The organism is Brakhagea baltica (assembly GCF_052161605.1).
Lineage (GTDB): Bacteria > Planctomycetota > Planctomycetia > Pirellulales > Pirellulaceae > JBKCUI01.
On the sequence record NZ_CP197409.1, the window covers coordinates 1 to 230,686 of the forward strand.

General features: G+C 51.5%; 182 protein-coding genes, 1 tRNA gene and 3 pseudogenes. 112 read left to right on the forward strand and 74 right to left on the reverse strand.

Features of this window, described 5'->3' with window-relative positions:
* Positions 1–1,092 (forward strand): helix-turn-helix domain-containing protein, encoded by a 1,092-nt coding sequence (locus SH449x_RS00005; protein ID WP_482379267.1) that lies wholly within the window; start codon positions 1–3, stop codon positions 1,090–1,092.
* Between the two features lie 65 nt (positions 1,093–1,157).
* On the opposite strand, the pseudogene SH449x_RS00010 reads toward SH449x_RS00005, so the two are convergent.
* From SH449x_RS00010 to SH449x_RS00035, 6 genes and pseudogenes are all read right to left on the reverse strand, one after another.
* Positions 1,158–4,094 (reverse strand): annotated as a pseudogene (locus SH449x_RS00010) (vitamin B12-dependent ribonucleotide reductase); the annotation flags it as partial.
* A gap of 879 nt (positions 4,095–4,973) precedes the next feature.
* Positions 4,974–7,547 carry a dockerin type I domain-containing protein gene (locus SH449x_RS00015; protein WP_482379268.1) on the reverse strand — a complete coding sequence of 858 codons (2,574 nt, stop codon included), beginning with the start codon at positions 7,545–7,547 and terminating at the stop codon, positions 4,974–4,976.
* A gap of 400 nt (positions 7,548–7,947) precedes the next feature.
* Positions 7,948–8,466 carry an NUDIX hydrolase gene (locus SH449x_RS00020; RefSeq protein ID WP_482379269.1) on the reverse strand — a complete coding sequence of 173 codons (519 nt, stop codon included), beginning with the start codon at positions 8,464–8,466 and terminating at the stop codon, positions 7,948–7,950.
* Between the two features lie 5 nt (positions 8,467–8,471).
* Positions 8,472–9,830, reverse strand: a complete 1,359-nt coding sequence (gene aroA, locus SH449x_RS00025; protein ID WP_482379270.1) for a 3-phosphoshikimate 1-carboxyvinyltransferase — start codon at positions 9,828–9,830, stop codon at positions 8,472–8,474.
* Entirely contained in the window at positions 9,827–11,101 is a 1,275-nt protein-coding gene (locus SH449x_RS00030) for an outer membrane protein assembly factor BamB family protein (RefSeq protein WP_482379271.1), read from the reverse strand. The genes aroA and SH449x_RS00030 overlap by 4 nt, the downstream gene beginning before the upstream one ends.
* 26 nt (positions 11,102–11,127) lie before the next feature.
* Positions 11,128–12,255, reverse strand: a complete 1,128-nt coding sequence (locus tag SH449x_RS00035) for a HEAT repeat domain-containing protein (RefSeq protein ID WP_482379272.1) — start codon at positions 12,253–12,255, stop codon at positions 11,128–11,130.
* Positions 12,256–12,747: 492 nt separating this feature from the next.
* Here SH449x_RS00035 and SH449x_RS00040 point away from each other — a divergent pair, with 492 nt between their 5' ends.
* Both SH449x_RS00040 and SH449x_RS00045 read left to right on the forward strand, forming a co-directional pair.
* A complete protein-coding gene (locus SH449x_RS00040) occupies positions 12,748–16,302 on the forward strand; it encodes a DUF1553 domain-containing protein (protein WP_482379273.1) in 3,555 nt (1,184 codons plus the stop codon).
* A complete protein-coding gene (locus SH449x_RS00045) occupies positions 16,299–17,747 on the forward strand; it encodes a DUF1501 domain-containing protein (protein ID WP_482379274.1) in 1,449 nt (482 codons plus the stop codon). The genes SH449x_RS00040 and SH449x_RS00045 overlap by 4 nt, the downstream gene beginning before the upstream one ends.
* Positions 17,748–17,801: 54 nt before the next feature.
* Here SH449x_RS00045 and SH449x_RS00050 read toward each other — a convergent pair whose 3' ends face one another.
* Genes SH449x_RS00050 through SH449x_RS00060 form a run of 3 tightly spaced genes read right to left on the reverse strand, consistent with a single transcriptional unit; the run spans position 17,802 to position 19,814 of the window.
* Positions 17,802–18,371: a septation protein SpoVG family protein gene (locus SH449x_RS00050; protein WP_482379275.1), complete on the reverse strand. Its 570-nt coding sequence runs from the start codon at positions 18,369–18,371 to the stop codon at positions 17,802–17,804.
* 37 nt (positions 18,372–18,408) lie between these two features.
* On the reverse strand, positions 18,409–19,413 hold the full coding sequence (gene ispE / locus SH449x_RS00055; protein WP_482379276.1) for a 4-(cytidine 5'-diphospho)-2-C-methyl-D-erythritol kinase: 1,005 nt from the start codon (positions 19,411–19,413) through the stop codon (positions 18,409–18,411).
* A 26-nt stretch (positions 19,414–19,439) separates the two neighbouring features.
* On the reverse strand, positions 19,440–19,814 hold the full coding sequence (locus SH449x_RS00060) for a rhodanese-like domain-containing protein (RefSeq protein WP_482379277.1): 375 nt from the start codon (positions 19,812–19,814) through the stop codon (positions 19,440–19,442).
* A gap of 189 nt (positions 19,815–20,003) precedes the next feature.
* On the opposite strand from SH449x_RS00060, the gene SH449x_RS00065 reads away from it, so the two are divergent.
* Together SH449x_RS00065 and SH449x_RS00070 are read left to right on the forward strand one after the other, a co-directional pair.
* Positions 20,004–20,234, forward strand: a complete 231-nt coding sequence (locus SH449x_RS00065) for a hypothetical protein (RefSeq protein WP_482379278.1) — start codon at positions 20,004–20,006, stop codon at positions 20,232–20,234.
* A gap of 300 nt (positions 20,235–20,534) precedes the next feature.
* Positions 20,535–21,317, forward strand: coding sequence for a FliA/WhiG family RNA polymerase sigma factor (locus SH449x_RS00070; RefSeq protein ID WP_482379279.1), 783 nt, complete (start codon positions 20,535–20,537; stop codon positions 21,315–21,317).
* A gap of 330 nt (positions 21,318–21,647) precedes the next feature.
* On the opposite strand, the gene SH449x_RS00075 is transcribed toward SH449x_RS00070, so the two are convergent.
* Complete coding sequence (locus SH449x_RS00075; RefSeq protein WP_482379280.1) at positions 21,648–22,193, reverse strand: DUF420 domain-containing protein; 546 nt, start codon at positions 22,191–22,193, stop codon at positions 21,648–21,650.
* 176 nt (positions 22,194–22,369) lie between these two features.
* A complete protein-coding gene (locus SH449x_RS00080; protein ID WP_482379281.1) occupies positions 22,370–23,290 on the reverse strand; it encodes a lysophospholipase in 921 nt (306 codons plus the stop codon).
* Positions 23,291–23,549: 259 nt separating this feature from the next.
* Here SH449x_RS00080 and SH449x_RS00085 point away from each other — a divergent pair, with 259 nt between their 5' ends.
* The 3 genes from SH449x_RS00085 (at position 23,550) to SH449x_RS00095 (ending at position 25,764) form a co-directional block, all read left to right on the forward strand.
* Positions 23,550–23,843 (forward strand): hypothetical protein, encoded by a 294-nt coding sequence (locus SH449x_RS00085; protein ID WP_482379282.1) that lies wholly within the window; start codon positions 23,550–23,552, stop codon positions 23,841–23,843.
* Between the two features lie 65 nt (positions 23,844–23,908).
* Positions 23,909–24,913, forward strand: coding sequence for a glutaminase A (glsA, locus tag SH449x_RS00090; RefSeq protein WP_482379283.1), 1,005 nt, complete (start codon positions 23,909–23,911; stop codon positions 24,911–24,913).
* On the forward strand, positions 24,910–25,764 hold the full coding sequence (locus SH449x_RS00095) for a transglutaminase family protein (protein ID WP_482379284.1): 855 nt from the start codon (positions 24,910–24,912) through the stop codon (positions 25,762–25,764). The genes glsA and SH449x_RS00095 overlap by 4 nt, the downstream gene beginning before the upstream one ends.
* A gap of 274 nt (positions 25,765–26,038) precedes the next feature.
* On the opposite strand, the gene SH449x_RS00100 is transcribed toward SH449x_RS00095, so the two are convergent.
* Complete coding sequence (locus SH449x_RS00100) at positions 26,039–27,400, reverse strand: hypothetical protein (protein ID WP_482379285.1); 1,362 nt, start codon at positions 27,398–27,400, stop codon at positions 26,039–26,041.
* A gap of 74 nt (positions 27,401–27,474) precedes the next feature.
* On the opposite strand from SH449x_RS00100, the gene SH449x_RS00105 reads away from it, so the two are divergent.
* The 7 genes from SH449x_RS00105 to SH449x_RS00135 all read left to right on the forward strand — a co-directional run bounded on the left by SH449x_RS00105 (position 27,475) and on the right by SH449x_RS00135 (position 35,503).
* Positions 27,475–28,623: a transposase gene (locus SH449x_RS00105; RefSeq protein ID WP_482379286.1), complete on the forward strand. Its 1,149-nt coding sequence runs from the start codon at positions 27,475–27,477 to the stop codon at positions 28,621–28,623.
* Between the two features lie 362 nt (positions 28,624–28,985).
* Complete coding sequence (locus SH449x_RS00110; RefSeq protein WP_482379287.1) at positions 28,986–30,149, forward strand: hypothetical protein; 1,164 nt, start codon at positions 28,986–28,988, stop codon at positions 30,147–30,149.
* 797 nt (positions 30,150–30,946) lie between these two features.
* Entirely contained in the window at positions 30,947–31,402 is a 456-nt protein-coding gene (locus tag SH449x_RS00115) for a hypothetical protein (protein ID WP_482379288.1), read from the forward strand.
* 68 nt (positions 31,403–31,470) lie between these two features.
* Positions 31,471–32,127, forward strand: a complete 657-nt coding sequence (locus SH449x_RS00120) for an HAD family hydrolase (RefSeq protein ID WP_482379289.1) — start codon at positions 31,471–31,473, stop codon at positions 32,125–32,127.
* Between the two features lie 68 nt (positions 32,128–32,195).
* Positions 32,196–33,518: a TadA family conjugal transfer-associated ATPase gene (locus tag SH449x_RS00125; RefSeq protein WP_482379290.1), complete on the forward strand. Its 1,323-nt coding sequence runs from the start codon at positions 32,196–32,198 to the stop codon at positions 33,516–33,518.
* Between the two features lie 4 nt (positions 33,519–33,522).
* On the forward strand, positions 33,523–34,485 hold the full coding sequence (locus tag SH449x_RS00130; protein WP_482379291.1) for a type II secretion system F family protein: 963 nt from the start codon (positions 33,523–33,525) through the stop codon (positions 34,483–34,485).
* Between the two features lie 31 nt (positions 34,486–34,516).
* Positions 34,517–35,503 carry a type II secretion system F family protein gene (locus tag SH449x_RS00135; protein ID WP_482379292.1) on the forward strand — a complete coding sequence of 329 codons (987 nt, stop codon included), beginning with the start codon at positions 34,517–34,519 and terminating at the stop codon, positions 35,501–35,503.
* On the opposite strand, the gene SH449x_RS00140 is transcribed toward SH449x_RS00135, so the two are convergent.
* Genes SH449x_RS00140 through SH449x_RS00155 form a run of 4 tightly spaced genes read right to left on the reverse strand, consistent with a single transcriptional unit; the run spans position 35,500 to position 40,580 of the window.
* Positions 35,500–37,428, reverse strand: coding sequence for a prenyltransferase/squalene oxidase repeat-containing protein (locus tag SH449x_RS00140; protein ID WP_482379293.1), 1,929 nt, complete (start codon positions 37,426–37,428; stop codon positions 35,500–35,502). The two genes, SH449x_RS00135 and SH449x_RS00140, sit on opposite strands and share 4 nt — an antisense overlap.
* Before the next feature lie 3 nt (positions 37,429–37,431).
* Positions 37,432–37,863, reverse strand: coding sequence for an ExbD/TolR family protein (locus tag SH449x_RS00145; RefSeq protein WP_482379294.1), 432 nt, complete (start codon positions 37,861–37,863; stop codon positions 37,432–37,434).
* Positions 37,864–37,878: 15 nt separating this feature from the next.
* Entirely contained in the window at positions 37,879–38,898 is a 1,020-nt protein-coding gene (locus SH449x_RS00150; protein ID WP_482379295.1) for a MotA/TolQ/ExbB proton channel family protein, read from the reverse strand.
* Positions 38,895–40,580 carry a tetratricopeptide repeat protein gene (locus SH449x_RS00155; RefSeq protein ID WP_482379296.1) on the reverse strand — a complete coding sequence of 562 codons (1,686 nt, stop codon included), beginning with the start codon at positions 40,578–40,580 and terminating at the stop codon, positions 38,895–38,897. Before SH449x_RS00155 ends, SH449x_RS00150 begins: the two co-directional genes overlap by 4 nt.
* A 306-nt stretch (positions 40,581–40,886) precedes the next feature.
* Here SH449x_RS00155 and mscL point away from each other — a divergent pair, with 306 nt between their 5' ends.
* Positions 40,887–41,318, forward strand: coding sequence for a large-conductance mechanosensitive channel protein MscL (gene mscL, locus SH449x_RS00160; protein ID WP_482379297.1), 432 nt, complete (start codon positions 40,887–40,889; stop codon positions 41,316–41,318).
* A gap of 16 nt (positions 41,319–41,334) precedes the next feature.
* Here mscL and SH449x_RS00165 read toward each other — a convergent pair whose 3' ends face one another.
* The 3 genes from SH449x_RS00165 to glmS all read right to left on the reverse strand — a co-directional run bounded on the left by SH449x_RS00165 (position 41,335) and on the right by glmS (position 45,234).
* A complete protein-coding gene (locus SH449x_RS00165) occupies positions 41,335–42,780 on the reverse strand; it encodes a prenyltransferase/squalene oxidase repeat-containing protein (protein WP_482379298.1) in 1,446 nt (481 codons plus the stop codon).
* 294 nt (positions 42,781–43,074) lie between these two features.
* Positions 43,075–43,290 carry a hypothetical protein gene (locus tag SH449x_RS00170; RefSeq protein WP_482379299.1) on the reverse strand — a complete coding sequence of 72 codons (216 nt, stop codon included), beginning with the start codon at positions 43,288–43,290 and terminating at the stop codon, positions 43,075–43,077.
* Positions 43,291–43,350: 60 nt separating this feature from the next.
* Positions 43,351–45,234 (reverse strand): glutamine--fructose-6-phosphate transaminase (isomerizing), encoded by a 1,884-nt coding sequence (gene glmS, locus SH449x_RS00175; RefSeq protein ID WP_482379300.1) that lies wholly within the window; start codon positions 45,232–45,234, stop codon positions 43,351–43,353.
* Between the two features lie 485 nt (positions 45,235–45,719).
* Here glmS and SH449x_RS00180 point away from each other — a divergent pair, with 485 nt between their 5' ends.
* The 11 genes from SH449x_RS00180 (at position 45,720) to SH449x_RS00230 (ending at position 58,455) form a co-directional block, all read left to right on the forward strand.
* Positions 45,720–46,154 carry a TadE/TadG family type IV pilus assembly protein gene (locus tag SH449x_RS00180; protein WP_482379301.1) on the forward strand — a complete coding sequence of 145 codons (435 nt, stop codon included), beginning with the start codon at positions 45,720–45,722 and terminating at the stop codon, positions 46,152–46,154.
* 60 nt (positions 46,155–46,214) lie between these two features.
* On the forward strand, positions 46,215–47,435 hold the full coding sequence (locus SH449x_RS00185) for a vWA domain-containing protein (RefSeq protein WP_482379302.1): 1,221 nt from the start codon (positions 46,215–46,217) through the stop codon (positions 47,433–47,435).
* A gap of 15 nt (positions 47,436–47,450) precedes the next feature.
* Positions 47,451–47,855 (forward strand): TadE/TadG family type IV pilus assembly protein, encoded by a 405-nt coding sequence (locus tag SH449x_RS00190; RefSeq protein ID WP_482379303.1) that lies wholly within the window; start codon positions 47,451–47,453, stop codon positions 47,853–47,855.
* Positions 47,856–47,984: 129 nt separating this feature from the next.
* Positions 47,985–49,310, forward strand: a complete 1,326-nt coding sequence (gene argG, locus SH449x_RS00195; RefSeq protein ID WP_482379304.1) for an argininosuccinate synthase — start codon at positions 47,985–47,987, stop codon at positions 49,308–49,310.
* 192 nt (positions 49,311–49,502) lie between these two features.
* Positions 49,503–50,597, forward strand: coding sequence for an NADH:flavin oxidoreductase/NADH oxidase (locus SH449x_RS00200; protein WP_482379305.1), 1,095 nt, complete (start codon positions 49,503–49,505; stop codon positions 50,595–50,597).
* 156 nt (positions 50,598–50,753) lie between these two features.
* The gene (gene dnaN / locus SH449x_RS00205) at positions 50,754–51,866 is read left to right on the forward strand and encodes a DNA polymerase III subunit beta (protein WP_482379306.1); all 1,113 of its coding nucleotides are present in this window, start codon (positions 50,754–50,756) and stop codon (positions 51,864–51,866) included.
* Between the two features lie 58 nt (positions 51,867–51,924).
* Complete coding sequence (locus SH449x_RS00210; protein ID WP_482379307.1) at positions 51,925–52,887, forward strand: deoxyhypusine synthase family protein; 963 nt, start codon at positions 51,925–51,927, stop codon at positions 52,885–52,887.
* Positions 52,888–52,897: 10 nt separating this feature from the next.
* Positions 52,898–56,173 (forward strand): protein kinase family protein, encoded by a 3,276-nt coding sequence (locus tag SH449x_RS00215; RefSeq protein ID WP_482379308.1) that lies wholly within the window; start codon positions 52,898–52,900, stop codon positions 56,171–56,173.
* Between the two features lie 95 nt (positions 56,174–56,268).
* The gene (locus tag SH449x_RS00220; protein WP_482379309.1) at positions 56,269–56,745 is read left to right on the forward strand and encodes a transcriptional regulator; all 477 of its coding nucleotides are present in this window, start codon (positions 56,269–56,271) and stop codon (positions 56,743–56,745) included.
* A 9-nt stretch (positions 56,746–56,754) separates the two neighbouring features.
* Positions 56,755–57,522, forward strand: a complete 768-nt coding sequence (locus SH449x_RS00225; RefSeq protein ID WP_482379310.1) for a pseudouridine synthase — start codon at positions 56,755–56,757, stop codon at positions 57,520–57,522.
* 252 nt (positions 57,523–57,774) lie between these two features.
* On the forward strand, positions 57,775–58,455 hold the full coding sequence (locus tag SH449x_RS00230; RefSeq protein ID WP_482379311.1) for a hypothetical protein: 681 nt from the start codon (positions 57,775–57,777) through the stop codon (positions 58,453–58,455).
* A 41-nt stretch (positions 58,456–58,496) separates the two neighbouring features.
* Here the strand turns inward: SH449x_RS00230 and SH449x_RS00235 are convergent, their stop codons facing one another.
* Together SH449x_RS00235 and SH449x_RS00240 are read right to left on the reverse strand one after the other, a co-directional pair.
* A complete protein-coding gene (locus SH449x_RS00235) occupies positions 58,497–58,880 on the reverse strand; it encodes a hypothetical protein (protein WP_482379312.1) in 384 nt (127 codons plus the stop codon).
* A gap of 64 nt (positions 58,881–58,944) precedes the next feature.
* The gene (locus SH449x_RS00240) at positions 58,945–59,997 is read right to left on the reverse strand and encodes a DUF1559 family PulG-like putative transporter (protein WP_482379313.1); all 1,053 of its coding nucleotides are present in this window, start codon (positions 59,995–59,997) and stop codon (positions 58,945–58,947) included.
* A 109-nt stretch (positions 59,998–60,106) separates the two neighbouring features.
* On the opposite strand from SH449x_RS00240, the gene mntR reads away from it, so the two are divergent.
* From mntR to SH449x_RS00325, 17 genes and pseudogenes are all read left to right on the forward strand, one after another.
* Complete coding sequence (gene mntR / locus SH449x_RS00245; protein WP_482379314.1) at positions 60,107–60,643, forward strand: manganese-binding transcriptional regulator MntR; 537 nt, start codon at positions 60,107–60,109, stop codon at positions 60,641–60,643.
* Between the two features lie 259 nt (positions 60,644–60,902).
* A complete protein-coding gene (locus SH449x_RS00250; protein ID WP_482379315.1) occupies positions 60,903–64,424 on the forward strand; it encodes a secretin N-terminal domain-containing protein in 3,522 nt (1,173 codons plus the stop codon).
* Positions 64,421–66,121, forward strand: coding sequence for a GspE/PulE family protein (locus SH449x_RS00255; protein ID WP_482379316.1), 1,701 nt, complete (start codon positions 64,421–64,423; stop codon positions 66,119–66,121). Before SH449x_RS00250 ends, SH449x_RS00255 begins: the two co-directional genes overlap by 4 nt.
* 5 nt (positions 66,122–66,126) lie before the next feature.
* The gene (locus SH449x_RS00260) at positions 66,127–67,329 is read left to right on the forward strand and encodes a type II secretion system F family protein (protein ID WP_482379317.1); all 1,203 of its coding nucleotides are present in this window, start codon (positions 66,127–66,129) and stop codon (positions 67,327–67,329) included.
* Positions 67,330–67,414: 85 nt separating this feature from the next.
* Positions 67,415–67,819, forward strand: coding sequence for a type II secretion system protein GspG (locus SH449x_RS00265; RefSeq protein ID WP_482379318.1), 405 nt, complete (start codon positions 67,415–67,417; stop codon positions 67,817–67,819).
* Entirely contained in the window at positions 67,803–68,534 is a 732-nt protein-coding gene (locus SH449x_RS00270; RefSeq protein ID WP_482379319.1) for a prepilin-type N-terminal cleavage/methylation domain-containing protein, read from the forward strand. Before SH449x_RS00265 ends, SH449x_RS00270 begins: the two co-directional genes overlap by 17 nt.
* A 16-nt stretch (positions 68,535–68,550) precedes the next feature.
* Positions 68,551–69,078 (forward strand): hypothetical protein, encoded by a 528-nt coding sequence (locus SH449x_RS00275; protein WP_482379320.1) that lies wholly within the window; start codon positions 68,551–68,553, stop codon positions 69,076–69,078.
* Positions 69,075–70,154: a PulJ/GspJ family protein gene (locus SH449x_RS00280; RefSeq protein WP_482379321.1), complete on the forward strand. Its 1,080-nt coding sequence runs from the start codon at positions 69,075–69,077 to the stop codon at positions 70,152–70,154. The genes SH449x_RS00275 and SH449x_RS00280 overlap by 4 nt, the downstream gene beginning before the upstream one ends.
* Positions 70,155–70,278: 124 nt before the next feature.
* Positions 70,279–72,735: a hypothetical protein gene (locus tag SH449x_RS00285; protein WP_482379322.1), complete on the forward strand. Its 2,457-nt coding sequence runs from the start codon at positions 70,279–70,281 to the stop codon at positions 72,733–72,735.
* Positions 72,736–72,805: 70 nt separating this feature from the next.
* Positions 72,806–74,452 (forward strand): hypothetical protein, encoded by a 1,647-nt coding sequence (locus SH449x_RS00290; protein WP_482379323.1) that lies wholly within the window; start codon positions 72,806–72,808, stop codon positions 74,450–74,452.
* Positions 74,449–75,642, forward strand: a complete 1,194-nt coding sequence (locus tag SH449x_RS00295; RefSeq protein ID WP_482379324.1) for a putative Ig domain-containing protein — start codon at positions 74,449–74,451, stop codon at positions 75,640–75,642. The genes SH449x_RS00290 and SH449x_RS00295 overlap by 4 nt, the downstream gene beginning before the upstream one ends.
* Before the next feature lie 260 nt (positions 75,643–75,902).
* Positions 75,903–76,448, forward strand: a pseudogene (locus SH449x_RS00300) (ABC transporter ATP-binding protein); the annotation flags it as partial.
* Entirely contained in the window at positions 76,428–76,799 is a 372-nt protein-coding gene (locus SH449x_RS00305) for an ATP-binding protein DrrA1-3 family domain-containing protein (RefSeq protein WP_482381860.1), read from the forward strand. The pseudogene SH449x_RS00300 and the gene SH449x_RS00305, both read left to right, overlap by 21 nt.
* Positions 76,796–78,049, forward strand: coding sequence for an ABC transporter permease (locus SH449x_RS00310; protein WP_482379325.1), 1,254 nt, complete (start codon positions 76,796–76,798; stop codon positions 78,047–78,049). Before SH449x_RS00305 ends, SH449x_RS00310 begins: the two co-directional genes overlap by 4 nt.
* The gene (gene hrpA / locus SH449x_RS00315; RefSeq protein WP_482379326.1) at positions 78,046–82,266 is read left to right on the forward strand and encodes an ATP-dependent RNA helicase HrpA; all 4,221 of its coding nucleotides are present in this window, start codon (positions 78,046–78,048) and stop codon (positions 82,264–82,266) included. The genes SH449x_RS00310 and hrpA overlap by 4 nt, the downstream gene beginning before the upstream one ends.
* 405 nt (positions 82,267–82,671) lie before the next feature.
* Positions 82,672–82,905: a DUF3418 domain-containing protein gene (locus tag SH449x_RS00320; protein ID WP_482379327.1), complete on the forward strand. Its 234-nt coding sequence runs from the start codon at positions 82,672–82,674 to the stop codon at positions 82,903–82,905.
* Between the two features lie 71 nt (positions 82,906–82,976).
* Positions 82,977–83,930, forward strand: a complete 954-nt coding sequence (locus SH449x_RS00325) for a rhomboid family intramembrane serine protease (protein WP_482379328.1) — start codon at positions 82,977–82,979, stop codon at positions 83,928–83,930.
* A gap of 72 nt (positions 83,931–84,002) precedes the next feature.
* Here the strand turns inward: SH449x_RS00325 and SH449x_RS00330 are convergent, their stop codons facing one another.
* Complete coding sequence (locus SH449x_RS00330; protein WP_482379329.1) at positions 84,003–84,278, reverse strand: hypothetical protein; 276 nt, start codon at positions 84,276–84,278, stop codon at positions 84,003–84,005.
* Between SH449x_RS00330 and SH449x_RS00335 the strand changes: the two genes are divergently transcribed.
* Together SH449x_RS00335 and SH449x_RS00340 are read left to right on the forward strand one after the other, a co-directional pair.
* Complete coding sequence (locus SH449x_RS00335) at positions 84,277–85,623, forward strand: hypothetical protein (RefSeq protein WP_482379330.1); 1,347 nt, start codon at positions 84,277–84,279, stop codon at positions 85,621–85,623. The two genes, SH449x_RS00330 and SH449x_RS00335, sit on opposite strands and share 2 nt — an antisense overlap.
* A 114-nt stretch (positions 85,624–85,737) precedes the next feature.
* Complete coding sequence (locus SH449x_RS00340; RefSeq protein WP_482379331.1) at positions 85,738–86,424, forward strand: DUF4190 domain-containing protein; 687 nt, start codon at positions 85,738–85,740, stop codon at positions 86,422–86,424.
* A 15-nt stretch (positions 86,425–86,439) separates the two neighbouring features.
* On the opposite strand, the gene SH449x_RS00345 is transcribed toward SH449x_RS00340, so the two are convergent.
* Positions 86,440–87,555: a 3-deoxy-7-phosphoheptulonate synthase gene (locus tag SH449x_RS00345; RefSeq protein WP_482379332.1), complete on the reverse strand. Its 1,116-nt coding sequence runs from the start codon at positions 87,553–87,555 to the stop codon at positions 86,440–86,442.
* Between the two features lie 205 nt (positions 87,556–87,760).
* On the opposite strand from SH449x_RS00345, the gene SH449x_RS00350 reads away from it, so the two are divergent.
* Positions 87,761–88,480 (forward strand): DUF445 domain-containing protein, encoded by a 720-nt coding sequence (locus tag SH449x_RS00350; protein ID WP_482379333.1) that lies wholly within the window; start codon positions 87,761–87,763, stop codon positions 88,478–88,480.
* A gap of 62 nt (positions 88,481–88,542) precedes the next feature.
* Here the strand turns inward: SH449x_RS00350 and SH449x_RS00355 are convergent, their stop codons facing one another.
* From SH449x_RS00355 to SH449x_RS00365, 3 genes are all read right to left on the reverse strand, one after another.
* Entirely contained in the window at positions 88,543–88,767 is a 225-nt protein-coding gene (locus tag SH449x_RS00355) for a hypothetical protein (RefSeq protein ID WP_482379334.1), read from the reverse strand.
* A 244-nt stretch (positions 88,768–89,011) separates the two neighbouring features.
* A complete protein-coding gene (gene amrB / locus SH449x_RS00360) occupies positions 89,012–91,069 on the reverse strand; it encodes an AmmeMemoRadiSam system protein B (protein ID WP_482381861.1) in 2,058 nt (685 codons plus the stop codon).
* Positions 91,070–91,365: 296 nt separating this feature from the next.
* Positions 91,366–91,557, reverse strand: a complete 192-nt coding sequence (locus tag SH449x_RS00365) for a hypothetical protein (protein WP_482379335.1) — start codon at positions 91,555–91,557, stop codon at positions 91,366–91,368.
* A gap of 149 nt (positions 91,558–91,706) precedes the next feature.
* Between SH449x_RS00365 and SH449x_RS00370 the strand changes: the two genes are divergently transcribed.
* Positions 91,707–93,290: an OprO/OprP family phosphate-selective porin gene (locus SH449x_RS00370; protein WP_482379336.1), complete on the forward strand. Its 1,584-nt coding sequence runs from the start codon at positions 91,707–91,709 to the stop codon at positions 93,288–93,290.
* Positions 93,291–93,295: 5 nt separating this feature from the next.
* Here the strand turns inward: SH449x_RS00370 and gltX are convergent, their stop codons facing one another.
* Positions 93,296–94,861 (reverse strand): glutamate--tRNA ligase, encoded by a 1,566-nt coding sequence (gltX, locus tag SH449x_RS00375; protein ID WP_482379337.1) that lies wholly within the window; start codon positions 94,859–94,861, stop codon positions 93,296–93,298.
* Between the two features lie 120 nt (positions 94,862–94,981).
* On the opposite strand from gltX, the gene SH449x_RS00380 reads away from it, so the two are divergent.
* Positions 94,982–96,121 carry a S1C family serine protease gene (locus SH449x_RS00380; protein WP_482379338.1) on the forward strand — a complete coding sequence of 380 codons (1,140 nt, stop codon included), beginning with the start codon at positions 94,982–94,984 and terminating at the stop codon, positions 96,119–96,121.
* 19 nt (positions 96,122–96,140) lie between these two features.
* Here SH449x_RS00380 and ruvB read toward each other — a convergent pair whose 3' ends face one another.
* The 7 genes from ruvB to SH449x_RS00415 form a co-directional block, all read right to left on the reverse strand.
* Positions 96,141–97,208 carry a Holliday junction branch migration DNA helicase RuvB gene (ruvB, locus tag SH449x_RS00385; RefSeq protein ID WP_482381862.1) on the reverse strand — a complete coding sequence of 356 codons (1,068 nt, stop codon included), beginning with the start codon at positions 97,206–97,208 and terminating at the stop codon, positions 96,141–96,143.
* A gap of 175 nt (positions 97,209–97,383) precedes the next feature.
* Positions 97,384–98,838: an NADP-dependent isocitrate dehydrogenase gene (locus tag SH449x_RS00390; RefSeq protein WP_482379339.1), complete on the reverse strand. Its 1,455-nt coding sequence runs from the start codon at positions 98,836–98,838 to the stop codon at positions 97,384–97,386.
* Between the two features lie 122 nt (positions 98,839–98,960).
* Entirely contained in the window at positions 98,961–99,731 is a 771-nt protein-coding gene (gene kdsB, locus SH449x_RS00395) for a 3-deoxy-manno-octulosonate cytidylyltransferase (protein ID WP_482379340.1), read from the reverse strand.
* A complete protein-coding gene (locus tag SH449x_RS00400) occupies positions 99,731–100,744 on the reverse strand; it encodes a PIN/TRAM domain-containing protein (RefSeq protein ID WP_482381863.1) in 1,014 nt (337 codons plus the stop codon). The genes kdsB and SH449x_RS00400 overlap by 1 nt, the downstream gene beginning before the upstream one ends.
* A 263-nt stretch (positions 100,745–101,007) precedes the next feature.
* Positions 101,008–101,886 carry a substrate-binding domain-containing protein gene (locus SH449x_RS00405; protein WP_482379341.1) on the reverse strand — a complete coding sequence of 293 codons (879 nt, stop codon included), beginning with the start codon at positions 101,884–101,886 and terminating at the stop codon, positions 101,008–101,010.
* 172 nt (positions 101,887–102,058) lie between these two features.
* The gene (locus tag SH449x_RS00410; RefSeq protein ID WP_482379342.1) at positions 102,059–103,432 is read right to left on the reverse strand and encodes a PQQ-binding-like beta-propeller repeat protein; all 1,374 of its coding nucleotides are present in this window, start codon (positions 103,430–103,432) and stop codon (positions 102,059–102,061) included.
* Positions 103,433–103,593: 161 nt separating this feature from the next.
* Positions 103,594–104,340, reverse strand: a complete 747-nt coding sequence (locus SH449x_RS00415) for a ferredoxin--NADP reductase (RefSeq protein WP_482379343.1) — start codon at positions 104,338–104,340, stop codon at positions 103,594–103,596.
* 218 nt (positions 104,341–104,558) lie between these two features.
* Between SH449x_RS00415 and SH449x_RS00420 the strand changes: the two genes are divergently transcribed.
* The 3 genes from SH449x_RS00420 (at position 104,559) to SH449x_RS00430 (ending at position 109,937) form a co-directional block, all read left to right on the forward strand.
* Positions 104,559–107,165 carry a PSD1 and planctomycete cytochrome C domain-containing protein gene (locus SH449x_RS00420; protein ID WP_482379344.1) on the forward strand — a complete coding sequence of 869 codons (2,607 nt, stop codon included), beginning with the start codon at positions 104,559–104,561 and terminating at the stop codon, positions 107,163–107,165.
* A gap of 11 nt (positions 107,166–107,176) precedes the next feature.
* The gene (locus tag SH449x_RS00425) at positions 107,177–108,652 is read left to right on the forward strand and encodes a DUF1501 domain-containing protein (protein ID WP_482379345.1); all 1,476 of its coding nucleotides are present in this window, start codon (positions 107,177–107,179) and stop codon (positions 108,650–108,652) included.
* Between the two features lie 136 nt (positions 108,653–108,788).
* Positions 108,789–109,937 (forward strand): transposase, encoded by a 1,149-nt coding sequence (locus SH449x_RS00430; RefSeq protein ID WP_482379286.1) that lies wholly within the window; start codon positions 108,789–108,791, stop codon positions 109,935–109,937.
* Positions 109,938–110,253: 316 nt separating this feature from the next.
* Here the strand turns inward: SH449x_RS00430 and rrtA are convergent, their stop codons facing one another.
* Together rrtA and SH449x_RS00440 are read right to left on the reverse strand one after the other, a co-directional pair.
* A complete protein-coding gene (gene rrtA / locus SH449x_RS00435) occupies positions 110,254–110,847 on the reverse strand; it encodes a rhombosortase (protein ID WP_482379346.1) in 594 nt (197 codons plus the stop codon).
* 313 nt (positions 110,848–111,160) lie between these two features.
* Entirely contained in the window at positions 111,161–113,299 is a 2,139-nt protein-coding gene (locus SH449x_RS00440; RefSeq protein ID WP_482379347.1) for a VIT and vWA domain-containing protein, read from the reverse strand.
* 112 nt (positions 113,300–113,411) lie between these two features.
* Between SH449x_RS00440 and SH449x_RS00445 the strand changes: the two genes are divergently transcribed.
* Positions 113,412–115,043 (forward strand): sigma 54-interacting transcriptional regulator, encoded by a 1,632-nt coding sequence (locus tag SH449x_RS00445; RefSeq protein WP_482379348.1) that lies wholly within the window; start codon positions 113,412–113,414, stop codon positions 115,041–115,043.
* 92 nt (positions 115,044–115,135) lie between these two features.
* Positions 115,136–116,026, forward strand: coding sequence for an archaetidylserine decarboxylase (gene asd / locus SH449x_RS00450; RefSeq protein WP_482379349.1), 891 nt, complete (start codon positions 115,136–115,138; stop codon positions 116,024–116,026).
* A gap of 93 nt (positions 116,027–116,119) precedes the next feature.
* Here asd and SH449x_RS00455 read toward each other — a convergent pair whose 3' ends face one another.
* The 3 genes from SH449x_RS00455 to SH449x_RS00465 all read right to left on the reverse strand — a co-directional run bounded on the left by SH449x_RS00455 (position 116,120) and on the right by SH449x_RS00465 (position 119,537).
* Positions 116,120–117,268 carry a M24 family metallopeptidase gene (locus tag SH449x_RS00455; protein ID WP_482379350.1) on the reverse strand — a complete coding sequence of 383 codons (1,149 nt, stop codon included), beginning with the start codon at positions 117,266–117,268 and terminating at the stop codon, positions 116,120–116,122.
* A 6-nt stretch (positions 117,269–117,274) separates the two neighbouring features.
* Positions 117,275–117,760: a hypothetical protein gene (locus SH449x_RS00460; protein WP_482379351.1), complete on the reverse strand. Its 486-nt coding sequence runs from the start codon at positions 117,758–117,760 to the stop codon at positions 117,275–117,277.
* 661 nt (positions 117,761–118,421) lie between these two features.
* A complete protein-coding gene (locus SH449x_RS00465) occupies positions 118,422–119,537 on the reverse strand; it encodes a Gfo/Idh/MocA family protein (protein ID WP_482379352.1) in 1,116 nt (371 codons plus the stop codon).
* A 293-nt stretch (positions 119,538–119,830) separates the two neighbouring features.
* Here SH449x_RS00465 and SH449x_RS00470 point away from each other — a divergent pair, with 293 nt between their 5' ends.
* The 4 genes from SH449x_RS00470 to hemE all read left to right on the forward strand — a co-directional run bounded on the left by SH449x_RS00470 (position 119,831) and on the right by hemE (position 126,054).
* The gene (locus tag SH449x_RS00470; RefSeq protein WP_482379353.1) at positions 119,831–122,500 is read left to right on the forward strand and encodes a tetratricopeptide repeat protein; all 2,670 of its coding nucleotides are present in this window, start codon (positions 119,831–119,833) and stop codon (positions 122,498–122,500) included.
* Positions 122,501–122,673: 173 nt separating this feature from the next.
* Positions 122,674–123,588, forward strand: coding sequence for a tetratricopeptide repeat protein (locus tag SH449x_RS00475; protein ID WP_482379354.1), 915 nt, complete (start codon positions 122,674–122,676; stop codon positions 123,586–123,588).
* Positions 123,588–123,977 (forward strand): (2Fe-2S) ferredoxin domain-containing protein, encoded by a 390-nt coding sequence (locus SH449x_RS00480; protein ID WP_482379355.1) that lies wholly within the window; start codon positions 123,588–123,590, stop codon positions 123,975–123,977. The genes SH449x_RS00475 and SH449x_RS00480 overlap by 1 nt, the downstream gene beginning before the upstream one ends.
* Positions 123,978–124,038: 61 nt before the next feature.
* Positions 124,039–126,054, forward strand: coding sequence for a uroporphyrinogen decarboxylase (hemE, locus tag SH449x_RS00485; protein WP_482379356.1), 2,016 nt, complete (start codon positions 124,039–124,041; stop codon positions 126,052–126,054).
* Between the two features lie 11 nt (positions 126,055–126,065).
* On the opposite strand, the gene SH449x_RS00490 is transcribed toward hemE, so the two are convergent.
* Positions 126,066–127,154 (reverse strand): glycosyltransferase family 2 protein, encoded by a 1,089-nt coding sequence (locus SH449x_RS00490; protein WP_482379357.1) that lies wholly within the window; start codon positions 127,152–127,154, stop codon positions 126,066–126,068.
* Positions 127,155–127,267: 113 nt separating this feature from the next.
* Between SH449x_RS00490 and SH449x_RS00495 the strand changes: the two genes are divergently transcribed.
* From SH449x_RS00495 to SH449x_RS00575, 17 genes are all read left to right on the forward strand, one after another.
* A complete protein-coding gene (locus tag SH449x_RS00495) occupies positions 127,268–128,200 on the forward strand; it encodes a methyltransferase domain-containing protein (protein ID WP_482379358.1) in 933 nt (310 codons plus the stop codon).
* A 373-nt stretch (positions 128,201–128,573) separates the two neighbouring features.
* Positions 128,574–129,443: a DeoR/GlpR family DNA-binding transcription regulator gene (locus tag SH449x_RS00500; protein WP_482379359.1), complete on the forward strand. Its 870-nt coding sequence runs from the start codon at positions 128,574–128,576 to the stop codon at positions 129,441–129,443.
* Complete coding sequence (gene pduL, locus SH449x_RS00505; protein ID WP_482379360.1) at positions 129,440–130,138, forward strand: phosphate propanoyltransferase; 699 nt, start codon at positions 129,440–129,442, stop codon at positions 130,136–130,138. Before SH449x_RS00500 ends, pduL begins: the two co-directional genes overlap by 4 nt.
* Before the next feature lie 145 nt (positions 130,139–130,283).
* Positions 130,284–130,586, forward strand: a complete 303-nt coding sequence (locus SH449x_RS00510; RefSeq protein ID WP_482379361.1) for a BMC domain-containing protein — start codon at positions 130,284–130,286, stop codon at positions 130,584–130,586.
* 87 nt (positions 130,587–130,673) lie between these two features.
* Positions 130,674–130,943, forward strand: coding sequence for a BMC domain-containing protein (locus tag SH449x_RS00515; protein ID WP_482379362.1), 270 nt, complete (start codon positions 130,674–130,676; stop codon positions 130,941–130,943).
* A gap of 29 nt (positions 130,944–130,972) precedes the next feature.
* On the forward strand, positions 130,973–132,160 hold the full coding sequence (locus tag SH449x_RS00520; RefSeq protein WP_482379363.1) for an acetate/propionate family kinase: 1,188 nt from the start codon (positions 130,973–130,975) through the stop codon (positions 132,158–132,160).
* 14 nt (positions 132,161–132,174) lie between these two features.
* Entirely contained in the window at positions 132,175–132,483 is a 309-nt protein-coding gene (locus SH449x_RS00525) for a EutN/CcmL family microcompartment protein (protein ID WP_482379364.1), read from the forward strand.
* 2 nt (positions 132,484–132,485) lie between these two features.
* On the forward strand, positions 132,486–133,946 hold the full coding sequence (locus SH449x_RS00530; protein ID WP_482379365.1) for an aldehyde dehydrogenase family protein: 1,461 nt from the start codon (positions 132,486–132,488) through the stop codon (positions 133,944–133,946).
* 4 nt (positions 133,947–133,950) lie between these two features.
* Positions 133,951–134,220, forward strand: a complete 270-nt coding sequence (locus tag SH449x_RS00535; protein ID WP_482379366.1) for a EutN/CcmL family microcompartment protein — start codon at positions 133,951–133,953, stop codon at positions 134,218–134,220.
* A 122-nt stretch (positions 134,221–134,342) separates the two neighbouring features.
* Complete coding sequence (locus SH449x_RS00540) at positions 134,343–135,044, forward strand: hypothetical protein (protein WP_482379367.1); 702 nt, start codon at positions 134,343–134,345, stop codon at positions 135,042–135,044.
* 13 nt (positions 135,045–135,057) lie between these two features.
* Positions 135,058–135,336, forward strand: coding sequence for a EutN/CcmL family microcompartment protein (locus SH449x_RS00545; RefSeq protein WP_482379368.1), 279 nt, complete (start codon positions 135,058–135,060; stop codon positions 135,334–135,336).
* Between the two features lie 20 nt (positions 135,337–135,356).
* Complete coding sequence (locus SH449x_RS00550) at positions 135,357–136,304, forward strand: class II aldolase/adducin family protein (protein WP_482379369.1); 948 nt, start codon at positions 135,357–135,359, stop codon at positions 136,302–136,304.
* 177 nt (positions 136,305–136,481) lie between these two features.
* Complete coding sequence (locus tag SH449x_RS00555) at positions 136,482–137,420, forward strand: lactate/malate dehydrogenase family protein (RefSeq protein WP_482379370.1); 939 nt, start codon at positions 136,482–136,484, stop codon at positions 137,418–137,420.
* Positions 137,421–137,426: 6 nt separating this feature from the next.
* On the forward strand, positions 137,427–138,662 hold the full coding sequence (locus SH449x_RS00560; protein WP_482379371.1) for an FtsX-like permease family protein: 1,236 nt from the start codon (positions 137,427–137,429) through the stop codon (positions 138,660–138,662).
* Between the two features lie 243 nt (positions 138,663–138,905).
* Positions 138,906–139,370, forward strand: coding sequence for a HipA domain-containing protein (locus SH449x_RS00565; RefSeq protein ID WP_482379372.1), 465 nt, complete (start codon positions 138,906–138,908; stop codon positions 139,368–139,370).
* A 422-nt stretch (positions 139,371–139,792) separates the two neighbouring features.
* Positions 139,793–141,694, forward strand: coding sequence for a biosynthetic arginine decarboxylase (speA, locus tag SH449x_RS00570; RefSeq protein WP_482379373.1), 1,902 nt, complete (start codon positions 139,793–139,795; stop codon positions 141,692–141,694).
* Between the two features lie 270 nt (positions 141,695–141,964).
* Positions 141,965–143,020, forward strand: a complete 1,056-nt coding sequence (locus tag SH449x_RS00575; protein ID WP_482379374.1) for a helix-turn-helix transcriptional regulator — start codon at positions 141,965–141,967, stop codon at positions 143,018–143,020.
* On the opposite strand, the gene SH449x_RS00580 is transcribed toward SH449x_RS00575, so the two are convergent.
* Positions 143,017–143,748, reverse strand: coding sequence for a pyridoxine 5'-phosphate synthase (locus tag SH449x_RS00580; RefSeq protein ID WP_482381864.1), 732 nt, complete (start codon positions 143,746–143,748; stop codon positions 143,017–143,019). The genes SH449x_RS00575 and SH449x_RS00580 overlap by 4 nt on opposite strands.
* Positions 143,749–143,965: 217 nt before the next feature.
* Between SH449x_RS00580 and SH449x_RS00585 the strand changes: the two genes are divergently transcribed.
* The gene (locus SH449x_RS00585) at positions 143,966–144,493 is read left to right on the forward strand and encodes a DUF4416 family protein (protein WP_482379375.1); all 528 of its coding nucleotides are present in this window, start codon (positions 143,966–143,968) and stop codon (positions 144,491–144,493) included.
* 232 nt (positions 144,494–144,725) lie between these two features.
* On the opposite strand, the gene SH449x_RS00590 is transcribed toward SH449x_RS00585, so the two are convergent.
* Positions 144,726–144,983 (reverse strand): hypothetical protein, encoded by a 258-nt coding sequence (locus SH449x_RS00590; protein ID WP_482379376.1) that lies wholly within the window; start codon positions 144,981–144,983, stop codon positions 144,726–144,728.
* A gap of 227 nt (positions 144,984–145,210) precedes the next feature.
* Between SH449x_RS00590 and SH449x_RS00595 the strand changes: the two genes are divergently transcribed.
* Positions 145,211–146,356, forward strand: coding sequence for an ADP-ribosylation factor-directed GTPase activating protein isoform b (locus SH449x_RS00595; protein WP_482379377.1), 1,146 nt, complete (start codon positions 145,211–145,213; stop codon positions 146,354–146,356).
* A gap of 18 nt (positions 146,357–146,374) precedes the next feature.
* Here the strand turns inward: SH449x_RS00595 and SH449x_RS00600 are convergent, their stop codons facing one another.
* Positions 146,375–148,288 carry a CocE/NonD family hydrolase gene (locus tag SH449x_RS00600; protein WP_482379378.1) on the reverse strand — a complete coding sequence of 638 codons (1,914 nt, stop codon included), beginning with the start codon at positions 148,286–148,288 and terminating at the stop codon, positions 146,375–146,377.
* A 737-nt stretch (positions 148,289–149,025) separates the two neighbouring features.
* Here SH449x_RS00600 and SH449x_RS00605 point away from each other — a divergent pair.
* The gene (locus SH449x_RS00605) at positions 149,026–149,250 is read left to right on the forward strand and encodes a small basic protein (RefSeq protein WP_482379379.1); all 225 of its coding nucleotides are present in this window, start codon (positions 149,026–149,028) and stop codon (positions 149,248–149,250) included.
* Between the two features lie 182 nt (positions 149,251–149,432).
* On the opposite strand, the gene SH449x_RS00610 is transcribed toward SH449x_RS00605, so the two are convergent.
* On the reverse strand, positions 149,433–151,148 hold the full coding sequence (locus SH449x_RS00610) for a hypothetical protein (protein WP_482379380.1): 1,716 nt from the start codon (positions 151,146–151,148) through the stop codon (positions 149,433–149,435).
* Positions 151,149–151,539: 391 nt separating this feature from the next.
* Here SH449x_RS00610 and SH449x_RS00615 point away from each other — a divergent pair, with 391 nt between their 5' ends.
* The 10 genes from SH449x_RS00615 (at position 151,540) to SH449x_RS00660 (ending at position 164,433) form a co-directional block, all read left to right on the forward strand.
* The gene (locus SH449x_RS00615) at positions 151,540–152,952 is read left to right on the forward strand and encodes a phytoene desaturase family protein (protein WP_482379381.1); all 1,413 of its coding nucleotides are present in this window, start codon (positions 151,540–151,542) and stop codon (positions 152,950–152,952) included.
* A 440-nt stretch (positions 152,953–153,392) separates the two neighbouring features.
* Positions 153,393–154,016, forward strand: a complete 624-nt coding sequence (locus tag SH449x_RS00620; protein ID WP_482379382.1) for an NAD(P)H-dependent oxidoreductase — start codon at positions 153,393–153,395, stop codon at positions 154,014–154,016.
* A 25-nt stretch (positions 154,017–154,041) separates the two neighbouring features.
* A complete protein-coding gene (locus SH449x_RS00625; protein WP_482379383.1) occupies positions 154,042–154,860 on the forward strand; it encodes a lysophospholipid acyltransferase family protein in 819 nt (272 codons plus the stop codon).
* Positions 154,861–154,869: 9 nt separating this feature from the next.
* On the forward strand, positions 154,870–156,003 hold the full coding sequence (locus tag SH449x_RS00630) for a glycosyltransferase family 2 protein (protein WP_482379384.1): 1,134 nt from the start codon (positions 154,870–154,872) through the stop codon (positions 156,001–156,003).
* A 139-nt stretch (positions 156,004–156,142) separates the two neighbouring features.
* On the forward strand, positions 156,143–159,229 hold the full coding sequence (locus SH449x_RS00635) for a class I tRNA ligase family protein (protein ID WP_482379385.1): 3,087 nt from the start codon (positions 156,143–156,145) through the stop codon (positions 159,227–159,229).
* Between the two features lie 244 nt (positions 159,230–159,473).
* Positions 159,474–159,950: a hypothetical protein gene (locus SH449x_RS00640; RefSeq protein ID WP_482379386.1), complete on the forward strand. Its 477-nt coding sequence runs from the start codon at positions 159,474–159,476 to the stop codon at positions 159,948–159,950.
* A gap of 76 nt (positions 159,951–160,026) precedes the next feature.
* Entirely contained in the window at positions 160,027–160,800 is a 774-nt protein-coding gene (rfbF, locus tag SH449x_RS00645; protein ID WP_482379387.1) for a glucose-1-phosphate cytidylyltransferase, read from the forward strand.
* Complete coding sequence (gene rfbG / locus SH449x_RS00650) at positions 160,801–161,919, forward strand: CDP-glucose 4,6-dehydratase (RefSeq protein WP_482379388.1); 1,119 nt, start codon at positions 160,801–160,803, stop codon at positions 161,917–161,919.
* Entirely contained in the window at positions 161,916–163,178 is a 1,263-nt protein-coding gene (locus SH449x_RS00655; RefSeq protein ID WP_482379389.1) for a class I SAM-dependent methyltransferase, read from the forward strand. The genes rfbG and SH449x_RS00655 overlap by 4 nt, the downstream gene beginning before the upstream one ends.
* Position 163,179: 1 nt before the next feature.
* Positions 163,180–164,433 (forward strand): Gfo/Idh/MocA family protein, encoded by a 1,254-nt coding sequence (locus tag SH449x_RS00660; protein WP_482379390.1) that lies wholly within the window; start codon positions 163,180–163,182, stop codon positions 164,431–164,433.
* A 64-nt stretch (positions 164,434–164,497) separates the two neighbouring features.
* Here the strand turns inward: SH449x_RS00660 and SH449x_RS00665 are convergent, their stop codons facing one another.
* Positions 164,498–165,778 (reverse strand): 3-deoxy-D-manno-octulosonic acid transferase, encoded by a 1,281-nt coding sequence (locus SH449x_RS00665; RefSeq protein WP_482379391.1) that lies wholly within the window; start codon positions 165,776–165,778, stop codon positions 164,498–164,500.
* Between the two features lie 63 nt (positions 165,779–165,841).
* Between SH449x_RS00665 and SH449x_RS00670 the strand changes: the two genes are divergently transcribed.
* The 3 genes from SH449x_RS00670 to SH449x_RS00680 are packed head-to-tail and all read left to right on the forward strand — an operon-like array spanning position 165,842 to position 168,908.
* A complete protein-coding gene (locus SH449x_RS00670; protein ID WP_482379392.1) occupies positions 165,842–166,831 on the forward strand; it encodes a hypothetical protein in 990 nt (329 codons plus the stop codon).
* Between the two features lie 4 nt (positions 166,832–166,835).
* Positions 166,836–168,614, forward strand: a complete 1,779-nt coding sequence (locus SH449x_RS00675) for a tetratricopeptide repeat protein (protein ID WP_482379393.1) — start codon at positions 166,836–166,838, stop codon at positions 168,612–168,614.
* Between the two features lie 30 nt (positions 168,615–168,644).
* Positions 168,645–168,908 carry a hypothetical protein gene (locus SH449x_RS00680; RefSeq protein WP_482379394.1) on the forward strand — a complete coding sequence of 88 codons (264 nt, stop codon included), beginning with the start codon at positions 168,645–168,647 and terminating at the stop codon, positions 168,906–168,908.
* Here SH449x_RS00680 and SH449x_RS00685 read toward each other — a convergent pair.
* On the reverse strand, positions 168,905–169,678 hold the full coding sequence (locus SH449x_RS00685) for an OmpA/MotB family protein (RefSeq protein ID WP_482379395.1): 774 nt from the start codon (positions 169,676–169,678) through the stop codon (positions 168,905–168,907). The genes SH449x_RS00680 and SH449x_RS00685 overlap by 4 nt on opposite strands.
* Before the next feature lie 4 nt (positions 169,679–169,682).
* Positions 169,683–170,546, reverse strand: a complete 864-nt coding sequence (gene motA / locus SH449x_RS00690; RefSeq protein ID WP_482379396.1) for a flagellar motor stator protein MotA — start codon at positions 170,544–170,546, stop codon at positions 169,683–169,685.
* Positions 170,547–171,219: 673 nt separating this feature from the next.
* Here motA and SH449x_RS00695 point away from each other — a divergent pair.
* From SH449x_RS00695 to SH449x_RS00705, 3 genes are all read left to right on the forward strand, one after another.
* The gene (locus SH449x_RS00695) at positions 171,220–171,828 is read left to right on the forward strand and encodes an RNA polymerase sigma factor (RefSeq protein ID WP_482379397.1); all 609 of its coding nucleotides are present in this window, start codon (positions 171,220–171,222) and stop codon (positions 171,826–171,828) included.
* Positions 171,829–171,897: 69 nt separating this feature from the next.
* Positions 171,898–175,890, forward strand: a complete 3,993-nt coding sequence (locus tag SH449x_RS00700; protein ID WP_482379398.1) for a protein kinase domain-containing protein — start codon at positions 171,898–171,900, stop codon at positions 175,888–175,890.
* A 161-nt stretch (positions 175,891–176,051) separates the two neighbouring features.
* The gene (locus SH449x_RS00705) at positions 176,052–177,878 is read left to right on the forward strand and encodes a M61 family metallopeptidase (protein ID WP_482379399.1); all 1,827 of its coding nucleotides are present in this window, start codon (positions 176,052–176,054) and stop codon (positions 177,876–177,878) included.
* 502 nt (positions 177,879–178,380) lie between these two features.
* On the opposite strand, the gene SH449x_RS00710 is transcribed toward SH449x_RS00705, so the two are convergent.
* Together SH449x_RS00710 and SH449x_RS00715 are read right to left on the reverse strand one after the other, a co-directional pair.
* Complete coding sequence (locus SH449x_RS00710; RefSeq protein ID WP_482379400.1) at positions 178,381–179,820, reverse strand: DUF1501 domain-containing protein; 1,440 nt, start codon at positions 179,818–179,820, stop codon at positions 178,381–178,383.
* A 26-nt stretch (positions 179,821–179,846) separates the two neighbouring features.
* On the reverse strand, positions 179,847–183,272 hold the full coding sequence (locus tag SH449x_RS00715) for a PSD1 and planctomycete cytochrome C domain-containing protein (protein ID WP_482379401.1): 3,426 nt from the start codon (positions 183,270–183,272) through the stop codon (positions 179,847–179,849).
* A gap of 67 nt (positions 183,273–183,339) precedes the next feature.
* Between SH449x_RS00715 and SH449x_RS00720 the strand changes: the two genes are divergently transcribed.
* Positions 183,340–184,479 (forward strand): fatty acid desaturase family protein, encoded by a 1,140-nt coding sequence (locus SH449x_RS00720; protein WP_482381865.1) that lies wholly within the window; start codon positions 183,340–183,342, stop codon positions 184,477–184,479.
* A 23-nt stretch (positions 184,480–184,502) separates the two neighbouring features.
* Here SH449x_RS00720 and SH449x_RS00725 read toward each other — a convergent pair whose 3' ends face one another.
* Entirely contained in the window at positions 184,503–185,621 is a 1,119-nt protein-coding gene (locus SH449x_RS00725) for a fatty acid desaturase family protein (RefSeq protein ID WP_482379402.1), read from the reverse strand.
* 257 nt (positions 185,622–185,878) lie between these two features.
* Between SH449x_RS00725 and SH449x_RS00730 the strand changes: the two genes are divergently transcribed.
* Positions 185,879–186,256 carry a hypothetical protein gene (locus tag SH449x_RS00730; RefSeq protein ID WP_482379403.1) on the forward strand — a complete coding sequence of 126 codons (378 nt, stop codon included), beginning with the start codon at positions 185,879–185,881 and terminating at the stop codon, positions 186,254–186,256.
* A 23-nt stretch (positions 186,257–186,279) separates the two neighbouring features.
* On the opposite strand, the gene SH449x_RS00735 is transcribed toward SH449x_RS00730, so the two are convergent.
* The gene (locus SH449x_RS00735) at positions 186,280–187,725 is read right to left on the reverse strand and encodes a hypothetical protein (RefSeq protein ID WP_482379404.1); all 1,446 of its coding nucleotides are present in this window, start codon (positions 187,723–187,725) and stop codon (positions 186,280–186,282) included.
* A 29-nt stretch (positions 187,726–187,754) separates the two neighbouring features.
* Positions 187,755–188,552 carry a type I methionyl aminopeptidase gene (gene map / locus SH449x_RS00740; protein ID WP_482379405.1) on the reverse strand — a complete coding sequence of 266 codons (798 nt, stop codon included), beginning with the start codon at positions 188,550–188,552 and terminating at the stop codon, positions 187,755–187,757.
* Positions 188,553–188,756: 204 nt separating this feature from the next.
* Between map and SH449x_RS00745 the strand changes: the two genes are divergently transcribed.
* Positions 188,757–188,831: transfer RNA gene (locus SH449x_RS00745), tRNA-Pro, on the forward strand.
* 328 nt (positions 188,832–189,159) lie between these two features.
* Here the strand turns inward: SH449x_RS00745 and SH449x_RS00750 are convergent.
* The 14 genes and pseudogenes from SH449x_RS00750 to SH449x_RS00815 form a co-directional block, all read right to left on the reverse strand.
* Positions 189,160–190,203 (reverse strand): annotated as a pseudogene (locus SH449x_RS00750) (tyrosine-type recombinase/integrase); the annotation flags it as partial.
* A gap of 87 nt (positions 190,204–190,290) precedes the next feature.
* Positions 190,291–190,509, reverse strand: coding sequence for a helix-turn-helix transcriptional regulator (locus SH449x_RS00755; RefSeq protein ID WP_482379406.1), 219 nt, complete (start codon positions 190,507–190,509; stop codon positions 190,291–190,293).
* A gap of 36 nt (positions 190,510–190,545) precedes the next feature.
* A complete protein-coding gene (locus SH449x_RS00760; RefSeq protein WP_482379407.1) occupies positions 190,546–192,075 on the reverse strand; it encodes a type IV secretion system DNA-binding domain-containing protein in 1,530 nt (509 codons plus the stop codon).
* Positions 192,076–192,130: 55 nt separating this feature from the next.
* A complete protein-coding gene (locus SH449x_RS00765; protein WP_482379408.1) occupies positions 192,131–192,472 on the reverse strand; it encodes a hypothetical protein in 342 nt (113 codons plus the stop codon).
* A gap of 11 nt (positions 192,473–192,483) precedes the next feature.
* Positions 192,484–195,006, reverse strand: coding sequence for a MobF family relaxase (gene mobF, locus SH449x_RS00770; RefSeq protein ID WP_482379409.1), 2,523 nt, complete (start codon positions 195,004–195,006; stop codon positions 192,484–192,486).
* Positions 195,003–195,338: a ribbon-helix-helix protein, CopG family gene (locus tag SH449x_RS00775; protein ID WP_482379410.1), complete on the reverse strand. Its 336-nt coding sequence runs from the start codon at positions 195,336–195,338 to the stop codon at positions 195,003–195,005. Before SH449x_RS00775 ends, mobF begins: the two co-directional genes overlap by 4 nt.
* 142 nt (positions 195,339–195,480) lie before the next feature.
* A complete protein-coding gene (locus tag SH449x_RS00780) occupies positions 195,481–195,810 on the reverse strand; it encodes a hypothetical protein (protein ID WP_482379411.1) in 330 nt (109 codons plus the stop codon).
* 53 nt (positions 195,811–195,863) lie between these two features.
* Positions 195,864–196,247: a hypothetical protein gene (locus SH449x_RS00785; protein WP_482379412.1), complete on the reverse strand. Its 384-nt coding sequence runs from the start codon at positions 196,245–196,247 to the stop codon at positions 195,864–195,866.
* Positions 196,248–196,532, reverse strand: coding sequence for a hypothetical protein (locus tag SH449x_RS00790; RefSeq protein ID WP_482379413.1), 285 nt, complete (start codon positions 196,530–196,532; stop codon positions 196,248–196,250).
* 151 nt (positions 196,533–196,683) lie between these two features.
* On the reverse strand, positions 196,684–198,003 hold the full coding sequence (locus SH449x_RS00795; RefSeq protein ID WP_482379414.1) for a vWA domain-containing protein: 1,320 nt from the start codon (positions 198,001–198,003) through the stop codon (positions 196,684–196,686).
* An 11-nt stretch (positions 198,004–198,014) separates the two neighbouring features.
* A complete protein-coding gene (locus tag SH449x_RS00800; protein WP_482379415.1) occupies positions 198,015–200,096 on the reverse strand; it encodes a hypothetical protein in 2,082 nt (693 codons plus the stop codon).
* Between the two features lie 15 nt (positions 200,097–200,111).
* Entirely contained in the window at positions 200,112–200,969 is an 858-nt protein-coding gene (locus tag SH449x_RS00805; protein WP_482379416.1) for a hypothetical protein, read from the reverse strand.
* 225 nt (positions 200,970–201,194) lie between these two features.
* Positions 201,195–201,701 carry an RNA polymerase sigma factor gene (locus tag SH449x_RS00810; protein WP_482379417.1) on the reverse strand — a complete coding sequence of 169 codons (507 nt, stop codon included), beginning with the start codon at positions 201,699–201,701 and terminating at the stop codon, positions 201,195–201,197.
* Positions 201,702–201,717: 16 nt separating this feature from the next.
* Complete coding sequence (locus SH449x_RS00815; protein ID WP_482379418.1) at positions 201,718–202,035, reverse strand: hypothetical protein; 318 nt, start codon at positions 202,033–202,035, stop codon at positions 201,718–201,720.
* 281 nt (positions 202,036–202,316) lie between these two features.
* Between SH449x_RS00815 and SH449x_RS00820 the strand changes: the two genes are divergently transcribed.
* Together SH449x_RS00820 and SH449x_RS00825 are read left to right on the forward strand one after the other, a co-directional pair.
* Entirely contained in the window at positions 202,317–202,952 is a 636-nt protein-coding gene (locus SH449x_RS00820; RefSeq protein WP_482379419.1) for a hypothetical protein, read from the forward strand.
* 47 nt (positions 202,953–202,999) lie between these two features.
* The gene (locus SH449x_RS00825; RefSeq protein ID WP_482379420.1) at positions 203,000–204,784 is read left to right on the forward strand and encodes a serine/threonine protein kinase; all 1,785 of its coding nucleotides are present in this window, start codon (positions 203,000–203,002) and stop codon (positions 204,782–204,784) included.
* 86 nt (positions 204,785–204,870) lie between these two features.
* Here the strand turns inward: SH449x_RS00825 and SH449x_RS00830 are convergent, their stop codons facing one another.
* The 3 genes from SH449x_RS00830 to SH449x_RS00840 all read right to left on the reverse strand — a co-directional run bounded on the left by SH449x_RS00830 (position 204,871) and on the right by SH449x_RS00840 (position 206,573).
* On the reverse strand, positions 204,871–205,170 hold the full coding sequence (locus SH449x_RS00830) for a hypothetical protein (protein ID WP_482379421.1): 300 nt from the start codon (positions 205,168–205,170) through the stop codon (positions 204,871–204,873).
* Between the two features lie 258 nt (positions 205,171–205,428).
* A complete protein-coding gene (locus SH449x_RS00835; protein ID WP_482379422.1) occupies positions 205,429–205,902 on the reverse strand; it encodes a hypothetical protein in 474 nt (157 codons plus the stop codon).
* Between the two features lie 8 nt (positions 205,903–205,910).
* Positions 205,911–206,573, reverse strand: a complete 663-nt coding sequence (locus tag SH449x_RS00840) for a nucleotide-binding protein (RefSeq protein ID WP_482379423.1) — start codon at positions 206,571–206,573, stop codon at positions 205,911–205,913.
* Positions 206,574–207,245: 672 nt separating this feature from the next.
* On the opposite strand from SH449x_RS00840, the gene SH449x_RS00845 reads away from it, so the two are divergent.
* The 3 genes from SH449x_RS00845 (at position 207,246) to SH449x_RS00855 (ending at position 211,094) form a co-directional block, all read left to right on the forward strand.
* A complete protein-coding gene (locus tag SH449x_RS00845) occupies positions 207,246–208,712 on the forward strand; it encodes a replication initiator protein A (protein WP_482379424.1) in 1,467 nt (488 codons plus the stop codon).
* 462 nt (positions 208,713–209,174) lie between these two features.
* Positions 209,175–209,336, forward strand: coding sequence for a hypothetical protein (locus tag SH449x_RS00850; RefSeq protein ID WP_482379425.1), 162 nt, complete (start codon positions 209,175–209,177; stop codon positions 209,334–209,336).
* A 1,014-nt stretch (positions 209,337–210,350) separates the two neighbouring features.
* Positions 210,351–211,094 carry a hypothetical protein gene (locus SH449x_RS00855; protein WP_482379426.1) on the forward strand — a complete coding sequence of 248 codons (744 nt, stop codon included), beginning with the start codon at positions 210,351–210,353 and terminating at the stop codon, positions 211,092–211,094.
* 8 nt (positions 211,095–211,102) lie between these two features.
* Here SH449x_RS00855 and SH449x_RS00860 read toward each other — a convergent pair whose 3' ends face one another.
* The 4 genes from SH449x_RS00860 to SH449x_RS00875 all read right to left on the reverse strand — a co-directional run bounded on the left by SH449x_RS00860 (position 211,103) and on the right by SH449x_RS00875 (position 214,724).
* Entirely contained in the window at positions 211,103–211,315 is a 213-nt protein-coding gene (locus SH449x_RS00860) for a hypothetical protein (RefSeq protein WP_482379427.1), read from the reverse strand.
* A 73-nt stretch (positions 211,316–211,388) separates the two neighbouring features.
* Positions 211,389–211,697, reverse strand: a complete 309-nt coding sequence (locus SH449x_RS00865) for a hypothetical protein (protein WP_482379428.1) — start codon at positions 211,695–211,697, stop codon at positions 211,389–211,391.
* A 906-nt stretch (positions 211,698–212,603) separates the two neighbouring features.
* Complete coding sequence (locus SH449x_RS00870; protein ID WP_482379429.1) at positions 212,604–213,767, reverse strand: nucleotidyltransferase domain-containing protein; 1,164 nt, start codon at positions 213,765–213,767, stop codon at positions 212,604–212,606.
* An 18-nt stretch (positions 213,768–213,785) separates the two neighbouring features.
* Complete coding sequence (locus SH449x_RS00875) at positions 213,786–214,724, reverse strand: CBASS cGAMP-activated phospholipase (RefSeq protein WP_482379430.1); 939 nt, start codon at positions 214,722–214,724, stop codon at positions 213,786–213,788.
* 143 nt (positions 214,725–214,867) lie between these two features.
* Here SH449x_RS00875 and SH449x_RS00880 point away from each other — a divergent pair, with 143 nt between their 5' ends.
* Genes SH449x_RS00880 through SH449x_RS00925 form a run of 10 tightly spaced genes read left to right on the forward strand, consistent with a single transcriptional unit; the run spans position 214,868 to position 229,997 of the window.
* Positions 214,868–215,320, forward strand: a complete 453-nt coding sequence (locus SH449x_RS00880) for a helix-turn-helix domain-containing protein (RefSeq protein ID WP_482379431.1) — start codon at positions 214,868–214,870, stop codon at positions 215,318–215,320.
* A gap of 1 nt (position 215,321) precedes the next feature.
* A complete protein-coding gene (locus SH449x_RS00885; RefSeq protein WP_482379432.1) occupies positions 215,322–216,266 on the forward strand; it encodes an ImmA/IrrE family metallo-endopeptidase in 945 nt (314 codons plus the stop codon).
* A 1-nt stretch (position 216,267) separates the two neighbouring features.
* Entirely contained in the window at positions 216,268–219,582 is a 3,315-nt protein-coding gene (locus SH449x_RS00890) for a helicase-related protein (RefSeq protein WP_482379433.1), read from the forward strand.
* Positions 219,583–219,587: 5 nt separating this feature from the next.
* Positions 219,588–220,274 (forward strand): DUF4391 domain-containing protein, encoded by a 687-nt coding sequence (locus SH449x_RS00895; protein WP_482379434.1) that lies wholly within the window; start codon positions 219,588–219,590, stop codon positions 220,272–220,274.
* Between the two features lie 10 nt (positions 220,275–220,284).
* Complete coding sequence (locus SH449x_RS00900; RefSeq protein WP_482379435.1) at positions 220,285–222,228, forward strand: site-specific DNA-methyltransferase; 1,944 nt, start codon at positions 220,285–220,287, stop codon at positions 222,226–222,228.
* Positions 222,225–223,445 (forward strand): PDDEXK nuclease domain-containing protein, encoded by a 1,221-nt coding sequence (locus SH449x_RS00905; RefSeq protein ID WP_482379436.1) that lies wholly within the window; start codon positions 222,225–222,227, stop codon positions 223,443–223,445. Before SH449x_RS00900 ends, SH449x_RS00905 begins: the two co-directional genes overlap by 4 nt.
* A complete protein-coding gene (locus SH449x_RS00910; RefSeq protein WP_482379437.1) occupies positions 223,438–223,704 on the forward strand; it encodes a virulence RhuM family protein in 267 nt (88 codons plus the stop codon). The genes SH449x_RS00905 and SH449x_RS00910 overlap by 8 nt, the downstream gene beginning before the upstream one ends.
* Positions 223,701–226,733: a type III restriction-modification system endonuclease gene (locus tag SH449x_RS00915; RefSeq protein WP_482379438.1), complete on the forward strand. Its 3,033-nt coding sequence runs from the start codon at positions 223,701–223,703 to the stop codon at positions 226,731–226,733. Before SH449x_RS00910 ends, SH449x_RS00915 begins: the two co-directional genes overlap by 4 nt.
* Positions 226,730–228,055, forward strand: coding sequence for an SIR2 family protein (locus SH449x_RS00920; RefSeq protein ID WP_482379439.1), 1,326 nt, complete (start codon positions 226,730–226,732; stop codon positions 228,053–228,055). Before SH449x_RS00915 ends, SH449x_RS00920 begins: the two co-directional genes overlap by 4 nt.
* Positions 228,045–229,997, forward strand: coding sequence for an ATP-binding protein (locus tag SH449x_RS00925; RefSeq protein WP_482379440.1), 1,953 nt, complete (start codon positions 228,045–228,047; stop codon positions 229,995–229,997). Before SH449x_RS00920 ends, SH449x_RS00925 begins: the two co-directional genes overlap by 11 nt.
* A 114-nt stretch (positions 229,998–230,111) precedes the next feature.
* Here the strand turns inward: SH449x_RS00925 and SH449x_RS00930 are convergent, their stop codons facing one another.
* On the reverse strand, positions 230,112–230,504 hold the full coding sequence (locus SH449x_RS00930; RefSeq protein WP_482381866.1) for a JAB domain-containing protein: 393 nt from the start codon (positions 230,502–230,504) through the stop codon (positions 230,112–230,114).
* Positions 230,505–230,686 lie beyond the last annotated feature (182 nt).

The window sequence follows — 230,686 nt, forward strand, 5'->3', positions numbered from 1 at the left end:
ATGCTAGATGATGCTGCACAAGTAACCAACTTGACTTTGCAGGCACCACGTCCGAAATCGAGGCGAGGATTGCGGGATCTGGGGACTGCGCCGATACTGCCTCAGTTTACCGTCGGCCCGGAAAATCATCTGGTTCGCGAGCTGTTTGATTCCGATACGGTCCCCACGCTATCACAGCGGAGCCCTGTTCTGTTGTTCGGTGCATCTGGGACCGGTAAAACAACCCTCGCACTGACCTTGATGGCGCGCTGGCTAAATCACGACAATTCTCGAACCTTTGAAGTGGTGAGTGCAACCGATTTTGCGAGAAGCCTCCATCATGCACTTGAAGCTGACGACATGTCTCGTTTTCGGAACCAGTTCCGCAGCTGCCAATCGTTATTGCTTGACAACATTCATGAACTCCGTGGCAAGGAATCTGTTCAATCCGAGTTGATCGAACTCTTGAACAACGCAGAGCAAAACGAAACATTGGTGATCTGCACCGCCCAGTATTTGCCGACATTCGCAAGCGGTTGGAATGACGCTTTGGTTAGTAGGCTACTTTCCGGTTACAGTCTTGAAATTCATTTTCCATCCCCAACTATTCGCTTCGATTTGCTGCGCAAGATCGCTGAACTCGCGGGCTTAACCGCCGATCAATCCGAGTTGGACAAACTGAATGCACGACTTCCCGAGCAGTGTTCCGCTCTACAGCTTAAGGGGATCGTCTCTCGTTGGAAGCATCATCAGCGAATCGAGGAATCACTCCATCAGCCGATGTCGCCCAATTCGATCGAACAGTTGGTAGTAAATCAACAGAAGCTTCCTCCAACACCACCCGAAATCGCAAAGAATGTCGCTCGCGAACTGCAACAAACGTTGGAATCGATGAAGGGCCCCAGTCGAAAAGCGGGGGTAGTTCGTGCTCGAGGATTGGCCATGTACCTGATTCGAAAATGGACGCAATCTTCCTTTCAACATATTGGTGAACTGTTTGGTGGACGTGATCACACCACCGTCATGCACGCTTGCAAAAAGATTGAAGAGGATTTAGAAAACGATCCGGAATTGTTGCAATGCTCCGAGCGACTTCGTCAAAAGCTACTCTAGAAAATAAAAAAGCTCGACCCTTAGATTCGAGCTTTTCTTGAGTTCTCTATCGCGATTGCTAGAGCTTAACTACAACCCATGCTATTTCCGCAATTGTGACATAGGTAGCAGTTACCATTTCGAACGGTGATGGAACCACAATTGTCACAGGCGGGTGCGTCCTCTTGGAAGCCAGCGAACTGCTTGTTGCGATCCTCAGGTTTGTTTGATGCGTCGAGCGTCACTTTCTCCGTAACCGGGAGTGATTCGGACTTGCCATTTTTCACCGCCTCGGTTCGAGCAATGATATCGTCGAAACCTACAAATCTTGCACTTGTGTAGGACTGAGTCGGTGCTACCGCTCCATTCCCATCGACAGGTGTTCGCAGATTGACTTCCGACGAATTCGTTTTCGATTGTCCAATCGCTTCCGTTTTCTGTTTGTGCTCTTCCCTGTACGAATCGAGGAAGGTGATTCCCAACCAACGGAAAATGTAATCGATCACACTCTTAGCGATACGAATATCTGGATTGGTTGTATGTCCCATTGGCTCGAATCGAGTATGGCTAAATTTGTTCACCAAAACCTCGAGTGGAACTCCGTATTGCAACGCAATCGAGGTCGCAGTACCGAAACTGTCCATCAATCCGCCGACCGTACTTCCCTCTTTGGCCATCGTGATGAACACCTCACCAGGTCGACCGTCAGGATAAAGTCCCACACTGAGGTAACCTTCGTGTCCCGCAATGCTGAACTTGTGAGTTACCGAATTGCGAGTATCAGGCAGTCGCTCTCTACGCGGCTTGAACACTACCTTCTCAACAGTCTTTGCAGCCAGTGCTTCTTCCGCCTTCTTACCTTCCGATTTGGTCGACAACGGCTGACTCTGCTTGGATCCATCGCGATAGATCGCAATAGCCTTAAGACCGAGTTCCCAACCCCAGAAATAGGCGTCTGCGATATCCTGGACGGTACTGTCCTTGGGCATGTTGACCGTCTTACTGATCGCTCCGGATAGAAACGGTTGAGCGGCCGCCATCATCTCTACGTGGGCTTGCCAGCGAATGCTGCGAGTTCCGTTGGCGGGAGTGAAAGCACAATCGAATACGGGCAAATGCTCGGTCTTGATGTGCGGAGCACCTTCGATCGTATCTTTTTCAGAAATGTACTTTTCAATGGCGATGACTTGCTCAGGGGAATACCCTAACGTCTTCAGTCCGAGTACAACCGACTTGTTGATAATCTTGAGCATACCACCACCAGCCAACTGCTTGTACTTGACCAAAGCAATGTCTGGCTCGATGCCGGTCGTGTCGCAGTCCATCATAAAGCTGATGGTTCCTGTTGGTGCAAGTACCGTCGCTTGCGCGTTTCGGAAGCCGTTCTGCTGTCCCAATTCGAGGACTTTTTCCCAGACGTTGCGCGCCGCATCTTTCAAGTAAGCCGACCCCTTAGAATTGATCTGCTCGACCGCATTGCGGTGCATCTGCATGACTCGCATCATGGGTTCTGCATTTTCTGCGTACTCAGCGAACGGTCCAACAACCCCTGCCATTTCTGCACTGGTCATATTGGCAGCACCGTGCATTAAAGCGGTGATGGCTCCGCACAAGCTGTGAGCTTCGGACGAATCGTAAGAGGTGCCGCTGGTCATGAGCAGGGAACCTAGATTCGAGTAGCCAAGGCCGAGCGGTCGGAACAAGTGACTGTTGTGGGCGATGCGATCGGTCGGGTAACTCGCATGATCGACCAGAATTTCCTGAGCAATGAAGAACAAACGGCATGCTGCTGTGAAGCCCTCGTGATCAAACGCGCCATCATCCTTTCGGAATTTCATCAAATTGATGGATGCCAGATTGCAAGCCGTGTTATCAAGGAACATATACTCCGAACAAGGATTGCTCGCATTGATTCGACCGCTGTTGGGGCACGTATGCCACTTATTGATAGTCGTGTCGTACTGAACGCCTGGGTCACCGCATTGCCATGCGCACTCCGACATTCGATTCAAAATGTCTTTTGCTCGGTAGGTCGGCGGTTCTTCGTCGCATTTATCGCTCACCCAGCGAGTCTTCCACGCTTGATCGTTGGCGACTGCTGTCATGAATTCATCGGTAACGCGAACAGATAGGTTGGCGTTCTGGAACATGACGGACGAGTAAGCCTCTCCGTTAAAGTTCGAGTCATAACCCTCACGGATCAAAGCATGAGCCTTTTGCTCTTCACGCCACTTGCATTCAATAAACTCCATAACGTCTGGATGCCATACCTTGATCGATTGCATCTTAGCAGCGCGACGCGTCTTGCCCCCCGACTTTACTACCGCCGCAATCTGATCGTAGACTCTCATGAAGGAGAGCGGTCCGCTAGGTTTCCCCCCCCCCGACAATTTCTCTCGGCTGCTGCGAATGGTAGACAAATCAGTACCTGTTCCAGAGCCGAACTTGAAGAGCATCGCCTCGCTGGTCGCCAGTCGCATGATGTCCTCCATGTTGTCTCCAACACTTTGGATAAAGCATGCTGAACCTTGTGGGTACTCGTAAGGATTTTCAGGCTGCTCGACACAGCCTTTCTCGACGTTGAAGTGCCAATTGCACTTGGCCCCGGAAACACCATACTGGTTGAAAAGGCCGACGTTAAACCATACCGGGGAGTTGAAGGCACCAACCTGGTGGAGACACAACCAGGTCAGTTCGCGATAAAAACGCTCGCCATCCTCAGGTGTATCGAAGTAGCCATCTGCCATCCCCCAGTCGGTCAAAGTGCGAGTTACGCGGTGAATCAACTGGCGAACAGAATGCTCCCGCTCTTCCTTGTTATTCGGGTCACCGTAGAAGTACTTGCTTACAACGACGTTTGTAGCCAATTGACTCCATGTCGAAGGAACTTCGCAATTGGTTTGTTCAAACAGTGCCTTGCCAGATTCGTCCTTGATCGCAGCACTTCGGACCTCCCATTGCACCGTCTCAAACGGGTCGGCAACGTTCTGTGGACAAAACCTAGATTCAATCTTTAAGCCGCTGCGGTCCCCTCGAACTTCTCTAGTCGTTCGTGACTTTGTGCGACGCTCGTGGCCCATTTCTACGGTTGCCATGGATACTACGACTCCTTCGGGAATAAGTGTTTGAAACAAAGTGACGGAGACCCATCCAGACGGAATAAATCGGGATGCGATCGACTGAGCTACCCTGCTTCAAAATAAGTTAGAAAACGTCCAGTTCGACCTCGGGTTTCGTACCCTCTCCTTTAGCTTCCGACGCATTAAGCCCTCGGCTTTTCCACCCGGTCGGCGGCGGATCTGCCTAAAACGACATGTACGGCAATACTACTATACCTAGTACAGCTACTGTTTGCTGCCACTACATGTTGCGTCATTTCCGACGTATCGTACAGATTCCTGAAGCAAAGTCAAACTTTTGTTGTCCAATCACCTAACCGCTTGCCCTATATGGGGTTGTGGCCTTTGGACTCCCTCGGCATACCAATGCTCAATTTGGTAATGGCTATGCCTAAAGTCTGTGATAATTGGACCTTAGAGAATGATCGTGCACCGGAGTGACACGTTTGGTCAACGAACGAAGATTTTCCAAAAAACTTCTTCAGCGAGATCGAGAGGAAAGATGAGACGTCATTCCAACACGCCCTTCGTGACCTCAGAGCTTACCACCCAAAGCATACACGCCTTTTGTTCCTCATAGCGTGCCACCCGGAACTGATGCCTGCGGACGCGACAACTGCTCTACCACCAAAAAAACTCCCGGCGGACCTAAGCCTCCACCGTGTCGGCAGGCTACGCCAGATCCGCTCCCGCTGCGAATAGGGCCAGCCGCGAATAGGGCCAGCCGCGAATAGGGCGGGCAGAGACAAGTCCACAAGTGAGTAAAATCGCCAAATCCCAAGCTTACCTGGCGCGCCTAGCCCGTTTTACGTCAGGAGCGATATCATCGAGATAGCCAAACTCCGTCTCGGAGCGCTCGCCTTCGCCGCTCAAAGGAATCGCCTCAAGGTCGACCGGCGGTGCCGCGATCGGCCCACCATCCGATTGGCTATTGATGATGTTGATCAAAATCAATACATCGATCGGAGAAATCAACCCGTCACCATCGACATCGATCCGACGCGTTCCCTCCCCTTCCTCGGGTATCGCTCCCGTTCCGTTAGTATTGATGTGGTTGACCAGGATCAGCACATCAAGCGGTGTGATGAAGCCATCGCCATCGACGTCGTAGGGACTACGCGTGGAATTCCTGTCTGGAATGACGCGGATGAGCGTCCCCTTCGTTAACTGCTCCCCCGAGGAAGCGTATGCGACCAAGGTTACGGGCAATGCGTCCGCTGTCTTCCAAGCCAACGAAACGTTGTCCTTTAACTTGAACAAGCCATCAACGACCTCGAATCGATCGTCACTCACGGCGAAACTATACTGGTCTGCAGACAATTCACCGCTTACATAGACGTAGCCCAACGACACTCCCGGTACATTCTCAGGCACGGAGTATTCCGGAGCAACGAAGAAAACACTCTCTCGAGAATTTGGGAGAACTTGCAAGCTCACGGTCGTCTCAATCGAATGTGGCTCGATTGAATCTGTCTCGCTGACTACAACAAACCCATCTTTGATCTCCACCGCGCGTAGCTGGAAGGTGATGGTTTCTGACTCTGAACTCGACAGGGAAACGTCATCGCGAAGCTTCAAAACTCCATCTCGGACCTCAAAACGTGGGTCGCTCACGATCCAGCCATAAACCGCGTCACTGTCGACATCCTTTACACTTATTGGTCCTACAACCGCTCCAGCGGAGTTAGCCAAAACGGTTAGTCGATGGGGTAACCTGATTGCGGTAGGTGGATCGTTTACACCCTCGATGTAAAGCTCAACTCTGTGCGAAGCTGACCAATTTCGTCCATCAAACAAAGCGACCGTAAAACCGTCTTGCCCCTCCGCGTTTTCGAAAGGGATGTACTCTCCACCACCCTCGGCCGACCATTCTAAACTCCCACGCTCCGGAGGTTGCACCACAACCACGAACGTACCGGAAATTCGGTTGGGAAATAGATCGTCTATCCGAATCTCCCGGGGATGGTCTTCTAAAACTGCGACGGTCTCGGCCCGGTCCAAAACAGCAATCGGTCGGCCAACGCCAACCAACTGAACTCCTATGGCAACCCGTTCGACCGGCCCATTCGCCAAGTTCACAGTGGTTCCAACCGCTTCACTCATCGAACGGAAAATCAAGCCATCACGGCCCGGCACAACAACAAACCGTCCGTCGCTCGACAAAACAGCGTTCTCAAAAGGAATCGTGCTCCGCTCAACTCGCAAGGAGTCCAGCCGCTTGCCCAATCTGAGATCCCAGCCCGAAAGTTCCTCGCCGTCCCCCCGGACACCCGTGTAAACGAGATCTGCTACGGCATCGACCAGGATTGGTGACGTTGCAGCGCTAAACACGTGTTTCGAACGCAATCCATCCGCTGTATCTAGAACATGGACTCCAATCGTCGTTTCTACAAAAATCGCATCACCCAAAGTTCTCGTCTGCCAGTTTGCAATAATCTGGTCAAACGTACGTTCTGCTTCCAATACAGCACGGCCTTCAGTCAGCCGATGCACGGAGAGCCGCGTGGCATCCCCAACGATTTCTTCGACGACCACTCGATCGCTACCCAGCGACCTAATCCGTTCGAATTGTCCGCCAGTAGGCATCTCAAGCCTTGCTGCTACGCCCCCCCCTGCCGGATCTACTACGAGCAAGCCATCGCTGGAGTCCCATGCATATAAGTTCTCTCCGACAAACTCGACCGCTTGCCATCTCGAAGCATCCACCTCCGTCCCAACCAAGCCGTCGCGAGTCACAAGCAGTAACTCGCGGCCTGCTGTTTCTGAGTCGACTAACAACCATCCACGCTGGCCCTCGAAAGCTGAATCGACCAATTGCCCCGGAATACTGGTCCGGGGCCCAACCAAATCACCAGCCGCATTGAATCGCTGGAGCTCGCTTCCCAGACGCCCCAAAAATTCATTTGCTGGGAACGTGGCGAGAATTTCATCGAACGCCAAATCCGCAACGATCTGCTCATTCGAAGATGCTCGAACCGGACTTGTCTGAATCCTTATACCGCCTGTTCCTAAACGCTCGGTCTCAAAGCCAGGTGTTCCAAGCAACCGAACATCAAATTCTGCTAACGGCAACCCACTGAAAGAGGCGATCCCCGACTTATTCGTGACCGCGATGGGCTCGCCTGCATCATGCGAACCATTCCTGTTCAAGTCCACGAATACCACTTGCCTCGCCACACCGGACTCCATGGGCGAATTCAGACCGCGAGAACCATCGGTATCGGAGTAGACAAATACATCTAGGCCAGCTAGCAGCCTACGGGTCTCCAGACTATCGAACGACAGTATACGCGACCTGACTCGCTTCGCGATAAAGCGATTGCGTTTAACGTCTACAACTCTCGAAAATAGAGCCATGGCCAAGCCTATGTGGTGAACCGTTGCCGATCCGACCATCGCAAAGGAACGTGGTGTACCCGCATCTCCCAGACGCGCCGTACCGTGTGGTGTTCCTTTAATGTATCCAATTGCCCCCCCGAGATGTCAGTACCTCGGCGGAAAATTAACAAAAAACTATCCCCGACCTCCCTCGCAGCAAGTTTCACAAATTCGATGGCATTTCTGACAGTGAAACTTGGCCCGAATCTCAATCAAAGGCCCACCACAAACTGGGCAACCTCCGACACTGCACTGCTCGTCCCCCACGAGGGGCCGCAAACTCGCCCTTAGCTTCTTGGTCTCCAACGGCTTCAGATCTTGTCCTTTTGGATTCAAAGCATCCTCCTCCCTACTGCAAAACCCCATTATCAAGGGGAAATTAGAACTTCCGATATCGCATGTACCATAACAAACAAACCAAAGTCTTGGCATCGATGATTTGACGGTCTCGCAACAGGCGATCGACTTCTGCCCAACTGACGACTCTGTTGACCATCTGTTCGCCTATCTCTCTCTCCGCCTCCCCTTGATGTAAGTTGGAGGCGACAAAAAAATGCATCTTCTCATCCAGGATTCCAGGCGACATATTGAACGCATGCACAAACGTCATCTGGCCAGTGGTATACCCGGTCTCCTCCTTTAACTCTAAATGAGCCACTTCAAGGGGTGGTAGATTTTTGTCCAAGGTGCCTGCCGGCAACTCGAGATTCCAACGATCGATAGCTGCTCGGTAGGTATGAATCAAGCATACATGATCATCGTCCACCAAAGGCAAAATGACTACCGCCCCCGGATGACGGACTACGTTGCGCACCAACTCGGTGCCGTCGGGCAAGGGTTCATAGACCTCCTCCACTGCAAATCGCTTGGCCTGAAAAAGCTTTCGAGGTGTCTTCATACTTGTTACGAATACTGAGGCAATTGACCGACTAACGCTGCCACCGTTTCAAAGTACTTAGGAAACGTCTTGGTTGTGCAACGGGGATCGCGAATCAAAATATTGGGCAACACTAATCCTAATATCCCCAACCCCATCGCCATGCGATGATCGCGATAGGTGTCAATGCAAATGGGCCCCCCGGTTCTCTCGAGCAGTACAGTTTGCGATTCGATGGGATCGATGGGATGCACTGTCAATCCATCGTCATGCTCATCGATTCTCGTGCCGAACTTTCTAAGTTCGCGTGCCAAGTCGCCAATGCGATCGGTCTCTTTGTGGCGATTATGGGCCACGCCCCTCACACGAGTGGGGCCCTTGGCGAACAATGCAATCGGTGCCAACGTTTGAACCGTATCGCTTATCGCATTCATATCCACATCAATGCCCTTGAGTTCCCCACCCGTGACCTCGATGTAACCGGTCTCGCTACGTACAGAACAACCCATGCGCTCCAGCACCCTGGCGAATTGAACGTCCCCCTGCAACGATTGGAAATCTAGCCCCTCCACCCGAACCGTACCTTTGGTCAATGCCGCTATGCCAAAGAAATAACTGGCCGCCGAAGCATCGGGCTCGATGCGATACTCCCGACCACAATACATCCTCGGTGCAGGCACACGAAACTGTGCATCCCTTTCCTCTACTTCCACCCCGAACTCTCGCATGACAGCAATCGTCATGTCAACATACGGTCTGGAAACCAGCTCGCCATCGACAGCAATCTGCACCTCCGAAGCAGCATACGGTGCCGCCATTAATAGCCCGCTCAGAAACTGACTCGAAACGCTTCCGGCTACCTTAGCGACTCCACCTCTCAATCCATTCCCATTTATCAGAACGGGAGGACAATCGACTCTCGCTCCATTTTGGCTGACGACGTTTGCTCCCAACGCAGAAAGCCCGCTCAATAAATCCCCAATGGGTCGTTCCCGCATCCGAGCTACTCCGTCGAGCGTATACCGCCCGTGCGTCGTAGCTAATGCAGCTGTCAAAAAGCGGATCGAGGTCCCGCTGTTGGCAACGAAGAGCTCGCCACTCAACTTGGGTGGCTTGCCACTACATCCTGCGATCTCGACTAGCTCTTGATCCCTGTGCCAATGCAATTCCAAGCCAAGCGATTTCCAAGCGTGAATCATCACCTCGGTATCTTCACTCTCCAGAACACCTGTTAGCACCGAAGTCCCCTCGGCCATTGCCGCGCAGATCAACGCGCGGTTGGTCAAGCTCTTCGAACCTGGCACTCGCACAGACCCGTGAACCGGTTTGCCGACCGGTGTTAGGCTGACAGTACTGGGAACCTGCTCTGTTTCCTTCAATTTCACTTGGCGATCTTCCACAAAGACGAGACTCCGCGAACGTACATCGCATCTCCAGCAATCGCCGGTGTGCCGAGCACATCCTCTCCAAGCTCATTGGATGCTAGCCGCACTCCTTCGGAATCTCCGATCTGCGTTACCGTACACTTGCCATCCATCGCGAATAAATACAGACGATCTTGGGCTATGACCGGGCTGGACCAAACGGTTCCCTCGGCGACTCGCGCCTGCCACTTAACGTCTCCCGTGTAAATATCTCCCGCGTAGACCGCAGGCCCCTTAACGGTGTAGATCCGGTCCTTGAGCACCAGAGGAGACGAGGACTCTACTCCCAAACGAGTCGACTTCCATAGCTCGCTGGGCTCACCACCTGAGCTGGCCAAATCGAATGCAACCACCCCCCGCGACGGTGCATAAAGCCGGTTCTCGTAAACCAAGCTCGAAGCAACGGAGCTGCACCCGAGCGGCATCGACCAAACAATATCCCCGGTCTTCGGTGAGATCCCTGCCACGTCGCTACCGGAATGAATCACCACCACTGGCTTGCCTTCAACCGTCGTATAAGTCACGGGCGAAGACCAATTGGCCTTTCGTGGCCGATCCTTTCTCCAAAGAATCGTTCCGTTCAGAGCATCTAGACCAGCAACGAAAGAGTCCCCTTGGCACTCGATTTGTACCACACAAATCCCATCCACAACCAACGGAGAAGAACTCATGCCGGTGTCGTTGCCCGCTTTCACGAAATCGCTCGCCAAGGAGCGATACCACACTAGATTGCCTTGCAGGTCGACACATGCCAAATCGTTTGAACTATAAAACGTATAGATTCGCTCTCCATCCGATGCTGGAGTCGGGGCGGCATTGGCACTGGTCGGATGGCAAAATGGCCGGCCGCGGGCGACGAATTCTTGCGACCAGTTTTGAGCCCCGGTCGAAGCATCAAAGCTGAGCAACTGAACGCGCCGCTCGTCCATGCCCGTGCTGGTGGTCGTGATGACTTGGGAACCGATGACGATAGCCCCCCCGACGCTCCGACCTGGGATGCTCACCTTCCAAGCGATATTCTTCCCAGAAGGACCATCGAACTCGACGGGCAAATCGGCCTCGGTGGAGGTCGCATTGGAGATCGGCCCACGAAACTGGGGCCAGTCCGCATGGGAAACGTCTGGAGCGGTAAGAAATGCTAAGGCTAGAGTGGAAGTCGCAAGTGCTCGTAGATGCTTTAGCGGACGATGCTGATGACGGCGATTGTTCGTAAAATAATTTGGGAATTTCATGCTATAAACTCTTAGGTATTGGTTTGTTAGTTGGAGGGAATGGCCAAGCCGGTACTGTCAGAGATGCGAATTTGGAATACGTACCGTTGGGCCCAATTCTCGGTCTGTTCGTTCTGGCAAATCTTGACCAGAATGCGATTGGTCCCTTTTTGCAACATGATAGGCTCGATGTACTGATCAATCTGCATCGACGAGTGATACACTTCGTTCGACATCACCAACTCTCCGTTAAGCCAAACTCGATGCCCATTGATGCAGCCCATCCTCAACTCAGCGGGCCCTTCAATCGGAGACTCGAACTCCGTGATTCCGTACACAATACAGCCTTTCTCTTTGTTGTAGAGAGCTGCAAGATCCACGGACCCGTCCTTGGCAATCGTCGAATGCGTGATCCACTGGACTTCGCCATGCTTGCCGTCGTATGCGTCCGCGAGTGAGCCTTTGAGCCAATCCCCTTCGACGGCAAATGCTTTTTCAAAGTTCAAGCTACCGACATGATCAAAGGGACCAACAAACTTCCAATCGGAAAGAAATCCGAAGTGCACTCGCTGATCGACTTTCACGCTTGCTTTGTCGAGTCGATTGATAATCTCGACAACTTGATTGGGATGCCGAGCGGATGCAAGCAACGCTTTGAGTCCGTCGCTGTTCGGGGATTGCTCAAGTGCTTGTTGAACAGCTGCGTATCGCAGCTCGGGGCTGGGATCGCTCAACATGGATTCCAAAAGCGTTTTCCGCAAATCGGGCTTGCCGGCTGTCAGCCAAGTAAAGACCGTGTAGCGAGCTTCGTGGTCTTGGGACGCGTCTGCAAGGAAACGTTCCAGTTCTGTAATAAGCGTTGTTTTGTCAGTAGAGTCCGTGGTTTGCGAGTAGCGTGCATTGGCGACACCTAGCAACCAGTTCTTGCCGATGGGCGTGGCATCTTTCATTGCGTTCAGCACATCGAGGAGCTGGCAATCGCTCGCGGCTTTGAGGCCAGCAGCTGCGGCTGCTCCCTGGACCATCGATTCGTCACCAATCTCAAGAGTTCTCAGGATTTGGAGATACTTCTCCGATTCCGCCGTCCGTTCGCTCCCCCATGTATTAAGTGAGGAACAAGCAAGCGAAACGGTTAAAATCGAAAGCTTCACCACCGAAAAAGCTGGAATTCGCATAGTCAACTCGCTCTTTTTTCTATTCCGAAAGCGTGTGTAAAACTCGACCAGGGGACACCTACAGCCGAGATTATAGCGAGTCTTTGAAGGATCGTCTTGTCAGATTAATTCCCCACGGCGAGGGCCCGTTAGACCAAGAGGAGCGGGTATTATTCGTTCGTGCTCACGTTGTACCTATCTAATTCCATCGTCGAGTCACAAATTGGCAAACGCTTCATTCGATTCAGGCAACTGATCGACGGAGCGGTCAGCGCCAATGTCGCGGATCGCTCCGCCGATCCGAGATAGGAGTTGCCTAGATTGGAACCCTATTTTCGTCTAGTCAAACTTTTAGGGGGGCCAATAGTTATCTATCGAAGGCAAAGCAGTCGTAAATGTCATTTTGAAATCCTTGCAGGAATAACCTTTGAATTCGACCACCATACTTCCGCACAATCGCATATAATGGAGGGATACGACCCAGCATTTTTCCCTGCCTGATCCCTCCTATCAATGTTGAAACCAAGCGTCTTGACCGGTTCACTCGTTCTCGTGCTGTTTTGCACTTTGAATGTTTATCAACTTCTAGCTCAGACCGAAGTCGACTTCAAAACCGATATTCGACCGATCTTGAGCAACCGATGCTTTGCTTGCCACGGACCTGACGAAGAGACCATCGAGGGTGGCCTGCGCTTGGATTCCTTCGAGACGGCGACTAAGCCAGCCGACTCGGGTTCCTTTGCTATCGTGGCTGGCAATTCCTCCGAATCGGAAATGCTCCGACGCATTCTTAGCGAGGATGACGGAGAACGCATGCCGCCACCTCACTTCGGCGAGAAACTAACCGAACGTGAAGCTGAACTGATTCGACTATGGATCGATAGCGGGGCGAAGTACTCCAAACACTGGGCCTTTGACTCGGTTGCAGTTGTCAACTGGTCCGGCAGCGCTCAACTACCAGGTTTCGAATCATGGGCGACACGACCAATCGATCAATTGCTGCTCAATAAGCTTTGCGAGAAAGGCTGGACACCCTCGCCACCCGCCGACCTGAGAACGTTGATTCGCCGCGTGTCGATGGATTTAACCGGGCTGCCTCCCACTCTCGAACAGCAACGTCGCTTGCTCGCCGATCCCGGCCCCAACACTTACGAAGAGTGGGTTGATGAGTTGTTGGCATCGCCAGCATACGCGGAGCATTGGGCTCGCAAATGGCTTGACCTAGCTCGCTACGCCGATTCAGCTGGCTATGCGGACGACCCTGAGCGAACGATCTGGGGCTATCGTGACTGGGTCATCCGCGCTCTCAATAGCAACATGCCCTTTGATCAGTTCACGCTAGAACAATTGGCAGGTGATCTTCTACCTAAGCCAAACGATGACCAACTCGTCGCGACAGCTTTTCACAGAAACACGCTTACCAACAACGAAGGTGGCACAAACGACGAAGAGTTTCGCAACGTCGCAGTCGTCGACCGTGTCAATACCACCATGTCCGTTTGGATGGGGGTTACGATGGCTTGTGCGCAATGCCACAGCCATAAATACGATCCGATCTCGCAAAAGGAGTACTTTGAGGTCTTTGCCATCTTGAACCAATCCGAAGATGCCGACCGCCGAGACGAAAGCCCCACGCTTACTTGGTTTACACCTGAACAACGCGATCGTATCGAGGAACTAAAGCGAGAACGAAAACATCTCGAAGCAGTATTGCTGGCAGCGGACGAAACGCTCTTGCCTCAGCAACAACAATGGGAGGCCTCGATTCGCTCCCCCATCACCTGGCAACCACTCCATCCTAGTTCGGTTATCTCGGAGAAGAATCCCTCTCTCAACCTTCGCTTATCTCCCGAAGACACCTCACTAGTCGATCTCCGTTCCGATGCCAAACGGGATCGATACTTGATCGATTTACCGATCAACTCCCCCTCGGAGATAGCGGCATGGCAAGGAATTCGGCTAGAAACCGTACCGGATCCTGCCTTTCCCGGCGGCGGTGCGGCTCTCGGTAACGGCAACTTTGTCCTGACCGATGTCCGAGCTTCGCTGCGGTCGGAAAACGCGAAAGGTGTTCGAGCGAAATTTATCCGCATTGAACTACCTGGCAAGAACAAAATCTTATCGCTCGCGGAGGTGCAAGCCTTTGCGGGTGGTGTGAACGTCGCAAGTAGTGGACGTGCGACTCAAAGCAGCGTTGACTACGCTGGGGCTGCTGAACGTGCCATCGATGGCAACACATCGGGAGTGTACACCGACAATTCGGTCACGCATACAAAACAGAGCGATTCCCCCTGGTGGGAGCTCGAATTAGATCAACACCATCTTATCGAACAGATCACCGTTTGGAATCGAACCGACGGAGGAGTGGGAGATCGTCTTGCGGGAGTTCAATTGAAACTTCTTGATGAGTCACGACAAGAGTTGGCTTCCTACACCGTCCAGAAACCGCAAGCGGAAAACTCCATAGGCTTGGTGCCTTCCAAAAACCTCAAATGGACCGGCGTGACTGCCGACTATGCCCAATCTGGATTCGATGCTGCTCGCTCCATTGACGGTGACCGTAAAACAGGGTGGGCCGTGGGCGGTGCGATTAACCAACCGCACGAGCTGATACTAACGTTCGATTCGGAAGATCTAAATGCGGCCATCAGCTCTTGGTCAGTTCCCATGACACTCCGAATATTGCTAGGGTTCGAATCGGATAACGAAAAACATGTCCTCTCCCGTTTCCGGCTTGCAGCCACAGACGCCAGCAACCTGAAAGACTCCACCAGTCTACCCGCTTCGGTGCTGGCGATTGTTCAAAAGGAAGTCGATGCGAGAACTGCGGAAGATTCGTTGGCTTTACATCAGTTCTACGTTTCTAGGATTTCGCCTGAACGGCAAGCTTCGCGAGATCGCTTAGCAGCGTTGAATCGCGAACTAGAAGTTCTTCAGCCCGCGACAACCGTCCCGATTATGAAGGACTTGCCCGTGGAGAAGCGACGCCAGACCTTTGTGCAGCTAAGAGGCAATTACAAAGTGCATGGTGAGCAAGTCGAACCGGGATTGCCGAGCGCCTTTCATCCCTATCAACCACCGGAAGAACTTTCGGAATCAACGTCTGGTAAGAAAGGCTTGAACAGACTCGACCTTGCCCACTGGCTCATGCAGAGAGACAATCCACTCACGGCTAGGGTTATCGCGAATCGATATTGGGAAAACCTGTTTGGTACGGGGATTGTCAAAACGAGCGAGGAGTTTGGATCACAAGGTGATTTACCAACTCACCCCGAATTGCTTGACTATTTGGCCCAAAGACTAATCGATTTGGAATGGGACACAAAAGCGTTCCTCAAGGAAATCGCGATGTCCTCCGCCTACAGACAGGTTTCGACGGTCAGCGTCGAGCGGTACGAAGAGGATCCCGATAATCTGTATCTTTCCCGAGGTCCTCGGTTTCGTGCGACGGCCGAGCAAATTCGAGATGCGGCTCTCGCAGCTGGCGGGTTGCTTTCCCACAAGATGTTTGGTCCTCCAACGCGACCTCCTCAACCATCGATGGGGCTCACGGCTGCGTTTGGCAGCCGTACAGATTGGGAGACCAGCCAAGGTGAAAACCGTTTCCGACGCGGACTTTACACCCAGTGGAGACGCTCCAATCCGTATCCCTCTATGGCTACTTTTGACGCCCCTAATCGCGAGGTTTGCGTGTTGAAACGAGATCGTACCAATACGCCGTTGCAGGCGCTGGTGACTCTCAACGACCCCGTTTTCATTGAAGCCGCACAGGGTTTGGCGAGACGGGTCGTTGCTTATGAGCTACCTGGTGGTAGTTTCGAGGAACACATCACACGGGTCTATGAGCATGCGGTCTCTCGCGTCCCAACCCAGCGAGAAATCGATGCGTTGCAATCGCTGTTGGAGCAACTTATAGAAGACTTAAAGGGCTCACCTGAACAAGCGATCCGGTTAGCGACCGAACCTATCGGCGCCCTGCCAGCAGACTCTGACGTAAATCAGCTAGCGGCATGGACTGCCCTTTGCAATGTCGTTTTAAACCTCGACGAATTTTTGATGAAACGATGAACCCACAACACAACCTTTTGTTGAATTCGACTCGCCGTTACTTTCTGGGGATGGCTTCTGGAGGATTAGGAGCGTTAGCTCTGCAGAATCTCGGGGGCAAGGTTTTTGGGGGTGCAGATCTGGGGAGCAATCCCTTGGCACCGCGCGCGGCACATTTTCCGGCGCGAGCCAAGCGAGTCATTTATTTGCACATGACCGGCTCGCCCCCCAATCTCGACATGTTTGATTACAAGCCAAAGTTGATTGAGATGGACGGGCAAGACGCACCGGATTCGGTTCTCAAGGGGAAGGAATTTGCGTTCACTACAGGGGTACCTAAACTCCTGGGGACTAGACAAAAGTTTACCAAGTGCGGTGAGTCGGGCTTGATGCTGGCTGACTGTTTGCCTCATTTGCAGAAGGTGGCTGACGAGTTGTGTTTGGTTCATAGCCTTCATACGGATCAATTCAATCATGCTCCAGCAGAGTTGCTGGTATACACAGGTTCGCCTCGAAGCGGTCGCCCCTCCTTTGGGTCATGGGTGACGTATGGCTTGGGAAGTGAAAACGAGAACTTGCCCGCCTATGTCGTTTTAATCAGTAGTGGAGTCCAACCCAATGGTGGTAAGAACTCATTCGGGAGTGGCTTCCTGCCTTCGGTGTATCAAGGTGTTCAGTGTCGTTCGCAGGGAGATCCCGTACTGTATGCGTCGGATCCACCTGGGATGACGAGAGAATTGCGGCGCAAGACTTTGGATGCATTGCAGCAACTCAACCAAATTCAGTCAGAAAAGCTTGGGCATCCCGAAACGCAGACCAGAATTTCGCAGTACGAGTTAGCGTTTCGGATGCAAACGAGCGTACCCGAGGTGATGGATATTACCAAAGAAACCCAGGAGACCCTCGATGAGTACGGAGCGCAAGTCGGAGCTGCAAGTTTGGCGAACAATTGCCTGTTAGCCAGAAGGCTCGTCGAGTCAGGGGTACGTTATGTGCAGTTATTTGATTGGGGTTGGGATTTCCACGGTACCGGTCCTGGGGAGGACATTCGCGATGGCTTGACCAAAAAATGCGAAACGATGGACAAGCCGGTTGCGGCACTGATTCGGGACCTCAAGCGTCGCGGACTGTTAGATGACACTTTAATTATTTGGGGCGGGGAGTTTGGTCGGACTCCTTTCCGCGAGGGGCGAACAGCCACGGGTGATATCCTGGGGCGGGATCATTATCCTGATTGCTTCACAATGTTCATGGCTGGAGGAGGCACCAAGGGCGGGTTTGACTACGGTATGACCGATGAACTTGGCTTTTCCATCGCTGAGAATCCGGTGCATGTTCATGACATACAAGCGACATGGTTGCATTTGCTAGGCTTTGATCACACCAAGCTCACCTTTAGGTTTCAGGGACGAGACTATCGATTGACCGACGTGCATGGAGATGTCGTCAAGCCGATCCTAGCCTAGGCATGTTGTTTTCACCGTTGTTCCTTAGGCCGAACGAATAGCATCGTTCTCCGGTCAGAATATTCCATCTCCAAAGTCTTTTGGATCTTGGGAGATGGACGAATGGTCCGTCGTTTGGTTGGAAGAGTTGGGGGTGCGATCCAGCATGTTGGGGCGGGGCGCGTTTCCTAGATTTTTGCTCACTTCCGGTTGAGGGGCCTGCTCCGAATACTCGTCGTCGTAACGAGATTTGTAGCCGGGCAGTTTTGCACGTTCCAATTCTAGAGAGTATTCGCCAATGACCGATTGTTGAATCATGTCTCGGCACTCTTGATTGATGGGGTGCGCGATATCGGCGTAGAGTTTGTTGGCGTTCCCACCCTCGACGTCTCGGAGGTCCTGCATACCTCTCAGTCGTGAACCACACTGATTGCAATACATACTGCGAAGATGGTTTTTGTTCCCACAGCGGCCGCAACGTGCAGAAAGTTTGCGGCTGGGCATGGCAACAAACGGTCCATTTGCCCCCTCGATGATCTTTAGATCTCGAATAACAAAGCAATGATCAATCGTAATGGAGCAAAACGCGCGAAGGCGGTCCTCCGAGTCCTCCATCAATTTGATGCGAACCTCTGTAATTTCCATTTTTCCGCTTCACTCCCTTTTCTTGGGACCGCGGCCCCTACGGTTCCGATAACCACATGGCTGTCAACTGGCTAGCCATCGACGGTTGCATCCAAGGTTGAACCGCGTAGGCGCGTACCCCCTTCGATCGAATATCATTTGCTATTATTTCGGCTTGCTCCCGGTTATCGCACAAGCAAAACCGGGCTGATCCGCTCCCGGACATGCACTGACCAAGATGATCGTAACGATCAAACCAGTTTCGCACACGTTCGATGTACGGTGTCACCTGGCTCGCTGCTTCCTCTAAATCGTTGAACAGTGAGTTCCCCAGGCTGGTTAGCTGTTCGGATTTTAAAGATTCTAACACATTGGAAACCGTGTGGTCTTGGTTTTTCCCCAATCGTAGCCTCGCAAAAACCTCTTTGGTCGAGCAACCCGCCGGTGGGTGAGCGACGACAAGCCAGCCATTCACGGTAGCGTCGATGGGGTTGATCAACTCCCCCCTGCCTCGGCAAGTCGCAACCCAAGTGTCCGTCGAGGCACGTCCCTCAAGGAAAAAATTTAGATCGCTCCCAAGCGATGCTGCCACCTGCTGGCACACCGGAAAGTGCGTTTTCCAGGAGAACGACTCGCCGACGCTAGCAATTGCCCCCAGCATGATCGCGGCGGCGCCATCGGCGCTTCCACCCCCGAGCCCTGCCTGGCTGGGTATCCTCTTCTTCAGACGGAGATTTCCGCCGAGTTTTCTACCGAGCTTGTTAGTTTCAAAAGCCCGAGCGACAGCTTCAATTCCCTTTATTACCAGGTTTCGAGCATCGTCAGGCACGTCCCAAGCTGGATCGTCGGGAGCCAGCAGCTCGGCATCAGAGAAGTCGATCTGAAGTTGAAATTCCCCAGTCGAATCCGGTCGAAACTCCAACTCGTCGCATAGCCCGACTGCCAGCATGATCGTTTCGAGTTCGTGATAGCCATCCTCGCGGCACCCGTTGACTCGCAAAGCGAGATTCACCTTGCAGGGGACGGTCGTGTGAAAACCACCATCAATTCGCTGTAGCTTCATAGATGATCAGTCGATTTGTGTACGAATTACTTTTCCGTCTCATAGCCGGCACCGGTCCAGCCACTCCAACCCCCGTCTACACTGATCACGTTGGTGTAACCCATTTTTTGCAAGTTGTAGGCGGTCAAGGCTGAGCGAAATCCCCCACCGCAGTACAGGAAAACCTCGGCATCGAAATCCGGAATGGTCTTTTCTATGTCTCGCTCAATGATCCCTTTGCTCAAGTGGATCGCCCCGGGGATATGCCCATCCGCGAACTCGCTCTCCTCGCGGACATCGATTACAACGGGAGGCTTGCCTTCATTGCGTCGAGCCATAAGATCGTGGACGGAACATTCTTTTACGTGGGGGCGAATGCTTTCCACCAACTCTAAAAAGCGGGGTGCGTGTTGCTTGGCCATCCTGTTCTCCGTCGTCTGCGCAAATTGGGTAAGGGTTAATTGCACCTATTCAACTCAATCTTGAATTTTTTCGCAACAGGCTGCAGAACCAGTACGTTCGATGCCGATAGTGTAGTTCACGGGTCAAATGTATCGATTTCGTAACGATTTTGCTCGCCACGAAATTCGCTTGGAAAAGGAGAGTTATTGATGGGTCGGACCTATGCCGCATGTTTGGGAGCGATAGCCCTAAGCGGTAGCATAGTTTCGGGGCTCCTCTCGAACTCTTCTCCTGATGCCATACTCATTCAAGGTCTAACGATTTTGTTCCCCTTTGCTGGCCTCGGTTGGCTAATGGGGCATGCAGCGGATCAAGCCGTAAGGCATAGTGTGGAAATGGATTTTCGGCGAAGAGTCGAGCAAATGAATAAAAAGGATTGAAGCCTGGCGATTTGCGAGGGTGAGACCTTATCCGACTGAGAGTCTGGGTAGTTCAGCAAAGGTCGGAGAAATAGACTGCAAAGTTCTTTCTCCAACTGGTGTAGAAATACCAAGATGAAGTCGGTAAAGTCCCCCCTTCGTGGTGTCGGATTTATCCAGCGAACGGTACCACTGCGACTCGTGACCACGTAGCAGGAAGCGAAATGGTCCGCTGCGACAGCAGCACCACTGAGTCAAGATTTCAACTGCGTGTCCTGAACGGGGCACGTTTAACAAGCCATAGCAATCACGGAGGATCGGATGGCGACAACCGTAGCATCGAATATCGACATTGCTGAAACCTGGACGAAATTCAAAGCGGACACCAGCAACGTCGATCTGAGAAACATTCTCATCGAGCGCTACATGCCTCTAGTTCGCTTTAATGGCGAACGGCTCCGAGCAAAACTCCCCGAGGGAGTCGAGCTCGATGATCTTATCAGCGCTGGAATCTTTGGCTTGATGGATGCCATTGATGCGTTCGATCTCGAGCGAGGTGTGAAGTTCGAAACCTACTGTGTCCCCCGAATTCGCGGGGCAATGTTAGATGAGCTGCGAACCATGGACTGGGTGCCCCGACTCGTTCGGAGCAAGGCGAGCAAGCTCAATGAGGCGACCAAACTGCTGGAAGCCAAATACGGCCGCTCCCCTTCCAATCACGAGCTCTCGCAATACATGAGCATAAGTATTGACGAGCTCGAGAAGATGAAGAGTGACGCCGCTGCCGTGGGCTTGGTATCGCTCAATAAGAAATGGTACGAAACCGATAGCTACAAAGATGTTCGAGAGATCGATGTTCTCGAAGATAAACGTAGCGAAGACCCCACCCGTCGCGTCAGCAAGAGCGACCTCATGAGACTTGTCACGAAAGGTCTCAACCGCAATGAACGCCTCATCATCATTCTTTACTACTACGAAGAATTGACGATGAAGGAGATTGGGGCAACTCTCGATCTCAGCGAGAGCCGTGTTAGCCAAATGCACACGAGCATCGTACAACGGTTGCAAGAGCAGTTGGGACGCAAGCGACCTGAAATGGACTAAGCTGTTCCTTGCAAAGCTCGCAGGCAAATCATTCGCTTGTCAAACATCTCATGAACCGGGCAGTATCAAATGCCCGGTTTATTTTTTTGCAACCGTGATGTAAGCGTAATGGCGCAAGACATACGGTGACTCCGGCAATGCGAAGCGAGCACAGAGTCACCTTTAGCGAGAACAGCCGTAAATCGCTGGTGACTAATCGGGGTCACATCCATCTTTCTTCAAAGCTTGCCGACCGGACAGGTTAAGTTGGTAGGCGATTGATTCGTTGACGCCCTATAGGAAGAGCTCGCGCCCGTTCCCCTATGAGGGACATTGCTGCGCGACGCAATCCTAGCTTCCATAATACGGTGAGATCATAAGATAAGCGATAACTCCTGTGACGGAGACATACAGCCAAATAGGGAACGCCCATTTGGCGACTCGTCTATGTCGGGCAATTTGATTCGTGAATGCGAACAGAAAAGCCCTTAGCACGAGAGGCAGGACGACGAGCGACAAGGCGATGTGTGAGATCAAAACAAAATAATAAACGATTCGGATAGGCCCCTCGCCTCCGAAACGCGTCGACTCATTGGTTAGATGGTAGGTCACGTAACATACGAGAAACAATGCCCCCAAGCCTATCGCGCTAGACATCAAAAGTCGGTGCAAATTTATCTTTCCGGCCTTCTGGGCGATAAAGCCTGCGACAAGAATAAGTGAGGTGATTGTGTTAATCCCTCCGATTACATGGGGAATCACTTTGGTCCAGCTACCCAAATCCAGTTTAAACGGAACCCCGAGCAGCAAAGCTACGACGACCGGGATGGCGACCGATAGAACATTCACGACGAGATTGGCGTTTTTCTCTGCTAAGCCTGATGGAACGCTGGACACTATTGATGCTGCCTAAAAATTTGTTGGAACGAAAAACTCGAAAAGTCAGATCGCATCACGCGATCCGCCGAGGATTGGGGCCGCATGGTGGACTGATAAAACGTAGATAGACCCGTGCGACGTGCCTGTGCAGATTGTAGGTGCAAGGCTAGATTTGGGGGAGTCTTTCCTGGAAATCAGGCGGCTGCTGCGACGGTTTGGCTGGCCTCTTTGGGCATCGAAAGCTTGAACGACGTGGTGCATCGCTGCTTCATCCACTTAGATAGCTCGCGGAAATAGACTTCCCGCCGCAAATCGTCGTGCAGATCGTGCCGGCAACCTGTCCACAACTGCAGGGTTGCCAGGCCAGATGTGCGTCTCACAAACTCTTCGCTCGCCCTCGGGCAAACCAGTTTGTCTTCGGTCCCGTGCATCAAAATTGCAGGCGTTTTCAAATTCGATGCGTTTTCGACGGCCCACAGCCCGGAGTCAATCAGGCTGATCGCCATTTTGAGCGACATCCGGTTGTGAACATGCTTGTCCCGGAAATACGCGTCTTGAGCCCTGCGATCCTGACTGAGTTCCTTGGTCCGGACTGGGGCGTGAATTCGCAGGCTGGGAAATTTTCCTGCTAACCATCTTCCGATCGACATCATTTTTTCGCTAGGCATGTGGGCCGCGCGGAGCATAGGCGAGGCTGCGAGAACCCCGAAGAGGTTCGAGCAAAACTCAGGGCGACGCAGAGCGAGATTGAGGACCAGATTCCCTCCCATGCTCTGCCCAAATAGGAATTGAGGAATCCTGCCCCATTCGGCTCGGGAGATTTCAAGCCCCGCAGCAACTTCGTCCATCAATTGATCGTACGAGTCGATGCAGCCTCGCCTCCCCGAGCTGCGACCATGGCCCACTAGATCCATAGCAACCAATGCGACACCCATAGAGGCGAGCGAATTACCCAGCCCTGCGAACCGACCGCCATGATCCCCGAATCCGTGAATGACCGTCAGCGAAGCCCAAGGCTGAAAGGACTCGGGAAACCAGGAATGAACAAATCGATGCCCATTTGGGCTCGAACGCCTGCTGGTCCAAGTTGCCACGGGAGATTCGTATAGATTCACTCTACTGCCTTTTGTGACTCGAGTATCCTTCGCTGACGCAAGTTCACGCGGTCGCAAACAATGCCAGCGATTGGCTAACTGCTTGCCGTCAATGGTTGCGTAACATTCACAATCGACCCCGGGCTAGAAGAAAATGAGCGAAAAGCAGGATTGAAGAAAAAGGATTGGGCTCAGAGAAAAATAGGTAAACCAGCAAATCAACCTAACCGATACACGCAAGGCGGCGCCCCTTATCCAACTCAGAAAGCTAGTATTGGCCTTGAGCACTTCCGCAGAACGAATTCGGCAACAACTACGTAGCTTGGTCGTGTCACGACATCCTTCGGATAGTACAGACGGGAGTGATGATTCCGTAATCGAAACCATCTTAATCTCCGATGGCATGTACTTTGGGCGAAGGTTTTGTTTGTCCGGATACAGCTTGACCTTCTTCGCACAAGAAGAGCATGTGAAGGTCCTAGACGGTCAAAACGAAATGATCTACTCTGGCAGCTTAGAATTGTTCTTAAAACAGGGGTGGGGAGAGGCCCCGCAGGGAGCCCGAGCTGCCTAACCAGCCCGAGTTGGGCATCCAGTAGGTATGTTGGCCGATGAGGGCGCTGCCCAAGAAAGATATCTATGAGCCATATATCCACCGGTCGTCTACCAGATGAAGGCCTGATTCAATCGTTGTTGGAAGTTGCCTATCAACGTTTCTCGACGAACAGCGAAGGGGTCCAAAGCGATGTTTACCCGGCACTAGCGAATGCACCCCGCGATGCGTTCGGTATCTGTATTGTCGGAGCTACGGGGCGTGTTTTCGAAATCGGCGAGACGCGAGCGGAGTTCACAATTATGAGCGTCTCGAAACCATTAACCTTCGCCATTCTTTGCCAGCAGGTGGGGCCAGATGTCCTTCGCGAAAAAATTGGTTTAGAAGCGACCGGACTGCCATTTAACTCCCTTGCCGCAATAGAAAACGGTGCAGGGCTCACCAACCCCATGGTAAACCCGGGAGCGATCGCAGTGTGCAGTCTTTGCCCCGGAAATTCTCTGGAATCGAAATGGCAATTCTTGCTCACCGAGCTATCAAATTTCGCGGGACACGATCTCGCACTTGACGTGCCAGTTTACCAATCCGCCATGGCATCCAATTTTCGTAATCGCAGCACGAGCCGTTTGCTGCAGGCTTACGACTGTATTTACTGCGACCCCGACGAAGCGCTCGATCTCTACACGCGAGCCTGTTGCTTGTCGGTTACAGCTCATACCCTGGCCAGCATGGGAGCCACCTTAGCGGACGGAGGGGTTAACCCGGTGACCCGAAAGAGAGTCGTTCAGTCGATGGTGTGTCACTACACGCTTGCCAGTATGGCTACGGCTGGATTGTATGAACAATCAGGCAGTTGGCTTTATGATATCGGATTGCCCGGCAAAAGTGGGATCGCTGGTGGTATGATGACAGTCTCGCCTGGCAAGGGTGCCCTCGGTACGTATGCTCCTTTGTTGGATCCATACGGAAACAGCGTTAAGGGGCGATTAGTTGCCAAGTTCCTGTCTCAAGAATTAGGTATGGATCTGTTTATTTCCGCTCCTCATGTAGATGCGATCGAGCCTCTCATCAAAACCACCGAAGACCTATGATTCAAAAAATTCGAATCTCGCATAACACCAGCTATAAGTACTCCGAACCGGTTTCCTTTGGGGTTCACCGCATTCTAATCAGGCCTCGCGAAGGGCACGATGTTCGAATTATCTCTGCGACGCTCGAGGTCCAACCTGACGCAACGATTCGCTGGGTGCGAGATGTCGAGGGTAACTCGGTAGCTCTGGCTACATTTGCCGGCCCTTCAGACCTGTTACGGATTAACGCACAAATTGATGTCGAACTCTACGACGACCCCACTATTGAGTGCTTGATCGACGAGAACGCTCGCTCGTATCCGTTTCAGTATTCTCCCGACGAGCAAGTCGAATTGATTTCCTATAGACTGCCAAGCTATCCGTACGATGGTCCGGTTTTGCATCGCTGGCTTCAGGGGGTATATGCCCCTGGTCAATTGGTGGATACGATCGAGTTGTTGAACAGATTGAACACGTACATATTCGAGTCGCTGGAATACAAGCTTCGATGGGATCCGGGCGTGCAATTGCCCCACGAAACTATTTCCTTGCGATCTGGATCGTGTCGCGACTACGCTGTGTTGATGATGGAAGCGGCACGTTTTTGGGGCTTTGCTGCAAGATTCGTAACCGGCTACATTCAGCTTGCTCAGGGGCAACATGGTTCCACCCACGCTTGGACGGAGATTTATATCCCTGGGGCTGGCTGGCGTGGTTTTGACCCCACCAACAACAAGCTCGTAGGCTCCGAGCATATCTCTGTTGCCGTTGCACGCGAGCAAGAAAAAGCGGCCCCGATCTCGGGGACATGGAATGGCTCGTCGGGGGCATTCAACGGGATGGAGGTTTCGGTGCAAGTGTTCGCAATCTAGTTCTTTGAATGACTGTCGCTATCCATCACTGGGGCTCTCTCCGTTCCGTAGGAACCAAGTGTCACAAATCACAAATGGTGCCATCCATTTTTTGTTGCCAGTCAATGACCTTATGAACTCGAAACCTGCGTAATTTACGACTCCGTCAGCGCACCAACCGGATCGCACCCGGATAATCCGGTCACACCCGCACTTCACTTAACCATCTAAATGGTAACCAAGCGGTAAGTTAAAAGCCAGGTACACTCTAATGAAAGATTAAGGTGCGGCCTGCCTAATTCTGTCCCCCTTGGAGTTGATTAAGGACTTTGGCATTCTCCTCGTGGAATGTACACATTTCTTCAACTGACCTCTTTAATAAGTCCATGACAGTAAGACCACGAAAGTCACGAATGTTAACATCCGCGCCCTTCTCAACGAGTTTCGGAATCAATGACGCGTTGCGGAAGACCGCAATGTGGCAAGGTGTTGCTCCACCTATGGACTGAGCGTTCAGGTCAACGCCTGTAGTGGCCAATTCTAAAACTAGGTCAGTTTGAGCCTCTGGAACTCGGTGAAACAGTATCCTGTGCATGACATTGCGCCGAAGGTCATCGCAATCATTCCACTGACGCCAATGTTGCATCGCTGTCTTCAAGTACACCGCTCGGTCAAACGGATTTAACGCTATTGCCAAAAGCACATTCTCACCCCGCTCAGGGCAAAAGTCGATTCCGTTAGCGACTCGCCAATAGATATCAACATGTTCCGACAGATCCTCAGACAATGGCAAAATCGGGGATTCGCCACTCTTTATCAAGGACTCGAACCATTTGTGATTTTTCATGATGTACGAACAAAAAAGCAGGATTACTCCTGACTTTCCTTTCGTATCAACATCGAGTCCATCGGATCTAAGCGATTCCAGTTCTTTTGGATTCAATCCTTGTGGCCGCTCCCCACGAATTGACTTGAGAACTTTTTCTGCGAAGCGATTCGGAAACAAGTCCTCGACCGGGAACGTTCCAATATCGGTAAATTCCTGAGGTAATGCTAAGTGAGTGGCAACTAGACTAGCCTTCTGAATTGCTCGAGCAAGATTCTCCCGAGTCGAGAGCAACATGCTCCCAGCGACTAGTCCACCTCGACGATTGATGAAATCATCCAATGCTTCGAGCAGTTCCTCGCGATTGCCTGCATCATGCACGCAGTCCGAATGATAAAAAAGCCGCAATGCCTCCCAGCAATTTATCTCCACCAATTGATCAAAGTTGTGATCGCTGGCCTTTCCTGTTACGGATCCCAACTGATCCAGATAAGCGACAATAGAAGTCTTTCCCAACCGATTCTTCACACACGGGTCAACCCCCGCGTGGTACAACAGAGCATACTTACTGCGTTGCATTCTTTTTCGTGTATCAAATCTTTTTACCGCATCAATCGTAACCTCCATAATTCGTCGCTGAACCCCATCAGTGGAGTTCTCAACGCTGATTGGCCGGACGATGGGGCGATCATCGGATGACAGCACAAGCATGTGTAATAAGTTTCGACCTTGACCATCGACTTCGTTTGCTTTCCGCAAATAGCGGACAGCCTTCTCTACAAATTGTGGTTGCTCTGGGCAGTATCGAATAATAGTTCCATATGGTGCCATCCATCTTTTACTTGACTGTTTTTTACCCCCCGGTATCATTTGGAAAATGTCCCACTAACTAGAGGAGTCCATTCATGGGTAGACCACTACGCACAGAACAGTTCAGGCATGACGAGATCGCGGTAGTGCATTGTGTGCAGCGGTGCGTACGCCGTGCCTTTCTGGCCGGTTTCGATGCCGTTTCGGGGGTCGATTACTCCTACCGCCGCGAATGGATTCGTCGCAGATTCGAAGCACTCGCCTCGGTCTTCGCTATCGATATCCTCTCCTATGCGATTCTCTCTAACCACCTACATGTCATCTTACGCAATCGACCGGATGTGCTAGCCAACCTATCCGACGAAGAAGTCGCCATCCGCTGGCTTCGCGTTTTCCCAGGACGCAGACTCGAAGAACACTTGGCCGAACCATCGCAATCCGATGTCCAACGGGTTCTTGCCGATCCGGAACTCTTGGCCAAGATTCGGACGAGGTTGACGGATATTTCTTGGTTCATGCGTGCTCTAGCCGAGCCGATTGCTCGTTTTGCGAACCGACAGGATAACTGCACCGGCCGGTTCTGGGAAGGACGCTTCAAAGCGCAACGTATCGTCGATGATGCGGGTTTGTTGGCTTGCGCCATGTATGTGGACTTGAATCCGATTCGAGCTGCCTTGGCCGAGAGTCTCGAGAAATCGGTGCATACGTCGGTTTACGATCGCATCGAAGCGGAGAAGGGAAAGCAGATTCCTTCGGCGGCATTCGATTTAATACCGATCACGCACGAAGAGTCGGTGGCTCAGCGTGGCAAGTCACTGGCCGAGCAACGCCAGGATCACAAGGCCAAGAAGAAGGGGACCACCAAACAGGTGCCTCGAGACAGTTGGCTTGCTCCGCTATGTTTAGGGTCGGGAGTGTTGTCAAGCGACCCGCAAGTGCATCGTGACGGCCTGCGAGCAAGTGATAGGGGGTTTCTTCGAATCGACTGGAGCAGCTACAAGAAACTGCTTGGCTGGGTAGCCGAGAACAAGCCGAGTGCGGGTACGGTTGCGTTGCCGAAGCCGCTCAGCGACGCGTTGATTGCATGTGGCGTGGTGCCGGAGATGCTTTCGGACTTGGTGTGGAACTTCAAGAAGTACTTTAGCCGCTGCGTCGGAGGTACGGAGTCCATGTCGGGTGATGCGGAGCGGATAGGCAAGCGTTGGCACAGGGGCCAACGGCGAGCCGCAGCTTGTTTCAGCTAGGCTCGACTCGATAAGAACACTGTTCTTCTGACGCTCTACAGACGACTGCGAAGCTAAGCGGAGAGTCGCCCAAGCTTTTCTGCTCAGATCGCTGCTTGCTTCAACAGGTTTCCCTGTGCCAAATTTCGCTTCGCTCAAGGGCAACATGGGCCGAGCTATTCGTTTAGAAGATCCAATTCCGCTTAGACACTCATGAACACTAGGTGGAATCTCCGATTCGCCAATGCAGAATGTTTGGATGGCACTAACTGAAAATTCTTTTGAATTCGTGCGTCTGATTGGCTGCGATTAGAATGGGGTGACAGATCTAGAGGATTGTTTTTCTTTGGGAATTATTGTCGTTGTGAATCGAGGCCGCAAAAATGCGATTCAAAAGTTGTTTGTTGATCCCGCTCTTCTTGTGGGTATCCATTTGCTTTGGTTCTGATCAATATTTTCCAGATATCCATGCTCAATCGTCCAACGGCGAATGGCGTGTTGAAGCGGTCTCTCCTGACAATCGGCGAAAAGGTTCGCGGGGCTGGCAGAAAGATTTCGTCTATTCGCTTCACAGAGAGGGTAAAAAGATTTGGGAGCGAAAGCAAGCAGAGCAATCAGTGCGAGAGGACTCTCCTGTAGGTATCTCGGTATCGGATGATGGATGGGTGGCGATTTATACCGGAGGGGATCAACTGTTGTTCGTAGACGTGAATGGTCAGAATCGTGGACGAGTTCCCAGTGTGAAGATTAATTTGACAGACAAGGAACGAAGTGAATTCAAAGTATGGACGATCGAAGGAATGAGCTGGAGCCCGTTTTCGATTTGGCGATTTGTGAACTTCGACAGTCGAACATTATTCGTCGTTTACACGTGGTGGGGTGGAGGCATAGTATTTGACCCTGTGACGGGAGATTCCGTTCGAATCATCCCGACAATCGAAGCTTCGATTCGCAAGTATCAAATCGAATATTGCCGCACTCTTTTAGAGAATTCAAACGCTGATATTTTATGGGATGACGTTGATCAAGAAGTACTCGTCGCTGCTTTACTTGCTGGACAACTCGGAATGAAAGAGACGATCCGTGATCTAAGAAGACTACAACACTCTGAATATTCTGATCGCTCCGGTGGTGTTCTTGGGCTCGAAATGGAACACGGCGCAGTTGATCCTTTCTTCACAAGGCAGTTTACACTCCGACAGATTTGCCATTTGTCTTTACGCCGTCTGGGCGAGTCCCCTCGTGCACTACACGTACATGAATTTTTGCTAGTCGGAACAGATAATTACTTTAATCCTCCTGCGCAAGAGGATAGAGAAAAAATGTTGGATTTCGTAAAGTCGGGGATGTCGCCCGAGGAAGTGTTGGACATTCTTGGCTCACCTGATTTTATCTACTATCCAGAATGGTCCTATGATCTCGATGGAAAGTCGCCAGCAACTGCTAAGATATCCTGGAAGAATGGGAAAGTAACCGATGTAAGCCTATCCGAGCCACTATGGTTGCAAGGCAAAAAACGAGACAGATTGATTATCTATGGGTTTTGAAAGTGCGGGGTAGCTTTAGGGCTGATGAAAGAGTCCTGCAAACAAGATTTAGCCAATCACTTTGACCTCGAGTCATACGCTGATGGCGGTAACGTCATGGGTGTAGCCACAACAGAGGTATATGGAGGCAAGCTATCGAGCTGCGAAATCACACATTCCGAGTGCCGACACTGTTGTGTCTGTTGGAAGGCAATACATACCGTCGCGTTACTGGCAAGCGATGGTATGGCTCGGCGGAGTCCAAGAACCTGACCATGCGTAGAAACTTCAATCGCGAGAACCGGGAGGCCCTTTCAACTTCCAGCGATGGTCAGCAACCATCGTTGGAACGATCAGCGAACGCCCATGGCGGTAGGAGGAGTTGCAGAACTCCAAAACATTCGCTTTGCATGAATTGGGGCTCAATCAGAGTATGTCCATTATTCTGCCTTCGATCATTTTGCCTCTCCCGACTTGAGGGATGTCGCATAAAATGCAGGATAATGTGTTAAGGGCCGAATTGCGGTCGTAGACCCGTTGTTCGGCATTGGGTGTAACGAGGTCGCTTTCATCATACCGGAGCTTGATAAGATCCGAACAAAGACCGGTACGATATAGATGGATCTGGTTGCGGTGAAAAAGCGACCGATGTTCCGGCGGCTCACGGAATTATCTCTGCTGGCACGCGCTGACCATGGAATGGGTCGTAATGACCGGGAATCTGCATCATCGAACTGGTAAATCGAGACTGAACGCTTATGCTAATACAATCACAGAGGTGAATTGTTCTTGTTCGCAACGGCTGAGGATCGCAACCTATGAAATATCTTATCATTCTATCCACGCTATGCTGCGTAATCGGCATAGGCTGCAAACCAGCAGAAGAACGTGAACGTGATCGGCAAGCCAGCCAGAATGCGGCACAGGATTCAGACCAATCTGCACAGGAATCACGGGTGGCCGGAGTTGGTGTTGGTAGGCAAGGGCAGAGTTTTGGTGAATTGAACCCAGCCAATCCGGCCAATTTCATCGCAGCTCCCGCAAAAGCCTACTTTCAGATCAAAGAAAGAATTGTCTTTGACCAAATTCATAAGTTGATGGACCTGTACCGGGCGACGAATGGGTATTTGCCCAAGACGCACGAGTCTTTCATGAAAGAGCTCGCAGACAACAGAATCAAGTTACCAGAATTGCCAGTGGGACAGATTTATCGTTATCGACCTGATGAGGGAGAGTTGTACGTCGAACCCGCTAACGCGAACGAGACTCCCTAGCTTTTTGTGTCGGTTAAACACTACCCCGGGTATTCATCCCCCGGCTTCACCTATTAGACGGCAGTGCCATGCGTTTTGACGGCGTTATTTTCGATTTAGATGGAACTTTGCTCGACTCGCTCGAGGATATTGGGACCGCTGCCAATCGCGTGCTCGAGGATTTGGGTAGACCAACTCACGCGCTCGTTGACTATCAGTTTTTGGTGGGCGATGGCGTGTCGGTTTTGTTTCAAAGAGCCTTGCCAGAAACGCTGACCGACGACAATTTGATGCGGCAGTGCACAGAGTTGTTCGAGGCGGCCTATCAGGAAGAGTGGAATAAACGTTCCAAACCATACGAGGGTATCCCCGAAATGCTCAATTCCTTGAGAGGAGCGAATCGCTTGCTCGGTGTATTGTCCAATAAACCGGAAGCTTTTACCAAGCGTTGTTCGGATTACTTCTTTCCAGATATTCCTTTTGATCTGGTCGTAGGGCATTCGGCCCGGTTTCCACGCAAACCTGACACGGCAAGTGCCCGTTGGATGAGGGAGCAATGGCAAATCGATTCGAATCGTATCGCTTATGTGGGTGATACGAACACCGATATGAAAACTGCAGTTGGAGCAGGTTTTTTTGCGATTGGTGTGACGTGGGGCTTCCGCCCCGAGAGTGAGTTACGCGAACATGGTGCAATGCACGTGGTGCATTCTGCTCGAGAGTTACAGTCAATGTTGCTTGAGTAGGGTACCCCGATAGCTGGAATGGCACTATTGGATCGCGTAGTGTTGCAACACTAGAGACCGCGAATCCCATGAAGCCAACGATTTCTCCAGGTCGCCCGGGTGACCAAGGTAAACAAGAAGACTTTGAAACGACCAAAAAGCGGATCCACCAAAGACTAGTTGACAAGCTTGACTTGTCTCGTGTCGGCGACCTGAAAGGGGAATCTTTCCGGCGAGAAATCCGAGCGGTTATCGAGCACCTTTGCGATGGTGAAAAGACTCACCTAAATCGGTCTGAGCGTGACAGACTTATCGATGAGGTGCTGGATGAGACGCTCGGGTTAGGACCGCTCGAGTTCCTGCTCAAGGATGCTTCCATCAGCGACATTCTGATCAATGGTCCAAAGAATATCTTCGTCGAACGTCGCGGCAAGCTAGAAAAAACGACAGTCGAATTCCGTGATAACTCACACTTGATGCAGATCATCGACCGAATCGTATCCAAGGTTGGACGGCGGGTCGATGAGACGTGCCCCATGGTGGATGCGCGGCTAGAGGATGGATCGCGGGTTAACGCGATTATCCCACCTCTGGCATTGGACGGTGCGGCGGTTTCCATTCGTCGTTTTGGTTCGAACCCTCTCAAGCTGGAGGGGTTGCTGAATTACAAAGCATTTACCCCTGAGATGGTGATGTTGCTCGAGGGATGCATCAAAGCTCGGCTGAATATCATTATCAGCGGTGGTACGGGCTCAGGTAAAACCACTCTCTTGAATACGCTAAGCAGCTTTATCCCGAACGACCAGCGAATTGTAACGATCGAGGACGCTGCTGAACTTCAATTACAGCAAGAGCACGTGGTCCGATTGGAGACCAGACCTGCTAACATCGAGGGTACAGGAGCTGTCACCGCAACGGACCTAGTCAAGAATGCCCTTCGGATGCGACCTGAGCGGATCATCATCGGTGAATGCCGGGGGGGCGAGACGCTCGACATGTTACAAGCTATGAATACCGGTCACGATGGATCTATGACCACGATTCACTCCAACTCGCCGCGAGATGCGATCGCCCGTCTGGAAACCCTAGTGATGATGTCCGGGTTTGAACTACCAGTCAAGGCGATCCGACAGCAAATTGCTGGGGCAGTGGATCTCATCATCCAGGCTAACCGATTGCAAGGGGGGCCGCGTCGCGTGCTCAATATCACCGAGGTTCAAGGTATGGAACAGGACACGGTGGTGTTGCAGGACATCTATCGCTTTGTTCAAGACGGTGTGGATGAAGCTGGAAAAGCAACCGGATACTTCGAAGCGAGCGGCGTGCGACCTTCGTTTATGTCACGACTGGAGGCAGCGGGCATTCGTCTGCCTGCCAGTGCTTTCCGACAACGAATCATGATGCGAGCCTAGAGCAATGGTTTTGATTATCATACTCACCACATCGATAGGTATATGCGTGGCTGCCATCATCGGGGCGGTCGCGTTTGCCATGCAAGGTGATGAAGAGTCAATTGCTGAAAGTCGACTGCGTTCTCTGACTAGGTCCTCGTCAGCAGCTGCGCTCGAGGAACAAGAGCTAATGATTCGAAATCCGCTCGAGGGAAAAACCTCGTTGCTGGATGAAGTGTTGACTCGAATGTTTGACGTGAAGTCTATGCTTGATCAGTCGGGCATGAAGCTGACCGTGTCTCAACTTTCGCTAATCTGTATTGGATTGGGATTGGTCACGACGGTCGGTGTCGCGTTGGCCCCGATACCGATACTGCTGGCTCCCGTCGCGGGTTTGGTCGTGTTTTTCCTTCCGCTCCTCGTGATTCAGTTTAAGCGAAAAAAAAGGATCGCCAAATTCAGCTCCCAACTACCCGATGTGTTGGAAATGCTCAGTCGCTCGCTCCGAGCGGGGCATTCGCTGGCTGCGGGAATTGGATTAGTTGCTGAGGAAATGCAGGACCCCATTGCAAGCGAGTTCCGTCGTGCTTTTGAGGAGCAAAAGCTTGGGGTTTCTCTCGAAACCTCTCTGCTAAGTATGACGAAACGGGTTCCCAACCTAGATCTTCGTTTTTTTGCGACTGCTGTGATTCTGCAACGTACCACTGGGGGGGATTTGGCCGAAATTCTGGACAAGATCGGTCGCCTCGTTCGTTCTCGGTTCCGATTGGCGGGTCAAATTCAAGCGTTGACGGGTGAGGGACGATTGTCGGGAGTTGTGTTGCTTGCCCTTCCCCCCGGTTTGTTTCTCATCATGCTTTTCCTCAATTATGAATACATCACAAAGCTCTTCACCGACCCGATGGGGCAGCGATTGTTGGGGCTTGCGATTCTGATGCAGCTGGCGGGAGCCTTTGTTATCAGGAAGATTATCGACATCAAGGTATAGCGCAAAGATAAAGCAAAAGGTAAATCTGCAAATGAATACATTCATCATCCTTGCCTTCCTCGATCGCAATCTCATGATTGTTGCTGCCGTGTTCCTTGGCGTGGGGGCACTCGCTTGGCTGCTGATGGACATGTTTGGTTCAGACAAGCGAGCTGTAGCCGAGGATCGTCTCGACCGACTTAATGATCTCAAGAGAAAATCGTCTGACTCCTCCGACAGCGGCGGCCAGATGGATCGTTTTGCAAGCGCTCTCGAAAATGCATCCCCATCGCTATCGAAGTATCTTGAACCCAAGACAACCGTTGAGCGAGACAAACTGACGCAACGACTTTCGGAAGCCGGCTTCCGAACGGAATCTGCTGCTGCAATGTTTTTGTCGATCAAAGTGATCGCGGGTATCACGGGCTTTATCATGGGAGGGGGCGTTTCCGTCATCCTTTATGGGCTCAACACTGGCGTGTTGCTCAAAGCTTTTCTGGGTGGTGGAATACTGTTCTTCCTGCCGGAGTTCATCCTCGATTTTCTTGCTAAGAAACGAAGGCAGGCAATCACACTAGCCTTGCCTGATTGTTTGGATTTGTTGGTAGTTAGCGTAGAGGCTGGGCTCGGGCTTGATCAAGCGATGCGAAAGGTTGCTGAAGAGATGGCGGCATCCTATCCTATTTTGACGGAGGAGATCCAGCTGTGCACGCTACACCTCCAAATGGGCAAGGTTCGGGCCGAGGTGCTTCAGGATCTTGGAAACAGGACGGGCGTGGAAGATCTGAGAACGTTGGCTTCGCTTCTGATCCAAGCGGACAAGTTCGGCTCTGGAGTCGCACAAGCCCTTCGTGTTCAAAGCGACTCGATGCGAATCAAGCGACAACAGATCGCAGAGGAGAAGGCTGCTAAAACCGCCGTGAAGTTGATCTTCCCCCTGGTTATTTTCATCTTCCCGGGGGTGTTCGTGGTTCTGGTTGGACCGGCTGCGATTCAAATGGCGAGGGAAATGTTGCCGGCTATGGCTGGACAAAACTAACGGTAATTTTCGTTTACCGGTTGCCACCCTGCGGTTTGCCGAGTTTGATATATCGGCAGGAACCGGTAGTAAACCTCGAGGCTCAAGCAACCGAGGGCTGTTGTGTAGATCCTGCCTCCATAAGGCCCCCAGACACACGTCGGGGCCCATGAGCCGCGATCGGGACCCGAGGTAACTTGACTGGAGACGAGCCTAGCTTTCATGGCGTCATTCCACTTGTTCCAGGATAAGTCACCTTCGTCAGCCCCTCGCATTTGAAACATTGCTAGGGTTGCATAGTACCAATAGTAGAAATTGTCCTCTCGGTCTCCAGGTAGCTGACTTAGCATCATCCGTTGCGATTCACGCTGAGCGGCTAGGGTTGTCGGAACTCCCAAGAGCAATCGAGAAGCCATGGCCTCTGCGGTCATTGTCGCAGTAGGGGCATCGGGTTGACCGTAGGCGAGTCGTGGTCGATAGGTGGCCAAGCCGCGATCGCTTCCGACAGCCACGGAATCTAGAAAGCGATGCATAAGTTTTCGCTTGGAATCATCAAGAACGATAGCCTCGCCGCGAGCCGCGCTCAAAAGGAACATCGCTTGCCAACCAAACTGACTCGTATCACCGGGGTCGTTGGTCGCAAATTCGTATCTCCAGCCACCAGTCTGTGGATTCATAGCACGCACGGAATAATCGGCCGCTCGGAACACAACGGGCGCCAATGCCGGGTCTTTAGTGATCGCGTAAGCCTCTGCCAATGCGAGTGCGGCCATTCCGTGACTATACATGCGAGCGAATCGTACTACTTCTTCGCGACCATTCTGATCGTGTCCCGACAAGTCGCCGGATGCCTTCTGCTGAGAAATCAAATATCGTAGCCCGGCGGCTACGTTCGCCGAGTATTGACCATCGTAGTGATGGTGCCCTGCTCCCAAAAAAGCGAGGATTGCTAGTCCTGTCATAGCTGTATTGGCCCGCGCTCCGGCGTTCTGTCTGCGTTCACCATCAGGTCCGATCCGATTGATCATGATGGGATTTCCTCCACCATGCTGAGCTGCGTACCAGCCACCATCGGTACTCTGAGCGCGAGCTAACCACTCCAAAGCTAGTTGCACCGAAGCTTCGGTGTTCTCATCGCCTCCACCCGCACGGACAATTTCCATCCGATTTATGGCAAAGCGGTTTTGGTAAGGGGACGTTGCAGGAGGAGCGGTCGTCGATGATTGTGGCGTCGATAGGGGTACAAATCTCGACTCCTCGATGGGCCGCTGGGCAATCAAGTCGCTTTCCGAGGGAAGAACGGGAGCTGACGAGGAAGCCGACGCTTCGGCCACTGTTTCCGATTCCAGGCTTTCTAAAAAATCGTTCAACGCAGCATCGTCGAACGTGGATGGCTGCGGAACAAAGGCTAGTTCCTTTAGTGCAACTGTTCGCTCCTGCGCTGGCATCAACGTCTCAGGTAGTGCCGCCACTTCCATCTTCTCTTGTTGCCTGTCTTGTTGCTCTGGCAAGGGGGCTTCCCATGGCTGCACGCGATTGGTGGCTAGGGCCTCGCGGTCCGAATCACTGTCCCTTGCGTTATCCTCGGGGTAGGGCGAGTTGGTTTCCAGAAGGTTTGGATCGAAAGGGGCGCTCTGTATGCTGACATGCATGGATGGCGTTTTGGGACCACCCAACGCACCGCCCCCCGTACCGGGAGTGCTGACCCGAGTTCCATAGGCGTACATAAGCAACCAGATGTGCGCAAGAAACGCGAGGGCGACGCATTTCGTCAGCGGCTTCTGCTGCCCCCACTTGGTCCACGATGCTACTAAGAGGGCTAAGGCAACAACCGCGAAGAGCACACCTAGAACGACCGCCCACCAGCGGACGCCAAAGACACCAACGACTGCGAGAGAATTCTCCCACAGGATAACATCGACTATAATGGGCCATGAGAATGCCATGGATCAACGCCGTTGGCTATTAGGCATTTGGTACTCGGCGTTGCGTAGCTCCAGATTGTAGACGCCCGCCTTGCGAATCGCATCAATCACGGTGCTCACAGCTTGGTAGCTGCAGTTTCCGTCAGCTTTGAACTGAATTTTGAGATCCGGGTAGTTTGCTCGCTGATTCGCTAGCGCAGCGGATAGCTCGCCGATGCTCACTGGGCGATTATCAAACACAATGGAATTGTCCCCCTTGAGAGCCACCACTTTCCCTTGTGGTGGATTCAGCATGGCCCCACCATTGGAAACTTTGGGCAGATTTACCTCGATGCTCCCTTCTGTTTCCGAGAATCTAGTACCTACCATAAAGAAGATAATCAGCAGGAATAACACGTCGATCATGCTGGTCAAATTGATACCGGCCGATTCTTCGTGATTTATCTTCAGAGGCATCCTGGCACCTTGTTGCTACGCGGCCTTGCGACTTCTAGAACGGGTTCGTCCAGAATCGTTCTCAGCTAAACTCTCTGCGGAAATGGCATCCACGAGCTGTTGTGCATGCCGATCCATTTCCATGACAAGACGATCGGTGTGTCCAAGAAAATACATATACATCATGTAAGCTGGGATGGCGACGAGCAGCCCAGCGGCGGTGGTCAGCAGCGCTTGGCTGATCCCACCTGCCAGCATCTCCGGTCTCCCCATTGCCTGCGAGCCTGCGATATCGTTAAAGGACTGTATCATTCCCATGACGGTGCCGAGCAGACCGAGTAGCGGTGTCACATTGCTGATGGCGTTCAGAAGTCGCATGTGCCGACGAAGTGTGTTGGTCTCTCGCTCTCCAGCATCCAAAACCGCTTGCTCGACTTCAACTGCGGGGCGTCCGTAACGCTTCAAGGCGGAAGCCAATATAGTCGCGATGGCGCTGGGATTGCGCTCGCAAAGCTCTAAAGCTTCGTCCCGATCGATTTGCTGTTGTTGGAGTTGCTCGATCAGCCGCTTGACGAATGGGCGAGGAATCACACGACCTGTTCGAAGGTTGATCAAACGCTCAAAGGAGAAAACGGTTAAAACAAACGAACAAATCGCGATGGGATACATCATGATGCCGCCATCATGAAAGATCTGCAGTAGACTGCGAACCGGAATTTTTCCGTCTTCGGGAGCGTCCGTTTCGGGAGTCGCGGAGCCCGTTGTCAGCCCAGTGTTCGGGTTTGCTGCCAATCGTGCATCAGGTTGTGAAAAGCCAGATGGGTTATTCGCAGCATTGCTGGAAGCAGCATTAGCGTTGAAGACTCGGTTGTTTTGTGGTTGCTGGAATACGCCGGGTTGCTGAGGCGAATATCCGTTCTGAGAATAATTCGGAGCTTGTCCGGATGCGACTACTGGAGTGAATACTGTTAAAAATCCAACGAGGGCAATCCAGACCTTTAGTCTGCTGCAATCCGTCGAAAAACAGGTGCTTCGTAATAATGGATTACTACTCATCGTTTCGTCCCTGAACCGATTCGTTCGACCTGTTTTGTGGATAAGTTAAGATCAGATTTTCTGGCCAATGCATCTCGCGCGAAGGGCGATTCAGGGTATTCCGTAATCACCTTTTCGTAGTGTTCGTCGGCTTCTTGGAAACGATTCCTTTGCTCTGCACATAATCCCATTTGAACTATGCTAGCAGCACACCAGAGCCGTTCGCTTGGAAAACGAAGAACAACGTTGTACGCCTGACTCGCTTCTTCATAACGCCGCTGCATCATGTAGGTCTCGCCTACCATCCAGGCAGCCCGAGCAGCGAGGCTGACTGGCTCGGTAATGGTGGTGAGAATGGAGCGAGCTGAGTCAAACTCCGCTCGCGCTACCTGACATCGCGCTAATAGATAATCGACTTCGGACCTTCTGTTCCATTCAGGAAAATCGTTACGAATCGCAGAAACGATGCGTTCGGCTTCCTCCCAGAAGTTTTTGTGTGCTAGCAATTCTGCTTGCCAAAGCCACACGCGTTGTCTCCAACTCGGGGCAGGTGCAGAACGCCTATCTAGCTCCGCCAACCAGGCGACAACGGGTTCTAGTTTTCCCCATGCCTCAGTCCGATAGTAATGCTGTGCTAGATCGAGGCGAATGTTGGCCTGCAAGTCCTCGGAAAGTGAGCTATCCTGCAAAAGCGAATCGAGGAGCTCACTTCCTTCGGCTGCCTGATTCGTTTCGATTTTCGCTTTTGCGTTCAAGTACAAAGCGTAGGTCGTCCAACTGTCTACTTGGCCTGAGTCGATCGCTTGCTCAGTCAGCTGCAACACACCCTGCCAGTCACTATCTATGGCAGCTGCGTAGGATAACCTAATGCGGGCTTCGGTGGATTCGCTAGCGTTCGGGTGGGTACGAACGAGGGACTGGAGAACGTGAATCGATTCCTGCCGCGAACCGGTAATTGCAAGGCCGTTTGCTAGCTCTAGCATCGACGTTGCTGAGACCCCAGAATGATTCATCTGAGCTAAATCAGCAATGCAGTCGGCCAGGTAAGTAGATCGGTTTAGCTGAAGATCATTGGTCGCGAGCGATACGAGAATTTGACTGCGAAGCTCCGCGTCGCTACCCACGGATTCTAAAGCCTGCTGGAGGTAGGAGGATGCGGATGGATAATCGTTAAGTCTTTTGCTAGATAAATTTCCCAGCTCTGCGAGAATTCTTGTGAAGCGTGTCGTGCTCTGCGAGTCATCAGCAAGTCGATTGGTTAGTCGCTGCTTGGCTTCCTGCACTCTGCCTTGAATGGCATCCCATCGGGAAAGCAAAATGGTCGCTGATTCTATCCAATGGGACCACGATGGCGACTTGATGGCCCCACCCGATTGGGCAACTTGGGTTTCGAAGGCATTCGCTTTGGTAAGCCAACTCGCCATGCCGTCAGCGGTCTCGTCGTTTGCTGATAGATTCCAAGCAGACATGGCAGCGAAGTATTCGCATTGCAGCCCCAATTCCGTGCCGGAACTGACGGAGGCAATGGTTTGGTAAAGCGATCGAGCTTCGTTGTACTTGCCAGCCGAAAACAAACGATTCGCGTCTGAAAATTTTGTCGCAATGCTCCGTTTGTCTCGGGTGAGGTCGATAGCTTGCGACTCATCGTCCCGTTGTCCAAAGACGGATGAATTGCAGAGGGGCAGGAATGCAATGCTGCTCAAGAGGCACAAAACAAGTCCCAGCGATGACCTTTTACAGTCACGCCTACTCTCGAATATAGAAAAAAATCGCCGACTGGTTTTTGACACGCTCCAGGTCTCTCAAAGTGCCCACATCCTTCCTATTCCGTTCAATACTCGAAGCAGTGGATTCGCCGCAAGGGGGCCGGTGACTTTACGGTTCGTCTCGCAAGGTCTCAACTCATGGAACGAAGTGGAATCGGTATTGACCTCGCTATCATCTATTTTGTAATCGCGGCGTTTTGCGGTGGGCGACAAATAGGGATCGGTTAACAGAAGGTCGAAATCATGAGTCTCATCAAAGAGTTTAAAGAATTTGCCATGCGAGGGAACGTCATCGACCTAGCTGTCGCTGTGGTTCTAGGTGGGGCGTTCACTAAAATCGTTACGGCTCTGGTAGAAAAAATCATCATGCCCTTGACGGGATTTCTGACGCAAGGCAGGAGCATAGAGGAGTGGAATTATACGATTCCACTACCGGAGGCTCTTGCAAGTAACAATATTAAGCCCGCTACGATCGGCTTTGGAGCGTTCGCTCAAGCAACGATTGACTTTCTAATCGTGGCGTTCGCGATCTTTATGGCGGTCAAGGTGATTAACTCGTTGAAGAAGAAACAAGAATCAGCACCGGCCGAACCACCAGCTACTCCAGAAGATGTTTTGCTCTTGCGTGAGATCCGGGATTCGCTCGCGAAAACAACCCCGCGTCGAGCAGACTAATACCCTCGCGGAATCGCTACAGATCCGGCTTGTATTGATTTAATGGCAGGTGTCGGTAGTAGGTTTCGAGACAGTAGATGGCTAGACAAGTCGCATAGAGACGTCCACCTCCATCGTGCGGATCGGATGACACCTCCCAGCTACCCTTATTGAGCCCCGACTGCTCCTGCATAGCGGGTAAATTCACTTTCATCGCGTCGTTCCATCGACGCCAATACTCTCCCCCGACGTGATGTAGTGCCGTGGTAGCATAATAGTAGTAGTAGAACGAAATCCGATTCCTGTCGGTGCTGACTAGGTTCTCGCAAAGCCATTCCGAACCACCTACGATTCTGCCATCGCTGGCCTTCCATCCTAGATACATTCGACAAAGCATCCCCTCCGCCGTCATGGCTGGTGATGCTTTCGAGTATGGCATATAGGAATAAGCCTCACCGTACTTGTCAGGTTCGAGCCGATCCCTTCGCTTTTGCACTTTGTCCAAAAAGTTATTAACTCGATCGAGCCTATCGCTTTCTACAGCTAGTCCTGCCATCCTTGCACTCATTAAGGCCATGACGTACCAACCAGTCACGCTCGTGTCACCCGGTTCGCGTGGCCTATATCTCCAGCCCCCATCGTCAGCTTGAGCTCGTATCGCATATCGAATTGCTCTCATGGCTATTGGCTCAAGAATAGGATCACTCGTTAATCCGTATAGTTCGCAAATGGCAATCGTGCATTGCGCTTGTGCATAGGTCTGCTGATTGCCGATGGCCCGCTTGGCGAAAAATCCGTCATCATCTTGAATGCTGAGCAAGTAACTCATTCCATTTTTTACGTTCTTGGAATATTGCGTGTTGGATTGGTGGGTGTGGCCAGCTCCTAGAAAAGCGAGCATCGCCATGGCTGTCGCGGCCGGTTCGTTTTCCGAGTTGGCACCTCCCTTATAAGGGCCGACCAGAGACCAAGCTCCGTTGCTGCGTTGTTGCTTGGCCAGCCATTCTAAACCGGCAGCCACAGCATCCTCCGTTCCCTGGGTTCCGCCATAAGCTTTGAGTAGCGTTTCCTTCATCAATCCAGATCGACCGATAAGCCCATTTTTTATCGCGATATCTGGACTGCTCAAATCGACAGTTGGTACAGCTGATGGTAACTCGATTTCTTCGACCTCTAGAGTGACGAGTTCGGCTAAATCAGGTATCTCCATTTCCGAATCGGATTCGACGGGATTAAATTCGAAAGCGGAAAGCTCCTCGGTTCCCTCGGTAAAGGACTCACTCGAGAGTAGGGTGATCGCGCTGCCGATTTTTTCGCTCAAGGGGACGATCGCGAGAAGCAGAATGATCGACAGGTGGACAATCAGGCTGACCAGCCACGAGGGGGTCTCACGCCACGCAAACAGATCCGCGAGCCGGGATTTCCAATCACGATTCTCGTCTTCGGAGGGAAGAGGGGCGTCAAGCACACTGTCGCTCGACACGCTGTCATCTGCGAAAGGTGGCTCAATGGGGGGAGCTGGTGGCGGGCTCGATGGGTGGAGGGTTATTTGAGGTGGCTCCAGCTGCGGCTGCTCCAGTCGCGGCGATCCCGGTGGCTGTGACCTCTGAGGTGGGGGCGGGGGGGGAATTGTCCCTTTTTGTGGAGTGTGATTCAACACGTTTGGGTCACCGCTCGGGAACTAGAAAATCGTAACGTTTCGCCATCTTTCCATTCAACTCCACACCCCGGAAAAAGTCGAGGGCAATAGGCGTAATACTAAGTTCCCGCCATCGACTCAAAACGACTCGTTCTCTAAGGATTGTAGCAGTGGGTCCGGGGTTGATTTGTTGGGAATAACTTGTGTGACGCTCACCTTGCTTCTCTTGAGCTCGTCGATTTGCGCCGCCATCTTTTGGAGCAGAGTTGCAATTTCTTCACCAGCTGCTTCCCCTAGATGAACGCTCAATGCCTTTCGAGCACCTGGAGACAGTCCGAGATCGTCTTTTTTCATAATACCAGCATCCTGGGTCAAAGTTTAGCGGATTGATTCTTTGGTGGACTCCCCATGGAGCTACTCGACGGTAACACTCTTTGCCAAATTTCGTGGTTTGTCAACGTCGCAGCCACGCATGACAGCTATATGGTAGGACAATAGCTGTAGAGGTATTGAAGTGACAATCGGCTGGAGAAAATCCTCTACGTAGGGTACCTCGATAAAATCGTCAACCAGTGCGTTGAGCGATTTATCTCGTTCGGTCACCACCGCTATAACTGGTCCGCCTCTAGCCTTAACCTCTTGTAAGTTGCTCATCACTTTGTCGTAGATCGTGGACTTGGAGAGGATGAACACCGAGGGGGTATGAGCATCGACCAGAGCGATGGGACCATGCTTCATCTCAGCCGATGGGTAGCCCTCGGCGTGAATGTAGCTGATTTCTTTAAGCTTGAGAGCACCTTCTAAAGCGGTTGGGAAGTTGTAGTGCCGCCCCAGGTACAGGAAATTGGTACAGTCTTTGTATTTGGCTGCAATCTCACGGACTTGAGCATCGCATCGCAACGCGGCTTCGACAGCCTCCGGTAGGGCCTCGAGTTGGTTGATAATGCGTTGTCCCGCTTCGTAGCTCAAATGCCTCAATCGTCCAAAGTAGAGTGCGAGCATCGACAGCACGCAAACTTGCGACGTGAACGCTTTGGTCGACGCAACTCCGATTTCAGGTCCCGCGTGCAGATAGATGCCTCCATCGGCTTCCTGAGCAATACTGCTGCCAATGACATTGCAAATGGCCAAGGTATGATGCCCCTTTCGCTTCATCTCTCGCAAGGCGGCCAAGGTGTCTGCTGTTTCACCGCTCTGAGTGATACCAAACACTAGGGTATTGTGATCGATTGGGGGGTTTCGGTAACGCAATTCGCTCGCATACTCTACCTCGACCGGCAATCTCGCAAACTCTTCGATAAGGTACTCACCAATAAGAGCAGAGTGCCAACTTGTACCGCATGCGGTAAGAATTAGTCGGTTGACACCTCGCAACTGCGAAGGGGTCAAATTCAGGCCCCCAAATTTTGCTGTCGCACTTTCACGATCCAGCCTTCCCCGCATCGCATTCCTAAGTGCAGCTGGTTGTTCGTGAATCTCCTTGAGCATGTAGTGTTCAAAACCTTCGAGCGAGACATCTTGCTCGGTTTTTTCCAGAACGCGAACCTCTGGTCGAACTCGCCCTTGCTCGCGGTGACGTACTTGAATGGAGTCCTTTGTTACGATAGCGAGCTGATGATCTGCTAGATAGATGATGCGTTCGGTATGTCCAACGAGTGGTGAGGTATCGCTCGCGATGAATTGCTCACCTTTTCCCACACCGATAACTAGCGGGCTGCCGCATCGTGCTGCCACCAGCAAGTCGGGGCGATCTCGAAACATTGCCACCAGCCCGTATGTGCCTCGCAATTCCTCAATGGCTAATCGGACTGCGTCAAAGTAAATACTGTTCGGACCATCATTCTTGGCAGAGCTGTCAGGAAGGGGAGCGTCCATTAACTGAAGCAAATAGTCAGCGATGAGGTGCGCTATCGCCTCCGTATCGGTATCCGATTTAAAGACGTAGCCTTTTTCAATTAATCGATCCTTAATCGATTGGTAGTTTTCGATCACCCCATTGTGGACGATGGCCACCAACTCAGTGCCACCGGTGTGCGGGTGGGCATTACATTCCGTAGCAGGTCCGTGAGTGGCCCACCGCGTATGGCCAATTCCAATACTCCCGTCGATGGGCTTTTGAATCAGCGTTTCCTGAAGCCTGTCAATTCTGCCAACGGCCCGGCCAAGTTGAAAGGAACCGTTATGTGCTAACGTTGCGATACCTGCACTGTCGTAACCGCGGTATTCCAATCGCCTGAGACCCGAGATTAGGAATGGAGTTGCATTCTCTTTTCCAACATAAGCAACGATACCGCACATCGCAGTGCCTCCTGAATGTCTCTAAGCGAAAATTTGACGGCGAAAATTTGACGATCTGCTCTCACGGAACACTTAACTCTACCAAGGCAGGATGCGATCCAAGAACCGCATCCTAGAAAGGCACACGTGAGAGTCTGAAGTGTACGCCTACAAAACAGTTGTAATGGAAACTTAAGGCAATATTCAAGTATTGCATTGCAAAATAGGCCGTAAAGTCCGCCTAGCTTGCATATTCAATCCAAAAGGAATAGCTACTCTCCCAAAGGAAATGCTTTGTTTTTTGCAGCCAGGTACAGTCGATCAATCCGTTGGAGTCGTTAAATTCGTAACTCTCCCGCTAGTTTGCCTAGGTCAATTCCTAAAAAAGTATCTCTGTCCGCGAATCTCCCCTGGAAACCTAACCTACTCTCCAAACTAGACGCGGTAATTATCGGTCTCTTTAGAGAGACTACCACCGCGATTTTCCTCAAATGTGCGTAACAGCAATGATTCATTCCGCGAAAAAAAGAATTCGAAGCCGATGTTCCCGACTCGGCCGATCGTTGCGGATCGGGGCTGCGGCTGTAGAAACAGCGATAGTCTTGCCTATCGTCGTGTTCGTTGTTTTCGGTTCGATCGAGATCGCGAACGGTGTCTTCTTAAAACAGTCGCTCGCCATCGCCGCCTATGAAGGAGCTCGAGAAGCAACCCGTCCTGGGGGGACTCAGAGTCAAGCGGTCAGTCGCATCCGAGAAGTGCTCAGCAATAAGGGGATCGATAACGAGAGCGTGACTATCACACCAGAGGTCAACAACGCAACGCCGCGTGGCACGAAGATCTTTGTCAGGGTGTCTGCACCAGTCTCGACAGATTCGATCAATCCGTTCAAGTTACTCGTCAACCGTACGCTCGAGCAGTCCGTTGTGATGGTTCGTCTATAATGCCTTAGTGAGGGATGTATGAATTTCCACAATCCGATCCAAAGAAATAGATCTCCCCGCATGTTGCGTTCCAACTTTCGTTTTTTCGACACTGCGCTGCGCAAGATGCGCGTTGGCACTCCAAAAGGAGATCGGACGGGAGCGGCGGCCATACTCATGGTGGCCATGCTCGGGGTGTTCTTAGTTCTGGCGGCTGTTACAGTTGACTATGCCTACATTCAGCTGATCCGAACGGAACTGCGGGCTGCAACCGATGCATCGGCCAAGGCGGGAGCAGAAGCTTTATCCAGAACAGAGAACGCCCAACTCGCCATTGAAGCGGCTATCTCGAGCGCGAACGATAATAAGGTAGCGGGCAGAAGTGTTACGCTAACCGAGAGCGACATCGTACTCGGGCGGTCGATTACGGGGGCTAATGGTCGTTGGAGCTTTCAGCCTGGCGTGATGCCGTACAACTCCATGCGAGTCAATGCGACGTCGGATGCAGTGCCACTCTTCTTCGGGAATATCCTCGGCAGGAGCCACTTCACGGCAGCTCACAAAACCGTTGCAGGTCAACAAGAGATCGATGTCTGTTTGAGCTTGGACCGGTCAGGATCGATGTTATTCGACATGACAGGGACAGACTTCTCGTATCCTCCAAACAATCCTCTATTGTCAACCTACACCGCGTGGGGAGTTACATGGCAGAACCACCTCTCTCCACCCCATCCGATACACAGCAGGTGGGCCGTGCTAGCGCGTGCCGTTAACGATTTTTATAACGAAGTTCAGGACTTTACACCTCCTCCACGTACTTCGCTCGTGACGTGGGGGTCTGATTACACCATGCCAATTGCCCCTAGCACTTTCTTTCCAGCGGCAACTACGCACGTCCCGTTGTCCAGTGCAACATTCTCATCACAACGAGCAAACGTGACCAACGTAATCCAACAACTCGGTAGTCAGCCGATGATGGGAGGGACGAACCTATCCGCTGGTCTTGATCGAGCGATCCAAGTCGTCACGGGGCCTGGCTCCCGAGCTCTCACAAACAAAGTGATCATCCTCTTCACGGATGGAATGTGGAATGACGGGAGACATCCTAGACTTGCTGCTCAGGATGCGAAAGCTGCGGGCATTATCGTCCATACCGTTTCGATGTTGACTCAACAACAAGCGGACCTGCAAGAGGTCGCACAAATCACCGGTGGGACAGCCTACACTACAAATAATGAAGAAGAGCTTAGAGCTGCGTTCAGAGAAATCGCGAAAAGCTTGCAAGTTGTCATGATTGAATAACCCCAAATGTGTCCAATGAAAGCCATTTCTAAATTGAATAGAACGCGACGTGGTCCCGCGCGAGCAGGCGCAACGACGGTGGAGTTTGCCTTCGTTCTGCCCGTTATTTTGATCATGTTTCTGGGCGCAATCGAAATTACTCGACTTAATTTTCTCCGTCAGACAGCCCTGAATGCCGCTTACGAAGGGGCTCGAGCATGCATCGTGCCCGGAGCTTCGACTGCTGACGGCCAAGCGGAAGCGATGAGACTGCTGACCGCAGTGAGCGCTCACCGAGGCGCGACCGTTAACGTGAACATGCAGCAAGCAATGGTCAACGTCACTATCTCAATACCCATTGCACAGAATTCCTGGGGTTTAGGCCGATTCGCCACCAATACGCATATCGTTCGTAACTTCTCACTGAAGCGTGAGCTGTAAAACCCCGCGAAGACGAAATTCTTGTTCGCCGTGGTTTCGGTTTCGTGTAGGAAAAAACGCTTGGCTTGATTACACTTTTGCGATCTTCGCATCGTTCGTAATCTCCTGCACAGGCGTGGTTGTTACTAAATGTCAAAAATTCTGGAATCTCTGCCAATTGGCAAAAATGTCGGTATCGCTTTCTCTGGCGGCTTAGATACGTGTGCTGCCATCTATTGGATGCGTCAAAAAGGTGCGATCCCCTATTGTTATACCGCTAACTTGGGCCAACCAGATGAATCGAATTACGATGATATTCCCAAGCGAGCTATCGAGTGCGGGGCAGAAAAGTCGCGACTGATCGACTGTCGCGAACAATTGGTTCACGAGGGGCTGGCGGCTCTGCAATGTGGTGCCTTTCATATTACTACAGGAGGACTCCCCTACTTCAACACCACTCCCATCGGAAGAGCTGTCACCGGCACGATGCTGGTCCAAGCGATGAAGGAGGACGGGGTCAACATTTGGGGGGACGGCAGCACCTACAAAGGAAATGATATCGAGCGATTCTACCGATACGGTTTACTAGCCAACCCTGATCTGTTGGTCTACAAACCATGGCTCGATGAAACCTTCAACAAAGAACTCGGCGGCCGCAAAGAGATGTCCGAATTGTTGGAGCGTGCTGGGCTTGCCTATCGCATGAGCAAAGAAAAAGCCTACTCGACCGACTCCAACATTTGGGGTGCAACGCACGAGGCCAAGGACTTAGAAGATCTCGACACTGGCATGAAGATCGTCGAACCTATCATGGGGGTTCCATTCTGGAAGTCCGATGTGGCGATCGCACCGGAAACCGTTACCGTTGCCTTTGAAGCTGGCTTGCCGGTATCGCTAAATGGCAAATCGTTTGACTCCAAGGTGGATTTGGTTCTCGAGGCTAACGCTATCGGCGGTCGGCACGGATTAGGGATGTCTGACCAAATCGAGAACCGTATTATCGAAGCCAAGAGCCGTGGCATCTACGAAGCCCCCGCTATGGCACTATTCTTCATTGCCTACGAACGACTCATTACCGGCATTCACAACGAAGGTACCATCGAACAATACCGGGATATGGGGCGGCGGCTTGGTCGCTTGCTTTACGAAGGTCGATGGTTTGATTCGCAATCCCTAATGCTTCGCGAAGCCCTACAGCACTGGGTTGCCCGTGCCGTTACGGGAGAAGTCACCCTCGAACTGCGACGTGGCAATGACTACACCATTCTTAATACGAAGAGTCCAAATCTAACCTATCATCCCGAGCGTTTGACCATGGAAAGCGGACAAGGTGAATTCTCGCCAAAGGACCGCATCGGGCAGTTGACGATGCGAAATTTGGATATCACCGATTCTCGCGAAAAGCTCGGTGTTTATCGAAATGTAGGCCTGCTCCGCAGCGGCAACGATGACTCTATCAAACTGCTCGACGAATAAGACGAACAAGGGGTACTTTGCAGGACAATGGTGGTTCTCTTTTGGCATTAGCAAGAAAACCAGAACACAGACGGTGACGGGCGATGCAATGGGAATTTCGGACACTTGGGCTGACGTTCGCGGCCGAGTTCTATACGATCTTGTTTTTCCGCATCGAAATACACTTCCCATCAATAGCACTGAGACAACTGAATGCCAGGTCTTTTCGATTCTTACACTTTGAAAGACATTACGCTACGCAATCGAATCGTTGTGTCCCCCATGTGCCAGTACATGTCGCAGGAGGGGGTGGCTAACGATTGGCATCGTGTGCACTACACGTCCCTGGCACGCGGGGGAGCAGGGCTTGTCATACTGGAGGCAACGGCCGTGTCACCAGAAGGACGAATTTCTTGGGGAGATGCCGGGCTTTGGAATGACGAACAAGCCGCAGCACTAAAGCCGATAGTTCAATCGATTAAGGAATGGGGAGCCGTCCCTGGGATACAGCTCGCCCACGCCGGTCGCAAGGCTTCTGCCAATCGGCCTTGGGAGGGAGACGATCATATTCCAGCGGGTGAACCGAACTCTTGGAACACCATCGCCCCGTCTGCCATCCCCTTTGGTGCCAATCTGCCGAGAGTCCCTACGGAAATGAGCTTGGAGGATATCGCTCGCGTGCAAGCTGATATGGTGAGCGCAGCCATTCGGGCTCGAGAGGCGGGTTTTGAGTGGTTACAATTGCACTTCGCGCACGGCTATCTAGCACAAAACTTTTGGTCACCGTTATCCAATCATCGCACCGACCAATACGGTGGCAGTGCCGAGAACCGAGGGCGTTACTTAATCGAAACACTTAGAGCTGTTAGAAAGGTCTGGCCATCCGGCAAGCCGCTCGCAGCGAGATTTAGCGTTGTTGAGTTCGATGGCGACGATGATCGTATGCTATCGGATTCGATCGATTTGCTCAAAAAAATGAACCAGGAAGGACTGGACACCGTCGACGTGTCGATCGGCTTTAATACTCCGAAAGCAAACATACCTTGGGGGCCAAATTTGTTAGGCGATATCGCCGCACGAGTTCTGAAGGAAACAGGGCTGCCAGGGACAACGAGTTGGTTTATCGATGGGCCAGAGGGGGCTGATGCGTTGATCAGGGAGGGGAAAATAGACTTCGCCTCCATCGGACGGCCTTTCCTGGCGAATCCCCACTGGCCGTATTACGCTGCCAAGGTGCTGGGGATTGACAATCCCGCATGGCAAACGTTGCCAGCTCCCTACGCACACTGGTTGGCCGGCTATAAATAGTGGCGGTTTGGGTAAACTGCGAACCCCCGAACGTCCGAGCTAGTAACGGTCTTCGTCATCGCCCGGGATACTGTCGGAGTCTGCGAATTCCTGGTACAACATGGCGACGCGGGCGTGTCTTTTTGCTCGCCATTCCCCTTTAGTCCAAGCTTGATCATGAAACTTGTTTGCAAACGAGACACCTTTCAGAATGCCTTCCAAATCGCGGCTGCCGTTGCCCCCTCGAGGAGCCCTAAGGCGGTGCTGACCTACGTCAAGCTCGACACCAGAGAGGGCAAGGCGATCATGATGGCCACCGACCAGGACGCCGGTATTCGTTTGGAGCTCGAAGATGTGGAAATCCAAGTGCCTGGAGTGGTGTTGTTGCACGTTTCTCGCGTAGGAAACATCCTTCGCGAGTCCAGTGATGAGACCTTGACGATTGAGGTCAAGGAAAACGAGATCGATATCAAGGGGGATCACTCGGAATTTCACCTCCCAAAGGCGAATCCTGATGAATTTCCCAGTGTAGCGTCATTCCAAGAGTCGGCATTTTTTGAGGTAGGAGCAAAGCTTTTCAAGGAGCTTGTGCGGCGAACCGTCTTCGCAACGGATGTGGAAAGCACTCGGTACCAACTGGGTGGCGTCCTATTCGAAATGGATGGAGAGGATATCGCCACGGTAGCAACCGACGGACGACGGCTCGCATGCATGCAAGCCAAAGGAGTGTCGATCGGAGGCTTTACCAACACGGGAATGTCAACCATCGTACCAACGAAGACGTTGCAGCTTATGGAGCGATCGATTGTCGATAGTGACGAGACCGTGCGCATCGCAGCTCGCAGCAACGATATCTTGATTCGAACCGAACGCTGCACGATTTATTCGCACCTCGTCGAAGGTCGGTATCCCAACTGGCGTCAAGTGATGCCGAGCCGTGAGGGCCGAACCAGGATTGAAGGCTTGGTGGGGCCGTTTTTGACGGCGGTCAGGCAGGCATCGATTCTCGCCGATACAGAGACACGCGGTGTAGAGTTCTCGTTTGGCAACGGGACATTAGTGGTTGCTGCCAGTGCAGCAGATGTCGGCCAATCTCGAATCGAGATCCCGATTTCCTACGTTGACGAAACGATCAAGATTACGATGGACTATCGATTTGTTTTAGATTTCTTCAAAGTTCTAGACTTGGAAAAACCGTTCACGCTCGAGGTTCGTAGCAACGCAGAGCCGGCATTGTTCACGACCGATGACGGTTACCAATATGTCGTTATGCCGATGGCTCGGCAATAGTTCGTCCAAACTTACTTCAACGCATTTTATCTACCGAGTCGTTTACTAAGGAAACGCAATGAGCATATCAGCGTTCATGGAATTGCATTACCGCCATTTCAATGCGAGAGAGACGCTGCAAGCAGCCCGCGGCTACCGAAAGCATATCGATGATGGCGGTGCGATGCTGGTAAGCTTAGCGGGAGCAATGAGTACCGCCGAGATCGGGGTGTCTCTAGCCGAAATGATTCGAGCCGGTAAGGTACAAGCAATTTCCTGCACCGGTGCGAATCTCGAAGAAGACCTATTCAATCTCTTCGCTCACAACGAATACAAAGTCATCGAGAACTGGCGAGCTTTAAGTGCTTCAGACGAAGTTGCGTTGCTCGCGGACGGCTTTAATCGGGTGACCGATACGTGTATTCCGGAGACGGTGATGAAGCATATGGAGAGCCGGCTCTTCAAGTATTGGCGCGATGCGGCGGACAAGGGGGAAAGCTATTTTCCTTACGAGTACATGTTCCGAATCTTGGACGAGCCGGAGCTCAAGCAGCATTATCAGATCCCGGTCGAGCATTCCTGGATGATGGCAGCCAAGGAAGCTGGAATCCCCGTCTTTTCGCCGGGGATCGAGGACAGCACCTTGGGAAACATGTTTGCTGCCCGGGTTATCGATGGTTCGGTCAAGTCGCACAATGCCTTGAAGAGCGGTACGGCACAAATGGAGCATTTGGTGAACTGGTATAGAGAGACGTCAAAAGACAAGAATATCGGTTTTTTCCAGATTGGAGGGGGTATTGCGGGAGACTTCGCCATCTGCGCGGTACCTTTGCTTATTCAGGATCTCGAAGTAGACGTGCCACGGTGGGGCTATTTTTGCCAGATCAGCGACGCAGAGACTAGCTACGGCGGCTATTCTGGTGCCGTGCCCAACGAGAAAATTACTTGGAAGAAATTGACGGCAACCACTCCAAAGTACATGATCCATAGTGACGCGAGCATAGTCGCTCCGTTGATTTTTGCTTATGTAATGGGTCAATAGTCTCGTGGAAATGACGGCGGCAGTATTCTGGGAACGCATACAGACCACCGGTCTCGCATCGCGTGACGGATGCCGCCAATGGGCTAAAGAGCTCGAGACGACTTTGGGTAAGGAGGGGGTGGCAGACCCGCTTAAAATCGCTTCTGCACTTCTGCGGTCCGGAAAACTTACCCCCTTTCAGTTCGCGTGCTTGTCTGAGGCGGTTCCTCCCACCCTGGTCATAGGGCCCTACCGGCTTATCGAGACCTTGTCGGACCAATTAGGGCCGAACTGGTTCGAAACGGAACACGCGATCGATGGTCAAAAGAGATGGTGCTTTCAGTTGCGATCCAATCAGCTAATCTCGGACGAGATCAAGGCTTGGCCACCCTCGATCGAGTTAGCGAAATCCCACAAGGCAATCGAGCACACTCACCTGGACCGATGGGAAACGGTCATAGCAGGGCAAGGAATCATCGCTTGCTTTGGCGTTCCCGTTCCCGGCCAACCGCTCAGCGAGATCGTTCGTGATCGTGGGATGCCTGCGGGCGATGTCTTGGCAATCGTGGAGCAAATGGCACGAGCTCTTAATTCCTTGCACACAAATAAACTCGTTCATGGCAACATTGACCCGGACCATGTTTGGATCGAAGACGATCGCTGCATACTGCGGCGCAACATCCTGTTCGTACCGCGTTCACCCTACTTGTCCAACCAGAAGTTCTACTTGAATCAACGAGACGAGTTGAGCTGGGAAGGAGCGGCACCCGAGTTTTTGTTGCCAGATGCGAAGCCAAGCCCGCAGACGGATCTTTATGCTTTGGGAATTTTGGCGTTGCATCTGCTGCATGGCAAATCGGCGTGGCCTCAGCATGGGGTTCTAGATGCGATTGGTTGGAAGAAAGTGCATTCCAAGGAACCACCCGTTTTCCCTGATGGCTTACCTGAACGAGTCAAAGAGATTTTGCGAGGGCTTTTGGCAAAGAATCCAGGTGTGCGTTTCAAGTCTGCTGAAGAGCTATTAGACCGAATCCAAGGTGCCACTATACCTGCGGGAAAAAATGTTCCAGCAAAGAAAGAATCAGCTAGATTCGTAGAAACCACTAGTGAGAAATCCAATCCGCCTCAAAAAGCAGCCCCCCGTGCAGAAAGTTCATCCTTAGCCCCGAAAAAAACAACACCCGCACCGGCAACACCCGCACCGGCAACACCCGCACCGGCAACACCCGCACCGGCAACACCCGCACCGGCAACACCCGCTCCGGCAACACCCGCTCCGGCAACACCCGCTCCGGCAACTCCCGCTCCGGCAACTCCCGCTCCGGCAACACCCGCTCCGGCAACTCCCGCTCCGGCAACTCCCGCTCCGGCAACTCCCGCTCCGGCAACTCCCGCTCCGGCAACTCCCGCTCCGGCAACTCCCGCTCCGGCAACTCCCGCTCCTACAGCAACAAGCTCAGCGCAGCAGGTTGTGACTGCTTCTGACAACGTTGATGTTCGCAAGGAGAAGGCACCGGCACCGAAGAAGGCAATAGCGAGTCCCTCGAAGAAATCGCCAGCGGTGAAGCCGCAAGTGATTCCGGTCAAACGCAAGAAAAAGAAGCCCGTTTGGTTCTTGCCAGCACTCGCTGTAGGCTCGATGGCGTTTTTAGGGGTGTTGATTGCTGTATTGACTCGTCTCGGAGGGGGGGGAGCAACTCCGGAACCTGTGACCGTTGTAACCAAGATACCTAGCGACACAAGTTCTTCTTCGGCTAGCTCTGGAATAGCGGGGCCGAGTGACGTGAGGCAACCGGTGGTGGATCCGGTGGAAGAGTTTTTCACCGTTCTTCCAGATGATGGACGGACGTTGTGGGCTCCGCCGACCGCCGGACCGCCGTACTCATTGGAGCTGCTCCCTCCTGGGCTTGAGCTATTTGCTGGCTTCAGTGAAAGCATTTGGTTTGGAAATCAGATCGGGCCGATCCAAAGTTGGTTGCTGGAGAGTTTACCTGAATGGAAGAGCTTAGTAGCTTCGTATCCGTTCGTTTCGGAGCCCCAGATCAAGCGAGTCTGCTTGGCAGCTTACCCGGCGACTGGTCCAGACCAATCGGAGTTGGTGGTCCGTCTGGAGCTCAAGAACCCCGTCGCGATTGGCGAACTGATGGGACGATACGACAATTATCGTGTGCAGGTTATCCCCGGATCGATGCCGGAGCTACAGTGCTGGAGCAATGGTACTCTTGGCATTGTATTCGATGGATTCGCGAAGGAGTTGGATCGTAAAGTTGGGACGTTAACAGTGGGTCCGATACGATTGATTCATTCCTTTTTGGAGACGTCGGGTGGAGTCGCGCCCGTTCGCAGGCAACTGGAGAGCTTGATCGGAGCCAGCGATAGCTTAGCAGATCTGTTTGCTGTGACGACACCGAGTTTTCTTTATGGTCATGGACGGGGCAGTTATTCTATGCTGCCTCGTATGCGTGATGTTCTCAAAGCGGGCTTGGACGATTCGGTACAAGCGTTGAGCTTTACGGCTTCCGTTCGCGAGCGACTGTTCGGTGAAATGAGGTTTATCGGTGGAGACATTGCCAAATACGGTGCGATCTTAACGCGGGTACGAGAATCTTTAGACGGCTTGCCTAACCAGCTCGAGGCCCAATACGCTGCGGAACCGGTTGCGCCTTATTGGCGGTTGATTGCCGCTCGTTATCCTCAGATGTTGAGGAGCATTGCCAGGAACACCCGTTACGGAATCGAAGAGGGGCAGATTATCGCCAACTTGTACATGCCCAAGGAGGCTGTAGATAATTTGACGGTGGGAACATGGATGGCATTGAATGGCGGTGCTGGTGGTAGCTCGACAGGCATGCAAACCATGGCTGCCCAGCCGGCTTCATCAACAACACAACCGGCTCTCAGTATTGAGAGCCTTCTAGACCGCCCGATGAGTTTATCTTTTGCACAGGAATCCTTAGAAATGTCCCTTGCGGCCATTGCTACGGAGTTCAACGATGCGATTCCCAGCGACAGTCCGCGCGTTGAGATGATGATCAATGGAGGAGCTTTTCAGAAGGAAGGGATCACTCAGAACCAGCAAATCCGGGACTTTTCCTTTGAACGAAAACCTTTGCGTGAGGTTTTGACCAATTTAGTTCGGAGGGCGAATCCCGTCACAACGGTACAATCGCCAACGGAAAAGGATCAAAAAATTGTCTGGGTTGTGCTGGATAATCCTGATTCCCCGGGTAGCAAGAAAATTGAGCTGACCACGAGAGTTTGGGCAGAAACGAACGGCGTCCAGCTCCCCAAGGAGTTCCTCCCCTAGTTTTTTGGTGGTCTAGTAGGCAGCGGGGGGAGAATTCGTTATCTTGGGCGCAGTAGCATGTTCTCCTCGTTCATTTTCAGGGCAAGTTTGTATTCATGGCTAAGTCGATCAAAGGTATCACCAGGATAGATTACGAAGGAGTGACGACCAAGGGCTGGATGGTCCGTTTGACACGCTCAGGCAACCGCCAACAAGAGTTTTTCAACGATAAGACTTATGGCGGAAAGAACAAATCGTTAGCTGCGGCTAAAGCGCGATATGCCGAGTGGCTGAGCAGCGCTCCGCCGGTTCAGACTTCTAAGAATGTAAAGTCCGCCAGAAACACCAGTGGCAAGGTGGGGGTTCATACGGTCCGTAATGTGGACCCACGCTGGAAGAATGCAGAGTCCTTCGCGTACTGTGCCATGTGGACCGATGAGAATGGGAGTCGAAAGAAGGTAAGCTTTGCGTGGAATACTTACGGCAAACGCAAGGCATGGCAATTGGCATGTTTGGCAAGAGAGCTTGAGTCTACCGATAGAGAAGCGTTGCTGGATAAGGTGGAAAAAGCTGCCAAGAAGAAAAAGAAATAGTCGGCCTGGATGACAGAAACCGATGACTTTATCGTCGACGATTTGACTCGTCCGATTGCGATTCTTTATCGAGACGACTATTTCGTTGCGGTGTTCAAGCCTGCGGGTTTGATAATACATCGCAGCAAATTGACGTTGCCACACGAACCCGTTTTGATGCAGGCGGTTCGCGACCAGATTGGCCAGTTCGTTTATCCGATGCACAGGCTAGATCGCCCTACGGCTGGGATCGTACTTTTTGGTCTCAACAGCGAGGCGGCAGGGAAACTTGGACAGCTTTTCATTGATCGCAAGATCGACAAGTATTATCAGGCTTTGGTGCGTGGCCATACCGAGGAGAGTTTCATGATCGATCGGCCGCTAAGGGAGCGGTTTGGCGAGGACTGGGAGAAAGGGAGCACGGACGACAATCCGGAGCAGAGTGCCGTAACGCATTTTCGAAGGATCGAGGAATTCGAAGCTCCGTGGCCGATCGGGGATTTCGCAAGCAGTCGATATACACTTCTTGAGATCAAACCGGTAACCGGACGTTGGCATCAGATCCGACGTCATTTGAATCACATTGCCAAGCCTGTGATCGGTGACCATCGTCACGGGGATCACAGGCACAATCAGATGATGTATGAAAAGACGGGCGTTTACCGCATGCTTCTCAGCGCAGTCAGGTTAGACTTTCGTCATCCTTACACGCATGAGTTAACGACGATTACTGCGGGGAGAGGTTCCGAGTTTGATCGGGTCATTGAAACCTTGAAGAGCTGTGCAGTGAGTAGCTAATCGTTGTAACCGCATGGGCAACGCCCTGCGTAGGATTTCGTTTAACCGCATGGGCAACGCCCTGCGTTAAGCTCTCTAACCCGGACCAGACCAGCGCCGCCCCGACCACGATCCCCTGCGAGTCGCTACTATGGGTTGCCCTGGAGACCCCAGCGTTGGGCGATGCCCATGCGGTTAAACAAAGATAGCGAAAGGGGACACTGCTTTTTTTGTGTAGACGGCTGATTGGTTGCTGTAAGATATAGGAAAAAAATGAAGTACGAAGTGCCCGGATGGGGAATAGTGCTAGAAGCATTCCGATATGGCGAGCGGCTTTTCGAAACCAGAGTTTTGTGGAATTCTGGTGCAACGGATTTTTCATCACCGCTCACGGGAATTCTGCTGCCAAGCGGATGCAAAGAAGTTCAGACTGTTGTTTTACGGGAGGACAACGTTTGGTTTGGTTCATACGAGGAAAACGAGGAAGAAAGTCTTTTACGAAAAGAATCTGCGGTGCGGGAAGTGATATCAGGAAGCGAATGGATATTGGTTGAGAGTGATTCCATACCGCTAGCAAGGTCGATCATATTTTTAGGCAGCAGGATTGACGTCCCTTGCTGCAGCGTTGAAGTCGCCTGGGCATTTAATACTCTTGCTGAGCACCCATGCTTTTCACTCGAGTATTCGATACAGAATGATCGATTTAGCTCAGTGCTTAAGCTGTCTAGGGAGCATGCGATGGAACTTGCACGTAAGATGAAGCCGGAAGCAGGCGATTGCAATCGCGTCTATCCCGATAAAAACACAAGGGGTGCAGTGTTATTTCTCGAAGCTGATTTTTTTGGTCTGTTATGGGGTGAAGAAACTCCGAAAGGCACAAAGCTTTTCGCTTCAAATGGAGAGTTGATTGCGACAGTAGTTTCATCGAGGCGGCTCGAAGTAGCCCAGATTTGACCCGCTAGTTTTTCATCTGCTACTCGCCTAAACCATTCAGGTTAATGAGAATGTCCTGCGTGGGAGTGATCATGTTCCAGTTTATCGCTTGGGTCTCGCTTGCGATTGGACTGCGCGTCGGCCCATTTTCTGCAAGCGAGCTCGGCAGCTTCCCATTTTCCTTCCAACGCCTTGGCGATGATGGATTGGAAATGATTCCATTCTTGCTCGTTCAGTTTGCCTTCCCCTTTGAGGGTTTCCAACGCTTGATTGATCTTATTGACGTGATCGACGCGTTGGCTTGAAACAGCGGTTCGCAATTGCTGGAGGTATCGCAAATTCGAAAGTGCGACGACCGGTGGCTGCGACCAGTAGGAGTAGAGAAAGATTCCACCTAAGAACAGTGCGCAGATGCCCGCACCGCCAACCAGCCAGGATTTTGACAAAGAACCAGTCTCCATATTTTTTTACTCGTATTGATTACTACCACAACCGTCAATTGTAACTGCACTAGAACGACTCGTCAGCGATGACATCGCCTTTGTTGCGGCTATTCATTGCGGCCCAAGTAGGTTGGTGGATTGATTCAGGTATGAACCGTATGCTACCATCCCCAAAAGCAACGTTTGCTCCCCCTGGATGTTCGGATTGCATTTGGCAAACGTGCCCGAGGCGATCGTTCGGCGGGTGGATAGGAGCAATTCCGGTAAGTGGGTCGAGTTCGAGTACTGATGGGCCACTATGTACGTTCACAAGTGTCGCGGCAGCATCGCAATCCGTCAGTGGAAACCGTTGAGGATCATTACCGCAAACGACAGCTCCCTGCGTTACTGTCCCCCAAGTTTTGTCACTAAGTATGGGTGAATGTTCTCCGAGAAAGACGGTATTGCTGAGTCCATCCGTGACATCGCCATGGCGGATTCTTGAATTACGGAACATGGGGCCATCGGCGATGGCTCGATAGTCCTCGATCGTATAACCCCAAGGTTCATCTTGTCCCGCATTCGCAACATAAGTCGATCGAGCAGCTTCCGCCAATACAGCTCCGGATTCATCTCGGATCAACACATTGCCTTCAGCTCTTGACGACGACGGGCAGATGAAAACCGATAGCCGCGTTTGAACGAGAAGCTGATTGGGATTGGTCCAGCTCGGCAGAGAAAAATTCATTTGCTGATAGAGAGGATTCTGCTCGAGTTGCGGCAGGATGAGAGCCCCCCATGCGAAGCCGTTCGGTCCATCGAAGGTGATTGGGTCTCGGTTGGGATGCCGAGTATTGGCGATATAGGATGGTGGAAAAACTTTAAAGGCCGACTCATAGTTCAGAAGGGCCAGCGACTGCTGCTTCAAATTGTTTTGGCATGACATTCGGCGAGCCGCTTCCCGGGCGGCTTGTACGGCAGGCAACAGCAGACCGACCAAGATTCCGATAATGGCGATAACGACCAGTAGCTCCACCAGGGTAAAACCCGATCGCCGGTAGGCGAGCGATTGCCTCGGGGAAATGTGTGGGGCAATGCCTGCAAACCGGGCCGCAAACCAATGACTCAAAATTGTGACCATACAGCCGACTCGTTTTTAAAATTCCAAGGATCAAGTAAAAATGTAGCCATGGCTACAAATTCGGTTACGTAGAAGTGTAGCGTATGCTACAATTGCGTCAAGTAAATATTTGGCAGTTTCAAGCATCATCGCCTGGCCCGTACCCGCAAGATTATCGGCGGTCTGGTCGATGGGAGGTAAGGCATCATCTCCTGATGATGCTATTATGATGGTAGGTTTGGCAAAGATGGGAGTCCGTTCCGTGAAAAAGAATCAGTTCGAGAGCGTGCGGGAGGCTCACGCCACCGAAAAAGCGCAGGACTATGTCGAAGCCATTTCGGAGATTATCGAGGAGCGCGGCGAGTGTCGATTAATCGACATTGCGAGGCGGTTTGCTGTGACCCACGTCACCGCCAACCGCACTGTCGCTCGGCTCAAACGGGACGGATACGCCATCAGTGTTCCCTATGGCCCCATTGAATTGACCGATTCGGGAAAAGAGTTGGCAGAGTTTTCCCACAGGCGTCACCGGATTGTAGCGGAGTTTTTATTGGCTATTGGTGTGCCAGAGTCGGTGGCGGAGCACGACGCGGAGGGGATTGAGCACCATGTGAGCCCCGAGACACTCGCCGCAATGGCTAGCTTTACGAAGGGGATGGGCAACTAGTCGACATTGCATTTTGTCGTATAAGCCTTTAATTCTTCAACAGAAACTTAGTTTTCATGCTTTTTCCGCTCGGAACTTTTGCGATTGGTACGGGTTTTAATTCCCGGTGGCGTGAAGGACTGAGTAGATGCCTTTACCAATAAGTCGGGGTTGTTTTCGAACAATTTTGACTGCCGCTGAGGTTACCGCTAGATAACGTTAGCCCGGTAACTAGAGTCGAACAGAGTGCAATCTTTGTCCTTCGTAAATCGATCCATACATGAATATCGCAAAAAAGATTCGTCGGCAAATCTTCGCCTTGTTGCTAGGTGCAAACTTAGTGGCTATCCACTTGAGTGGCCCGGTGGCTTGGGCGGACGGCAATCCTGACTTGGTCGGGGTTCTATCGAAGATCACCGATCCCGCGAACGCGGCGGAGCTTCGACTGACTGACGATCAGGTCGCTCGCCTGGTGGACATTATAAAGCAGCACGAGAGCCAAGCTTTGGATTTCGCTCGCGAGATCCGCCAACTCCCCTCGGCCGACCGTCGCATTCGGGAGCTTGAGAGCGTTCGAGCCATAGAGGACGTCGGGTTGGGACTTCTTTCGGACGAGCAGAGAGCAGTGGCTGAAAAATGGCGTTTGGCAATGGTGGGGCCTATTGCCATGCTGGATCCGAATATCGCCAGCAAATTCGGTATCGATCCTGCTCAATCCGAAAAATTCCTGAACATCCTCGAGGGACGAGGTGCCTTGGTTCGCTCTATGGGAGCGGATGGAGCAGCGAGGGAGATTAATAAGCGTCTGCTCGAAGTCTTGACCGACGCGCAAAGGACGCAATGGCAAGAAGCCGCCGGGCTCAATGTTGCGGTTTCTTCTCCTGCCGTTGAGGCTGCGATCGCATCGGAATCTGACTCGACCGACGAGGAACAGGGCGCGGCAGGTCGTGGCTTCCGAAGTCGAGGTTTTCCGAGGACGGGCAGCGTACAGGAATCTCCTAGCGATCTTGATGTCCAGCCCATGGAAAATGTCGTCATGTCGGGACCAGAAGACGGCTTGCTCCTCAACTTTAGTGCAGCTCCGTGGAAGGATGTTCTGACTTGGCTGGCCAAGGAAGCGGAATTGAGCCTGCAATTGGACCAAATCCCACAAGGTTCGTTTACCTATCGCGACCCTTACAAAAAGTACAGCCTTACCGAAGCCATGGATATCATGAACGGCTTGCTACTGGGCAAGGGGTTCACGTTGATGAAGAAGCAGCGGGTGCTCACAGTTCTAGATCTCGATCTAGCGCCTGGCGAAGCGGCAGAGATCAAGAAAGCGTTGATCCGCGATGTGGCCGACTTGGTTGACGTTAAGGAGCTAGACGGTCGCGGTGTCAATGAGATCGTCAAGTGCATCTTTTCGTTCGAGAGAATCCGTGTCGAAGATATCGAGCGTGAGATTCGGATGCTCATCGGCCCTCACGGATCGGTGGTCCCGATGTCCACTTCGGGACAATTGCTTGTTACAGAAACCGGTAGCAAGCTCCGGATTATCCGCGATATGATTGCAAAGGCTGAGGATCCTCAGGGGAGCCGAGGGGGATCGATTGTAAGTTTGCCACTCAATTTTGTGGCGGCAGATGAAGTGCTCATGACAGCTCGGGGGCTGCTCGGGATCAAGGAGAACGAGTTTCGAGGCGAAGATATCAGCATATCGATGGATTCGCTCGGAACGAGATTGTTCGCGACTGGTTCTGTGGAAAAGTTGCAACGGTTGCGCGATGTTGTAATGGAGTTGGACAAAAAACCAGCAGATTCTATGGGAGTTTCGACTCCGCCTGAAAAACCGTTTATCAGAAGCCACTCGCTGCTAGGATCCGACCCGACCACAACACTAGAAGTGCTCCAAACGAGTTTCGCTGGACGGCCAGGCTTGAATATGGCACTTGATCCGCGATCCAACAACATCATCGCGTTGGCCAATACCGAGACCCACGAAGAGATGGACGTCATCATTCGTGAGCTTGCTGGTCAAAGCAGCGAGTTCGAAATCATCTCGCTCGATGCACTCGATCCACAAGCAGCCGTGACGACACTGGAAAAGTTCTACGGCAAGCCTGCCAAGGACGCTGATCCAACCAAGGTAAAGGGGCCTGTATTCTTTGCTGATGTAGCTAGCCGCAGGTTAATGGTACGCGGCACACAGCAAGAGGTTGATCAAATCAAGACCTTGCTGAACAAGATCACAGATAGCGGCCCGATGGCAGAAGCCGACGACGGAACCAAGTTCATTCCGTTGCGTGGCAAGGCTGCACAGCGATTGCTCGAGCAGATCGACATCATGAATCGAGCCAGCAAGAAGAATATCAACATTAAGTACCCCAAAGAGTACGAAAGCACAAAACCGGGTTTCGCTCCCATCCAACCGGTACGCAAGGATAACTTGGGTGGCTCGCCGGTATCACAAGTGTCCCCCGCCTCGGGACTTGGAGAGGAGCGAGCGGGTGTTGAACCCGCGACCTTTCTAACATCGGTCAGGTTACCGCAGGACGAAATGCTAGAGGGAGATGAAACTCTGGTTGATGGTCTAAGATCGGGTGAAGTAATCACCACAGAAACTGGTGATCAAGTCTTCATTCTCCAAGGCCCCACTGGTTTGATCGCCTACAGCGATAACCCGCAGGTCATGGCTGACTTCAATCGATTGCTCAATCGTGTGGAACGCGAAATGACGTTAGCTCCTTCTGAGCCAACGATTCGCTATTTGAAATACATACCGGCTGCGGCAGCTGCGGAGTTGGTGAAGAGTATCATCGCGGGCGAGCAAGCGACCGGTAGCAGTGGAGGTGGCTTGTTGGGTGACGTGGCCTCTGGTTTGCTCGGAGGTGGCGGACTTTTCGGTGGGTTGTTTGGTGGTGGAGGCGGATCGAGTGCACCCAGCGGCGTTTCGGGAGTCTCCACGTCCGGCGATGTCTACATTACACCCGACCCTCGATTAAATGCGGTTTGGGTTCAAGCGAGCCCGATCGACATTTTGTTCGTAGAAGACATACTAGATGTCATCGACGTCGAAAACAGTGAGGTCGAGAACTTGACCAAGGGAACGCCTCGGCTAATTCAGCTTGCTAACGCGAACGTTGCCGATGTAGAACCGCTCGTAAAATCTGCGTTCGCCGACCAAATAGGTGGTCAGCAAAATGCTAGGGGCGGTGCAGGTGGTGGGGGTGGACAGGGACAGCCATCAGGTCAGGAAATCATCGAACTGCTTCGAGGTGGTGGACGAGGCGGTCGTGGTGGTGCTGGCGGTGCACAGAGCCAGCTCAAGGAGCAGACCATGACTGTCATTGCCGACAAGAAGAGCAACTCTCTCATCACCGTTGCCCCGCTCGCACTCCACAAGCGAGTTGTCGAACTGGTAGAGCAGCTTGATACCTTTGCGGCTGAGGATGAGGAGATCGTCGTACCCATCGCACTGGGTGGGGATGTAAATCCACAGTTGCTGCAGAACGCGATTTCTTCAGTATTTGGTTCAGCTGCTAGGACTACGAATGCAAGTAGCACTGCAGCTCCGGCGGCGGGAGGAGCGGCTGGAAACACGACACCACGATTCAATCCTGCTATGTTCCAGCAATTCCAGGGTGGTGGTGCCCGTGGTGCAGGCGGAGCTAATCCGTTTGGAGCGGGTGGCTTTGGGGCTGGTGGTTTCGGCGGTGCTCAAGGTGGTGCGACTCGCGGGGGCCAAGGAGGACAAATCAATCAAGGAAACCGTAACACACAGGGCGGTCAAGGTATCAGGAACAACCGAGGCGGACGATGATAACGGAAGCGGGAGAACTACTGCTCAGGCGAGGGTTAATTACCCAGGATCAACTCATCCAGTCCCGCTCGACCGCCGGTTCGACAGGGATTTTGGATAGCATAATCAGTTCTGGGTTTGCCAAGGAAGAGGATGCCCTCAAGGCGATCGCCGAGGAGTTCGGTCTAGACTTTATCGATCTTCGGGATGCCCAGGTTGATCTCACTCTTTTGCAGACCTTCCCACAAAAGCTAATTTATCGACATGCGTTGTTCCCGATCAAAAAGGAAGGGAACACGCTTTACGTCGCAACGCACAATCCCCTCGATCTCTATCCGATCGATGAGGCATCGGCAGCGACAGGCCTTCAGGTCGTCCCGATGGTCGCCGAGCGAACCGAGATCGCCAAGCTTGTTAAGAAGCATCTTGGGGTTGGTAGCGAGACGATCGAAGGGTTGATGGCTTCGAAGGGGGAGGACGATGCAATCGAGCTCCTGGAGAAGATCGAGGCTGATGGTAGTGAGGCCAGCGAGCAAGCCCAAGAGGCTTCGGTGGTACGGCTTGTTAATGAGCTACTGGTCGAAGCAGTCGACTCGCGTACTTCTGACGTTCACATGGAATCGCAGGGTAGCGGTTTGGTTGTCCGCTATCGGATCGACGGGATCCTTCATACGCAGCCTGTGCCCCCGGAGATCAATCGATTCCAAGCAGCCATTATCTCGCGATTGAAGATTATGGCGAAGCTCAATATCGCCGAGAAGCGCTTACCGCAGGACGGTCGGATTAAGCTTCGGGTGCACGGTCGTGAGATCGACATTCGGGTATCGGTTATCCCGATGATCCACGGTGAGAGCTTGGTCATGCGGATTCTCGACAAAGGCTCGATGAAGTTCGATTTGCGAAGTCTCGGGATGGGTGAAGCGACTTACAAGCTCTTTAGCGAGCTGATTCGCTTGCCGCACGGTATTATTCTCGTAACTGGTCCAACTGGATCGGGAAAAACGACCACGTTGTACAGTTCGCTGCTTGAGATCCAGTCCCCCGAGGTGAAGATTATCACCACGGAGGACCCTGTTGAGTATCAGCTCGAGGGAATCAATCAGATTCAGGTCCATCCCAAGATTGGTTTGACGTTTGCGGCTTCGCTGAGAAGTATTTTGCGTCATGACCCCGATGTGGTGCTGGTCGGGGAAATTCGGGACGCAGAAACAGCCGAGAACGCTATTCAAGCGTCGCTGACCGGTCACACCGTATTTAGCACGCTTCACACCAATGATGCGGCTGGTACTTTTACGCGGATCGTCGACATGGGAATTGAGCCTTTCTTGGTCGCGAGTACAGTGGAAGGGATCATGGCGCAGCGACTGGTTCGGCGTCTATGTCCTAATTGCAAAGAGCCATATACCCCTAGCCCGGAAGATGTGCCGAAGGATTTCCCATGGGACAAGCTCGATGGGCGTCCGCTTTACAGGCCCAAGGGGTGCCGTGTTTGTCGGAATCTTGGATACTCGGGTCGGTTCGGAATCTACGAATTGCTAGCGACGACTGAAGCAGTGCGACAACTGGCGCACGATCGGAGGAGTTCGTTTGAGATCAAGCAAGCGGCTATCAAGGCTGGCATGCTAACACTTCGGGACGATGCCTTTAGGAAGGCGATGGAGGGGACGACGAGTCTCGAGGAAGTGCTTCGTGCCACGAAGGGTGATCATCTCGGTTAAGAACTATGCCTGACTTTGCTTATCTAGCCCGTGACATGAATGGAAAATCGATTGCTGGCACAATTTCGGCCAACAATCAACGCGATGCTGCGGCTCAATTGGGAGCCAAATCGCTGTTTCCAGTTTCGATCACACTGAATAAAGGAACGCAAGTCAAAGGGACTGGCCGCGTTTCTGGAACGCAGATGGCTGGTTTTTACGAGCAACTTGCCTCACTTCTGCGAAGCGGTGTGCCGCTGCTAAGAGCCCTAGCAGTTTTGTCTACCCAAGGTGGCACGAGCAAATCGCTTCGTTTCGCTGTGTCCGAGATCAAGGCCAAGATTGAAGAGGGAGAATCGTTGGGGGACGCCATGGAGCGTTTTCCTCGCGTCTTCAACGACATTGGCGTCAACATGGTCAAAGCGGGAAGCGAGGGAGGCTTTTTGGAAGATGCCCTCGAGCGAGTCGGTTCGTTCGTGCAGCAGCAGGAGGAAATGAAGAGCAAGACGGCGGGTGCGTTAGCCTATCCTGTCTTCGTGATGACAGTTGGCGTTTTGGTTGTAACAGTTTTGCTAGTCTTCTTCGTCCCGCAATTCGAGAATATTTTTGCGGACATGCGAGACAAAGGGTCCTTACCTCAGGCTACGGAAATTCTGCTAGCCATCAGTCAGGTCGTTCAGAGTTATTGGTGGATGGTGTTGGGAGGCATCGGTCTGATAGGGTTGGGGCTTAGTCAGTACTTAAAGACCGATCAAGGAAAAAGACGCTTCGATTTAGTAAAAATCAAGACACCTTTGTTAGGATCGGTGTTTCTAAATCTAGCAGTTGCTCGTTTCTGCCGAGTGTTAGGAACATTGCTCAAGAACGGGGTGCCATTGTTGCGATCGCTGGAAATCAGTCGTCAAGCTGCCGGGAACTTGATCCTATCGGAATCGGTTCTCGCGGCGAGCGAGGAGATCCAGGCGGGAGAGCGGCTTGCGAAACAGTTAGAAAAATCGGGACATTTTCCAACGACGGTTGTGGAGATGATTTCGATCGCCGAGGAGTCCAACACGCTCGACAACGTGTTGGTGACAATTTCGGATAATCTAGAGCGAACAACATTCCGCAGATTGGAAACGGTGGTTCGGTTGCTAGAACCGTTCATGTTGTTGATGTTGGCAGGGATGGTGATGTTCGTCGTTCTAGCCTTGCTGCTACCGATTATCAATTCGGCCAGTACACTGTAAAATACGAGTAAAGCACCTCAATCCAAAAGCCTTTCGCAGGAATGTGCGATTTGAAATTATCGAAAATAGAAGGAAAGGGAACACAATGAAACGAAACAGACTTATACGCAGATCGTTACGAAGAGGCTTCACGCTGATGGAAGTCCTCTTGGTACTCGTCATCATCGTGGTTATTGCAGGGTTTGGCATCCGAGCCATGACCGGCACGTTGCAACAGGCAAAGCAGAGGGAAGCCAAGGCGATGCTTGGAATTTTGTCTGCCTCCCTCCAAGAGTATCAACTGATGGTGGGTAGCTTGCCAAACGATCTAGAATCTTTGGTGAACCAACCGTCGGACGTTGATCCAGCTCTTTGGGTGCAGAAGCTAAAGAAATTACCTTTGGACCCTTGGAATCGACCATACGAGTACCGACCAAGTGGCATGGAGTTTGAACTGAGAAGTGCAGGGCCGGATGGACAATCCGGAACGGCCGATGACATCACTCCATAGTGTGCGGCTTGCACGCCTGATCAGAACTAGGCGTGTAACAGCCTCCTATCCAAGGCCCGCTCGGCGGGCCTTTACGCTGCTAGAAGTGTTGCTTGTGTTGGCGATTCTGGCAGCGTTAGCTGGGTTGGCAGCGCCGACCGTCAATTCCATGATCACCAGCCGCAAGCTTTCGGTAGCGGCAGATCAGCTTATCAACGACATTGCCGAGGGTAGGGTTCGGGCCATCCAAACAGGGCAAACTCAAGTCTTCGAGGCCACGGTGGGGGGAAGAGATTACATCGTCAAGCCATGGCTCATGGCGAGTGATGAGATCGACGCTTCCGCTGGTGCTACGATTACAACCTCGTTGGGAATGACATTGGACACGGCTGCCGCTCCTGGCGGAGGGATTGAGACCTCTCAATCGTCCGGCCAGAAGGAACCAAAGGAGCTTGATGTATACGTGCAGTTCAGTGCGGTCGAAACCGTAATGGATACGCGCAGCGCGTCAGCCATTCAGACAGATACCGGAATGTTACCCACTGCAAGTGCTGTCGCGGGGGGAAAGTGCAATCCGGTTCTTTTGTATCCTGACGGGTCGAGCACCACGGCGCAGATCATCTTGATCGATCAGCAAGGTCGGCGGATGGTCGTGCAATTGCGTGGCATCGTCGGTCAAATGTCAAAGTTCCAAACCACCAGTCTTGATCCGTCTGCATTTGTTCCAGCTCAGTAAAGGAGTGGTGCGAGTTATGAAGTTCGGTCATCAGCCAGTCAAAACGAGATCTCGATTTGCCCTACGTGCCCGGGGGGGCAAGCCAAGACGCAGGAAAGGGATTTCCTTGTTAGAGGTTGTGTTGGCGTTATCTATCCTTGCCACTTCTGCTGCTTTACTCGCTCAGATTACCCGTCGAGCGACAAACAATGCGATGATGGCTCAAAGAATCGCTTCGGCTCAGCTCATTTGCGAGGGGACAATGTCGGAGATCTTGGTAGGAGCGATACCCATGCAAGCTACAGATTGGGCGCCCGTCGATGGTAATTTTGCTAGAGGCAGTTGGTATTACAAGCTGGAAACGGTTGTTGCCGAGCGGCCCAATATGATCGGCCTGCGTCTGGCGATTACGGATATTATCGATTCGCCTGAGGGGCCTAGAGAACTGTTTTATGTGGTCAGATGGGTGATTGATCCGTCACTTGGGCTGGATACTCCTCCGACAGTCAGCAGCTTCGGTCCATCGAGTCGTTCCATCGCTTTTATGGGATTGGCGAGCTTATGAAATCGGAACATCGCAATCAAACTCAGCAAGTAGCAGTCCCAGGGGCTAGGCTGCGCAGCCTACAGGGGTACAGACTCCGACCAGGTTTCACGTTGGTCGAAGTCCTCTTATCGATTGCTTTAACGGCGGTGATCACTGGAATCATCGGTTCGCTGGTGCAAGTTTATTTGACCAATCAGAGCATCGGCCGAGATCGCGTCAAGCAGACGCAATTAGCCCGTGCCTTGCTCAATATGATCGCTGACGATATTCGCACGGTGGTTCGACATCAAGCGTTCGATTCGGCAGGCTTGAGTGAACTCCTTTCAGGAGGGCAGTCTGGCGGCGGAGGTGGTGGTGGATCAACCGGTGGAGCGGCAACGGGTATGGATGCCGGAGGGGCTTCTAGCATGGATGGAAGCTCCATGGCAGGAGTGCCTGCTTTAGCAAGTTTGCCCCCTGGGATTTACGGATCCAGCACTTCAATTGAGATTGATATCAGTCGTCTCCCTCGTCCCGATGAGTACATTCCGAGAGAGCCGGACCTCATTAGCGGAACTGTGGCAGACTTGCCCAGTGATATCAAGACCGTCTCCTATTTTGTTCAGAGCAAGAGGACGGACGGTGTTCGCGATCCGTTAGCGACAGAGATCGACATTCGTTCTCGATTGGCAAACAACGACGGTGCTGTCGGCGGTTTAGTTCGTCGCTCGGTGGACCGTGCGATTACGCAGTTTGCGTATGAGCAGGGAACGACTGATTCCTTGCAAAGAACAGGGGAGTTGCTAGCTCCCGAGGTCATTGCATTGGAGTTCGAGTATTTCGACGGTGCCATGTGGCAAATGGAGTGGGACAGCAGTATCCAGGGTCTTCCGTTGGTGGTGCGGATAACTTTAGCCATGCAACTTGAGTCCAAGCGACAAAGCGATCCCGTGGAACCGGGGCAGTCCATTTTGTCCCTTACGTCCGGTTCGCTTTCGGAAAATGGGATAGAAATTTACACCACTACAACGGTAATTCCGGGTTCTCAATTATTGGTTAGGCCTCAAATGGACCCGGCAACGGGTGACAGTGGCATGGGAGCCTTGGGATTGTAGGCAGTCCCTGAGGACGAATGGGACAGCCGCCAGTCATTAGGCAAGGCCGTAATTGGGGCGAGACCGGTCCCTCAAGTCTCGCTTGGAACTTTTTATTACGCGTATTGCTGAGAGTATAAGATCGATGGCCAGAAAAAAACGACGACTTGTACGAACGATCGCAGCAAGACCGGGAGGGCACGCTCGCAGGATTAATCTGGCGACAGGAACCAGTGCCAACGCAGGCAGAGCGCGTTCGCGTCGTGGAATCATCTTGTTGATCGTGCTATTGGTTGTGGCTTCGATTTCTTTGGGAGCCCTAGCTTATTCTCGAAGCATGCTCATCGGGCATCAAGAGTCCGTGTTGTTGGGGGAATCGATCCAGGCACGTTATGCTGCCGACTCAGCCATGGATGCGGCTCGGTTGTTTTTAGCTGCGAGTCGGATCGAGCGAGACGAAGCTGGTGGGACCTACAATAACCCGAACACGTTTCAGGCGATTCCGGTGTTGCAAGGCAGGATGGAAGGAAACGTTTGCAATTATTCCGTTGTGGCACCGGAGCTGGACGAGATGGGGCGTTTCGCGGGGCTTCGTTTTGGCATGATGAATGAGTCGGCCAAGTTAAACTTGAACGTGCTGCCGGTGATCGATAGTCAACTTTCGCTGGGGCAGATCGCTCAACAAGTCGCACCGGGAATGGCTTCTTTGGGATTGGGAGATGCTGCTGGGAGTGCTGATTTAGCGGGTGCCGCTGCTGGAATGATGGGGGGGGACGGTGCGGCACCGGCCGGGATCGCCAGAACCTTGCTCATGGCACTACCCGGCATGACGGAGGAAATCGCTGACGCTATTCTCGACTTCATAGACGAAGACGACGAGCCGCGAGAGTTTGGCGCGGAGCGAGACTATTATTCCACACTTCCGACCCCCTACGCTCCGATCAACGGACCGTTGCAGTCGATCGAGCAACTTTTGTTGGTGCGTGGTGTTACAGCAGACTTGTTGTTCGGCTTTGACCAAAACCGAAATGGAGTATTGGATCCTGCTGAGGAGGCGGCAGCTGCCAGCATGGGGGTAATGATGGGAGGGCCGGATGACGGCATGACCATACCACCGCTCGGCTGGGCCGCGTATTTGACCGTTTACTCCAAGGAGAAGAATGTTCAGCAAACCGGTGATCCTCGGATCAACATCAATTCTCAGGACATCGCCACGTTGCAGCCTGAGCTCGAGACTGCGGTCGGTGCCGAAATCGCAACATTTATCTTGGCCTACCGCTATCTATCACAGCAACAAGGAGCCGGTGCAGGTGGCATGGGTGGCGGCGGCATGGGTGGCGGCGGCATGGGCGGCGGCGGCATGGGCGGCGGCGGCATGGGCGGCGGCGGCATGGGCGGCGGCGGCATGGGCGGCGGCGGTCCAGGAGGTGGTGGACGTCCCGGTGGTGGCGGCGGTACTGGCGGCGGAGGGCGTCCAGGTGGTGGCGGCGGTCCTGGCGGCGGAGGCGGTATGGGACCTGGAGGAGGGGGCCCTCCACTTGGCTTCTCAAACCCTGGTGTTTTCTTGGATTCAGCCCTAGTAGCGGCCATGCCTCTGTGGTTTTATCCGAATGGATTGTCGATGACTTCGTTTTTGCAGATTGGAGGCCAGCCGCCTGGTGGGGGTGCTGGGGGGCAGGCAGGAGGCGGATTTGGAGGCGGTCAGGGAGGAGGCCCTGGTGGTGGATTCGGAGGTGGTAGAGGAGGCGGCGGTCAAGGTGGCGGATTCGGCGGAGGCCAGCGCGGACCAGGACGTGGCGGCGATGGCGGTGGCCAGCGTGGCGCTGATGGCGGTGGCCAACGTGGCGGCGGTCCGGGTGGCGCGAACCGAGGTGGTGAGGGGGGACCTGGTCAACCCGGTCGAGGTCGCGGCAATGGCGAAATGATGGCTGCTGGCGACCCTGCCATGATAGCCGCTGCGGCTGGGGGCGCACCGACTCGCAAGGTTAAGTGGACAGCCGACATGTTTGATCAGGTCGGAATCGATACGGAAAACCCACCATCTGGTACCGTTCGTCAAGTTTTAGACCTAATCGGCGCAGAGTTCCCCGCGACGATCAACGGTGAACAGGTGACCATCACCTCACCGCTCGAGAACAATCCGATCGCCATGGCCCTGTATTTGCCCATGATTATGGACAAACTTACGGCTGTGACCGCGACGGTGATGCCTGGTCGAATTAATATAAATGAGGCACCTCGCGAGATCCTCGCCGGGCTGCCAGGAATGTCAGAGGAAATCCTGGATGCTCTCGTCGAAGCGAGGGGGCAGTTTGCAGATAACGAAAATCGAAAATTTGAGACTTGGCCCATGGTCCAAGGGATTATTTCCTTGGAGCAAATGAAAATCATCGCACCGCTTGTTACGGCGGGAGGGGATTGCATGCGGGTTCAGTGTGTCGGGTATTTCGAGCAATCGGCAGGCTTTTCCCGATTAGAAGCGGTCATCGACGCATCCGGAGCATTGCCGGTCGTGGTGATGTACCGCAAACTGGATCATCTGGGGCGAGGGTTTAGCCAGGCGACGCTCGGTCAACGGGCGATGCTCGGGGTAGTACAGTAGGCCGAAATAGCCAATTCATTCATGTTTTACAGCTAGATTTTTTGATTCCAAACAGACACGAATCCGTTCCATGTCAAAAACCATAAGTATAGATTGCGATCCCAAAGAAGTCAGGCTGGCCATCGGCTCCAGTGGTCTGACCGGGGTCTCGATCGAGCATCTGCTTCGTGCACCGCTCGATCTACAGCCCACCGAGGACTATCTCGACAGTCCGAAAACGATCGCCGCGATTCAGATGTTGCTCAAGAAGGCTGGCATCAAGGGCGGAAACGCTGTGGTATGCATCGGTCGTAGCAGTATTGAGCTTCGGTCCTTGCAGCTCCCGTCGGCAGACAAGAACGAGTTGCCAGACATGGTTCGTTTCGCTGCTCAGCGGCACTTTGCGAACGTCGGTGACAACTGGCCCATCGATTTCATCGTTTTGAAGACCGGAGAGGGCACCTCCGAAATCTTGGCTGCTTCGATGAACCCGAATCGCATCGATCGCATCAGCCACCTGATGGATACGTGCGGACTCAAGCTGAATCAACTTGTACTGCGTCCCATGCTGGCTTGTTCGGTTGCCATTGCGAAGAAGCCTGAACTAGCCACTGCACCGACCTTGTTCGTCGACTTTGTCAACGACGAGATCGACATGGCCATCACCGAGGGCAAGCATGTGGTGTTCATGCGAACGATTCGGACCAATTCCGAGCAAGACGAAGCCAGCAAGATTCGCGTGCTAGCCGGTGAAATCAAGCGAACCTTGCTTGCCGCAGCCTCGCAACAGTCGCAATTGAATGTCGAGCGGGTCATGCTCTGGGGCTCTCCAGAAAGTGTAGCTAGCCTGTGCACCGCTCTATCTGGCACTTTGAATATGCCAGTGGAAGGTCTCGATCCGTTCGATTTGATCGAAGTCTCCGCGAAAGCAAAACAAGAAGTCGGCGAGGACAAGAGCCGATACGCGGCGGTCGTTGGAGGCATGTTGGCCCCCAGCTTGACCAACAATCTGATCGACTTTCACAATCCTCGAAAGCGTGAGGAAAAACAGACCCCCATTCGACAAATTGCTCTCGCGGCGACTGCTGCTACGGTTCTCATTGGGGGAGGGATTTACTGGTATATGTCCGCGCACTCGGCTCTTGATTCGGAGATCCAAGAGCTTTCCGCCAAGATTGATGCCAACAAAGGGTCTTTGGAAATAGCCAAGAAAAATACTGATCAATGGAAGAAGCTGGAAAAGTTTCTATCCGGAACCTACTCCGTCTTGGAGCAACTCGAATATGTTTCGGAAAAATCGCTTCCACCTGAAAAGATGATTTTCCGTGGAACATCTTTCAGTCTCGTGGGTTCCAGAAATGAATTCGAGGGAGTTGTCGCCACGAACTACATCATCCCCGATCAAATCTACAAAACGGAAGCAGAGAACCGCTTACGAGGCTCTGATCGAGTCGTTATCGGAGGCGGAGTGATTCCGAATCCGGATAAGAATAGCCCGTACAAATGGGCTTCGAATTTGTCCATGAGGTTGGAGCCCCGCAAAGTCGAAGACATACGTAAATGGAAAGATGTCGCCTTAATCACAACGGAAAAATCCGATCCGAGTCAATCGGAACAATCATCAGCAGATACGAAGTCTGGTGACGTTAAAGCTAACGATGACGCGACTGAAGCCGATGACTCGAACGAGGAAACCTCGAACACAGGAACGACAGACAATCAGGAGATCGCATCATGAGCATGAGCAGTCGCGAAAAGGTTTTGGCTGGTGCGGTCGGTGTCGCTTGCAGCTTGTTCGGTGGCCAGATGGTATGGTCCTACATTCAAAGTGGGTTTGATGCCAAGGAGCGGGATGTCTCATCACTCCAATCCAAGCTCCAAGCTCAGGAGCTGGAAATCCTGGAGGGTACGCTTTCTACCCAACGGCTCAACAAAGCCTTGCCCCGATCCATCTCCAAAAAAGTCGAATACGCACAAGCTGACTATATGTCCTGGCTAATCGAGACGGCGGACTCAGTGGGGTTGCGTGATCCCAAGCCAAAGCCAATGGGTACCAACGTCGAGAGAGATGGATTCTCTACGTTTAAGTTCTCTATGGTTGCAGAGGGAACACTTCGCGAGGCAACTCAATTGCTTCATGAGTTCGAAACCAAACCCTATTTGCACCGCATTACTCGCCTGGATTTGCAACCCAAAAACGATCCCAAACAAGCTGGGAACCTCCAGATCAGCATGGACTGTGAGGTGCTTTCATTGCCAACATCGAAAGATAAACAGTCTGCACCCAAGCCTGATCCAGAACTGCTCGCCAAATCTATTCAGGACTTCGAAAAGACGATTTATACCCGCAACCTGTTCGAGCCAAAGAACAATCCACCTCAATTGCGATCCACCAAAACCATTGATGCGGTGGTAAACACTCCGATTAATTACACGATCGAAGCGTCAGACCCCGATCCTAACCAAAAACTAACTTTTGCTCTCGATGGAAGCGTTCCTGACGGACTCAAGTTGGACGAAAAGACCGGCCGAATCACCTGGACGGGGCGCAAAACAGGCAAGCAATCGTTCACGGTGATCGCCATGGATTCCGGGTTGCCGAGCAAAACCGCCAAGCAATTAATCACGATCGATGTAAAGGATCCACCCACACCGCCACCCGCTCCCATACAGTTCGACGTGGCATCTCAAGCGAAGCTGAGCGGCCTACTGGCTGGTCGTGGAGGTTCAGAAGCGTGGGTTTTCTCCCGAGTAGAGGGAAAAACGTTGAAGCTTCGAGAGGGGGACGAACTCAAACTCGGTGGAGTTCAGGGTAAGGTAATTAAGATTGGAGCCAGCTATATGGAGATAGAAACCGACGGACGACGCTGGACTGTCGGCCCCGAGGAGACGATTGCCGACGCTTTCAAACGAGGCGAGGTCGATTAATTTCTCGAGAAGCAGAATTCCAGCACAAAAGCTCGATCAGATAGAATATCACGATCGACAATTTTCGGCGTTTCATTCAAAAGGCTCGGCCTCTATAATTTGAGCGAGTGGTACACTCTAGCTTATGGCGAGAAACAAGCCCGACAGCTAGCATTCGATCCCTCGACTAGTCGACAACCTGAACAACCGTGCCGATCCTAACCTCATCCCCGAAGCTCGAGATATCTACCTCGCCCGGTATCGAGCAAGCGGCCTTGGTAGTGGAGTCTATACACAAGCGATTCGGAGACAATCACGCTCTTCGCGGAATGAGCTTTTCCGTAGGAACCGGGGAGCGACTAGCGCTTCTGGGCCCGAATGGGGCTGGAAAAACCACGCTTATCAGGACATTGAGCGGTCGTAGTCGACCTGACTCAGGCAAGGTTCTGTTGTTCGGCAAGTCGATTCGAGAGCCGAACGTTTTGCAGGAACTGGGCGTCGTTCCTCAAGAGTTAGCGATTTATCTAGATCTAACCGCTCGACAGAATTTGGAATGTTTTGGCCAATTGCATGGGTTGCGAGGCAAGCATCTGAAGGAGCGAGTGAACTGGGCTCTAGAGTGGATTGGCTTGGCGGACCGAGCCAACGAATTGGTTAAGAATTTCTCCGGTGGCATGAAGCGTCGCGTCAACATCGCATGCGGGGTACTGCACAAGCCGCGAATCCTATTGCTCGATGAACCGACGGTAGGCGTTGATCCCCAAAGCCGACAGCGTATCTTCGACATGCTCGATGAGCTACACGCTTTGGGAACGAGCATCGTACTCACCACCCACCATCTCGACGAAGCCGAATCCCGCTGCGATAGGATTGTAATCGTTGACCACGGGCAAGTCGTCGCGGACGGATCGCTGGAAGAATTGATGGAACAAACAGTGGGATCCAAGAGGCAGATCTTTCTTGAGATCGAAGGAGTTCTGGTCGTCTCTCCGCCTGGTTTGCGATGGGACTCTAAGAATAATCGCTTTGTCATCACGGTCGATAACATTGCCGAGGAGCTACCCAACGTGCTCACTCGCATTCAGAGGAGCGGGGGAACCGTCAAAGATCTGCAGGTACACCAACCCAACCTGCATGATGTGTTCCTGCATTTGACGGGCAAGGAGCTGCGCGAGTGATTGCGACTATTATTCAAACGAGTTGGAGGCGACTCAGAAACAATCGCTCTGAGCTGTTCCTCACTTTCATCGTACCGATCGTTTTTTTCAGCATATTCGCCGTGATATTTGGTTCGAGAGATTCCTCGTCCTCCACTCCGAAAATCAAGATCGCGATTTGCAACGAATCCGACACCAAGCTTGCTAGCCGATCTGTGGAGCTGCTATCAGAACAGGGCTCGCTGCGAATCACCAACAGCCAGAACGAAGACAAGTCCTGGGTGTTGCTCAAGCGAGAGACAGGTGCCGATCTCGTCCGACGGGGTATGGTGTCCGCTGCGGTGGTATTTTCACCCGATCAAGACGGCGTGCAGCCCAAGATCGAGGTTTTGACCGACTCGTTTGACCAAGTCTCCTCACAAGTGTTGACCGCTGTCGTTCAGCGGGTGGTGTATTTGGCTCAAGCCGACGTGGTGGCAAAGGAAGCAAGCCAACGGGGAGCAGTCGTACGTTTGAGTGACGCGGATCCGGGGATCCCTACTCAATCCACTGTGGTCGCACCTGCTTCGTTCACCAATTCGATTAGTGCAAACAAACCTGCTGTGGCCCCCGACAAGCCAGCCATGCCTGAAATTCTGGCAGTCGATCTGATGGGTGGGAAAAAAACGAATCCCGTAATAGCCATGTATGCAGCTGGCATTGCAGTCATGTTTCTCCTCTTTTCCGCGACAACTGCCAGCGGCTCCCTTCTTGAAGAGTTAGAGAATTCAACCCTAGATCGACTATTAAGCAGCCGACTGACGATGGACCAATTGCTTCTGGGCAAATGGTCTTACCTGACCATTATTGGTGTTCTGCAGATGATTCTTATGTTTAGCTGGGGGGCTCTCGTCTTCAAAATCGATCTCGCCCGCCATTGGGCTGGATTCGCAGCGATGTCTGTTGTCACCGCCGGTGCATCGTCTAGTTTCGCATTGCTGCTTGCCTCTCTCTGCAAGTCCCGAACGCAATTAGGCTGGGTCTCCACCATAGTCATTCTTAGCATGAGCGCGCTGGGGGGAAGTATGGTGCCCCGTTACTTGATGAGTGAAACCATTCAAAAGGCAGGTCTCTGGACTTTCAACGCATGGGCGCTCGAAGGGTTCAACAAAGTCTTTTGGCGTGAGCTCGCGATTGATCAGATTGGAACGGAACTTGCGGTTCTGACGGCTTCAGGGGCGGTATTTATCGTTCTTGCGAGAGCCTTTGCGATTCGTTGGGAGAGAGCATGAGCTCGCAGAATTCGGATCTGCCAACCACCGAACGATTGTTAGATCTAGATGCTACAAAACTCCTGAGACGCCATTACTTTCGTCTCAAACATCAGCGGGCCAAGATAGCAAGCTTGCCCAGCGGACAGCGAAAAGCTGCCGATATCGAGCGATGGAATCATGCACTCGTCCAATCGCAGACGCTTTTCGAAGACCGCCAGAGAAAATCGGTAAACCTGAGCTACGATCCTGAGCTCCCAATTACCAACTATCGCGATCAAATCATCGATTTGGTTCAAAATCGTCAGGTCATTGTTCTATGCGGCGAGACGGGGTCAGGAAAAAGCACCCAATTGCCCAAGCTTTGTATTGAAGCTGGCTTCGGAAAATACGGCTGGATCGGTCATACCCAGCCACGCCGACTTGCAGCCCGATCTGTCGCGACGCGGATCGCGGAAGAGTTGGACTCGAACCTCGGTGATGCTGTTGGTTATAAGGTTCGCTTCAACGATCAGACCAAGCCGGAATCTCTTGTTAAGTTGATGACGGATGGGGTGTTGCTGGCTGAGATCCAGCGAGATCGTTTTCTCGATGCGTACGATTTGGTGATCGTCGATGAAGCTCACGAGCGATCGCTCAACATTGATTTGTTGATGGCCTATCTGCACAACATTTTGCCCAAACGGCCCGATTTGCGGATCGTCATTACCAGTGCTACGATCGATGCGGAGAGATTCTCGGAGCATTTTGTTGATGCCATCGGTCCGGCCCCCATCATCCAAGTGGAAGGACGCAGTTATCCAGTCGAGATTCGCTACCGAGGAGCACTAGGGTATCAAGAGGCCAATAGAAACTCCGAAAACGACTACGACGCGTCTCTAATGGATCGTTTTTGCGATGCCGTGGACGAGTTGTTCTCGGAGGGGCGTGGGGACATTTTAGCGTTCTTCCCATCGGAGCGTGACATCCGCGACGCTGCTAAGCATTTGAGAGGGCATCTCACGCGAGTTGGTCGAGTCAGCGATGTGGAGGTCTTGCCACTCTATGCTCGACTTACCGAAGCCGAGCAGCAGAGAGTCTTCAAGCCTCACTCCAAGACTCGCATCGTCCTAGCCACCAATGTCGCAGAGAGTTCGCTTACCGTCCCCGGCATTCGGTACGTCATCGATTCAGGCACGGCACGTGTCTCGCGATTCGCTGCCAAGAGCAAAGTTCAGCGACTGCCCATCGAACCCATCCCGCAAGCCTCGGCCAACCAGCGTTCAGGGCGTTGTGGTCGATTAGGTCCGGGCATTGCGATTCGACTCTATGATGAACAAGATTTCCTATCACGACCGCAATTTGCGACCCCCGAGATACGCCGGAGCGATCTAGCCTCAACGATCATTCATACCAAATCGCTTGGTATTAGCGACTTCGAATCGCTGCCTTGGCTCGATCCCCCCAGATCGGAAGCCGTTCGCGAAGGCATGAACGTGTTGATCGAGATCGGTGCCATCGACCACAACGAACGCTTAACGGAAATCGGTCGCAAAATCGCACGTTGGCCGGTCGATCCACGGGTCGGTCGTATGATAATCGAGTCGGAGACAAACGGCTGCTTGAACGAAATGTTGATCGTCGCCGCCGCATTGGAGTCACAAGATCCACGCGTGCGGCCACCGGAGAAAGCTGCTGCCGCTGATGAAGCGCACAGCAAGTTCCGGGATCCGAACAGCGATTTTCTTTCGTTTTTGCGGATATGGGATTTCTATCACAAACTCCGAGAGGATCTCAGTCGTTCTCGCTTGCAAAAGGCTCTACAAGATAACTTCTTGTCGGTGATTCGAATGCGAGAGTGGGCTGATGTGCATCGCCAGTTGCTCGAGAGCTGTAAAGAATCAAAGGCTCGCTTTGAGCCTCGCATGATTAAGCTTTTACCGTTAGATGCGCCCACCGCAATTCCGCAGAGCCATCAGGAAGCGGTCAAGCTTCGCCGTGACCAACACAAAGTAGTACAAGGGAGTGTAGCAAGTCCTGATTATCCCGATCGCAATCAACTCGCTAAACCATCGCAGATTGTCGGTTATGATCGACTACATCTTTCCATACTGTCGGGGCTTTTGTCGGGCATCGCCATGATGGATGAGCCGGGCAAGTACCGAGCCGCACAGAACTTGGAGGTCGTGCTTTGGCCAGGATCCGGGGTAAAACAGAGCAAGCCGAAATGGATTGTGGCTGCCGAAAGGGTAGAAACGACGCAGCGTTACGTTCGCACAGTCGCCCACATCGAGCCAGAGTGGGTTGAACGCTTGGCTGGTCATTTGATCAAATACTCTTACGACGAAGCCCACTTTAGTCGCAAGCAAGGCCGAGCGATGGTCATGCGACGCGGCAGCTTGTTCGGGTTGCCGGTCTCGCCACGGACATCGGTTCCGCTGCCTCCACTCAACCCTGGCTTGGCCCGTACGCTTTTGATCGAGCACGGATTGGCTCAGGAAGAGTTGAGTTCGCGAGCTAAATTCTGGGAGCACAATTGCCGACTCATGGAAGAAGTGCGAGCCCTGGCCGACAAAACACGTCGTCGCGATTTGATCATCGATCCGCAGTTGCTCGTGGACTTGTATGAGAATCGTATTCCCTCTTTTGTGGTCGACCGAGCTACATTGGAGAAGTGGGATCGCGAGCTAGCTCAAAGCGAAAAAGGCAAGGCGGGGCAGGAGCCAGCCAAGTCCCCGTTCTTGACCTGGGATGATATCGTGTTGCCTGTTGACCACAACGAGATCGATGAGCTCTTTCCCGAACAAGTGTCGTTGGGAGTCACGCAGTTACCCCTCAAGTATCGATACGAGCCAGGGCATGAGTCTGACGGTGTTAGCGTCACAGTGCCAGAGTCAGTGGTCCATCAGATCCACACAGAACGCTTGGAGTGGCTGGTTCCTGGGCTTATCGAAGATAAGCTTACTTACCTCATCAAATCCTTACCAAAGCGGTTGCGACGACAGCTCGTGCCTGTGCCGGATACGGTCGCAATATTGTTGCCAGCATTGACCGAACTGCATCGTCAGCAGTCACCGTTTTGGAAATCGGTTTGCGAGGTGATTTCGAAGCATATTCGAGAGCCCATCAAACCCAGCGATTTCGACCTTGGCTCTTTGCCCGAGCATCTTCGCATGAGGATCGAGTTGATCGATCAAGATGGGAAGCTGGTTCAGAGCAGTCGCGATTTAGGCGATTTGCAGCAGTCGCAGCGTGCCAAGCAAACCGCCCCGGTCGCAGTGCCAGGCGGCAAGCAAGCGGAGGTCGCTTACGATTGGAAGCGGACCAATCTGACAACGTGGGATATTGAGTCGTTGCCTGAATCGGTTGTAGAAAACCGGGGCGGGGTGCGGGTCGAGTTGTATCCATGTTTAGTGACTTCGGAGGATTCTATCGCTACCACAATTGTCGATCATCGAGAACTTGCGGAGCAAATGCTTCGTGTTGGGAGCATTCGGTTGTTTCAGCGAGTAGAGCGCAAAGAGATCCGCAGTCACATTCAGCACTTTCCGCAGTTTGGTCAGATAAGCCTTTGGCTTTCGGATCGGTTTCCGGGAGATCGACTACGAAATTTGCTGGCGGATCTCGTCGCGAGGCTCGCGTTCGTAGATCAGAACTGGAACGTCGAAAAGTTAGCACCGGGATTGCGAACGAAACTCGATTTTGAGCTAGCGAGGACCAAGCGGATTGAGCGAATCGGGTTAGCAGCAAGTGAGGTTTCGCGGTGGCTACCGAAGGTAGCGGAGGCGAACCACAAGCTACGTGCACTCGTCGAGAGATCACCGAGTTCTTATGGGGCGAACATCAAGCAGATACGTGAGCAAGCGGATGAGTTGTGGCGAGACTCATTGGTGTGGGGAGTCTCATGGTGTTGGCTCAAGGAGTATCCGCGATATTTACAATCGCTAGCCATTCGAGTGGAGCGATTAAAAACGGTAGGATCCGCGAAGGATTTAGCCTCAGAGAACGCTGCCAGAGTTTTTTGGGACGATTACATCAAGCGTTGGCAAGAGATTCAGCCTTCGCAAGCCACGTTGCAAGCCATCCCGAACGTTGGTAAACAGCGAGTGGGCTGCCACAGCTTGGAGCCTTATGGCGGTCTGCTAGAGTATCGTTGGCATATTGAGGAATTGCGAGTGTCGATACATTCTCAGCATCTCGGGACACGCGTAAGCATTTCGCCCAAGCGTCTCGAAAAGCTCCAGGAAAAGTTGCCCTAGGCAATCGGTCCCCCCCTCCATTTGGGCACGGTCCATTTGGGGACACTGCATTTTTACAGCCCCTCAAATTTAACGTGCCGTGATGCAAACATGCTGTGTCCCTCCAAACTCTTCCCGATGGCTTGCCTGCGTATACCTCTGTTGTGGGTACACCCATGACGTTACCGCCATCAGCGTATAACTCGAGGCCAAAGTGATTGGCTAAGTCTTCTTTGTAGGACTCTTTCATTCCCAACTCCAATCCGGCTTATCCCGGCGTTTTCTGTACCCCCCAGGTTGGGACCTACCAGTAATCAATGGGACAAGCCAATCTTCTAACGCTGGGGGACACTTCTCGGGAACACTTCTCGGGACACAGCATTTTCGCCGACCGTCAAATTGAACGTGCCGCGATGCAAACATGCTGTGTCCCCCCGAGTATGCTGCCCCGAGTATCAAGCCACTTTGCAAGCCATCCCGAGCCATGGTAAACAGCGATTTGGCTGTGACAGTTTGGAGTCTTATGGCGGTTTGATAGATTATCGTTGGCACATCGAGGAATTGCGGGTGTCGATACATTCTCAACATCTCGGGACCCGAGTTAGCATTTCTCCCAAGCGTCTGGAGAAGCTTCGGGAAAAGTTGGCTTATGCTTACTGAGATGGACCAAGTCTGCTAGAATTCGGCGGCAACCAACGGGGACTTTTACTCTAACTGTAGCCAATATTTCCATGCGGCACCTGACTGATATCGATTCGCGAGAAAAGGCGGAGAATTTCGTTGCGTATTTGATCACGCAGGGGGTTTCTACGCACGTGGAGCAAGAAAACGGAACTCCGCCAATGTGGTCGGTATGGATCAAGGAGGAGGATAAGCTTCCTATTGCGAGAAGGGAGCTGGAGTACTTTCGAGCTGACCCGGCCAATCCCAAGTACGCTCAGTCGGTATCCAAAGCCAACGCGATCCTCGAGGAACAGCGTGCTCTGCAAAAGCAGCGGGAGAAGAATCTCAAGCAGATTCGAGCATCGAACAGTGCCATGGGGCGGGGGGCCATGTTCAATAGAAAGCTTCCGCCAATCACGTTAGGCATCATCATCGCCTGTGTCATTTTCGGCCTCGTTACCAAGTTCATGCGTTTGAATCAGAACGACAGGCTGGGTGTGGCGATCGCTACCAATTTTCAGTTCGTTGATATGAAGCTTTATGGGGAGACAAACGATCCGGCGGCGTCGCTGAAGAAATTCGAGTTGTGGCGAATTTTTACGCCTGCTCTTCTTCATGGCAGCGCGATTCACTTGTTGGTCAACATGCTTTCTCTGGCATCTTTAGGTAGGCTAACAGAGCGAATGGAGGGGGTGGGTAAATACATTGCCATCATGCTGATCTGTGCTTTGGGTGCCCATTTGCTGCAGGGGCTTTTACCACCAACGATCATGGGAATTCGTTCGATTGGAGGTAGCCCCAACTTTGTCGGGATCTCTGGGGTTGTGTTGGGATTGTTTGGCTATTTGGCGGTCAAGACCAGGGTGCGGAGCGATTTGGGAATTGCTTTTCCACCTGAGTCCTACTTTATGGTGGGGTTTATCATTGTGATAGGGCTCATGGGAGCGATGCCTTTTGCCAACGCCGCGCACATCGGTGGTCTGCTAACCGGTGCCGTCTTGGGATTTTTCTGGAATCGGTAAGGTGGACTTGAGATCTTTTTGAGAAATCCGACCACAAGACTGGCCCACTGACTGCGGAATGACTTAAATTATCTAGAACGATCTGTCCTTTACGATTCTCCCACTTGGCTGGGTTTTAAGGCTTATGTTGATTAATAGGATATTCCGAACGGCTGTAACGCTTGCTTGGGTGAGCGTACCATGTTGGTTGACAATCGGCTTTTGGTTGACGTTTATCGGGCCAGCAACCTCTTGGTCGCTAGCCTTGGAGGCACGCTCGAACGCTGCATCCGCCGCTTTGGCCAGCACGGCCGCTTGCCCGTTTTGCTCTGCTTCGGGGCAGACGATGAGGCAGGAAATGGAGACCATGGACGTGGTAGCCTTCGCGAAGCTGGTCGCTGTTTCCGAGACGCAAACCGATTCGTTGGGTGTTTTTCGAATTGAGAAAATCATCAAGGGGGAGCTTTACTCGAAGGTCGGGACCACCGTTGAGGCGACTTATTACGGGCCACCAACTTCTGAAAAGACATTTTTGATCCAAGGTGTCGATCCGAAAGCGTTCGTCTGGTCCGCACCCGTTCCGCTGACGGATGAGGCAAAGGATTATCTTGGGAAATTGCTTACCCTTCCCGAGGAGCCTGTCGAGCGTCTCGCATTTTATCAGAACTTCTTCGAGCACCCAGACTTTCTGTTGTCTAGAGATGCTTATGACGAGTTTGCGTTGACACCATACGAAGAGGTGGTTCGATTAAAGCCACAGATTCAGCGAGAGCGGCTCATCGAATGGATCAACGATCCAGCGATCTCGGTAGACCGAAAGCGGTTGTATTACACGTTGGTCGCCATTTGCGATGTCAAGGATGATGCGACTTGGATGGAGAAGAAGATCAAGAGCGCCGACGAAAAGGAACGCAAAGCACTCGATGCCTTGTCAGCCGCTTATCTCTCCCTGCGAGGTGCGGAGGGTCTGCCCACCTTGGTAGAAAACTATTTTCGGAACATGGATTCTGACTATGTCGATGTGTATGCGGTTGTCGGAGCTTTGCGATTTCATGCCACGGAGGGAAAGGTGATCGAGCCGCTCAAAGTGGCTGATGCTATGGCGGAGTTGTTGGAGCGGCCCGATCTGGCCGATTTGGTGATTCCCGATTTGGCACGGCTGGAGGACTGGCGGCATCTGAACAAGCTGATGCAATTGTTCAAGGATGCAAAGAAGCCAGACGATTGGCTTATTCGCTCCCCGGTCATCAATTTCATGCGAGCTTGCCCGCTGCCCGAAGCAGAAGAACTGCTTAAGGAGATGGAGGCAATCGATCCAGCAGCCGTTAAGCGGGCCAAAACACACTTCCCGATCCCCAAAGCGATTAAGCCTGTCCCGAACGAACAAAGTCGAATCCCATTACAAATCCCAGGAAAAACAGGGGAGACTCCCGACGATTCGGCTCGCAAAAGTTCGGCCTTTGCAAGTGTTTCAGGGAATGATGCGACTCGTGTTTCTCAGCAACCGGCACTTCAGCAACCTAGCTGGCGCAAGGACTTGAGGGTGGCATATCTAGACGGAGCAGCTCGTGAGCTCTCCAAGGGACGGATGGAAAGTTTGGAGGCGGAAAATAGTAGCCCTGCGAACCATCCCTACGGACTTTTCGTAGTGAGTATTGCTTCGTGCTTAACCGGGCTTGCCATGTGGTTTATTGGCACGGGTGGGATGCGTTAATCGCGTTCCCAGATCGTGACCATATCGCGATTCGCTCGAATAGTCGGGGCTAAGTGCCAGTGCGAACGCTCTTACGAAATCTGGACTCTTTCTTATCCTTAGAACAACATAAACATGTCCACACTGACCGAAGAACCGATCGTTGCAAGTGATGCTGCTCCTGAAGAGGACAACTTTGACTACAAGGCCTTGAGTCGTGCGGCAGTTATCTCGGTTATCTTTGCTTTGTTCGGGCTACTGGCGTGGGAATCGCCGTATCTAATCGTTCTGCCAGCTGCTGCTGTGGTTTTGGCACTTATGGGGCTCAGGACTATTCGCCGATTCGAAGATGAGCTCACGGGCCGTCCGATTGCGATGGCAGGTCTCTCGATCGGTTTGTTAATGCTCGTCGTTGCTCCCGTAAAGCACACGATTATCTACCTTACGGAGGTTCCAGAGGGGTATCAACGAGTGTCTTTTGGAGTGCTGAAAAGTCCGACCGGTGCGCCGGATATTCCGACTCGCGATGCCGTGCAGCTAAACGGTCAAAAGATATTTTTGAAAGGCTACATCCACCCCACGTCCCTTTCGAGCCGAAACTCCAAGACGTTCATCTTGGTCCCCGACTGGGCTACTTGCTGCTTCGGGACACAGCCTCCTCTCACTCACATGATCGAGGTTCAGCTCGTCAACGACAAATACGCGAGCAAGTCCTTCCGACAGCATTCGTTAGCTGGGACTTTCACGGTGATCCCTGGCGGAAAGCAGGTGGAAGGCTTTACCGGCGTGTACTATCAGCTTGACGCCGAACATTTTCAGTAGTTTTCTCGATCAGAGTTAGACTTTGCCTCTTCTCGCTTTGACCGCCTGGGCAAGCTCCTCCAACAGCGCCACGCTATCGTCCCATCCGATACATGCGTCGGTTACGCTTTGTCCATACACGAGCTTGGCAATGCCGGCTGGGGTTTGGACCAGTTTCTGGTTGCCTGCGAGCAAGTGACTTTCGACCATTACACCAAAGATTGAGTGATTCCCCGCAGCAATTTGGCCTGCAACATCTTTGCAAACGGTTAGCTGCTTCTCATGCTTTTTCTCGCTGTTTGCGTGCGAGAAATCGATCATAACCTTTGAGCAGACGCCTGCTTCGTCCAATTGTTGGACAGCGATTTTGACGGATTGAGCATCGTAGTTGGGGGCTTTGCCTCCCCGCAGAATGACATGGCAATCGGCGTTTCCTTTTGTATCGACAATAGCGACCTGCCCATTTTTATGAATGGAAAGGAAATGGTGCCCGCGTGATGCCGCTTGCATGGCGTCAATCGCGATCCTGACATCTCCATCGGTACCATTCTTAAAACCCGCCGGAGCCGATAGTCCGGAAGCAAGTTCACGGTGCACCTGTGACTCCGTGGTTCGTGCCCCAATAGCCCCCCAGCTGATGAGGTCCCCAATGTACTGAGGTGAGATGACATCCAGAAACTCGGAGCCTGCGGGTACGCCCAGTCGGTTGATCTGCAGCAAGAGATCTCGAGCGATACGAAGTCCCTCGTCAATCCTGTAGCTCTCGTCGAGGTACGGATCATTGATGAGCCCTTTCCAGCCAACCGTTGTGCGTGGCTTTTCAAAGTAGACACGCATGATAATCTCGAGCTCGCCACCAAACTTATCCCGGCAATCCTTGAGCCGTCGCGCGTACTCCAAAGCAGCTACCGGATCATGGATGGAACATGGCCCGATGATTACCAACAGCCTATCGTCCCGACCGTGGAGCATGTGGACGATGTTCTGCCTAGTGCTTCGAATCAAATCTTCGATCTCGGTACCCGCGATCGGGAAGAAACGAATCAGATGCTCCGGTGGAGGAAGAGGGGTGATTCTGGCAATTCGCTGATCGTCGGTTGCGGAGGTTTGGTCGGGGGTGCCCGACTGGTCAGCTGTCGTTTTTGAAATCATGAAACCGTCTTGCGAAACGAAAGGAAAGCCCCCGAATTGCGGTTAAGGCAAGTTCCAAAACCAGTCTCCAGGTCACAAGATCACCAGTATAACTAAGCAAAGCGAGCTGTTTAGGGACGATTTGACGTTGACCGGCAACCTTTTAAGATTGCAGATTATCTCCAAGCAGGACAACCTGTCTAATTCGAACCTCTAGAATACTCCTATGAACAAAAGTCTCGCCACGAATCTTCTCGCAGTCACGTGTATCCTGGTAGGTTTTCTTATTCCCAGCGAATCTCCATGGGCTAACCACATTCGTGCAGTAGGGCTTTACGCCACGTCGGGGGCTATCACGAATTGGCTCGCCATTCACATGCTCTTTGAACGAGTCCCCTTGCTCTACGGATCTGGAGTGATTCCTAGCCGGTTCGAAGAATTCAAGGCAGGGATCGAGAATCTTGTGATGGGCCAGTTTTTCACGAGAGAAAATGTAGAGTCGTTTTTCAGAAGCCAACAGGAAGCGGGCGCATTAACCATTGACCCGGAACCAATTGTTCAATCCGTGAACTACGATGAAATGTTCGAGCGATTGCGATCTGCCGTCATGGAGTCTCCTTTCGGTGGCATGCTTGGAATGTTTGGAGGGCCGAAAGCACTCGAGCCACTAAGAGAACCCTTTCGAAACAACGTCGAAAAAGAGGTTCGGAGCCTCGCCACATCACCCAAGTTGGCGGAAGCTCTCTCGCAATCTGCGGCCGGGGAGGGCTCGGTCGATGCTGTGGTGGACAAGGTGAACGGAATCGTCTCCAAGCGACTTAACGAGCTTACGCCTAAAATGGTCAAAGAGATCATTCAGGACATGATTCGTTCCCATCTCGGCTGGCTTGTCGTCTGGGGAGGCGTTTTCGGAGGTCTAATCGGCTTGATCGCAAGCTTCATCTAGCGGAACGGTAACGTTGCTGCGAATGTCAGATTTCGCAGCATCGGAAAGTAGAACCTGAAACACTATGAACCAGCTCGTTCTACAAAATCCATTTCTTGCCTAAATGCTGCGTCAAACTCCTCGAGTGGAGTCATTCGCCCTGCACGCTTGTCATCAATACCAACGCTAATTGCCGCAAGATCGGCTGCCTGCTTGATCGTCTGATTAACATACTCTTCAACGCTCGAAAAACCTGCCTCGGTAGCCAACTGGATAGCGGCGGCTTCATATATGATCTGAACTTGCATAGTCAGTCGTCTCCTGAGTATTAGATTTCCACCTATAGTGTGTCACCATCAGGAGCAATTGTCAAATCTAAGCTTTTGCTCACTCTCCTTCTACGCTAACAGGCTGCCTGGTTTCAGGAGATTGGCACGTCGATGAGAGAAGGACACGCCCTACGCACGGACAAGCTTGTGATAGGAAGCTTATCGCTTTTTACTGCGCTTTCTCTGACCGATTAATTTATCACATCGCTTTCCGTAACTCCGTTTACTCTGGGAACAAGGCCACCCCGCCGTATCCGACAATGCGAGAGGTATCCCCGCCTTGCATTGCGCTGTTCGAATAGGCGATTTTCTCGACCCGAAATGGTTTGTTCAATCGCTGTAGAGTCTTCATAACGATCGCGGCAGGCACGACTCCGCACATGCTGATATTATGCTTGCGACACGTTTCCAGAAGATACTCAGCATCACCCGTCACCATAGCTTCCAACGCCATTTCATCTCGACGGCGATTCTCTTCTTCCGGCTGAAAGTGATTCAAGTCACTGGAAATGACCAAGAGGGGCATCTCGGGGAGATCGGCCAGCACACTCGCCAACTGCTCGCTGAACTTGTTGATCTCTGCCATTGAGGCACCATGCAGTACAATCGCAGAAATCAGAGGCTTCTCCTGCGATCCCAACTCTTCAACCAATGGCAATAAGACCTCGATCGCATGCTCTCCCGCATGAGCAGAAGCATCAAGTTCAATCCCCTCGACCTTTTCCGCGATTGCTTTCACCAGTTCCTGGTCTGCCATAAAAGGCTCAGCGTTCGGCATGTTCCAAGCGGAACAAGGAGCGACGGCCCAGTCCGGACCGTTGTTGGTATGTTTGGGACCGATAAACAATATCGACTTCGGAATTTCAACACGCGACCAAACATCCACCGCCGTTTGTCCGCTGAATCGAAGTCCTGCGTGCGGAGACATAATGGCGAGAGCTTTTTGTTTTTCCGCTGACGGTGTGTTCTTCATTAGCGATTGAATTACCTCACTCCGCACTTCTTTGCTCTCTGGATAGAAAACTTTTGCCATGGCAGGCGGACGTGGGAAATCCCGCGTGTCAGGTTGTGAAGCATTCGAGACCAAGAGACTGGACAAGGTCGAAATGCATCCCATTGAGAACACCGCTTGCGGATTGCCACGAAGTCGAGAGAGGTTGGCTACTTCTTGCAGTAAAGCAACCGTTGAGGACTCTCCATGGAATCCGACGGCAACGCGGTTTCCAACAAACGTCAACAGCGTACGTTCTGTGGTGGAAACTTCGTCAAGCTCGCACTTGCTAAGTGTTTCTCGTAGCGCTTTGCCGTCCCAATCGTCTGATTTGACGATCCCGTGATAAATCGGGTCAAAGAGGATCGTCAACTCGATGTCGACGGATGTGTTCTCGGGAAATCTGGCTTGCGAAAGAGTTCTCGCGACTTGCTTAGACATTTCAAAAAGACTGGCTTGTAAAGGAACACCAGGCCGCATGGATGTTTGAATCCAGCTTGCTAGAACTTGCTTGGTTTCGGCATCGTGAACAGTCACCACGATCCCATTAACCGTGCCATCCATGGCATCGAGTGCTACGTAGTTGGGGCTCATGCCCGAGTTCATTGCGATAATATTCTCGATCATGACCTGCTTGAGTCGCATCAAGCTTTGAATCGAGCCCGGTGCCTTAGCTGCGGGGATCGACTCGGGTAAATAATCCGGCTCGAACTTGCCCTCGATGACTTTTGCCTCAAAGATTTCTAGAAGGGAGTCTGGTCTCTTCCACATATCGGCTAACAATTGCGATTTGCGACAGACAGCGTCCAGAAACTCTGCTGAACTCCAGCCTTGTTCCACGGCTACCGACGGGAGCAGCAAACCACGTGAATTGCCAAGTGTAAATCGTAGCCCATGTCGACCAACTTCGACCGCGGTGGCGCGATCCTCCGGTGAAACCTCAACCGGGATGGGAGCGGACAAGATAGAAACATCGAGATTCAAATAGGGCAACTCTCTAGGTGAGATCTGCGGAAGCCGAACATCCTCCTTGGCAGTGCGTTCTGCCGATTCGGTGATGGCCTGTGCCAAAGGGGTGGGGGCTCCGAGAAGACCACAGCATCCGCGCAGATGCTCTCCTCGGGTGAGCGTCGTAAACATGCCGTGCACACATTGTTCCGCCAAGTCACCCAGCATCTCTGCCGCAGACATCTTCATCGGCCTTCCCAAAACTGTGGAGACGAGGACCGACTGGGCTACTCGATGGATGAGTTGGCATTGCTCGTCCGTCAGGGCATCCCATGAGAGCATTGGCAGCTTGTTCAAAGTTGGCAGGGACACAGACACCTCGTTTGGCTCTAAGATTGGCAAGTTAATTGGCTTGATGGATGAGGAGGGAGGTATCGAAGTTCCCTCGTTGGTCAAAGATACCCGACTATTGCGAACCTGGTCGTCGGGAACCTGAAAACTGCCAATGTTTACTGGTGTGCGTTTCCTGCCCCATGCACCTGGGGCGCCAGAAAAACGGCCTGATTGTTTCGCTCCGCAAAATCGGCATGCTCCCTGCACTAGTTCGTATCGTCCTAATTCATACCAATCCCGCTCGATCAGGAGCCAGTGCTCTTGCCATAGGTATCGAGAATCATTTGATGGTTCTCAACTTTGCGAACGAAGCAGAACCCTCGGTCCCCTTCCTTCAGTTTGCATTGACGTGGGCACAAATCACACACGATACGATTCTGGATATCTGCAATAGATTTCCCTCCGTCTTCGCGGTGCCACCATTTCGCTGGAACCATCTCAGCCAGTCCTTTTGTTTGCGAGTCCTGTTGCCTACTGATCGCTCAACTTGTTCATTATAACAACCTATTTTGTGTCGGCTTTCACCATAACCCAATAGCTAGCACTGTGACGGCAAGGCTAGGGCTCGAACCTGTCTTTACCTGTCGTGTTTAGCTCGCTACAAGACGGTAAGGACGGCTTAGAACCTACTTTTTACTCTTCGCTCAGGTTTGAGGAACTTACCGAGCAAAAACGGGAGGATTGTTTGCAACCGTGTCATGATCGCGACAAAGCCTCGCTGTTCTCGCTTAGGTCTCACATGGGGGCACTATGCAGTTGCGTGAGACCAAACCTATTGATGGTTGCGGTCTTGTTAACTCTTGTGAGCCATACGCATGCGATTGCGCAGCTTGTGGATTCTCCGGTTGTAACGGACTCGGTCAAGTACCAACTGCCATCCGACACTGCTACTGTTTTTGGAGTTCCTCCATTACAAGATGAATTCCCATCTTTCTCCGACGCGTTGTCAGCGCTCGAAGTCCCCATTCTGAAGGATGATACAGACCTCAAGCCTAAGGCGAAAAAACCATCTGCGGTTTTAACCGTTGAGATTCAGTCTGATGCAGTGTGGGTCAATCAAGACGACAACAATGTTTTGACGGTTGGAGAGATTCCGGATGGTGCTTTTTTTCGTCGAGCGCGGTTTGGTATCTTCGGAGAGCTTTATGAAACAGTCGAGTATCGATTGGAGTTTGACTTTGCGGAGCCGGCTCGTCCGAGGTTTCTTGACAATTGGGTCGCGTTAACCAAAGTCCCTGTAATCAACAACGTGATCGTTGGGCACTTCTTTGAACCATTCAGCCTCGAGCGATACACTCCCAATCGATTCATTACCTTTACAGAACGCTCATTGGCTGACACGTTTGCTCCCGCTCGTAACATGGGGATGATGATGTACGGGAACGGATTCACCGAACGGGTCACCTGGGGAGCAGGTTTGTTTCGATCTGACAGCGATGACTATGGAGATGACGTGTCGTTCCGAAGCGGCTACGCGATGACATTGCATAGCACATTTCTCGCATGGAACGAAGAGATCGATGAGCATAAGAGCCGGCTTCTTCACTTGGGAGGTTCCTACAGCTACCGCACACCCGGTGATGATGGATTCCGTTACGCAGCACGCCCTAGTGCTAGGCTCCGTGAGCAGGGAGTTGGCGGAATCCCCAACTTTATTGATACCGGACCTTTGGTGGATGTGAGCTATGCGAATCTGTATGGATTGGAGGCATCTTGGGTGGAGGGCTCGCTGTCGCTTCAAAGTGAATTGATCACCTCGGTCGTATCTCGCCCTAACGATCCGAACCCTGTGTTTCGAGGTGGATATGTCTATGGCAGCTGGTTCTTAACCGGTGAGGGACGATCCTATAGTCCCTCCAGTATTCTGGGCCGATTTCGAGAGGGAATCTTTCAGCGCATTAAGCCCAAGAGCAACTTGTACGATCGATCGATTGGAGATGGCTGGACCGGCCTCGGTGCCATCGAATTCGGTGTGCGATGGGCTTTCATTGATCTTAATGATGCCGGCATTCAAGGAGGGTACATGGAGGACATGACCTATGGAGTCAATTGGTACCTCAACCCCTTCACTCGCGCATCGTTTAATTACGTGCGGCCCAAACTTATCGATCCCGTTCGTGGCAAGAGCTACTCCGATATCTTCGTAGCTCGTCTGCAATTTGAGTTTTAACGCGATCAGCTGACCATGCCCAACACGCGTTTGATTCTCTGAATAGAACGTTCTTTGCCGAAAATCGTCAGGTAGTCGAAAATGGTGAGCCCAGACATTTTACCGGTTAGTGCGATCCGCATCCCCGCCATAAAGTTCCCCAGCTTGATTCCCTTTGACTCGACAAAGGCTTTGAGGATTGGCTCAAAGGCTAGCTGCTCCGTCGACTCGGCCTGTCTAATCAATTCGCAGAATTCTTGTATGGCAGAGCAGACTGCCTGATCGGATTTGAGCTTCTTTTCAAAACCGGCTTCGTCAATCAGAAATGCGTCGTCGGACGTGAACAATTCGTCGAACTGGAGAATATCTCCCGCCACTTTAACTCGATCCCCCGCTGCTTTCAGGATACCGGTTAAAGTGTCGGCAATCTCGCACGGTGGTGGCTCAGAAACCCAACCTGCTTTTTGCAGATACGGCAGTACCATCGCGACCTTCTTTTTCAAATCTAAATCGTTCATCCAGCGAGTCTGAAACGCAACCAGCTTCTGTGGATCAAACGAAGCGGGAGATTTGTTGACTCTTTCCAGTGAAAAGTGTCGAATCGCATCCTCCATGGTGAAGTGTTCCGTGCTGTCATCCAGAGACCAACCCAGGAGCAACAAGTAGTTCAGAATGGCTCCAGACAAGAAACCAACCTCACGATAGAAATCTACCACCACGGGATTGAACGTTTCGGGGGTCGTCTCCAATTGTGCACGTGCTGCGACGGTAGCTCCGAGTTGATTGAGAGCTGCAAAATCTTTCTGCTTCAGATACTTATCGAGCTTTCTCTTGCTCAGCTTGGCTGTCCCGCCAGGCTCCGCGACAAATGGTAGATGCGCATAAACAGGCAGGGCATAGCCGAGCGAGTTGGCTATAAAAATCTGACGAGGAGTATTTGGTAAATGCTCTACCGCCCTGACGACGTGCGTGATCTGAAAATCATAATCGTCCACCACGCTCGCCAAATGATAGAGGCACGTTCCATCAGTACGCTGGATAACGTGGTCTTGTTCATCCTTCCATTCGAACGAACAAACTCCCCGGATGCGATCTTCGAATAGACAGCTACCCTCGCGAGGCATCTTGAGACGCACCACCGCCTCTCTACCCTCTGCTCGAAACTGCGCCACCTTTTCTGGGGTGTCAGCCATCCACGTACGATCGTAGATGAAGGCCTTGCCAGCTGCCTCCGCTGCTGCACGCTGCTGGGCGAGTTCGTCTGTTGTTGCAAAATCGTAGTATGCGGCACCGGAATCGAGCAGTTGCTCGACCGCAGCCTGATAACGACCCAGCCGCTGCGATTGATAGTAGGGGGCAAACGGACCGTCAACCCCTGGCCCTTCGTCCCAGTCGAGCCCCAGCCAACGAAACCCATCTAGGATAGGTTTCAAAGCTGCCTCGACGTTGCGATTTTGGTCCGTATCGTCGATCCGAAGCAAAAACTGCCCACCAGCCTGTTTAGCAAGCAAATAGTTAAACAGGGCAGTTCGAACGCCTCCAATATGCAAATAACCGGTAGGGCTGGGGGCGAATCGAGTACGAACGGTCATGATAGGGAAATTTTCTCAAAAACGGGTTGGCAAAATATTGCGTAAATTGATACCAAAGGAGTTCGATTCCATCGAGAGGCGTTGTTTCTCCGAATGGCTTATTTTCAACGGATTGTTGGTATGACTCGAAAATCGTTCGCTGGAATTGGTCTCATCCTTTTTGGTATGACCCTGGGAGCCTTTGTTCCCAGCGTGGTAAGATTGGGCCAAGCGATCGCTACTCCTCAAAATGATAGATCTTGGGATCCTTCAGGAAGTCATGCCATCTTGCCCGATGGTTTTGTTCCATCGAGCCAGGAGGAAGCGATTCATGTCGCCATATATGAGTCGGCAAATCGTAGCGTAGTCAATATCTCTACTACCTCGATCCGGCCCGAGACCCTTCTGCTAGCATCCGAAATTGCAGGCAACGGCAGTGGGATCGTGCTCGATCAACAAGGGCACATCCTGACCAATCATCACGTGGTGAGCGATTCTCAGAAAATTAGCGTCACTCTATTCAACGGCGAAGTTTATCCAGCGAGCTTGGTCGGGCAAGACCCACATAACGATATCGCAGTCGTAAAGATCAATGCTCCTAACGAATCCCTTTTCCCGATCACTGTCGGCGATTCCAGCAACTTAAGGGTCGGGCAACACATCGTCGCTATCGGCAATCCGTTTGGGCTAGAACGGACCATGACCACTGGCATCATCAGCAGCTTGAACCGCCAAATCACCGCCAAGACTGGACGCAAGATTCACTCGATCGTCCAAATCGATGCAGCTTTGAATCAAGGGAATTCTGGCGGTCCACTCCTCAACTCTCGAGGGGAATTGATCGGCATGAATACTGCGATTGCGACCCGCAGTGGCGATAATGCAGGAATCGGTTTCGCAATCCCGATCAACACGATCAAGCGAGTTGTGAGTCAGCTGATTGAAACTGGTCGGGTTATCCGGCCCACAATAGGAATACTACAAGTCTTTGAGATCGATCGCGGCTTGCTTGTAGTAAATCTCACTCCGAATGGCCCCGCAGAAAAATCGGGAGTTGTTGGTTCCAAAATGGGACGCAAGAGGAATCGGCTGGGACTGACTGTAGAATTTGCAGATCATACGCAAGCGGACATCATCGTTGGGATAGACGAAAAGCGAGTAAAGAAAGCCGACGATTTACTGAGTGTGATTGAATCCAAACAGCCCGGCGACCAAGTTGTCTTGACCGTAGTAAGAGACAGGAACATCGTGCAAATTCCGATTACCTTGTCAGGTGAGTAAGCTCTCAATCAGATAATTTCTAAAATAGCGCAAAGGCTTTCGGGGTGGCGCAGCGACCGCGAGGAGTTCGAATGATGAGTTCACTCCTCAAAAGGAATGGTTCTACCTCATCCTCGAGCGTGTCGGCAGAAACACTCATGGTATGTGCAATATTCTCAACGCCAGCCGGCCCTCCCTGAAACACGTTGATCAAGGTCTGCAAATATCGCCGATCCTGCTTATCCAAACCGATCTCATCAATCCCCATCATGCTCAACGCCTTTTCTGTGACGGGACGTGTGATGACGCCATCGGATTTGCTCATGGCGTAATCTCTCACCCATAAAAAACGATTGTTCGCAATTCTAGGTGTGCCTCGAGCTCGTTTGGCAATTTCCTCTGCTGCATCTCGGTGCAACTCGACGTTCAGTTTGCGAGCATTTCTCCTTAAAATCTCGACCAGTTCATCCATTTCGTAATAACTGAGGTGCTGCCGGATGTGAAATCTGTCTCGCAACGGACCACTAAGCATCCCGGCACGAGTTGTTGCCCCAATTAATGTGAACGGTTGCAACGACAAGTTTAACGTACGAGCATTCACACCTTCCCCGACCACAATGTCGATGCGAAAATCCTCCATCGCGGTATACAAAAACTCTTCGACCTGTTTCGGTAACCGATGAATCTCATCTATGAACAGAACCGAACCTCGCTCCAAATTGGTGAGGTAAGGAATCAGCTCCTTGGGGGCCTTGAGACTCGGGCCTGACGCCATCTCTACGTTGACACCCATCTCACGTGGGATACACGTTGCAAAAGTCGTTTTGCCTAAACCCGGTGGGCCATCAAACAGAATATGACCCAGCTGCTCATTGCGGCGTTTGGCTGCATCGATGGAGATTTGTAGGACCTCCATGATATCGCGCTGACCGACCATGTCTGCAATTCGCTTTGGACGCAACCCAACATCGGTATCGCCAACATCGTGCTGCGTGGATGGATCTGGTATCGAGTTGCTCTCGTCTATGGGCCTTTCGCCGATAGGTCCATCATCGAATTGGTCGTCATCGGGTGGATTCAGATCATCTCGCCCGGAGTTTTTTCCCATACGCGGCTGCCTAGAGCTGGTACCTTTCGGGCTCTTTGCCGACGATGCATCGACATCATCGGCGGTAATCTTTCTCTCCCTGACCACGATACTCCTCCTTGGAATCGACTGCTTGCGATCCCTAAGCCCCAGAATTGACCGGAGCCCAGAATCGACTGGGATGCGTTCGCGAGGCCTACTGTCCTTGACCGCGAGAGAATCCAGGTTTGCCATCGAAATTGTAAAGACCTTCTAACTTCACAAATTCTACCCCGGCATCTGTAATGCGATCCAACAAAGCCGTAATCGCCTTGTGGGAGACCACACCGGGGGTCCCCTCTGGGAGTTGGAATCGGCAACGATAGACGTCAACCGTGAACGTTTCTGCCATACCGCCGGGCCAAACCTTCATGCCGCGATTGCTAAGCATTTCGAGCACCATGCCGTCCCCTGCTAGAGGTTGTAGCTTTGCTGCTAAGTCATCAGCCGACCCCTTGAACTCGCAGAAAACGTCGGCTCCAACCATTTCTCGCTTTTCGGTCGACCTGACATACGGGGGTCGAGAATTCAGCGGCTTGGTTAGGGCCTTGGAATAATCCACTTGCTTGAGAACCTCCGGCTTCTTACCGAGCCTTTCCACAACCGCTTCGGCAAATTCATTGGTTCCCACTTTTTGCTTGGAAACTCGTTCGTCAAAAATATCGTAGGTGTGGATACCATCTTCGATGGTCTTCAGCCAGGCGTTATGTGCCAACTCCGCGACACTCCCTTGTCCGATGTGGACCAACATTTGGATCGCACCCAAGAACAGACCGGATGGATTTGCCAAATTCTGCCCGGCACGTCGAGGAGCCGAACCATGGATAGCCTCGAACATCGCACATGCATCGCCGATGTTGGCAGAACCAGCCAAACCGACCGAACCGGCAATCTGAGCCGCCACGTCGGACAGGATATCGCCGTACAAGTTCGGCATGACAATCACGTCAAAGGCTTCTGGGGTGTCGGCAAGCTTGGCTGCACCAATGTCGACGATCCAGTGTTCGTTTTCGATGTCAGAATACTCTGCTGCAATCTCATCGAAAACTTTGTGAAACAGACCGTCGGTCAGCTTCATAATATTGTCTTTGGTAAAGCACGTAACCTTCTTCCGTCCGTAAGCTCGTGCATACTCGAAAGCATAGCGAACGATCTTTTCGGTGCCGGGGCGGCTGATCAACTTGAGGCATTGCATAACGTCGATCGTTTGACGATGCTCAATCCCAGCGTACAAATCCTCTTCGTTTTCCCGTACGATCACGACATCCATTTTGGGATGCTTGGTTTCGATGAATGGGTGATAGCTGAGGCAAGGACGCACATTGGCGTAGAGTCCGAACGCCTTGCGGGTCGTTACGTTGAGCGACTTGAACCCTCCACCCTGTGGAGTCGTGATCGGTGCCTTGAGAAAGACCTTGGTTTCACGCAGACTTTGAAAAGCTTCTGGCTCAATTCCCGCCATATTGCCCTTGAGGTATTGCTTTTCACCGATCTCGATGGTTTGGATATCCAACTTCGCGCCGGCCTCTTGGATAATCCTAAGCGTTGCGGCCATGATCTCGGGGCCGATGCCATCGCCATAAGCGACTGTGATGGGAGTTGCTGATGCCATGCGTATATCAATTCATTGGTTGGAGGGAATCGAAGGGGTCGGGTGGAAACGCGACCAATCACTGCAATAAAGAGGAAGAAATCGTATTCCTAATCGGGCTGGGCAGCAACTCGCGCAGCCTATTAGTTTGTTGGATTTCTTGGGTATTTTTCGAGCCAGCGGGACTTAAAGGCGTCGTAGTCGGCCCTCGTGTCAATCCCCCGATGGGATTCGGGAATAGCGCCCACCACAATCTTGTGCCCATTCTGTAGAAATCGTAGCTGTTCAAGCTTCTCGAGACGCTCCAAACTACTTGGGGCCAACCGCCCGAGCTGAAGCAAAAAATCCCTGCGATAGGCATAAATCCCTATGTGTTGCAGAAACAATGGGGGCTCCTCTGCCAGCAAACTCTCGGACCAATCACGTGGATGAGGTATCGGGGAGCGGCTAAAGTACAAAGCAGTTCCGCCAGCTCCCACCACCACTTTGACACATGCAGGGTCATTCAAGTTTGCCGAGCTTCGAATGGGGGTCGCCAGCGTGGCTACCGATGCCTCCGGCGAAGAGACTAACAAGTCCATTACTAGATCGATCGATTCACCCGAGATTTCTGGCTCATCCCCTTGCACATTGATGAAAATGTCAACCTCAGGTGACGCATGGGCGACCTCCGCAATCCGATCGGTACCACTCTGAGCCGAAGGATTCGTCATCATGGCCGTGCCGCCGAATGAGTTCACTAGCTCGAACAAGCGAGGATGATCGACCGCAACCGTAATGCCGGATGCGTGTTTTGCCGCCATGCACGCTCGATAAGTATGCTCGAGAACAGAATGTCCGGTCTCGCTCAGCAGGAGTTTTTCAGGGAGCCGAGTCGAAGCTAAACGTGCGGGAATGACAATCCTGCCAATCATCAATTGGGGCCATCACATTTTGTGAAAATCATCCTGCCTGCTTGCGTTTGCAAAGTGCTGGTAACCACGACCCCCACTGTCTCATTGAGACGACCTCGGCCTCCCTCGACGACCACCATAGTGCCGTCGTCCAAATAGCCGATCCCCTGATCATGACCTTCGCCTGGTTTGACAACTCTGATCTGAAAGCCCTCGCCAGGCAAAAACTGTGGACGCAATGCACTCGCAACCTGATTAAGGTCGATGACTTCAACGTTGTGCAGCTTGGCTACCTTATTTAGATTGAAATCTCCCGTCACCAGCTTGCCACCGAGATGCTTGGCGAGAAGAACTAGTTTCATGTCGACAGGTTGCCCCGCAAACTCCGTAAGCTCGCGCTCGTATAATGTGAAATCAAGCCTTTGGCTGCTGCGAAGCCGGTTCAAAATATCTAGTCCGCGACGACCTCTGACTCGCCTTAGCTTGTCTGAGCTGTCAGCAATATTTTGGAGCTCCATCAATACGAACCGGGGCATAACCAACTGACTGTCGAGCACACCGGTGTCCGCCAACTCTGCTAACCTGCCATCGATAATGCTGCTTGTATCAAGAATTAATGGCTTCAGACCCTTGAGCTCGCGAGAGAACTCAACATAAGGCACTACGAATCGGAAGTCATCCTTGGTTTGCAGCAATAAACTGATGCAGACGTAACAGAGAACGGTAAGCAACCCAATGGTAAAGTAGGTCTTTGTGAGGCTGTCCTGCAAAAACGGATCCATCGCAATTGTCAACAAATACGTCAGAACCAGCCCAATCACCAATCCAAAGTAGACCGCCGAAATGACGTCGATCCGCTTGCGAGGAAATAACATGTCCATGGCGACCACGCCGAACGCTACAAGCATCACCCCACTGAAAACGATATAGGGCCCGAAGGCTCCGAGAGCCCCAAAATCCTCTGATCTAGCCCAAATGGCCCCTACACCTCCGGCAACCAATATAAAAATAACGCGAAGAGCCAACACGGCAATCGTGTCGGAAAGAGGATTTTTAACCATGCGTTCAAGGCCAGGGTCGAGTTTGTTTGTATCCATGATTAGATCTAATGCTAGGCCCAGCAGTCAGCGGCATCCCTACCCAAAACCGACAAAAGTCGCTCTTGATCGAATAACTCCTAGTTACTCAACGACGCGTAAACCTTGGCCACAGTTCATTATAGCGTGGTAAAAAAAACAAAGTGCTCGGCAAATCTCCGAAAAATACCCAAACCAACTGCGGGTTTCCGCATCCTCGTTCATGGTTGGCGGAGACTTTCCTTGGTAACAAGGTCGACTGCCGTTTGCTTGTCCTCGAGCTTTTGGTCTGATGTGGCTATTTGAGAAAGGGCGTACTCTATCCCGTATACGGCGAGTTGGTCTCCGTGCTGATCAACAGTTGCCAGCATTCGGCCATCAAGGATTGCCTGCTGAGCCGCTTGGATGTTGTCGAAACCGACCACAAAAATCTGACCGGTTTTGTTCGCTCCCTTGATGGCTGCAATCGCACCCATGGCCATCGAATCATTCGCCGCCAATATTGCCCTTAAATTGGGGTATTCGGAAAGGACAGAGGACGCAATCGTATTGGCAAGATTCATCTCCCACTGAGCAGATTGGCTGGACACGATCTTGATCCCCCCCTCGTTGAGGGCATCTTCAAAACCTGCTTTTCTTTGCTGGGCGTTGAAGCTCGTCGTAATCCCTTCCAATATGGCAACTTCGTCCCCCTGACTCAGGTTCCCCACCAAATACTCGGCGACCAGCCTGGCCCCTTGCCGATTGTCAGGACCGACGAAGGGGATTTTCAGCCCCTCTTGCTCCAAAATGGATTGATCGAGCTGATTATCTATGTTGACCACAATAATTCCAGCCTTGACCGCCTTTCGCAAGGCGGGGATCAGCCCCTTGGAATCCGCCGGCGCGATGACAATCGCCTTGGCTCCTGCGGACACCATCTCGTCCACCAACTCGGCTTGGCGAGCCAGATCCCTTTCATCTTTAATTCCATTTACAACGAGCTCGTAGGTCTGGTTTGCTGCTTGATGGGCTTTTGCCCCCTCTGCCATGGTGGAAAAAAACTCATTGGCCAACGATTTCATTATCAACGCAACCTTTGGCTTAACAGTTGACTGCACCGACAAGCTGCTTGGGTCGGAACCGCTAGAAGACGGACTTGATTTGTCCGTAGAACATCCCATTAAAAGGAGGCTGGAAACGAAGGCCATTATGGTGGTCTGGTAACGCATTTTCGATTGGCTTAGGTTGATTGCAAGGAGAACTGGGGTTGTTCGGGGTTGTTTTGAGATTTCAACGACGAAAACAATAAAGTGCATCGCGCGTCCGTATGATCAAGTCTTCACCGATCGCTGCGGGGGAAGCTAAACAGCCGCTTTCGAGTCGGTTGGTATGCGTTATCACTCCGTCTTTCGATACCACGTAGCCATTCCCACTTTCGTCGAGACAGTAAAGTTGCTCAGACGCAACGATAGGTGAACTGCTAAAGTCACCACCGAGTCGCACCTGCCAGACTTGCTCGCCGTCTTGTTTACGGAAAGCGGTTAACATCCCTTTGTCCTCTAGGGAAACGATCAAGTCATCGATCAGGACGGGAGATGGTTTCGCTCCAATAGCCCGGGATGCCCGCCACATGAGGTGAGACTCGGTCGTGTCGCCCCGCCCCATTGGGTCAATGGCGAGCAAATGACCTTTGCTAAATCCCGTACTGCAATAGACCAACGCCCCATCAAAGAGGGGCCTCAAAGCCGCAGAGTGCTCATCGTGTCGAACATGCCAAAGCTCTTTGCCGGTCTCAGGATCATAGGCGATCATCGCTTTGGCAGCGGGGCTCAGCAATTGCAATTCGCGCCGACCGCTATACGAGACTTCAATTAGGTGAGGTGTCCCATAGGCCTTTTTGAAATCGCCATTGTGGGTTCCATATTCATGCGTCCTCTCACTTTTCCAAACCGTTTTCCCGCTGGAGCGGTCCAAGGCTATGACATACTGCAAATCGGCCCCATCCATATGGAAGATCAGTAAGTTCCGGAAAAATATCGGAGACGATCCTGCACCTCGGAAGTGATTGCACTCTAGATCGCGACGCTCCCAGACCGTTTCCCCTGTCGTTCTGTTCAAGCATGCTGTTCCATAGGCTCCGAAAGTCACGTACAAGTATTCAGAATCGACGACTGGTGTCGGAGACGCATACGAATTAAAGACGTGAAAGTCCGGCTGTGTTTCTGTGTTCGTGAACACCACGTTCTCCCAAACCGTGCTGCCGTCCCTCCGATCGATGCATAACGCGGACATGACCAAACCATCGTCTGAAGCGTTGGTCACGTAAACGTCATCTCCCCAAACCACCGGAGAAGACCATGCTTTACCCGTGATCGGTTTCTTCCAAGCGAGATTGATATCCTCCCCCCATTCCACGGGCGGAGACGCGGTCGCAGCAGCGTGGCCAGTTCCCAATGGCCCCCTGTATTGCGGCCAAAAATGCTCGCCGGCCTTCTCGACCTCCGGTTTCGTCCACCCCCACTGATAATCCAGTACCGCCGACTGCTGGGAAAAGACAGTGGACGAAGATGTACTTGTCAGGTGTATGCAAGTACTGAGGAAAGCAACCAGAAGACTGCTGAATGCAATGGAAAAACGGCAGGGTTGGGTTTGGTAGGCTTGCATCTTGGGAGAGGTTGGGAGCGGGTGAGGTAAGGAAAGGCGGAAGGCGTTGTGGAATCGGCTTTCTCAATTAAATGGTAAAGGCGGCAACTACGAGTCTTCAGTATATCTCAATAATTCATCCTATTTAGCTTGCCGGTCATCGATCCTATACTTTCCATGCATTACCAATACCGTTCCACGACATAATGCCCAGGGGTTTTTGCTTTATGCTTGCTGAGCCCTCGCCCTTGAAGGATCACCTCGAGGTCATTGAGCATGTCTGGATTGCCGCACATCATGACAACTGACTCCTCGGGAGCGATTTTTGTTTCAGCCACTTGTTCTAAACTTCCGTTCTCCAAGGCTGTCGTAATTCTCCCGCTCAAGCATCCTTTGCCAGCTTCCCGCGATACGGCACTGATAAAACGAAATCGTTCTGGATACTGATCCCTATAGCCTTGTAACTCATCGTGATATGCCAAGTCGGTGCAGTGCCGGACCCCATGAACCAAAACGATTCTGGCGTAGCGTTGCCAAATGGTAGTCTCACGGAGCATCGCAATGTAGGGCGCCAGCCCCGTCCCCGTCGCGATTAGCCAAATGCAAGGTGCGTCGGGTGTGTGCGACAGGGTGAACCCACCTGTGGCTTTCGCGGAAACATCCACGGTATCCCCTTCGCCAAGATCCCATAGGCGAGGTGTTAGTTCACCACCGTCAACTCGAACTATGAAAAAATCGAGCACTTCTCCATGCGGTGAAGCCACCGAGTAGGGGCGATGCAAATGCTTCTCTGGTAGATTCAATCCGACCTGCAGAAACTGTCCAGGCTCAAAGGGGGCGACACCCGGCGTGGAAACCGAAATCGTAAACAGTCCTTCCGACCAGACGTGTCGTTTGATGATTTTTCCCGATATCCACTGCAATGACATCGTGTTGAACCTTGAGCGAGGAGTGTGGGGTAGACGATTTTATTGTAAACTGTTGGAACATAATACCATTTTCGATCAACGGGGTTGTCGCCCCAACCCCCTTTCGAGCTATAATAGGGGAATAAAGGCGTCCGCAACCTGAATCTCAATTCCCACCCATTCGATCCGACTTTTCGTCACCTTTTTGCCGAACCGACAAGTCGATCTCCCCCACCCCTATGACTCGAATCCTTATGCGTTCGATCTTCCTTTCCTTCCCCCGGTTTGCTGCAATAGCCATTGGTTTCACTTTGTTGCTAATCGCGAAGGTCGGCACGGCACACTTTGCAGAACACTCGGCAATAATCTCCGCCGATCACGAACGCATTGACTTCAACCGTGAAATCCGACCGATCTTGTCCGAGAACTGCTTCTACTGCCACGGACAGGACGGAAACCAACGGGAAGCGGGCTTGCGACTGGACGTGCGTGAGGATGCGATAGAACATGGGGCTATCAATCTGGAGGCCATTTCCGAGAGCGAACTGCTCAAACGCATCCTTTCGGACGATCCTGATCTATTGATGCCTCCCCCTAAATCCAATCGCAAACTTAATCATGACCAGAAGGAACTCCTTCGAAAATGGATGGAACAAGGGGCCGAATACGACAAGCACTGGGCATTTATTCCCCCGAAGAAAGTGGAACTGCCCAACGTCAGCCAACCAAATTGGGTTCGTAATCCGATCGACCAATTCGTTTTAGCCAAGCTAGATCAGGAGGGACTTTCTCCATCAATCGAGGCAGACAAAACAACCTTGATCAAAAGACTTTATGCCGACTTGATCGGGCTACCTCCCAAGCCACAGGAAGTTCTGGAATTCGAACAAGATGTATCACCCGAGGCCTACGAGAAGCTCGTTGATCGCCTCATGCAGAGCGATCACTATGGCGAGCGGATGGCCTTACCATGGCTAGATGCGGCACGGTATGCCGACAGCAATGGCTTTCAACAAGATGGTGACACTTGGCAATGGATGTGGCGAGACTGGGTAGTTAAGGCCCTCAATGAGAATTTGCCTTTTGACCAATTCGTCACATGGCAACTCGCTGGCGATCTGCTGCCCGACGCCACCGTGGAGCAAAAAATTGCGAGCGGCTTTAATCGGAATCATATGCTCAACGGTGAGGGAGGTGCCATCGCCGAGGAGCAACGTTTCGTGATTCTTTTTGACCGCATGGATACAACCGCGACGACCTTTCTTGGTCTCACGATGTCTTGCGCTCAATGCCATGATCACAAATACGACCCCATTACGCAACAGGACTACTACGGTCTGATGGACGCCTTTAACCGCGTCCCTGAGTCCGGCGTTCCACAGTATTTTTCCAGTCGAATTCGAGTTGCCAGCCCGTATATCGAGGTTCCGTCTGAAGAGGTGAGTGACAAACTAGCTGAGTTTGACACGCGAACGGCCGACCTGGAAAGTGCGGTGCAACCTCTTGTTAACATTGCCTACGCAGGCTGGAAACTTGGTGTTCTGGCGGACAAGAATCCAGACGGCAAAGGCTTTTCTGATTCGCTTGCAGCAATTCTGCGAAAGCCAGAGACAGACCGCACGGATACTGAAAAAACCGACCTGGAAGCCCAGCTAAGAGCTCACTTTGACCAAAAAGTCAAAGAGTCTTTGAAGACCGCGATTCCGCAGCTTGCTGAGATCGAAGCAGTTCGAAATCAACGTGCCAGTTACGTGGCGGACCAGATGCCGCGTCCGATGATCATGAGCGATGCGCAGAAGCGAGATTCCCACATCCTGATCCGTGGCGAATATCTGAACAAAGGCGACAAGGTGGAATTCTCAACTCCAGGATTCTTACCTCCACTGCCGGAGGACTATCCTCGCGACCGGCTCGGATTTGCCAGGTGGCTTCTGACCGAAGACCAGCCGCTCTTAGCAAGGGTTCAAGTGAACCGGATGTGGCAACATTTCTTTGAACTTGGGTTAGTGAAAACATCAGAGGATTTCGGTGTGCAAAGTGAGTATCCCGTTCATCGTGAACTGCTGGATTGGTTATCCGTCGAGTTCCGGGAAACGGGTTGGGATAGGAAGAAAATCAATCGGTTGATCGTCACCAGTTCGACCTATAGGCAGTCAAGCAAGGTTAACGAAGAGCTCTTGCAAAGGGATCCAGAGAATCGACTATACGCGAGAGGCTCGCGTATGCGAATGCCATCGATGGTGCTTCGAGATTGGGCTCTAGCTGCTGCACTTTTGCTTGATCAACGCGTAGGAGGCAAGCCGGTTTATCCGTATCAGCCGGACGACATTTGGGAGTCGTTAGCCATTACAAAGGAGCGGGACTTTACTTACCCCAAGTCTTCGGGATCGGATCTATATCGAAGAAGCCTTTATACTTTTTGGCGGCGAACGGTCGGCCCAGCCAACATGTTCGACAGTTCGAATCGACAAACATGTAAAGTTCGCGCATCGTTGACAAGCACGCCACTTCATGCCCTGACCACACTAAACGATCCGACCTGGGTCGAAGCTGCTCGGTCTCTTGCCGAACATTGTATGCAACATCAATCAACGTTAGCTACTCAGATCGAGGCGGCTTATCGCGCAGTGCTCTGTCGTCCACCCAATGAGGCGGAGCTTAAGATACTCGAACGGGCGTTCGCAACCCAGCGGTCGATGTTCGAGTCTGCTCCTGAGTCAGCGAACCAGTTTCTATCGATCGGTAGCAAGCCAAGAACAAGTGACTTAGATCTCCTGTCACATGCCGCCCTGTCGGTGGTATGTCTCGGCATTATGAATCTCGACGAAGCACTGACTAGAGAATAAGGGGAAGACGAATGCAATCCAGGGATCTACTGCAGCAAAACCAAGCCACCGTGACTCGTCGGCAACTCTTTGGCAGGTTTGGAACCGGGCTGGGAACCGCTGCGTTAGCTAGCCTTTTCCAAGCCAGCATGTCGCAGGGGTCAGTCGGCGGGTTGATGGATGCACGCCAAAAGGGGCTACCGGAACTACCTCATTTCCCCCCCAAGGCCAAGCGAGTGATTATGTTTTGGCAGGGTGGTGGACCATCACACGTCGATCTTTTTGACCACAAGCCTGTTATGGATCAAATGGCAGGTCAGGAGATCCCCGAGTCGATTCGAGGGACCACTCGATTGTCAACCATGACTAGTGGCCTCAAGAACTGGCCTTGCGTTCCGGCTATCAAACCTTTTCAGCAGTACGGCCAGTCCGGTATTTCCCTTAGCAGCATGCTTCCCAATATCGGCTCGCTGGCGGACGAGATCACTTTGGTTCGATCAATGCACACCGAAGCCGTGAATCATGCCCCTGGGGTCACCTTTTTCTTGACCGGATCTCAAGTTCCTGGTCGACCGAGTTTAGGAGCTTGGTTGTCCTATGGTCTCGGGAACGAATCCGACGAACTGCCAACGTTTGTCGTTATGACCTCGAGTGACAAAGGCAAGACGTGTGGGCAACTGTTTTTTGATTACTACTGGGGAAGCGGTTTCTTGCCCAGTCGATACCAGGGGGTCCGATTTCGCAATTCTGGTGATCCCGTCCCCTACTTGGCGAATCCTGAGGGATTGAGTGCGAATGCGAAACGGGCTTTGCTCGACGACATCGCAGCCATTAATGCAGCACACTTAGCCGAATACGGCGATCCGGAGATCGACACTCGAATCGCCCAGTATGAGATGGCGTATCGCATGCAAACGAGTGTCCCCGACTTGCTCGATTTTTCTAAGGAGTCAGCTTCGACGATAGAGCGTTACGGGCCGGGCGCCTTGGTTAAGGGAACGTATGCCAACAATTGTCTCGTCGCACGTCGATTATTAGAGAGGGGTGTGAGATTCGTTCAATTGATGCATGCTGGTTGGGATCAGCACAACAATCTCTACACGCAGCTTGAAGAGCAATGCCGCGATACCGATGCACCGTCCGCGGCGCTCGTAAAAGATTTAAAAGAGCGTGGGATGCTGGATGACACGTTGGTCGTTTGGGCTGGCGAATTTGGTCGCACACCCTTTGGGCAGGGACCATCGGACAAGCCGAATGGCAGAGATCATTTTGGGAGAGCATTTAGTTGGTGGGTGGCAGGCGGTGGAGTCAAAAAGGGGCATGTTTACGGTGCGACCGACGATTACGGTTGGAACATTACCGAAAATCCAGTTCATGTTCACGACATGCAAGCCACCATTTTGCACTTATGCGGCATCGATCACACGAAACTGACATTTCGCTATCAAGGCCGTCAGTATCGGCTCACCGATATCCACGGCGATCCCGTGCATGGCATCATCAGCTAAACCCCTCGCCAGAAAATAAGCCAGTCAAAATTTCGCGTTTGAGTCCTTCTTATTAGGTGCCATCCATTTTTTTTTGACTGTTTTTTACCCCCCGGTATCATTTGGAAAATGTCCCACTAACTAGAGGAGTCCATTCATGGGTAGACCACTACGCACAGAACAGTTCAGGCATGACGAGATCGCGGTAGTGCATTGTGTGCAGCGGTGCGTACGCCGTGCCTTTCTGGCCGGTTTCGATGCCGTTTCGGGGGTCGATTACTCCTACCGCCGCGAATGGATTCGTCGCAGATTCGAAGCACTCGCCTCGGTCTTCGCTATCGATATCCTCTCCTATGCGATTCTCTCTAACCACCTACATGTCATCTTACGCAATCGACCGGATGTGCTAGCCAACCTATCCGACGAAGAAGTCGCCATCCGCTGGCTTCGCGTTTTCCCAGGACGCAGACTCGAAGAACACTTGGCCGAACCATCGCAATCCGATGTCCAACGGGTTCTTGCCGATCCGGAACTCTTGGCCAAGATTCGGACGAGGTTGACGGATATTTCTTGGTTCATGCGTGCTCTAGCCGAGCCGATTGCTCGTTTTGCGAACCGACAGGATAACTGCACCGGCCGGTTCTGGGAAGGACGCTTCAAAGCGCAACGTATCGTCGATGATGCGGGTTTGTTGGCTTGCGCCATGTATGTGGACTTGAATCCGATTCGAGCTGCCTTGGCCGAGAGTCTCGAGAAATCGGTGCATACGTCGGTTTACGATCGCATCGAAGCGGAGAAGGGAAAGCAGATTCCTTCGGCGGCATTCGATTTAATACCGATCACGCACGAAGAGTCGGTGGCTCAGCGTGGCAAGTCACTGGCCGAGCAACGCCAGGATCACAAGGCCAAGAAGAAGGGGACCACCAAACAGGTGCCTCGAGACAGTTGGCTTGCTCCGCTATGTTTAGGGTCGGGAGTGTTGTCAAGCGACCCGCAAGTGCATCGTGACGGCCTGCGAGCAAGTGATAGGGGATTTCTTCGAATCGACTGGAGCAGCTACAAGAAACTGCTTGGCTGGGTAGCCGAGAACAAGCCGAGTGCGGGGACGGTTGCGTTGCCGAAGCCGCTGAGCGACGCTTTGATTGCATGTGGCGTGGTGCCGGAGATGCTTTCGGACTTGGTGTGGAACTTCAAGAAGTACTTTAGCCGCTGCGTCGGAGGTACGGAGTCCATGTCGGGTGATGCGGAGCGGATAGGCAAGCGTTGGCACAGGGGCCAGCGGCGAGCCGCAGCTTGTTTCAGCTAGGCGAGACGCTCGAAAAATAGCCCTGCTGGTGCTCCCTAGACGACGAAGGCAAGCGGAAAGTACCCCAAACTATCTGCTGCGATCGCTGTTTGCTTGGATCAACGTTTTAGCGTAGTGTTTGGCGTCGTTGCGGGGAAATTCCAAGCCGAATTCCGGTTTGGGTGACGGGATTCCTCTCCTCGCCACCGTTATGGAACGCAGGTGGCAGATCAACTTGGATAAATAATGGATCATCAAACAATGGATGGCACTAAATAATCCCCAAAAAATCAAGAAGCAAAATGTGGATGGCACGTATTTGGGAACAGAGTTTCTGCTACCTCGCAGCGAGCGGTTTCGGCATGTTATTCCAAAGACCAACGAAAAGACCGAGAATGGCACCACTGAGATGCGAAAATGGTACCGGAACGAAAGATACATCAGATACGAATAAATTACCTCCAAAGTATGATTCGCAAGCAATCTTGGTGAAAAGCCCCGCTAAACAAATCGAAAAAACCCAAAAGCTCCCGCGATCTTTGCTTCTTATGCTTCCAACTATGCGATCTGCCGCTATTAGCGAGAACAAACCCGAATCAATCCCGCTAAGGCCTCGATAAGAAGTAAGCTCCGGATGCTTTGAGAACACAACTAAAGGGATGACTATAGATGACAGGCCAAGATAAGCCAGATAGCGACCACGCTGGTTCTGCTCGCAGATGCTGCCTAACACCACAAACACGAGTAGATCCCAAGCCAAATGGTTCCACGACCAATGGAGTAAATGGGAAGTGACCAGTCGATAAGCTGACGAAAAGCGGACTGTCCGCCAATCTAATTCGAGGAGCGGAACGTACTCTGAACTGATTTGAAATAGCAACACGACGGATGCTATGAGAAGTGTCCAACGAACGTCTCGTAAAGATCGCATGATATCGTCTATTCGCTTATAGCTAAAAGTGGGAGGCAATTATTCGGTGTACATCAATAGTGCAAAGGCCTCTGAATTATTCATAGGCCAGTGCTCGCCTGAACGGAGCCAGGATTAAACTGTCGGAAGGCCGCTTTTTCACCACAACTAGTGCCCCCCATATCGCGATAATCGGTATTCAGGGCCTTATCGAGCTCCGGCATGATGAAAGCGACGCTAGTTACCGGCCTATACGAGTAGGCCAGCATAGAAAAATCCGCCGGGTAAGATGCCAGGCGGATTGCGAATGGTGTGAGATAGACCTAGCTGATCGTCATTCTGAAATTCCAGCATTCTTACGTCGTCTGCCAGCCCACGCTGCCGCACCGGCTAACCCAGCAGCAATCAATCCAGTGATCGGATCGATCGCTCCCCCGCCTCCAAGAGATGGGCTCATCGACTTGTTCGTTCCTTGGTCGGCCCAGTTGATATTGTTTGTATTCGAGGTGCCAGGAGGTGTAGAACCGTTTACGGGAATCGATGTCGCAGCAAGCTCAACACCGTTTTTAGTTTCACTGGAGTTCGAACCCTGAGGACCTAAACCTGCGAGCGATTCATTTCGAAGAGCATCGAACTGCTTCCGTAGCGCTTCGCGGGCGACGTTGTCTCGTCTTACACGGGTTGCATTCCGTCGGTCAATCGCCCATCGCTTGTATTCCGTGTCATTTTCGAGCACGATAAATGACGCGTATTCACTGACGATCGAATAGCCCTCACACAGGTTTACAATTTGTCCAAGAATCGCATCTCGATCTCGTCCCAGTCGGAGCTCGTTGTCGAGCTCTTGAACTCGATTAAATGCCCACATGCGTTCGATCTCTGGGTTCTCATGGTTTTCGTTGGGAAAGGGGATTTCCATCGTTTGGTGAATCGGTTGGCCCATGATTTCCGTTTTCACGACGACTTTTGCTTGGCCAGCCCCCTTGTACCTTCCGAAAAGTCGAAGCGGTGCACCGTAGAAAAGATCAGGCAATTCCCTCGGCGTTACATCATAGGTTTCAATCCCTTCGATGTTGATCGAGACATTGGAAGCGACGGGACGCATTAGTTTTCGCCGAAACGCTTGTGCTTGTCTTGTGAAGTCGTCTTGTTGGGAGACGAATGCTGCCAAACCACCAGCTCCCTCGGCCAATTGCTTGAGCATCGGACGATTAACTTCGTTGCCCAATCCGATACAAAAGACCCTTGTACTACCGGGAGCCTCTTTGATCAAGCTTAATAGCTCTGACTGCCCTTTAGTCTCGGTCATACCGTCGGATAGAATGACGACATTGAGGGGCCGGTCGTCATTTTTATACTTGTATGCGGTAAGGAGAGCAGGGCGCAAGACTGTCCCACCTCTAGCTCGCTGAGATAAGAGAAACTCGGCCGCCTCCTTCTTGGACTCTGGGCTTACATCGCTTAGCTTCTGAAATTGAGTTTGAGGCATGGTATTGAATGTCATCACTTCAAAACGGTCGTCAGTGCCCAAAGCCCCCACAAATGTATTCACGATGTTCCGAGTGAGCGACAGCTTTCCGTCGTTTGCCATGCTCCCCGAGATATCCACCACGAACACATAGTCCATCCCCGCTCCATATTCCTCCAATTCTTTTCCGGCGGTCATGGTAAGCATAAAGTAACCGTCTTCTCCGTTTTCTTTCGAAGCAATTAGGTCGATCCCGGTTCTTGCCCGTTCGGTATCGAGATGGATTACGACGTCGCGGCTCAAATCTCCTTCTTTGACTTCAAGGCTAGCACGCGAATACTTGTCAGAGTGATTGGTAATGACAAAGTCTTCGCCGTGCGAAGGGCTGTTCAGACCGGCCAATGGAATTTCGCTTCTCACATCCAGCGTGAATGAAAAGCGAGACTTGGTGGTTTGGTCGATATTGGTCCGAGTCGTTGTGGCTAGCGGATAAACGTAGGTAGCTGTGTCGTGATCGAAATCGAGTTGCTGACAGTAGGTGACTTTGATGTCTTGTTCAGCCCCCGGTGCAATCGGGAAAACTCTGAGCTCAAAACTCTTGTAATCGACCTGTTCAAGCAAGCCCGGGTCCCGTTTCGTCACCTTGTAACTCTCGTAAATCTCGCGAGCCCTCTTCTTCTCCACAACTTCGCCGACCATTTCTTGTCCGTTGATGATCATGCTAAAGTTGCTGACGCTCGCACCGTTGGGCACGGGAAAAGTGTATAGAGCTTCAACGATCCGCTGCTCCGTGTTTCGGAAAACTTGATGAACTTCGGTAACCGCAATGCCGTTATTGATGGTGACCGACACATCGTGCTCTTTGATTTCCAGCACGCCGCCAAAGCCTCCGTCGGCGATAAGTAAGCCCGATGCCTGGGCGGGTGTCTCTAGGGGCAAAGAAGCTGCCCCTAGAATCGCTGCCAATCCTAAAGAGCGTCTCCAAAATGACATGCTCGATTTCATAGTCTGGTTCCTTGTATAGGAGAAAGTGTTGAACAACTCTTCTAAATGCAACCAGCATGCCAAAGAAACGCAGTTCCGCGCAAGTGCTTGCTTGTAAAGCACTTGCGACTAAATGATCCCAGAACACGACTTTAAAAACCTAATCAAACGTACACTGGGTGCTAGCCGCATGTACACTGTGTGCATACTGTGTTTTCTCGAATTTCGGGGGGGAGAAATGGGGCTGATAGGTCGCAATGATTGGGAGTTTGTCCGTTCTGTCGGAGAGCTGAGTTACACGAATCCATTTAGTAGCGGACGTTTTGCGCTGGAGCGCCGGGCTTTGGGGAGCAACTATGTGGAGGAAACTCATACCTACTGGAGCTTGAATCCCGACCCGATGTTTTATCGTCGAGAGAACTTGAACCTGCTCTCTGCACGGGCTAAGCAGATTGCAGCTACGCTTCGAGATCGAATCACGTCCCCGGTAGCTGCGAGTGACGACGAGTTACTACTTTACGATGACTTGATTGTCTATTTGATCTTTTATGAGCTGTTCGATGCTTGGGGCAAGCAGCGTATGCATTTAGCCTTTGATCCCGAGGCTAATCGGCAAGCATGGAAGCTTTATAGCCAAGCATTCTCGTATTGGCTTGAGCTACCAGGAGTGACGCTCCCGACGCAGAAGGAGAAAGAACATCTGTTTGCTCTCTATCATCAGGTCTATCGAGCGTTCTTTAGTATCTTTGAATGCGTCGTTGGATACTCTCAGCCGATTGCCGAGCTACGAGCCAAGATATGGCAGTCCATTTTTACTCATAACGTGCGTCGGTACCGAAGAAGTCTGTACCGCAGTCTCGGCCAAGTTACGACGCTCATTCAAGGTCCCAGTGGTAGCGGAAAGGAACTGGTTTCACAGGCTATCGGTATGTCGAGGTACATTCCCTATGATGCAACGAAACAGACCTTTGCAATCGATCTGGCGGAGCACTATCACGCGATCAACCTGTCCGCTTTTTCGAAGTCTCTTATCGAGTCTGAACTATTCGGGCATTCGAAAGGGGCATTTACCGATGCGAGGGAGGCGCGTGCTGGTTGGCTAGAAGCGGCGGGTGATCTCGGTGCCGTTCTGTTGGATGAGATTGGAGAGCTCGACCTTATAACACAGGTCAAGCTACTCAGGCTGTTACAGAGTCGCCAATATCAACGCGTTGGTGAAACCAAGATACGGGAATTTCGAGGGAAGATAATTGCGGCAACCAATCGCGATTTACGTAGCGAGATTTCGAAGGGTAATTTTCGAGAGGATTTGTACTACCGACTCTGCTCCGATGTGATCGAGACTCCTTCGCTTTCTACGCAGCTAACTCATTCACCGAACGCCCTCGACGACTTGGTCATGCACGTTTGCCAACGTTTATCGCCTGACGACTATGCTTCCTTTGCAGATGAGGTACTGAATTGGATTAAGAAGCACATCCCAGCGGATTACTCGTGGCCAGGAAACATTCGTGAGTTGGAGCAATGCGCCCGCAACATTCTCATTCACGGTTCGTATACTCCTAGCAAGACCAACCATGCCGAGAACACGAGAGGCCAAGAACTATCTGCGGCTATCGAGTCATTAGGTTTAACGGCAGATGAACTTGTGGCGAGGTATTGCCAAATTGCCTATCGCAAAACACGAAGCTTTGAGAAAGCGGCAAAGCTCTTACAGCTAGATCGCAGAACAGTGCGGGCCAAGGTAGACCGGCTGACGGAGTGAAATAGCGTTTGAAAAATCTTGAGGTCAACGCGAGAATGCCGCATCATAAACCAGGAAGAATTGAATTCGAAACAGAAACTAAGAGTAGATCCGTGGATGAGATCCATTTTTTTGATCGATACAGCCGGACCATCAAGACAGAAAAGGTGTATGGTGATCGAGCTTTGCGATGGATCTACAGTACGGTATTGGGACGGATCTCGTTGAACCTGTTGGTCAAGCGAGCGATTTTTTCGCGCTGGTATGGCTGGAAGATGGACCACGCTTCGTCCCGTGAAAAGATTGGTCCTTTTATCGAGCAGTTCGAGCTAGACCCCGATGAATTTGCGGAGGAATGGCGTGATTTTAAGAGCTTTAATGAGTTTTTCTACAGGCGATTAAAGCCGGATGCACGCCCTATCGATCGCGATCCGAACTCGATTGTGTTTCCTGCGGATGGCAGGCATCTTTGTATTCCCGATCTTTCCCATACCGATGGTTTATTCGTCAAGGGGCAGATGTTCCGACTAGAAGAATTGCTGGGGAGTACTGAACTAGCCAACAGGTATTCTCGGGGGAGCCTGTTGTTATCGCGACTTTGTCCAGTGGATTATCATCGCTTCCATTTCCCTGCGGAGGGTCAAGTTGGTGAATCAAGACTTATCAAGGGGCCTCTTTTTTCTGTCAATCCAATCGCATTGCGACAGAACATAAGGATCCTGGCAACCAATAAGCGGAGCATCACAGAGCTTGAGTCTGAGCGATTTGGCAAGGTGCTACTGATTGAGGTTGGAGCGACGTGCGTGGGAAGCATCTGCCAGACCTATAGAGCTGGTACAACTGCAAGAAAGGGGGACGAGAAGGGTTACTTTAAGTTCGGAGGGTCGTCCACCATCACCATATTTGAACCTGGGGTGATGCGGTTTGATGACGATCTGATCGAGCATTCTGCTCAATTGCGGGAGGTCTTTGGTCGCATGGGGGATCGCATCGGGTCAAAATAATATCTCGATAAGCCCCTCGAGCTTATTGATAATCGGTACAAAGTAAGCTCGACGAAATCAGACAAAAACTGGTGCCCGCAGAAGAGGCTTAACCTACGACCAGTCCAGGCCTTCGTACAGCTTGTTGAAATTGGTGTGGCCGTGTTCCGTAACGACAACCATGTCCTCAAGTCTAACGCCTCCGATGGCTTTGCAATAAAGCCCTGGCTCCACGGTTACAACGTCTCCAACTACAAGTTCTGGGCCGCCGATCGCTAGCAACGGTGGCTCGTGGACCTCTAGTCCCAAACCGTGCCCGGTGCCGTGCGTCATAGAGACGAAATTGTCATCTGCATCGGCAGGCGGCAACCCCATGTTAAAACCATCGCCTGTGATTGATGCAATCGTAGCCTGGTGGATTGCTTCGCCAGATACTCCTGCCCGAATCACCTTGCAGGCAGCCGCCTTTGCTCTGGCCACAGCGGCATGCATTTCTGCAACCTTGGGAGGAATGTCACCATGAACAACAGTCCGAGTGCAATCTCCGTTATATAGTGTCTTTTTATCACGAGGAAAGATATCCACGATGACGGGCTGTCCGGTCATCAGCGGGCCATGCCCATGGTCGTGGCAATCTGCACCGATCGGGCCGCACGCTACGATCGAACCTGGGCTGGAAAAGCCTAGCTCCAGCAACCATACGTCGATCAGCGATTGGAGCCGTTCAGCCGTCAGGATACTTCCTTCAGCATGCAAAACTCCCGACGCGTTTGGCGTGGCCGTCGCGATGAATCTGCAAGCACGCTCCATCACCACTTCAGTTTGTTTTTGAGCAAAGGCGATTTTCTCGAGCTCTTCGTCCGATTTCTTCCTTCGCTCAATCAATCCCCATTCCGTGTCGCACTCGACTTGAATCCCGCGCTCGATCAACGCATGGGAATAGATCATCGGAATGGATCGATCCACCGTAACCTTAGCGATGTTTTTCCGAATGAAAAACTCAGCCGCTGATTGGGCGGTGGCGGTCTCGCGATCCCCGGACAGACCAGACGTGGGGCTGAAATCATTCGGGCACCAGCAGTGCCCAGCGCGAGAAAACTTTCTCGCGCGTTCCAATTCGATGTCTCTCAGAATTAGATGGCAATCGTCCTTAGAATTTCCGAGCTCGATCCATACGACTGGATCTCCCACTAAAAACCCTGCCGTCCTGTAGAGTCCAGCGTTGAGAGCGGGAACTCCGGCCATCATTCTTGGATAAGACATGTTTACCTATGCGTTTTTAACACGTTCGACAATGATCAGCAGATGCTGTGCATCTTGCACCGAACCGACAAGCTTAACAAAGTCGACGGCAGCTTCCAAGTGCTTGAGGTTAACGTTGGGAAATCCGCCACCCGTTGGGACAGTAGGGCTAGAAGGCGCCGCAGCCGCAGCACGTTTCGGTGGAGCCACATCGCCGGTCGTGCGCTTCAGGTGAGCCTTTACGTTTGCAACGTCGGCTGCCTTGACTTCATATTTTTCTAAAGCTTCCACGATATCTTTGTTGCGAGCTTCTGGGTGTGCCTCCATGTAAGCACGAATACGCTGGGCTTTACTGGGTTCTTTTGACATTCTGTTACTCTCTCGTGTAGGGTTAAACTCAAGCTGCTCTTCTTTTTCAATTTTGGACTCGGCTTCTTTGACCAAGTGCTCAGGGACTCGCTCCATGAGCTCATCCAATGTTACGACGCGTTCTACATCTACCATTTGAACCATGTTTCTAAATCCTTATGAATCAAAATCCCGTGTATCAAACATCCTCATCGAAGCATTTGAAATACGAAATGACCGAACAAATATGTGCGTAACTGCCAATCGCCACCAATGGGCAATTATTTCAAGGAGTCCCTAGCTACAACGGTTACGAAGCAGCTCTCAGCCTGTGTTTCGTGTGGGCAGAGGGCCTACAGGTCGTGAGAGGATTCCTGCGTGAAGATCCTTAAATGATATATCGACAGGTCAAAGTGTCAACGCGATTTTGTCATTAGACATAAAAGCTTTCCAACAACCGTCTTATTTAGCAACAACGATACGAAAAGGACAAGTGTGGACAGCTCCACCTGAGTACCATTCGTAGCAAAAGGCATGCTGCCGCCACGGTCCGAATGTGTGCCTCCCAACATGCCCGGCTAGCCCTCCTGAGATCCCAAAACATCGCCAATCTCCCTAAGCTCGCCTGACGAAACGATGAAAGCCTAGGAAGTCCGGGAGGTCTTTTAGCTAGGACAAGTTTTCAGTTCGAGGGCATCAGTTCTGGGTGGCTCGCTCTGAGGAACGAAGCGCGTGCTAGCGTACACCACACCCTTCGTTCCTTAGGATGTGCCACCCTTTCGTCCTCTATGGTTCGCCACCGTTTCGCCAGGCCACCCCCAAGCTCTTACCGATTGAGTGTGAATGCTGGGAGTTGAACCAGCTGTCCACCCGCCATAGCACTTTGGTGAGCACAGATTCCCACGCAAGTCCAGTTGGCACTCGTGACGGCGTTTGGCCAGGGATCTCGATTCTCCATCAGCGCGGAAACAAATTCGTTCACCATATGGGGGTGCGAACCCCCGTGCCCGCCACCTTGGATAAACGACAAATGTTCTGCATCTTGAATACTTTGTGTGAACATCCGGATCGGTTCAGGCAAAAGATGTGCGTAATCCGGCACTTCGACTAGCATCGGGATCTCGTGCTCAGGCAATTTGGCGGTGTGGATGACGTGAGGTTGCCCCTCTACCAATGACCATTCGAAGCTCTTTTTGGTACCGTACACATCGAAACTCTCACGATACTGACGTGCCGTATCAAACAGGAATCGCCAAATATGGGCGGCAACATCGCTATCCTTGATCTTGATGTGGCATGATTCCACTGCGAATTTGTTGCCAGATTTCTTCGCCAAGTCATCTCGAATGGCTCCGGAACCGAAACAGGAGACATATTCTGCCAGTCCATCTACCAAACCAAGTACGGGTGAAACCACGTGTGTAGCGTAGTGCATGGGGATCATTCTTTCCCAGTACTCTGGCCAACCATCCATATCTTGCGGGTGACTAGCAGCCATATATTGAATCTTGCCGAGTTCGCCCTGCTTATACATGTCTTTGATGAATAGAAACTCACGGCTATAGACGACAGTCTCGGCCATCATGTATTTCAGGCCGGTATCAGCAACAGCCTGGCAGATCTGATCGCATTCCTCGATTGTTGTCGCCATGGGAACGGTGCACATAACATGCTTTCCGGCCTTGAGCGCTTGCAAGCTCATCCATGCGTGGTCCGGAATCGGAGAGTTAATATGAACGAAATCAACTTCTGGATCCGAAAGGACTTGTTCGAAGTCGCGGTAACGCTTGGCGATACCAAACTTATCGCCGACGGCGTTCAGGTCTTGTTCGTTTCGACGGCAAATGGCGATCACGTTCGCGTTGGGATGGCGTTGGTAGATAGGAATGAACTCCGCGCCAAAGCCGAGTCCGATCATTGCGACGTTGAATTTCTTTTCCATGGCAAATGCTTTGTGTTAAATCCGAAAAGAGGGAAGAATCTTAGCCCAATCAACGCGATGTTATACTCCAAATCGGCGTGGAAGGGCAGCATAGATGCACGCTCTATGGGCACCACGACCGCTAAGAGTCGACTCATCCCCTAACGTCGATGGCCTCCGCGACACAGACTGAAAATTCGTTACAATTGGAGCCCGTCAGTTAGATAGAATTCGCTTAAAGATCTTTCCCTTCGTCGATACTTTCCTATCCTCATCCATTCGTCCGTTTTCAGCTTCCGCCTAGGAGATATCCGTTGTCTAAAAAATCATCCGATTTACGTCAAGCGACCGAAAAAGAACTGGAATCGCTAAACGAGCGTGCGGGGAATCTCATGGAGTCCTCTCATTGCGATTCCGCTTTCCGGCTTTTTGGCGAGCTACGACAACGTGCAAAATCAGAAAACAGCCTGGTTTACTATGTGTTTGGTACCTTCTTTCAAATGACATTGTCTCACCGTCAGTTTCAGTTCGAAACGGTTCGCGAGCGAGCCATCGAGCTTATCGCATTGTTTGAGAATGAGGAACAAGCGAGAAAGATTGAGCCAGAACTGAATCTCGAGATCTATGAGGGGCTTCGATATCAAATGGGCGCCTGTGCGTACGAGGTACTCGCTGAAGCGACGGGAGAGCTAGAAGGTTTCAATTCGGAAGGGATGCAAGAGTGTCTAACTGGCGGCATCGAAGTCTGCCATCGGATTGGAAAATTATCCTGCGTCGGTTGCTTTCGGGAGTACGCATGCGATATCCACCAATCCGCAGACGACTACGAATTAGCTAGATTCCATTGCAATCAAGTCCTTAAACAGGGGGAGTCTTTTTCTGACCGAGGGGACAGACGGTGGCTGGCGTCCCTAAAGCTAGGACTCCTAGACGTGTACGAGGGGGAACTCGAACTGGCAAAGCAAAAGTTTGAGAGAGCTTGGGAGCTAGCAAGTTTGGATTCAGTCAATGATATCAAGGGAGCCCAGTTCGGAGTTGCATTAGAACTGAATGCCGTATCCCTAATGGAAAGCAAGACCCAGGACGCTCGCTACGAAGCGTTGGTCAAAACATTGCCGCCGCGAGGGGAGTGTATTGAGTACGACCTGGACGTCGATTACGTCGAAGCGATTCGTTTGGTGCTCGAGGAGGAGTGGGACAAGGCCGAATCGATTCTGATCAAGTGGCATCGTTTCACAAAGCAACAAAAAGCGATAAGCAGATGGCTCGAGAGTGGCATAAGGCTGGTTGCATGCAAGAGACTGCGAGGCGATATGGAGGGAGCGAAACGCATCGCTGCACCGCTCGAAGAAGCCGCTACCAAGTCGAATGACTGGAGTTCGCTACGCAGACTAAATGCGTGCTTGGACACTTCCATCGCGATCACTCCTATTGGAACTTTGATCCGAAACTCTAAGCTACATCCCGGGGATAACGACAGAGCAACCATTCAAGCGACCGCTGGCACTGGTGCCCCTGTCTACTACGAACTAAAGACGGACACTCCACTGTATGCCTGGTTGAATGACTTGGGAGAACGGCTCCATAAAGCCATGGAAACGGAGGGCGCAGAGAACGTCGATCTCAATACGTTTCGCGATGAACTCTTGCTCAGTCAAAATCGAGATTGGAGCCACCCCGAAGATATCGGCAGAGCCCTTCACTACATGACCTATCTGATTACGCCCGATGTCGATTTCAAGACGGTATGGGAATGGGCCAATCGCATGGTCCAAGGATTTCAAGAAACCGGCTATCTCATATCGATACTGGCTAGGCTCGGAATGGGGATAAGCGCCGCCGAGCGGTTTGCTCAGATCACAAGTATAGACTTCGAGATCTTTAGCGGTGACCTGCCCCCTACGTTGATCGAGAACGAGCGTCTGGATCAGTTGGCCAGAAAATCACTCCAACTCGACGCATCTGGCGTTAACAACAATTTTCGGGCTGCGGAAGTTTTCGAGTTCATCAACAAGACCGGCGAAGCCGAGCGATGCTATGCGAGAGCATTCAAACTAGACCGGACTCGCGTGGATGCGGCGTTGTCGTTGGCCAAAATCTACTCCATGTCGGATCGCAATTCTGACGCACATTACGTCCTAGACTTGTGTATTCGCGAGGGAGGAGATGCACCGGAGCTCTACTTTGAAGCGGCCATGAAAGCTCACTCGATGGGAATGTACGAGCTCCTAGTCAGTTATCTGACAACATTCCAAGAACGCTATCCGCCGGTCGAATGGCTCTATTACTATCTCTCGATTGGATATCTCGAAACTAACAAGCCAGACGAAGCCGTCGCCGCAATCCAAAAAGAGATTGACCAATATCAAGCAGAGGGAATCCACATCGACTCGATCCTAGCTGCGGCCTACGCACAGTTGGGACGCACCGGTAAAGCAGTGAATGCCATCGAAAGCTCGCTCAAGTCGCCACTTTCTGAGATCGATGACCTTACCTACGAAGGGATATCCTCGGCCATGGAACGCTTGTGGCGAGCCGCAAAAAAGATCGATCATGCGGACCTAATCGATCGAATGTCATCGCGAATGCTCAGGTCGGGATTCGCCACCGAAGAGTACTTCACGGAACTAAGAGCATCGCAAAAGCCGAAAGATCTTAATTTGTACCATGTCACCTTGATGCAACCGGTCGACGAGGACTGGGAAGAGGGGCTGGATTGCTTGCCCGACCAGGACGCATGGACCAGCTACATTGCTCATTGGGGAGTTCTTGCGGAAAGCGACGAGCAAGCGGAGGAGTTGGTCCTGGCGATGCAGAGCCGGTGTTATCCACTCGAAGCTGAGGTTTTAGAAATCGAAATGAGCGAGGAGCCTCTTCACGACCGAGTGGGGGTGGTTTTTCAAGGCATGCGGATGTCGGGGGATGACAATTTCGATGACGATGACGAAGAGGACGATGACGAAGAATTCGACCAAGAGGAATAAAATTGGCTAGTGCCCCACACGAAAAGGCCGCCGATAGGGGTGGATTAAAACAAGTCCACCTTGAGGGATTACTGGGTAACTCTTATACTTTCCTGCTTGATCGGGAGATTTGACAGCATACCCGCCCCCATGGCCTAACCTTACAACGCCGAAACGGAACGACTGCGAAACTTATGAAGAGTGAACGTCAGCAAAACCAAGAGACCGACCTGATTGCGGATAAAATCGAGGTTTTTTTGGTAAGAGTGAAACAACTATTGCCGCAGATTATTTCGGTCATCGCGGTCGCTGTCATTGGATTGCTCGCCGTGGGGTTTTACTACTCCATGCAAAACACCAAGCTCGCTCAGGCTTGGACGGCACTCTACTTTACGGACACGACGGCATCGGATTTGGAGAGTATTGCGGAAGATTTCTCAGGTACCCAGGCAGAACTTTGGGCTCGTCAGTTGGCGGGCGACTCTCACCTTGCAAAGGGAACGGAGAGTGTTTTCACGAATCGCGATGTTTCCGACAAGCACTTTGAAAACGCGGTTGCGGAATACGAGAAAGTTGTGAGCAGGGTTAGCGAGGGATTGCTCGGAACCCGTGCTGCCTGGGGTTTGGCACAGGCTGAGGAAGGGCTCGGCAAACGGGAAAGTGCCGCCACGACTTACAAAAAATTGACTCGAGTCACCAACGCCGAGCCTGCTTTGGTTGCTGAGGCAGCCAGACGTTCCGATTGGCTCGAATCAGCTGACGGGGAAGAATTTTTCAAGTGGTTTAACGAAAACCGGCCCACTGGTGCGGCCCTTCCGCCAAGTTTCCCAGGACAACTGCCTGGAATCCCAGGGGCGCCGACGTTCGATTTTTCGTCCCCATTCCCTACGTCTCCGCTAGGCTCGGAGTCGACCGCCCCCCCATTGGGTGACATTCCTGCAACCGAGGGAACGGCCACAGAGCCCCCATCAGACGGTGTTGGCAGCGGTGATGCGACCGGCGACGGTCCTAGCGGAACTGGAGAGGGCGGGGGTCCCCCCCCTGTTGTTCCACCTGTCACCCAAGATCCCCTTATTTTGGGCGGAGACGGCTCGGGTGGCGGTTCTTGATGGTCAGCGACGAAGCATTCGAAGCAAACAGCCAGGAGGAGCTTGCTGGCATCGCGAGAAAGCTCCACATAGCTTCGAGCAAGCGACATGTGTTTCTGTGTATCGGAGACTCGTGCTGCAGTCAGTCGGTAGGCGAAAAAGCCTGGAAAGCTCTCAAGAACATTCTTAAGGAGCGCGAGCTGAGTCTCTCCGACTCCCCTGCCGCGTGTTTCCGAACCAAGGTTGGTTGCCTCCGGGTATGTAAGGGTGGCCCCATTCTGGTCGTTTATCCCGAGGGGCATTGGTATTCCTGCATGACGGCGGAACGAATTCCTGAGTTCGTGGAACGCCAGATTGTCCAGGGCGAACCGATCCCGGAATGGATTTTTGTAACCAACCCACTAAGCTAGCAGCAGGCCCGCAAAAGCAGCTCCTTAAACGTCATCTTGGGCTGCTCGGCATCGATTAGATATGTCAGAAAACACGAATTCCAAAAACGAGCTCACCAATTCGCCAGCTCCGAGTCAATCCGACATCGTGGCTTCGGCGAGCGAACTGTCTCCCACATTTGCCGGCCTTCGTATCGCGGCACTGGAAAGTCGCCGTCGCGATGATCTTGCTCGTTTGATCACTCGATTCGGTGGAGTCCCGTACGTTAGTCCCTCGATGCGCGAGGTTCGCATCGAGAAAAACAAAGCCGCTATCGACTTCGCTTACCGCGTGATGACGGGTGAGATCGGCGTCGTTATTTTCTTGACCGGCGTTGGGTTTCGTCACTTGCTAGCTGCCATCGAACCTCATGTCGACAAACAGCGTTTTCTCGACTCTCTCTCGGACATCGTTACCATCGCCCGTGGCCCAAAGCCCGTTGTCGCGATGCGGGAGGTCGGCTTGCAGCCCACCCATCGTGCACCTGAGCCGAATACTTGGCGCGAGCTTCTACAAGTTATCGATCAACACGTCCCCGTCGCGAACCAGACAATCGGCTTGCAGGAATACGGCGTTACCAACCGATCCCTGATCGCTGGCCTTGAGGCACGAGGGGCGAGCGTCGTTAATGTCAAGGTTTATCAATGGGAGTTACCTGAAGACACCGAACCATTGCGAGAAAACATTCAAGCTATTTGCCGGGGTGAACGAGACTGCTTGATGTTTACCAGCGCCAACCAGGCGGTCAACATGCTCAAGCTCGCAGAGGAAATGGACTGTGCTAGCAAACTACGGCTCGCATTGAGAAGCACTGTTGTTGCCTCGATCGGCCCCACGACCACGGAGATGTTGCAGCATTTGGAGCTACCGGTCGATATAGAACCGGAGCACTCAAAAATGGGGCATCTGGTGCAAGCGGCAGCGGAAAAAACTGCCCGAATACTAAAGGCGAAACGATTTATGGGCACATCAGGCGACAAAGGGGCAGCACCGATCATGAGCGGTCAAGAAAACTTTCAGGATTGCTCGTTCTTAAAGGCTTGCTACCGATTACCGACCGATGTCACACCCATCTGGCTGATGCGGCAAGCAGGTCGCTACATGGCCGAGTATCGCGCCGTTCGGGAGAAGCATTCTTTTCTGGAGCTTTGCAAGAATCCATCGTTATGTGCTGAGGTCATGGTAACAGCGGTGGAAAAGCTGGGGGTGGATGCCGCCATTATTTTTTCCGACCTTCTCCCCATCTTAGAACCCATGGGGTTCGATTTGGAATTCGCAGCCGGAGACGGTCCTGTCATTCACAATCCGATCCGAACTGGTCGCGATATCGATCGCGTTCATGCCTTGACGGACATGAGTCCTTTGCAGTTTGTAGCAGACACAGTACGCATGACCCGAGCAGCCCTGCCTCCCACCATACCAGTCATTGGGTTTGCAGGTTCCCCCTTTACGCTTGCGAGCTACATGATCGAGGGAGGCGGGTCTAGAAACTATGTTCACACCAAGACCTTGATGCTCGGCGACCCATCGGCATGGAATGTCTTGATGTCCAAACTGGTCGAATCGATCAGCCTCTACCTAAATTCACAGATCGCAGCGGGCGCCCAGTGCGTTCAACTCTTCGATTCGTGGGCGGGCTGTTTGTCCCCCAACGACTATCGCATTCACGTGTTACCACACATGAATCGACTGTTGGAATCGATTTCCCCAAGCGTACCGGTCATCAACTTTGCAACCGGTAACCCGATGCTTACGTCGCTTTTGAGGGGCGATAGCCGAACGGTTGTCGGCTTGGACTGGCGCGTCCCCCTCGATGTGGGTTGGGATATGGCAGGAAGCGACCGAGCCGTACAAGGAAACATGGATCCAGCGATTTTGTTCGCTGGTCTCGACGCCATCAAGGACGCCGTGCACTATGTTCTGTCCCAAGCGGCCGGCAAACCCGGTCATATCTTCAATTTAGGGCATGGAATTATGCCGGGTACGCCGGTGGACAACGTCATTGCGCTGGTGGACATGGTTCACGAGATGACCGACCGCCGTAGCTCGAACGGATGATAGACGCAGAACTACTCGATGTGCTTGCTCGCCGGGCGAAGCATTTGTTTGAACTTTAGCGTCAATCTCGGAATCCAAGTCAACCAGAACGGTGCTTTGGGATGGAGCAACGAGAGTACGAATACCTTCGCGAGGCCTAATGGATTTCGTTTGAGAAGCCATGCGAATCGCAAGGCGTCCATCCATCCGCCAGCAGTTTCCTTATCCCAGAGCATCTCACCCAGTTCTTCGCTTCGGTGCTCCAATTGGTAACGCTTGTAGGGCAACAGCCGCTCACTAGGTACACCTGCTTGTTCGAATTTGTGAATCAATTCGGTTGCGAATCGCGTGCTGGTAACGCCACGAAAGCGAGCCCAGCTAAATTCGGCTCCTGGCATTTCGTAAATGATGACTGATGGCTCTTCGATCGAACTAACGCGAGCATCGGTCATGGTTTCTGCGATTACAAATCCGCTCGGATAAGTCGTCTTCAAACTGGAAAACGGTGGCTCACGACAGGCTTCAGGAAAGACGCTTATCCAGGCAGATCGTCTCATGACAACGGAATAGGAAGCCGTGAAATCCGCCGGCGGTCCATCGAATAGCTCCCCCAATCGGACCAAGCAACGCGACTGTTGAGAGCGTAATATCTTGGTGCAGTTGACGGATACGCCCCCCAACGCAGAGTCTGGACCAGGTCTGGAGGATCGCGGCAGGTATCCAACGTTGAGAGCAATAAGGTCGGGGGCTGGCTCAGTTTCCAAGAGCTTCAAGATCTGATGAATCGCACCAGCGGTCAGTACATCATCGTCGCCAATCAAAAACACATAGTTTCCAGCCGATAGTTTCGAAGCGGTTTTCGTGATGTTATGGATGATCCCCAAATTCGAATCGTTGCGAAACACCTTCAAGCATTCGAAGCGGTCCTGGTAACGCTTCAATACATCACCGGTATGATCTGTTGAGGCATTATCGGAAACGACACACTCCACACGATCGTTCAGTTCTTCAACTTGAGGGAGCACCGATGCGAGACAAACGTCGAGCAAATCGGCTCGACAATAGGTCGGAATCCCCACGGTCAGCACAGGCTTGCATGGGGATGGAGGAGGCTCAGACATTGAAAGGCTGCGGTTCGCGGTAAGGTATTCGAATAGGGAAAAGGCCTGTAAACTATAGCCTGACTTCTTAATGATCTAGCCCCTGAGTGGACGGTAAAACAGGAATTTAGTCGATGGGACTACCGCGAGCAGCAATTCACCTACTACTTCAAGAATCCGCACGAACTCAGTGGAACGGATGTATCGCAACGCTCGGTCGGCAACATGTCTATGCGACTTATGACGAAATCAAGGCGATGTCTCTGGGCCATCGAATGTCACAGTGTCGTAGTGAGCCCACGCTTCATCGAGACCCCGATTTGCGTAAGGCGGGCTATCTGTCTGACGATTGCTTGTACGAACTACTCGGGTTCGATCGCTCCGTCCGAGTTGATTGGTCAGAATATGAGGGAGCGGAGGAAACGTTGGACTTGAACGCTTCAGTTACTCCCAGCCACTTGTTCGATGCGTTCGATGTGGTTCTTGATAGCGGTACGATTGAGCACGTTTTCGAGATAGGTCGAGCACTCGGCCATTGCCTACGCATGGCGAAACCGGGAGGTCGCATCATCCATTTGACACCGTCGTCAAACGCGATCAATCATGGTTTCTACAGTGTCTCGCCTACGTTATTTGCTGACTTTTACAGATCGAATGGTTGCGAAATAGAGAAGCTTTGGTTGTGCCGCATGCGTGGTAACTTTGTACGGAATCGATGGGACGCATACGATTGCCTTAGTTCTGATCGGAACTGGCTTCCGCTGGGTCGACTCGACGGTTCATTGTGGTTGACGTATGCCGTAGTGAGAAAGCTATTCAATGTTGAGCCACAGACTCCACAACAAGCCTTTTACGTGGACACATGGAGTGGTTGCGAGCCGACCAGCATCGATACTCAGCTAGGTCAGCAGTTAGGGAAAGCGGAACGACTCTTAGCGGCAACTGAGAAATGGGGCCCCCTACACTTGGTCGCCAAGCAGGGAATTGATCTTTGGAGAAGTTGGGCGAACGCGAGAGCCGAATCGCGTGAAGGACGGGTTCCATTCCGACACGTTGGACGTTACTGAGGAATCAAAACCCAGGATTTACTACTCCCATACCCAGCGGCATGGGAGGAGTACCCGACCCGGGTGGCTCGCTCTGAGGAAAGAAGGGCGTGCTACTATGGGCTGTCCCAGAAACCAGGGCGTTGCCCAGGCGGCTCAGCGCAGGGCGTTGACCAGGCGGTTAAGCAAAAATGGGATAGACTTCGTCTTCTTTTTATAAGTAAAGCTTATGGGCAAATGCATCTTCCTAACCGGCTCGCTCGTTTTCTTTCTTGTTTTGACAGAATTCGCTCACGCTAAAGGCTCTCGATGCTTGCATTCTTGCAAACCGGCATGAATACTTGCACATAGTCCGATTGCTTAGTGCTGCACCGCGAAAGAAATCCGTTTTCGGATGACAACTTCCTCTCACCTTAATCCAACCCTCAGCCGCCGGGAGAAGATCCTCGAGATGCTTCGCCAGCACGGCTTCGTGTCCATTTTGGACCTGCGGGATGTTCTGGAGGTGAGCGAATCGACCATTCGCCGAGATCTCGAATTCCTGGAGGAATCAGGTGAAGCCAAGCGAACCCATGGTGGCGTCTTCTCGACCGGACCTAGCAGTTCCGTCAAACAGTTCGGCTCTCGCAAAGGGAACTGGGATCTAAAACGTGCTGTTGCGATCCTAGCTGCCGATCAAATCGAAGACCACGAGACCATTTTGCTCGACGGAGGTAGCACCACCTACGAATTGGCCCGACAACTCGTCGGCCGGCCTCTCCAGATCGTGACCAATTCCCTACCTGTCGCGAACTTGTTCGCATCTAACGATATGGTGGACCTGGTCTTCCTTGGTGGATTCCTTCACCACAAGACCGGTGTCACGCTCGGCAATTATGCCAACGAGATGCTACGGTCGCTCAACGTTCAAAAGGCCTTTCTAAGCGTGGCAGGGGTCAACGAGCGTGGTTTCTACAACAGCAATGGACTGCTAGTGGAAACGGAACGAACGATGATGCAATGTGCCGACCGAACGATCGTCGTTGCCGATAGCAGCAAATTTGGACGCTCCAGCCTAGCTATGCTCTGCGATTGGACTCGGGTGCATATGCTTGTTTCTGACGACCAATTGGACTCGCACTGGGCAAATGTCGCAGAACAGACTCAAGTCATTTTAAAAGTTGCCGCTCCCAGTTCCATGCCCTCCGACTATCACGCCACGTCCTCCCTACCCAATAACGTCCTAACACCAAACAACACTTTACCCACGAGTTCTTTATCATGAGCTCCAGTTCCATTGACTCGGCACAAATCGAAGCCATCGTTCGGGCGACTGTCTCCCGAATCGTTAGCGGACATGCCATGCCAGATCCCGCCAAACCGAACTTGGTCGTGAGCATCTCCGCTCGCCACGTTCACTTAACGGACGAGCACGTTGAGAAGCTTTTCGGCAAAGGCAAAAAGCTAACCCCGGAAAAAGATCTCTATCAAGACGGCTTCTATGCCGCCGCCGAACAAGTCATGATCGTTGGGCCTCGTCGCCGCATGCTACCTAATGTACGTGTCCTCGGACCAACACGAAAAGCCAGCCAGGTCGAACTGGCCTACACCGACGCGATCTCGCTCGGCATTGACGCTCCCGTTCGTCACAGCGGTGATATCAAAGGCACTCCAGGTTGTGTGCTCATCGGCCCAGCCGGTGCGGTCGAGCTTGCCGAAGGGGTCATCCGAGCCGCGAGACACGTTCACATGGGACCCAAGGATTGTGCTCACTACGGTGTCAAAAACGGAGACTTGATGTCTCTTGTGGTGAAATCGCCAGCTTGTTCAGTCGTCTTCGAAGACCTTCTGGTTCGAGAAGACAAGGCGGCCAAACTAGAGGTTCACATCGACACTGACGAAGGAAACGCTTGCGACCTGGACCATGCGATTTCCGTTGAACTCAAGAAACAAACGCCGTGCAAATGCCATGATCATTGATGGGACAACCACCAATGCCATAGCCGCGCGGCGGTAACGCAGGAACATACCCTGCGTTGGCGCGGAGAGCGACCTCCGGGACGCGCTCACGCGACAACGCTGAGTAGTAAAATTTTTTTCAAGTACCACTTTTTGGAGAATTCGAATGGCCAAAGTTAATGAAGCCCTCGGAATGATTGAGACCAAGGGCTTTACCGCCTTGGTAGAAGCAACAGACGCGATGATGAAGGCTGCGAACGTCAAGTTCCTCGGTTGGGACAAAGTCGGCAGCGGCTTGGTCTCGGCGTTTGTGTCGGGTGACGTTGCTGCTGTTAAAGCAGCCACCGATGCGGGGGCGGCCGCCGCAGCACGCGTCGGACAAGTCTTGAGCGTGCAAGTTATCGCGCGTCCTCACGACGATTTGCCAAAGGTATTAAAAGTTAACGCACCATCGTCGGGCGCTGAGTAACGCTCTTCGCTGGACCGGTCCCGAGACTTGAACATCGCGGACCAATTCCTCACCGTTCGTCAAATTAATATAAAAGATTAAGCAACTATGCAAAACGCAATTGGATTGATTGAAACCAAGGGGCTTCTCGCTTTGATCGAAGCCACAGATGCCATGGCCAAAGCAGCTAACGTCGAAATCGTAAAACGAGTCGATATCGGTGGCGCTTACGTAACAACCGTTGTCAGCGGCGATGTTGGCAGCGTTCGCGCCGCCGTCGAAGCAGGTGCCGCAGCGGCATCACAAGTGGGTGAATTGGTTAGCAGCCACATCATCCCTCGACCAGCCGAAGGTCTTGTGACGGCGTTCTTCAAGTAGTCTCCCAGAAAAGGATTGTAGGAATAACCATGAAGGTTCTCGTTTCCAACTTGGGTTCGACCAGCTTCAAGTATCGACTGTACGACATGACCAATGAGCAACAGCTCGCTCGGGGCGGTGTCGAACGGATCGGTGCACCGGAGAGTCGATGTTTCGTGGAGATTGGATCGCACAAGTCAGAAATGGCCCTCAGCGTCCCTAATCACGGAGTCGCCGTGGATGCGTGTATTTCGCAACTCACCGATCCCGACCACGGTTGCATTCGAGATGCATCGGAGATTAGCGCTATCGGTTTTAAAGCCGTGCATGGTGGACGAATCTCAGGTGTTCATCGGATCGATGAGTCGGTACTCGAGGCCATGGACGAGATGAACTCGGTCGCTCCTGCCCACAATCCGCCTTACATGGCTGCCATGAAACAGTTGGCTTCGATGTCCCGCATTCCATTGGTTGCGGCCTTTGAAACCGATTTTCATCAGACCATCCCTGAGGCTTGGAAACGATACGCATTGCCGACAAACTTGGCCAATGCGTTACCGATTCGCAAATGGGGGTTCCACGGTGCATCGCATCGATACATCGCGGGCCGCAGCAGCGAACTGATGGGTCGATCGGACGCGAGAGTCATTTCCTGTCATTTGGGTGGCAGCTCGTCTCTTTGTGCCATCAAAGCAGGCCAGAGCGTGGCAACAACCATGGGAATGAGTCCACAATCGGGGCTTCCGCAGAACAATCGAATCGGAGATCTCGATCCATTCGCGTTACCGCTCATGATGGAACATTCGGGTTTATCGCTGACCGAGCTTTTGCAAGAACTATCCACCAAGGCAGGATTGTTGGGATTATCCGGCGGCCTCTCCGGTGATATTCGCGATATCGAGAGTGCAGCCGATGCCGGAAACGCAGATGCAAAACTGGCGCTCGATGTCTACGTCGCAGAAGTTCGTCGTCAAATGGGTGGCATGTTGATGGCGATGGGTGGCCTCGACGCGATCGTGTTCACCGGCGGAATCGGAGAAAACGGCAAACGGATTCGAAGCTTGATTTGCGAAGGGCTTCAGGATCTCGGGATTTCGCTTTGCCAGGACAAAAACCAATCGGGTTCCAGCGAAAGCAGAATCGACGACGGAACAGGTCGTGTGGAGCTATGGATCATTCCTACAAACGAAGAGATTGTCGTAGCCCGTCAGACGGTTGCGGCCATCCTTAAAGAGTAAAGAGAGTTCGGAACATGTTCGTTGCGAAAGTAACAGGAGCGGTGGTCGCCACCCAAAAAGTGGACACGATGGTCGGGCAGAAATTGCTCGTCGTCGAACCATTCCGCTTGGAACCTAACAATCGTTCGGAATTAATCACCACGGGGCGAACCTTTATCGCTGTGGATACGCTCGGTGCCGGGGTCGGGGACATGGTCCTCATTACCCAAGGCAGCAGCGCTCGATTTACACCAGAGACCAACAAATTACCGATCGACTGTGTCATCATTGGCATCGTCGACACCGTACACATCGAAAAGAATAGCGTTTACAAACGACAATAACCATGCAAATTACCGAGTCACTGATACGCTCCGTGGTGGAACAAGTCATCAGTCAAGTAAGATCTCAATCCACCGGTTCGACCACAGCGAGTAGCAACTCGCCGACCGGGGAGTATGGACGATTCGGGCTTTTCACTGATGTCGATCAAGCTGTCAAGGCAGCTCGCGCGGCGTTTGAAGAGCTTCGCAATCGCCCGATCGAACACCGTCGCCGGATCATCGAACACATTCGACGCATCTCGATCGAGAATTGTGTCGAACTGGGCACGATGGAGATGAACGAAACCAAGATCGGTCGCTTGGAACATAAGATCGCCAAGCTCAAAACGCTCGGAGAAAAGACACCCGGGGTCGAGTTTCTAAAAACGGAATGCTTCAGTGGGGACCACGGATTGGCAGTGATCGAGCACGCACCCTTTGGCGTGATCGGTGCGATTACTCCTGTAACTCACTCCCTGCCGACTATCACCGGTAACGCTGTCAGTATGATCGCCTCCGGCAACGCGGTCGTTGTTAATCCGCACCCGAGCGGTCGTCGTGTGGCTGCCGAAGGGGTCAAACGCTTCAATCAAGCCATCTACGCCGACTTGGGAATTGACAATCTCATCTCGTTAATCTGCGAACCCACTCTAGAGACCGCTCAACAGCTCTTTAAGCACCGACAAGTCGCGTTGATCTGCGTCACCGGTGGCCCCGCTGTGGCCCGAGCAGCCCTCAACAGTGGCAAGCGTGCAGTGGTCGCGGGACCAGGCAACCCACCTGTCGTAGTCGATGAGACAGCGGATCTGGATCACGCTGCGCGTTGCATTATCGACGGGGCCTCCTTTGACAATAATCTCCTCTGCATTGCCGAGAAACAAGTCTTCGTGGTGAGTTCCGTTTTCGATGCCATGATGGCAGCTATGGAGCGTGCTGGAGCTGCGAGGCTCAATGCAGCGGAAGTAGATCGATTGACCCAAGCTGCCCTTCAAGTAGTCGGCGAAGGGGCCGATGCCCATTATGCTGCTCGCAAAGAGCTGTTGGGCCAGGATGCACCGAAGCTAGCCGCAGCCGCTGGAAAACAGGTCAGCAATGACGTTCTAGTCGTATTCGGAGAAACCACCTTTGAGCATCCTTTTGTTCAAACAGAGCAGATGATGCCGTTCTTACCTTTCGTTCGTTGCCGCGATTTCGACGAAGCGGTTGCGATGGCCCAAGAATCCGAACATGGCTATCGCCACACCAGCATTATCCATTCCCGCAACGTTCGCAACATGACCAAAATGGCTCGAGCCATGGATACGACCTTGTTCGTGAAGAATGGCCCATGCATGGCGGCGCTCGGGCTCGGAGGGGAAGGTTACCTATCCTTTTCGATCGCTGGGCCGACCGGCGAAGGGGTAACAACACCACTCACCTTCACACGAGAGCGACGGTGTTCACTGATCGATGATTTATTCATCCTGGGAAACCCTCCACGGTAATATCATGCAATCAGCCAAGGTTCTCGGAAATGCAACTTCGACGGTCAAGCATAAGACGCTCGACAGTTTAAAGTTACTCGTTTGCCAGCCCTACGCTGCCGATGGCGTCAAGCCTGATGGACCGCCACTGATTGCAGTCGATCGCTTCGGTGCAGGTGCTGGAGAAACAGTCATGTTGACGAGCGACGGAAGCGCCGTACGAGACATGTTTGGCGTCGAAAACAGTCCCATACGCTGGGCCGTCCTCGGACTCATTGATGACCTTAGTCCTTAGTCCTTACCCCTTACCCCTTACCCCTTACCCCTTACCCCTTACCCCTTAGACCTTAGACCTTACACCTTACACCTTACACCTTACACCTTACACCTTACACCTTACACCTTACACCTTACACCATGTCCCCTTCTGCAGCGGAAATCGAAGCCATCGTTCGCAAAGTGCTCGGCACTTTGATGGCTAGCGATTTGTCTGTTGCGAATGGTTCTGAAGAGACGCCAGCTTCGAACGAGCTCGTACTAACCGGTACCATGATTAGCTCGCGAGACGTTACGGGACGGTTGCAGGGCCAGCAGATTTTAAGGGTTCCTGAGAAAGCGGTTATCACCCCGGCGGTTCGAGACCTTTGTCGTGAAGCCAAGGTAACGATTGTGCGAGGGGAAGTGTCTCTCGCTACCCCGACACCGGCTTCCGGCTCATCCACTGAAACAGTCTCGACACCACCCAAGAAACCTCAACGCCTCATCGTAGCTGGCTCCCACAACATGCTGGCCGCAATCTCGAAGCAGCTATGCTCCCGGCAATCCAAAGTCTTGGAGACCTGTGCAGATGATACATCCGCCTTGCACCAGATCACCAACGGCTTGAGGGACGGTCATCAGGCAGGTGTCTTGATTGCAAAATCACCGTTCGCAGTGAGTTGGCAAGCCGCACGGGACGAAAAGCTTCGCCCTGTTGTGGTAGGACAATGGTCGGAATTAACAAGTGCTTTAAAAGAAGTCCCCGCCAATTTGCTCATCCTCGGAGCGGATCGTTGGAATGTCGCTTCGGCATGCAATGCAGCACGTTTCCTTTTCGAACACCTCAAGCGAAACTCTTAGGGGACAATAAGCCATGCAATTATACAAAGTCATCGGTAACGTCACCTTGAGTCGAGCTCACCCGAGCTTTCGTGGCTCCAGCCTGAAGGCCACAGTTCCCTTTGGTGACACGTTACTAGGCCGTACCGTGAACGATCCCGACTTGGTGATAGTCTGGGACGAGTTAGGTGCAGCCGACGGTTCCATTATTGCTGTCAGCGATGGAGCAGAAGCAGCCCAAGCCTTTAAACCTGAACAAAAACCGGTCGATGCTTACAACGCAGCGATCATTGACGAAATCAACTTACACTAATCTTTGAGAGCAGTACTTCTATGGTAAACGCACACAAGATCAAGCAAGACATCTGTGAAATCGGGCGTCGCCTTTATAACAAAGGTTTCGCCGCTGCCAACGATGGTAACATAACCGTTCGAATCAGCGATAACGAAGTGCTTTGCACCCCGACGATGCACAGCAAGGGGTTCCTCAAGCCCGAGGACATTTCCACCATCGACATGACCGGCAAGCAGATCTCGGGTGTGAAGAAGCGATCGAGTGAAGCCCTCTTGCACTTGGAGATTTACAAGCAACGTCCCGACATCAAGAGCGTTGTGCATTGCCATCCACCGCATGCGACCGCGTTTGCTGTTGCTCGCGAGCCGATCCCGCAGTGCGTATTGCCTGAGGTCGAAGTATTCATTGGTGACGTGCCGATTACCAAGTATGAGACGCCAGGCGGACAAGCGTTTGCCGATACCATTCTGCCCTTCGTTTCGAAGACGAACATCATCGTGCTGGCGAACCATGGTACGGTCAGCTACGGCGTAGATGTGGAGCAAGCGTATTGGTGGACGGAGATTCTCGATGCGTATTGCCGTATTCTGATGCTGGCGAAACAGTTGGGTAACGTTTCGTACTTTGATCAAAGAGAAGAAAAGGAATTGCTCGATCTCAAGCAGAAGTGGGGTTGGGCAGATCCACGCAATACAAAAGAGTATGAGAATTGCGACATTTGTGCGAACGACATTTTCCGCGATTCGTGGAAAGATTCGGGCGTGCAACGCAGAGCCTTTGCACCGCCACCTGCAATGCCAGTTGCATCCAAACCAGCCAGTGCCAACCTCGCCGCTGCACCAGTGCTTAAGGCAGACAACAGCACAGCACCAGCCGCCGCATCAGCGGGAGTAATGGCCGGAATGGACCATGAAGCGTTGGTCAAATTAATCACCGCGCAAGTCGTCAAGCAGCTCACCGAATCCCAATCGGTCGCGACCAAGTAGGAATTTTCGTTCGCTTGGCAGATGAGGGAATGATCGGTAGAAATGATTACCGGTGATTCTGCCCTCCCCGAGCTACGCTCGACCCTCCCAGAGGGAGGGTAAATTTATAAGTCTTCCTATTCAGAGGCTTACACCTTAAACCTTACTCCTTACTCCTTACAAATTCTGGTCATTCAAATGAAAGTAAGCATCATCGGTGGCGGCGGATTGGTGGGATCGTGTGCGGCATTCGCATTGCAATGTGGCGGCGTCGTTCGCGAAGTCACCTTGTTAGACATCAACGCGAATCTAGCAGCAGGTCACGCGCTCGATCTAATGCACGGAACACCCAGCGTTGCCGATCAACTCATGACCTCGGGAGGCTATGAACAAGTGGCCGATTCGGACGTCATTTGCATAACGGCCGGATTGCGTCGCAAGCCGGATGAATCGCGATTGGATCTGATCAACCGAAACACCGATTTGTTCGTTGGCATTCTCGATGAAATCAAAAAGGTGGGTACCAAGCCAGGAGCCATCTGCGTTGTCGTTTCTAACCCGGTCGATATCCTTACCTATGTCGCTGCGAAGAAACTGGGGCTGCCAGCCACACATGTTATCGGGCTTGGCACTCAGCTAGACACCATTCGCTTTTGTTCATTGATTGCCGATGCAATTGGCACCGCACCGACGCAAACCAAGGGACTGATCCTTGGCGAGCATGGTGACAGCATGGTACCCATTTGGTCCAGTGCAGCCGTTGGTTCGTTGTCGTTAGAGAAATATCCCGGTTGGGGAACCGCGTTGGCGGAAAAGATTTTCACACGGACGAAGAACTCCGGTGCCGAGTGCTTGTCGAAGAAGGGTGGTGCAGGTTTCGCAGTCGGCATTGCGATTCGTGACGTCATTCATGCGATTGCCTTGGATCAAAATCGCTTGATGCCAGTCAGCACCGTACAAGATGGCCAATGCTACGGCATCGACCACGTTGCGATATCCGTTCCGACCGTGGTTGGTCGAACGGGTGCCAAGCAACGAGTGGAGGTCGATCTTTGGCCAAAAGAATTGCAAGGACTCAAAGCGAGTGCGGCAGCCATCAAGCCAACCTTGGAAACCGTTCTCAAACGCATTGGCTAAAGGGCGATGCAAAACATCCTGCTGCTAGCTTGGAGATATCTATCTTACTATCGCGGTCGCACTGCGATACTAGTAGCGGCCATCGCCATCACCGTGAGCTTGCCTCTCGCGGCGCGATGGGTGACAGCAGGATTCGAGAAGCAAGCGGTCGAGCGAGCGTCCCAAACACCCGTTCTGGTCGGAGCCAAGGGGAGTCGATTCGGGCTCGCCATTCATGGGTTGTACTTTCGTGGTGAGTCTCCGGAGATCATTCGCCAAGCGGAATGGTTTCGAATTCTCGACTTCGGATTGGGTGATGCCATTCCCCTATTTGTGAAGTTCAAAGCGGGTGGCTTTCCCGTAGTCGGCACGACGAATGTTTATCTTTCTTACCGCAATCTCGAATTCTCCGAGGGGGGGAGATGGACGCGTTTAGGCGATTGCATACTCGGTTCCAAAGTTGCGGACTCGCTGGGATTGAAGCCTGGCGACAAGCTACTTTCTGAATCCGAAAACTTGTTCGATCTCTCGGGCCCCTCTCCGCTCAATATGCGGATCACAGGTATTTTAAAGCCCACGGGTACGGCGGACGACGAAATCATCTTTTGCGATTTAAAGACGACGTGGATCATGCAAGGCATCGGGCACGGTCATTCGATGAAGAAGACGACGAGCTCGTCAAACAACACCACTTCCGATGTAGCCGATAAAGTTAATAGTGAAAACGATGATAAGAACGGCGAGCTTGACGTTGATGGCGATCATGCGCATGCGGCTGGCAAAGAGAACTTGTCAGCTTACAACGAAGTCACCGACGAGAATGCCGCCTCATTTCACTTTCATGGGAAGCGAAGTGACTTTCCGTTAACGGCAATTATCGCGTTGCCCGACTCGGAGAAATCGGAAACGATGCTGTTGGGCAAGTACTTTGCACCGGACGAGAAGCATCAGATCATTCGCCCGGTTGAAGTGATTGGGGAGCTTCTCGATTTAGTTGGCAAGGTTCGAGTACTTTTTTATGTCGGCACGCTCGTTTTGACTGCTGCGACGATCCTTCTCATCGCGATGGTTTTATCGTTATCCATTAAGCTCAGGCGAGGCGAGATACGAACCATGGTTTTAATCGGTTGCAGTCGCGGCACGATCTTCAAAGTCATCTCATGCGAGCTAGTCATAGTCTTAGTAATGGGATCCCTATTAGGACTCGCCATAGCAACCCTAGCCTCGCGCTATTCCGATTTCTTCATTCGCTACTTCCTGTAAGCGAGTATCCTCTATCTTCGTACATTTTTCTGCGTTCGATTTTTCTGCCCTATAAGACCCTAAACGCAGAGGCGCTTTGTCACTTATGCAAAAGACTATCACCGAGATAATGCAGGAACTAGGGCATCGCTGCCGCGAGTTACGATTAGCAAAAAACCTTTCGCGAGCGGGTCTTTCGAATCGTTCCGGAGTCAGCATTTCTGTCATTCGCCTCTTTCAGAGCACCGGCAAGATTTCGCTTGAGTGCTTATCAAGCTTGCGATTCCTCTCAACTCGATTGCCGATTTCGAATGTTTGTTCCAAGCTAAGCAACCCGAAACCGTAAGTCTTGATGAATTGCTCAAGCTGGACAAGAAAGCCTTTCACCTAGCTTGTTTTAATGTACTCGCAAGAAACCGTGATGACCATGCAAAGAACTTTGCTTTCCTAATGGATGCGAATGGCAAATGGCGTCTGTCGCCTGCCTACGATCTGACCTTCTCAAGTGGTCCTGGAGGCGAGCATTGCACAACCATACAGGGAGAAGGGGTCGCCCCCGGTCCAGGCCATCTTCTCGAGCTTGGTCTGAAGTTTGGTATAAAAAACCGTGAGGTAAAGGAAGTCATCGAGAGGGTTCGAGGTAGCGTATCCAAATGGTCAGACTTTGCTGATCAGGCAGGATTGTCAAAGACCTCAACCAGTGCCATTAAGAAAAGCCTGTTGCTATAAGGGACAGCAGCGGTAGGAGCGGTTTGCGCCGACGTGATCATGGCACGTTTCTTAAAAGACGATCGGCAGAGGAAGAACTACCAGAACGGAACTACAGGAATGGACAGTATTGCTTCACGTAGCGAAGCCAATCGTAGGCGTCCTAAAACGAGACACCCTTCCAGAAACGCAAAGAGGCACGAAAATCCAATGAAATACCAGATTCAACAACAAAGTAAGTGCCATTGGGCGGTGCCCTTACGCTAACAATACCGTGAAGCTCGCACCGTCACGTAAAAAATGACCTCGCCCGATGGCAACCTGTGGAACAACTAACCCTATCGAATCCAGCCATCTGTCCTAGATTCCACAGCATAGTTCATTAGAATTCACCCTATCTAGGATGGATTGCATCTCTATTCACTTGCCGTAGGAAAAACAGAATGAACGAAGCCGCTTTGCACAAGATCCAATCCATCTACGGGATCGAGAACTGGTCAAACGGCTACTTCGACATAAATTCCCATGGCAACATTGTCGTTCGCCCTAGTCAAAACGACCCTCGTTCGGTCGACCTAAAAAACGTCGTCGATCATTTGGTCAAAGATAAGAAGCTGAGCTTGCCCCTGCTAGTTCGATTCCCCCAAATCCTGACCAACCAACTGCGTACACTCTCAAACGCTTACAAAGAATCGATCAAGCTGTTCGATTACGAAGCGTCCCACTACCCGGTGTTTCCAATGAAGGTGAATCCGCGACGAGAGGTTGTCGAGGAGTTTCTCAAGGAAAGTGGTCGCTTGCGGTTGGGGCTAGAATGCGGATCCAAGGCGGAATTGTTTGCGGCCGTTTCCCAGGATCAGGATCCAGGCACGCTCCTCATCTGTAACGGCTTCAAAGATGAGTCGTTTTGTCGATTGGCCTGCCTCGCCTTGCGGTCGGGTAAGGACGTGGTCATCGTCGTCGAGAAACTGAACGAACTGCGAATGCTGCTCCGCGTTGCAGAGACGACCGGAATCTGCCCCGGGATCGGATTGCGAGCGAAACTGTATACACGCGGATCGGGCAAGTGGGCTAGCTCGGGAGGGGACTCGGCCAAGTTCGGGCTTACATCCTCGGAGATTGTGAAGTGCTTGAAATTGCTGCGAGAATCGGCCTATTTTGACAAGCTCAAGCTGTTACACTTCCATATTGGCTCTCAGATCACGGACATCAAACGTGTGAAGAACGCGATGAAGGAAGCGGCCCGGGTCTATTCGAAAATCTATCAGCAGGGGGCCAAGATCGAGTTCTTGGACATCGGTGGTGGCCTCGGAGTGGACTATGACGGATCGAAAACTCGCTTCGAATCGTCCATGAATTATACCGTACAAGAGTTCGCAAACGACGTCGTGTATTCCATCAAAACGGTTTGCGATGAGGAGAACGTCCCTCATCCTAATTTGGTGACGGAAAGTGGACGGATGATGACCGCTTACCACAGCATTCTGGTCGTTTCGATTCGCGAAGAAATTGAAACCTTCGCTGATGACGAACCCGAGGTAGAGATCGACGAGGATGATCCGCAAGTGATCACGGAGCTAAAGTGGCTCTGCGATGAGATCAACGGTAAGAATTACTTCGAGTACTATCACGACGCCGTGGAGCACAAGGACGAGTTGCACACACAATTTAACCTCGGCTTGATCTCGTTAGAGGATCGTGCCAAGGGGGAGGTGCTATACTGGGAGGTCTGCGCGAGAGCTCTCAAGGAAGCGGAGCAAGCCCGCAGTCACAACGAAGAATTTGAAGAAGTAAAGCGAGTTCTCGCCGCCAAGTATCTTTGCAATTTTTCTTTGTTCCGTTCCGCACCCGATTCGTGGGCCATTGGGCAATTATTCCCGATTGTCCCCATCCATCGACTCAACGAATCGAAACTTGACTTCGCGACCCTTGTTGACGTGACTTGCGACTCGGATGGCAAGATCGACAAGTTCGTTGATTTGAAAGATGTCAAGGAGACGTTGGAGCTACCGGAGTGGAAGGTGGATCAAGATTTCTATCTTGGGATTTTTTTGGTGGGAGCGTACCAAGAGGTCATGGGCTCCTATCACAATCTATTCGGACTCCCGAATGAGGCCCACGTCTTTGTGGAATCCGATGGCCGTTATCATTTGTCCAAGATTGTACCGGGGTCCCGAATTCAAGACATGGTGCAATTCGCGAGATATGAGACGGCGGCTTTGGTGTCGAATTTCCGGAAACGGGTCAATGGTTTAGTGACCAAAGGAAATCTAAGCGAGAGCCAAGCGGAGGCATTGGTCCAAGATTACTCCGAGGCAGCGTCATGGAGTACCTACCTCGAATAGGAGCGGAACGGGCGCAAGCCCTCCGGTAGGGCTCCCGCGCCTCTACCGCCCATCAGCCTACCCCGTAATCTCCCTCACACCGTGCCTTTGTCTTTCGTCGCCGCAGGCGACCCCGGCTCGCTGCGCATTGCCCGACACCGTGCTTCTCGCAAAACCGTACGTCTTTCGCCGTTAGGCTCTGATTCCGCATACAATGCAAGCATTGGCCTGCTCGTGAAATTAGATCACTACTTTTTGACTTGTTCGATTGGCGGAACTCTATGAGAATCTATGCCTCGTGGTTTCTCGCAAAGAATGATGGGGTATCGCTTGGCACGAAATGAACAGCTAATTCGCCAACACAAAATTCTCCAGGTTCTGGAAAGGCGTCGCTATGGTGCTACGCTTGAAGACCTGAGGAGCACTGTTGTTGAGGAGTTGGGCCTCACCGGATTGCACGTCCGAAGCGTCCGCCGGGATTTAGAGGCCCTGCAAGCGGCTGGGATGAATATCGTAACCGAAGATCTCGATACGGGACGAGTTTGGAAACTGAGCCGTGTCGACAAGGGGTTGCACAAAATCACCATCACCTCCAGCGAGCTCATAGCGCTATCGATGGGACGCGATCTGCTATTACCACTCGTCGGGACGACGTTTTGGCAAGGCATTGAGGCATTCTGGAGCAAGCTTCGCGAACAAATGCCTGCCGGGGTGTGGGATCACTATCAGAAGTATCGTCGCACTTTGCGTGTGCTGGGCGTGCCCGCCAAATCCTATGAGAGACAAGAGGGTATCCTCAAATCGGTGAATCGCGCGATCGATCAGCACCGTGTTCTCGAAGCGGAATACGAATCCACGAACAAGCCGCTCTCGACGCGATACCTAGAACCTTACGGCTTGGCTTTGTATCAGGGTAGTATCTACGTGGTCGCCATGGAAGAAGGTAAGGATTTGGAGAAAGAACCCGAGGACCGTCTTCGCCACTGGAAGCTAGACCGATTTGCCAAAGCTACCGCACTCGATCGCTGGTACAAGTTTGACGAACAGATTGATCTAGAGGTGCACCTGGGGCAAAGCGTGGGAATTTTCAGCGGTGATGAACCCGCGAACTACAAAATCTGGCTCTCCAAAAATGGAGCTCGTTGGATTCAGGAAGATCCTTGGCACGCGCGGCAACAACTCGATTTCCAAGCTGACGGGACTTGTATTTTAAATGTGCCCGCATACCAGCCTATGGAAATCATTCCCCATGTCTTAAAGTTTGGGGATGATGCGAAACTGCTCGAGCCTGACGTCGCACGCAACGAAATGAAACGGATCGTAGACGCCATGGCTAAAATGTACTAAGGCGTTCCGATCGTTGCAGAACGAATCAGCTGCTTCATTTCCGAGACAGCAGTTTGCAACCCTACGAAAACGGCACGACTGATGATGCTGTGACCAATATTGAGCTCGTGCATGTGTGGGATTTGAGCCACAGGTATCACATTGTGATAGGTCAAGCCGTGCCCAGCATGCAAACGTAGCCCCAAGTCGGTCGCCAGCAAGCCTGCGTTGGTCAAACGGTCGAGCTCTTGTCGCTGCTCTTGCTTAGAGGTCAAGGCATATTTCCCGGTATGCAGCTCGATGGCTTTTACACCGAGCCGGTGGGCTTGCTCGATCTGCTCTGGATCTGGATCGATGAATAGGCTGACCTCGATGCCGTGATCGTTAAGCTTGGAAATAGCTTCTGTGACCGCAGTCGAATTCGCGAGCAGATTCAGCCCCCCCTCCGTCGTGACTTCCTCTCGACGCTCTGGTACCAAAGTCGCTTGAGCAGGCATGGTCTCACAACAGATTTCCACGATCTCGGGTGCACAAGAAAGTTCAAAGTTCAGTTTAACGTGAACCGTATCCTTGAGAATTCGGACATCGCGGTCATGGATGTGTCGGCGATCCTCACGCAGGTGCACCGTTATCGTGTCAGCCCCTCCGAGCTCAGCCAAGCTGGCTGCTAAAACCGGGTCGGGCTCATAAGTCCGTCTGGCTTGTCTAATTGTAGCGACATGGTCAATGTTGACTCCTAATTCAATCATTCGTAATTTCTCAACGGAAAACGGATCTGTGGTGCAGCGACCTAAACGCTCCCACTCGGATTCTATAGAACAACGACAATAGTCAAAAGGGGTAGCCTTGCCGTTAGTCATGGGCATTTACCAATCGATTTTGAGGACAAGGCGTTTTGGGCTACACTCTGATGAAGATTAAGCGTTTGTACCGTCGATAAGTCTGCATTACTAACAGGGAGTACCATTGGGAGAACTCAAGCCTTACCACAAAGCTGTTCGATTTGTTGCCGTGTTTACCCGGCACGAAACTCACCTGAACTGGTTTTGGAACAAAGTCAGAGAGGTTTGGGGTGAGCCGTTACGTCTGAGCACTGCCTACGCATTTGCGGAATCCGAGTACTATCGACCGACGATGGGGGATCGCTTGTTGAAGCAATTCGCCGTCTTGAATCTCGACTACGACCCAGCACTGCTTGCCTCCGACAAGGTACTGACCAATCAATGGGAAGAAGAAGCTAAGGCTTGCTTGCCCGCAGAGGAGCAGCGGCCGATTAACATCGACCCAGGCTACATGACGTTGACGAAGCTGGTATTGGCGTCAACCAAAAACCGGGAGCACCGGATCTATTTGCGTGAGGGTGTCTATGCAGAGGTTACCCTTGCTTACCGTGATCAGCATTGGCAGCCATTGCCGTGGACTTACCCGGATTATCAACGGCAGGATTTTCGCGAATTCTTTCAGCAAGCCCGTAGAGTATTGCTGGGGCATTGATGTTGGTGTTGTTACCGGCGGGCCGTACGGTGACGTCCGGCAATAATAGCGTAAGGCCGCAAGGCGTACGGTGTCGGGCAATGCGAAGCGAGCCGGGGTCGCCGTTGGCGACGGAAGGCAAATGCACCGGCGGATTGGGATGGCCGGGTATGCTGATGGGCGGTTAGGATGCGGGAGCCCTACCGGAGGGCTTGCGCCCGTTCCGCTACGATTGGCTTCGCCTTGTTATCAATCACACCTTGTTCTGAATCAACTGCGCGATGAGTTCCGGCTTCTTTTGTTTCCGGAGATGTTCCACTTGATCCGCCGGCAATCCCATTTTCTCTAAATGACTAAAGATGCTTTCCCAAACCTTTTCCTTCTTTTTGCCTTCGGAAAGATAGAGGTCGGTCAAGAGCTCCTGAACCCGCTGAAAAGAAACGTTCTCGCGATTCTGATAGTAGTTCTTGATGACATTTTGTTGGTAGCGAGTGAAATTCTCCATTGCCATCTTGTAGATACCTTTCGAGTTGGAGTGGATGCTCGTGCGAGCGTCAATCGAAGCCGCCATTTTATCGAGCGAATCTTAGCTATCGACCAAATCTTAGCGATTATTCTCCGTCGCGGTTGTTTTTCTCGTAAATCCCTATCGTACGTATTGGGAAATTCTGGTTGGGAACTAGAATCGCGAATCACACTGTATCGAACCGCATTATCCGCGTTCCTCAATTTTTTCGGATGCCAATTCCAACGCGACTCAATTTTTGCTTGCAAACCATTTTGGTGCTGCCGTTTTGTCTGCTAGGCACTGTTTTGCTATGCAGTGTCGGTTGTCTTCCCTCGTTGAATGATCGCTTTACGCAGAAACCAATCGAAGAATCAGTCTTCGAAAAGAGCGCAGTTCAAGCGGCCATTGACAGCACATTGACGAGGAACCTTGAGGGGCGACTGCTAGCCGCCAATCGCAATGCCGCTTGGCAAGTGTTCCACGGTGCCGTTGCATTCGGCTTGGATTTACCCATGGATGTTAACGGTGAGGTGGTCTTTGCTCTGGAGTACCTCTTTCAAGGTGGACAGATGCGAGGATGGACGCCGTTCGAAGGGGATTTGATCGAGTCCACGGGCCGGCGCGGCATCAGAGTTGCTGTCGAAGAGGGGAGCTTTTCCGGCCAAGGTCACGTGGACCAATTCCTTGGGTACATTTCCCAAGCAAAAGTACCCGTCGATAGCAAGATGATCGTAGGTGGCAATGAGTACACCGTTGAAGATTGGGTGCGGCAAGCGCAAAGAGATGTCTCCAACAATCCCTATCGCGAGTATTCATGGACCCTCATCGCTTTGTCGAATTATTTGCCACAAGACGAACGCTGGGTTGCGACCGACGGTAGAACATGGACGCTCGAGCCGTTTGTTGAGTTCGAAGCCAAACAGGACCTCACGACAAGTGCTTGCGGGGGCATGCACCGGCTCATGGGTTTGGCTCATGCCATTCGCTATCGTCTGAATTTGAACGAACCGTTGACGGGCGGATATGAGAAAGCCAAGGCGGTCGTCGATGATGCCATCTCCAAGGCGCAGTCCTTTCAGAATTCAGACGGGTCCTTTTCGACTCGATACACCAGTCGGCCTGGCAACAGTGCGGATCTCAACACCCGGATCGGTGCAACAGGACACACCTTGGAGTTCTTAGCCTATGCTCTCCCAAAAGAGAGACTTGAAGAAAAATGGATGGAACGGGCTGTTTTGCGGCTTTGTGCGATGTTGGATGCAACCATTGAAATCGATCTCGAGTGCGGGGGCATCTATCACGCTCTCGCTGGACTCAAGCTCTACCATGAAAGGCGTTTTGGAGCATGGAGTTTGCCTGAACCTCCGGCTCAATAACCGGTTAAGACCGACAGCTCAGTTTCTGACCGACAGCTCAATATGGGTCGGCAATTCGGGCGTGCAATAAATGCGATGGGTTGCTTTGATGTAATCCTCATCTTTGGCATTGGGGATATCGAGAAACTGATGTGGGTTGCGATCGATGAGTGGGAACCAACTGCTCTGGATTTGCACCATGACGCGATGGCCAGCTCGAAACAGATGGTTCCTGGTTCTCAGGTCGATGCGAAAAAGCTCAGGTTGGTTGGGGACTAAGGGCTCTGGATCGCTAAAGCTGTTTCGAAATTTGCCACGCAAGACATCGTCTGCGATCATGAGTTGATAGCCCCCCATTTCTGGTTGGTCAGGGTAGTCTTCTGGATACACATCGATAAGCTTTACAACCCAATCGGCATCGGTTCCCGTAGTGGAGGCGAACAAATGAGCCATGATTTCGCCCGACAGTTCTAGAGGTTCCGATAGCGGTTCGGTCTGAAAGATCAAAACATCCTGCCGATCACTAACGAAACGTTGATCTTCGACCTTCCAGAGGATGCCGGCCCTTTCAAAGCGAGGCTCCTTGGAATTCGGGAGCCCCTGCCAGAAGCCCATAATCGGCCTCTTGGAATAAGGGACCGGTTTGGCAGGATCGGAAACGAACTCTACGTACTTTGTTGTGCCGGTCTCAGGTTTTTGTATTCCGGCCTCGGGCAATTGTTCAGTCAGTCTCCCATCATGACTACAGTACAGTTTCAACTTGCGGAATTGATCCTTGGGGGGCCAGTGCGAATATTCTTTCCATTGGTTGGAACCCGTTTGAAACATGATGGCTTCGGGCGGGGCAAAATCCCCCTCATTTTTGAGGTGGAACGCAAAGAACCGTGACTCGATTTCTTTTTGGTAGAACGCTACGGTATCCGCCCCAAATCGATAATTCCCCAACCGGTCGCTCGGGCCGCGTGCCCATTGGCCGTGAGCCCAGGGACCTACAACAATCGTACTGAGGTTGGAATGATCATGCCGCTCGATCTTGTCATAAAGATCGAGAGCACCACCTAGATTTTCCGCATCCCACCAACCAACGACGTGCAACGTCGGTACCTCGATCGATTCGAAGTGTTGTAACGTGCTCCCTTCTTCCCAGAATGAGTCGTAAGTGGCGTGCTTGAGAAACTTGTTCCACGTCGGCGACGCATCCTTTAGGTACTTGGCGTTCATATTGGAAAGCGGTCCGAGAGTCAAAAAGAATTCGTACGTGTCCACTTGATCGTAGGGAAACCGCGAGTTCGTTTTGGGGTCAAAATCAAAGAGATAAGGCAGCTCGGCACTAGGCGATAATCGGAACGCACCGAAATGGTAAAAATCATCTCCGAGAAAGTAGTCCGACGGAGAGGCTTGCGGACTAGCCGCCTTTAGTGCGGGGTGCGGATCGATGAGAGCCATGGCGACATACCAACCAGGGTACGAGACGCCGAGCATGCCTACCTTGCCATTGTTGGGAGCCGCGTTCTTAACGAGCCAGTCTATCGAATCAAAGGCGTCAGTACTGGCATCGATGGCATCGGGATCGCGGCGGTGACTGACAGGACGGTTCCACTCAAACTCCCCTTCCGAGAGATGTCGGCCACGCGCATCTTGGACGGCGAAGATGTAGCGATCCCTCGCAAGCTCCCGGAAGGTGGATTGGAAGTAGCCTGTAAATCCCCCGGAGGCGTGCTTTGTTCCGTAAGGTGTTCTAAGGAAAATGATTGGCAGCGGTTCCTTCTGATCGACCGGGGTATAGATCTCGGTGTAGAGCCGAACACCGTCTCGCATCGGAACCATTACGGACTGCTTGTTGTAAGCCTCGGCAATTGGAACGTCTTGTCCAACGACAACGGGACCGGTGACCGTTAATGCGGTGAGCAGAGCGATTAGCGACAAGAGGCCAATTGAAGTTCGCCGAAACATACAGTAGCTCCTGGGCAGTAAAAATCTTCGATCTAGGACACGGTGCCGGTTAGGAATTTTATAGCAGATAGCGTTAGTCGCACCCTAAGAATCCGCAGATATTAATATCGTAAGGCCGCAGCGTACAGCGTCGAGAAATCATAGCGTAAGGCCGCAAGGCGTACGGTGTCCCCGGCAATGCGCAGCGAGCCCGGGGTCGCCCTCGGCGACGAAAGCCAAAATCACCGGCGGAGAGGGGGTGGCTGGGTATGCAAATGGGCGGTGAGGGTGCGGACGCCCTACCGGAGGTCTAGCGCCCTTTCCGCTACTATTGGCTACTATTGGCTACTATTGGCTTCGCCAAATCGTTCCTCAAAATGTGCCACCCAAAATACGCCCTTCAGGGCAGATCGTGACGCTACCAGTCGGATTTAGACCGTAACTCACAGCGGCCTCACTTGTTTCGACGCCGCTCCATTGAGCTGAGATCTCAGCTCTCGATTGCAAATCCTTCGCTCCCGCATTTCCGGTTGGAAAGCAGGAGCTCAAAAACGAAAAAAATCGATAGAAACGGGGGGTAGCTGCCTGAAAGCCTACTTTTTGCCTTGTTTGCCATCAATTTGGTGGCTACAATCCGCCGCTCGTTCGACGGAACGTAACGATGGGGGCTTGAAAATGGATTCGTCCCCGGTCCATTCTAGATAAATGGGCCATTAGAAATAGTCACTCCATTAGAAATAGTCATTGGGAGCTAATTCATGACACTCGATAAGAGCTTGAAAGTACGCGCTGGGGCGATCAAACCTCGCAATGTGCTCAATCGAGCCGAAAGAATCAAGAGATTACAGGATCTCAACAAGTGGTCTGAGGACAGCATTGTTGTAGGTATGGCGAAAGTTCGCGTTCCTAAGGTTTCTTTGGCCAAGAAGAAGAAGGTCAAGAAGGAAGAAGAAGGCGACGACAAGAAGAAAAAGAAGAAGTAGTCTTCTTTACCGACCTTTTGCGGTTCCCGACACTGCAAGCAGCATCCAACGAAAAAGCGAGCCGTTTTCGGCTCGCTTTTTTATTTTCATCTCGATCGTTTATCGCCTGTTGCAGATGGAGTTGCACAACCACCGTTTGTGTACAACTCCCGACTAACTTCGGGCGTTCCTCCTCTATCGTCCTACCGCTTGCCGTCATTCTGCCGAGGGTTGCGGCTCGCTAGACCAACATTACCCTCGATCGCATCTGCGGATCGGAGCAGCAACCCGCCGAACTGCTTCATCTGCATCGCGATCACCTTTTTAGAGTCGACCGATAGTCGCTGCCAAGCCAGAGTGGCCCCCAAGTATTGACTCTTGAGCGTGTCCTCGAATGCTCCCCAGGCTTTCTCTGCAATCCGCAGCAGACGATCACTATTAGGTTTCGGCTCGAGGATTGGGGTTTCGCTAACATCGTCGATGGCTTCTGCTTGAATGAACGCATCTGTTTGATCCGTTATCGAAGCGATGTTCGCATTCTCTGCGCGGAACCAGTTCGGCTGAGCGTTCAGATCTTGAAACAAGCTCAGACAGGGGTCGATCGGAATCTCGCTCAACATCGGTGCATCGATTCGTCCGTAGACTGCATCCCATCGAAAGGTTGGGGCTTGGTAAGCGAATCCGCTTGGCAACGCGGGAATGGAGCTAGTCGATCGCGTCACGAACTCCCATTTTCTAACGTTCCAATGGGGTTCCAGCCAGCTCTCGATCAGTTTCCTGGTTGCCAACACATTGTCCGGCCAGGGTACTAGATGCTCCGATCCGTTCCACTCCTCAGGGCATGCGGGAATGGCACAATGCCCGACGCCCAAGTCTTCCGCGACCCCCGAGTCTACCGATTCCGATGCGGTCCCCACCAAGCCCCATTGCAGCTTCAGCGGAAATGGTAGAAAGTCGTCTTCGGTCACCATCTTAACGTTTCGAAGGGCACTTTCGTCGTGAGCGACGCTGCTATCAGCGACTTCCTCCGGAAAGCAGCAATCGTACGGGTCATAGCCGCAGCCGAAAGCCTCGTACCCAAGTGAAGCGTTAATTTCGGCTACAGCATCTTGCACTCCTGACTGGAGCGGGTTCACCGTTTGAACGATCGTCGTCAGTTCTCCCAGTATGTCTTCTTCCAGGGTGCCTTCTTCGAGACGGCACTCGTCCAAGGCGTCCACTCGGTCCAGAACGTAGACAAAGATATTCCCCAAGTCTTTGTCGTCGTTCAGCGAGCTTGTCCCTCGGCTCGCTTGGGCGGAGTATCTTGCAATGGCGGCACCTGTGTCAAAGGGGGCTTCGACAGCAAGATCGCGTCCAAAGAACAAGATCTCGCTGATCAGCTCACAGCCTGTGGCAGCCCAGGCCAAAAGCTGCCGCTCGTTGAGGTACCGGACTTGTTCGCGATCCTCAATCGTGCTTCCGACAACCTCTTCAAAGAGGAACTCCGCATCGTCGGGGCAATCCACCCAGCAACCTTGAAACTCTTGCTCGAGGTCGCAGGCGTCATCCAAGCGGTGAAAGCCTTCCTCGCCGATCGCGTCCGTAGTGGCCGACCCGAGCGGTGCTGCCATAATCGGTGTCCCCGCTAGCGATGCCCCTTGAGTAGGCACCTCGCTGGCCAAGTGTTCCCTATCCTCGACCGTCGGTGACTCAGCCGCTGGAGCATGGAGGACGAATTGTGGGAGTTTGTTGGGGCGACCAAAGCTGGTCAAGCTGTCGGAAGTCGCCGATTCCATCAGTCCGATTGGCTGATAGGAGTTACCGCGATTTCCTGGAATGGAGGAATAACAGACCGCACTAGCGGCCACGACGACGTTAGCAGCAATCGCCGCCCGGAGAATGCTGCGGGGAAGGCTGCGGGGAATTCGAAAACGCATTGGGGAACCTCGAAACTGCGACAGATTCGGGGGCTCACAAGACATGCTGACTCAGCGCGGAGGCTGAATCAGCCCTCCGTGGCCACGACGAGTCTACAACAGGTAATTTTGGTGGTGGGAAACGCAGCATCAATCCAATTGAGGCTGCCAAAACAGGACGAGAGTAGTTATCGATTCGCGACGGGGGATTCTTCACCGCAGGCTTTCGTTAATCCGCATTTGTTTCCCAGCCGGTAGGGGTCAGTCAACCAACATGTATTGTGCGAGCGGTATGGATTATGACCGCGAAGATAATTCCCATCTGCTTCTAGACTTAGTTGGCTTTTGCAGTTAATTTTCTTATGCAGCTCATCAAGTCCTGTTGCACTTCCCCCCGGCCTATCATTTTTCCATGTCTACCCAACAAACCGATTACGACACGATCATTATTGGTGCCGGCATGAGCGGGCTGGCCGCCGGGATTCGGCTGGCCCATTACGATCAGCGAGTATGCATTCTCGAGAAGCACTGGACGATTGGCGGCCTCAACTCGTTTTACCGCACGAATGGCCGCAACTACGACGTTGGCCTCCACGCGATGACCAACTATACCGCCAAAGGGGCCAAGCGAGGACCTCTGGCTCGACTGCTAAAGCAGCTTCGATTTCGTTGGGAAGATTTCGAATTGGCCGAACAAGCGGGCTCGCGAATTGCTTTTCCCGGGGTGAATCTCGACTTCAACAACGAGATCGATCTACTCCGTTCCGAAATCGCGCGGGAGTTTCCTCACCAGAAGGATGCATTTGAGCAATTGCTGGTCAGGCTCACCGACTACGACGACCTCAAGCAAGAGGATTTCGAGCTTTCGACGCGAACGATCTTGGGAGAGATTTTTTCCGACCCCGTACTGGTGGAGATGTTGCTCTGTCCGCTCATGTGGTACGGAAATGCGAGAGAGCACGACATGGATTGGGGGCAGTTTTGTATTATGTTTCGGAGCATCTTCTTAGAGGGGTTCGCCAGGCCCTTTAAGGGAGTGCGTCTGATCCTGAAGCATCTTGTGCGGCGCTACCGTGAGTTAGGCGGAGAGCTTAAGCTGCGAAGCGGCATCTCGAGAATTTGTGTCGACGACGACCGTGTAGTGGGTGTTGAGCTAGAAAACGGCAACGTCATGACTTGCAAACGAATTTTGTCGAGTGCGGGTGTCGTCGAGACGATGCGTCTATGCGATGACAGCTCCGTCTTAGAGGTTGCTTCGGCGGGAGAGATGACCTTTATCGAGTCGATCTCGGTCCTCGATTGCCAGCCCAAACAGATCGGGTTTGATCAAACGATCGTCTTTTACAACGATTCCAAGTCATTTCATTGGGAGAAGCCCGCTAACTCTTTTTGCGATGTGCGTACGGGAGTGATATGCTCCCCGAACAATTACAACTACGGGTCACCGGACCAGCAGTTAGAATCCGGGCTCATCAGGCTTACTACTATCGCTGATTTTCAGCGTTGGGCCTCTTTGAGCGAGGAGGAATACAGTCGCATGAAGCTGAAGTGGTACGATGCCTCGGTCGCCTCGGCTGTGCGATTCATGCCCGATTTTCGGCGGCGAGTCATCGATACCGATATTTTCACCCCGAAAACCATACGTCGCTTCACGTCGCATGACAACGGTGCGGTTTACGGGGCCCCCAAAAAGCAGCTTGATGGCACCACGCGTTTAAAGAATTTATTTCTTTGCGGCACCGACCAGGGTTTTGTTGGCATCGTGGGCGCCATCGTCAGCGGCATTTCGATGGCAAACCAACATTGCCTACGGACAGCAGAGTAACGCAAAAGCCAATTGTTTAACCGCGTGGGTAACGCCCCGCGCTGAAAGGCATTGTTTAACCGCGTGGGTAACGCCCCGCGCTGAAAGGCATTGTTTAACCGCGTGGGTAACGCCCCGCGCACAGGCTTCCAGGGCGGTAGCGGCACGATCTCCATCGGATTCAGGAAGGCCAGCCGATTGAAAATCAGGCAGACCGCAACAAGTCTCTTCGCCGTGACTCGTGTTTTGCACGGCTCCGCTCAAGTTGTGTTTGTGAACTAGTGACTCGCTGGTTCGAACAGCGAACCACTGCGACGCCCCCACCTAAGTCCCGCCGGCGACTTGAGATTGATGTTTGGGGCGTGGATACCCTAGACTGCTCCTGATAATGCCTGCTGAGCGGGATAGGCTACCCCATCCAGCGAAACTTTACCTGACTCCGAGGATCTTCCGAACCAAATATGTCACTGGAACACCTTAAATGGCGGTATGCCGTCAAGCGATTTGATCCGTCTCGCAAGATCTCGGCCGATCTTTGGGAGCAAATCGAGGAATCTCTCGTACTGACTCCTAGCAGTTTTGGCCTTCAGCCTTGGAAGTTTCTGGTTGTAACCTCGGAGGAGGTAAAAGCCAAACTGCCTGCCATCTCTTGGAACCAAAATCAGCCCGCAGATTGCTCCCACATGGTTCTTTTTGCAGCTAACCATGCGATCGATGCTGATTATGTGGCACGTTATGTTGCAGACATCGCCAATACACGTGGGGTGCCGCTGGAGAGCCTCACGGACTTTCGGAATGTCATGCTGGGGTTTCTGCGAAATCGTGGGTCGGAGTTGTTCAGTTGGGCATCTAACCAAGTTTACATCGCCTTGGGGCAGTTGATGACAGTGGCTGCGAGTCTCGGCGTGGACGCTTGCCCCATGGAGGGATTGCTCATGAACGAGTATGATCGCTTGCTAGGGCTTGAGGGATCCGGATTTCGAACCGTTGTGGGTTGTGCTTTAGGTTACAGGCACCCGGACGACCATTACGCACGAGCTGCCAAGGTTCGGTTTCCCCGGAGTGAGATGGTTACCAGGATATAGGATCGGTTAGGATCGGGATCGGTCGATGAAACGCAAGGATCACAGCAAGCAATCAGAAAGCAAGCTGCCGAGGAGTTCCAAATGGCTCGTCGATGGTTTCTGCTGGTATTCTCGTGGGCTGGTCAGAAAACAGTTTCAGTCGATGGGTTTTTTGGGGACCGAGGATCTGGCCAAAATTCCGGAGCATCATTCGGTCATTATCTACGCCAATCATGCGAGCTGGTGGGACCCCATCGTCGCGATGATGTGCCAAAACCATTACATGAGCCGGCGGACCCTCTACGCTCCCATCGACGCGGAACAGCTAGAAAACTACGCCGTACTCAAGAAAATGGGCTTCTATGGTGTGCGGCTGCAATCCTTTTCCGGAGCGCAGCAATTTCTGGATACGAGCAAAGAGCTGCTCAAGCATACCTCCACGTCTATCTGGATCACTCCCGAGGGTCGATTTTGTGACGTCCGGGACCAGCAGCAAACTCTGATGCCGGGGCTGGCTCATTTGGTGACCAAGGTCGAACGAACCACCGTGATTCCGTTGGCTTTGGAGTATGGTTTTTGGAACGATAGTCGCCCCCATATTTTCGGTCGGTTCGGAGAACACATCGATTGCGAAAAGCATCGTTTCGAGGACAAAGCCGCTTGCAATGAGTATCTGACTATGGCTCTTCGCAAGTCGCAACGCGAACTCGCCGCAAAAGTCATCGCACGGGATCCCAAAGCGTTTGACTTTTTGTTGGCTAGCCACACGAAGCGATTGAGTTGGTATGATTTCGCCAGAAAATGGGCCGCCTGGGTTAAGGGACGCCCGTTTGATCCTAGGCACTCCGCTTCACTGAAACCATAGGTAAGTCCTTTGCTATCGATTGGCTTGATCGTTTTTGCTGCGATTCTCGCGCTCCTGCCGGTGCTTATGTTTCTTAAGAACATAAGGTTGTTTCTACCAGCCACCACCGAGTCGTCCCTCCTCGAAGCTGCAAGAAGAACATCGATCAGTATCTGCGTTCCCGCCCGAAACGAAGAGAAAAGCATCGGGGCCGCATTAACAAGCCTGCTAGCGAGTGATCATGATACGTACGAGGTGCTCGTGCTTGACGATCACTCCGAAGACAGCACGGCTGCGATCGTGTCAAATTGGATGAGCCAAACGGACAAGGTTAAGCTGATCTCCTCGCCGCCGTTGCCCGCTGGTTGGAATGGCAAGCAGCATGCATGTTGGCAATTGGCACAAGCGGCGAAGCATGATTTTCTGTTGTTTCTCGACGCCGATGTTCGCGTCATTCCTGATGCAATAACAAGAATTCTGGCTGAGCAGTCGATTCGTGATGTCTCGCTGCTAAGTGGTTTTCCGAGGCAAGAGACAGGTACGTTCAGCGAGAAGCTGCTCATTCCGATGATGCATTACGTTCTCCTATGCTATTTGCCCATGGATCGGATGAGAGCGACCACGGATCCTGGATTTGCGGCAGGTTGCGGACAGCTATTTTTGGCTAAGAAGTCAGATTATTTTGCGTGCGGAGGTCACTCCGCCATCCAGAACTCGCGGCACGACGGAATTCAACTACCTCGTGCGTTCCGAAGAGCAGGCTTCTCGACCGATCTGTTCGATGCAACCGATCTAGCGGCTTGCCGCATGTATGAGACATTCCTGCAGGTTCAGCGAGGGCTGCTAAAGAATGCGACTGAGGGGATTGCGAATCCTAGGTTGATTGTACCCTTTACGGTGCTTTTGCTAGGCGGGACGATTCTGCCGTTGATTTTGTTGGCAGTGGGCTGGTCGCAAGGATGGTCGCTGGGTTCGATTGGTTTTCTTCTAATGCTAAGCGGTCTGACTTGGTTGCCACGCTTGATCGCCGCGAATAGGTTCCGGCAGCCCATGCTCGGGGCGTTGAGTCATCCCGTCGCTATCGTTTGGTTTGTGACGTTGCAATGGATTGCGTTGGTCCGACAGTTTCTAGGGTTGAAAACCCGTTGGCGAGGGCGGAATTGACCGAACCATTAGCAGTGTTCAGGCCTCGATTTTTTGGTTAAATAGCGGTTTAGCAGCAGTCGTAGTGGATCTTGTTAAAGATCCCTACCCGCAACGCGACCTCAACGGCGCATTGGATTAACTAATCGGGACGGAACATATGGCGACATCAGAAACTCAAGAAATACCGAATCGGTTTGATTTCAGCACTGCTTGTAAGGAGATCTATCAAGCGTGGGTGGAATCGGGATGTTTCGATGCCAACGTAAACCCGGACAAAAAGCCGTTCACGATTGTAATCCCCCCGCCCAACGTGACAGGTGCATTGCATTTAGGGCACGCACTCAATAATACGTTGCAGGATGTTCAAATCCGCATGCACCGCATGATGGGCTACGAAGCCTTATGGATGCCAGGAACGGACCACGCCGGAATCGCTACCCAAGCGGTGGTGGAGCGTCGACTCAAGGAGTTGGAGAATAAGACCAGGCATGACTTGGGTCGAGAGAAGCTGGTTGAGCGAATTTGGCAATGGAAAGATCAGTACGAGGCACGCATCCTGGGTCAATTGCAGAGCATGGGCTGCTCCTGCGATTGGCGACGAACGCGATTTACTCTCGATGACCGCTGTGCTCAGGCGGTACGCAGCACCTTTTTTGATCTCTTTGCGAAAGGGCTGATCTATCGCGGCAAACGCCTGGTGAACTGGGATACTTATCTACAAACGGCTGTCAGCGACGACGAGGTTTTCACCGAGACGGTCCACGGTTCATTTTGGCATCTCCAGTACCCGGTCGTGGATCCGCAGCCAGGCGAACCGACGCATGTGACCATCGCTACCACTCGTCCTGAAACCATGCTGGGTGATACCGCCGTCGCCGTTCACCCGAACCCAGCGGACGCCATGGCTCGCGTTGAGGCGGCGTTGAAGGATAAGTTGAGCGAAGCCAGCTCGAAGGACAAACCTGGGATCGAAGCTCAGTTGGAGCAACTCCTGTCGCGGCGCCAAGACCTGTTGCCTCAGCTAGAGATACTGGCAAAGATGGCTCGCGAGGGCCGCACGCTTCGCTTGCCGATCGTTGATAGAGAAATTCCGCTTGTGGCCGACGAATGGGCCAAACCGGAGATGGGGAGCGGTTGCGTGAAGATTACTCCCGCGCACGATCCGAACGACTACGAAGTCGCTTTGCGCTGCCAGCTACCGATGATCAACATTCTCAACTCAGACGGAACGGTTAATGAGAACGCAGGCCCCTACGCCGGTATGACGATGAACAAGACCCGAATCAAGGTCGTCGAGGAAATGGATCGACTCGGGCTTCTGGCCAAGACCGAAGATCATCAGATTGAGCTAAAGCATAGCGATCGCAGCAAAACCCCTATTGAGCCTTACTTGGCCGACCAATGGTTTGTCAAAATGGATCAATTGGCCCAATCAGCCATGGATGCGGTCAACGATGGACGTGTCAAAATCTATCCGCCACGTTATGCCAACGGCTACCTGGATTGGCTGGGAGAAAAACGTGACTGGCCAGTGGGACGTCAGTTATGGTGGGGACATCAGATTCCTATCTGGAGTCGTTCGTTTGAAGATCCCGAACAGGCGAAATCGCTCAAGTTTCAGTTGGAATCGATGTCCGAGCGATCGGCTGGTTTGCTCAATGTTCAGATAGAAGAGCCTGGTACGGTGCATGCGTGTGTTCGCAATCCAGATCCCGCTTTGGAGCTGAAATTGCACTCGCTTGGCTTGGTCCGACAAGAGGACGTTCTTGATACGTGGTTCTCGTCTGCACTTTGGCCTCATTCGACTTTAGGTTGGCCAGAGAAAACCCCTGAGCTCGAGTACTTTTATCCGACCAGTGAGTTGATCACTTCTCGCGATATCATCACCCTGTGGGTTGCTCGCATGGTCTTGATGGGGCTAAACAATGTTGGCGAGGTTCCCTTTAGCGAGGTCTTCATCCATCCCAAGATTCTAGATGGTTACGGCGAGACCATGTCAAAGAGCAAGGGGAATGGAGTAGATCCGATCGATGTCATCGACAAGTTCGGGCCAGATGCCTTGCGATTCGGTTTGAGTTGGTTGTGTACCGAAACCCAAGATGTGCGAATGCCCGTTCAGTATGAGTGTCCGCACTGTGAAGCCAAAGTGAATCAGACCAAGGAGAATCGGCAGTCTCCAACCGTAACATGCGACTCTTGCAAGAAGGTGTTCTCCACGCAATGGGCGGAATCGGCAGAGGACAAGGCGAATCCAAAGGCTCCCGTCGTGAGCGATCGGTTTGAGGTGGCACGGAACTTTGTCAACAAGCTCTGGAACGCTTCTCGCTTCGTCATGATGAACTTGAGCGGGCACTCTTTGGCGAATGCTTCCAGCGATTCTCTACCGTTAGAGGATCAATGGATACTTTCTCAGTTGGCGTCGGTTACGACTAAGGTTGAGAGCGAGCTCAAGCAGTATCATTATGCCGAAGCGGCTCGCGCGGTCTACGACTTTGCCTGGGACCACTTCTGTTCCTTCTACGTGGAGATGGCTAAACCACGCATGCAGGATCCCGCGACTCGGGATCAAGTGCAAAGAGTTTTAGCACACGTTTTGGACCGGATGCTAAGACTTCTGCATCCGATTACACCGTTCGTAACGGAAGCCATCTGGCAGCAATTGAATCGAATCACCCGTCAGAGAGATTTTATGACTGGCGAGGTTGCGAGCGATTGGATCGCCCGGGCACCGTGGCCAAGCTCGGATGCAGAGCACGAAAAGCCCGAGATTGAGCGTCAGTTTTCGCATTTCGTTGCTTTGATCGGGGCAGTTCGGGAGATCCGTTCCAGACAAAATATTGCACCTAAGCAGCAGATTTCTTTTTCGGTCAAGTGTTCTGATGCGATGCGCGATCTGCTTGCCCCCATGAGCAAGTTTCTAGAGGCCATGGCGAATGCCAAGGCCGAGCAGTGGAGTGAGAATCCGACAGTTCCCTCGGTGAACGCAGCAGTCTCTATCCCTGAGATGGATGTTTATGTAGATCTGACACAGTTTATCGACGTCGATGCCGAGATCAGCCGGAATGAAAAACTATTGGCGAACCTAGTAAAGCAGATCCAGGGCAAGGAGGGGCGATTGTCGAACGAATCGTTCGTGAGCCGTGCTCCCGCAGATATTATCGACAAGGAGCGTCAAGCCTTGGCGGATCTCGTGTCACAGCGACGAGCGGCGGAAGAGGCAATAGAGAAGCTTCGGAAGCTTTGATATCCATGTAGGGTTGCACCGGATGTGGCGCACAAATCGCGTGAATTTAGCGTAAAATGGGGGGTGGTTTACAACGGCTCCCCCTGTTTGCTCTATATTTTCACGGCTAAGTGACAGCAAGTTGTTGGAGCGATGCCACCGAATGCTGCCGCTGCACGCATTTCCTAATTTACTTTTTGGGATAGTTCACGAACAGGACGCAGTTTTCTTTCCTTTGTGTGCCAATTTTTTCCGGAGGGCCTTTATGTCAGACAATCCTTACCAGAGCGATTTCTCGGGAACCAATCCCAACTCTGACCTCGGCAGCACAATGGTTGGGGATCAGATGAGATTAAATGAAAGTCTTATCTCTATCGCGCGTTGGCAAGCGTTTTTCGGTTTCTTAGGTGCATTGTTCTGCTTTCTGATTTTCGTTTCAGTAGGAATTCAGGTACTTTTCCTGATAGGCCTCTCTGGTCTCGGTAGTGTGGAGGCTGTTCTGTCATCCGGTTTTGCGATATTGGTGCTTGTGGCTTACGGTCTGCCGACAGCTAAACTCATTAAAGCCAGCCAGAGTGCACGGGCCTGTGCCATGCAGGGCAAAACCGTGGCAGAGATGATTGATGATCAGCGCGCGTTTTGGCGAATTCTTGGGATAGTGGTATGCGCAACCGTTGGGCTTTATGTAGCTGCGATCGTGTTCGCGATCCTAATCGGTGTATCGATGTACAATTTTTTCTAGCGGTTAAAAAATGGGTTGGATGTTGTTGCTGGCCTGGTAGTTCTCCTGCGATTTCTACAGTGACGGGGTAAGGGATTTGAAAACGATCATACTTTGCGGCGGTCAAGGAACTCGGATGCGCGAGGAAACCGAGTATCGACCTAAACCACTGGTCGAGATTGGTGGGCGACCGATCCTTTGGCATATTATGAAGATGTATTCTTCTTTCAGCTATCGCGACTTCGTGTTGTGTCTAGGTTACCGTGGGCAGATGATCAAGGAGTACGTTCTTCAGTATCATGCGATGAACCATGATTTCACCCTTACCCTAGGGCGAGAAAAGGGACCTGAGTTTCATGAGGTCGTAGAAGAAAATCCGTTTACAGTGACTTTGGCCGAGACTGGCTTGAGCACCATGACTGGTGGTCGAGTACTTAGAGCATCCAAGTACATCAAAGACAAGACATTTATGATGACCTATGGAGATGGAGTCTCGGACATCAACATACGGGAGTTGGTACGTTTCCATGAATCGCATGGCAAGCTGGCCACGATTACGGTGACTCACCCAGTATCTCGATTCGGGATGGTGGACGTAGACCCGTTTGGTCGGGTTGAACGATTCGTGGAAAAACCCACGGTAGACACCTGGGCCAGTGCAGGGTTCTTTGTTCTGGATCGTAAAGTGTTCGACTATCTCGATGGCGACGATTGTGTCTTCGAACAGGCGCCGCTGGAACGTTTGGCCGCAGAGAATCAGTTAGTAGCATTTAGACACGAGGGCTTCTTTTTTGCAATGGACACCTATCGAGAGGTGTTGCAACTTAATCAATTATGGGAAAGCAATGAAGCGCCGTGGAGGGTGTGGTAGTTGCTTTACTTAAGTGATACCTACAGTGGGGCCAGAGTTCTCATTACAGGGCATACCGGTTTCAAGGGTGCGTGGTTAACCAAATGGCTCGCCTCACTTGGAGCGCAGGTTACTGGATATTCCCTTGCCCCCGAGGGAGATCGATCGCTCTATAATGCGCTGGGTTTAGACTCTCAAATCAACTCGGTTATTGCCGATATTCGGGATTATCGGTCACTCGCGAGCACTCTTAATCAGGTGCAACCTGATTTCGTGTTTCACCTGGCAGCACAATCATTGGTTCGGCGTTCTTACAAGTCACCCGCGGATACATTTGCAACGAACGTGACTGGGACCATCAATTTACTCGAAGCGATGAGGGAACTAGGTGATCTGGATAAGCGATGTAGCGTCGTGATCGTCACATCGGACAAATGCTACCGCAACGTGGAACGAACTTACGCCTATGTCGAGACGGATCCCTTAGGAGGCCATGATCCTTATAGCAGTAGCAAAGCGATGGCGGAACTGGCGGCCGAAAGCTATCGAAGCTCTTTTTTTCCCCCGGATCGCTCTTCCGTGCTAATAGCATCTGCCAGGGCTGGAAACGTGATCGGTGGTGGAGATTGGGCTGAGGATAGAATTGTTCCCGACTGTGTAAGGTCTCTCGATGCAGGATTGCCGATCACCCTTCGGAATCCACATGCGTATCGCCCATGGCAACACGTCCTGGAGCCTCTGTACGGATACTTACTGCTTGCTGCAAAGATGTGTCAAGCCATCGAGCCTAATGATTTGCGGGCCATGTGTTCTGCCTTCAATTTTGGTCCCGTTTGTTCGAATAATAAATCGGTCGATCAGCTTGTTGACGAAGTGCTTTTGCACTGGCCGGGCCGAAAGGAATACAAGCAACCAAGCCAAGCACCACACGAAGCAAATTTGTTACAATTGTCTGCCGCGAAAGCGGAAATGACTTTGGGATGGAAGCCAAACTGGGGCTTCGAGACCACTGTACAAAAGACGATCGATTGGTACAAAGCATTCCGTAGTGGCCAATCGGCGATCGCACTTACAGAGCAACAGATCCAAGACTACGAATCCATCCTGGCTTGTCCCCCTAACCAATCCTCTCCTTCATGACGGATCGACCGCTTCACAATATTCCGAATGGACGAGTTACTTGCTGCCAGATTTGTGGTAATCCAGACTTGCAAGAAGTGCTCAATTTGGGACACCAACCGTTATGCGACACACTGCTTTCGCATGAGGAGCTGTCTCGCCCCGAACAGCAATTCCCTCTTAGGCAGATGTGGTGTCCGAGTTGTACGTTATCGCAATTAGATTACGTGGTGTCCGGTCCTGTTGTATACCATGCCGAGTACCCTTATCGTAGCGGTGTCACGCGCGAATTAGCAGCATACCAATCGGAGCTCGCCGGAGACATCGTCGCATTACTAAAGATTGAACGAGACAGCTTAGTAGTTGATATCGGCTCGAATGACGGGACGCTTTTGAGTGCTTTTCGGGACTTGGGTATGCAAGTTCAGGGGGTCGAGCCAACGAATATCGCCAAATACGCAATTGAGGCGGGAATCGATACACTTCAGGAATCGTTTGATCCTGCCGCCGCCAGAGCCATTGTCGAGGCTCGAGGAAGGGCCAAGCTTGTCACGGCAACCAACGTTTTTGCTCACATGCAAGGCCTAGGGGACTTTCTGGAGGGTTTGGAGGTTTTAGTCGAAGCCGATGGTTTCTTTGTGCTGGAGAATCACTACCTAGGTGCGGTCATGGAGCGTTTGCAGTTTGACACGATCTACCATGAGCATCTGCGGACCTATTCGTTGCGGTCGCTTGTGACTCTATTCGACTATTATGATTTTCGCGTCGTGGATGCCTTTAAAGTTAGTCGGTACGGAGGTAACATTCGAGTCGTCGTAGCCAAGGGGAAATCGGGTGTGCCATCGGAGCGTGTCGCCGAGATCTTGCGAGAGGAAGATACTACGATGCGAGACACTGGCTACTACCAACGATTTCGAAACAAATCCATTCAGTTGAAGAATGATTTTGTCAAGTTAGCAATCGCCTGTGCGGAATCGGGATCGCATTTGATCGGCAATTCTTGTCCTGGGCGAAGTAGTACGCTATTGAACTTTGCTGGGATCGGTCCTGATTTGATGCCTTACATAGCTGAACAACCCGCTTCACTGAAGTTAGGCAAGTACTTGCCTGGCAAGCATATTCCCATTGTGAACAATCAACAATTGATCGACGAGCAGCCTGAGCATGTGATGCTTCTGGCTTGGCATTATGCTCGCCCTATTGCTGAACAGCTACGAGAAAGAGGGCTGCGATCGAAATTGTATGTTCCGATGCCTGAGTTAGCTCAGATGGAGATTTGATTTGTGGACTGCGAATCGTTTGGTTAGTTCTCCGGATGACATGGGAGGGCCTGCAAGGCTACTGTTCTTTGGAGGCGGTCGCTGGGCAAGGATCGTGTTAGAAGTGCTCCTGGCACAGACCGGCGGTGCTACTAGAATCGTATGGGTTACGCAACACAATGCAGATTCTGCTCGAGAGTGGATTACTAGGCGTGGGTGTGAGAGTATCGATGTTGTTTCCGAATGCCCCGTTTCAATCAGTGAGTTTTCGGGAGCGATTGTTGCCACCTCAGTCGATCGCCACTATTCCCTAGCGCGTCAATTGTTAGAGCATGGGGTCCCGGTTCTATGCGAGAAGCCGATAGCCATGACGAAAGAGCAGTTGGATGAGCTTAGGAGGCTGTCGGAGCGAGGCGATTGTCCCATCGGGATTCACCTTGAGTTTGCCTACCTGCGAGCATTCGACGACTTTTTGGAGCTGGTGCGAGGGATAAAGATTGAACGAATAGATGTCGATTGGTTAGACCCAACGGTTGAGATACGCGATGGCGTTGAGAAGCGTGCAGAATTTCGATGTGATATCATAAGCGACCAGGTGCCGCACATTTGGTCGTTGGTATCGCGAGTGTCGTTAAACCAGAGCGGCCTTGAGATCCATTCCGTCGACTATTCGCCTGTCAAAACCCTTCTCGTTGGGAGTATAGGAAACATTGGGGTGCAGTTCCAACTTAGTCGACGCCACTCGACTAGGAGGCGATCTGTGATTTTGAATCACGGGGAAGCGACGTTTGATTTCACGGTCGAGCCTCCCAATGCATTTTGTCACAATCAAGTATTGAATCTCCCTGTAAGTCAATTTCGTCCCCTGCAACTCTCGCTAGCCAGTTTTCTAGCTCAGATAACGACAGATTCACCTAAGCGAGAAATTTCGGGTGGGAGCGATAGACTTGAGACCGAAGATTCATCGGAGAAACTCAATCCATCGTGGCCGCTATCCCTAAACAATCAGTATGGTTTCTTGCTGGAGTGCTTGAAGGGGAGCGAACTGTTGAAGAAATCGCAGGATCAATATGCTGCGTGTTGGCTCTCGAATGACTGTCAAGAAAACTTAGACAATGTCGAATTACCGGATTATCAAATCGCGTACTTGATAGATCGCTGGTTACCAGTAGCAGTTCAAGCTGGTCACTGGCTGGTACCAAAAACGCCCGATGAAGAACGTGTTTTCGCGGGTATAGCACTGATCAAGCGAGGAGATTGGAGTATGTCCGATTAGATAGGGGTACGACCGTGTTTGCCCGGGAAAAGCAAATGTTGTCTCCCTGACTGCTTCATGGACTTTAGGACAAGAGCTTTGATAGGTCACTCCAAGTTCTTTCTGTTGCCCCTCTATGCCGGGCAGCGACTGCTGCTGCGGCTTGTCCAAGTTCGTTTCGCTGGGCAGGGTGCGTTAACATGTCTCTCACCCATGGTACAATTTCTCTCGAATCCTGAAATTGCTTGCAAGCTCGTTCCTCTAGAAGCAGGTTTACAACATCTCTAAAGTTTTTGGTATTGGGGCCAAAAGAAGTCGCGACACCATAAGCGCAGGGCTCAATCATATTCTGACCACCTCGATCGCCAAAGCTTCCACCGACAAAGCCGATATCAGCCAGCCCCCACCACCAGCGAAGTTCGCCAATTGAGTCGCCTAGGAAGATTCTCCAAGCCGGGTTGACATCGTCAGTTCCATCGAGACGAGATCGGCGATCCCATGGTATGTTCAAGGTTGCGATACGTTTGGCGACTTCTTCAAACCTTTCTTTGTGGCGTGGAACGAGCAGAAGACGAAGATTGGAGAACTCCATGTGTAGTTCTAGAAACGCTTTAAGCATTAGCTCTTCCTCGGGATGCTGGGTACTTCCCACAACCCAGATCAGATCGCTATGTTGGACGCCTAGGAGTGCTCGGCGACTGGTGACCTCTTCGGATGTTCGAAGAGGCTCTGCATTATCAAACTTTATGTTGCCGGTTACGGAAATCCGGGAGGGCTCGATGCCGAGGCCTCTAAAACGCTCAGCATAGATATCATTTTGTGCTCCGATCCAATTAATCGATCGAATCGTAGGGCGAATCAAAAACGATATTTTGCGATAGCCGCGGAGGCTAGATTCGCTCAAACGTCCGTTGACGATCGCCACTGGGCAGTTCCTTTTGGCAGCTTCTCGAATAAGATTCGGCCAAAGTTCGAGTTCCGCCAGGATGAGCAAGCGAGGGTTTAATTTGCTGAAGACTCTCGAAACGGCCCAAGAAAAATCGAGAGGGGCAAAAAAAACCAGATGACAGGGGTAGAGTTTACGGGCGAGGTCAAAACCTGAATCTGTGCTAGTCGAGATCGCGATGGAAAAGTTTGGATTCTCCTCGACGAACTTCTGTACGAAGGGTTGAATCAGTTGAATTTCCCCGACACTGACGGCGTGAATCCAAACGGTTGGGCCTTCCAGATTATGGAGGTACCTACAGCTTCGAAATTTTGCACTCCAGCAGCGTCTGTAACGACCATAGCGAAGCATTCGATAAAAAATGAATGGGCTCCCGCAAAACAGAATTACCAAGTACAATGCGTTAAGGAGGTAGATCATCTCCGCATGATATCAAAAACGGTATCGAACTGAAACAACTACTTGAGGCAATAAGCGAATTGCATGAATCGAACAGCCCGTACAACGCACGCCGGAGCAGCATCAGAGAATTGGCTTTTGGCTTATTCTATCGATTTGGCTTGTTTGCTGCTTCTCTGTCTTTCCTTCGCCTTAGGAAGCAGATTTTGGAGAGGCTGGTTTTCCGAGATCGATAGTGTCGTTTGTTCGGTCTGTATCGCCGTTGGTTTCGTAATTGCGGTATGCATGGGGTTCAGAATGAAATCGGGAAGATCCCGAAGTGTTGCTCCTTGGTTGTTTTTGTTTCTGGCAATTCTGGTTTTGTTCTATGCATTGGTCGCTGGTCGTCCCAAGTTAACAGGAATCTCTGCTGGAATGGCAGTCACGGCTTGGTTAGTAAAGCGTCTAAGCGGAGAGAGTATCTCACGATCACTTTCGCTGGGGCTTGCTCTAATGGTACCATCGTTCGTGAGTGCTTTTGAGGATCGTGGCGGGTTCGAGTTAATTGAAAACATGGTTTTGGAATTGACTTCTGGGCTTGCGGAGTCATCCTCGCAATTTCATATCCAAAGAGACAACATCATCGAGTTTGGTCATGGGGTCGCAAATCGGTTTTCGAGCGTTGGGCGTTGGGACAGCATCTTGCCATTCGTTGGAATCTCATTTTTATGCATCTATCTCTTCAGGAGAGCTTTAATTTGTTCTCTATTAACACTTTCGATGGCATTCCTTGTTTGGATGGCCGTGCGGGCAACGGCATGGTGTGTTTTTGCATGGTATGCAGCCCGAAGTGGATTTTGGCTAGAGTGGACCTTGGGCCTGGAAGTAGCGCTCTTTGCTACAGGAGCTGCATTAATTGTCTTACTAGATCAATTCTTTTCTTCTTTGTTAGCTCCGATCCCCTCGGAATTCGTAAATGAGGATTTGCCGTTGGTGGCATATCTATGGAATTGGATAGTCCTGCTACCGGCCTTGGAATTAGCGCAGCCTACGCGAGTTTTCGAGGATGAATCGTACAGCCTGGAGGATGAATAGCACTATGCTTGGCAAAAACTCAGTCGCTACCAATTGGAAGTGGTTCTTCTCAGAATTATTCAAACTGTTTACATCCCCGCTTGCGTTCGCAGCAAGTGGTTTGGATGCCGCTAGAGGCTGGAGATATTCAAGGCAATGGTGGCGTTTCTTTATTTCGATTCCTGCTTGTTTGTTCCTCTCGTTGATCTATTTAGTTTACGGTTTCTCCTATTTTGAGCGAACTGATACGAAAATTCAGCGTTATGGAGTAAAGAGTGAAATGGTCTGTAGCACACAACTACTCGAGGAGGTCGCATATGGAAAGATCGATTTCCTTGGCTTAAATTCAAGGTCGGCTACGGAAGATCTTAACCCCGAAAAAGATGAATTGCCCCCAGTCGAGAACGGTGGAAAGAAATTGACCGAACTACAGATTCGTTATATCAGACTATTAAATGACCGGATTTTACAAATTCAGCCAACAGACGGAAGCGCTCACTACCGACTAGGGTTACTAAAGGCCATAACAGGAGACCGGGAAGGCGCCCTGGATGAAATGAGAGCATTGGCTAACAATGAGGCGAACCCTTTTCCGGCAGCCAACTCCTGGGTCGCTACTGAGTTGCTAGATCGTTGGTTGAAAATGCCGACGTCAGCTATTTACTCGGAGCTAGTTGCAAATTTAAAATTAGCTTCGGCTTGGCCAGGGGTAAAACCTCAAGTTTTAGAGTTTTATGCTAATTTACTTTTTTCGAAGAATATGACGGCGGACGGAATTGGGATTGCTCAGCAAGCGGCCAAAAAGAACCGAGCCTATCACTTGCTACTTATGCAATACTACAAAAAGGTTGGTAATGCCGACGGATTAAGAACGTCGGGATATGAGGTGGAATCCTACTACAAGCCGAGATTGAACACTGCTTTGGAAGCTGTTTCCGATCGGTTGGCTTTGGTCGAGGCGGCTTTCCTTTTGGACAAGCCGGAAACTTCTCTAAGCATCGTTGAAGAAGGGTTAAAGAAATTTTCAGGAGAGGACCGGAAGGCTCTATCGCGCACGTTATCCAATATTAAAATTAGATTGTTTCAACAGTCGAAGCAAAAACTGGATGATGGAACGTATACGGCGGAAATTTCTCTGCTAGACGACGCGGCCGATGCCGACCCTGATAACCCGATTTTATCTGAGGAGATCGCGAATCTACTGCAGAGTAGAATTAGGCCCTCGCGGAAAGCGATTTCTATATTGAAACGACAGATCGATGCGGGAGTTACTACCGCGGAGACCCATCGAACGCTTGCGATTGGTTATTACTTGACCGGGAATACGGCAGAAGCAATACGGAATTTTGATTTCGCTGTTGGAAAATCCCGAACGGATTCTGACTCACGCAATGATTTGGCGATGTTGCTCGCTCGTGAAAACAATCCAGAAATAGAACGCGCACTGAAACTAATCGAAGAGGCTATTGCAATGGCTCCTAATAACCCAGCCTACCTAGATACCTATGGGCAGGTTCTAATGATCGCAGGTCGTTACGTGGAAGCCGTTCCCAAACTGGAGCAGTCATTAGAAAACGTTGTTGATCTAGACGATATCGAAAAATTGAAAAGTCACATCAACACGCGGCGACAGCTAAGCAGAGCTTATCGCGAGATTAATATGATCGATATGGCTAACGCACAAGATGGTGTCATCAACAAACTTGAGACTGTGCTAAAAGAAAAGGAAAACGAGAACTCTCCTACACCTGAAGGTGAATCGTCTAGCGTTACCGGTTCAAGATTGGACCCAGTCGACGTGTAATCTTGCAAGCAACACGAAGTGGAATTCTAATTGTCGCCGAACAGCAAGCGATTGGTAGAAGCGTATCGTCAAGTCGACATGAAGGATTTAGCGGAGGCCCAGGAAGTTACGATCAAGAGGTTAGAAGCAATCCTCAAAGAGAAGGACGCGGGAGTAAACGAAAAGGACGGGCCAATCTCTTCAAACTTGGCACCTAACCTCGACGACGTTGTGATTGCTTCTCCACCGTGCTTGGCTCGCAAACGGCTTACCGGAATGCTCGACTCCATTCGTTCAGCTAAAATAGCGGTCTAATGACCACCGTGTCCACCCGCTGCTGCGGCAGCCTTTTCGGCAGCGGCTTTTTCCTCTCGTTCCATCCGAATAGCTTCGTCCTTTAAACCTTCTCGCGAAACCATGCGCTCCATTTTGGAGGATGGCTCCTCGAACATTTCGGTTAACAAAAACACTTCGACTCTAGAATCCGATGCTGGGTCTAGCTTGTTTTCTTTAAACTTTGGTTCCGAGCTACCCGCGCTGGTCACGCGAATCCGTCTGTGGTCGATGCCTTTATCTACCAAGTAATTAAAGACCGCCATCCCTCGTTGGTGTGAAATGGTAAACGCATCCACTGCCGACTGGCGAGCACTTCCCCCGTTGTTGGCGGAATGGCCTCGAACCTCAATCTTAAATTGCTTCCCTTCTAATGTCGGCAGTAGTTCCTTGAGTTCCGCGATTCCTTGTTCATCCAGTTTTGTCGAGTTCAAGGAGAACGGAATAACCTTACCTACATTGGAACGAGCTCCCTCGTCATTCATTTGCTGCTTCTTCGCGTCGCCGTCAGACTTCTTGTTGCCCTTGTTTTGGGCAATGCGTCTTTGACCGCTTCCCGTTCCCGCTGCCGAGGTAATGGAACGCGATTCCTGGCCTGAAATCCTGTTTCCACTCGGATTACGAAAATGCTCCGCGACTGCTTCTTTGATTTCCGATTTCTGCGACGTTAGCCACATAACCATGAAGAAAGCCATCATCGCGGTCACGAAGTCAGCGTACGCAACTTTCCATGCACCACCTCCACCACCCATGACACTAGCCTCCCGAATCTACGGCTTTAAAAAGGGCTTCCATCTCTTCCGTCGTGGGACGAACGTCGTGGCTCAATCCTCGACGACCCGTTTCAATAGCCATCTTCGGTTGCATACCATTGAAAAAACCTTGCAAAACGCATGCGATCGTCTTGAAGTAATTGCCTTCGGAATGGCCAATCAAGTTCATCTTTCCGGCGAGTGGAGCGAAAAAGCCGTAAGACGCCAAGATCCCGAGAAACGTACCGACGAGTGCCGCACCGACGTGATGGCCGATTTCTTCTGGCGGCCCATCGATGTGCCCCATCGTAACCACGATCCCAAGAACCGCTGCGACAATTCCGAACCCAGGCAGACCGTCCGAGGTGGTCTGTAAGGCGTGAACCGGCAAATGATGTTCCTCCTCCATGGCACGAAGCTCGATGTCCATCAATGCCCCTACATCCTCAGGCCTTACGGAACCATCAATAACAGGACCGAACGCACCTTTGATGAATTCCGTTGCGTGATGGTCTGCCGCTAGCTTTGGGTACTTAGAGAAAACTGCGCTGCTATGCGGATCGGCGATGTGCCCCTCGAGAGCCAATAGCCCGTCACGACGCGCAATCCTGAATAGCTCATACAATGCTGAGAAGGTCTCTTCGTAGGACTTCTTTCCATACGGATCCCCCTTGAGAGATTGAATAATCCCTTTGACAATCCCCTTGAGAACTGCCGGGGAGGACATAATAACCAGAGCCCCCATGGAGGAGCCCCCGATTACGAGAACTTCCGAGGGTTGAATCAATGCCCCAACGTGACCGCCGGCCCAGATGAAGCCGCCGATAACGCTCCCGCAAACAATTAAGCAACCAACTATAATAACCATTAATGTTCCTCTGCTTGGTACATCGATTCACTCACGATGAATCGGGTCCGCTTGTATGTAGCTTGCAGTACTCGGAGGAGCAAGAAATCCGGTGAGCGAAGGGGTGCCTTCTAGAGCAAGGCTAGAGCTGAAGAGGATTGTAAGGTTTATACCGATCGTTTGTCCCTACAGAAAAATAGTGAACTGACGAGGTGGATTGCTAGCAATCGCCCGAGCCTCGCCTGACGAAACATTGACAAACCAAAGCGGACGAGTGGGCTGACACCCTGCAAAGTTTTAGAGCCTGCGACTCAGGACTGGTTATTTCAAACGGGACACTTCTTTTCTTAGAAAACTTTCCTATCTCCCTTAGCATCAACCGTTTCGACAGCTTACCCCTTGCTTGAGAGTTGAATTGTTAAACAAGCGAAACAGAGGATTGTCGGGAGTTTCGGAAAAAAGTGGGGGAGCGGGCGTGATCTCCCCCACCTCTACCAATAGATACGTTTGGACCTTTCTCGAATTACCAATCTTTGTAGATCTTTTTCGGAAAGTTTGGCTACAATCGAAGACACTAGGATTCCGCATCATTCCCTGTTGGTTTCGCTCCGTTGACAGCTTGGGTGGATCGGAAGTGAACTGGTTAGAGATACGCTCTTGAGTAGGAAGACGTCTCTTTTTTAACAAATTCTTTATGGCATTGGAATTAAAAACCTCGGCAACCCTGCTTCTATCGCTTCGGTCTCTAGACAATCAGACCGGTTGGGAGCGTTTTCGTTCTGAGTACGAACCGCTGATGGCCAGTTGGCTCCAGCGTTTGGGCATCACGGGGAATCGGCTGCTAGATATTCTGAGCGATGTCTACCTGAAACTAGTGCAGCACTTTCCCAAATTCATTTACGACGATTCAAAGAGTTTTCGATCGTGGCTGAAAACGGTCGTGGAGAATACGCTGCGGGACGCGATGCGAAAGTCGTCACGGTCGCACGAGGTTTGCTTCGACAATTCGGTTCTCGAAACGGCTAGCATCGATTTGTTTGGTCCGAATGATATCGATGAGATGTTCAGTCCTTATGAAGAACGCATGCAAGTAGCCCGTACGATCATTTCGCGAGTCAGAGATCGAGTGGCGGCAAAAACCTGGGATGCCTTCTATTTCACGGAAATCGAGGGCCATTCCTGCTCGGAGGTTGCGACAGAATTAGGTATGAGAGAAAACCAAGTTTATATCGCGCGGTTTAGGGTCCGTCGTTTTCTTCGGGAGGAAGGTGCGAGAATCGATGGAACCTCTCTAATCGCATAGGATCTAGACGAACTGGCTCCATTAATCCGAAAATCGCTCCTCGAGTAAGACCGGTTCGTATCCTTTTATATGCGATGTCCCTCTCTAGATTTCCTGAAAAACTTTGTTCAGTCTCCCGACGAGGCGATGAACGCGCTGCCCGGATTCGAGGAACACCTCGACGAATGCCCCCGTTGCCAAGCTCAACTCGACCTGCTCGCTGAGGCGAGCAATGATCAACTATTAGATAAAGTTCTTGGGAAGCGTCAGGCCTTTTATTCAGGCTTGCCGGAAATCGACGGCTATCAAATTCTGGAACAAGTTGGGAGGGGGGGCTTTGGTGCCGCGTTTCGTGCGATCCAGATCTCAACGGGATTCACCGTAGCAATCAAGCTGCTTTTTCAATTGACATCTGACGACAGCGAACGCTTTGACAACGAACGCCAGATTGTGGCCCAGCAATCCCATCCGAACATTGTTGCGCTTCTCGATGCCGGCCATTTTCGAGGTGGCTATTTTCTCGTTTATCGATGGATGGAGTCAAATCTATCGAACTGGATGAAATCTCGTGATTCGCTCCCGGTGGCTGAGGTCTTGCGGATCATGAAGGAAGTCGCCACTGCGGTAGAGTATCTGCACTCGAATGGAATTCTCCATCGCGACTTAAAGCCCTCAAATGTCCTGATCGATGATAATGGGGGGATCAAGCTGACCGACTTTGGGATCGCGAAGAAACTCACCCCCGAGGACGCAACGTCGAACACCGCTCTCCCGCTCGGGACCCCAAACTACATGGCACCCGAACAGACTGGCATGTCAGACGGTAGGGTTGGTGTTCACACTGATATCTATGGGCTGGGTGCGCTGTTCTACGCTTTGCTACTCGGACGACCACCATTTGTTGGTGAACATCTGCTTCAAATCTGTCAGCAAGTTGCTGGGGAGGAACCGATCGCCCCCGGAAAACTACGCCCCAGTGTCTCCCGCGATTGCGAAAACGTTATTCTGAAGTGCCTCGAAAAAGAGCAATGTTATCGGTACCAAAACGTTTTAGGATTGCTGCAGGATCTTCGCCGTCTCGAATCAGGGGTACCTGTACAGGCCAAGCCGCCGTCCTTGATTCGCAAAGCACGTCGATGGGGCAGAAAATATCCACGTGCAGTGGCTTGGAGTCTCGCCGCATGCAGTTTTGTTTTGCTTTCCATTATTGCTTTTCTATGGGATAACCAACGTTGGCGAGAAGCCTCAGAGCAATTGGTCATCATTGGGCTCTTTGAACAATTGAAGTCCGCCGACTCTGCCGGCCTAGAACTGTCTCTCGAGGCCATAGAAAAGGTGAAATTGAGTAAACGCTTAGAGCTTAGTAAAGGCATAAGCGTCAACAACCCCGTTCACCGTCTTCGATTGTGGATTGCGTCTCAATCAAATCAGGAGTTAGGTCGGGATGAACTAATCGAGGGAATCCAACAGTCGGAGGTTATGGACCTTACGTCTATACAACCTCGCATTCGAGCTGCTATTTCACAACCGAATCGTCAGTCGGATATTCTGGCAGCCTGGAGAGCCGCTTCGGACCCGTTGGATGTTCTGAAATTGGCAACGTTGATCGATGCAAGTCAAGTTGATTCTGAAACCAGGGAGCATGTGAGTTCACGAGTTATCCAAGTGCTGGAAACTCGTCCCCGTTTCGAGAGTAAAGTTTGGGAAGAGTGTCTTGAAAATTTCGCGAACGATGTGACAGACGTTTTGATTCGCGAGCTCGTAGAATGCCCTTTGGAACAACGCAGCAAGTTTTCCATGGCTACGGCGCTGGCCATGAAATGGAACGCGAAATCCTCCAATCACGCAAGTCTATTAAAAATAATCGAACTTGCGACCGTCGACTGTTTTAAGGTTTTAGCACAAGAGCCAGACCTCCTCACCGATGGCCTGCTCCAACTGTCAAGGGAACGAACACAGGCTTTGAAGGCGACCGGCGTTCGGACTATTTTCCCCAACGATGCTCCCGATCATGAGTCGGGCAGTGAACACAACAGACTATCCGACATCCGTGACTTACTTGAGTCCTTCGCGGGGGTAGCCACGAACGAGAGCGGGTTTTTGATGCGAGTCCCAGCCGACAACTTTAGGGCTACCCTACAAAGGTTGAATGAAGCGGGATTTGCAGCAAGTTCACTTCAAAGATACCAGGATGAGTCAGGGGCGGCATTTACCCTCACCTTCGCTGCATCCAACGCAAAGAACGATTTCCTCGATTTGATCTCCCAAGACAATTGGCGAGAGACTCTTTCCAAAAAGGAGGAGATTGGATTTGGGGTCGCTTCCATTTGGCCCAATGAGGAGTACTCATCGATTGACGTTCTTTTGCTAGAGCTACAGCCCTCATCTGACCTCCCCTCGTTTCATGTGGAATCTACCGAGATCCAAGACCTTGTTTGGGCAACGCCATCTTCCCCGATACTACGGACGACCCCGTTGGTACGGCCATGGAAACATACCTATACGGGATTTCTGCAAGAAGACAAAACGTCGTTTGGTTTCAAACAGGAGTGGCCCGTTGACTACGCTACTCGAAGATATCCAGCTGATGTTCCGCAATTGCCCCTGACTCCTCTAGGACAACGAACGATAACTTCCTACTTGGAATTGGGATCCTTTACACTTTCTAGGAGCATCAGTTATCCAGGGCGAAACATTTCTCTTTGGACCACTCACCCATGCGATCAGGGGGAATTTCTAGAAAAGGCAGCGCACCAATTTAAGCTCGGACTTCAACCAAAACAAATTTGTCGTCATCCCGGAACAGGACAGTACGCAGGCTTTTGGGAGTTCGACCAAGGTTCCGCAGAAAGTTTGCACCGATGTCTCGCTATGAATGTTTTGCTACTTTGGCTCGGTGGCGAAACAAGCCCGTTGCTCGAGGAGCTCAAATACTCAGCTTGGCCGTCCTGCCGAACATGGATCATCCACTCTCTCTCATCGATCGATAGTACCGCACAATCATGGGCCGAACTGTATCGCGATTCTCTGGACGCGGATCAGCTCAACGCATGGATTATCGCTGGTAGCGAATTCCGCTGGGAAAACATGGATCGTATGCTGAGCAACCATGTCCAAAATAGAATGACACAATTGGTCGATCATCCAGATTCCGGGGTTAGCAGCTCCGCGCGATGGTTTCTCCAAAATGCAATGCAGGTAAAAGCGAGTACCCCCGACTCGATGGCTGAGCCTTCTCAGACGCATCGTAGCTGGTATTATTCGTCGTCAGGCATTCCCTTTATCGTTATTGATACAGATGCGATTCATCTTTTGGGAGAAGGAACCAAGCTCCCCTGGAATCGTGAAGTCTTCAGCGACACGACCCGATTGAACAGAACGATTGCGATGAGCGCGATTGAGATCCCTAAAGAGCTATTTGAGCTGTTTTTAGAAGAGAATCCGAACCCAAGTCTCTCGCAGCACCAATTCAATGTCCCTTGGGACCAATCGCCAGCGATGGGAATCAATTACCATTCCGCGTTAAAGTTTTGTCGTTGGCTTAGTCTGCGGGAAGGCATCGATTCGGATGCGATTGGGATACCGGATTTAGATTGGGAAGCCCCCGATACGCCCCAGAATGGCGATGAATGGGGCCGAGGGATTCTTGATAAGGACGGGTATAGGCTACCGACGGGAATCGAGTGGGAGATCGCATGCCGTTGCGGGACGATCAGCTCGAGCTTCCACGGGGAAACTGATGAGTATCTTTCCAAGTATGCGTGGAATTCGCACAACGCACCCTTGGCTCCTATGCCAATAGCTAGTTTAGCCCCCAACCCTTGGGGGTTTTTCGATATCCTCGGAAATGTTTACGAAACGAATCTAGGGGGTTCGATAGCCCTTTATGCCGAATATACGAATCAAAAGCATTTAAACTTTGAGGTCGAATTCAAACAGTCGGTCAATCTGCGTGGTGGATCGTTCCTTTCGAATCGAGCTTACTGTGTATCGGGCGCCATTAATGCGATCCCATCTAGCTCGAAAGATCGCAATACAGGTTTCCGAATTGTCCGAACTCTCAAGTCAGAGTTGGCAAATTAGGCTGCTACTCGATGTCTCCCTGCAACCTTTTTTTGCCATGATTCCCTTTGAGTAACTATACTGGGGACTCGCGGATTGATCCCTTTTTTCAAGAACTGTACCCTATGCTGCCTACCGTGATTCGTTTACTGCTAGCCACCCAATTGTCTCTATTTTGCCTAATGACATCATCTGCGTTCTCCGAAGAAGGGAGCCTCGCTGCTCCTATCCGATACCACCTCTCCTTTCGGCAAGCAGAGACCCATCGTGTCGAGGTCGAGGTCCAAGTTCCCACGGACGGAATGGAACGAATCGAGCTCTTCTTGCCTGTGTGGACACCAGGCAGCTATCTGGTTCGAGAATACTCTAGACAAATTGAAACGATGACGGCCAGTCACGGAGAAACCAACGAGCCTATCGTGTTGGAACGCGTCTCCAAGAACCGTTGGGCACTGCAAACCTCCGGTGCACAAGAGATCCATGTGCGATACACAGTCTATTGTCGCGAAATGAGCGTCCGAACAAACTGGGTTGAAAAGGATTTCGGATTCCTGACAGGAGCCGCTACATTCGTAACTCGCGAGGATTGCTTGGACCGCCAACACGTCGTCCGACTCAACCCACTTCCAGAGTGGAAACAGGTTGCCACGAGTCTCGCGACCTCCGGATCTGACCAATGGACTCGAGTTGCCTCGAACTTTGACGAACTGGTCGACAGCCCGATCGTAATGGGAAAGCTCGACATCAGAACCTTCGATTGTGGTGGAGTTCCACATTATCTAGCCACACTCGGCGGAGAACCATTTTGGGATTCTGAAAAGGCAGTACAAGACGTTCAGAAGATAGTGGCTAAGGAACAAGAGTTCTGGGGTGAAGTCCCTTACCAATCCTATTGGTTTTTAAATCTCGCGACCGAACAAGGTGGGGGCTTGGAACACGACAATAGCACAGTCCTGATGACGAGCCGATTTGCAACGAAAGATAAGGCAAAATACCAGAATTGGCTCGGCCTCGTCGCTCACGAATTCTTCCACACCTGGAATGTAAGACGCTTGAGACCTAAGACTTTAGTCAACTATGATTATGACCAAGAACAGTATTTTCAAGAGCTTTGGGTCGCTGAGGGAATCACGAGCTACTACGACGACCTGTTCCTACCGAGGGCCGGTTTGTGTACCCCTGAAGAATATTTGGGGCGACTCAACAAAGCCGTAGCTGACGTTCAAAAATCCCCCGGCCGAAAGGTTCAATCGCTCTTCGATAGTAGCTTTGACGCATGGACAAAATACTATCGACCAGATGAGAACGCAAAAAACAGTCGAGTGAGCTACTACACAAAAGGAAGCCTCGTAGGATTGCTGCTAGACGTAGAAATCCGTCGGGCAACCAACAACGAAAAGTCGCTCGACGATGCCATGCGACAACTCTGGCGGGAGCATCGTGAAACGGGCTACACCAACGAGGATGTTGTCAGAATTTGCAACCAAATCGCCGGCCTCGATCTGGGGGATTGGTTCAAAGACAGCCTGGAAACGACCAAGGAGCTGAACTTTGATCCGTTGCTTGAGTTCTATGGCCTCCAGTGGAAAGACTCTTCACCAAGCGACACAAAGGACCCGAATGCGAAAGAGCCTGCCCATGTCGGTCTGACTTTGAACAATCAATCGGGCAAGGCGATGGTCGCGACGGTCCCAACAGACTCGCCAGCAGCTGATGCAGGCTTTAATGTGGGGGACGAGTGGATCGGGCTAAACGATCTCCGAATCACGGCGGAAAATTGGAACGAACTGGTCGGTTATTTCCAAGTTGGCCAGACCTGCAACTGTCTTATAGCAAGGCATGGCAAGTTGATCACACTAAAACTTAAACTCGGAACCAAACCCAAGGAGTCTTGGACGCTCAAGCGTGTTGACAAACCCACCGAGCAACAAGAATCGCATTGGAAAAGCTGGCTCGGCATCGAGCCCGCACCGCCAGCAGAAGCGGCGACCGAAACTAAAGCAGAATGATGGCAGGCAGAATGATGACGAGGGCGATGGTCAATTGGCGGTTCGTTGAAGGGTGATCGCAAATGCCCCCCACTGTGTTGAACGGAATTCTTGGAAATCATTTTGCCTTTACGGATCCCGCTGGTTATTGTTTTGACTTGAACGCATCTGATTCCTGGCTGCTGTAGTGGACGAGGCAACGAGACCCTTTGCATTGGAGACCGCATGCTCTTGTACCAAAATGACACCTGCTGTAATCGTGCCAAGCGGTCGGGCCTCGTAGCCTCTTCCACTACAACAGTTGGGCCTCGTGGCCTCGTACACAGAAGAAGAGATAAGACTTAGTCGTTAATGATTCCGCCAATTGCGATCGAGTAGCCCGTTAGCCATCGCCCATCGACGCAAGCGACGGAATGGAGGCTTTCTTGATCGACGCAATGCACTTAATTCTCCGGTAGTGGCAATGAAACCTTCAATAGCTCAAAGCTACTCAATGTATGGTTCCGCTAATGAAGTTTATGCCTCACGCAACGATCTCTTGAATGACTTTTCCATGCACGTCAGTAAGCCGGAAATCTCTCCCTGCGTAGCGATACGTTAATCGCTCATGGTCGATCCCCAGCAAATGAAGCATGGTCGCATGCAAATCGTGAACGGTGGTCGGTTTCTCTACAGCACGGAAACCGAATTCATCGGTCGCTCCGTACACAGTCCCGCCCTTAATTCCGCCTCCTGCCATCCAAACGCTAAACCCATAGTGATTGTGATCTCGCCCCAAGGTTGATTGGCCATCACCAGAAAGCTCCACCGTCGGGGTGCGTCCAAACTCGCCGCCCCAAAGAATCAATGTCTCATCGAACATACCACGCTGCTTGAGATCTTGAATCAAGGCTGCAATGGGCTGATCAATCTCGCCAGCTAACTGACGATGATTGGCCTCAATGGCATTATGATTGTCCCATGGCTGCCCAGCACCATGCCAGAGCTGAACATACCTCACTCCTCGTTCTAACAATCGACGAGCAATGAGAGTCTGACGTCCATGTACACTGTCGCCGTAGCTATCTAACGCATACTGTGGCTCATTGCTCAAATCGAAGGCTTCCGAAGCATCCCGCTGCATTCGAAACGCGAGCTCAAAACTCTGAATCCTCGCGTTCAATCGCTCATCCAGTCGTGCATCGCGATGCAGTTGATTCATCTGTTGGAGCAGATCCAGTTGACGGCGTTGGTCGCTATGCCTGACGCGGGAGTTGGATATGTTCTCAATCAATCGATTCACATCGCGATACTGTGGATCAACAAAAGTTCCTTGAAAAGCCCCCGGCAGAAAACCAGCTTGCCAGTTCTCCGCATCCTTGATGGGATACCCAAACGGACACATGGCAATGAATCCAGGCAAGTTCTCGTTTTCGGACCCCAATCCGTAAAGGACCCAGGAACCGACGCTGGGGCGAGGCTGAACCGAATCGCCGCAATTCATAAGCATCAGGGATGGCTCATGATTAGGAACCTGCGCCACCATCGAACGAATCACCGCAATATCGTCGCTATGAGCGGCCGTCTTCGCAAACAACTCACTCACCTCAAGGCCGCTCTGGCCATACTTCTTAAACTTAAAGGGAGAGGGGAATGCCGCTCCTGTCTTGCGCTCGGTCGTCAACGTATCCGACAGAGGTTTCCCCGAATGCTCCGCCAGAGCCGGCTTGGGATCGAAAGTGTCAACATGCGATGGACCACCGTTAAGAAAGAAGTGAATCACACGCTTGGCTCGGGGCGGATGGTGCGGAATCTGGAGTAATGATGCGTCTCCCTCACCAAGTCCCATCGATGCACCCGCAGTTCTCGAAGCAGATCCGAACATGGAGCTTAACGCGACCCCTCCTAGACCAAGCGACGATTGGAAAAGCATGGATCGACGGTCCAACATACCTCGACTATTTCCCGATTCAAAAGATCTCATGGTACTCGTACTCCAGTCCGCAATCCTTAGTCAACAAATAGAAACTCATTGGTGCAGAGCAGAACGTGGACGTACTGTTCCCAAGCATCAAGCTTGTACTCCTCAGGTCCTCGAAAATCTGCTTTTGCATCCCATATTTGCTCAGCCCCGATTCGAGTTACCGTTTCCAAATCTCTGTCCACCTTAGGCTCCCCGTCCGAAGTAGCGACTCGCTTCAGAATCGGCGCCCAGAGAAACTGATCGGTATTGAGCTCAGAATTGATATCGACAACGAAATCGATTCTATCTCCCGCTTCCACTGCTATGTTTTCAATGCTCATCGGGCGCTCCGAAGCCTTTAGTTGCACCGACGCGAGTAGGGTCTTCTCATTATGAAAGATCGAAAATCGTACTCCGTCAGCAACATCAGGTTGATGTTTCGCAACAGATTCTATCGAGATGACCATCCGCTCTGGAGCCGTCCAGCGACGAACTACCGCGTGAGAAAAGTCGTTGCCGGGATGCCCCCCCTCCGCCGTCAGCTGCGCCCATCCAAAAGCCGCGTCAGGCCAGTTGGCCCCTCCTTGCCATGCATCGCCTGAGAAATGAGGCAGTGCTTGAAATCCGGAGAAGAGCGGGACCGAGATATCAATCTTTCCGACTCCATAGGACCAGCAACTAGGAGCGGCAGCGACGGACGATTCGTCCTCAAGGGCATAGGCGAGGAACTCAAGCCCCAACGCGAGTTCCCGCTCGGTAGGAGACCGTTGCAATAGCGCCTGAAACAATTCGATAATCGAATCTTGCGGATTCGTGTTGTGCCCCTCCGGGCGACAACGCTTGGCGATCTCGCGGACTTGATTCGCTACAAATGAACTGTTCAGAAAGTAAAGGGATTGTTGGGGAATGGTCGTCTCATTTCGACGGCCAATCGAAAGGTCAGGATTCGCAAAATCGAAAACGCGAAGAGTACTCGGTAAAAATTGCCGGTCTACAAAACCGTACAACGCCCGCCTCGTACTGCCATGGGCACCTGCTATTTGTCGCTCTTGTTGAAAACGAAGCTCCAAATCGAGCTTGCCACTAGACTTAAGTATCGAATCGCACTGCTCCTCCCATCGCAACCGGCGGGGAGAATGCCGCCAGACAAGCCGGTTCTCTGGGTCGGTTTCCAACATCTTTGCCGGGAGCAGCTGGTCGCTCCATCCAACTCCACTTGAAGCTTGGTAAGCGTTCGAAAGCAGAATCTTGCGAACAATCGCTTTGGTACTCCATCCGCTCGTCATCAATTCGCGGGCTAACCAATCCAGAAGTTCGGGATGGCTTGGGGCGTCCGACCGAAGCCCAAAATCGCTTGTGGACTTTACAATCCCTTGCCCGAAAAAATGCTGCCATAGACGGTTTACCCAGACCCGTGCGGTCAATGGATTAGTGGGGCTTGTGATTTGATCCGCGAGTTCCCATCGACCACTTCCGATACGAAAGGGAATCGGACCCTCGTCGTTCATACCACTTGAGAACATCGATAAATACCGGAGATTGACCACCTCCCCTTTGTTAGCAGGTACTCCACGCTTGAAAATCCTTGGCAGTACGATTGCTTCTCGATCGAATAGACCCACAGCTACCCTTTGATTAGGATTCGCGCTGATTCGCCACCGGTCGACTTCTCCTTGCAATCTCCATAACTCGGTACAAGTGCCAGAGTCAAAGAATCCTTCGATCGCAACAATCTCCTCGTCAGGTATCTCGTAGGGAGATGACGAATCGTACAAGAATCTTAGTAGCGGCTTGGTTTGTAAGCTAAGAGAGTCAACATAGGATTCCTGAACACCAGATTCGATTCTTCGTTGCAGATCTGCAACCAACACGGCAACGAGTTGACCATAACGATCAGCGACATCTCGCAACGACTCTGGTGCTGACTCGAACTTAGCAGCTACCCAGGGGTGTATACCGTTGTCGTTTTGTATGTGTCTCGCGACTTCTTCGGATTGAACCGCGAACGTGTCGCTAGCAAGCGATGAGAACAGAAACCACGGCTTCAAAATGGCTTGATCCGGATGCCCATCATCTGATCGAACCGTTGCCAAATACCGCTCCCATCGTCTCACGAAAGCAGGAATGAGATCGCTTACTGACAGGATCTGGTCAAAGCCTTCTTCTGGGAATTTATGCAACTCACTTTGAGCATACAGGTAATCCGCTGTTCTTTCTCGAACGCGATCTGACGCGACCTTGCGACTGGCAAGCATTTGCGTATGCAGCGTCTTGATGCGAGTGTCGAGTTCTGCTCTCCACTCGGCCGACTGCTGTGCCTGGGCGGCAGAACGCTCGATCAACTCGACTTGCCGTTGCGTGCTATTGTGAAAAACGCCATAGAGGGAATAGTAGTCCGCTGTAGGAATCGGATCATATTTGTGATCATGACATCGCGCACAGGCAACCGTAAGGCCGAGCGTTGCCCGCGTGACTACATCAATTCGATCGTCGATAATATCATGAGTAACGCCTAGAAAACGTCGTCCCAGGGTTAGGAATCCCATCGCTGCCAGGTGCTCTGGCTCTCGCGTTGCGTAGCGATCCGCAGCGATCTGATACCGCAAAAATCGATCATAGGGCAGATCATCGTTAAACGCTTTGATGACCCAATCACGATAAGTATTGGCATGAACCTGAAATCGTTCTTCACGACCGTACACATATCCTTTGGTATCCGAATAGCGAGCAATATCCAGCCACATGCGAGCCATCTGTTCGCCGAAGTGAGGCGATTCTAAGAGGCGGTCCACCAATGCCGCATAAGCCTCAGGGGTAGCATTTTGTTCAAAGCGGTTGGATATTTCTAAGTCGGGGGGCAGGCCAGCAACATCGAAACTGAGGCGTCGGACCAGCGTGCGTGGATCAGCTCGATCCAAGAGTTGGAGGTCTTGTTCTGCCCGTTTCTTGTGGAGAAAGTCGTCGATCTTCCATGGGAATTCCTCTTCACGATCGAGACCGAAGTACTCCGAAAAGTTGGTTTTGAGTGGCTTGAATGCCCAATGCTCCTTCCAAGCTTCCTTGCTCTCAAGTGAACTAGGACCGGACGAATCGTAATCCGGCCAAGGTGCTCCGATTCGAACCCATTGGTGCAAGTCCTCGATCTGGAGTTCTGACAAACTATAATCCGGCGGCATCTCCAGCCCGTCTTGGCGGTGAACTGCCCTCATCAGCAAACTGGCTTCCGGGTCACCAGGAATCACCGCAGCACCACTTTCACCGCCAGCAAGTATCCCATCGCGGGAGTCCAGCCGCAGTCCACTCCATTGCTTTTTATCTCCGTGACATGCTACGCAATGCTCGATAAGCAAAGGTCGAATCCGAGCCTCGAAAAACTCAATGCCTTTGTCGTCCGCGCTGGAATCGCTACCAACGAGAAACAAAGCCGCAAAAATCGCAAAAGTGCCTCTAGAACCAAGCAAAATCGGCATCATGAACAGTCAGAGAGAACGGGAAGGAATGTTTGGTGGGAACTATATTCTAGCCAAACTGCGCTCTGTCATGGGTTGCTCTTGCTTTTTTTGGCTAATTACGTCACACTCCCGGCCAGTCGAGATTGCTGAATTGTATTCTGTCTGGAATTGTCCTCGGGAGTTCTGCAAGTCTGTGCGGCCGCCTGGAGCAGGATGTGTGAGGACGGAAAAAGAATTACTAATCGCAACTAAGCCTTTTGCTTCAGAAAACAAGTTGCGTAGCTGGCTAGAATTGGTGCTGACTCTGTCCCTCTTAGCCACGACCTTAACAGTTGCTGTTGTCAATCAGCTTTGGTTCGCAAGGCTTGGGGCAAGTTTGATTTCTGGACTACTAATTGTCCGAATCTTCATATTTTACCACGACTTTCAACATGGCGCCATTTTGACGGGCTCCCGTTTGGCCAAGTTTCTGATGGACTTGTACGGGCTCCTCGTGTTGAGTCCACCCAGTGTCTGGAATCGGTCCCACGACCATCACCACAAACACAATTCAAAAGATTTGCTGAGCAGTATGGGGTCGTTCCCTACGATGAGCAAGCGGCAGTATCAGAAGGCAAGCTTCCTGGAGCGGGCTGCATACTACTGGTCGCGGCATCCTCTTACCATCGTTTGCGGCTATTTTACCATTTTCATGTTCGGGATGTGTGTGCGCGCCATCCAAACAAATATCCGTACGCACAAAGACGCGGTGCTTGCTTTGCTGCTCCACATCGCAATCGCATGCACATTAGGTTTCATCGGACTGGATGAACTGTTTTTTGGAATGACCCTGCCCCTCATAGTCGCTTGTGGAGCAGGTTCCTACCTGTTCTATGCTCAACATAATTTCCCTAGCTGCATTCTGGATGCACGCGAAGACTGGACACATGCCGGAGCTGCTTTGAAATCTTCGAGCTACCTCAAGATGTCCAGGCTGATGAACTGGTTCACCGGCAATATCGGCTACCACCACATACATCACCTGAATGCAAAGATACCTTTTTACCGCCTCCCTGAGGCGATGGCAGCACTCCCTGAGTTGCAAAAGCCCGCGTCCATCACCCTTTCGGTTCGCGATATCGTCGGATGCTTCCACTCCAATGTTTGGGATGTGGAAGCGAAGAAGTTAATTAGCTTCCGACAAGCGGACGCCAGTTTCGGGATTCAACAACCTTCGGTCTCGGGCTAGGAGCACCTAGCCTCTAGCAAAAGTTACGCCGCCCTCCGGGCAGAGTAAACCACTTCGGATTGCTGAGGCTTTTCCGAGTGGACAGCCGAGCTTCTCCTCCAAAGCTCAATGATTTCTGCAATCAAGCTGTGCTTCACAGTTTCGCGAAAAATGCTGTCCTGAGGCAAACCAGCTATAAGCCTCCGATGCGCCTTGCCGAGATTGTGATAGGGCAAGCTAGGGAATAGATGGTGCGTCGCATGGTACCGAGTTCCTGTAGGCCCCCAAAGCTCGGTTATGACGGGATTGTTCGGGTAGTCGCAGGAATCCAGAAGCTGTTGCTCGAATGTCAGTTCAGAACCCTCTCCTGTCCAGCGGTGCGCACCGAGTGTCCGAATGTTGTTGAGCATGATCATCGCGACGCTAACCCCATACGCATGAAACCAGAATGGATCTAACCAGGTCTTAGCAATCAACGGACCGTGCAGCATTATGAACCACGCGACAATGAGGCAGGCAGCTTCTTGTAGGCGCATGATGCGATAGACTTTCTCACCCGCTTCGGGCCGCACATACGAGATATCCATCACCATGGTAGACGCTCTCGCGAATGTCCATCTCCGGATCTGAGGAAACACCCAAGCTATCGGCGTCAAAATCCCCCAGCGGATCAAGGCCACGAATGGAGTTACTAGAGTCCCGAGCATGTACCATACGATCGCGCTCGGCGGTTGATGGCTCAGATTCAGGTACTCTCCATCCTCCTCAGTCCCGTACGATTTCCGGCGATGGTGATCGATGTGCGGATAGTAGGTGAACGATGGAATCATAAACGGAATGCCGCATAAGACATTCCATACCACGCGAAACGCTCCCCAGCCCTCTTTCGGCAAGTGAACAAGCTCATGAGTGAACATGGCAGCCCGCAGGAAAAGCACCACCGTTGCAGCACCGATCAACCCTTTGATTGCGACCGTTCCAAGCAACCCCGTGCTCAACCACTTGTCAGTGTGAACATTCAATGTGAATAGTGCGTGACCTGCGGTTATTGTTAGCAGAAAGTCCGCCCAGTAAATCTTGGGGTCGGGTTTGTGCAGGTCTTTGATAAGCTCCTTGGCCTGCCGGATGGAAAACTTGGATGTCTCGAAATTTGCTACTTCCACTTTCACCCCCCCAATGATTCCATCTTGTCATCTAAAATGGTGCCGACGATAGTTGTGGGTATCGTCCATCAGGTCTTGTTTCGTTCCTCCTACTCATTCCACCTTGTAGAGATCCCCCAATTTTACCATTCTGTCAGTTTGGGGTACCATAAGACCGTCCAAATGCTCCCCCCCGTAGTGGATCTTGTTAAAGATCCCAAAACCCGTAGCAGATCTTGTCAAAGATCCCCTCTCATCCCCCACAATCCGCATCGCCAATGCAATCCCCAGAACCACAACAATCCGACCTCTTCACCGCAAACTTCGTTCGCTGGGGGATGTTCTGCGTCGGGGTGGCCTTGATTGCAGGTTCACTTCTACTCAAGTGGCAGCCAGCACTTCTGCCGCGCGGCACGGACGGAGCCATTGACATCTCTGCACGAGTCGGGCTCATTTGCTTAGCTTCCTGGCTCGCATGGCCTGTATTAGAAGTCATTCGCAAAGCACCGGGCGGAATACTGCTGGTAGCCGGCATCATGTTCACAGGGATCATGTTTGTTGTCCGCAAACAAACGATCTACATCCTCGGCCCTTATATGCTGATCGCGATTATTGCAGCCTTCTTCGTAGGCTGGCTGAGAAAAGGAAAGGGATAAGCCTTCCACGTCTGGTTTGCCAGCTAGCGAATCGCCTTGCGAAGCGCATCAAGCATAGGGCGGCGCGAAGGACGCGATTCGCGGGAGTTTTCGCTATTCTCCGCGTTTTCCCATTGCTCAGCCGTTGTCTGCTCAGCCCGCCGCTGGCGACGCTCTCGGATTTGCTGAACCAACGCTGCGGCGGCATCGATCGCCTCGTCGGCTCTTCCTTCGGCAACTCCCCCGAGGGCACTCACGACCCCACTTACCACAGGTGCCTCGGATTGTAATTGTCCAGACATGAGAGCCAGCACAAGCCCCGACTCTTTGCGAAAAACCGTCCAGTCGAGTTCAGGTTCGTCGAGCGTTCCGCGAATAGGCAACGTTAACTGCGGAACCCCCAGCTCCCTGACCTTTTCTCGTCGCGCGAGCTGCTCAACTGGCACAGGAACCTTAACGAGTAAATCGATATCCTTGTTGACCAACCCCACCGACCCCTGGGAACTGATCTGTAGCCGTTGATCAACCTTGGGCAGACCTGCCTCTAAACCTGAGTGGGAAATGGTTTGATCACGCAAGGCAATCTCCACCTCGGAACCATCCACAAAGACCAATTCCGCCGGGATCTCCTGGTTTCTCAGGGCAGACAAGAATCCAATAGCGTCAATGATCAGCGGTTCGGTTGGGCCGGTTCGAACTTCGTGCATGACCAAAATCGCAGAACCTGTGCTATCGATAGGTCGATCCAAAGGCACCGTGATCTGTCCACAAGACAACGAAACTCGCCCATCGAACCAGGCGGATTTTGCCAACAGAGGAACCGCGTGCCCCAACCCAAGCCGCACCAGCGCCTGCGTAAGCTGAGTCTCGTTCAAAATTGTGGTTGGTTTGATCTCAAGAATTGGTTCTTGACCGATAGAACGATAGGAAAAATAAGCGTTAAAGGGAGGCACAACAACTAGCGGATCAGGACTCCCCTCACTCGTAACCTGTATTGTCGCATCAATTAAGGACACCTCAATGTCAAAGGGGCTACTCTCCGATCTGGTTGGTTCGTTCGAGGATTCAGTAGAGCGTTTTAGGGCACGAACGATTCGTTCTAGATTGGTTTCGTTCTCAAGCAAATCAATATCAATGACCGGCGAATGAATTGAGACCTTTCCCAATCTACGCCCGTTCCAAAGATAAGCGACCAACCCACGATCCGTCTTTATCGTATCGATTGCTATTAAGGGAGCCTTGGTCCCGTTGTCAGCTCCCTCTTGTCCCGATTCGGAAAGGGTAATCGAATGGATCTCGATCGGGCGAAACCACGAAAGCTTCATGCTCCCCACGTTGAGAGCAAACCGATCTTTAGCAAACGACTCAATGAATGGGCCGTAAAACCATGATTTACTCACGATGAGGGGCGCTGCTAATAACAGCCCTAGAATCGCAGCAGTCAAAAGGACTAGACGAGCAGCCAGTCGTTTCGGATTAAACTTTGCCATAAGCCAGCCGCCCTCCCAAAAACGCGTCGCTAGAACCGATGCCCAAGCCTAGGGCCGCCATCGCACTGGGTCAAGATCTCGGGGCCATCCTCGCGCATAAGAACGGAATGCTCAAACTGGGCAGACAGCTTGCCATCGCGAGTCGTTACGGTCCAATTGTCGCGGGTATCGAGCTTTGTTAGCCTCGTTCCGACGTTGATCATCGGTTCGACGGTGAAGCACATGCCAGGCAAGATGCGATCTTGGCGACTTTTGCGATCGGGAAAGTGAGGAACGTTTGGATACTGGTGGAAACGGCGACCGAGTCCGTGTCCGACATACTCTTTGACCACCGAGAATCCGTACCTCGCTGCCTCGGCGACAACAGCGTCTCCGATGACGCTTACCGTGCACCCTGGCTCCAGAGCCGCAATCGCGGCGTGCATAGCGTCAAAAGCGCACTGCGTCACTGCTCGAGCCTCTTCGGAGACCCCACCAACGAGAAATGTTTCCGACTGGTCTGCGTGCCAACCGTCAACGATTGAGGTGATATCGACGTTGATGATATCGCCATCTCGCAAGGCGTAGTCACCTGGTATGCCATGGCAGATCACATCATTCACGCTGGTGCAGCAGCTTTTGGTGTAACCGAGGTATCCGAGTGTGGCCGGTTGATGTTTGTGTCTGACCGTGTAGTCGTATACAAGGCGATCGATTTCGCCGGTTGTAATTCCGGCAACGATTTGTGGCCGCAAGTAATCCATAAGCTGGGCGTTGAAGCGACCGGCGCGTCTCATGCTGTCGCGCTGGGATTCGGTGAGTTGGAGTTTGCGGAGGTTTTGGAGCATTGCCGGAATAAGTTTTGGTTTTAGAAGCTCAATTCTTAGCTATTTAGTGAACCAGTGTACAGTTAGGAGAGTCTAGACACAACGAACGAAGCGGGAAGTAGGAACTTTGGGTCATTTTCTTCAAAGTGGCCTAGCGAACGAATTGGTAGTGGTGTAAATATTTGCGAACAGTTGGCGGGGAACGAAAGTTTCCGGCTAGCGGATCGGGGTGTAGCGCAGTCTGGCTAGCGCATCTGGTTTGGGACCAGAGGGTCGTAGGTTCGAATCCTATCACCCCGACTTCTGAAAACCCTGCAATTTCCTCGGGATTGTGGGGTTTTTTCGCGTTTTTTGCGGTCCGGCGAGTTTTCGCCACAAGGGGGCGAAAGACACGAGGGGACATAAAACGCCCCTGAAGGCATCCCAACTGCAGCGCATTTGCAGCGCGTACCCCGCCAACCGACGGCAGAGGCTCGTCAGGCGGCTGGTCCTTCCCATCCTCTCCCACTCCATTGGAACCGTCGCCATTACCCTCCTCCTTGCCGGGTTTTGTCCGGGGCTTCTTGCTATTCGGTGTAGGCAGTGCCCGGACCGCTACCGCCTGATCATCTAGCCCAATGTGGGTGTATCGCAAAGTCGTCTTAATATCCGAGTGCCGGGCAAGTTCTTTCGCCTCCGGCAAAGAGGCACCATTGCGGAGTAACTCCGTAATATACGTGTGCCTTCCACTTGCATGGAAATCGGCGTAACCCTCTTCCGTTTCATAAGGGATCCCTGCCAACTCCAGGTCGTGTTTAATCATGATCCAGGTTTTGCGGGCTCCTAGCTTGGGAAACAAGGATTCTTTTGGCTTTAGATCGGGCAACCATCCTCGAAGAATACTTTCCAACTCAGGATGAATCGGAAGAGTGTCCTCCCGACGGTGCTTTGAGCAGGCAGCCGCCACTTTGAGAGTAAAGGGTTCGTGGGTGAGATTGAAGCTCTCCTTGGTTAGGCTCCCGAGTTCTGAACGGCGTAATCCTGTGAAGTAGGCAAAGAGATAGAGCTTACTGCGAAGCTCCCCGGAGTAGTGCTGTACCCTCTTCTTACTGATCTTCGCCGATTGCACCAACGAGCCGAGTTCTTCCGATGTCAGAGCACGTCGTTTCCGACGAACATCTACTTCGACGTTTAGCGGTTTGAGTGCTGCGATCGGGTTCCGGGAAAGCCGATTGTTGTCGCAACACCAATTACAGAACGTATTGAATGAGGAGAGATAGTGGTTATAGGTCTTTCTACCGAATTTGGGTCCCCTGAGGAGAATGTCCAAGCTTGATTTTACTTTCTCAGGGGTAATCTCAGAAAGTGTCCCGATGCCAACCAGATCCTTGATTCGCGTAACCTGCGAAATGATGTTGTGCTTGTAGCGAGGGGTATTGTGGACGATGGCAGCTCGGAACGCATCGATATGGGTTTGTATCGGTGCCCTTTCATGCTCCACGATTCTCTCTGATGCCGCATCAACGAGACCGTTGCGACGCAAACGGACATCACTTTCGAGCTTTGCAGCAAGCTGCTCGGAAAGATTCTTGTCCGTAAATCCCTTTACCGTCCGTCGTTGTCCATTTTCATCGACGTATTGGATGACGTAGGGAACACCCTTTTTGTTACTTCTTTTGAATACCGAGGCCATGAGGAGGATTCTCCGAGCGAAGGAATAAGGAATTATTGGATCTTAACGAGGTGTAGGTTTTCGATCATCTGGTACTTTTGACATTCACTAAGTTTTTTTGCTGTTCTCATTACAGCCTTGGTCGATCCATTCCTGAATCGTCCGTTTCTTCCAACGAACGGAACGACCGATCTTTAACGGCTCTGAGAGGTCCCCCCGCGAGATCAATCGGCGGACCGAACGAACGCTAAGCCTAAGGAGAGATGCGACCTCTTGAATGGTGATGAGTTGGGAGTCTTCATTTTGAATTCTGGGTTCATTGGACATGGTTGGCTCCGTTGAGAAAGTAGTGTAAGTGGAGGATTACGTTCCGTCGTTGAACATACCGGCAAGGGGATCTATTGAGAGGTCCGGAAGCTTAAGTGGCGGATTGGACTCAATCGATTTAGCGAACCCTTTCAATTCGAACGGTTGCTCAAGGTCGACTCCAAAGTACCGGGCTCTGTCAGCAGTCCATGGAGTAAGGATCTGTTGTTTGGCGGGACGTGCGACGTAATGCGGGACATCGTCACGGATTGGAATCAACGCATGATCGAAAAGCTTGGTTCCATCAAGATGCGTTTTGAAGCATCCGTATCGGGGTGACATGACATAGCCAGTGATTCCATTCTCTTTGTTAGCCATGGGAATATTCATCAGCTTACTTGGAAGGATATTTTTGCGAATCTGTTCGCTGTAACTCGTTGTCGAAGTGGGTTTCTCACCTGAAGTGTAACTGTATGAGACCTGCATTTTTCGTAGGTCTCCTAGCAACCGAGAAAGATATTCGGCGGTCGTTACACACTCCGTCCTACCAATGAATCGAGTCCCAATTTGTCCTAAAAGGTCATCGGTAAGCTCTGGTCCGTAGAGCTTAGGATTGCGTAACCCCGCGATGCTTTGGGTCGCTAAGCACAGCTTTGCTCCTTTCGAGCGTCCCTTTTTAGCTAACGAAATCAGGATTTCATGTTTACCCGCTTCCGAGAGTTCGTCGAGGAAGAACCAGGTCGAGTCGGTAAAAGTCTCCGGCAGGTTGAGGACTTCGATCGCGGCGAATTTGAAGATGGCCTGATTGATATTGTCGATGGATGCTCTTGAAATTTCGGAGTTCCCGAGGATCACTACTTTTCTACTTCGGACCCAGTCTCTGATGGAAAGCGACGTTACGGCGTTCTCCCAACAGGCAGCAATATGGCTGTAGTACAGCGTGGAGACGGCGAAGGAGGCTAGCAGATTGGATACGAGTCGTTCGTCACGAAAATACAAACCGATACCTACCCTCGTCTCCGGGTGCCTATCGAGTATCTGACAAAGGTGGGATATGTTTTGAAGTGGTCGCAGCAAGTCTCCAAAGGTGAACTCGAGTCCGCTAAGGTAATAACTTAGACCAAGCAAATAGGTACAGTGAACCGTAGCCAGTCGAAAGAAAGGATTCGAGTCGGCGACTTGCGGATAGATGGTGGAGCAGAATTCCAATAACCGGGCTGGTTCATTTAAGTCACTGCAGAGGTCCCATGCTACTCCTCGGTCATCAAACGGATTTAGAGTTACGATAGAATCGATGGGAAGAAAGGATGCCAAAATGGGGTAAGCATCCTGTTTTGCATCGTACACGAACGCTCGACAGTTCTCGTTTCCCATGTTGGATAGAGCGGACTGCATAAGCAATCTAAGAATCGTAGTCTTGCCGCTGCCGGTGGTTCCAATGGCAATGAAATGGTTCGATGCATCCTGATGTGGCAGCATCAAATTGGCCCATTGAATCCGTTTCCCTTTTGGCACGTTCTTATACCGTGGTCGACGGGAGAAATCCCCCAGAACAGAACCCAATATTGCATTTACAAATCTTTGCATGCTGAACATTCCCTACAGAAATGAGATAGGTGCGACGAAATAACAAGACGTTTCGCTATCGTGATCGAAGAGAACTGGAGTTGGGGATGTGGTCGTCATCGGAGTAGACTTGGCGTCCATCCTCGGAATCAAATCTGGAGCCGTCACGGTTGAGGTATTTATGCACGGAATAGGCCCCTACTCCCCCATACACCAAGAAGATGTAGATTGACCCAAGGATCGGCATCGCAAAACCAAAGTTCAGAACCAACGCTGGGATCGATAAGAGAAATAACCCAAAGATAATGATGAGGGGGATCAAGATAAGTGTCTTAACTAGCAAGACACCGAACTCGATAAAGCTCATCAGAAAATCAAAGGTTCTGTCGTAGTCGTTCTTTAAGTCATCGTCGAACATGATAGGGAATCCTAAAGAGAATGAGACATTTGAGATTGTGGACTGGCTTGTTGTTGCGTTGGATGGAACTCATGGGCAAGGCTCTTGCTGTTGCTACGTCGCATGGCACGAGCAATATTGGTCAACTCATTCCCGGCACTAAACGTGTCGATGAATAGCGTTGTTGACTCACTGCCACGGGTCATCTGGGTGTAAGCCATGTTGTTATCCGTCATGCCTCCCCCCAAAAGAACGTAGGAGTGTGCTGTCGTTTGGCCCTGCATCTTGTGCGTTGTTGCCGCATAGCCGAGTGTGATATCACCCGCTTTCATTCGCTTTGCCGAGACCAAAACCACCCGTTGAAGTCCGTCCTTCTGGCTATCCAACAACACCTTCATAGTGCCATGTTCGGGGTGAACGGTTAGCACCGTTCCACGATGACCGTTTTGAACCCCTTGGGTTTTATCAGCCTTGTTAAAGAGGACTCGATCTCGGGCGTAGAACTTACCGTCACCATTAGAGAGGTGCTTTCCTGAATAAATGGTCCCCTCCTCTGTCCGACGCGTTTGACAGAGCTGATTGAGGTACGCGGCTTCCTGTCGGGTTTGCGTGAAGATGCTGTGTCTTTCCGGAAACAAAGCTCCCCCAGATCTCGCCCACCTTTTAACCAATTCCCTGGCGGCTTGTGGTCTCGTGTCGGTAATCTTGAGACGTCCGCGTTCAAGATAGCTCTTCAATGCGGCTTCAGTATCTCCCATTCTAAGATCCTTCACTGCTTGCCGATCCTCCTCTGTTTTCTGGCGTCGATTGTCTTCAAGCACTGCGGCTCTTCTGGTTCCTAATAGGTACTTAAACGGGCCGCCTGCCCCGATTGCTTGGAGCTGTTTATCGTCCCCGACTAGAATCAGCGTCGCCTTGGCTCGGCGTACCGCTTGAGTGAGAGTTTGTAGTCCTCGCAAGTCGACCATCGAGGCTTCATCGACAATCAAGACGCTCTTTGCATGAAAAGGATTAGTTGGTTTCTTGGTGTGTCCCTGGAACGAACGACCAGTGATCTGATAAAGGAGACTTGCAACCGTCCGGCTCTTTATTCCCGCATCAGACTCCAAAGTCTCTTTTGCTAAGCCGGAAGTTGAGGTTCCCATAACCTCATAGCCGCTCTTCTCGAAGGCTTGGCGAACGGCATCCAAGGTGTAAGTCTTCCCGGCTCCGGCAACCCCGCGTAAGAGTCTTAAAGAGGATTGGGCTTGGGTGAGTTCTTGAACCGCTTTAGCCTGCTCCGCACTTATGGAGGGTCGGGCTGTAAGTACCTCTTTAAGAGTAGCATCTGAAACCATTGCCCCGCCTCGCTTATCCAATCGGTCGATGTCTTGGAGCAAACGCTCCTCCTGACGCCAAACGCCCTTGGTCGTGAAGACCCGTTCTGCATTTTCATTAGCAAGGCGAATGACCGATTTGCTGTTTAAGAGCTTTCTATCCAGTTTTCGTGTAAGGGCATTTACGGATATCCCGCAGTCCTGCATCTCCTCTGCGACACCACGGAGTAAATCCTTGTAAGCAAAATGAGTTTTTTCCCGCTCGAGTGATTTAACTGTATCGCGGAACGCCTGGGTGAATCGTCTCGAGAGGTCCTTTGCGGTTATAGGCTGGGACTCGTAGAGTGTAGATTGATGAGAGAATCCGTACGCTTTGGCTTCTCGGTTCCACCGCTCACGAAGGATGTCTAAGGGTGGGAGTCGTTCCTTAGATTGGCGAGTTGCCGTGTTGGCACTAGCTCTATATTGTGGGCTCGCCGAGTCTCGAGAGAGACCCCTGGGAATTAGAAAATCGTCGATCTCATTCTTCCTTGATGACCACAGATTGAGTAGATCTGCGGGTACTCCAGGAAGCTTGAACCAACTCGCTTTTTGCCCCGGCTTATTCTCTGCCGGTATCAATTCAAGCTTGAGTTCCGTTCGTAGTCTACGAGCCAGGCTTGCACGAAACATGGGGCCAAGGGTCCGCGTAAAATCGAATATCTTCTGCGTGTGGATGTGGGAACACTTGCCATTCTGATCGAATACGAGATTCGGAATGACGCAGTGCCAATGAAGGTTCGGATCCCCATTTCGGTTTGTTTCGTGCTTAAAGATTGCCGCTAGGAAGTCTCCACGTTCTTGGATATGTCCTCCCTTGCCTTTTCGAACCAGAGTAAGGTTGGATTGCACCCATGAGAGGGTTTCCTTGATCGATTCCTCTGCACAACGCTCTATCTTTAGCTTTACCTCCGGAGGGCTTACTGCCCATGTTGCTGAGACCGATTTCTCGACTGAGAACGTTAGGTCTACCGCAGGAACCCTATCTCGGTGCTGCTTTGCAAGGGGGCGTTGCGTGTGCGGATTGACGCCAGACAGGATAGGCTGGAATTCCTCCTTCGTGATAAATTCGGAAAGCCCGAGTCGTTTACTCGGGCCTCCCCACCATGTGCCAAGCTCTTTACCTTCCCCAAGATGGTACTCCGAGAGGTAGTAGGCACCGTCTCCACCGGATGGTAGTGCAGTTATCGTAGCAGTCATTTTGATTCTCCGAGCTTGTCGAGAAATTCCGTGCGGACGAAATCAGCAGCTTGTTCACGGGACAATTTTCCGGACGCAACCAGTACGGCATTTAATAGGTAGGCAAGGCACTTTGAGAACTTTTTGACAGGGGATATTTCTGCAACAAGTCGATTCTCTAGGCACTGAAGGTGGCCATAGAGTTCCTCGTTTTCTGAGGATATCAGAGCCGATGTAACCAACGCACGACAAAGCTCCCCTCGCGAGAGGCGAGAGGTTTTACAACGTTCGTCGAGCACTTCTAGGATCTCTTGCTGGAGACGGAAGGAGACGGATTGTGAGGCTTTTCCCATCGATATTCGTCTACAAAGTGTAGACACTCCTAAGTCACGTATTGGTAGGGGGTTATGTGTACTTTGGTCAGGGCTTGTGCACCTTGGGTGCAACGGTGTGTCAATAGTTTGAAAGATTCGAGTTATCTTTCACTTTTACGGGTTAAAAAGGTACGTCCTCAGGCTCAAGATAGAGCGGCTCGACCTCATGCAGGCTGCTAGGGTCGGGCGGCTGTCGTACCAGAAGCACGGAACGAAAAAGCAGCTGGTCGTCTTGCTTGGCTTGGGCTGCTATCTGATTCACGTCTGACGCATCAAGTAACATCCCAAGCCATAGAAAGCGGATGTCGTCGGCGGTAAGTTTTGGGTTCTGTCGCGTGAAGTGCTGCAAGGCTTGCCCTCTGGCCATGCAATCACGGTTTGCGAGTAAACGCCCAACGGTTCCCGTGCAGGTCTGACGCATTACAAAGCGGTAATTTTTTTGATTGTTCATTTGTTTCCTTTATCCTTTCAAGCCACCCAGCCCGAAGGGCTGGGCCTAATTTGTTACGCCAGGTTATGCATCACGGTGAGTACAGGCTCCCCAAAGTCACCGCGTCCACAAACTAGCTTTAGCGGTACGATGGTTAATGCGTCGCAGTCAGTCACAAAGTCAAAGCAGATTACCGGCTCTGAGATTGCTGCTCGTGCCAGCCCCGCGACTTGAGAGGCGAGATCTAACGCTCGTTCTCTCTCCTCGGAAAGGCCACAATCATCCATCGATGCAATACACTCGTCATAGACCTCTGGCGTTATCGCTAGCGGATATCGCAAGCCTACTTCTCGTGCTGTTGTCGTAATGTCGACCAAGAGCCCATCATCTAAGGCTTGTTGTCGTGAGCTCTCAAAGAAGTCCTCAAAGTCGAAATAAGATTCGTTAAAGTCCATCATCTAAAGCCCCTCTATTTCCGAAGACGTTTCAATCTCTTGACCGTGCGTGAGAGACTTCCCCCTTAAAAACTCCTCAGCACTACGAACTGCCGATGAGACTAGGGCTAGGTCACCCAGTCCGCTAAACGATGATGATTCTTTCCATTCCTCGCCGTCTCGAAAACGCCGGGTGATAACGATGTTGAACCAAATTTGTCCCTTGGTTTGGTTCTCCCATATCACTAGGCGAATATGATTGAACTTCTGTTCAAAAACGGGCCTGGTTGGTTCTTTCTGCTTTGCCATTTTTTGGTTTCCTTTTGTCTAGTTTTTCTTTGTCTTTGGTTGAATCCTCCGAACTGGTAACAACCTTTGCACTATGTGCTTGGGTGTGATTTATGGGGGAGGCTCCCTCCCCCATAACGTTGAAATGGATTTGCGACATTTATGTCGCAAATCAGGGGGCTGTTGATGTCAGCCGGATTTCCCGTTGGTTGTAGAACGATGGCGTAAACTCACGGACGTCCCTCCCGGGGGCAAAAATCTGCATGCGGTAACGGGGGGTAGTGTGAAGAGTTGCGAACTCCTGAAGTCGTGAGCCGATAACAGATGGCTGGTCAGCCTCCAGGACATATCCCCCGGTCTTACCGGTCAGCTCATTCAAGATCGCCATATCGACTGAGTCGTCACGAATGGCAAGAACGTTTATCTGAACGTTATTCTTGTTGCTCTTCGTTATGATGGTGGAGAGTCTGGCTGGGAGCTTTGGGTCAACTCCATCTGTACAGAGCAGGACAAAGCGCTTGCCTGGTCTTTTCATCAGCTCATCAACAGAAACCTCTAATCCGAGAGCCAGTTCGGTAATGCCATAAGCCTTGGCACTTTGAATGGCGGCTCGATGCACATTGGCATCGTTGGAGAAGGGTGTAAGCTGAATCACTTGCGAAGCGAAGCTAATCACTTTCAACGCACCCCGACCGCCAATTGCATCAACGAAACGTGCCGTGCCCAGCTTTAGCTGTTCCATACGGGGGCCGTCCATCGAGCTTGAGCAATCGATTAGCAATACGATCGAGCTCTCTTGGGTATAACCGCTAATCTCGGATACTGAGAAATGGGGCCACGTTCGTCCCTGCGAATCGTGTAGAGCAAAATCGACGGCTTCTAAATTCGGAACGTTCTTTCCTTGGTTGTCTTGAACTTCAAACTCGATACAATCCACTGAGGTGCCTGCGTCTAGAACGTTTAAGACGCAAAGTGAAGGATCTAGCGATGAAGACGGTAACGTTTCGATTCGGCTTCGCCATTCTGAACCAATGGGGTTCTCATCTGGAAGGTATTGGCAGGCCCAAGAAAGTACGCCTCGAACTTCATTGGAGTTGTGAGGCAATAGTTCACAATATCGACTGACGACCTGCTCGAACTCACCTTGAAAAGAAGCTCGCTCATCGACAACACTCGGGATCGTCGCCAAAGGATGCGACTGCTCCTCTTCGAGATGGAGTTGTCGGATCGCTGAAGCACCCAAATCATGGTTTAGCAATGGACTTGGAATAACTTGATAGCGTTGCATGGCCTGCAGGCTTTCTGGCGTATTGCTTGCAAGTACCTTGACAACGGATTGCTCATACATTCGAGTTAGAAGGAATGAACTGAGCAAAAGAAAACATAGCGTCCCCAAAAGAGTACACGTTATAAGGCTCACTCGGCTTTCTGAACGTACTTGGGGAATGTCTTCAATAACAAAGGGCTTGTCGTAACGAAACTGGATTGTCATTGGTCAGGCTTTCAGGTTGTGGTGGAAGGAACAGGTTCAGATGGGATCTTGTGCAGGACTGAGATAACGGAGTTTTCTGAGTCCTTAAGAAGTTTGCCGAGATACCCAGGCAGACACTCCTCGAGAGATTTTGGACAGCAAATATTGATTCGTACGACATTCGCACCGACGCTGCAGCTATCAGTAAAGAACACGAGCCAGTCGGGGCGCATCTTCGTAATTTCGTCCTGCAACGATTGGGCGAGAGGAGCACTCATTCTCGGGAACACGAGCATGGTGTGTTCTGGCGTCCGCTTAATCCCAGCGACCCATGCTCCAGGAGTAAACGCCTCCCCAACAACGACGGCCGCAACATGATGCGTATCAGCGGTGCTTACATTGAGAATGTATTTGAGCCCCTCTTCTGTGACAGACGTTGCCTTCAATGCCAAGAGGGTTGCTTGCGTTGACTTACCGGCTGGAAGCATCGCTAGCAGGTCACTATAAACAGTATTCGTCGGCTCAAAATAGACTAGTCCTTGTAGGGCGAAATCGTTGAGAGGCAGTTTGTGCTGCTCCAACATTTGAAGGACAGACTCCGGTAAGGAGCGTTGCCGCTGTAAAAGTTCGGAGGCAATCTTGATGCACTTACCCGCCTCTGAAATCAGAGCCGAAAGCTCGTGACGTTTATCAGCAAGTTCGCGTAACACTGCCGAAAAGTTTTTAAGTTTCTGAACCTTTTTTCTCTGTCCCCCACGGAATCGTGGCCTCCTGGCTTTTAGCTTTCGTACGCTTCGGGCATGCTTTGAAATCATCTTCTGGATCCTGGCATCTTGCCGTAGAAGTTCACTACGCTCGGTTGTAAGCTTATCTCTGATCGTTTGCACAGTAATCAAAGCGTCGATGGTATCGTCGAGCGACTTCGCTGGAGCAGTGAAGTAATCAGGAAGCTTATCACACTGAAATCGTCGTCCTCGGATATCAGAAATCTCAAGAACGTAGTTGATCCGACATCCCGGTTCTTGAACGGCCGCGAGGTATTGATCGACGCTCAGGGTTTCGTGTTTGGCCGTTAGTTCATAAATATCAATGCGACAAAGTTCGGACCGAACCGGTATGGCATCGACGTAGCGAATCAAATGCGGTGCGGATACCACCTTCTTCAGCGACGTTTGAATGTTGTCGGAATAGCCCCTAGCGATTTCATTGACAATGGAGTCGCTTGGGATGGCCCTAAAGAACTCCGCATTGGTTTGCAAGACGTTGCCAAGGGGATGACTGTTCGCAAAGTTTGGCCCAACAATCAGGAACCAGTTCTGGACGTCTGTCGATAACCAAGCTTGTGCCTCCTGGAGCGCGAACCTCTTGCGGGCAAGGCTATCCTTTCCGGTAGGCGGCAGCGTAATGAGCCGAACATTGACGACTCGCTTCCCCTTTGGGGCCTGATTTGTTCTCTGGGCGAGCTCGATGAGCTTACGGGTTGAATTAACATAGTTTAGGTCACAAGCAGACCCGAGACCAGTAAACGTCATCGAATCCACCAAGTGAAAATTAGCCTCCAAGGGTATATCGAGCGCAGACATGTCATCGAGTATCCCATCAGCCGCCACAGTACAAATCCCGGCATTAACGCCCCCAGCTCCACTTCCGAAAATCGCAAGTTTCAAAGGGGGAATCAAACCATTATTCTGTATGGTGTACTCCACACGCAGTTGGTTTAAAAGCTCGTCGAATACCCTATCTTTAACTAGCCGGAACCCCGCAATCCGACCCAGCCCACTCACCTGTCCCATACCATTCTCGGAAAGGCAGTTACCGATCTTCCCATGGATGGGTGAATCATCTGCAACATACCCTTCCATGAGGCTTTTTGAGGTATGGTTGCCCCCTATCTCAACAGGATGCGCGTTCAAACAATAACGCAGCATCTCCATTGATTTACGAAGTTCTTTTGGAACGTCGATTGCGACCGTGCTGGCTGGCCTGAGTGCAATACTGATGGGTAGCATGTCATTTCCGAGCCCACCGCCTAATAGGTAGACATAATCTTTTCGATTCGAGATTACCCGGCTGGAGCTCAAAGTTAAGTCAGGGTTGTATGATAAATAATTCATGAGTTCGATTTGAAGTTAGAAGGTTCGAGTAAAGACATGAAAAAGGTCGGTTTTGAATGAAACACTAAAGTCAAGAAAACGTTCGTTTGGGCCGACGTAAACGATCATTAAGGGGAGCTTGATGGTATGCTCGGGCAGATTAGGTCCACTTACCTTGATCGGCGCGGCGGTAAATGCTCGGGGAAACTGCTTAAGCTTCAACGCGTAGCTCGCGTTGGTGCAGGCAGGTAGGAGTATTAACCCCTCCAGAACGTTTCCCTTTGTGAACTCATGCAACAGACGATCAGCCCATTGGCCATGATTGATTTTTCTTAGTCCAGGATTTATCCACATTCGACCGTGCCACCTATTCTCAGCGGCTAGTCCATCCACCGGTGCATAAATGCGTTCCGTAGCCGCAAATGGGTCGTTGGTACCAATGGCACAGGGATCCACATCAACGATTCTCAGGAGGTCTAAAACACTGTCGACGATCGGCTTGGGTGTAACCCATCCATTTGGGCATGGACGTGGCTGATCGCTCCCGATTTTAGTAGGTTCTTCGAGCTCAATACGGGATAGCTTTTTGACGAGATCGTAGGCCTGCGTGAGTGGTAGGTGCTTAAGCACTTCCTCGTCCGTCAAGCCCTCGTACTCAGGATGGTTTTTCCTCAAGAGGGTGATTAGTGCAGACGCTGACTTCGCAACGGATACATATCGCTCGACGGTCCTCAGACTTACATTGTTTGGCCGACAAAATTGTTCAAGGATCATCTTTTGAAACGTACCATGAGGCAACATTGCCTTGAGGGTCATTACAGAATTACCGATCAGAATCCCAATAAACGTTCCACCAACAGCAATCCGAAGAAGCTCTCGTTGGTTGGTGTTCATATCCTCAAGTAGGGCGTCTGTCGTTTTTTTCCTCTTAAATTTTTGATTACTGGACTTCGAAACGGACGGGGTAAGGGATGTCGAAAGTGGGGGATCATCTGGTTCCATCGTGTACTCCATGAGTTAGGGGAAGGATAAATGAAGAGCCTTCCGAGAACGTTCGGCTCTTCGAAAGGTAGAGTGCCATTTGGCACTCTACCGCGCAGAAATAGAGTGGCGTTCGAATTAGGATGTAACGTCGAGGAGCTCTCTTCGCATAGCTTCGATACCGGCGTTCACTTTCAAGCGGTAATAGCTCGCTGAACGATGCTCACCGGTAATTGCCTCGATTTGCTCAGGTAGTTGCTTATAGGAACACCCCATGACCATCTTCATAAGCAAGGTGAGCGCCGTATCCTTCTCCAAGTTAAACAAGGTGATTAAGGAGTCTTGTAATTCGCATGATTCGCTCGGAATTTCGTCGTATTGAACCTGCACTCCTGAGACATGTTCTTTAAGTGCAGCTCGATACTTTCGGTGCATTTTATTGATTTTGATGCACAGCCTTCGAGCGGTTGAGTATCCATACGTGAACGGGGATCTGATGCTAGCTATTTTAGATTCTAGTAACACAAAAGTGTCTTGCTCCACGTCCTCAACGCTAAACCATGGATTGCGATCGAGGTAGCGTCGGGAAGCTTTGGCTGCGCCTAGCCGCAGTTGTGCGACCTTTATCATGTCGTACTTCATCATTTAGACCTTTCTCTGATTAGAAATGGAAATAGTGAATTAGCTCGCGTACTTTCAACGCGAATTGGGGGGGCAAGAAAATCGCAGTCAATCGTCCTGAATCGCACAGCACGGATTCTGGCAGGTCTGGCAATTGCCAATTAAGGCTGGGGTGAGTCTCGCAATACTTTTCCAATTCGAGGCCGCCCCCCACCCTCCGACGAATCGCCCCATCACTACACAAGAGATCAAACTCTTGCCCTTCAATGAGTCCGAACCTGTTCAAGGACTTCAGCAGCTCGGAAAAGATTGCCTCTTTCGAAAACGCATTCAGTTCCTCTTGTGTTTTTTGGTTCATGGACAACCGCCTTCATCGTTAGGTGAGAATTGCAGATCAGCGGCACTTGGCCCCCGCTGACTCTATAGGGGAATATTTTCGGGGAACTGCTTCATCGCATTGCAGTTCGGAACTGTCTCCAAGATGATTTCACCAATGAATTGCTTGGTGAAATCGCAAGAAATTTTGTTTCGGGATTTTTTGAAGGGAAGCCAGTTCGCACATCTTCCCCGTCGAAGGGCTTGCACTACAATTCGGGTCTACACAACCAGCCCCCCGCTAACCTCAACGGGTAAACAACTATGGGTATCACCAACCACATTCATCAAGCTGCCAAATCTCGGCATGAATACGACGAAGCGTTTTTAAGGATTGTGAATGAGATCCAAGCGGAAGTACGCCGCTACGTGGCGTCGAATTATCCGAAGGGAATGAACGGCCTACCATCAGTCACCGATTTCGTTCAGCAGACCTTCGACAAACTTCAACAGAACATGAGCGAGGATCGAGAAGCTTTCCTGGGCATGACTACGGATGAATTTATGGTCACCATTCGACGAATAGCCCATAGCCGTATTCGCGATGCCAAGAAGTCGAAATCAACAAAGCTGCATACGACCGGAGATGTCCCGTTGCAACATGCGCATTCCAACGGCAAATCCCCTGAAGCGCAAGTGTCCGATAGAGATTTAGCGGTTCTTATCTTAAGTTTGCTACTATCCGAGCAAGACCCAATGGAGGGCCTGGTGTCCGTACTCGGACTTGGTATGAATTTTTCACTTCGGGACATTGAAGAGACGCTCAGACGCAGCAATGACGGTGCCCCCGTATTTTCCGACTCCAAAATTTCACGAATTCTAAATCGTGCTCGAGAGCGAGTGCGGAAAAAGCTAAAGGAACTTGGTGAGGGTGTTGTTGGGCCATATTTTGAGGAGTAGGTTCATTTATCTCGTTCATACCTCTATCACTCCTGAAAGCGTTGCCTGTGGATTACTCCGATTTCCTCGATTGTCTCGAGTATGCAATCCGATCAGACAGCTCAATCGATGTTGTACGTTTTACGACTGAGGCCGTGCCTGTCGAGTTCCGTTGGGAAGCGTTAGCTCAAGCGATCGAGGTCGGATTCCAGGTTAAGGACTACGACTACGACTGGCTCTCTCAACAACTTGACTCCCTCAACCTGACGGCACCAAAAGACTGGATAATCTCGACCATCCAGTCCATCCATAATACGGCAACACAATTTGAGCGTCCGTTCCTCGGAAGCAGAATTGTGATTCCCGGTATCCAGCTCGCTGAAATGGAGCTTCGCCACAAATCGGAACGATTTGTTCTTGGCGAAGTTTTCGGCAACTACAGAATTCTGGATAGAATTGGTCTAGGTGGGGCTCTAGTCGTATATCGAGGGATACAGTTAACTTCGGGAAAATCAGTAAGTATTCGAGTGCCTCGTTTTTTTTCTGAGCGGAACGACGCATTTCTTCAAAATCTCCGCCGAGAGTTTAGGCTTCTCCAGGAACTCGCATCGCAGAACCTGCCGGGAGTGCAACGTCAGATGGAGTGGTTTGAGCATGAGCACGTTCCAATTTCGGTATGCGAGTTTGTTGAAGGATCAACCCTGACAAGTATCAACGCACGATTGAATGACCCACGAAAGATCTTAGAGATCGTCGAACAGACAGCAGAGGTAGTGGGCCGTGTCCATGAATATGGGCATATTCACGGCGACATCAAACCAGATAATCTGATACTATCAGATAGAGGCATTCTCACACTCATTGATTTTAATGTCTCCTTGCCCCTCGATCCGACAATCGACCGCTCGCCCCCGTACAGTGGAACTTTGTCAGCCATGGGACTCGACTCAATCGCGGGGTCTGAAGCGGAAATCGATGTTCGGCGGGATGTCTACGCCATCGGGGCACTTCTCTACGAGCTAGTGGAGAAAAAGCCGCTGATTCAGGAGAACACAAGAGAGGATGCCTTCGTTGCTCTAGCCCTTCTTCCATTAAAGAAGGATTCTTTGTTCTCACAGGGGACTTCTCCTGCGATACGTTCCATTGTTGAAATTGCGATCGCTCGCGATGTGAACAATCGCTTTGAAAACTGCTTTGATTTAGCCAATGCTTGTCGTAAAGCAATCTCACACCTGAATGGCGAGATTAAGCCGAAAAGAAACCAGGTCTTTCTTCTTTTCCGCATCGGTCGTTCCATGGGCGAGATTTCGAGAAGGGTCGAGATTCTACTACCCTTATCAGAGAAGATCGCGGTGCAGGAAACCGTCAGGGGAATCGATAGGATGCATCAGTTTGAAATACTTGGATTTTCTTCCATCAGTGAGGAACGACGAAACATTCTGCTCTTGTCTGAACAAGCCTCCGTAACGATTCTAGATCCTGATGCAAGCGATTTTTTTGGGGCCGTCGTCATTCGCATCTCAAGAGCAACAAAAAAGTTTTTAGACGATGTTGTTGAGCGCCTTAAACAATTGCAAGTGTGGCTGACCGATACTAAGAGACACCTTCGTGAGTTTCTAGAAGGACAGCCGATTTATTGTGGCGTGTGGGAACTTGGGTTCTTGGTTGGTCGGGATCGTGAAACGGTTACATTCAGTTCTTCATTTCGTCAACTTATGGATGAATGCGAATTGGGTGAACTATGCACCCTGACCAAACATTCCCTAACGGATCAGCGTATTCCTGATATCTCCGCACGCATGCAGTATTGCGAGGGACAAGTACGAGTCTGGCTCGAGAATGCAGTTAGATAAAACGGGTGGAGTCAATAATCGCGATTAGGTACCATACGATTCAAATAGAGAATCGTATGGTACTTTCCACTAACCTTTAATTGTCGTCACTTAAGAGTGCTCTCAAGCTTGGCAATGAACTCAGCAAGCATTTTTTGTGCCTGCGGAGTGTGCAGCATGAGCACCGAAAGATGTTTGTCTTCGGGAAACTCTTCTAAGTCGAAATGCTCCGGAAGGGCCTGCAACATCTCTCTTAGTTTTGAAGCTGACTCCCGAGCGGCATCTGACTCATCACGTTTTACCTGTTCACAAAACAGCTTAAAAAGATGAGGTATCTCAAGCACTGGGTTAACCATAAAAATCCTTTCGTGAAAACCATGAACGAATCGGCGATTACCGATCTCCAATCCACATCTCCGTAAAGAAGTGGATTGAAAGCCGAATGCGATTTGCGTTCGCGTTGAGAAGTCCGAGAAAGGAACGGTTCGTCATCTCCTGACACTCATTTTGCAAACCCAGGCTAACACAGTCAGACTCGATAGATCTCATTTAGCCTTGGATTCTGCGGGGACCAAGACAGCGACGATAGGTATTGGTAGCAAATGGATCGGATCGGTACATTCATCCTACGCCCGATCTAAGATGTTAAACGGATACCTGTATGGTTAAATGTATCCATTGTCTTGTAGCCAATTCTGAAGGGCTATTTCAGCAATCTCTTGAACGGTGCCTGGTTGCCGACCGTATAGCTTCTGTTCCAAACCGGCTCGCTTCAACGCTGTCGCAGTTGCAGGGGAAAGTCTTGTGGTTAAAGGCACGAGCAGATTCGCCATTCCGTAAGGCTGATCCTGCCGGTTGGTCTCAACTCCCCTACTCCTTGTGCGACCTCGCCGTCGCTCTGTGGTGGGGCCTTCTACTACTCTATCCAGCTCGATGGGCTCCGAGGAGTTTTTCGTTTCTCTTGAAGGTACCTCATCCTTTTCTGGTATAGCTAAAACAGGGGTTGGAACAGCGGGTGTTTCCGTCATGGATCGCTCTTCTGTCGGTGAGCGCGGGGTATCAATTCCCCCCCGAATAAATGCGGCTGCCTCAGGAGAGATATCCATAGCAGCATTCAGTGAGCGTCTTTTATTGTTCATATCCACACCTATCCGTTTGCGACATTCGTGACGTTTTTGATCAAGGGTCCAACCAATTCATTGAAAAGTGCAGCCATATCCTTGGCACCTTGAGCCCCCTTCTTGCCGAGTCTTGCAGCAACAGTCCCTTGTTGTGCCGCATCTCGAAACGTTTGTAGGTCACGAATTACGTTTTCAGCACACCGAACACCCAAAGTCGGTGCCGCATTCTTTAGCTCCTTACTTATCGTGTCGCGAGTCTTCATCTTGTTGAGAATCAAACACCCTTCTGGCCTACCTTTGTTGATGCCTTGGGCGTATCGAAGAATGGAAGTGGCCTGCTGGACGCTACGTAGGTCAAGAATCGAGGGACTGATCGGGAGCAAAGCAAGATCTGCTAGAAGCAGCATGGTGCGAGGAAGCTCCGTAAGACCACCTGGGCTATCCCCAACCACGAAATCATGCGACTCCGTCAATCCTACGGCCTTTGAGAGACAATCTTCAGGATTGTCCGTGACCTCAACGGTGATTTTCGGCTCTGTTTCGGAAACCCACACACTAGAACTGCGTTGCGGATCCGCATCTAGTAACGCTGTTTTAAAACCTAAGTCATGCAGCCAAACTGCCAAATGCACCGCGATGGTACTTTTGCCTGTGCCGCCTTTTTGGTTCGCTGTGATAATAAATGGCATGCTTACTTGCTAGCATGCGTGTTTTCCATCTGGCAAGTAGGAAAGTTTGCCACACAACCAGATTCCCAGCTGACTTTCTTGCAGACTTGTCGACTTTCCAACATGCCAGCCGTCTGGCAATCCAGCAGTCCAGCAACACATCTTTCATTCTGGCAAGCCACTAGGAATGCAGACAAGCGAGCTGGCAAGCAAGCAACCCAGTTGGCCGCCCTGCCAGATTGCTTACATGCAAGCATGCCAGCATGTAGGCTCACGCAAGAAAGCGGTTCAGACAGCAAGACAACTACAAGCAACACGCTTGGCCACCAGCCAGAAGAACGTTGTGTTTCAGTCTTGCGCGAAAACGTTCCCGTGGTCTAGCCTCAACTTTAAGGAACTTAAAACTCGGTATATGATTTCAGTGACAGAACCCAAACAACACTGAACCATTCAACTATCGTGATTTGAGTGACGGATTAAGTCCCTCCATCACACGTGATCTGAGTGACAAAATAAATCATGACTCGTGGTTTGAGTGACAAAACTATCGTGATCTGAGTGACGGGCACACGTGATTTGAGTGACGAAGTATCGTGATTTGAGTGACGGATGAGGTCAATTTCACTAGTTGTTTCAATATGTTGGCGGAGCTAAACTAGATAAACTTAGATATAAAAAGATCATCAACTGAGGATGATTTTTAATTTTCAGGATTCAATGGGCAGGGAAAACGAACAGCAGCATGACGAGTGGGTAGTAGGGCGCGACGACCTCAATTTAGCTGAATTTCCTTTGTCTGTGATAGGAAAACGCTCGCCAGGGGATTTGAAAACTCTGCACTTCGAGGACGAAGTTTGGGATCGTTCGCTTGAAAAATATGTTCCCCGCAAACTCACGATTACAGGAAGCGATTTACTAGGTCTTCCAAATTCACTGGATGATGAAGTCCTTCTTGGCTGTATTCAACTCACAAAGGAAGCAGGCTTCACCGACCGCAAAGTACGCTTCACCCGCTACGAGCTCATGGATCTTATCGGCTGGCCATGCGATGGACGCAGCTATGAAAGAATCTCAGAAAGTCTTGACCGATGGACCGGTACTCTCATCATCAGCGACAAGGCGTTCTGGGATAAACAAAACCAATGCTGGGTTAAGGACTCCTTCAACATACTGGATCGAGTTATCTTAAGCGATCGCGAGGACACGAAGAATACAAAACGCAAACGCTCTGCGATTATTTGGGGCGACTTCATGTGGCAGTCGTTTCAGGCAGGCAATTTAAAGTCGCTCGATTACCGCTTTTGGCAAAGCCTAGAATCACCGATTTCTAAACGGCTGTACCGTTTGTTGGATAAGCGGTTCTATAAACGCAGAGCTATCACCTTCGATCTTCATCGACTGGCCTTCGACAAAGTGGGCTTGAGCCGAAACATGCACACGGGCCAGATCAAGGAGAAGCTTAAGCCTGCACACGAGGAACTCAAAGACAAAGGCGTCTGCGATGCGAAATACGTAAAGCGTGCTCGAGGGGAATGGAACGTAGTCTACGATGATGTCCGCCATTCACGATCAGAACTGAATGAAGCTGTAGCTAATGATGATAAGCAACAACACTTGCTTGAGCAGCTTCTCATTCAGCGTGGAATCACAAATGCAAAAGAGTTGGTATCCAAGTACGATGAAAAGCGAATCAAAGAAGCGATTGAAAATTTCGACGATCGGAAAGCACACGGTGAAGATATCGGAGCGGGTTGGCTGGGCAAAGCGATAGTTCACCCAGAAGGGTTCTCGTTTCGCAAAGGCTTCGAAAGGCGATCCCCGGTAAAACCAAAGAAAGCTAAGAAAGGGCAGGCAACACTTGACCATTCCGAAGACCAGAAGCAAGCAGAGGCCGAGGCCAACCAAGAGGCAGCAAAGCGAATACGGCGTGCTCAATTCCTTAGTCGCATCGCAAAGCTCTCAGAAAAAGAGCGCGAGGTTTTAGAGACTGAGGCGATTCGTCAGGCGCATGCCGCTGGCAATCGCTTCATAGCGGACCATGTCCAGAAGCTGAGAAGGGAAGGGGAATCGCTAGAGACTACGGGGGCTATTCGACAGCAATTCTGGTGGGAATACATACTTACCGATGAAGAGACTCACGAGACTCTAAAGGCCGTCTAAAAAGAGCCTATTACAGCTTACCGCAGCGAGCCTTCAAACACTCTTAATAAGGAATACGTGTAGACCTTGGAGTTCTTGCCGACGATCGGCAATTTTGAAATAGATCAAAACTTTTCTAGAGACATTCCTGAAACGATCCGATTCTGACACCGGGCAATTTGAATCGGAACCATCGCTTCATTATGATTTTCTATCAGCAGGGATCGGATCCCTTGCGACTGTCAATGTTCGTTAAACGTTTTGACATACGCTCTGTCAACAAGCGACATCCGGTAAACCAACCTCACCAGTTGGCTAAGGAGATTGTCTAACCAACAGTCATGTCGCTCACAGTAGAGGCGGATCGCACGGAGACGTGCTTGTCCGTCTCGACGGAGGCTCAATGAAGTAATCCGACTGGTTTTGTATTCCAGGCGAGTAATCTCATTGTTCGATCCGATAGGTTCAATCTGAAGGTGGGCGATGCGGACAAACCAATCCATAGGATTGGCCGTTATGCTCAAAGTTGGTGTGTGGCATCTGATAGCCACGAATCCACCCATGGGGTTCGGTCCCGCGTGGATCGTTCAACATGCGCCGGTGTGGGGAGTAGGGGAGTCGGCGACGGCCCCCTCCGGACTGTGACGAGTCCGGGTACTGCACGCAAATCGTGCAGACATGAATAGCTCAACCATGAGAGGCCCGACAGCAAGGGCTTACCGGTAAGTGATAAGAGAGTCGAAAGCCAAGAATGTAGCCAGAGGTCCGATAGGGCGAACTGGCTACGGTGACAAACCGTACGTGAATGGGTAAGGGAGCAGCTTCTACGTTCTGGCCCCAGAAATCTCTACTGACAGTAGAGGAAACTATGGCGTCTTGACCGACGCACATACCACGTATGGCCCGAGGAGTAACATCCTCTCAGCCACGAGACTCTTATCGCGGAGAGTATAGCTAACGCAGGAAGCTCTGAGGCAGCCGGGTTGGTCCCCGGTGCCTGGTAGTCAGCCAGGTGATTCAAACGCCTTAGAGTGGGAGTGTGTCCTTAGTAGAAAGTCTCAAGTGCCATCTGCGGGAGCGGAAGGCATTCGGGAGCGGTCCAGTAGGCAGGGCAGTCTACAACCGTTTGCGTGTTACAGGTGGTGCTGGACACGAACGACGACGAAAGGGACGACTGTGAAGTTGGCAGATGTGTAGGCAACTCAAAGCATGGGATTTCTCTATGCGGAATCCCACGCTGGTTGCCAATCCGTGGTTGGAAGCGATGCGGTCATTCGAAGTTACTTCGGGAGAAGTACCTTCCAATGGCAGCGAATTGACGGTGAACACTCGCAGTGTTTTTTCAGCACGGCGGTTTTCACTGTAGGTTCTCTAATGATGACGCCTATGGAATTGGCGCGGTCTAACTAGGAATGTAGTTAGGACTGCGCCAACCAAGGCATCTTCGATTGGAAAGGTTCGCCGACGAAGGTAAGCGTTTTGCTTTCAGGTTGGCGAAGCTGCTGCCGTAAGGGTGACGGGTATAAAGCCCGACACACCAGAGAAACGGTATCGCTTTGACCGTAAGGATTTTCATTTATTGGAGAGACGATTGGATGGTCGTCTCTCCTTTCCAAGTCTCTACGAGGAAACTTCGCAGAGCCTTGAAAAGGAGTCAATATGGAGTACCGCTACCTCACGACAAGCTTAGAAGGATTCGTCCAGCAGCTTGCTTGCAACGTCCTACCACATGGCTACTGGTTCTACGTTCGTGGTATCATTCCCGATGAGAAGGATCCATCCGTCATAGACGAAAAGCTCTTAAGGCGCTACCGCATCGATATCTCTCGCCAGCAAAGAGCCAGACGCAAGTTACAGGGACTTGCCAATCTCCATTACCTAAGACTTGGGCGGCTATGGTTCATCTTTGCAACCCATGGCAAGCATGAATTCTTCGAGCATGAAGAGAGAAACATTCGGGATGCACGACGGATTCCTGTGACGGTCGGAGGATACTCCGTTTCTGTCAAACAGGGCGGTTTTCTTAAAAAGACTTCCATGGACCCAGAGCCCGTGCGGGATGGGAAGATGAGAACGCGGGTTCAGATAGCCCGACCAGAGTTTCGAGACCTTTGTGGTTACTTTCTTGAAAGGGCTTGTCACCGGTCGGTGGAGACTCTATCGGCGGAACTCTTTAGGCTTCCCTATGAGCCCTATGCTCCCATTCGAAGACAGCAATTGAACCTCCTACGACTCATTAACAAAAAGAGGCAGCAAGCGGGATTCGAGAAGATTCCAACGACCGTTCTTCGGTACAAAAGACGTATTGTTTCACCCTTCGAAGTGGAGCCGGACATTCCCCTTACTACCCAAGTCGCCCAAGGGAGTTTAGAGAATTCTATGCAGGGCAAGTTTGATTCGTAATGTCGCCCCTAGAATGGCAAGTCTCCCTCATCGCCGCACCCTGGGCAGCTCATCCTTCGGAGTTGCTCGATATAGGCTCTGCGATACTGCTCTTGCTGCTGGGCGAGAGCTTCATCGGATAAAGTTGGAGATTGCCCTACTGGACTGTCCTGCTCACAAGGTTCGTTAGAAGAGGGGATCTTAGGTTGATTCGCGTTCGGTTCGTTGTTCGGACTTGTCATCGTCACACTCCCAATAGCAACACACGAAAAAGTGGCTTGGCTCGACAATTCAGGTCGGCCAAGCCATGAAAGGCTATGCCGCCTTAATCTCTGGGCCAGCATCCAGATTGCGATTTTGGGTGATCCAGGCCGAAGCCTTCTGGATGACCTCGACAAGGTCCCCTTCGTTAGTCTCGAAGAAGTTTCTGGAATAGCCCGTCTTGTCGGTGGATAAAGACTTCCACGACCGGCTTAGCGAGAAGTCATAGTAAGCGTATCCACTCGGGCTCTGTCGCTGCCAAATAGAGGCAGCCACAGCCCCCTTCCGGACGACATGAACAGGGTCCATAGCCTCTCCATCCGTTTCCTTCTTAGCTGTTTTGTTAGTCTTTCCTTCGCTCATAGTTACCTCCCTAAAAAAAGCGAACACCACAGGGTGCCACAGGGGGTTTTGCTAATCAAACGTGGCCAAAATCTACCGACATACGTAGATTTTTCGATGACTCTTCGGTTCGCATCGTTTTGGTGGATTAGTCAGGTTTAGAAAATTCGTTTCCAGCAATCTCAGGGGGGTATAATGTCGGGGTAGCGAGAGTTTGGAGAGATTTGCCGATGCGATTTTGCTACGGTGATGGGAACTGCTTTTTCGTTCCACCACCCAGAATTTCATACTGTGACCTAAACCACAGCCTACCAAGACTTTTACGAAGTTCTAACACAATCTGATGATGTAATTTACATCGACTCAAGCGAAATTTACTCCCACACGGACAAAGCTGACAGTTCGCTTTTCGCTTGGGACGTGAAGTCAGAAAGACGAGACGAATTGCGGCATCATCTGAAGTAACCATATAAAGGCTTTTGAAATCATCGATAAGCCCACGCTTCCCGTGTGCTAGTTCGCCAAAGGGAAGGGTGGCGTGTTGCTCATGTAGAACGAATGAATAAAGGTAGGGGATAACAAACTCGCGACAAAACGAAGAAACACTCGGATTCCGAGAGAGCGCGAGACGCTGCCTGGTTGGGCTCGCTAAACAGAGAGCCCCCCCCTCCAGCCGATGAAAATAGTCGGGGATCCTGTCTCCCTGTTCGAACACTAGTGGTGGAGAACTGGGGAAGCCAAATGGGATCTTAATCAGTAATTCGAACGAATCTGTTATCCGCAGGCAGCCTGGTTTCTCAGCACTGAAATCGAGTTTCCCGGCCACATGTAGGTACCCGTCCTTGGCGGTTTGAATTCTGAGACGTGGATAGGCAGCAAGTAAATCAGGGAGGCCGCTCGATTCGATGAACTCCTGAGGTGCGAAGCTTAATTCCCCCATGGTTTGGGGCCCGAAGGGAGGTAGAGCGTTGCCGGGGAAGCAATTTGAGCAGTGGTCGAAAACGATGAGTGTTTGATCCCAACGGACTCGTCCCTAAGCTTGATGCCAAATGCCTTCTCTACCGATTCCTGGAGATGATAGCCCGTTGCAGAGTCTAAGAGCGACTGTAGGTCGGCTCTTAGTTGGTGGTACCAACTCCAGAAATTGATTTCGTAGTTTGAGTCTGTCCCCCATTTATCTGCAAAGTCCTCTTTCTTATTCACTGGATTTTCGATTCTAGGCCGTTGAGGTTTTATAAACATTGGCATTCGATCGACGACATTCAACAAAGCACTTACCAGCGATGACTCACCTTGGTAAGCATGAGTGGATAGGGTTGTTATTATCATCGATATCGGAGCGTATGTAGGATCATTTTGAAAATGAACGTCGCGATGCCGTTTGAGAATTTGAATAACTCGCTGGAGAACGGTCTTCAGTTCATAAGGTGGAATTTCGTCGATTGATGCGTAGGCGCGGTTCGCGATGAGAAACTCAATCCGAGCTTGGGCAAAGTTTCTTGCAATCGTCTCAAACCATTTTGCAAATCCTCTTGGGTTGCTGCTGAACCACGAGGTACAGATCTCTTTGTAAAAAGGATGGCGAGTGTCGGTCAATACAATCTCATGCTGAGCGAGTTCATAAGGGGTGGAGAGTCGAATTCGCTCCAAGATCGCGTCCGTGCCTGCGGGGAGGCCTGGGAGTACATCCATGTGAAAATTGACTTCGTCCGCGTAGTTGAGCCGCCAGCATCTCGGCTTTTCGCTTGGCTTCTCGTTGAAGTGCTTCGCAATTGCGTACGAAATAATCTCTTTGCCGAGCAGTCGCTTAACTTTTTCTTGCGTGACTTGAGCCATGGAGAGGGCAAAAGTAACAACAAGGTCAAGGTCATAGTACCCATCTTCATGAAAAGGCCGGATTACGGTCCCATAACGAAAAGAGCCTTGTGGATAGACCTCGGGTTGGAAATCTTTCACAGACGAGTTGTCTCGGAGGAGCCAATCTTCGAGCGAGCTAGCGCGATCGATAGCTTTTTCGTAGTATGAAATCGGAATATCGAGCTCTTCGATGAGTTGCTCGGCAAGTTGTTCTCGATTGATGAAATCAGCCATAAGATACTCCCTATGCGGCTAACGGTTTACGAAATGTAACTTCTTCCGCCTTGTGGCCTCCGAAGGTGGATTCAAAGTGAGGCGCAAACTTGCGTGCCTCATGCGACGCTTCTGCAAGAAGATCTTTTTCGCAAAGCTTGTCGAGAGCAAAGAGTCCATCTGGAACAATCGGATCCAAACGAACTGCTCGTTCTTTGGAAAGTAGCAACATGGCTTGCCCCTGGACGCCGTGGCTTTGTCCACGGAGCGCAGCGTCGATCCCCATCTCTCTCCAATGAATTTTGCCACCGCGATCGAGCGAGCCTTTTTGCTGATGGAGTTCGTTGTGCCAAGACTGAGGGTTGAGATGGCTTCGAGCGGTTTTTTCAGCAAACTCACAGCTTCGACGATACCAACCATTGTGGGGTTGTTTGCCCAAAGTCCACCGTCGACAAGCCGCATACCATCGACATGCTCGCAGCATGGGAAGTAGGTTGGCGCTGCGCTGGTGGCAAGAGCCACCTTCCACATGGGCACCTTCCCGTCGGTAGTGAGCCGTGGATGATGAGGCGTTTTAAAGATGTAAACCTCGTCTTTGGCAAGGTTATACGACGGAATTACCAATCGTTTTGAGCTGTCGACAATTAGCTTATCTTCGAAGTATTTTTGCAGAGCCAACTTCAATGGTTCTTGTGGGTACTTGCTCCGAGTGTATGACCTTAGCGAAGTCCAAAGAGGCTTCTTCTTAAAAATCTTTGGGCCTTCTGCTACGTAAAACTGCACGATCTCTCGAGGACGTAAACCGAGACCGAGCCCCAGCGCGATAATTCCTCCAGTGGAGGTCCCCGTGATGAGATCGAAGTGCTCTGTGACCGAGATTCCGCCGAGGTTCTCCTCTAATTTTGCAAGGAGCGCTGCGGAATAAAGCCCCTTAATGCCCCCGCCGTCTAGTGACAGAATCTGAAATTTCTTCTGCATTTGTCTCTTAATTCCCTCTGAAAAGGTTCTCTTATGGCGAATGCCGGTTCGCCTATAGCGAATATAACAGATTATCAGGATAAGTTCAACCATGGGCGAATAGGCTTCTTGCCGCAGCGAATGGCGATTGGTATGATCTACGCATGGCGAAACGGAAACTAACGACGACGGATGCTGAATCACCGATCGCGAATTTGGCAGGGAATCTTCACGCTGCGCGCGTAGCAGCAGACAAGACCCTTGAGCAACTTGCTGCTGAATCGGGGATCTCGAAAACCTATCTATGGGAGCTTGAGAACGATGCAGAAGGGCTCAAAAAACCTTCCGCCGACATTCTCTTGAAGATTGCGAGAGTCCTCGACACAACCATTGCGGACCTTCTCGGTCTGCCCTCTGTTCAGGTGAATCAGACGAGAGTCGAGATAAGCCCATCGTTGAAGAACTTTTGTGAGTTCATGACTTCGCTAGGAACGCCCGTCAAGGAAGAGGATGTTCAGGCACTTGCCACGACACGGTTTCGTGGTGGTCAGCCTCGAACAAAAGAGGGCTGGTACGATCTTTACACAACCCTCAAGAGAACAACAGGACGGGAGTGAAATGCGACAGGGATCGCGACAGAAACAGTACCATGAACACGTTCAGTCTGTGATTGATGAAATGGGGGTCGAGGACCCTCGTGAGGCCATTCGTTTGAAGATGCGGAACAAGATTGCTGAGATTAGCAGCTTGTTTGGAGAACCTCCGTATGACCTAATCGCATTTGCTAGTTGCGTCGGACTTCAGTGGTCGGATGAGAGCCCTGCTTTTAGCAATGACTCTGAGATTGCTCCCATTGCTGGGGGCAGAATGTTGCTTAGAGTGAACCAAGAGCGTCCGCTAACTCGGCAACGTTTTAGTATCGCGCATGAAATCGGACATACACTCTTTCCCGATTACCAATACTCAGTAAAGTGCCGCAAAGCTAACGAAAGACGGTGGAGTGATGACGATTTACTTGAAAGCCTCTGTGATGTGGCAGCATCTGAACTAATGTTCCCGACTCCCTGGTTTACCGAAAAGCTGGCTTCGCTGGACTACACTGGAGTGAGCCTACTTAAACTTGCCGATGATTGCCTTGCATCGAGAGAGGCAACGGTGCGACGAATTGTCGAACTTTCGCAAATGCCATTGGCAGCTGTGTTTTTTAGCTGGAAGCATAAGCCTGTTGAGTTAAGAGCTCTTAGAAGACGCAAGTCGCAAACGTCACTGTTCCCCGAACTTGAGCCTCCTCCTCCATCTCCAATGCTTAGGGTGGACTACTCAATTATCAACGAAGCATTTAGAAGGAACTTTGCAGACCATATCCCTGAACATAAATCGGTGCCCAGTGACGGACTTATTTTTGGTGTATCTCTGAGAAAAGTTCCGGGGGAGGGGCATATCGATCTAGATTTAGGACCTCTCAAGGGACGTTTTTATGCGGTTGTATTGCCGATTTTTACGGAGCTAAGCGATTGTGCGAACTCATCCGTCGTTGTGTTAATCCTCCCCTCAAATATGTAGCATGAATGGAGAATCATTTAGATTTGTTCGCTATGCAGGCACGCCCATGGAAATAATCGACAACATCAACAACCTGTTCGGGGACGACCTCAAGAAAACGGTTGCACCCAAGTCGAAGCTTCGTATCGCAGCCTCCTGCTTTTCCATCTACGCATTCGAGGCTCTCAAGAAGGAACTAGAGAAGGTCGATTCGCTAGAGTTCATCTTCACAAGCCCAACGTTCGTTCCCCATGAAGTGACCGACAAGATCAAAAAGGAACGTCGGGAGTTCTTTATTCCAAAGCAGGAAAGAGAGCGTGGATTTTATGGCACCGAATTCGAGATCCAGCTACGTAATAAGTTAACCCAACGGGCGATCGCAAAAGAGTGTGCTGACTGGATCAAAAAGAAAGCACAATTCCGATCCAATCGCGGGAAAGCTCCGATGCAGCAGTTCGCGTGCGTCGAAAACAGCGATTCGCAAGCAGTTTATCTGCCCCTACATGGATTTACCGCAGTCGATCTTGGATACCAACCCGGCAACGCGGTCTCGAATATCGTCAACAAGATTAGCGAGCCGACGATGACGGCCGTCTACCTTAATCTCTTCGACCAAATTTGGAACGATTCGGAGAAGCTAGAAGACGTAACTGACATACTTCGCGACCACATCGCATCGGTCTACCAAGAGAATTCGCCGGAACGCATCTACTTCTTGATGCTCTACAACATCTTCAGCGAGTTTCTTGACGATATCTCGGAAGATGTCCTTCCGAACGACAAAACCGGCTACCAGGAGAGCCTCGTTTGGAAGAAACTCTTCAACTTCCAACGCGATGCGGCGACTGGGATCATCAACAAACTCGAAACCTACAACGGCTGCATTTTGGCAGACAGTGTAGGACTCGGAAAAACCTTCACTGCACTCGCAGTCATCAAGTATTACGAACTCCGCAATCGCTCGGTCCTGGTGCTCTGCCCAAAGAAGCTTGCCGACAACTGGCTGACCTATAACCGGAACCTTACTACCAACATCTTCAGCAAAGACCGCTTCAACTACGACGTGCTCTGCCATACCGACTTGCAGCGATCTTCGGGTGAGTCGTTTGGTACCAAGCTCAATCAAGTCAACTGGGGCAACTACGACCTAGTGGTAATCGACGAGTCTCATAACTTCCGAAACAATGACGCCTTCAAGGAGCGAGAGACTCGCTACCAACGCCTGATGAACATGGTCATTAAGCAAGGGGTGAAGACCAAGGTGTTGATGCTCTCCGCGACACCAGTGAACAATCGCTTCAACGACCTCAAGAACCAGCTCGCCTTAGCTTACGAAGGGAATTCAGAGTCTCTCACTGGTAAGCTGAAGACAGGAAAGGACGTCAACGAGATCTTTCGTCGAGCCCAAGCCGCTTTTAACTCGTGGTCCAAGCTCCCACCGGATGAACGAACCGCCGAAGCAATCCTCAAGAGCCTTGACTTCGATTTCTTCGAATTGCTCGATAGCGTCACCATTGCGAGATCCAGAAAGCACATTCAAACCTTCTACGACATGAAGGACATTGGGAACTTCCCTGAACGTAGGAAGCCGCTCTCATTCCATTGTCCACTGACCACACGGACCGATGTTATCGGCTTTAACGAGATCTTCGAGCAACTCTCGTTGGTAAAGATGTCCGTCTACGCACCTCTGACCTACATCTTGCCCAGCAGACTCAGTAAGTACGAAGCGCTCTACGACACCGAAGTGGAAGGGAAGGGGAAACTCCGGCAAGCCGACCGTGAAAAGAGCTTGCAAACCCTGATGACGGTAAATCTGCTCAAACGCCTGGAAAGTTCCGTGGAAGCATTCCGTATCACCCTTAGAAAGCTCGGAACACGCAATCGACTCACGCTCAACAAGATCGAAGAGTTCGAGAAAACAGGACGTGCTGTATCGGTCGAAGATTTTACCGAGGTAATGAGCGGTGCAGATCCAGAGGATGACGATTTCACCGATCCCGAAGATTCTCAGATTGGGGGCAAGGTACAGATTAACCTAGCCGACATGGACCTGCCGTCTTGGAAGCACGACCTAAGTGCTGATCTTTTACTCATCGACGGATTGCTAACGGAGATGCAGAAAGTATCTCCCATGGAGGACGCAAAACTCCAGCACGTGAAATCGTACATCGCCAATAAGATTGCGTACCCGTTCAACCCGGGAAATCGCAAGATACTCCTGTTCACGGCCTTTGCAGATACAGCCAACTACCTTTACGACCAGATCGCCACAGAACTACATCAATCCCAGAAACTGAACACTGGGAAAGTCACTGGTTCGAGCTCCCCTGTATCCACCATCAAGCGATCATACGATTTTCAATTGCTCCTGACCTTGTTCTCTCCTCGCTCCAAGGAGAAAACATCGATCCTTCCCAACGAGCCAGCAGAAATCGATATCTTGATCGCTACGGACTGCATCTCGGAGGGGCAAAACCTGCAAGACTGCGATACCGTCATCAACTACGACATTCACTGGAACCCGGTCCGCATCATCCAACGATTCGGGCGTATCGATCGAATCGGATCTCCCAACGCAACGATCCAGCTCGTAAACTATTGGCCTGATATATCGCTCGATGAGTACATCAACCTCAAGGAACGGGTCGAGAATCGGATGGTGATTGCCGATGTTACAGCTACGGCAGATGACAACATCCTAACCCCACAATCGAATGATATTGGATACCGAAAAGAACAGCTCCGGCGGCTACAAGATGAAGTCATTGAGATGGAAGACCTCAAAACGGGTATCTCCATCACCGATCTCGGGCTCAATGACTTCCGCATGGATCTACTCCAGTACATCAAGCAAAACGGAGACCTCGGTAACCTGCCTAACGGAATGCACGCGGTAGTACCGGCTGCACCATCTCGTGGGCTACCCGCAGGTGTCATCTTCACGCTCCGCAATCGCAATGACAGCGTCAACGTCAACCAGACGAATCGCCTCCACCCTTACTATCTGATTTACATGCGAAACGACGGAACGGTCGTGTCAGATCAAACTGAGGTAAAAAAGATACTCGATCTAGTACGAAGTGCCTGCAAAGGGCATTCCGAGCCAATCTCTGCTGCATGCAGCCGCTTCAACGAAGTCACCGATGAAGGCAAGAACATGCGACTCTATTCGAGTCTTCTCGACCAAGCCATCCGCACCATGGTTGATGTTAAGGAAGAACGGGACATCGATAGTCTCTTCGTGAGCGAGAAGACAACCGCTTTGGTGGGTACTATCTCCGGCCTCGAGGATTTTGAGCTTATCAACTTCATTGTTATCCAAGGTGAGGAGTGACCGCAATGCTCTTTACGTACCCGCCTAAGGCGGCATTCAACCGCGTCATCCCCAAGACGAAGTTCTACGAGCATGCGAAGCCATCCCCTTCGCTGAAAGCTAGGTTCGTTTCCGAGATTTCTCAGGTGGTGTGGAGCTACAAGCTTGCCCCCGAAACGATCAATCTCCCACCGGCTGATGGAGTGCAGGAGATCCAGGTCTTTTCGATAACGCTCAAAGAGGAATCGATCGACGAGTCGGTTCTTAGGGCAATTGATCGTTCGGTCCCGTCGCCTATTATCTTTGAACTGCATCGAGTAAAGGATGCCAAGACCGTTGCTGCGTTCAAACGACCCAGCCAAGCAGACTCTAACAGTTGGGTCGTCGGTGATTATTTTGACACAGAATGGGAAGAACTCGGAAAAGAGAGATCCAGTCTCCCCTTGGCTTTGAATTTGGGTAGCCTATACGAGACGCTTCTAAAGTCGCTTGCACCAATAAAATGCCGGGTAGGCGAGACGCTCCAGCAGCTTTGCGAGCGATACGCATCGATTTGCAGCAAGCAATCCGAGAGGATGAAGCTAGAAGGCAAGCTAAAAGCGGAAAAACAATTCAACAGGAAGGTCGAGCTCAACTCCGCACTCAGGCGGATTGAGAATGAGTTAGATGAATTATTGTCTTCGACCGCACAGATATCGAACACGACGGAATGAATGGTGAGTCATGGAAAAACTGAAGATGCACAGCCCTGATCTGACGCAAGAGAATATCGCAAAGCTTTTAGAGCTGTTTCCGAATTGTGTTACGGAAGCTAGGGCAGATGATGGATCTATTAAGAAGGCGATCGATTTTGACCTGTTGCGGCAGGAGTTGTCGGATTATCTAGTCGAGGGGCCGAGAGAGCGGTATCACCTGAACTGGCCAGGCAAGGGGGAGGCATTGCTAGCTGCTAATGCGCCTATTGCAAAAACACTTAGGCCCTGCCGCGAGGAAAGTGTTGACTTTGACGTAACAAGAAACGTCTTCATCGAAGGGGACAATCTCGAAGCGCTTAAGCTGTTGCAAGAAACCTATTTGAACAGAGTGAAGCTGATTTATATCGACCCTCCGTATAATACCGCAAACCAATTTTTATACGATGACGATTTTGCTTTGGACAGTGAAACGTATTTTCGTCGTTCTATGCAAGTTGATTCAAATGGAAATAGGTTGGTTGCAAACTTCGAATCCAACGGTAGGAGACATTCAGACTGGCTGAGCTCTCTAAAGCCTCGATTGCGACTTGCACGTAACTTGCTTCGAGAGGATGGGGCTATCTTCATCTCAATTGATGACAATGAAGTTCATAATCTTATTCACATCTGCGATGAAGTGTTTGGAGAACACAATTTCCTTGGCCTGATTCCTGTTATAACGAACATGAAAGGACGTAATGACAAGGAGTTTCACGCACAAATTCACGAGTATCTTGTTGCTTACCAAAGAATGGCATTCTCTTGCAATGGTCTTTCTTTAAGTCCGGAAAAGCGAGCAGAATACGATCAAGTAACTAACGATGGCAGGCGTTTTCAATGGCGGGATTTGCGAAAGAGAGGAGGTGCTGATACTCGGCGCGAACGTCCAAACCTTTATTACCCAATCTTTATTGACCCTGAAACTGGGAGCGTTGCTCTTCGAGGCGACGGACGGCATGTAATTGAAACGTATCCTGTCAAATCAAACGGAGAGGACGGTCGTTGGAGGTGGGAGAAGGAAACGTTGCGAAAAAGATTGGCTATCGTGGCTGGTCGCCCAGTAAAGGGGAAGGACAAGTGGAATGTGTCGTATCGTGTTTTCATTGATGATCCTGAAATGGGTGAGCGGCGTGAGAAACCGAAGTCGGTTTGGATCGGCACCGAGTTTTCGACTGACGCCGGAACAAAAGCTGTGAATTCTTTGCTTCCAGGGGTCAATGCAAAGGAACTCACTCCCAAATCAGTTGGCTACTTGCGTAGAATCATTGAGTTGGCAACCGACAGATCTGACATTATCTTGGATTTTTACGCGGGTACTGGAACCACCGCTCACGCAATGTTCGATATCAATCAAGACGATGGCGATTCTCGCAGATTTGTTTTGGTTCAACTTGCGGAAGCGTGTGAGGAGGGGAGTGATGCCTTAAAAGCTGGGTTTAAGTCAATAGCTGAGATCGCTAAGGAACGCATCCGCCGTGCGGGCAAAAGGATCAGGGAAAATGCTTGTCTTCAAGGTTTAAGCGTTGACGTGGGATTCCGTGTACTAAAAATTGACACATCCAACATGAAGGATGTCTACTACAAACCCGACGTTCTGCAGAAGGACGATCTATTCGCTCATATCGACAATATCAAAGGAGACAGGTCTCCAGAGGATCTCCTCTTCCAAGTCCTCCTCGACTGGGGCGTGGATCTAAGCCTCCCAATCAGCAAAGAGAATATCGAAGGCAAGACAGTATTCTTCGTCGACCAAAACGCTCTCGCTGCCTGCTTCGATACCGGTATCACCGAGGAGATGGTCAAGAAACTCGCTACCCGCAAGCCGCTTCGCGTTGTCTTCCGAGACTCCGGATTCAGCAGCGATGCAGTGAAGATCAATGTCGAGCAGATCTTCAAGCTCCTATCCCCTGACACCGAGGTGAAGGTGATATGACAAATGGGAAGGACGAAGGCGGAAGGATGAAGGGTGAAAAGGGACTTATGCAGCCTAGCCTGGAAGGACTTTTTCAACGTGTGGTTGCCATTCTGGATCAGGCCCGAAGCAATGTCGCTCGCTCAGTAAATACCAATATGGTGCTGGCTTACTGGCTAATTGGTCATGAGATCGTGCAAGAACTGCAAGGCGGCCAGGAGCGAGCGGAATACGGGAAACAGGTTATTGAAAACTTGTCTGCTCGACTGACCGAAAGGTATGGCCGAGGTTTCTCAACGACCAATCTTTGGTATTTTCGGCAGTTTTTTCAGGTGTATTCGTCCCGCATGGAGATTCTCCACCCGCCGGGTGGAGAATCTGGAACGGGCGACATTCTCCACATGACGGGTGGAGAATTGATTTCTACGATAGAAAGTCGCCCGTCGGGTGAGCAGTCCCAGCACCCATTCTCGCCACTGCTCTCTTGGTCACATTACCGCGCACTAATGCGTGTGCAGGATACAGAGGCCCGAGATTTCTATGAACGTGAGGCCGCCGAATGCGGTTGGACCAAATCGCAACTCGAAAGGCAGATTCAATCGTCGTACTTCCAAAGAATCATCGCTAATCGCGGCAAGGCTGGCTTGGTAGCGAACGACCGGGAACGTCTGCCTGGGGAGCCTTCACCTGCCGAATCAATCCTCAAGACTCCCTTCGTTCTCGAGTTTTTGGGGCTCCCCGATTCACCGAGCTTGCATGAGAGTGATCTGGAGCAAGCAATTATCGACAACCTGCAATCGTTCCTTCTGGAACTTGGAAAAGGGTTCTGCTTTGTTGCTCGTCAAAAGCATATCCGTTTCGACGACGATGACTTTTATATCGACCTTGTCTTTTACAACTATATCCTCAAGTGCTTCCTGTTGATCGACCTGAAGATTGGAAAACTCACGCACCGTGATATTGGCCAGATGGACGGATACGTGCGTGCATTCGAGGATCGATACAAGGTCCTAGGCGATAATCCCACCATCGGCTTAATCCTTTGCTCGGATAAATCCGAGGCGGTAGCTAAGTACTCGATCCTGAGTGAGGCGAAACAAGTATTTGCATCCAAGTATGTTCAATTTCTTCCAACTGAGGAGGAGCTAAAGCTCGAACTCCAGCGGGAACGAAAGCTCATTGAATCAGCATTGGAGGAACGCAGGGAGAGGCATTCTACGGAGTCTGAGAATGAGTAGTTTGCGAGAACAGCCGTCAGAGGGAGAACTGATCTTCTACCAAACTCCAGAAGGCAACGTCCGTGTCGAAGTGCTCTATGAGATGGAGACGTTTTGGCTTAACCAGAAGCGGATCGCAGAGCTTTTTGGGGTCCGTGTTCGCACCATCAGTGAGCACCTTTCGAACATTTACGAGGCCGGAGAGCTCAATCGGGAGGCAACTATCCGGAAAATCCGGAGAGTTCAAATGGAAGAAAATCAAGAGGTTCGAAAGGCATGAAGCTGCAATTTAAGAAACAGACCTACCAAGCCGCATCCGTCGAAGCAGTCGTCGATTGCTTTCAAGGCCAGCCGAAATCAACAGGAGTCAAATACCGAGTTGATCCAGGTCGTGCAAAGGAGCCGCAGCAATCATTGCCAAATTTTGATGAAGTCAGTGGCTTCAAGAACTCATCCATTGCGATACCCCTCTCTCGAGTACTTGAGAATGTCCAATCGGTGCAGCGTCGGCAAAATCTCCCGATGTCAACTAAACTGGTTAGCTCCAGCGTCTGCCCGATCAACTTGGACATTGAGATGGAGACCGGTACGGGTAAAACGTACTGCTACATCAAGACGATGTTCGAACTCCATCAGCAGTATGGTTGGAGCAAGTTTATCGTGGTGGTTCCAAGTATTGCTATTCGTGAAGGAGTGAAAAAATCCTTTCAGATCACCGCCGACCATTTCTTGGAGGAGTACGGCAAGCGAGTTCGTGTATTCATCTATAACTCTAAGAGCTTACACGAGATCGAGAGCTTCTCATCCGATGCAGGTATCAACGTGATGATCATCAACGTTCAAGCCTTCAATGCAACAGGAAAGGATGCAAGACGTATCTACGAGGAGCTCGATGACTTCCAATCTCGAAAGCCCATCGATGTCATCCAGGCAAATCATCCGATCCTGATTCTGGATGAACCCCAAAAGATGGAAGGGAAGAAGACAGTTGATTCCCTAGCCAAGTTTAATCCTTTGATGATCCTTCGTTACTCGGCAACCCACAAAACGGAACACAACAAGATCTACCGCCTGGATGCGTTGGATGCCTACAACCAAAAGCTGGTAAAAAAGATCGCAGTCAGGGGGATTACGGTCAAAGGACTAACGGGAACCAACGCGTATCTCTACGTGGGTGGTATCCAGGTTTCTACTACCAAGCCACCTATGGCCAAAGTCGAACTGGAGATCAAACAAACAAGCGGCATCAAACGAGTCCACCGAAACCTTTCACGAAACGACAACCTCTACGACCTCTCGGGAGGCTTGGAACAGTACAAAGGTTTCGTGATCTCAGATATTGACGCTACGAAGGACACCGTGAGCTTCTCAAACGGTGTAGAGCTTCAAGCAGGGGAGGCAACAGGGGACGTAAACGAATCGGCCCTACGGAGAATCCAGATTCGCGAGGCCATTCGAGCCCACTTTGAAAAGGAGCAGATTCTCTTCGGTCAGGGGATCAAGGTTCTTACCTTGTTCTTCATCGACGAGGTCGCCAAATACCGTCAGTACGATGAGAACGGCGAGAAGGCTGGCGAGTACGCTCAAATGTTTGAGGAGGAGTACCAGAGCCAATTGCAGGAAGTCCTGACGATGTTTGGCGACGAGTACGACCGATACCTACAGGGGATCCCAGTTAGTAAGACACACAACGGCTATTTCTCCATCGATAAAAAGACCAATCGGCTCGTCGATCCGGACTTCAAAAAGACCGGAGAAACGAAGGGGGAAACAGACGATGTAGACGCCTACGATTTGATTCTCAAGGACAAAGAGCGACTTCTCTCGTTCGAAGAGCCAACGAGGTTCATCTTTTCGCACTCCGCTCTGCGTGAGGGTTGGGACAATCCCAACGTATTTGTCATCTGTACCTTAAAACACAGTGACAACACCGTATCTCGTAGGCAAGAAGTGGGGCGTGGAATGCGACTCGCGGTAAATCGTCATGGAATCCGCATGGACGATCCCGCTACGGTCCATCAAACCAACGTGCTGACGGTTGTCGCCAGCGAGAGTTATCGCGATTTCGTGAGCGCATTGCAGCGTGACATAAGCGACTCTCTCTCAGCCCGTCCAAGATTTGCGACCAAGGAGTTCTTCACCGGCAAGGTTCTTAAAACGCCGGAAGGGGACATCCCCGTTACACCTCAAATCGCAAACCAGATATACCGCTATCTTGCGAAAAACGACTACACGGATGAAAGCGATCGAATAACTCAAGCGTATCATGATGCAAAAAAGTCAGAGACCTTAGTGCCTCTACCAGAGGAGCTTGCTCCATTTGCGGAGCAAGTCTTTCAACTAGTCGATAGCGTCTTTAGTGACGCTCAAGTTCCCGAGATAGAAGACGATCGAAAGCTAAAATCCAATCCGCTCAGCTCGAATTTCCACAAGAAGGAGTTTCAGGAGCTTTGGAACCGAATCAATAGGAAAGCGGTCTATTCGGTTCACTTCGACACCCAGGAGCTTATCCAAAAGTGCATTCGAGTACTCGATCGAGACCTCAATGTATCCCAGCTAATGTACACAGTTCATCGAGGTGAGCAAAAAGATGCTTCCACCTACGATGAAATCAAGCAGGGGGAGGCATTCGTCCTTAAAGAGACCGACACAGAATCCGAGAAAGTTTCGATACACTCAGCGGTCGAATACGATTTAGTCGGCAAGATTTCCCAGGATACTCAGTTAACGCGGCGAACCATTGCCGCAATCCTACAGGGCATTAGCCAACCTGCCTTCGGTCAATACCGGATGAATCCAGAGGATTTCCTCTCCAAAGCGACGATACTCATCAATGAACAAAAGGCGACTGTCATCGTCGAGCACTTGGCCTATGACATGGTAGATGAACGCTACGACAGCGATATCTTCACCCGTGAAAAGCCGAAAGCGGATTTCAGTAAAGCTCTCCCCGTCAACCGCCACGTCTACGAGTACATTTTTACAGACTCCAAGAACGAGCGTGATTTCGTTCACGAGTTAGACACGAGCATAGAGGTCGTCGTCTACGCTAAGCTCCCCAAGAGCTTTCACATCCCAACACCCGTCGGCAACTACAACCCCGACTGGGCGATAGCCTTCCAAGAAGGCACTGTAAAACACGTCTACTTCATCGCCGAAACGAAAGGTTCGATGTCATCCATGGAACTTAGAAAAATCGAAGAGTGCAAAATCGACTGCGCTCGCAAGTTCTTCAGCAAGATCACTTCGGACCAGGTCAAGTACGATGTCGTGAACAACTACGGTAAGTTGATGGAGCTCGTAAAATGACCAATGCAAACAGCATGGAACCGGCGAGGGATAAGCAGGTTCATCGCTTCAAATTTTTGAAAGGCGCTGAAGATATCTTTTCGAGCGTTACAGACTTTGATTGGAACCAATCAGCCGCGAAGACTCGGGATTTTCTTGGCGATGCGATGAATGCGAGGAATCTATCTTTCTTGCTCGGCTCAGGCTGCTCGTCGTTCAGGCTCGATGATAAGGAAGTTGGCATACCAACAATGGCTCCTTTGGCAACAGAGTTCTTGCAACTACAGGACGAAGAATTGCATGCAACCCTACCAACAAAAAAAGAAGCAGAGGCGATTAATGTAGCACTCGGTATCGATATAACCGATAAACAATATTCAAAGAATCTTGAGCGGCTTATGGAGGTTTTGTTTACCGCTCAATACCTACTCAAGCAAAGCTCAAGCGCGAGCTTGCTAGCTTGCACCACGACAATAGATAAGCTGATTGACAAAATTGCGGCGTTCATTCGCGGTAAATGTACCACAGGAACATCTGTCGACGAGTCAAATCCAGTTGCGTCTCTGTACCAAGCGTTCTACCGCAGGCTTATCTTCCGAGACCGAAATCTGCCTCAACCATGGGTCTTTACGACCAACTACGATCTTTTCAACGAGGTCGCGCTCGATCGTCTAGGAACCCCGTACTGCAACGGCTTCTCGGGAACGGTTGAACGTAGGTTTAACCCCGCGGTCTATCGCTATTCACTTGCTGAGCAGCTCGATATTTCGAACCGGAAATGGACATCGGTCGATGGATACATCTATCTGTGCAAGCTACATGGATCTATCAATTGGGTCGAAGAGGGAAAGGGACTGTTTCCAATTCGTGAAGTAACGATCAAGGATTCTTCTACTTCTAGGGTTATGATCTACCCAACGCCTACCAAACAGAACGCAAGCTTTGGCGCTCCGTATTCTGATCTTTTCCGAGAGTTCCAATCACGAGTCGTGCGTGAACAAAGTGTATTGGTTGTCCTTGGTTATAGCTTCGGTGATGAGCATATAAACAACCTAATCTTTCAGGCATTGACCGTACCGACTTTTCGGTTGGTGGCCTTTGTCGATACGGACATCGAAGGTGTCGTGCAAAAATTAAAACAGCTGCGCGACCCGCGAATATGGTTGATCGGCGGAAGTGGTCCAGATAGCACTAGAAAAGCACATTACTTCAACACATTCGTAGAGTCCTTCATGCCAGAACCGCCAGGCAGCCGTGTTGAACAAGCCGTTGAACGCGTGGTTGCAGAACTCCTGAGCCGAACAGCGGCAGCCGGTGCAGCGGGAGACAGCCGTGAAAAGTGATGACAGTCGTCGAGCCATTGGAAAGTTAATCTCAGTGGCGGCTGATAAATTCGTTGTCGAGCTACACCGAGGAACGGAGAATTTTACCGTTGTTGGTTTCGATGATGTTCATTATGTCGCAAGGCTAGGTTCCTTTGTGATCCTACCGATTCCCGCAGCTTATGTTGTTGCCGAAATCGTCGGATTGAGAGACAAAGATGCCGTTTCAATGAGACATGCAGACATTGCGGGCGCAGAACTTGAGAAGGCGACCGCTGCCAAGTATCTGGACCTGGTCCCGCTCGGAACGTTGCCTTTGGAGGACAATAAAGAGTTTTCTTTCGGCGTCTCCGTGTTTCCGTCTCTCTACGCCGACGCTTTATATGTTCTTGATTCGGAGCTGGATCGCATCTTTGATGTGGCTCAGGCCGTTGAAGGATCAACGTCAGCCGTTAACCCTAACGCTACACGGTACAAAGCACTCACAATCGGCAAGTCGGTGATTTTCCAAGATTATGATGTAAAATTTCGAGTGGACTCGTTTTTCGGAGGCCACTCCGCAATACTAGGAAACACAGGCAGTGGCAAGTCTTGCACTGTCGCTACGATTCTTCAGTCGCTGTTTAACAAGTCAGACGAACATATCGCAAGGGGAGCAACCTTTGTCGTTTTGGATGTAAACGGAGAATACACGCAAGCTTTTTCCCAGCTACCCAATGAGATTCGTCAGACCCATTTTTATGTCAGCGGCAGTAACAATGCGGAGATACGTGAACGACCAAAGACAAGTCATTCTTTCTGGCTGCCTCACTGGTTTATGTCCGTCGAAGAGTGGGAGTTGCTACTTCGAGCCAGTGAAAGAACTCAACAGCCAGTTCTTCGAACCGCACTCGGGATGACATCACTTTTTGCCACGGACGACGATGGTTCACTTACAGAACTAAAGGATCATATACTTGCTTCATGTTTTCGTTGCATTTTGCAAAGTGATGCAAACTCCGCTGCAAAGGCGAATCGGATCAGTTCGCTCTCTGCTTCGTATCCGACCGCGAAGCTCAATAACCGCACCCTCGGCTCACTTTTAGCGGTGGATTACGGTGATTTTACACAGATTGATCGGCTCAACACGCTTTTAAGTGGGTGCATACGTGATAATGTTTCTATACCTGGCTACTCCTACAAAGCATTTGCCTTTGAAATGCTGGGTGAGGCTTTGGAGCTCGCCTTGCTGTACGAGGAGTCGCATGGCAACAAGCAGATACGCGACTACTGCGCGCAGATGATCACGCGATACAAATGGATTAAGGATCGAGAGGAATTTGCTTTTCTGCGTCATTCTCCAGACGAAATGGCTGTACATCAGTGTAGGCAGGAAGATTTTGTTGATTGCCTGATCGGAAAAAGACAGGTACAAAAGGACGATTTGCGTCAGTCACAGTTGATTATTCTCGACATGAACGATGCCGTTGATGAGGTAGTGGAAGTTGCATCCGCCGTAATTGCAAGGCTCGTTTTCGAGAGGTTACGAAGGTGCGAACCTCGCAATAGTTATCCTGTACATGTAATTTTGGAAGAAGCACATCGATATGTTTCTGAACGCAAATCGGGCTTCGCAATGGATGCAAGCCGGGTTTTTGAACGCATAGCTAAAGAGGGGCGAAAGTATGGTATGTTCCTTATCGTTGCGTCTCAGCGCCCTAGCGAATTGTCATCTACAGTTCTTTCGCAGTGTTCGAACTTCGTTGTGCACAGGATCCAGAATCCTGACGATTTAACTCACATCCGGCAGATGACGCCGTTCATTTCAGACAGTGTACTTAGGCGGCTTCCGTCACTTCCGAAGCAGCACGCCCTTGTATTTGGCTCCGCCGTGAACCTTCCAACAACTTTTCGCGTTCGCGATGTTTCACCACGCCCCAAGAGCGATGACGCGCGAATTCGTGATCTTTGGTTTAGGGACTAGGAACACGGCTAGCTCAATTTGCTTGCTATGATTGGCAAGCCCGCAATGATGCCAAGCACAATGACTTTGTAGCAGTGGAAAAGGAGGGGGAGGGAAGATTGCATATGTGTTGGGCTAGCACTCCCGAATCGACCTAACTTCGCCCGTCCCGTCCCCATGAATGATATGATCAAGCACAGCGATACCCAGCAGTTTACCGGCCTCGGTTAGTCGGTCTGTAACGAGCACATCCTCGCGACTTGGCTCCGGGTTCCCTGACGGATGGTTGTGTGATAGCAGAATGGCAGCGGAGCCTTCGATAAATGCAGGTTTGAAGACCTCCCGCGGATGAACGAGGGACGCATCCAGTGTCCCGACTGTCACTTTGACCACGCATTGGACTCGGTGCTTGGTATCGAGACACGCTACGACAAACTGTTCTTGGTCGTTGGCAGCATGGTGCTTACAGTAGTTTTTAAGTAGATGCTTGGCATCATCCGTAATCGTGATGATTGGTCTTTCTTGGATCGCACCATCTTACACTAGGAACACTCCCTTAACCGAGGCAAAAGGATCCGGTACCTCAAACGAAGGGAAAGACGAATGCGCCAAGGACTGCTCCATTGATGCCGATCTTTCGAATTGGAATTGTAGCTGTCTCAATTCCCCCAAAGGGGTTTTGCTAGCCTTTCAGTCGTTCTGTCTTTCAA

Coding starts and splice junctions, on each gene's coding strand:
- SH449x_RS00005 (WP_482379267.1), top strand. CDS start 1: ATGCTAGATGATGCTGCACAAGTAACCAACTTGACTTTGCAGGCACCA.
- SH449x_RS00015 (WP_482379268.1), bottom strand. CDS start 7,547: ATGGCTCTATTTTCGAGAGTTGTAGACGTTAAACGCAATCGCTTTATC.
- SH449x_RS00020 (WP_482379269.1), bottom strand. CDS start 8,466: ATGAAGACACCTCGAAAGCTTTTTCAGGCCAAGCGATTTGCAGTGGAG.
- SH449x_RS00030 (WP_482379271.1), bottom strand. CDS start 11,101: ATGAAATTCCCAAATTATTTTACGAACAATCGCCGTCATCAGCATCGT.
- SH449x_RS00035 (WP_482379272.1), bottom strand. CDS start 12,255: ATGCGAATTCCAGCTTTTTCGGTGGTGAAGCTTTCGATTTTAACCGTT.
- SH449x_RS00040 (WP_482379273.1), top strand. CDS start 12,748: ATGTTGAAACCAAGCGTCTTGACCGGTTCACTCGTTCTCGTGCTGTTT.
- SH449x_RS00045 (WP_482379274.1), top strand. CDS start 16,299: ATGAACCCACAACACAACCTTTTGTTGAATTCGACTCGCCGTTACTTT.
- SH449x_RS00050 (WP_482379275.1), bottom strand. CDS start 18,371: ATGGAAATTACAGAGGTTCGCATCAAATTGATGGAGGACTCGGAGGAC.
- ispE (WP_482379276.1), bottom strand. CDS start 19,413: ATGAAGCTACAGCGAATTGATGGTGGTTTTCACACGACCGTCCCCTGC.
- SH449x_RS00060 (WP_482379277.1), bottom strand. CDS start 19,814: ATGGCCAAGCAACACGCACCCCGCTTTTTAGAGTTGGTGGAAAGCATT.
- SH449x_RS00065 (WP_482379278.1), top strand. CDS start 20,004: ATGGGTCGGACCTATGCCGCATGTTTGGGAGCGATAGCCCTAAGCGGT.
- SH449x_RS00070 (WP_482379279.1), top strand. CDS start 20,535: ATGGCGACAACCGTAGCATCGAATATCGACATTGCTGAAACCTGGACG.
- glsA (WP_482379283.1), top strand. CDS start 23,909: ATGAGCCATATATCCACCGGTCGTCTACCAGATGAAGGCCTGATTCAA.
- SH449x_RS00095 (WP_482379284.1), top strand. CDS start 24,910: ATGATTCAAAAAATTCGAATCTCGCATAACACCAGCTATAAGTACTCC.
- SH449x_RS00100 (WP_482379285.1), bottom strand. CDS start 27,400: ATGGCACCATATGGAACTATTATTCGATACTGCCCAGAGCAACCACAA.
- SH449x_RS00105 (WP_482379286.1), top strand. CDS start 27,475: ATGGGTAGACCACTACGCACAGAACAGTTCAGGCATGACGAGATCGCG.
- SH449x_RS00110 (WP_482379287.1), top strand. CDS start 28,986: ATGCGATTCAAAAGTTGTTTGTTGATCCCGCTCTTCTTGTGGGTATCC.
- SH449x_RS00115 (WP_482379288.1), top strand. CDS start 30,947: ATGAAATATCTTATCATTCTATCCACGCTATGCTGCGTAATCGGCATA.
- SH449x_RS00120 (WP_482379289.1), top strand. CDS start 31,471: ATGCGTTTTGACGGCGTTATTTTCGATTTAGATGGAACTTTGCTCGAC.
- SH449x_RS00125 (WP_482379290.1), top strand. CDS start 32,196: ATGAAGCCAACGATTTCTCCAGGTCGCCCGGGTGACCAAGGTAAACAA.
- SH449x_RS00130 (WP_482379291.1), top strand. CDS start 33,523: ATGGTTTTGATTATCATACTCACCACATCGATAGGTATATGCGTGGCT.
- SH449x_RS00135 (WP_482379292.1), top strand. CDS start 34,517: ATGAATACATTCATCATCCTTGCCTTCCTCGATCGCAATCTCATGATT.
- SH449x_RS00140 (WP_482379293.1), bottom strand. CDS start 37,428: ATGGCATTCTCATGGCCCATTATAGTCGATGTTATCCTGTGGGAGAAT.
- SH449x_RS00145 (WP_482379294.1), bottom strand. CDS start 37,863: ATGCCTCTGAAGATAAATCACGAAGAATCGGCCGGTATCAATTTGACC.
- SH449x_RS00150 (WP_482379295.1), bottom strand. CDS start 38,898: ATGAGTAGTAATCCATTATTACGAAGCACCTGTTTTTCGACGGATTGC.
- mscL (WP_482379297.1), top strand. CDS start 40,887: ATGAGTCTCATCAAAGAGTTTAAAGAATTTGCCATGCGAGGGAACGTC.
- SH449x_RS00170 (WP_482379299.1), bottom strand. CDS start 43,290: ATGAAAAAAGACGATCTCGGACTGTCTCCAGGTGCTCGAAAGGCATTG.
- glmS (WP_482379300.1), bottom strand. CDS start 45,234: ATGTGCGGTATCGTTGCTTATGTTGGAAAAGAGAATGCAACTCCATTC.
- SH449x_RS00180 (WP_482379301.1), top strand. CDS start 45,720: ATGATTCATTCCGCGAAAAAAAGAATTCGAAGCCGATGTTCCCGACTC.
- SH449x_RS00185 (WP_482379302.1), top strand. CDS start 46,215: ATGTTGCGTTCCAACTTTCGTTTTTTCGACACTGCGCTGCGCAAGATG.
- SH449x_RS00190 (WP_482379303.1), top strand. CDS start 47,451: ATGAAAGCCATTTCTAAATTGAATAGAACGCGACGTGGTCCCGCGCGA.
- argG (WP_482379304.1), top strand. CDS start 47,985: ATGTCAAAAATTCTGGAATCTCTGCCAATTGGCAAAAATGTCGGTATC.
- SH449x_RS00200 (WP_482379305.1), top strand. CDS start 49,503: ATGCCAGGTCTTTTCGATTCTTACACTTTGAAAGACATTACGCTACGC.
- dnaN (WP_482379306.1), top strand. CDS start 50,754: ATGAAACTTGTTTGCAAACGAGACACCTTTCAGAATGCCTTCCAAATC.
- SH449x_RS00210 (WP_482379307.1), top strand. CDS start 51,925: ATGAGCATATCAGCGTTCATGGAATTGCATTACCGCCATTTCAATGCG.
- SH449x_RS00215 (WP_482379308.1), top strand. CDS start 52,898: ATGACGGCGGCAGTATTCTGGGAACGCATACAGACCACCGGTCTCGCA.
- SH449x_RS00220 (WP_482379309.1), top strand. CDS start 56,269: ATGGCTAAGTCGATCAAAGGTATCACCAGGATAGATTACGAAGGAGTG.
- SH449x_RS00225 (WP_482379310.1), top strand. CDS start 56,755: ATGACAGAAACCGATGACTTTATCGTCGACGATTTGACTCGTCCGATT.
- SH449x_RS00230 (WP_482379311.1), top strand. CDS start 57,775: ATGAAGTACGAAGTGCCCGGATGGGGAATAGTGCTAGAAGCATTCCGA.
- SH449x_RS00240 (WP_482379313.1), bottom strand. CDS start 59,997: ATGGTCACAATTTTGAGTCATTGGTTTGCGGCCCGGTTTGCAGGCATT.
- SH449x_RS00250 (WP_482379315.1), top strand. CDS start 60,903: ATGAATATCGCAAAAAAGATTCGTCGGCAAATCTTCGCCTTGTTGCTA.
- SH449x_RS00255 (WP_482379316.1), top strand. CDS start 64,421: ATGATAACGGAAGCGGGAGAACTACTGCTCAGGCGAGGGTTAATTACC.
- SH449x_RS00260 (WP_482379317.1), top strand. CDS start 66,127: ATGCCTGACTTTGCTTATCTAGCCCGTGACATGAATGGAAAATCGATT.
- SH449x_RS00265 (WP_482379318.1), top strand. CDS start 67,415: ATGAAACGAAACAGACTTATACGCAGATCGTTACGAAGAGGCTTCACG.
- SH449x_RS00270 (WP_482379319.1), top strand. CDS start 67,803: ATGACATCACTCCATAGTGTGCGGCTTGCACGCCTGATCAGAACTAGG.
- SH449x_RS00275 (WP_482379320.1), top strand. CDS start 68,551: ATGAAGTTCGGTCATCAGCCAGTCAAAACGAGATCTCGATTTGCCCTA.
- SH449x_RS00280 (WP_482379321.1), top strand. CDS start 69,075: ATGAAATCGGAACATCGCAATCAAACTCAGCAAGTAGCAGTCCCAGGG.
- SH449x_RS00285 (WP_482379322.1), top strand. CDS start 70,279: ATGGCCAGAAAAAAACGACGACTTGTACGAACGATCGCAGCAAGACCG.
- SH449x_RS00290 (WP_482379323.1), top strand. CDS start 72,806: ATGTCAAAAACCATAAGTATAGATTGCGATCCCAAAGAAGTCAGGCTG.
- SH449x_RS00295 (WP_482379324.1), top strand. CDS start 74,449: ATGAGCATGAGCAGTCGCGAAAAGGTTTTGGCTGGTGCGGTCGGTGTC.
- hrpA (WP_482379326.1), top strand. CDS start 78,046: ATGAGCTCGCAGAATTCGGATCTGCCAACCACCGAACGATTGTTAGAT.
- SH449x_RS00325 (WP_482379328.1), top strand. CDS start 82,977: ATGCGGCACCTGACTGATATCGATTCGCGAGAAAAGGCGGAGAATTTC.
- SH449x_RS00335 (WP_482379330.1), top strand. CDS start 84,277: ATGGACGTGGTAGCCTTCGCGAAGCTGGTCGCTGTTTCCGAGACGCAA.
- SH449x_RS00330 (WP_482379329.1), bottom strand. CDS start 84,278: ATGGTCTCCATTTCCTGCCTCATCGTCTGCCCCGAAGCAGAGCAAAAC.
- SH449x_RS00340 (WP_482379331.1), top strand. CDS start 85,738: ATGTCCACACTGACCGAAGAACCGATCGTTGCAAGTGATGCTGCTCCT.
- SH449x_RS00345 (WP_482379332.1), bottom strand. CDS start 87,555: ATGATTTCAAAAACGACAGCTGACCAGTCGGGCACCCCCGACCAAACC.
- SH449x_RS00350 (WP_482379333.1), top strand. CDS start 87,761: ATGAACAAAAGTCTCGCCACGAATCTTCTCGCAGTCACGTGTATCCTG.
- SH449x_RS00355 (WP_482379334.1), bottom strand. CDS start 88,767: ATGCAAGTTCAGATCATATATGAAGCCGCCGCTATCCAGTTGGCTACC.
- amrB (WP_482381861.1), bottom strand. CDS start 91,069: ATGCTCTCATGGGATGCCCTGACGGACGAGCAATGCCAACTCATCCAT.
- SH449x_RS00365 (WP_482379335.1), bottom strand. CDS start 91,557: ATGGTTCCAGCGAAATGGTGGCACCGCGAAGACGGAGGGAAATCTATT.
- gltX (WP_482379337.1), bottom strand. CDS start 94,861: ATGACCGTTCGTACTCGATTCGCCCCCAGCCCTACCGGTTATTTGCAT.
- SH449x_RS00380 (WP_482379338.1), top strand. CDS start 94,982: ATGACTCGAAAATCGTTCGCTGGAATTGGTCTCATCCTTTTTGGTATG.
- ruvB (WP_482381862.1), bottom strand. CDS start 97,208: ATGGGAAAAAACTCCGGGCGAGATGATCTGAATCCACCCGATGACGAC.
- SH449x_RS00390 (WP_482379339.1), bottom strand. CDS start 98,838: ATGGCATCAGCAACTCCCATCACAGTCGCTTATGGCGATGGCATCGGC.
- kdsB (WP_482379340.1), bottom strand. CDS start 99,731: ATGATTGGCAGGATTGTCATTCCCGCACGTTTAGCTTCGACTCGGCTC.
- SH449x_RS00410 (WP_482379342.1), bottom strand. CDS start 103,432: ATGCAAGCCTACCAAACCCAACCCTGCCGTTTTTCCATTGCATTCAGC.
- SH449x_RS00415 (WP_482379343.1), bottom strand. CDS start 104,340: ATGTCATTGCAGTGGATATCGGGAAAAATCATCAAACGACACGTCTGG.
- SH449x_RS00420 (WP_482379344.1), top strand. CDS start 104,559: ATGACTCGAATCCTTATGCGTTCGATCTTCCTTTCCTTCCCCCGGTTT.
- SH449x_RS00425 (WP_482379345.1), top strand. CDS start 107,177: ATGCAATCCAGGGATCTACTGCAGCAAAACCAAGCCACCGTGACTCGT.
- SH449x_RS00430 (WP_482379286.1), top strand. CDS start 108,789: ATGGGTAGACCACTACGCACAGAACAGTTCAGGCATGACGAGATCGCG.
- rrtA (WP_482379346.1), bottom strand. CDS start 110,847: ATGCGATCTTTACGAGACGTTCGTTGGACACTTCTCATAGCATCCGTC.
- SH449x_RS00440 (WP_482379347.1), bottom strand. CDS start 113,299: ATGAAATCGAGCATGTCATTTTGGAGACGCTCTTTAGGATTGGCAGCG.
- SH449x_RS00445 (WP_482379348.1), top strand. CDS start 113,412: ATGATCCCAGAACACGACTTTAAAAACCTAATCAAACGTACACTGGGT.
- SH449x_RS00455 (WP_482379350.1), bottom strand. CDS start 117,268: ATGTCTTATCCAAGAATGATGGCCGGAGTTCCCGCTCTCAACGCTGGA.
- SH449x_RS00460 (WP_482379351.1), bottom strand. CDS start 117,760: ATGGTTCAAATGGTAGATGTAGAACGCGTCGTAACATTGGATGAGCTC.
- SH449x_RS00465 (WP_482379352.1), bottom strand. CDS start 119,537: ATGGAAAAGAAATTCAACGTCGCAATGATCGGACTCGGCTTTGGCGCG.
- SH449x_RS00475 (WP_482379354.1), top strand. CDS start 122,674: ATGAAGAGTGAACGTCAGCAAAACCAAGAGACCGACCTGATTGCGGAT.
- SH449x_RS00480 (WP_482379355.1), top strand. CDS start 123,588: ATGGTCAGCGACGAAGCATTCGAAGCAAACAGCCAGGAGGAGCTTGCT.
- hemE (WP_482379356.1), top strand. CDS start 124,039: ATGTCAGAAAACACGAATTCCAAAAACGAGCTCACCAATTCGCCAGCT.
- SH449x_RS00490 (WP_482379357.1), bottom strand. CDS start 127,154: ATGTCTGAGCCTCCTCCATCCCCATGCAAGCCTGTGCTGACCGTGGGG.
- SH449x_RS00495 (WP_482379358.1), top strand. CDS start 127,268: ATGGGACTACCGCGAGCAGCAATTCACCTACTACTTCAAGAATCCGCA.
- SH449x_RS00500 (WP_482379359.1), top strand. CDS start 128,574: ATGACAACTTCCTCTCACCTTAATCCAACCCTCAGCCGCCGGGAGAAG.
- pduL (WP_482379360.1), top strand. CDS start 129,440: ATGAGCTCCAGTTCCATTGACTCGGCACAAATCGAAGCCATCGTTCGG.
- SH449x_RS00510 (WP_482379361.1), top strand. CDS start 130,284: ATGGCCAAAGTTAATGAAGCCCTCGGAATGATTGAGACCAAGGGCTTT.
- SH449x_RS00515 (WP_482379362.1), top strand. CDS start 130,674: ATGCAAAACGCAATTGGATTGATTGAAACCAAGGGGCTTCTCGCTTTG.
- SH449x_RS00520 (WP_482379363.1), top strand. CDS start 130,973: ATGAAGGTTCTCGTTTCCAACTTGGGTTCGACCAGCTTCAAGTATCGA.
- SH449x_RS00525 (WP_482379364.1), top strand. CDS start 132,175: ATGTTCGTTGCGAAAGTAACAGGAGCGGTGGTCGCCACCCAAAAAGTG.
- SH449x_RS00530 (WP_482379365.1), top strand. CDS start 132,486: ATGCAAATTACCGAGTCACTGATACGCTCCGTGGTGGAACAAGTCATC.
- SH449x_RS00535 (WP_482379366.1), top strand. CDS start 133,951: ATGCAATCAGCCAAGGTTCTCGGAAATGCAACTTCGACGGTCAAGCAT.
- SH449x_RS00540 (WP_482379367.1), top strand. CDS start 134,343: ATGTCCCCTTCTGCAGCGGAAATCGAAGCCATCGTTCGCAAAGTGCTC.
- SH449x_RS00545 (WP_482379368.1), top strand. CDS start 135,058: ATGCAATTATACAAAGTCATCGGTAACGTCACCTTGAGTCGAGCTCAC.
- SH449x_RS00550 (WP_482379369.1), top strand. CDS start 135,357: ATGGTAAACGCACACAAGATCAAGCAAGACATCTGTGAAATCGGGCGT.
- SH449x_RS00555 (WP_482379370.1), top strand. CDS start 136,482: ATGAAAGTAAGCATCATCGGTGGCGGCGGATTGGTGGGATCGTGTGCG.
- SH449x_RS00560 (WP_482379371.1), top strand. CDS start 137,427: ATGCAAAACATCCTGCTGCTAGCTTGGAGATATCTATCTTACTATCGC.
- speA (WP_482379373.1), top strand. CDS start 139,793: ATGAACGAAGCCGCTTTGCACAAGATCCAATCCATCTACGGGATCGAG.
- SH449x_RS00575 (WP_482379374.1), top strand. CDS start 141,965: ATGCCTCGTGGTTTCTCGCAAAGAATGATGGGGTATCGCTTGGCACGA.
- SH449x_RS00580 (WP_482381864.1), bottom strand. CDS start 143,748: ATGATTGAATTAGGAGTCAACATTGACCATGTCGCTACAATTAGACAA.
- SH449x_RS00590 (WP_482379376.1), bottom strand. CDS start 144,983: ATGGCAATGGAGAATTTCACTCGCTACCAACAAAATGTCATCAAGAAC.
- SH449x_RS00595 (WP_482379377.1), top strand. CDS start 145,211: ATGCCAATTCCAACGCGACTCAATTTTTGCTTGCAAACCATTTTGGTG.
- SH449x_RS00600 (WP_482379378.1), bottom strand. CDS start 148,288: ATGTTTCGGCGAACTTCAATTGGCCTCTTGTCGCTAATCGCTCTGCTC.
- SH449x_RS00605 (WP_482379379.1), top strand. CDS start 149,026: ATGACACTCGATAAGAGCTTGAAAGTACGCGCTGGGGCGATCAAACCT.
- SH449x_RS00610 (WP_482379380.1), bottom strand. CDS start 151,148: ATGCGTTTTCGAATTCCCCGCAGCCTTCCCCGCAGCATTCTCCGGGCG.
- SH449x_RS00615 (WP_482379381.1), top strand. CDS start 151,540: ATGTCTACCCAACAAACCGATTACGACACGATCATTATTGGTGCCGGC.
- SH449x_RS00620 (WP_482379382.1), top strand. CDS start 153,393: ATGTCACTGGAACACCTTAAATGGCGGTATGCCGTCAAGCGATTTGAT.
- SH449x_RS00625 (WP_482379383.1), top strand. CDS start 154,042: ATGAAACGCAAGGATCACAGCAAGCAATCAGAAAGCAAGCTGCCGAGG.
- SH449x_RS00635 (WP_482379385.1), top strand. CDS start 156,143: ATGGCGACATCAGAAACTCAAGAAATACCGAATCGGTTTGATTTCAGC.
- SH449x_RS00640 (WP_482379386.1), top strand. CDS start 159,474: ATGTCAGACAATCCTTACCAGAGCGATTTCTCGGGAACCAATCCCAAC.
- SH449x_RS00655 (WP_482379389.1), top strand. CDS start 161,916: ATGACGGATCGACCGCTTCACAATATTCCGAATGGACGAGTTACTTGC.
- SH449x_RS00665 (WP_482379391.1), bottom strand. CDS start 165,778: ATGATCTACCTCCTTAACGCATTGTACTTGGTAATTCTGTTTTGCGGG.
- SH449x_RS00670 (WP_482379392.1), top strand. CDS start 165,842: ATGAATCGAACAGCCCGTACAACGCACGCCGGAGCAGCATCAGAGAAT.
- SH449x_RS00675 (WP_482379393.1), top strand. CDS start 166,836: ATGCTTGGCAAAAACTCAGTCGCTACCAATTGGAAGTGGTTCTTCTCA.
- SH449x_RS00685 (WP_482379395.1), bottom strand. CDS start 169,678: ATGGGTGGTGGAGGTGGTGCATGGAAAGTTGCGTACGCTGACTTCGTG.
- motA (WP_482379396.1), bottom strand. CDS start 170,546: ATGGTTATTATAGTTGGTTGCTTAATTGTTTGCGGGAGCGTTATCGGC.
- SH449x_RS00695 (WP_482379397.1), top strand. CDS start 171,220: ATGGCATTGGAATTAAAAACCTCGGCAACCCTGCTTCTATCGCTTCGG.
- SH449x_RS00700 (WP_482379398.1), top strand. CDS start 171,898: ATGCGATGTCCCTCTCTAGATTTCCTGAAAAACTTTGTTCAGTCTCCC.
- SH449x_RS00705 (WP_482379399.1), top strand. CDS start 176,052: ATGACATCATCTGCGTTCTCCGAAGAAGGGAGCCTCGCTGCTCCTATC.
- SH449x_RS00710 (WP_482379400.1), bottom strand. CDS start 179,820: ATGAGATCTTTTGAATCGGGAAATAGTCGAGGTATGTTGGACCGTCGA.
- SH449x_RS00715 (WP_482379401.1), bottom strand. CDS start 183,272: ATGATGCCGATTTTGCTTGGTTCTAGAGGCACTTTTGCGATTTTTGCG.
- SH449x_RS00720 (WP_482381865.1), top strand. CDS start 183,340: ATGGGTTGCTCTTGCTTTTTTTGGCTAATTACGTCACACTCCCGGCCA.
- SH449x_RS00730 (WP_482379403.1), top strand. CDS start 185,879: ATGCAATCCCCAGAACCACAACAATCCGACCTCTTCACCGCAAACTTC.
- SH449x_RS00735 (WP_482379404.1), bottom strand. CDS start 187,725: ATGGCAAAGTTTAATCCGAAACGACTGGCTGCTCGTCTAGTCCTTTTG.
- map (WP_482379405.1), bottom strand. CDS start 188,552: ATGCTCCAAAACCTCCGCAAACTCCAACTCACCGAATCCCAGCGCGAC.
- SH449x_RS00755 (WP_482379406.1), bottom strand. CDS start 190,509: ATGTCCAATGAACCCAGAATTCAAAATGAAGACTCCCAACTCATCACC.
- SH449x_RS00760 (WP_482379407.1), bottom strand. CDS start 192,075: ATGCAAAGATTTGTAAATGCAATATTGGGTTCTGTTCTGGGGGATTTC.
- SH449x_RS00765 (WP_482379408.1), bottom strand. CDS start 192,472: ATGTTCGACGATGACTTAAAGAACGACTACGACAGAACCTTTGATTTT.
- mobF (WP_482379409.1), bottom strand. CDS start 195,006: ATGACTGCTACGATAACTGCACTACCATCCGGTGGAGACGGTGCCTAC.
- SH449x_RS00775 (WP_482379410.1), bottom strand. CDS start 195,338: ATGGGAAAAGCCTCACAATCCGTCTCCTTCCGTCTCCAGCAAGAGATC.
- SH449x_RS00780 (WP_482379411.1), bottom strand. CDS start 195,810: ATGAACAATCAAAAAAATTACCGCTTTGTAATGCGTCAGACCTGCACG.
- SH449x_RS00785 (WP_482379412.1), bottom strand. CDS start 196,247: ATGATGGACTTTAACGAATCTTATTTCGACTTTGAGGACTTCTTTGAG.
- SH449x_RS00790 (WP_482379413.1), bottom strand. CDS start 196,532: ATGGCAAAGCAGAAAGAACCAACCAGGCCCGTTTTTGAACAGAAGTTC.
- SH449x_RS00795 (WP_482379414.1), bottom strand. CDS start 198,003: ATGACAATCCAGTTTCGTTACGACAAGCCCTTTGTTATTGAAGACATT.
- SH449x_RS00800 (WP_482379415.1), bottom strand. CDS start 200,096: ATGAATTATTTATCATACAACCCTGACTTAACTTTGAGCTCCAGCCGG.
- SH449x_RS00805 (WP_482379416.1), bottom strand. CDS start 200,969: ATGAACACCAACCAACGAGAGCTTCTTCGGATTGCTGTTGGTGGAACG.
- SH449x_RS00810 (WP_482379417.1), bottom strand. CDS start 201,701: ATGATGAAGTACGACATGATAAAGGTCGCACAACTGCGGCTAGGCGCA.
- SH449x_RS00815 (WP_482379418.1), bottom strand. CDS start 202,035: ATGAACCAAAAAACACAAGAGGAACTGAATGCGTTTTCGAAAGAGGCA.
- SH449x_RS00820 (WP_482379419.1), top strand. CDS start 202,317: ATGGGTATCACCAACCACATTCATCAAGCTGCCAAATCTCGGCATGAA.
- SH449x_RS00835 (WP_482379422.1), bottom strand. CDS start 205,902: ATGAACAATAAAAGACGCTCACTGAATGCTGCTATGGATATCTCTCCT.
- SH449x_RS00840 (WP_482379423.1), bottom strand. CDS start 206,573: ATGCCATTTATTATCACAGCGAACCAAAAAGGCGGCACAGGCAAAAGT.
- SH449x_RS00845 (WP_482379424.1), top strand. CDS start 207,246: ATGATTTTTAATTTTCAGGATTCAATGGGCAGGGAAAACGAACAGCAG.
- SH449x_RS00850 (WP_482379425.1), top strand. CDS start 209,175: ATGCGGACAAACCAATCCATAGGATTGGCCGTTATGCTCAAAGTTGGT.
- SH449x_RS00855 (WP_482379426.1), top strand. CDS start 210,351: ATGGAGTACCGCTACCTCACGACAAGCTTAGAAGGATTCGTCCAGCAG.
- SH449x_RS00860 (WP_482379427.1), bottom strand. CDS start 211,315: ATGACAAGTCCGAACAACGAACCGAACGCGAATCAACCTAAGATCCCC.
- SH449x_RS00865 (WP_482379428.1), bottom strand. CDS start 211,697: ATGAGCGAAGGAAAGACTAACAAAACAGCTAAGAAGGAAACGGATGGA.
- SH449x_RS00870 (WP_482379429.1), bottom strand. CDS start 213,767: ATGGCTGATTTCATCAATCGAGAACAACTTGCCGAGCAACTCATCGAA.
- SH449x_RS00875 (WP_482379430.1), bottom strand. CDS start 214,724: ATGCAGAAGAAATTTCAGATTCTGTCACTAGACGGCGGGGGCATTAAG.
- SH449x_RS00880 (WP_482379431.1), top strand. CDS start 214,868: ATGGCGAAACGGAAACTAACGACGACGGATGCTGAATCACCGATCGCG.
- SH449x_RS00885 (WP_482379432.1), top strand. CDS start 215,322: ATGCGACAGGGATCGCGACAGAAACAGTACCATGAACACGTTCAGTCT.
- SH449x_RS00890 (WP_482379433.1), top strand. CDS start 216,268: ATGAATGGAGAATCATTTAGATTTGTTCGCTATGCAGGCACGCCCATG.
- SH449x_RS00895 (WP_482379434.1), top strand. CDS start 219,588: ATGCTCTTTACGTACCCGCCTAAGGCGGCATTCAACCGCGTCATCCCC.
- SH449x_RS00900 (WP_482379435.1), top strand. CDS start 220,285: ATGGAAAAACTGAAGATGCACAGCCCTGATCTGACGCAAGAGAATATC.
- SH449x_RS00905 (WP_482379436.1), top strand. CDS start 222,225: ATGACAAATGGGAAGGACGAAGGCGGAAGGATGAAGGGTGAAAAGGGA.
- SH449x_RS00910 (WP_482379437.1), top strand. CDS start 223,438: ATGAGTAGTTTGCGAGAACAGCCGTCAGAGGGAGAACTGATCTTCTAC.
- SH449x_RS00915 (WP_482379438.1), top strand. CDS start 223,701: ATGAAGCTGCAATTTAAGAAACAGACCTACCAAGCCGCATCCGTCGAA.
- SH449x_RS00920 (WP_482379439.1), top strand. CDS start 226,730: ATGACCAATGCAAACAGCATGGAACCGGCGAGGGATAAGCAGGTTCAT.